The sequence below is a fragment of the Haloarcula rubripromontorii genome (assembly GCF_001280425.1).
GTDB classification, from domain to species: Archaea; Halobacteriota; Halobacteria; order Halobacteriales; family Haloarculaceae; genus Haloarcula; species Haloarcula rubripromontorii.
Map to the genome: position 1 here is coordinate 443236 of NZ_LIUF01000001.1, position 221716 is coordinate 664951.

At 63.7% G+C, this 221716-nt stretch carries 229 protein-coding genes, 4 tRNA genes, 1 other RNA gene and 2 pseudogenes (2 of these 236 running past the window's edge); 105 read left to right on the forward strand and 131 right to left on the reverse strand.

The features are described 5' to 3' along the window. From AMS69_RS02270 to ahaH, 4 genes are all read right to left on the reverse strand, one after another. Positions 1-80 carry the start of a V-type ATP synthase subunit E gene (locus AMS69_RS02270; protein WP_053966475.1) on the reverse strand. Its footprint begins 505 nt before the window's first position, so the window shows 80 of its 585 coding nt (coding positions 1-80); it begins with the start codon at positions 78-80; its stop codon lies off the left edge, out of view. A 19-nt stretch (positions 81-99) separates the two neighbouring features. Then, the gene (locus tag AMS69_RS02275) at positions 100-366 is read right to left on the reverse strand and encodes an ATP synthase subunit K (protein WP_053966476.1); all 267 of its coding nucleotides are present in this window, start codon (positions 364-366) and stop codon (positions 100-102) included. Between the two features lie 217 nt (positions 367-583). Continuing rightward, a complete protein-coding gene (locus AMS69_RS02280; RefSeq protein WP_053966477.1) occupies positions 584-2848 on the reverse strand; it encodes a V-type ATP synthase subunit I in 2265 nt (754 codons plus the stop codon). Beyond that, on the reverse strand, positions 2835-3167 hold the full coding sequence (gene ahaH / locus AMS69_RS02285) for an ATP synthase archaeal subunit H (RefSeq protein ID WP_053966478.1): 333 nt from the start codon (positions 3165-3167) through the stop codon (positions 2835-2837). Before ahaH ends, AMS69_RS02280 begins: the two co-directional genes overlap by 14 nt. Positions 3168-3282: 115 nt before the next feature. On the opposite strand from ahaH, the gene AMS69_RS02290 reads away from it, so the two are divergent. After that, positions 3283-3903, forward strand: a complete 621-nt coding sequence (locus AMS69_RS02290; protein WP_053966479.1) for a methyltransferase domain-containing protein — start codon at positions 3283-3285, stop codon at positions 3901-3903. A gap of 26 nt (positions 3904-3929) precedes the next feature. Here AMS69_RS02290 and AMS69_RS02295 read toward each other — a convergent pair whose 3' ends face one another. Next, positions 3930-5162, reverse strand: coding sequence for a DUF7096 domain-containing protein (locus tag AMS69_RS02295; RefSeq protein ID WP_053966480.1), 1233 nt, complete (start codon positions 5160-5162; stop codon positions 3930-3932). Positions 5163-5316: 154 nt separating this feature from the next. Between AMS69_RS02295 and AMS69_RS02300 the strand changes: the two genes are divergently transcribed. The 7 genes from AMS69_RS02300 to AMS69_RS02330 all read left to right on the forward strand — a co-directional run bounded on the left by AMS69_RS02300 (position 5317) and on the right by AMS69_RS02330 (position 10792). Continuing rightward, positions 5317-6414: a helix-turn-helix transcriptional regulator gene (locus tag AMS69_RS02300; RefSeq protein WP_053966481.1), complete on the forward strand. Its 1098-nt coding sequence runs from the start codon at positions 5317-5319 to the stop codon at positions 6412-6414. Between the two features lie 84 nt (positions 6415-6498). Beyond that, positions 6499-7290, forward strand: a complete 792-nt coding sequence (locus AMS69_RS02305) for an electron transfer flavoprotein subunit beta/FixA family protein (RefSeq protein WP_053966482.1) — start codon at positions 6499-6501, stop codon at positions 7288-7290. Next, positions 7290-8240: an electron transfer flavoprotein subunit alpha/FixB family protein gene (locus AMS69_RS02310; RefSeq protein ID WP_053966483.1), complete on the forward strand. Its 951-nt coding sequence runs from the start codon at positions 7290-7292 to the stop codon at positions 8238-8240. The genes AMS69_RS02305 and AMS69_RS02310 overlap by 1 nt, the downstream gene beginning before the upstream one ends. 61 nt (positions 8241-8301) lie before the next feature. Further along, positions 8302-9144: a polyprenyl synthetase family protein gene (locus tag AMS69_RS02315; protein ID WP_053966484.1), complete on the forward strand. Its 843-nt coding sequence runs from the start codon at positions 8302-8304 to the stop codon at positions 9142-9144. Positions 9145-9189: 45 nt separating this feature from the next. After that, a complete protein-coding gene (locus AMS69_RS02320) occupies positions 9190-9753 on the forward strand; it encodes an AAA family ATPase (RefSeq protein WP_053966485.1) in 564 nt (187 codons plus the stop codon). Further along, positions 9750-10172 (forward strand): RNA-binding domain-containing protein, encoded by a 423-nt coding sequence (locus AMS69_RS02325; protein WP_053966486.1) that lies wholly within the window; start codon positions 9750-9752, stop codon positions 10170-10172. Before AMS69_RS02320 ends, AMS69_RS02325 begins: the two co-directional genes overlap by 4 nt. Continuing rightward, a complete protein-coding gene (locus AMS69_RS02330; protein WP_053966487.1) occupies positions 10169-10792 on the forward strand; it encodes an HAD family hydrolase in 624 nt (207 codons plus the stop codon). Before AMS69_RS02325 ends, AMS69_RS02330 begins: the two co-directional genes overlap by 4 nt. 47 nt (positions 10793-10839) lie before the next feature. Here AMS69_RS02330 and AMS69_RS02335 read toward each other — a convergent pair whose 3' ends face one another. From AMS69_RS02335 to AMS69_RS02345, 3 genes are all read right to left on the reverse strand, one after another. Beyond that, positions 10840-11184, reverse strand: a complete 345-nt coding sequence (locus tag AMS69_RS02335; protein ID WP_053966488.1) for a hypothetical protein — start codon at positions 11182-11184, stop codon at positions 10840-10842. Positions 11185-11276: 92 nt separating this feature from the next. Next, positions 11277-12332: a molybdopterin-dependent oxidoreductase gene (locus AMS69_RS02340; protein ID WP_053966489.1), complete on the reverse strand. Its 1056-nt coding sequence runs from the start codon at positions 12330-12332 to the stop codon at positions 11277-11279. Positions 12333-12383: 51 nt separating this feature from the next. Then, positions 12384-13346, reverse strand: a complete 963-nt coding sequence (locus AMS69_RS02345) for a lamin tail domain-containing protein (protein ID WP_053967013.1) — start codon at positions 13344-13346, stop codon at positions 12384-12386. A gap of 87 nt (positions 13347-13433) precedes the next feature. Between AMS69_RS02345 and AMS69_RS02350 the strand changes: the two genes are divergently transcribed. Together AMS69_RS02350 and AMS69_RS02355 are read left to right on the forward strand one after the other, a co-directional pair. Continuing rightward, positions 13434-14327 carry a CBS domain-containing protein gene (locus AMS69_RS02350; protein ID WP_053966490.1) on the forward strand — a complete coding sequence of 298 codons (894 nt, stop codon included), beginning with the start codon at positions 13434-13436 and terminating at the stop codon, positions 14325-14327. A 90-nt stretch (positions 14328-14417) separates the two neighbouring features. Next, positions 14418-15152: a GNAT family N-acetyltransferase gene (locus AMS69_RS02355; RefSeq protein WP_053966491.1), complete on the forward strand. Its 735-nt coding sequence runs from the start codon at positions 14418-14420 to the stop codon at positions 15150-15152. A gap of 21 nt (positions 15153-15173) precedes the next feature. Here the strand turns inward: AMS69_RS02355 and AMS69_RS02360 are convergent, their stop codons facing one another. From AMS69_RS02360 to AMS69_RS02375, 4 genes are all read right to left on the reverse strand, one after another. Continuing rightward, positions 15174-16220 carry a nucleoside recognition protein gene (locus AMS69_RS02360; protein WP_053966492.1) on the reverse strand — a complete coding sequence of 349 codons (1047 nt, stop codon included), beginning with the start codon at positions 16218-16220 and terminating at the stop codon, positions 15174-15176. 79 nt (positions 16221-16299) lie between these two features. Then, positions 16300-16866 carry a magnesium transporter gene (locus tag AMS69_RS02365; protein WP_053966493.1) on the reverse strand — a complete coding sequence of 189 codons (567 nt, stop codon included), beginning with the start codon at positions 16864-16866 and terminating at the stop codon, positions 16300-16302. Next, complete coding sequence (locus AMS69_RS02370) at positions 16867-17445, reverse strand: magnesium transporter (RefSeq protein WP_053966494.1); 579 nt, start codon at positions 17443-17445, stop codon at positions 16867-16869. It abuts the gene before it with no gap. A gap of 55 nt (positions 17446-17500) precedes the next feature. Beyond that, positions 17501-18352, reverse strand: a complete 852-nt coding sequence (locus AMS69_RS02375) for a DUF7537 family lipoprotein (RefSeq protein WP_053966495.1) — start codon at positions 18350-18352, stop codon at positions 17501-17503. 131 nt (positions 18353-18483) lie between these two features. Here AMS69_RS02375 and AMS69_RS02380 point away from each other — a divergent pair, with 131 nt between their 5' ends. From AMS69_RS02380 to AMS69_RS02405, 6 genes are all read left to right on the forward strand, one after another. Beyond that, positions 18484-19878 (forward strand): substrate-binding protein, encoded by a 1395-nt coding sequence (locus AMS69_RS02380; RefSeq protein ID WP_053966496.1) that lies wholly within the window; start codon positions 18484-18486, stop codon positions 19876-19878. Positions 19879-20010: 132 nt separating this feature from the next. Further along, positions 20011-20949 (forward strand): branched-chain amino acid ABC transporter permease, encoded by a 939-nt coding sequence (locus tag AMS69_RS02385; protein WP_053967014.1) that lies wholly within the window; start codon positions 20011-20013, stop codon positions 20947-20949. Further along, positions 20946-22037: a branched-chain amino acid ABC transporter permease gene (locus tag AMS69_RS02390; RefSeq protein ID WP_053966497.1), complete on the forward strand. Its 1092-nt coding sequence runs from the start codon at positions 20946-20948 to the stop codon at positions 22035-22037. The genes AMS69_RS02385 and AMS69_RS02390 overlap by 4 nt, the downstream gene beginning before the upstream one ends. Next, positions 22034-22792, forward strand: coding sequence for an ABC transporter ATP-binding protein (locus AMS69_RS02395; RefSeq protein ID WP_053966498.1), 759 nt, complete (start codon positions 22034-22036; stop codon positions 22790-22792). Before AMS69_RS02390 ends, AMS69_RS02395 begins: the two co-directional genes overlap by 4 nt. Beyond that, on the forward strand, positions 22789-23532 hold the full coding sequence (locus tag AMS69_RS02400) for an ABC transporter ATP-binding protein (protein ID WP_053966499.1): 744 nt from the start codon (positions 22789-22791) through the stop codon (positions 23530-23532). The genes AMS69_RS02395 and AMS69_RS02400 overlap by 4 nt, the downstream gene beginning before the upstream one ends. Beyond that, positions 23533-24216: a thioredoxin family protein gene (locus tag AMS69_RS02405; protein WP_053966500.1), complete on the forward strand. Its 684-nt coding sequence runs from the start codon at positions 23533-23535 to the stop codon at positions 24214-24216. An 8-nt stretch (positions 24217-24224) separates the two neighbouring features. Here AMS69_RS02405 and AMS69_RS02410 read toward each other — a convergent pair whose 3' ends face one another. Both AMS69_RS02410 and AMS69_RS02415 read right to left on the reverse strand, forming a co-directional pair. After that, positions 24225-24623, reverse strand: coding sequence for a universal stress protein (locus tag AMS69_RS02410; protein ID WP_053966501.1), 399 nt, complete (start codon positions 24621-24623; stop codon positions 24225-24227). A 108-nt stretch (positions 24624-24731) separates the two neighbouring features. Beyond that, entirely contained in the window at positions 24732-26141 is a 1410-nt protein-coding gene (locus AMS69_RS02415) for a signal recognition particle protein Srp54 (RefSeq protein WP_053966502.1), read from the reverse strand. A 161-nt stretch (positions 26142-26302) separates the two neighbouring features. Here AMS69_RS02415 and AMS69_RS02420 point away from each other — a divergent pair, with 161 nt between their 5' ends. Genes AMS69_RS02420 through AMS69_RS02430 form a run of 3 tightly spaced genes read left to right on the forward strand, consistent with a single transcriptional unit; the run spans position 26303 to position 28340 of the window. Then, positions 26303-27211: an AEC family transporter gene (locus AMS69_RS02420; RefSeq protein ID WP_053966503.1), complete on the forward strand. Its 909-nt coding sequence runs from the start codon at positions 26303-26305 to the stop codon at positions 27209-27211. 48 nt (positions 27212-27259) lie between these two features. Next, the gene (locus tag AMS69_RS02425) at positions 27260-27634 is read left to right on the forward strand and encodes a cupin domain-containing protein (RefSeq protein ID WP_053966504.1); all 375 of its coding nucleotides are present in this window, start codon (positions 27260-27262) and stop codon (positions 27632-27634) included. Between the two features lie 55 nt (positions 27635-27689). Further along, a complete protein-coding gene (locus AMS69_RS02430; RefSeq protein ID WP_053966505.1) occupies positions 27690-28340 on the forward strand; it encodes a bifunctional 4-hydroxy-2-oxoglutarate aldolase/2-dehydro-3-deoxy-phosphogluconate aldolase in 651 nt (216 codons plus the stop codon). Positions 28341-28386: 46 nt separating this feature from the next. Here the strand turns inward: AMS69_RS02430 and AMS69_RS02435 are convergent, their stop codons facing one another. The 5 genes from AMS69_RS02435 to AMS69_RS20465 all read right to left on the reverse strand — a co-directional run bounded on the left by AMS69_RS02435 (position 28387) and on the right by AMS69_RS20465 (position 31979). Then, on the reverse strand, positions 28387-28878 hold the full coding sequence (locus tag AMS69_RS02435) for a hypothetical protein (protein WP_053966506.1): 492 nt from the start codon (positions 28876-28878) through the stop codon (positions 28387-28389). 883 nt (positions 28879-29761) lie between these two features. Further along, a complete protein-coding gene (gene ftsY, locus AMS69_RS02440; protein WP_053966507.1) occupies positions 29762-31054 on the reverse strand; it encodes a signal recognition particle-docking protein FtsY in 1293 nt (430 codons plus the stop codon). Between the two features lie 7 nt (positions 31055-31061). Next, positions 31062-31523, reverse strand: coding sequence for a prefoldin subunit alpha (gene pfdA / locus AMS69_RS02445; RefSeq protein ID WP_202904506.1), 462 nt, complete (start codon positions 31521-31523; stop codon positions 31062-31064). After that, positions 31520-31693 carry a 50S ribosomal protein L18Ae gene (gene rpl18a / locus AMS69_RS02450; protein ID WP_004518350.1) on the reverse strand — a complete coding sequence of 58 codons (174 nt, stop codon included), beginning with the start codon at positions 31691-31693 and terminating at the stop codon, positions 31520-31522. Before rpl18a ends, pfdA begins: the two co-directional genes overlap by 4 nt. A 148-nt stretch (positions 31694-31841) precedes the next feature. Beyond that, on the reverse strand, positions 31842-31979 hold the full coding sequence (locus AMS69_RS20465; protein ID WP_170084036.1) for a hypothetical protein: 138 nt from the start codon (positions 31977-31979) through the stop codon (positions 31842-31844). 96 nt (positions 31980-32075) lie between these two features. On the opposite strand from AMS69_RS20465, the gene AMS69_RS20470 reads away from it, so the two are divergent. After that, complete coding sequence (locus AMS69_RS20470) at positions 32076-32240, forward strand: hypothetical protein (protein WP_170084037.1); 165 nt, start codon at positions 32076-32078, stop codon at positions 32238-32240. 20 nt (positions 32241-32260) lie between these two features. Here AMS69_RS20470 and AMS69_RS02455 read toward each other — a convergent pair whose 3' ends face one another. Genes AMS69_RS02455 through AMS69_RS02465 form a run of 3 tightly spaced genes read right to left on the reverse strand, consistent with a single transcriptional unit; the run spans position 32261 to position 33359 of the window. After that, positions 32261-32926, reverse strand: a complete 666-nt coding sequence (locus AMS69_RS02455; RefSeq protein ID WP_053966509.1) for a translation initiation factor IF-6 — start codon at positions 32924-32926, stop codon at positions 32261-32263. Positions 32927-32928: 2 nt separating this feature from the next. Next, entirely contained in the window at positions 32929-33207 is a 279-nt protein-coding gene (locus AMS69_RS02460; RefSeq protein ID WP_053966510.1) for a 50S ribosomal protein L31e, read from the reverse strand. Then, positions 33207-33359: a 50S ribosomal protein L39e gene (locus AMS69_RS02465; RefSeq protein WP_004518346.1), complete on the reverse strand. Its 153-nt coding sequence runs from the start codon at positions 33357-33359 to the stop codon at positions 33207-33209. Before AMS69_RS02465 ends, AMS69_RS02460 begins: the two co-directional genes overlap by 1 nt. Positions 33360-33545: 186 nt before the next feature. Between AMS69_RS02465 and AMS69_RS02470 the strand changes: the two genes are divergently transcribed. After that, positions 33546-33998, forward strand: a complete 453-nt coding sequence (locus AMS69_RS02470) for a hypothetical protein (protein WP_053966511.1) — start codon at positions 33546-33548, stop codon at positions 33996-33998. On the opposite strand, the gene AMS69_RS02475 is transcribed toward AMS69_RS02470, so the two are convergent. The 3 genes from AMS69_RS02475 to AMS69_RS02485 form a co-directional block, all read right to left on the reverse strand. Continuing rightward, a complete protein-coding gene (locus AMS69_RS02475; protein ID WP_053966512.1) occupies positions 33995-34807 on the reverse strand; it encodes a ZIP family metal transporter in 813 nt (270 codons plus the stop codon). The genes AMS69_RS02470 and AMS69_RS02475 overlap by 4 nt on opposite strands. A gap of 255 nt (positions 34808-35062) precedes the next feature. Then, positions 35063-35626 carry an RNA 2',3'-cyclic phosphodiesterase gene (gene thpR, locus AMS69_RS02480; protein ID WP_053966513.1) on the reverse strand — a complete coding sequence of 188 codons (564 nt, stop codon included), beginning with the start codon at positions 35624-35626 and terminating at the stop codon, positions 35063-35065. 79 nt (positions 35627-35705) lie between these two features. After that, positions 35706-36068 (reverse strand): hypothetical protein, encoded by a 363-nt coding sequence (locus AMS69_RS02485; protein WP_053966514.1) that lies wholly within the window; start codon positions 36066-36068, stop codon positions 35706-35708. Between the two features lie 84 nt (positions 36069-36152). Here AMS69_RS02485 and AMS69_RS02490 point away from each other — a divergent pair, with 84 nt between their 5' ends. From AMS69_RS02490 to AMS69_RS02505, 4 genes are all read left to right on the forward strand, one after another. Then, positions 36153-36881: a tetratricopeptide repeat protein gene (locus AMS69_RS02490; RefSeq protein WP_008311183.1), complete on the forward strand. Its 729-nt coding sequence runs from the start codon at positions 36153-36155 to the stop codon at positions 36879-36881. Continuing rightward, complete coding sequence (locus AMS69_RS02495; RefSeq protein WP_053966515.1) at positions 36878-37168, forward strand: DUF424 domain-containing protein; 291 nt, start codon at positions 36878-36880, stop codon at positions 37166-37168. The genes AMS69_RS02490 and AMS69_RS02495 overlap by 4 nt, the downstream gene beginning before the upstream one ends. A 60-nt stretch (positions 37169-37228) precedes the next feature. After that, on the forward strand, positions 37229-37687 hold the full coding sequence (locus tag AMS69_RS02500) for a hypothetical protein (protein ID WP_053966516.1): 459 nt from the start codon (positions 37229-37231) through the stop codon (positions 37685-37687). Positions 37688-37769: 82 nt separating this feature from the next. Next, complete coding sequence (locus AMS69_RS02505; RefSeq protein ID WP_053966517.1) at positions 37770-39017, forward strand: aminotransferase class V-fold PLP-dependent enzyme; 1248 nt, start codon at positions 37770-37772, stop codon at positions 39015-39017. A 100-nt stretch (positions 39018-39117) separates the two neighbouring features. Here the strand turns inward: AMS69_RS02505 and AMS69_RS02510 are convergent, their stop codons facing one another. Then, positions 39118-39546, reverse strand: coding sequence for a protein-tyrosine phosphatase family protein (locus AMS69_RS02510; RefSeq protein WP_202904520.1), 429 nt, complete (start codon positions 39544-39546; stop codon positions 39118-39120). 216 nt (positions 39547-39762) lie between these two features. On the opposite strand from AMS69_RS02510, the gene sufU reads away from it, so the two are divergent. Together sufU and AMS69_RS02520 are read left to right on the forward strand one after the other, a co-directional pair. Further along, positions 39763-40191: a Fe-S cluster assembly sulfur transfer protein SufU gene (gene sufU, locus AMS69_RS02515; RefSeq protein WP_053966519.1), complete on the forward strand. Its 429-nt coding sequence runs from the start codon at positions 39763-39765 to the stop codon at positions 40189-40191. 55 nt (positions 40192-40246) lie between these two features. Continuing rightward, positions 40247-41011: a class I SAM-dependent methyltransferase gene (locus AMS69_RS02520; protein WP_053966520.1), complete on the forward strand. Its 765-nt coding sequence runs from the start codon at positions 40247-40249 to the stop codon at positions 41009-41011. Between the two features lie 33 nt (positions 41012-41044). On the opposite strand, the gene AMS69_RS02525 is transcribed toward AMS69_RS02520, so the two are convergent. Further along, positions 41045-43054, reverse strand: coding sequence for a heme-binding protein (locus tag AMS69_RS02525; RefSeq protein ID WP_053966521.1), 2010 nt, complete (start codon positions 43052-43054; stop codon positions 41045-41047). A gap of 123 nt (positions 43055-43177) precedes the next feature. On the opposite strand from AMS69_RS02525, the gene AMS69_RS02530 reads away from it, so the two are divergent. Continuing rightward, positions 43178-44104 (forward strand): S49 family peptidase, encoded by a 927-nt coding sequence (locus AMS69_RS02530; RefSeq protein WP_053966522.1) that lies wholly within the window; start codon positions 43178-43180, stop codon positions 44102-44104. A 1-nt stretch (position 44105) separates the two neighbouring features. After that, positions 44106-45182 carry a DUF4350 domain-containing protein gene (locus tag AMS69_RS02535; RefSeq protein WP_053966523.1) on the forward strand — a complete coding sequence of 359 codons (1077 nt, stop codon included), beginning with the start codon at positions 44106-44108 and terminating at the stop codon, positions 45180-45182. A 62-nt stretch (positions 45183-45244) separates the two neighbouring features. On the opposite strand, the gene AMS69_RS02540 is transcribed toward AMS69_RS02535, so the two are convergent. The 5 genes from AMS69_RS02540 to AMS69_RS20065 form a co-directional block, all read right to left on the reverse strand. After that, complete coding sequence (locus tag AMS69_RS02540) at positions 45245-45562, reverse strand: DUF5783 family protein (protein ID WP_053966524.1); 318 nt, start codon at positions 45560-45562, stop codon at positions 45245-45247. A 42-nt stretch (positions 45563-45604) separates the two neighbouring features. Then, complete coding sequence (locus AMS69_RS02545; RefSeq protein ID WP_053966525.1) at positions 45605-45838, reverse strand: hypothetical protein; 234 nt, start codon at positions 45836-45838, stop codon at positions 45605-45607. 95 nt (positions 45839-45933) lie between these two features. Continuing rightward, a complete protein-coding gene (locus tag AMS69_RS02550; protein ID WP_053966526.1) occupies positions 45934-47397 on the reverse strand; it encodes a single-stranded-DNA-specific exonuclease RecJ in 1464 nt (487 codons plus the stop codon). Between the two features lie 75 nt (positions 47398-47472). Further along, positions 47473-48015, reverse strand: a complete 543-nt coding sequence (locus tag AMS69_RS02555) for a hypothetical protein (RefSeq protein ID WP_053966527.1) — start codon at positions 48013-48015, stop codon at positions 47473-47475. Between the two features lie 4 nt (positions 48016-48019). Then, positions 48020-48196 carry a hypothetical protein gene (locus AMS69_RS20065; protein WP_155119931.1) on the reverse strand — a complete coding sequence of 59 codons (177 nt, stop codon included), beginning with the start codon at positions 48194-48196 and terminating at the stop codon, positions 48020-48022. Positions 48197-48410: 214 nt separating this feature from the next. Here AMS69_RS20065 and AMS69_RS02560 point away from each other — a divergent pair, with 214 nt between their 5' ends. Beyond that, positions 48411-49136: a PspA/IM30 family protein gene (locus AMS69_RS02560; RefSeq protein ID WP_053967015.1), complete on the forward strand. Its 726-nt coding sequence runs from the start codon at positions 48411-48413 to the stop codon at positions 49134-49136. A 16-nt stretch (positions 49137-49152) separates the two neighbouring features. Here the strand turns inward: AMS69_RS02560 and AMS69_RS02565 are convergent, their stop codons facing one another. From AMS69_RS02565 to AMS69_RS02590, 6 genes are all read right to left on the reverse strand, one after another. Continuing rightward, positions 49153-49935 carry a uroporphyrinogen-III synthase gene (locus tag AMS69_RS02565; protein WP_053966528.1) on the reverse strand — a complete coding sequence of 261 codons (783 nt, stop codon included), beginning with the start codon at positions 49933-49935 and terminating at the stop codon, positions 49153-49155. Further along, a complete protein-coding gene (cobA, locus tag AMS69_RS02570) occupies positions 49935-50696 on the reverse strand; it encodes a uroporphyrinogen-III C-methyltransferase (protein WP_053966529.1) in 762 nt (253 codons plus the stop codon). The genes AMS69_RS02565 and cobA overlap by 1 nt, the downstream gene beginning before the upstream one ends. Further along, positions 50693-51847 carry a hydroxymethylbilane synthase gene (hemC, locus tag AMS69_RS02575; RefSeq protein ID WP_053966530.1) on the reverse strand — a complete coding sequence of 385 codons (1155 nt, stop codon included), beginning with the start codon at positions 51845-51847 and terminating at the stop codon, positions 50693-50695. Before hemC ends, cobA begins: the two co-directional genes overlap by 4 nt. A gap of 56 nt (positions 51848-51903) precedes the next feature. Next, on the reverse strand, positions 51904-52152 hold the full coding sequence (locus AMS69_RS02580) for a hypothetical protein (protein ID WP_238378333.1): 249 nt from the start codon (positions 52150-52152) through the stop codon (positions 51904-51906). Between the two features lie 86 nt (positions 52153-52238). Then, positions 52239-52784: a CDP-2,3-bis-(O-geranylgeranyl)-sn-glycerol synthase gene (locus tag AMS69_RS02585; protein WP_053966532.1), complete on the reverse strand. Its 546-nt coding sequence runs from the start codon at positions 52782-52784 to the stop codon at positions 52239-52241. A 143-nt stretch (positions 52785-52927) separates the two neighbouring features. Then, positions 52928-53302, reverse strand: a complete 375-nt coding sequence (locus AMS69_RS02590; RefSeq protein ID WP_053966533.1) for an iron-sulfur cluster biogenesis protein NfuA — start codon at positions 53300-53302, stop codon at positions 52928-52930. 143 nt (positions 53303-53445) lie between these two features. On the opposite strand from AMS69_RS02590, the gene AMS69_RS02595 reads away from it, so the two are divergent. Beyond that, positions 53446-53970, forward strand: coding sequence for a helix-turn-helix domain-containing protein (locus tag AMS69_RS02595; RefSeq protein WP_053966534.1), 525 nt, complete (start codon positions 53446-53448; stop codon positions 53968-53970). A gap of 13 nt (positions 53971-53983) precedes the next feature. Here AMS69_RS02595 and AMS69_RS02600 read toward each other — a convergent pair whose 3' ends face one another. Continuing rightward, on the reverse strand, positions 53984-54457 hold the full coding sequence (locus AMS69_RS02600; protein ID WP_053966535.1) for a DUF6789 family protein: 474 nt from the start codon (positions 54455-54457) through the stop codon (positions 53984-53986). 148 nt (positions 54458-54605) lie between these two features. Here AMS69_RS02600 and AMS69_RS02605 point away from each other — a divergent pair, with 148 nt between their 5' ends. Beyond that, the gene (locus AMS69_RS02605) at positions 54606-55178 is read left to right on the forward strand and encodes a peroxidase-related enzyme (RefSeq protein ID WP_053966536.1); all 573 of its coding nucleotides are present in this window, start codon (positions 54606-54608) and stop codon (positions 55176-55178) included. Between the two features lie 27 nt (positions 55179-55205). Here AMS69_RS02605 and AMS69_RS02610 read toward each other — a convergent pair whose 3' ends face one another. Beyond that, on the reverse strand, positions 55206-55373 hold the full coding sequence (locus tag AMS69_RS02610; RefSeq protein WP_053966537.1) for an FmdB family zinc ribbon protein: 168 nt from the start codon (positions 55371-55373) through the stop codon (positions 55206-55208). 143 nt (positions 55374-55516) lie between these two features. Between AMS69_RS02610 and AMS69_RS20475 the strand changes: the two genes are divergently transcribed. After that, the gene (locus tag AMS69_RS20475; protein ID WP_170084052.1) at positions 55517-55654 is read left to right on the forward strand and encodes a hypothetical protein; all 138 of its coding nucleotides are present in this window, start codon (positions 55517-55519) and stop codon (positions 55652-55654) included. Between the two features lie 107 nt (positions 55655-55761). On the opposite strand, the gene AMS69_RS20070 is transcribed toward AMS69_RS20475, so the two are convergent. Together AMS69_RS20070 and AMS69_RS02615 are read right to left on the reverse strand one after the other, a co-directional pair. Next, positions 55762-56187, reverse strand: coding sequence for a hypothetical protein (locus AMS69_RS20070; RefSeq protein ID WP_155119932.1), 426 nt, complete (start codon positions 56185-56187; stop codon positions 55762-55764). A gap of 32 nt (positions 56188-56219) precedes the next feature. Then, positions 56220-57446 (reverse strand): twin-arginine translocation signal domain-containing protein, encoded by a 1227-nt coding sequence (locus AMS69_RS02615; protein WP_053966538.1) that lies wholly within the window; start codon positions 57444-57446, stop codon positions 56220-56222. Positions 57447-57699: 253 nt separating this feature from the next. Here AMS69_RS02615 and twy1 point away from each other — a divergent pair, with 253 nt between their 5' ends. The 5 genes from twy1 to AMS69_RS02640 all read left to right on the forward strand — a co-directional run bounded on the left by twy1 (position 57700) and on the right by AMS69_RS02640 (position 61945). Further along, positions 57700-58680, forward strand: coding sequence for a 4-demethylwyosine synthase TYW1 (gene twy1 / locus AMS69_RS02620; protein WP_053966539.1), 981 nt, complete (start codon positions 57700-57702; stop codon positions 58678-58680). A 196-nt stretch (positions 58681-58876) separates the two neighbouring features. Next, the gene (locus AMS69_RS02625; RefSeq protein WP_053966540.1) at positions 58877-59575 is read left to right on the forward strand and encodes a DUF120 domain-containing protein; all 699 of its coding nucleotides are present in this window, start codon (positions 58877-58879) and stop codon (positions 59573-59575) included. Further along, positions 59562-60236, forward strand: coding sequence for a 3,4-dihydroxy-2-butanone-4-phosphate synthase (ribB, locus tag AMS69_RS02630; RefSeq protein WP_053966541.1), 675 nt, complete (start codon positions 59562-59564; stop codon positions 60234-60236). The genes AMS69_RS02625 and ribB overlap by 14 nt, the downstream gene beginning before the upstream one ends. Before the next feature lie 149 nt (positions 60237-60385). Further along, entirely contained in the window at positions 60386-60832 is a 447-nt protein-coding gene (locus AMS69_RS02635) for an RDD family protein (RefSeq protein ID WP_053966542.1), read from the forward strand. A 180-nt stretch (positions 60833-61012) separates the two neighbouring features. Next, positions 61013-61945, forward strand: coding sequence for a branched-chain amino acid transaminase (locus AMS69_RS02640; RefSeq protein WP_202904507.1), 933 nt, complete (start codon positions 61013-61015; stop codon positions 61943-61945). Between the two features lie 20 nt (positions 61946-61965). Here AMS69_RS02640 and AMS69_RS02645 read toward each other — a convergent pair whose 3' ends face one another. The 3 genes and pseudogenes from AMS69_RS02645 to AMS69_RS02655 all read right to left on the reverse strand — a co-directional run bounded on the left by AMS69_RS02645 (position 61966) and on the right by AMS69_RS02655 (position 64999). After that, positions 61966-62625: a DUF502 domain-containing protein gene (locus tag AMS69_RS02645; RefSeq protein ID WP_053966543.1), complete on the reverse strand. Its 660-nt coding sequence runs from the start codon at positions 62623-62625 to the stop codon at positions 61966-61968. A 108-nt stretch (positions 62626-62733) separates the two neighbouring features. Beyond that, positions 62734-63907: pseudogene (dgoD, locus tag AMS69_RS02650) on the reverse strand (galactonate dehydratase). A 207-nt stretch (positions 63908-64114) separates the two neighbouring features. After that, on the reverse strand, positions 64115-64999 hold the full coding sequence (locus tag AMS69_RS02655; protein WP_053966544.1) for a ketopantoate reductase family protein: 885 nt from the start codon (positions 64997-64999) through the stop codon (positions 64115-64117). Between the two features lie 88 nt (positions 65000-65087). On the opposite strand from AMS69_RS02655, the gene AMS69_RS02660 reads away from it, so the two are divergent. Next, positions 65088-65645 carry a hypothetical protein gene (locus AMS69_RS02660; protein WP_053966545.1) on the forward strand — a complete coding sequence of 186 codons (558 nt, stop codon included), beginning with the start codon at positions 65088-65090 and terminating at the stop codon, positions 65643-65645. A 44-nt stretch (positions 65646-65689) separates the two neighbouring features. Here AMS69_RS02660 and AMS69_RS02665 read toward each other — a convergent pair whose 3' ends face one another. From AMS69_RS02665 to AMS69_RS02675, 3 genes are all read right to left on the reverse strand, one after another. Continuing rightward, a complete protein-coding gene (locus tag AMS69_RS02665) occupies positions 65690-65992 on the reverse strand; it encodes a DUF7130 family rubredoxin-like protein (RefSeq protein ID WP_053966546.1) in 303 nt (100 codons plus the stop codon). A gap of 119 nt (positions 65993-66111) precedes the next feature. Further along, positions 66112-67320, reverse strand: a complete 1209-nt coding sequence (gene metX / locus AMS69_RS02670) for a homoserine O-acetyltransferase MetX (RefSeq protein ID WP_053966547.1) — start codon at positions 67318-67320, stop codon at positions 66112-66114. After that, positions 67317-68603 (reverse strand): O-acetylhomoserine aminocarboxypropyltransferase/cysteine synthase family protein, encoded by a 1287-nt coding sequence (locus tag AMS69_RS02675; protein WP_053966548.1) that lies wholly within the window; start codon positions 68601-68603, stop codon positions 67317-67319. Before AMS69_RS02675 ends, metX begins: the two co-directional genes overlap by 4 nt. A 143-nt stretch (positions 68604-68746) precedes the next feature. Here AMS69_RS02675 and AMS69_RS02680 point away from each other — a divergent pair, with 143 nt between their 5' ends. Continuing rightward, complete coding sequence (locus AMS69_RS02680) at positions 68747-69700, forward strand: AAA family ATPase (RefSeq protein ID WP_053966549.1); 954 nt, start codon at positions 68747-68749, stop codon at positions 69698-69700. A 2-nt stretch (positions 69701-69702) separates the two neighbouring features. On the opposite strand, the gene AMS69_RS02685 is transcribed toward AMS69_RS02680, so the two are convergent. From AMS69_RS02685 to AMS69_RS02705, 5 genes are read right to left on the reverse strand one after another with little or no spacing between them, the layout of a single operon-like run. Continuing rightward, complete coding sequence (locus AMS69_RS02685; RefSeq protein ID WP_053966550.1) at positions 69703-70113, reverse strand: SHOCT domain-containing protein; 411 nt, start codon at positions 70111-70113, stop codon at positions 69703-69705. A 45-nt stretch (positions 70114-70158) separates the two neighbouring features. Then, positions 70159-71772 carry a DUF7519 family protein gene (locus AMS69_RS02690; protein ID WP_053966551.1) on the reverse strand — a complete coding sequence of 538 codons (1614 nt, stop codon included), beginning with the start codon at positions 71770-71772 and terminating at the stop codon, positions 70159-70161. A 2-nt stretch (positions 71773-71774) separates the two neighbouring features. Next, positions 71775-73163, reverse strand: coding sequence for a DUF58 domain-containing protein (locus tag AMS69_RS02695; RefSeq protein WP_053966552.1), 1389 nt, complete (start codon positions 73161-73163; stop codon positions 71775-71777). Positions 73164-73165: 2 nt separating this feature from the next. Further along, on the reverse strand, positions 73166-73765 hold the full coding sequence (locus tag AMS69_RS02700; protein ID WP_053966553.1) for a DUF7269 family protein: 600 nt from the start codon (positions 73763-73765) through the stop codon (positions 73166-73168). Further along, positions 73765-76539, reverse strand: coding sequence for a transglutaminase TgpA family protein (locus tag AMS69_RS02705; RefSeq protein ID WP_053966554.1), 2775 nt, complete (start codon positions 76537-76539; stop codon positions 73765-73767). Before AMS69_RS02705 ends, AMS69_RS02700 begins: the two co-directional genes overlap by 1 nt. Before the next feature lie 118 nt (positions 76540-76657). Between AMS69_RS02705 and AMS69_RS02710 the strand changes: the two genes are divergently transcribed. The 4 genes from AMS69_RS02710 to AMS69_RS02725 all read left to right on the forward strand — a co-directional run bounded on the left by AMS69_RS02710 (position 76658) and on the right by AMS69_RS02725 (position 79684). After that, positions 76658-76933: a hypothetical protein gene (locus AMS69_RS02710; RefSeq protein WP_053966555.1), complete on the forward strand. Its 276-nt coding sequence runs from the start codon at positions 76658-76660 to the stop codon at positions 76931-76933. A gap of 95 nt (positions 76934-77028) precedes the next feature. After that, positions 77029-77964 (forward strand): ABC transporter ATP-binding protein, encoded by a 936-nt coding sequence (locus AMS69_RS02715; protein ID WP_053966556.1) that lies wholly within the window; start codon positions 77029-77031, stop codon positions 77962-77964. Continuing rightward, positions 77961-78965, forward strand: a complete 1005-nt coding sequence (locus AMS69_RS02720; protein WP_053966557.1) for an ABC transporter permease — start codon at positions 77961-77963, stop codon at positions 78963-78965. The genes AMS69_RS02715 and AMS69_RS02720 overlap by 4 nt, the downstream gene beginning before the upstream one ends. Before the next feature lie 89 nt (positions 78966-79054). Beyond that, positions 79055-79684: a DUF7504 family protein gene (locus AMS69_RS02725; RefSeq protein WP_420870611.1), complete on the forward strand. Its 630-nt coding sequence runs from the start codon at positions 79055-79057 to the stop codon at positions 79682-79684. A 75-nt stretch (positions 79685-79759) separates the two neighbouring features. On the opposite strand, the gene ligA is transcribed toward AMS69_RS02725, so the two are convergent. From ligA to AMS69_RS02740, 3 genes are all read right to left on the reverse strand, one after another. Beyond that, complete coding sequence (gene ligA / locus AMS69_RS02730) at positions 79760-81838, reverse strand: NAD-dependent DNA ligase LigA (protein ID WP_053966559.1); 2079 nt, start codon at positions 81836-81838, stop codon at positions 79760-79762. Between the two features lie 143 nt (positions 81839-81981). Then, positions 81982-82299 carry a HalOD1 output domain-containing protein gene (locus tag AMS69_RS02735; protein ID WP_337999197.1) on the reverse strand — a complete coding sequence of 106 codons (318 nt, stop codon included), beginning with the start codon at positions 82297-82299 and terminating at the stop codon, positions 81982-81984. A gap of 139 nt (positions 82300-82438) precedes the next feature. Beyond that, the gene (locus AMS69_RS02740) at positions 82439-83542 is read right to left on the reverse strand and encodes a pyridoxal-phosphate-dependent aminotransferase family protein (protein ID WP_053966561.1); all 1104 of its coding nucleotides are present in this window, start codon (positions 83540-83542) and stop codon (positions 82439-82441) included. A 167-nt stretch (positions 83543-83709) separates the two neighbouring features. On the opposite strand from AMS69_RS02740, the gene AMS69_RS20075 reads away from it, so the two are divergent. Then, complete coding sequence (locus tag AMS69_RS20075) at positions 83710-83868, forward strand: hypothetical protein (RefSeq protein ID WP_155119933.1); 159 nt, start codon at positions 83710-83712, stop codon at positions 83866-83868. Here the strand turns inward: AMS69_RS20075 and AMS69_RS02745 are convergent. Beyond that, complete coding sequence (locus AMS69_RS02745) at positions 83834-84307, reverse strand: hypothetical protein (protein WP_053966562.1); 474 nt, start codon at positions 84305-84307, stop codon at positions 83834-83836. The two genes, AMS69_RS20075 and AMS69_RS02745, sit on opposite strands and share 35 nt — an antisense overlap. 137 nt (positions 84308-84444) lie before the next feature. Between AMS69_RS02745 and AMS69_RS02750 the strand changes: the two genes are divergently transcribed. Together AMS69_RS02750 and AMS69_RS02755 are read left to right on the forward strand one after the other, a co-directional pair. Further along, positions 84445-85068, forward strand: coding sequence for a hypothetical protein (locus AMS69_RS02750; RefSeq protein ID WP_053966563.1), 624 nt, complete (start codon positions 84445-84447; stop codon positions 85066-85068). Between the two features lie 33 nt (positions 85069-85101). Continuing rightward, a complete protein-coding gene (locus AMS69_RS02755) occupies positions 85102-86847 on the forward strand; it encodes an excinuclease ABC subunit C (protein ID WP_053966564.1) in 1746 nt (581 codons plus the stop codon). 99 nt (positions 86848-86946) lie between these two features. On the opposite strand, the gene AMS69_RS02760 is transcribed toward AMS69_RS02755, so the two are convergent. From AMS69_RS02760 to AMS69_RS02790, 7 genes are all read right to left on the reverse strand, one after another. Further along, complete coding sequence (locus AMS69_RS02760; protein WP_053966565.1) at positions 86947-87663, reverse strand: fumarylacetoacetate hydrolase family protein; 717 nt, start codon at positions 87661-87663, stop codon at positions 86947-86949. A 277-nt stretch (positions 87664-87940) separates the two neighbouring features. Continuing rightward, positions 87941-88675, reverse strand: a complete 735-nt coding sequence (locus tag AMS69_RS02765; RefSeq protein ID WP_053966566.1) for a CBS domain-containing protein — start codon at positions 88673-88675, stop codon at positions 87941-87943. A gap of 354 nt (positions 88676-89029) precedes the next feature. Continuing rightward, on the reverse strand, positions 89030-90256 hold the full coding sequence (locus tag AMS69_RS02770; RefSeq protein ID WP_162230981.1) for a COG1361 S-layer family protein: 1227 nt from the start codon (positions 90254-90256) through the stop codon (positions 89030-89032). Beyond that, the gene (locus AMS69_RS21160) at positions 90141-90698 is read right to left on the reverse strand and encodes an ATP-binding cassette domain-containing protein (RefSeq protein ID WP_053966568.1); all 558 of its coding nucleotides are present in this window, start codon (positions 90696-90698) and stop codon (positions 90141-90143) included. Before AMS69_RS21160 ends, AMS69_RS02770 begins: the two co-directional genes overlap by 116 nt. Positions 90699-90935: 237 nt before the next feature. Then, positions 90936-91532: a TetR/AcrR family transcriptional regulator gene (locus AMS69_RS02780; protein WP_053966569.1), complete on the reverse strand. Its 597-nt coding sequence runs from the start codon at positions 91530-91532 to the stop codon at positions 90936-90938. 135 nt (positions 91533-91667) lie between these two features. Beyond that, positions 91668-94160: an efflux RND transporter permease subunit gene (locus tag AMS69_RS02785; protein WP_053966570.1), complete on the reverse strand. Its 2493-nt coding sequence runs from the start codon at positions 94158-94160 to the stop codon at positions 91668-91670. Between the two features lie 27 nt (positions 94161-94187). Further along, positions 94188-96122 carry a COG1361 S-layer family protein gene (locus AMS69_RS02790; protein WP_053966571.1) on the reverse strand — a complete coding sequence of 645 codons (1935 nt, stop codon included), beginning with the start codon at positions 96120-96122 and terminating at the stop codon, positions 94188-94190. 486 nt (positions 96123-96608) lie between these two features. Here AMS69_RS02790 and AMS69_RS02795 point away from each other — a divergent pair, with 486 nt between their 5' ends. The 6 genes and pseudogenes from AMS69_RS02795 (at position 96609) to AMS69_RS02815 (ending at position 104258) form a co-directional block, all read left to right on the forward strand. Then, positions 96609-97208, forward strand: coding sequence for a TetR/AcrR family transcriptional regulator (locus AMS69_RS02795; RefSeq protein WP_053966572.1), 600 nt, complete (start codon positions 96609-96611; stop codon positions 97206-97208). A gap of 140 nt (positions 97209-97348) precedes the next feature. After that, positions 97349-97912, forward strand: a pseudogene (locus AMS69_RS20820) (transposase); the annotation flags it as partial. Positions 97913-98824: 912 nt separating this feature from the next. Continuing rightward, positions 98825-100270, forward strand: a complete 1446-nt coding sequence (xacF, locus tag AMS69_RS02800; RefSeq protein ID WP_053966573.1) for a 2,5-dioxovalerate dehydrogenase — start codon at positions 98825-98827, stop codon at positions 100268-100270. Positions 100271-100993: 723 nt separating this feature from the next. Next, positions 100994-102076: a D-xylose 1-dehydrogenase Gfo6 gene (gene gfo6 / locus AMS69_RS02805; protein WP_053966574.1), complete on the forward strand. Its 1083-nt coding sequence runs from the start codon at positions 100994-100996 to the stop codon at positions 102074-102076. 44 nt (positions 102077-102120) lie between these two features. Beyond that, a complete protein-coding gene (locus tag AMS69_RS02810; RefSeq protein WP_053966575.1) occupies positions 102121-102981 on the forward strand; it encodes an MBL fold metallo-hydrolase in 861 nt (286 codons plus the stop codon). Positions 102982-103082: 101 nt separating this feature from the next. Beyond that, the gene (locus AMS69_RS02815) at positions 103083-104258 is read left to right on the forward strand and encodes a mandelate racemase family protein (RefSeq protein ID WP_053966576.1); all 1176 of its coding nucleotides are present in this window, start codon (positions 103083-103085) and stop codon (positions 104256-104258) included. A 30-nt stretch (positions 104259-104288) separates the two neighbouring features. Here AMS69_RS02815 and AMS69_RS02820 read toward each other — a convergent pair whose 3' ends face one another. Beyond that, the gene (locus tag AMS69_RS02820) at positions 104289-105215 is read right to left on the reverse strand and encodes a nucleoside hydrolase (protein WP_053966577.1); all 927 of its coding nucleotides are present in this window, start codon (positions 105213-105215) and stop codon (positions 104289-104291) included. 366 nt (positions 105216-105581) lie between these two features. On the opposite strand from AMS69_RS02820, the gene AMS69_RS02825 reads away from it, so the two are divergent. Together AMS69_RS02825 and AMS69_RS02830 are read left to right on the forward strand one after the other, a co-directional pair. Continuing rightward, positions 105582-109034 carry a CehA/McbA family metallohydrolase gene (locus AMS69_RS02825; protein WP_053966578.1) on the forward strand — a complete coding sequence of 1151 codons (3453 nt, stop codon included), beginning with the start codon at positions 105582-105584 and terminating at the stop codon, positions 109032-109034. 3 nt (positions 109035-109037) lie between these two features. Continuing rightward, positions 109038-109757, forward strand: coding sequence for a twin-arginine translocation signal domain-containing protein (locus AMS69_RS02830; RefSeq protein WP_053966579.1), 720 nt, complete (start codon positions 109038-109040; stop codon positions 109755-109757). 83 nt (positions 109758-109840) lie between these two features. On the opposite strand, the gene AMS69_RS02835 is transcribed toward AMS69_RS02830, so the two are convergent. Then, positions 109841-110035, reverse strand: coding sequence for a XapX domain-containing protein (locus tag AMS69_RS02835; protein ID WP_004518274.1), 195 nt, complete (start codon positions 110033-110035; stop codon positions 109841-109843). Positions 110036-110503: 468 nt separating this feature from the next. Between AMS69_RS02835 and AMS69_RS02840 the strand changes: the two genes are divergently transcribed. Then, positions 110504-111544 (forward strand): zinc-binding dehydrogenase, encoded by a 1041-nt coding sequence (locus AMS69_RS02840; protein ID WP_053966580.1) that lies wholly within the window; start codon positions 110504-110506, stop codon positions 111542-111544. A 21-nt stretch (positions 111545-111565) separates the two neighbouring features. On the opposite strand, the gene AMS69_RS02845 is transcribed toward AMS69_RS02840, so the two are convergent. Together AMS69_RS02845 and AMS69_RS02850 are read right to left on the reverse strand one after the other, a co-directional pair. Next, on the reverse strand, positions 111566-112777 hold the full coding sequence (locus tag AMS69_RS02845; RefSeq protein WP_053966581.1) for a cation:proton antiporter: 1212 nt from the start codon (positions 112775-112777) through the stop codon (positions 111566-111568). A 31-nt stretch (positions 112778-112808) separates the two neighbouring features. After that, the gene (locus tag AMS69_RS02850) at positions 112809-113297 is read right to left on the reverse strand and encodes a cation:proton antiporter regulatory subunit (RefSeq protein ID WP_053966582.1); all 489 of its coding nucleotides are present in this window, start codon (positions 113295-113297) and stop codon (positions 112809-112811) included. Between the two features lie 169 nt (positions 113298-113466). Here AMS69_RS02850 and AMS69_RS02855 point away from each other — a divergent pair, with 169 nt between their 5' ends. Next, positions 113467-114240 carry a CbiX/SirB N-terminal domain-containing protein gene (locus AMS69_RS02855; RefSeq protein ID WP_053966583.1) on the forward strand — a complete coding sequence of 258 codons (774 nt, stop codon included), beginning with the start codon at positions 113467-113469 and terminating at the stop codon, positions 114238-114240. 387 nt (positions 114241-114627) lie between these two features. Here AMS69_RS02855 and AMS69_RS02860 read toward each other — a convergent pair whose 3' ends face one another. The 3 genes from AMS69_RS02860 to cobN all read right to left on the reverse strand — a co-directional run bounded on the left by AMS69_RS02860 (position 114628) and on the right by cobN (position 120103). Continuing rightward, the gene (locus AMS69_RS02860) at positions 114628-115389 is read right to left on the reverse strand and encodes a cobalt-precorrin-7 (C(5))-methyltransferase (protein WP_053966584.1); all 762 of its coding nucleotides are present in this window, start codon (positions 115387-115389) and stop codon (positions 114628-114630) included. Positions 115390-115455: 66 nt separating this feature from the next. Next, positions 115456-116226, reverse strand: coding sequence for a precorrin-8X methylmutase (locus tag AMS69_RS02865; protein WP_053966585.1), 771 nt, complete (start codon positions 116224-116226; stop codon positions 115456-115458). Next, positions 116216-120103, reverse strand: coding sequence for a cobaltochelatase subunit CobN (cobN, locus tag AMS69_RS02870; protein ID WP_053966586.1), 3888 nt, complete (start codon positions 120101-120103; stop codon positions 116216-116218). The genes AMS69_RS02865 and cobN overlap by 11 nt, the downstream gene beginning before the upstream one ends. A 35-nt stretch (positions 120104-120138) precedes the next feature. On the opposite strand from cobN, the gene AMS69_RS02875 reads away from it, so the two are divergent. From AMS69_RS02875 to AMS69_RS02885, 3 genes are all read left to right on the forward strand, one after another. After that, positions 120139-122277: a VWA domain-containing protein gene (locus AMS69_RS02875; protein ID WP_053966587.1), complete on the forward strand. Its 2139-nt coding sequence runs from the start codon at positions 120139-120141 to the stop codon at positions 122275-122277. Between the two features lie 66 nt (positions 122278-122343). Then, the gene (locus AMS69_RS02880) at positions 122344-122550 is read left to right on the forward strand and encodes a CbtB domain-containing protein (protein WP_053966588.1); all 207 of its coding nucleotides are present in this window, start codon (positions 122344-122346) and stop codon (positions 122548-122550) included. Next, positions 122550-123260, forward strand: a complete 711-nt coding sequence (locus AMS69_RS02885) for a CbtA family protein (RefSeq protein WP_053966589.1) — start codon at positions 122550-122552, stop codon at positions 123258-123260. The genes AMS69_RS02880 and AMS69_RS02885 overlap by 1 nt, the downstream gene beginning before the upstream one ends. Positions 123261-123272: 12 nt before the next feature. Here the strand turns inward: AMS69_RS02885 and AMS69_RS02890 are convergent, their stop codons facing one another. The 17 genes from AMS69_RS02890 to rnpB all read right to left on the reverse strand — a co-directional run bounded on the left by AMS69_RS02890 (position 123273) and on the right by rnpB (position 139294). Then, positions 123273-123953 carry a DUF3552 domain-containing protein gene (locus AMS69_RS02890; RefSeq protein WP_053966590.1) on the reverse strand — a complete coding sequence of 227 codons (681 nt, stop codon included), beginning with the start codon at positions 123951-123953 and terminating at the stop codon, positions 123273-123275. Between the two features lie 148 nt (positions 123954-124101). Then, the gene (locus AMS69_RS02895; RefSeq protein ID WP_053966591.1) at positions 124102-125361 is read right to left on the reverse strand and encodes an outer membrane protein assembly factor BamB family protein; all 1260 of its coding nucleotides are present in this window, start codon (positions 125359-125361) and stop codon (positions 124102-124104) included. Then, positions 125354-125725 (reverse strand): DUF3209 family protein, encoded by a 372-nt coding sequence (locus AMS69_RS02900; protein WP_053966592.1) that lies wholly within the window; start codon positions 125723-125725, stop codon positions 125354-125356. Before AMS69_RS02900 ends, AMS69_RS02895 begins: the two co-directional genes overlap by 8 nt. Before the next feature lie 22 nt (positions 125726-125747). Continuing rightward, positions 125748-126971, reverse strand: a complete 1224-nt coding sequence (locus AMS69_RS02905; protein ID WP_053966593.1) for a CbiX/SirB N-terminal domain-containing protein — start codon at positions 126969-126971, stop codon at positions 125748-125750. Continuing rightward, the gene (locus AMS69_RS02910) at positions 126971-127630 is read right to left on the reverse strand and encodes a hypothetical protein (RefSeq protein ID WP_053966594.1); all 660 of its coding nucleotides are present in this window, start codon (positions 127628-127630) and stop codon (positions 126971-126973) included. Before AMS69_RS02910 ends, AMS69_RS02905 begins: the two co-directional genes overlap by 1 nt. Then, complete coding sequence (locus AMS69_RS02915) at positions 127627-127899, reverse strand: ferredoxin (protein ID WP_053966595.1); 273 nt, start codon at positions 127897-127899, stop codon at positions 127627-127629. The genes AMS69_RS02910 and AMS69_RS02915 overlap by 4 nt, the downstream gene beginning before the upstream one ends. Continuing rightward, positions 127899-128996: a precorrin-3B C(17)-methyltransferase gene (gene cobJ / locus AMS69_RS02920; protein WP_053966596.1), complete on the reverse strand. Its 1098-nt coding sequence runs from the start codon at positions 128994-128996 to the stop codon at positions 127899-127901. Before cobJ ends, AMS69_RS02915 begins: the two co-directional genes overlap by 1 nt. Before the next feature lie 2 nt (positions 128997-128998). Then, positions 128999-129925, reverse strand: a complete 927-nt coding sequence (locus tag AMS69_RS02925) for a precorrin-3B C(17)-methyltransferase (protein ID WP_053966597.1) — start codon at positions 129923-129925, stop codon at positions 128999-129001. A gap of 213 nt (positions 129926-130138) precedes the next feature. Then, positions 130139-130903, reverse strand: a complete 765-nt coding sequence (locus AMS69_RS02930) for an SDR family oxidoreductase (protein ID WP_053966598.1) — start codon at positions 130901-130903, stop codon at positions 130139-130141. Positions 130904-131060: 157 nt separating this feature from the next. Further along, the gene (gene cbiG / locus AMS69_RS02935; RefSeq protein WP_053966599.1) at positions 131061-132032 is read right to left on the reverse strand and encodes a cobalt-precorrin 5A hydrolase; all 972 of its coding nucleotides are present in this window, start codon (positions 132030-132032) and stop codon (positions 131061-131063) included. Next, a complete protein-coding gene (locus AMS69_RS02940; protein WP_053966600.1) occupies positions 132032-132910 on the reverse strand; it encodes a cobalt-precorrin-4/precorrin-4 C(11)-methyltransferase in 879 nt (292 codons plus the stop codon). The genes cbiG and AMS69_RS02940 overlap by 1 nt, the downstream gene beginning before the upstream one ends. Next, complete coding sequence (locus tag AMS69_RS02945; protein WP_053966601.1) at positions 132903-133700, reverse strand: cobalt-factor II C(20)-methyltransferase; 798 nt, start codon at positions 133698-133700, stop codon at positions 132903-132905. The genes AMS69_RS02940 and AMS69_RS02945 overlap by 8 nt, the downstream gene beginning before the upstream one ends. Then, positions 133697-134302 (reverse strand): precorrin-6Y C5,15-methyltransferase (decarboxylating) subunit CbiT, encoded by a 606-nt coding sequence (gene cbiT, locus AMS69_RS02950; RefSeq protein WP_053966602.1) that lies wholly within the window; start codon positions 134300-134302, stop codon positions 133697-133699. Before cbiT ends, AMS69_RS02945 begins: the two co-directional genes overlap by 4 nt. 101 nt (positions 134303-134403) lie before the next feature. Beyond that, positions 134404-135975: a sensor histidine kinase gene (locus tag AMS69_RS02955; protein WP_238378337.1), complete on the reverse strand. Its 1572-nt coding sequence runs from the start codon at positions 135973-135975 to the stop codon at positions 134404-134406. 64 nt (positions 135976-136039) lie between these two features. Continuing rightward, the gene (gene uvrB, locus AMS69_RS02960) at positions 136040-138100 is read right to left on the reverse strand and encodes an excinuclease ABC subunit UvrB (protein WP_053966603.1); all 2061 of its coding nucleotides are present in this window, start codon (positions 138098-138100) and stop codon (positions 136040-136042) included. Positions 138101-138144: 44 nt separating this feature from the next. Next, positions 138145-138756, reverse strand: coding sequence for a hypothetical protein (locus AMS69_RS02965; protein WP_053966604.1), 612 nt, complete (start codon positions 138754-138756; stop codon positions 138145-138147). Between the two features lie 61 nt (positions 138757-138817). Next, positions 138818-139294, reverse strand: an RNA gene (rnpB, locus tag AMS69_RS05225) — RNase P RNA component. 351 nt (positions 139295-139645) lie between these two features. Between rnpB and AMS69_RS02970 the strand changes: the two genes are divergently transcribed. After that, a complete protein-coding gene (locus AMS69_RS02970) occupies positions 139646-140284 on the forward strand; it encodes a hypothetical protein (RefSeq protein ID WP_053966605.1) in 639 nt (212 codons plus the stop codon). Continuing rightward, on the forward strand, positions 140281-141594 hold the full coding sequence (locus tag AMS69_RS02975) for a hypothetical protein (protein ID WP_053966606.1): 1314 nt from the start codon (positions 140281-140283) through the stop codon (positions 141592-141594). Before AMS69_RS02970 ends, AMS69_RS02975 begins: the two co-directional genes overlap by 4 nt. A 23-nt stretch (positions 141595-141617) precedes the next feature. Here AMS69_RS02975 and AMS69_RS02980 read toward each other — a convergent pair whose 3' ends face one another. Continuing rightward, positions 141618-143381 carry a nitrite/sulfite reductase gene (locus AMS69_RS02980; protein WP_053966607.1) on the reverse strand — a complete coding sequence of 588 codons (1764 nt, stop codon included), beginning with the start codon at positions 143379-143381 and terminating at the stop codon, positions 141618-141620. 92 nt (positions 143382-143473) lie between these two features. After that, on the reverse strand, positions 143474-143815 hold the full coding sequence (locus AMS69_RS02985) for a hypothetical protein (protein WP_053966608.1): 342 nt from the start codon (positions 143813-143815) through the stop codon (positions 143474-143476). Positions 143816-144050: 235 nt separating this feature from the next. Between AMS69_RS02985 and AMS69_RS02990 the strand changes: the two genes are divergently transcribed. The 4 genes from AMS69_RS02990 to AMS69_RS03005 all read left to right on the forward strand — a co-directional run bounded on the left by AMS69_RS02990 (position 144051) and on the right by AMS69_RS03005 (position 146064). Further along, positions 144051-144233: a hypothetical protein gene (locus AMS69_RS02990; protein ID WP_053966609.1), complete on the forward strand. Its 183-nt coding sequence runs from the start codon at positions 144051-144053 to the stop codon at positions 144231-144233. A 120-nt stretch (positions 144234-144353) separates the two neighbouring features. After that, positions 144354-145031 carry a DUF7119 family protein gene (locus AMS69_RS02995; RefSeq protein WP_053966610.1) on the forward strand — a complete coding sequence of 226 codons (678 nt, stop codon included), beginning with the start codon at positions 144354-144356 and terminating at the stop codon, positions 145029-145031. 34 nt (positions 145032-145065) lie between these two features. Continuing rightward, a tRNA-Lys gene (locus tag AMS69_RS03000) sits at positions 145066-145139 on the forward strand. A gap of 697 nt (positions 145140-145836) precedes the next feature. Further along, the gene (locus tag AMS69_RS03005) at positions 145837-146064 is read left to right on the forward strand and encodes a hypothetical protein (protein ID WP_053966611.1); all 228 of its coding nucleotides are present in this window, start codon (positions 145837-145839) and stop codon (positions 146062-146064) included. Positions 146065-146098: 34 nt separating this feature from the next. Here AMS69_RS03005 and AMS69_RS03010 read toward each other — a convergent pair whose 3' ends face one another. From AMS69_RS03010 to AMS69_RS03025, 4 genes are all read right to left on the reverse strand, one after another. Beyond that, complete coding sequence (locus AMS69_RS03010) at positions 146099-146968, reverse strand: hypothetical protein (RefSeq protein ID WP_053966612.1); 870 nt, start codon at positions 146966-146968, stop codon at positions 146099-146101. A gap of 110 nt (positions 146969-147078) precedes the next feature. Next, complete coding sequence (locus AMS69_RS03015; protein WP_053966613.1) at positions 147079-147411, reverse strand: hypothetical protein; 333 nt, start codon at positions 147409-147411, stop codon at positions 147079-147081. Between the two features lie 48 nt (positions 147412-147459). Next, positions 147460-147639: a hypothetical protein gene (locus AMS69_RS03020; protein WP_004518239.1), complete on the reverse strand. Its 180-nt coding sequence runs from the start codon at positions 147637-147639 to the stop codon at positions 147460-147462. 112 nt (positions 147640-147751) lie between these two features. After that, the gene (locus AMS69_RS03025) at positions 147752-148060 is read right to left on the reverse strand and encodes a hypothetical protein (protein ID WP_053966614.1); all 309 of its coding nucleotides are present in this window, start codon (positions 148058-148060) and stop codon (positions 147752-147754) included. A 79-nt stretch (positions 148061-148139) separates the two neighbouring features. Here AMS69_RS03025 and AMS69_RS03030 point away from each other — a divergent pair, with 79 nt between their 5' ends. Together AMS69_RS03030 and AMS69_RS03035 are read left to right on the forward strand one after the other, a co-directional pair. Continuing rightward, entirely contained in the window at positions 148140-148553 is a 414-nt protein-coding gene (locus AMS69_RS03030; protein WP_053966615.1) for a hypothetical protein, read from the forward strand. Between the two features lie 157 nt (positions 148554-148710). Then, positions 148711-149856: a signal peptidase I gene (locus AMS69_RS03035; RefSeq protein ID WP_053966616.1), complete on the forward strand. Its 1146-nt coding sequence runs from the start codon at positions 148711-148713 to the stop codon at positions 149854-149856. 8 nt (positions 149857-149864) lie between these two features. On the opposite strand, the gene AMS69_RS03040 is transcribed toward AMS69_RS03035, so the two are convergent. The 3 genes from AMS69_RS03040 to AMS69_RS03050 form a co-directional block, all read right to left on the reverse strand. Continuing rightward, a complete protein-coding gene (locus tag AMS69_RS03040) occupies positions 149865-151004 on the reverse strand; it encodes a LamG domain-containing protein (protein ID WP_053966617.1) in 1140 nt (379 codons plus the stop codon). Beyond that, positions 151001-151561: a DUF7344 domain-containing protein gene (locus AMS69_RS03045; protein WP_053966618.1), complete on the reverse strand. Its 561-nt coding sequence runs from the start codon at positions 151559-151561 to the stop codon at positions 151001-151003. Before AMS69_RS03045 ends, AMS69_RS03040 begins: the two co-directional genes overlap by 4 nt. 156 nt (positions 151562-151717) lie before the next feature. Continuing rightward, entirely contained in the window at positions 151718-152350 is a 633-nt protein-coding gene (locus AMS69_RS03050; protein WP_053966619.1) for a hypothetical protein, read from the reverse strand. Between the two features lie 163 nt (positions 152351-152513). Here AMS69_RS03050 and AMS69_RS03055 point away from each other — a divergent pair, with 163 nt between their 5' ends. Both AMS69_RS03055 and AMS69_RS03060 read left to right on the forward strand, forming a co-directional pair. Continuing rightward, positions 152514-153041, forward strand: coding sequence for a hypothetical protein (locus AMS69_RS03055; protein ID WP_202904508.1), 528 nt, complete (start codon positions 152514-152516; stop codon positions 153039-153041). A 92-nt stretch (positions 153042-153133) separates the two neighbouring features. Next, positions 153134-154318, forward strand: coding sequence for a hypothetical protein (locus AMS69_RS03060; RefSeq protein WP_077067747.1), 1185 nt, complete (start codon positions 153134-153136; stop codon positions 154316-154318). Between the two features lie 10 nt (positions 154319-154328). Here AMS69_RS03060 and AMS69_RS03065 read toward each other — a convergent pair whose 3' ends face one another. Next, positions 154329-155441 (reverse strand): DUF5305 family protein, encoded by a 1113-nt coding sequence (locus AMS69_RS03065; protein WP_053966622.1) that lies wholly within the window; start codon positions 155439-155441, stop codon positions 154329-154331. A 589-nt stretch (positions 155442-156030) separates the two neighbouring features. Between AMS69_RS03065 and AMS69_RS20480 the strand changes: the two genes are divergently transcribed. Continuing rightward, complete coding sequence (locus AMS69_RS20480) at positions 156031-156501, forward strand: hypothetical protein (protein WP_202904509.1); 471 nt, start codon at positions 156031-156033, stop codon at positions 156499-156501. Here the strand turns inward: AMS69_RS20480 and AMS69_RS03075 are convergent. Further along, complete coding sequence (locus tag AMS69_RS03075; protein WP_053966624.1) at positions 156498-157772, reverse strand: IS4-like element ISHma1 family transposase; 1275 nt, start codon at positions 157770-157772, stop codon at positions 156498-156500. The two genes, AMS69_RS20480 and AMS69_RS03075, sit on opposite strands and share 4 nt — an antisense overlap. 185 nt (positions 157773-157957) lie before the next feature. Here AMS69_RS03075 and AMS69_RS03080 point away from each other — a divergent pair, with 185 nt between their 5' ends. From AMS69_RS03080 to AMS69_RS03090, 3 genes are read left to right on the forward strand one after another with little or no spacing between them, the layout of a single operon-like run. Continuing rightward, positions 157958-159271, forward strand: coding sequence for a restriction endonuclease subunit S (locus AMS69_RS03080; protein ID WP_053966625.1), 1314 nt, complete (start codon positions 157958-157960; stop codon positions 159269-159271). Then, the gene (locus AMS69_RS03085; RefSeq protein ID WP_053966626.1) at positions 159264-162239 is read left to right on the forward strand and encodes a type I restriction endonuclease subunit R; all 2976 of its coding nucleotides are present in this window, start codon (positions 159264-159266) and stop codon (positions 162237-162239) included. Before AMS69_RS03080 ends, AMS69_RS03085 begins: the two co-directional genes overlap by 8 nt. After that, positions 162232-162954, forward strand: coding sequence for a M48 family metallopeptidase (locus AMS69_RS03090; protein ID WP_053966627.1), 723 nt, complete (start codon positions 162232-162234; stop codon positions 162952-162954). The genes AMS69_RS03085 and AMS69_RS03090 overlap by 8 nt, the downstream gene beginning before the upstream one ends. Before the next feature lie 304 nt (positions 162955-163258). Here AMS69_RS03090 and AMS69_RS03095 read toward each other — a convergent pair whose 3' ends face one another. The 3 genes from AMS69_RS03095 to AMS69_RS03105 all read right to left on the reverse strand — a co-directional run bounded on the left by AMS69_RS03095 (position 163259) and on the right by AMS69_RS03105 (position 164695). Next, the gene (locus AMS69_RS03095) at positions 163259-163609 is read right to left on the reverse strand and encodes a hypothetical protein (RefSeq protein WP_162230982.1); all 351 of its coding nucleotides are present in this window, start codon (positions 163607-163609) and stop codon (positions 163259-163261) included. A gap of 340 nt (positions 163610-163949) precedes the next feature. Then, positions 163950-164231, reverse strand: a complete 282-nt coding sequence (locus AMS69_RS03100) for a hypothetical protein (RefSeq protein WP_053966629.1) — start codon at positions 164229-164231, stop codon at positions 163950-163952. Further along, positions 164228-164695, reverse strand: a complete 468-nt coding sequence (locus AMS69_RS03105) for a hypothetical protein (RefSeq protein ID WP_053966630.1) — start codon at positions 164693-164695, stop codon at positions 164228-164230. Before AMS69_RS03105 ends, AMS69_RS03100 begins: the two co-directional genes overlap by 4 nt. Before the next feature lie 727 nt (positions 164696-165422). Here AMS69_RS03105 and AMS69_RS03115 point away from each other — a divergent pair. From AMS69_RS03115 to AMS69_RS20085, 3 genes are all read left to right on the forward strand, one after another. Continuing rightward, entirely contained in the window at positions 165423-165905 is a 483-nt protein-coding gene (locus AMS69_RS03115; RefSeq protein WP_053966632.1) for an FxLYD domain-containing protein, read from the forward strand. 125 nt (positions 165906-166030) lie between these two features. Continuing rightward, positions 166031-166696 (forward strand): PH domain-containing protein, encoded by a 666-nt coding sequence (locus AMS69_RS03120; protein WP_053966633.1) that lies wholly within the window; start codon positions 166031-166033, stop codon positions 166694-166696. 232 nt (positions 166697-166928) lie between these two features. Then, the gene (locus AMS69_RS20085; protein WP_155119934.1) at positions 166929-167234 is read left to right on the forward strand and encodes a hypothetical protein; all 306 of its coding nucleotides are present in this window, start codon (positions 166929-166931) and stop codon (positions 167232-167234) included. A 118-nt stretch (positions 167235-167352) separates the two neighbouring features. On the opposite strand, the gene AMS69_RS03130 is transcribed toward AMS69_RS20085, so the two are convergent. From AMS69_RS03130 to AMS69_RS03145, 4 genes are all read right to left on the reverse strand, one after another. Beyond that, complete coding sequence (locus tag AMS69_RS03130; RefSeq protein ID WP_053966635.1) at positions 167353-168342, reverse strand: hypothetical protein; 990 nt, start codon at positions 168340-168342, stop codon at positions 167353-167355. 50 nt (positions 168343-168392) lie between these two features. Then, a complete protein-coding gene (locus AMS69_RS03135; protein ID WP_053966636.1) occupies positions 168393-169583 on the reverse strand; it encodes a tyrosine-type recombinase/integrase in 1191 nt (396 codons plus the stop codon). A gap of 182 nt (positions 169584-169765) precedes the next feature. Further along, a tRNA-Thr gene (locus AMS69_RS03140) sits at positions 169766-169837 on the reverse strand. Positions 169838-169904: 67 nt separating this feature from the next. Continuing rightward, the gene (locus AMS69_RS03145) at positions 169905-170561 is read right to left on the reverse strand and encodes a DUF7114 family protein (RefSeq protein ID WP_053966637.1); all 657 of its coding nucleotides are present in this window, start codon (positions 170559-170561) and stop codon (positions 169905-169907) included. 60 nt (positions 170562-170621) lie between these two features. Between AMS69_RS03145 and AMS69_RS03150 the strand changes: the two genes are divergently transcribed. Further along, positions 170622-171296 (forward strand): enoyl-CoA hydratase/isomerase family protein, encoded by a 675-nt coding sequence (locus AMS69_RS03150; protein WP_053966638.1) that lies wholly within the window; start codon positions 170622-170624, stop codon positions 171294-171296. Between the two features lie 38 nt (positions 171297-171334). After that, complete coding sequence (locus tag AMS69_RS03155) at positions 171335-172105, forward strand: DUF3105 domain-containing protein (protein WP_053966639.1); 771 nt, start codon at positions 171335-171337, stop codon at positions 172103-172105. Between the two features lie 20 nt (positions 172106-172125). Here the strand turns inward: AMS69_RS03155 and AMS69_RS03160 are convergent, their stop codons facing one another. Continuing rightward, positions 172126-172959, reverse strand: coding sequence for an NAD+ synthase (locus tag AMS69_RS03160; protein WP_053966640.1), 834 nt, complete (start codon positions 172957-172959; stop codon positions 172126-172128). A 206-nt stretch (positions 172960-173165) separates the two neighbouring features. Here AMS69_RS03160 and AMS69_RS03165 point away from each other — a divergent pair. From AMS69_RS03165 to AMS69_RS03205, 9 genes are all read left to right on the forward strand, one after another. Continuing rightward, positions 173166-173236 (forward strand) — tRNA-Gly (locus AMS69_RS03165). Positions 173237-173849: 613 nt separating this feature from the next. Next, positions 173850-174857 (forward strand): AAA family ATPase, encoded by a 1008-nt coding sequence (locus AMS69_RS03170; protein WP_053966641.1) that lies wholly within the window; start codon positions 173850-173852, stop codon positions 174855-174857. 185 nt (positions 174858-175042) lie between these two features. Continuing rightward, positions 175043-175351 carry a 30S ribosomal protein S24e gene (locus AMS69_RS03175; RefSeq protein WP_053966642.1) on the forward strand — a complete coding sequence of 103 codons (309 nt, stop codon included), beginning with the start codon at positions 175043-175045 and terminating at the stop codon, positions 175349-175351. Continuing rightward, the gene (locus tag AMS69_RS03180) at positions 175352-175483 is read left to right on the forward strand and encodes a 30S ribosomal protein S27ae (protein ID WP_053966643.1); all 132 of its coding nucleotides are present in this window, start codon (positions 175352-175354) and stop codon (positions 175481-175483) included. A 9-nt stretch (positions 175484-175492) separates the two neighbouring features. Then, positions 175493-177211 (forward strand): bifunctional N(6)-L-threonylcarbamoyladenine synthase/serine/threonine protein kinase, encoded by a 1719-nt coding sequence (locus AMS69_RS03185; protein ID WP_053966644.1) that lies wholly within the window; start codon positions 175493-175495, stop codon positions 177209-177211. Positions 177212-177418: 207 nt separating this feature from the next. Further along, the gene (locus AMS69_RS03190) at positions 177419-177694 is read left to right on the forward strand and encodes a DUF5808 domain-containing protein (RefSeq protein WP_004590574.1); all 276 of its coding nucleotides are present in this window, start codon (positions 177419-177421) and stop codon (positions 177692-177694) included. Between the two features lie 45 nt (positions 177695-177739). After that, positions 177740-178408 (forward strand): non-canonical purine NTP pyrophosphatase, encoded by a 669-nt coding sequence (locus AMS69_RS03195; protein WP_053966645.1) that lies wholly within the window; start codon positions 177740-177742, stop codon positions 178406-178408. A gap of 99 nt (positions 178409-178507) precedes the next feature. Further along, positions 178508-179305 (forward strand): SDR family NAD(P)-dependent oxidoreductase, encoded by a 798-nt coding sequence (locus AMS69_RS03200; RefSeq protein WP_053966646.1) that lies wholly within the window; start codon positions 178508-178510, stop codon positions 179303-179305. 132 nt (positions 179306-179437) lie between these two features. Beyond that, positions 179438-181141 carry a methyl-accepting chemotaxis protein gene (locus AMS69_RS03205; protein ID WP_053966647.1) on the forward strand — a complete coding sequence of 568 codons (1704 nt, stop codon included), beginning with the start codon at positions 179438-179440 and terminating at the stop codon, positions 181139-181141. 7 nt (positions 181142-181148) lie between these two features. On the opposite strand, the gene AMS69_RS03210 is transcribed toward AMS69_RS03205, so the two are convergent. The 3 genes from AMS69_RS03210 to AMS69_RS03220 form a co-directional block, all read right to left on the reverse strand. After that, positions 181149-181625 carry a DUF7384 family protein gene (locus tag AMS69_RS03210; RefSeq protein ID WP_053966648.1) on the reverse strand — a complete coding sequence of 159 codons (477 nt, stop codon included), beginning with the start codon at positions 181623-181625 and terminating at the stop codon, positions 181149-181151. A 381-nt stretch (positions 181626-182006) separates the two neighbouring features. Then, positions 182007-182672: a potassium channel family protein gene (locus AMS69_RS03215; RefSeq protein WP_053966649.1), complete on the reverse strand. Its 666-nt coding sequence runs from the start codon at positions 182670-182672 to the stop codon at positions 182007-182009. A gap of 57 nt (positions 182673-182729) precedes the next feature. Further along, a complete protein-coding gene (locus AMS69_RS03220; RefSeq protein WP_053966650.1) occupies positions 182730-183848 on the reverse strand; it encodes a hypothetical protein in 1119 nt (372 codons plus the stop codon). A gap of 380 nt (positions 183849-184228) precedes the next feature. On the opposite strand from AMS69_RS03220, the gene rnz reads away from it, so the two are divergent. After that, positions 184229-185164: a ribonuclease Z gene (gene rnz / locus AMS69_RS03225; RefSeq protein ID WP_053966651.1), complete on the forward strand. Its 936-nt coding sequence runs from the start codon at positions 184229-184231 to the stop codon at positions 185162-185164. Between the two features lie 42 nt (positions 185165-185206). After that, positions 185207-186280: a Gfo/Idh/MocA family protein gene (locus AMS69_RS03230; protein WP_053966652.1), complete on the forward strand. Its 1074-nt coding sequence runs from the start codon at positions 185207-185209 to the stop codon at positions 186278-186280. Here the strand turns inward: AMS69_RS03230 and AMS69_RS03235 are convergent. Beyond that, positions 186277-186885 carry a DJ-1/PfpI family protein gene (locus tag AMS69_RS03235; RefSeq protein WP_053966653.1) on the reverse strand — a complete coding sequence of 203 codons (609 nt, stop codon included), beginning with the start codon at positions 186883-186885 and terminating at the stop codon, positions 186277-186279. The genes AMS69_RS03230 and AMS69_RS03235 overlap by 4 nt on opposite strands. A 108-nt stretch (positions 186886-186993) precedes the next feature. Here AMS69_RS03235 and AMS69_RS03240 point away from each other — a divergent pair, with 108 nt between their 5' ends. Together AMS69_RS03240 and AMS69_RS03245 are read left to right on the forward strand one after the other, a co-directional pair. Then, a complete protein-coding gene (locus AMS69_RS03240; protein ID WP_053966654.1) occupies positions 186994-187872 on the forward strand; it encodes a PhzF family phenazine biosynthesis protein in 879 nt (292 codons plus the stop codon). A 59-nt stretch (positions 187873-187931) separates the two neighbouring features. Next, positions 187932-188303, forward strand: a complete 372-nt coding sequence (locus tag AMS69_RS03245; protein WP_053966655.1) for a VOC family protein — start codon at positions 187932-187934, stop codon at positions 188301-188303. Positions 188304-188333: 30 nt separating this feature from the next. On the opposite strand, the gene AMS69_RS03250 is transcribed toward AMS69_RS03245, so the two are convergent. From AMS69_RS03250 to ilvA, 4 genes are all read right to left on the reverse strand, one after another. Beyond that, positions 188334-189812 (reverse strand): transporter, encoded by a 1479-nt coding sequence (locus AMS69_RS03250; protein ID WP_053966656.1) that lies wholly within the window; start codon positions 189810-189812, stop codon positions 188334-188336. Positions 189813-189915: 103 nt separating this feature from the next. Then, positions 189916-189999 (reverse strand) — tRNA-Ser (locus tag AMS69_RS03255). Positions 190000-190028: 29 nt separating this feature from the next. Next, positions 190029-190232, reverse strand: a complete 204-nt coding sequence (locus AMS69_RS03260) for a hypothetical protein (RefSeq protein WP_053966657.1) — start codon at positions 190230-190232, stop codon at positions 190029-190031. Positions 190233-190404: 172 nt separating this feature from the next. Beyond that, positions 190405-191616, reverse strand: a complete 1212-nt coding sequence (ilvA, locus tag AMS69_RS03265) for a threonine ammonia-lyase (RefSeq protein ID WP_053967018.1) — start codon at positions 191614-191616, stop codon at positions 190405-190407. Between the two features lie 285 nt (positions 191617-191901). On the opposite strand from ilvA, the gene AMS69_RS03270 reads away from it, so the two are divergent. Then, positions 191902-193536 carry a potassium channel family protein gene (locus AMS69_RS03270; protein WP_053966658.1) on the forward strand — a complete coding sequence of 545 codons (1635 nt, stop codon included), beginning with the start codon at positions 191902-191904 and terminating at the stop codon, positions 193534-193536. A 324-nt stretch (positions 193537-193860) separates the two neighbouring features. Here the strand turns inward: AMS69_RS03270 and citZ are convergent, their stop codons facing one another. Further along, on the reverse strand, positions 193861-195006 hold the full coding sequence (gene citZ / locus AMS69_RS03275) for a citrate synthase (protein ID WP_053966659.1): 1146 nt from the start codon (positions 195004-195006) through the stop codon (positions 193861-193863). A gap of 180 nt (positions 195007-195186) precedes the next feature. After that, entirely contained in the window at positions 195187-195549 is a 363-nt protein-coding gene (locus AMS69_RS03280; RefSeq protein ID WP_053966660.1) for a hypothetical protein, read from the reverse strand. A gap of 147 nt (positions 195550-195696) precedes the next feature. Between AMS69_RS03280 and AMS69_RS03285 the strand changes: the two genes are divergently transcribed. After that, positions 195697-196920: a potassium channel family protein gene (locus AMS69_RS03285; protein WP_053966661.1), complete on the forward strand. Its 1224-nt coding sequence runs from the start codon at positions 195697-195699 to the stop codon at positions 196918-196920. Positions 196921-196927: 7 nt separating this feature from the next. Here AMS69_RS03285 and AMS69_RS03290 read toward each other — a convergent pair whose 3' ends face one another. Continuing rightward, positions 196928-197179: a DUF7536 family protein gene (locus AMS69_RS03290; protein WP_420834401.1), complete on the reverse strand. Its 252-nt coding sequence runs from the start codon at positions 197177-197179 to the stop codon at positions 196928-196930. 99 nt (positions 197180-197278) lie between these two features. Between AMS69_RS03290 and AMS69_RS03295 the strand changes: the two genes are divergently transcribed. Continuing rightward, entirely contained in the window at positions 197279-198235 is a 957-nt protein-coding gene (locus AMS69_RS03295) for a succinylglutamate desuccinylase/aspartoacylase family protein (protein ID WP_053966662.1), read from the forward strand. Between the two features lie 198 nt (positions 198236-198433). Beyond that, positions 198434-199498 (forward strand): pyridoxal-phosphate dependent enzyme, encoded by a 1065-nt coding sequence (locus AMS69_RS03300; RefSeq protein WP_053966663.1) that lies wholly within the window; start codon positions 198434-198436, stop codon positions 199496-199498. Here AMS69_RS03300 and AMS69_RS03305 read toward each other — a convergent pair. The 3 genes from AMS69_RS03305 to AMS69_RS03315 form a co-directional block, all read right to left on the reverse strand. Next, positions 199495-199698 (reverse strand): hypothetical protein, encoded by a 204-nt coding sequence (locus AMS69_RS03305; protein ID WP_053966664.1) that lies wholly within the window; start codon positions 199696-199698, stop codon positions 199495-199497. The two genes, AMS69_RS03300 and AMS69_RS03305, sit on opposite strands and share 4 nt — an antisense overlap. Before the next feature lie 56 nt (positions 199699-199754). Next, the gene (locus AMS69_RS03310) at positions 199755-199961 is read right to left on the reverse strand and encodes a hypothetical protein (protein ID WP_053966665.1); all 207 of its coding nucleotides are present in this window, start codon (positions 199959-199961) and stop codon (positions 199755-199757) included. Between the two features lie 250 nt (positions 199962-200211). Next, complete coding sequence (locus AMS69_RS03315; RefSeq protein WP_053966666.1) at positions 200212-201477, reverse strand: tRNA(Ile)(2)-agmatinylcytidine synthase; 1266 nt, start codon at positions 201475-201477, stop codon at positions 200212-200214. Positions 201478-201606: 129 nt separating this feature from the next. On the opposite strand from AMS69_RS03315, the gene AMS69_RS03320 reads away from it, so the two are divergent. Continuing rightward, a complete protein-coding gene (locus AMS69_RS03320; RefSeq protein WP_053966667.1) occupies positions 201607-202575 on the forward strand; it encodes a transcriptional regulator in 969 nt (322 codons plus the stop codon). 196 nt (positions 202576-202771) lie between these two features. Here AMS69_RS03320 and AMS69_RS03325 read toward each other — a convergent pair whose 3' ends face one another. Both AMS69_RS03325 and pyrE read right to left on the reverse strand, forming a co-directional pair. Beyond that, the gene (locus tag AMS69_RS03325; protein ID WP_053966668.1) at positions 202772-203020 is read right to left on the reverse strand and encodes a glutathione S-transferase N-terminal domain-containing protein; all 249 of its coding nucleotides are present in this window, start codon (positions 203018-203020) and stop codon (positions 202772-202774) included. A gap of 84 nt (positions 203021-203104) precedes the next feature. Further along, entirely contained in the window at positions 203105-203656 is a 552-nt protein-coding gene (pyrE, locus tag AMS69_RS03330) for an orotate phosphoribosyltransferase (protein WP_053966669.1), read from the reverse strand. Positions 203657-203742: 86 nt separating this feature from the next. Here pyrE and glmM point away from each other — a divergent pair, with 86 nt between their 5' ends. Continuing rightward, positions 203743-205122, forward strand: a complete 1380-nt coding sequence (glmM, locus tag AMS69_RS03335; RefSeq protein ID WP_053966670.1) for a phosphoglucosamine mutase — start codon at positions 203743-203745, stop codon at positions 205120-205122. On the opposite strand, the gene AMS69_RS03340 is transcribed toward glmM, so the two are convergent. The 7 genes from AMS69_RS03340 to AMS69_RS03370 form a co-directional block, all read right to left on the reverse strand. After that, entirely contained in the window at positions 205107-206258 is a 1152-nt protein-coding gene (locus tag AMS69_RS03340; protein WP_053966671.1) for a DUF7118 family protein, read from the reverse strand. The genes glmM and AMS69_RS03340 overlap by 16 nt on opposite strands. Next, the gene (gene hisI, locus AMS69_RS03345) at positions 206258-206620 is read right to left on the reverse strand and encodes a phosphoribosyl-AMP cyclohydrolase (RefSeq protein WP_053966672.1); all 363 of its coding nucleotides are present in this window, start codon (positions 206618-206620) and stop codon (positions 206258-206260) included. Before hisI ends, AMS69_RS03340 begins: the two co-directional genes overlap by 1 nt. A gap of 47 nt (positions 206621-206667) precedes the next feature. Further along, positions 206668-207684: an A24 family peptidase gene (locus AMS69_RS03350; RefSeq protein WP_053966673.1), complete on the reverse strand. Its 1017-nt coding sequence runs from the start codon at positions 207682-207684 to the stop codon at positions 206668-206670. Between the two features lie 102 nt (positions 207685-207786). Further along, positions 207787-208176 carry a ferredoxin Fer1 gene (fer1, locus tag AMS69_RS03355; protein ID WP_004516503.1) on the reverse strand — a complete coding sequence of 130 codons (390 nt, stop codon included), beginning with the start codon at positions 208174-208176 and terminating at the stop codon, positions 207787-207789. Between the two features lie 125 nt (positions 208177-208301). Continuing rightward, positions 208302-209510, reverse strand: coding sequence for an inorganic phosphate transporter (locus AMS69_RS03360; RefSeq protein WP_053966674.1), 1209 nt, complete (start codon positions 209508-209510; stop codon positions 208302-208304). 140 nt (positions 209511-209650) lie between these two features. Beyond that, positions 209651-210814, reverse strand: coding sequence for an inorganic phosphate transporter (locus AMS69_RS03365; protein ID WP_053966675.1), 1164 nt, complete (start codon positions 210812-210814; stop codon positions 209651-209653). 142 nt (positions 210815-210956) lie between these two features. After that, complete coding sequence (locus tag AMS69_RS03370) at positions 210957-211829, reverse strand: hypothetical protein (protein WP_053966676.1); 873 nt, start codon at positions 211827-211829, stop codon at positions 210957-210959. Between the two features lie 99 nt (positions 211830-211928). Between AMS69_RS03370 and hisA the strand changes: the two genes are divergently transcribed. Then, positions 211929-212669, forward strand: a complete 741-nt coding sequence (gene hisA, locus AMS69_RS03375; protein WP_053967019.1) for a 1-(5-phosphoribosyl)-5-[(5-phosphoribosylamino)methylideneamino]imidazole-4-carboxamide isomerase — start codon at positions 211929-211931, stop codon at positions 212667-212669. Between the two features lie 46 nt (positions 212670-212715). Continuing rightward, entirely contained in the window at positions 212716-213318 is a 603-nt protein-coding gene (locus AMS69_RS03380) for a class I SAM-dependent methyltransferase (RefSeq protein ID WP_053966677.1), read from the forward strand. A gap of 1 nt (position 213319) precedes the next feature. Here AMS69_RS03380 and AMS69_RS03385 read toward each other — a convergent pair whose 3' ends face one another. Further along, entirely contained in the window at positions 213320-213712 is a 393-nt protein-coding gene (locus AMS69_RS03385; protein WP_053966678.1) for a nuclear transport factor 2 family protein, read from the reverse strand. 111 nt (positions 213713-213823) lie between these two features. On the opposite strand from AMS69_RS03385, the gene mutS reads away from it, so the two are divergent. The 5 genes from mutS to AMS69_RS03410 form a co-directional block, all read left to right on the forward strand. Further along, positions 213824-216589, forward strand: coding sequence for a DNA mismatch repair protein MutS (mutS, locus tag AMS69_RS03390; RefSeq protein WP_053966679.1), 2766 nt, complete (start codon positions 213824-213826; stop codon positions 216587-216589). 74 nt (positions 216590-216663) lie between these two features. Then, positions 216664-218604: a hybrid sensor histidine kinase/response regulator gene (locus AMS69_RS03395; RefSeq protein WP_053966680.1), complete on the forward strand. Its 1941-nt coding sequence runs from the start codon at positions 216664-216666 to the stop codon at positions 218602-218604. Between the two features lie 95 nt (positions 218605-218699). Next, positions 218700-219731: an ABC transporter ATP-binding protein gene (locus AMS69_RS03400; RefSeq protein ID WP_053966681.1), complete on the forward strand. Its 1032-nt coding sequence runs from the start codon at positions 218700-218702 to the stop codon at positions 219729-219731. Continuing rightward, entirely contained in the window at positions 219728-220558 is an 831-nt protein-coding gene (locus AMS69_RS03405; RefSeq protein ID WP_053966682.1) for an ABC transporter permease, read from the forward strand. The genes AMS69_RS03400 and AMS69_RS03405 overlap by 4 nt, the downstream gene beginning before the upstream one ends. Before the next feature lie 107 nt (positions 220559-220665). After that, a protein-coding gene (locus AMS69_RS03410; protein ID WP_053966683.1) for a LolA family protein crosses the window boundary here: on the forward strand, positions 220666-221716 show its 5' portion. 134 nt of this gene lie beyond the right edge of the window; the window shows 1051 of its 1185 coding nt (coding positions 1-1051); the start codon lies at positions 220666-220668; the stop codon falls past the right edge of the window.

A 221716-nucleotide genomic window follows, 5' to 3' on the forward strand; every position in this document is an offset into this window, starting at 1 on the left:
TCGTCGGCCTCGTCGCTAATCTCCTGAGCACGCGCGCGGGCCTCGTCGCGGATGTCCTCTACGACTGTTTGAAGGCTCATTATTGGAAAAGAGGCTGAGTTAGTTGGGGACCACGAAGACGACGACAAGCGCAAGAATGACGAGCGTTTCCGGCAGGACTGTCAGGATAAGCCCACGACCGAACATACTCTCGTCTTCTGCGATAGCGCCGACAGCAGCGGCCCCGATCCCACGTTCAGCGTATCCAGAACCGAGTGCAGCGAGACCAACTGCGAGTGCTGCAGCAGCTTTGTTCGGGATAGCTGGGGCGACGTTTCCACCTTCTTGCAGTACGACATTGACGAGAAGTGCGATAGTTTCTATCATGGATGTGTAGTCTCTGGAATTGCTCGTGTCCGAACAAGCGTATGTGAATCCACGGAGTTCATAAAGCTTCCCAAAACGGTTCGTCAGCGTGCCGTTCGGACGGTTTAGCGCCTCAGATCGGGGCGGGTGTGATGCCGTCTCAGCCCCATCTATTAGTCCTCTGAAAGGAGCCGGCAGCAAACAACCGAAATCTGTCCGACAAAGCGGAGTTGCGCAATCAGTCTTCAGTCGTGTAGTTCCGCTCGTAGCCGAACGGATTGTAGCGCTTGCCGCCGCCCTCGAAGAACTTGCCGAAGAACTCGACGTACTCGAGGCGCACACCTTGCAGCCCAGCACTGGTGATTCCCAGTACCAGCACAAGCAGGTGGCCAAGAACGAGAATAAGGACACCGACCAGTGCGGCAGCAATGCCGGAGTGGACGAGGCCGCCGAACATGACTTCTGTGACCTCATGACCGTGGTAGGTACCCTGTTCGAGATAGTAGGACGGCGAGTGGCTGACACCGAAGTGCCACTCGGCCTCACTTCCGTGGCCGGTTACGTAGACACCGAAGAACAGCAGGTTAACCACGAAGGCCATCCCCGCCTTCGCCAGCAGCACTGCGGCCAACCGCGTGTACGACAGCACGTTCACAAGGACGTTGAGGAACTCGACAACCTCGATAGGGTCGGCAAGCGCAAGCAGGACGAGCCCGAGCAAGAAGAGGACCAGCCACGCCGAAAATGGTGCGCCGAGCCCCGGAATTGTGAACAGGTTGAGCGCCGGCATGCCCGCAAATCCGAGAGGGAGTGGATGACCGGCGAAAACGCCTTCCGAGCCATAGAGGAAGTCGGGTGCAGCACCGTTTGCGCCGGAGAATACCCACGCCCAGAGGCCAAACAGCATCAGGAGCCAGGATCCACTCTCGGTGGTCGCATCCCAGAGGCCGTGGTTCAGGTTTTCGACGAAGTCGAATATCCATCCCACTGCGAGGTGGGCCATCCCGGCGAGGAGGCTCACAGTGAGCCATGCGGTCGCATATTCACCGTAGTGAGGCTGGAGCCCCTTATGAATCGGGGCGCCTTCGAAACCAAGCGCCGGCCACACGACGTTCGAAATCGTGTGCAGCCCAAAGATTTCGCCGTACAGCACGCCAAACAGCGCGGTGAACCCGCCGGCCCACATACCGACGCCACCGAGGCTCTTCAGCACGGCGCTGTCGACTTTCGAGTACAGCCCGTATCCGAGTGCAAGGTACAGGAGCCCGTAGCCAAGGTCACCGATCATGAACCCGAAGAAGGCCGGGAACGTCAGGAAGAAGGCGACCGTTGGGTCGAACTCGCCGTACTTCGGCCGGTTGACGACCTCGACGAGGTCCTCGAAGGGTCGCACGCCGCTCGGGTTGTCCTGAATGACCGGTGGGTCGTCGCTGCCCATCGTGATGACGCCGCCGTCAGCGACGGTTTCCTGCGGTTGGCGCTCGCTTTCGGGCTCGGGGGCATCGACGGAACTGCCGACCGGTTCGCCGCCGTTGCCGCCTTCGCGTTGGACTTCTTCGTGGGACTCCGCGTGCCCTTCGCTATCGTACTCGGCGATTTCGATCCTGTCGATGTCGACAGCGTCGCCGACAGTACTCGAGAGGGCCCGCTGGAACTCCTCGTAGCGTTCGTTCGGAATCCAACCTTCGGCGATGAAGGCGTTTTCCGTCGTCGCGAAAGTGAGCGGCGCTTCGCCCTTCTGGGCCTCGATAGCCAGTTTCTCCTCGGCCGCGAGCAGGAATCCAGCGTGGTCGAGGCGGAGTTCATCGAGTTCGTCCTCGACAGTCGAGAGCTTCGATTCGAGCTGCTGTTTCTCGTGTTCCAGCTCTTCGAGATATGACGTTGGGTCGCCGTCGCCCTCTGGGACTTCGAGCCGGGAGAACGTCGCCCCGACCAGTGCGTCCTGCAGGGCGTCTTCGTCGGCCTGTGCGAACACGGCGACGACGCCGTCCTCGGTGAACAGCTCGAACGTCTCGATGTCGCTAGCTGCAAGGACAGTCTCGATCTCGTCGCTGTCGCCCTCGCCGACGACGACTGATAGCGAGTCGTAGCCACGGAGCAGGTCGAGATCGATGCCGAGCGTGACGAACGGGGCCATCGTGTTGATCCGGTCTTCGACGGCCCGGAGCTCATCACGGACGTCGTCGCGCCGGTCGTCGAGTTCGTTGACTGCCGTCCGAACCTCGTCGAGTTGCTCCTCGATTGCCTCGTCAGTGACAACTCGGGTCGGACCGGCGTCTTCCTCGCTGACGTCCAAGATTGACTGGAGCGAGCGAACCGTGACGAGCTTATCGGAGACCTCGTTGGTTCCGTCGATCGAGTTCCCGGGTTCGAATCCGTCCCAGGAGCCGTCATACTCGGTGACGTGGAGCATATCGAGGTCGTGGACGGCCTCGATAGTCTGCTCCATCGTGCGTTTCGACCCCGTCACCGAGACGCGGCACATCTTCTCAGGTCTGAGCATGCACCGCCTCCTCGAACAGGTCTGTGACGTATTCGACTACCTCGTCGATCTGTTCACTGGCCTGCTGTTCGAGGTCGTCGCGAGCGTTCTCACCTTCTTCGATGATCTGCTCGCGCTCGGCCTCGATCTCTTCGCGAGCCGCTTCAAGACGGTCCTCTGCGGCCGCGTCGGCCTCTTCCCGCGCCGATTCGCGGATCTCCTCGGCCTCCTCGCGAGCCTCCGCGATGCGATCTTCGCGGTCTTGTTCGGCCTCTTCGACGATCTCGTCGGCCTCCTGCTCGGCCTCCTGTATCCTGTCAAGAACTTCTGGCCGTGGCATTCTCTAATCATGTGAGCGTTGCCAGAGCGGCTATTTGGTAGTTGCGAAGTTTCTCCGTGTGAGACACCGGCCAAAATCCGGGGAATTATGACCGCCAAGTCCTAAGCTGGCAGTAATGGGAGTCCTCGAGAACAAGGCCCGCGCGCGGACGTTCTACAAGTATCTCTCGAAGGTGTACGACCAGATCAACCCCTTCATCTGGGACGAACGGATGCGCGACGAGGCGATCGCAATGCTCGACCTTGCGCCCGACGATAGAGTCCTCGATGTCGGCTGTGGCACCGGCTTCGCCACCGAGGGACTGCTCGAACACGTCGATACGGTGTACGGGCTCGACCAGAGCCCCCACCAGCTCTCGAAAGCCTTCGAGAAGTTCGGCAAGTTCGGTGACGTACGCTACCACCTCGGTGACGCCGAACGACTCCCGTTCAAGGATAACAGCTTCGACGCGGTGTGGTCCTCAGGGTCCATCGAGTACTGGCCCAACCCCGTCGACGCGCTCGCTGAGTGTCGCCGACTGACCAAACCCGGCGGCAAGGTTCTCATCGTCGGTCCCGACTACCCGAACTCGACAGTCTTCCAGAAGATGGCCGATGCCATCATGCTGTTTTACGATGAGGAGGAGGCCGACCGGATGTTCACTGAGGCCGGGTTCGCGGAGTTCGAACATCACATTCAGCAGTCCCGACCGGGCAGCCCGCGCGCGATTACGACAATCGCAGAAGTCCCCGAATAATCGCGAATTTCGACCTTCTCGCGCCGTTACGCCGACCCACTAACAGGCACTCGAACCTGTTCGCCGTCCTGTGTGGTGGCGGTAACCGTGTACTCCCCACGAGGCTCGACCGTCCAGAGAGTGCCGTCCGTCCCGGTCGTGCCGATCCGCTTACCGTTTATGCTGACGGTCGCATCGGTCGGAGAGCCCGTGCTATTATCAGTGGCTGTGATGAGCAGCGGACCGGACTCGAAGGACTGCTGGACTCGAACCCGAACGGACTGGTTCACGCCTGCCGCCACTTCCGACCGGTCGACCGTCGTGAGTTCGAGGGTCTGAGTCTCGTAGAAGACATTCGTCGTCCCGCCGTCGAGATAGGCAGTCAGTTGTCCGTTGGAGTGATCAGCCTGAATCTGGTAGATGGCACTCCGACCGTATGTCTGGACGGACGGGTACTGCTCACTGTAGAGCCACGGATAGAGGGTCTCTGCCCGCGTGTTAACCGCACCGAGAGAGTCGTTGGTCTGTGCGAACTGGTCAACTGCCGTCTGTTCGCGGTCCTGTCCGAGATACGTCTCACGCGTGTACTGGCCGTCCGCGACTGTAGACAACATATATCCCTCCGAGGATGCCTCAACGTACACCGCGTTTGGCTCGACCGTCCCGGCGGTTTCGTGGCTGATACGCTGACTTATCGGGCCGCGGTACGTCTTGAGGACGCCTCTGCTGTTTTCTAGACGGAAGCGCTGAGCCGGTGAGAGCGAGTAGTCCGGTGCGGTGCCGGCGGTGGCCCGGATACGGTCGAGTCGGGTGGCCAGCTGACGGGACTCAGCGTCGATCAGTGCACGCTGTCGGAGGAACTCTGTAGCGGTTATCACGCCGCTTGCGTATTGCTGGATTGCGGCCTGATTCCGTCGTTCGAGACTCGTGCGCTGGCTTTCGATATCGGTCAGCGTCTCGTCGACGAGACGGTCGCGAGCGGCCTCGCTGTCCTGCTGGAAGAACTGTCGTTCGAACGTCGTCGTTGCGTAATCGCTTCGGAGGTCACTGGACCCGGCTGCAACCGCGACGCCAACATCGATTGAGGACCGGTTGTACGTCGTTGACCTGACATCACTGGCTGGGATCGCGAGATGGTTCGTCGTGTTGTCGACGGCCGTGATCTGTGGTAACTGGTCGCTGCCGTCAGCGGTCTGGGCTGGCGAGGCGGCCCCAGTCACCGGGGCAGCCACGGAAACAACCATGAGGAGGATCACACCGACTGCGGGGAGGGGACGCATCAGCGATGAATACTCACCCGCCGTACAAAAATCTCCCCATTCTCCATATCTCAATAATCGTCTGAGAGGACACGAGACCTTTCAAAGCGCCCGCTGACGTTTTATTCTCGGATGGAAAGGGTTTTGCCCCCAGAACGTTCATCGATGAACGAGAATGACCCCGCGGGTTTCAGGTGCCCTCCTCCTCCTTGTCCTGCTTGCCCTGTTGGCGACCCCGCCGCTTGCGACAGCGGCGACAGCGGATACTGTCTCCGCACAACAGACGACCGGGACGCCGGCACCGGTCGCGGAGAACACGACGTTTGCCCTCCAGATACAATCGAACGGCGACGCCAAGTGGACGATAACAGACACTTACGCGCTCGATGAAAGCGAGACTGAGTCGTTCAGAGATACCGGTGAGCAGTTCGCTAGCGACGACGGCGAGGCAGTGTGGCTACCAGCGTTCCGGGAGGCAAAAGGCGAGGCCAGTACGGCCACCGGCCGTGAGATGGAGATCACTGACGTCGACCGTCGGTACGAGGTGTCAGACCGCAGAGGGCAACTGATCCTCGAGTTTACTTGGACAAACTTCGCGGTTGTCACCAGCGAGAACATCGTCGTCGGTGACGCGTTCAATTCAACGGACGGCACGTGGTTCGGGACGCTGACTGCAGACCAGCGACTCGTTATCTCGCCGCCGGCTGGGTACGGGGTAGAGAGCGCTCCGAGCGCCGTCGACGACGGAAAGCTGGTTTTCGAGGGGCGACGGACGTTCGAGCCGGGATACCTGTCCGTCGTGTACACTGGCGAACAACCGACGACCGAGACGCCGACGGGAACCCCAGAGTCGATCTTCAGTGGCATCGGCTCGGCCTGGATCGGCGGCGTCGTGCTGATGTTGCTGCTCGTTGGTGCCGTCGGGTACATGTTCAAAACGGGATACACTGACGGGCTGCCAGCAATCGCAGCCGGGACCGACGACGACGGAGACGACAGTACCGGGACGGCAGCCACGACGAGCGACACCACGGCCTCGGATGATGTCGATGTCGAACTGCTGAGCGACGAGGAACGCGTCGAACGGCTCCTCGAAGAGAACGGCGGTCGGATGAAACAGGCGCGCATCGTCTCCGAGACCGGGTGGTCGAACGCAAAGGTGTCCCAGTTGCTCTCATCAATGGACGACGAAGGACGGATCGACAAGCTCCGGATCGGTCGGGAGAACCTCATTTCGTTCCCGGACGAGGATATCACCGACTTCGACGAGTGAGCCGGGAGACTGCCCGAGCGTAAACAAGCCGGGCGTGGTTTCTGGTTCGGAAACGTTTATTCGCTGTCCGATCGGACTGCCGATATGAAAATTCTTGTCACGGTGAAGGAGGTGGCAGCCGTCGACGACGAGTTCGAGATCGACGGACTCGCTATCGACGACCGATACGTCACAGCTGACCTCAACGAGTGGGACGAGTACGCTGTCGAAGAGGCCGTCCAGATAAAGGAGGCCCACGACGATGTCGAGGTCGTCACTGTCACCATCGGCCCGTCTGAAACCGACGAGACGATCCGACAGGCACTGGCGAAAGGGGCCGACCGCGCGATCCGTGTCTGGGACGACGCACTCGAGGACGCCGGCCTGCTGGACCCCGAGACGAAGGCCGAAGTGCTGGCCGCTGTCGCCGCCGAAGAAGACCCCGATCTGGTGTTGACCGGCGTTCAGTCCGCCGACGACGGATTCGGGGCGACCGGTGTCACGCTGGCCGATAAACTCGGCATGGAATGGGGCGCTGTCGTCAACGACCTCGACCTCGATCTGGAGGGCGGTGTTGCAAGCGTTCACCGGGAGCTGGAAGGCGGCGTCGAGGAACTCACCGACATCGAAATCCCCGCCGTACTGACGATACAGACCGGGATCAACGACCCACGCTACGCGAGCCTTCGGGGTATCCGGCAGGCTCAGAGCAAGGAACTCGCGGAGTACGGCCTGTCAGATGTCGGACTTGACGCGTCTGAGATCGAGAGTCCGCTGGAACAGACCTCGCTGTACGAGCCGGAAACCGAGGGCGAGGCGACGGTGTTCGAAGGGAGTCCCGAGGAGACAGCGGCCGAGTTGGCTGAACTGCTTGCGGAGAAGGGGGTGACCAGCTAATGTCGGTCCTCGCTATCGCCGAACACCGGCGCGGGGAACTCCGACCGGTGAGCATAGAACAGCTAGCAGCCGGTCGCGATCTCGCCGACGAACTCGGTGGCGAGCTACACACCGCCGTCATCGGCGGTGATGTCGAGGCGTTTGGAGCGGATCTGAACCGTGAGGGCGTTGATACTGTCCACACCGTCGACATCGGTGAGGAGTTCAACCACGACGTGTACACGCAGGTCGTCACCCAGCTGGCCACGGAGCTGGATCCGACTGTCCTCCTGATGCCGAACAGCGTCAACGGCCTCGATTACGCGCCGGCAGTCGCCAACCGACTGGACCGACCGCTCGTGACCGACGTGGTCGACATCGACGCTGAAGACGGCCTCACTGCGACCAGAGAGCTATACGGCTCGAAAACCGAGACGACAATCGACGTGCACGCCGAGCAGGCGGCCGTGACCATCCGCCCGGCCGAGTGGCCGACAATCGAAACGGACGGTGACGCCGCAATCGAGGCATTCGACGCGACAGTCGATGAGAGTGCCGTCAAGTCCACCGTGAAGGGCTTTGAAGAGGTCGGCGGCGGCGACATCGACATTACTGACGCCGACGTGCTGGTGTCCGTCGGCCGCGGGATTGAGGAAGAGGAGAACCTGGATATTATCCACGACCTCGCCGAGGCACTGGACGCGACGGTGTCGGGTTCGCGGCCGCTCATCGACAACGGTTGGCTGGAGAAAGACCGTCAGGTCGGTCAGAGCGGGAAAGTCGTTACCCCGGACGTGTACATCGCCATCGGCATTTCCGGGGCCGTCCAGCACGTCGCCGGGATGAAGGGGTCGGATACGATTGTCGCCATCAACACCGACCCGAACGCGCCGATCTTCGACATTGCCGACTACGGCATTCAGGACGATCTGTTCGAGGTCGTCCCAGCACTCACCGAACAGTTCCAGTAGCCGCGAGGCACCGAGTCGCGGGTGACAAGGTACTTTTTATGGTAGTCCTAAGAGGGCGGTAATGGAGTATCTCGAGCGCCGGCGGGACCGGGTTGAGGAGCGCCTAGAGGCGGTTCTCGACAGTGTGGAGCCGGACGAACTCGCGGATGAAGTGCGTCACGTGGCGCTTTCCGGCGGAAAGCGGGTGCGGCCGACGGTGACAGTGCTGGTGTGTGAGGCGCTGGGTGGAGAGCCAGCCGATGCCGTCGATTTCGCGGTCGGCATCGAACTCGTCCACAACGCCTCGCTGGTCATCGACGACATTATCGACGAGTCAGAGCTTCGACGGGGTTCTCCGGCCGCTTGGGAGGCTTTCGGCCACGGCCCGGCAATCATCGCTTCCGACGGCCTGCTCGGCGAAGCGTTCAATCTCTTTTCGACAGACGAACGCGCCATGCAGACCGTCTCCGAGTCGATGGTCGAACTCGGCGAGGGCGAGGCCATGGAGCTAGTCGCAGAACCCACCAACGAGAAAGAGTACATGGAGTTGGCCCGTCGAAAGACCGGGGCGCTGTTCCGCGCTGCGGCTGAGCTGGGAGCAATCGCGGCTGACTCGGACCCGTACACGGTCGAAGCGGTCGGCCAGTACGCCGAACGGGTCGGCGTGGCCTTCCAGATGCGTGACGACGTGCTTGATGCGACTGCCGACGCCGAAACGCTGGGCAAGCCGGCCGGGACCGACGCGGAGATGGAACGACCGTCGCTGGTGGAAGTGACGGAGCTGACGACAGAGGAGGCAAACGAGCGGGCGCGGGCCGAATCCGACGCCGCCCTGGAGTCGCTATCGACCATCGACGCCCCGGAGTCCCAGTCGATGGAGTACCTGCGGGACCTCGCGGAGTTCGTCGTCGTCCGCGAACGGTGAGGCAGAACGGGAGGGCTTTTGCCCGCTGCTCGATTACGCCCGGCAATGACAGTTATCGGTATCGTCGGGCTGCCGGGCAGCGGGAAAAGCGAGGCAGCGAACGTCGCCGCCGAGATGGACGTGCCGGTCGTGACGATGGGCGACGTCATCCGCGAGGAATGCCGTGACCGCGGGCTTGACCCCGCATCGGACCACGGGACAGTCGCGAAGGCGCTCCGGGAAGAGAACGGCCCGGCCGCCATCGCCGAGCGCTCGCTCCCGATGATCGAGGGGGAACTCGAATCGAACGACACCGTCCTCGTCGACGGCATCCGATCAGACGTGGAGGTCGAGGCGTTCGAATCGGCCTTTGGCGACGCGTTCTTGCTCGTCGAGATAGACGCCCCCTTCGAACTGCGAGCGGACCGGCTTGACATTCGTGGCCGGGACGCCTCGGCCGACGACGGCGGCGAATCGCTGGAGGACCGCGACGCTCGCGAACTCGGCTTCGGGATGGGCGAGGCCATGGACATGGCCGACCTGACTATCGAGAACACGGAGACGCTGGCCGCATTCCAGCGGACCGTTCGCACACTGATACGGGACGGGCCGGAGGCACTCGACCAATGAGCGCCGTCTACGCCGTCGACGTCCGCATCGAAGCGCCCGTCAACGACACCGAGGTAACCGACCGGGTCGCAGACGCGGTTCGGAACCTCTTCCCGGAGGCCGACCCGTCCCACCAGCAGGGCGCGCTCGTCGCGGAGGTGCACACGATGGACGGGTTCTCCGAGCTACTCCACCGGCGGGAAATCCTCGATACGGCCCGGTCAGTCTTCTTCGACAATCTGGAGGGGGACACCTTCGCGTTCGACGTGAAGAAGCAAGCGGCGTTCGAAGGACGCATAAACTTCGCAGTCGGTGACCCCTCGGAACTGGGCGACATCCACGTGAACGTGACCGTCAATGAACCGTCGGCCGAGGAGTATATCGACTACGTCGCGCCGCCGACAGAAGACGGCCAGCCGGTCTACGACGAAGACACATGACGACAACCATCTGTTTCGACCTCGACGACACGGTCGTCCACTATCCGGAGCCCTACGAGAACGTCATCCAGAGGACCGTCGAAGCCCATGGTATCGAGTACACCGACGAGCTTCGAGCCGTTAGCAAAGAGGTGTTTTACACGGCCTTCGAGGCGCTGGAGCCGGACCCGTACCGCCAGTCGATGGCTGCCGTCGCCGAGGCGGCCGGGGCAGATGTCGACCTCAATGCGCTGGTCGAGACGCTCAAGCAGACCGAGTTCGCGTCAACGACCGTCCCCGACACAGCCCGGGACAGCCTGACCGCACTTGCCGCCGACAATCAGCTCGCGATTGTCACCAACGGTATCCGGGAGCGACAGGTCGCCAAGCTCGACCACCACGGACTGACCGACCTGTTCGACCTTGTTGTCGCCTCCTACGAGGTCGGCGCACACAAGCCCGACAGCGCGCCGTTCGACCGGGTCCGGGAGGAGCTACCGGCTGACGAGTACGTGATGGTCGGCAACGAGTACGAAACCGATGTCGAGGGTGCACGTAACGCGGGCTTCGTCCCGATTCACTACGAGTCGGGCGATGACGGCGGGCCGGACCTCTGGGATTCTATCGACGCGCTGGTGTAGCGCACGGCGCCACCGGGACGGAACAGCGTGCTGGAAGCAGCTGACAATCAGGTCAGTACAGCGGTAAGGATGACGCCGGTGTTCCACGCCGTTACCGCGACACCGAGTAGCGCCAGCCCGAGCGGGACGCCGATTGAGTACGGCCGAGAAACGTACTTCCAGATGGCGAAAAAGCCCACGAACACGGCGGCTTTCAGGGCCGTCAACACCAGCACTGCATGCTGTGCAAGCAGTAGCTTGACAACGGGGCTGAGTTCCGTCACCCCGGTGATGCTGTAGCCGACGAGCGTCGTGACGAGGTCGCCGACGCCGAAGAAGGCGACGGCGACCGCCCACAGGGCAACGGCAGTGTTCGAGGGACCAGTGAGTCGGGCGGGGTGTCGCCAGTTCATACCACCCGGTACCGCTACACAGTACTTCGTTAGTAGTAGCTTCAATGACAGCTACAGCGGTAAGCTCTCTTTTCGAGGGGGCTGTCGGTCGTTCAGAACCCGCTCACGAATATCGCGAGCCACTCCCCGAGTTCGCGGCGCTTGCTGACCCGAACCGACTCGACCCACTTCACCCACTGGAACCCACGGCGGCCGGGCGCAACGAGTCGGAGGGGGTAGCCGTGCCCGTGGGCCAGGCGCTCGCCGTCGACGTGCGTGGCCAACACGGCGTCACGAGCCTCCGACAGCGGGAGGCTCCACCGGTAGCCAGTGACAGAGCGGAACTGGACCCATCCCGCCGCGTCGTCGGCGTCGGCGGCGTCAAGCAGGTCACCGACGCGAACGCCCTGCCACTCGTGACCGGAGTACCAGCCGCTCGTGCAGTCAAGCACCGCCGATTCGGTCGCGTCCGGCGAGAGGTCGTCGGCGGCGTAGCTGGTCTCGCTGTCGACCCGGCCACCGACCGACAGCGACCAGTCGGCCGCGTCGACCGGGTCCGGATCGTCGGCGACCCAGCTCGTGACGGGGAAGCGGTTGCCGTCGCCGGTCCCGTCCTCCCGCGAACCGGTGTAGCGGCGGTCCGCGCCGGCCGTGTCAAGTGCATCGTTAACTGGCCCCTGGAGTCGCCAGATCAGCGCCCCCGCGGTTACCAACCCAGCGTACCGGAGGACGTCACGGCGGCCGCTACGAGTGGCCTCTGCTGGAGAGTAAAACCGGGTCCGGAGATGCATCAGCAACAGCGGCGGGACCAGCAGGCCGAGCGCGATGTGGAGGTGAAACAGCCCCCACGGTCCGAGGTCGAGCGTGCCGCCGAATATCCACCAGACGCCGGTACCGAGCGCCCCCAACGTGACCGCCGCCAGACCGACCGAGAGGACACGGGCCGCAGTGAGCCGCGACGGCGCGACACGGTGGGCGACACGGTGGAGCTTCACCGGCAACAGGAGCACCAGGACCACGCCGGAGAGCGCGTGGAGGTCGATTATCCACGCGCTGCTGGGAACCCCTGCGTAGATGGTGGCGATGCCGGTGGTAAGCAGCGTCGCCACCGCCGCGAACAGCCCCCAGTCGACCGCCCGTGGCGTCGGCGTCACCCGGCGGAGCGTCATGGTATCGGTTAGCACTGGAGCGGCTTATACTGCCGTGACAGCGCAGCGGCGTCAGTACGACTGCCGGAGGACCGTCTCACCGCTGGCGTTTCGGACACTAACGGTGTCGGCGTCGTTGTTCCAGACTGCGCCGTTCCGGCCCCAGTACCGCTCGGTCCCAGTGTCGGTGCCGCGACCAGTGTAGAGGGTGACCGAGCCGTTCGGGACGAGAGTCAGGCTCGCAAACGTGTACCGGTGCCCCACAGCATCGCTGACCGTCCATCCGGAGAGATCGAGCGGTTCGTCGCCAGTGTTGGTGAGCGTGAGGTACTCGTCGTTCAGGTTCTCGTTGTCGTTGCCGGCCGCGTCGGAGTGAATTTCGGCGATCGCGAGTCCGCCGGGACTCTCAGTGATAGTTCCACCGTCGGCGATAGCCGTGCGAGTCACCGCGCTCGGGTTCGTACAGCGCCAGAGCCCGCGCCGGTCGGAGCGGGCGTCGTCCTCAGCCGTGTAAAACCGCTCGGCTCGCGTGAATTCGCTGTCGTAGACCCGCGCGTGGCCAGTCTCGACGAGTCGGTAATTGAACAGCGCTTCGTCGTGAACAACGTAGGCCAGTAGCCTATCGTAGTAGCCGCGCCGGTCCAGGTTCGGGTCGAACGCGAGCCCGACCGTCTCGCCCAGCAGGTGCTGTTTGGCGAACGACGACGCGTCCGTGCCGGCCCCGCGGAGGCAGGACACACCGGCGTCCGTCTCGGGAACACCCTCGAACTCTGCGGGGTCGGTCTCGGTGTGGACTTCGGGGGTGTCGACGCCGACGAGTCGGATCGTGTCGCCAGTCCCGTTCTCGTAGGCAATCTGTATCGTATCGCCGTCGACGACGGCCGTGACGGTAACGGTGACAGTTGCGTGTGGCACATCGACTGCTGACTGGCCGTCAACAGCGGTCCCCGTCGGCTGCGACGACGAGCCGGCGAAGCCGCTACAGCCGGCAGCCACCACGAGAACAACGACGAAACCGAACACGGGCCAGCGCATCGGATAGACCTTGTCGGCCGGCGGCACAAGTGTGGCGGTGCCGCTGGGCGGACTGTTATACGTCTGCCATGTCTGGGTCCCGGTACAATGCTCGTCCCGCTGCCAGTCAGGGAAATCATGCGGACACCGGTCGAGACCATCGGCCCCGACGCCCCCGTCATCGAGGCCGCGAAGCGCCTCCGCGACAAGGACATCGGCTCGCTCGTCGTCGAGTCCGACGGTGACTGTGTCGGCATCATCACGGAGAGCGACATCGTCGCCGTCACCGCGGCCGAGGGGGACACCAGGGCGCTGTCGGTCGGCGACGTGATGGCCGAGACGCTGGTGACGGTCGGTCCCGACGTGGACATCGAAACGGCCGTCGACCGGCTCCGGACGAACAACGTCAAGAAACTGCCCGTCATCGAGGAGGGCGAACTTGTCGGGATTGTCACAACGACCGATATCTCGGACTACATCCCGCATCTCGCGCGGGCGGGGGGAGCGACCGGCGAGCCGTCACAGCGAGAGCGGTTCACCCGGCCGGACACGCTGTACGAGGACGAGGACTGGACCTTCGAGAGCTACGGGACTGTCGACGGTATCGACGTAGGTGACCACGTCCAGTTCAGCAAGACGATAACGCAGGGCGACGTGGAGGCCTTCGCCGAGGCGAGCGGCGACACGAACAGGCTCCACCTCGACGCGGGGTTCGCGGCGGGGACCCGGTTCGGCCGCCGAATCGTTCACGGAACACTCGTCTCCGGCCTCATCAGCGCCGCCCTAGCCCGGCTCCCCGGGCTGACCATCTACCTCTCGCAAGAGCTGAGCTATCAGGGACCCGTCGACATCGACGAGGAGGTCACGGCCCGCTGTGAGGTCGTCGAGCGCATTCAGGACAACCGGTTCCGACTGGCCACGGCCGTCGACGACTCAGAGGGGAACTGCGTCATCGAGGGCGATGCCGTCGTTATCTCCGACCCGATTCCGGATACGGCCTGAGTGGCGTGCCCTCCGGCGGCGCTCGCGCGGCCACATTGGTTCGTGTTACCGAATAACAATTGTTAATAATCTGCTAGTATATAGGCCGATATGGACGCTGTTGAACGGCCGACTTTCGAGACAAGCGCGGCGATGGAGGTGTATCAGTACGTCGAGCGACACGGGACGGCGGCGCGACACCGGGTCCGCGAGGCGGTGGACCTGTCGCCGGAGAGCTTCGAAGAGACCCTGACACACCTCCTGTCGAAGGGGTACATCGAGGACGACGGCGGGACCCTGACGCTGGCGCTCGATGTCGGCTCCGTCGAGCAACACACCACGAACGGGCTGACTTACACGATTCGGCCGGCCCGCAACGATGACTTCGAGGGACTCGTCCAGACGATTCGGAACGTCTCCAGCGACGGCACCTACGTCGTCGCCGAGAGCGTCGCCGAACAGTTACTCTACGAGGACGCTGTCACGCGGCACAACACGGTCGAATCGAGAGTGTTCTTCGTCGCCACAGTAGACGGCGAGGTCATCGGCTGGTGTCACCTCGACATCCCGCAACTGGACAAGCTCCGCGAGACGGCCCAGCTCACCGTCGGCGTCAGGGAGGAACAGCGGGGGCAGGGCATCGGCAGCCAGCTCATGGACCGCGGGCTGGACTGGGCGCGGGCCAACGGCTACCGGAAGCTGTACAACAGCGTGCCGGCGATAACGGAGAACGCGATGGTGTTCCTCGAAGAGCACGGCTGGCACACCGAGGGAATCCGGCGGAACCACTACACCGTCGACGGCGAGCAAGTCGACGAAGTGATGATGGCCTACACGTTTGACTGACGCCGGGCCGTCGGCTCCGTACTACAGGAGTACGACCAGCGCCAGCGCGATCCAGACGATTTTCAGCCCCGTGTTGACGACGATGACCTTCGAGCCGAACTCCCGGCCCCAGATGCCGTACTGGAACGGAATCGAGCGCTTGAACGTCGAGACGGCAAAGGAGATGATGCCGCCGACGAGCATCGTCGCCACGGCGGTCCGTGCGGTGAACGTCCCGTTCCGGATGAGCGGGGCGATGACCGTCGCTCCCGAGGTGGTATCGAGCGCGTAGGCGGCGATGACGGGGATGGCCGCCCCGGGCAGGCCGAGCAGGCCGGCGAACCCGTCGGCGGCGGCAGTCACGGACGCGCCATCGCTGCCGGCCAGCGCTAGTAGTTCATCACCGTAGGCCACGAGCAGGGAGACGACGGCGTAGATGGCCGCTAGCCGCGGCAGGATGTCCCGGACTTTCTCGGCCGTCGCGTCGAAGGCCGTCCTGACGGCCGCCCGGCGGGTGGCCGGGCGCTCGTCGAACACGTCCCCGGGGTCGTCGGCCGTCCCGCCGTCGGGGGCCGGGCCCGCGCCGGCGGCCGAACGGCCCACGTTGGCCGGATCCAGCAGGACCGCGCCCGCGGCGATGCCGGTCAGCGTAATCGCCAGCGCGATGAGCCCGCGGGTGGTGACGTACAGCACGCCGACTCTGAACCCCAAGATGGGGATGAGTATCGGCGCGTAGAACGTGATGATGTGCTGGGCGAAGCCGAAGAAGGTGTTGATGGTGACGGCGACGAGCGTCGCGCGGTCGGACAGCGCGCCGGACTCCCGGAAGTCGGCCAGCATGCCGTAGCCGGCGGTCGTCGAGGCCGTCGTCGTCAGGATGGCGGTCCCGACCTCGTCGGGGAGGTTCGCTGGCGACGTGAGATAGCGGGAGACGACGGCGATTTTCTCGACGAGGCCGAACGCCACGGCCAGTTCCGCGAGGAACACCCCCAGCGAGAGGAAGACGGTGATGCGCAGGACGCGGACGGCGACCTCACCGAGAACCGAGACGGCCGGGTGTCCGAGGACAGCGGCGACAAGCGACTGCACGGTTCGACGTAGCGGCCTGTCCTGCAAAGGCCCATCGGTAGCGTCAGTCCCTTCAGGGGCCGCCGTCGCTGCTGTGAACTCACACGAACACGCGGACGGCACCGAACAGCACCACCACGCCCAGCACGTCACAGACGTTCGTGACGACGGGGATGACCACGTCATCGGGGTCCAGTTCGAACCGGTAGGCGGCGTAGGTCGTCACCGTCGTCACGACGATGGCCAGCACTGCAAGCAGACCCCCACTGACGAGCGCGACCAGCACGACCGTCCGAAGCGGGAGCGCAGCGCCGCCGATAACGGTCTGGAGGAGCCACGCGCCGGCACCGACGAGCGGGAACAGCGTCACCGCGAGAGCGAGCGTAGCGATGGCGTTGCCGGCCAACCGGTCGTCGGTCGGCGTAAACGACAGGAGGCCGAGGTGAAACGCCGTCGAGAACCGCGCCGCGAGGATACTGCCGAGGTTGCCCGCCATCCCGATTGTCACCGGGACGAGGACGAGCAGCGACGGATACTGCAGTAGTGTTCCCTCGAAGGTATCGAGCACGAGGCCGCTCCCGAGTTCGATAGCGGTGAGGACGACCAAGATGGGGAACATCGTCCGGACGATGCCCGACACCGACCACTGGGAGGCGAACTCCGCCATTCAGCCACCTCCCAGCGCGAGAACGAGGCGGGTCGCGCCCAGCAGCGTCGCGATGCCGACCACATCGCCGGTTGTCGTCACGACCGGGCCGGCCAGCGTATCCGGATTGAGTCCGCGGCGGTAGCCCATAAACACGACGGAAACGACAGCGATGGTCAACAACAGCCCGGAGACGAAGCCCGCGATGAGCGCAATGGCGACGAGGGTTGTGAGCGGGGCCGACGGTCGACCGACCAGCGCGAGCAGGGCGACGGCCATCACCGCAGCGACCCCGCTGATGAGCACACCGTTTGCCAGTGCCGCCGCGACGGCGGCATTGATGCGGTCGTCGTCGAAGGAGAACTGCGGATTGATGAGGCCCTGATGAAGTGCCGATCCCAGACGCGCCCCAAGCGAGCCGTAGACGTTCCCGCGGGTGGCAAGCAGCGCCGGGACGAGTACAAGCAGTCCCGCAACGTCCTGTAGCTCCGCGTCCATGCCGCCGAGGACGACGCCCGCGAAGAGGCCACCGACTGCACTGAGCGCCAGTACCGGGAGCGATTCCCGGTAGGCTTCGAGTGCCACCTCGCGGACAGTCATTGCAGGGCGAAGGACGGCGAGCGAAAAAAAGCCCCCTGATAGCGCTGGCGACGCCTCAGCCGGGAGTCGACTGTGCCCTGTCACGCCACGGCGGCGGCCCGACCGTCGTGTTCCCAACTCCGGTAAACCGCACAGTCCGGGTGACAGTGACGAGGTCGCCACCGTCCGTGACCGTCGTGTACTCGGTCCGGTAGTCGCGGACGAGTCCTGCCCGAGTGACATGGGCGACGAGCGTCGCGTTCTCCCGACTCGTCCACACTGTCGACGTTGCGTTGTCCCGCAGCCGGTCACCGCTGATGACGTAGACCGCTTCGTCGGACCGCTCGGACCGCGAGGTCCGAGTGTGGAACGGAGCAACGGTCCGAGTGACGTCGGCGGCGGGACGCCCGTTCAGCGCGGCGGTGTGGACCCAGTATTGCCACGTACCGGCGTAGCTGTCCGGCGGGTCATACTCGTTGTAGACCGTTTGGTTGTCGCGTACGAGTCGGCGGAGATACGTGTCGCCGTCAGACCAGAACGACGCAGTCGCCGGCGGTCGGCCGAGGAGAACTGGGGCTGCATGGCCACGGACAGAGATGTTAGCGAGATGCGTCCGGTTCCTGTCAAGCGCGACGTGGACTCGAAGGTGGGATCGCAACGACCCGTTTGCATATCTGACGGTGCGGGTCATCGTCAGCGTGTACCCGGTTCCGTTGAGGCGGTCGCCGTGTGCAGACCCAAGTAGAGATGGGCTGGTGACACCCGTCGGTCCAACGCCGGCCGGATACGCGGTCGCAGAGTCGGTCGGCACCGGAGCAGGCGTCACCGGCGGGGGCGAGCCGTCGTCGCCGCTGAACCCGAGTCCCCCACAGCCCGCGGTAACGACGACGGTGAGGACGAGTAGTTGCCACCCTGCGACCCTTGCCATGGTATAACAAACCATTCAGATCGAAATAAGTGTACGGATCGCAATTTACCCGGAATCTGTCGGTCTGTAGATGTTAAATCGTTAGTTAACCTACCGAAACTATTATGATATATACACACACCGTATGGAACATGCCAACTAATGGCAGATCGGTCAACCGACGACAGTTGCTGAAGAGTACGGGCGTCGCAGGTGTGGCAGGGCTAACAGGACTGGCCGGTTGTTCCGGTGGCGACGGTGGCGACGGCGGTGGTGGCGACGGCGGCGATGGCGGTGATGGTGGTGGCGACGGCGGCGACGACTACCCGTCGCTCGGGAACTTCCCGGTCGAGGGCGATACGGTCACGTTCGGATTCAACGTGCCACAGTCCGGACCCTACTCGTCTGAGGGGCAAGACGAACTCCGGGCATACGAACTCGCTCAAAAGCACCTGAACAACGGGGGAGGCTGGGTGGACAGCTTCGAGGACCTCAGCGGTGACGGCGTCCTTGGCTATACGGTCGAGTCGGTAAACGGTGACACAGCGACCGACGCCGACACTGCCCGACAGGCCGCTTCGCGGATGATAAACCGGGATGACGTGGTGATGATCTCTGGTGGCTCCTCCAGCGCGGTGGCCATCGCCGTCCAAGGCCTCTGCCAGCAGGAGAAGGTCATGTTCATGGCCTGTCTGACCCACTCCAACGACACGACGGGGAAAGACTGCGCCCGGTACGGCTTCCGGGAGATGTTCAACGCGTACATGACCGGACAGGCGCTAGCGCCGGTGCTCGAAAGCGAGTACGGCTCGGACAACTCCTTCTACCAGCTGTACGCCGACTACTCCTGGGGACAGACCGTCCAGGAGTCGATGAACCAGTTCCTCTCGGAGATCGGCTGGGAGCAGGTCGATAGCGTGCCGACGCCGCTCGGGACCAGCGACTTCTCGTCGTACCTCTCGGAGGCGGCAAACAGTGGCGCTGACGTGCTGCTGCTCGACCACTACGGGCTGGACGGCGCGAACTCCGTCTCTCAGGCCGTCGATGCCGGTATCGACGAAGACATGGAGATCGTCGTTCCGTTGTACAACCGCCCGATGGCACAGGCCGCCGGTGGCTCTATCGAGGGCGTGTTCGGCACGATCGCCTGGGACTCCCAGATTGACAACGAGGCGTCGAACTCCTTCACCGAGGTGTTCCAGAACGAGTACGACCGCGTCCCGTCCGGACCGGCACAGCTGGCCTACGCCCAGACGCTCCAGTACGCGGCCGCCGCCGAGCGGGCAGGCACTTTCTACCCGCCGGAGGTCATCCGCGAACTAGAGGACTACGAGTACAACAACATCGGCCTCGGCGAGGAGACGATGCGGGCCTGCGACCACCAAGCCCAGCGAGCGATTCCAGTTGCCCGCGGACTCCCGGAAAGCGAACAGGGCGACGGGAACTTCATCGAAATCGTCGAAGTCACGTCTCGGGACGATGTCGGCTACGGGTGTGATTCCGGGCCGGCTGCAGAGTGCGAACTCGGCGAATACGGCGACGAATAGGCTATAATCCGGACAGGGGACCGTTTCCCTCATGATTTATAGTTCATGAGGTTGCCTTACTTGATACACAAAAACTAGCATGATTAGGAATACGCAGATAGTACGAGCGGAGTGCAGTGGGGGGAGTCCGGCGTGACGCTACTCGCGGACATCCTCACTATCTTACTAAACGGGTTGCAACAGGGTGCGATTTACGTCCTACTCGCGGTTGGACTGTCGATTATCCTCGGGACACTGAAGTTCGTGAATTTCGCCCACGGGGCACTGTACCTCGTCGGCGCGTATCTGGGGCTGTTCATAACTGGCCAGGTCCCGCTGAACAACGGCCAGTTAGCGGAGTGGGGCATCCAGTCATACGGCATCGGACTGGGGTTCATCGCCGCACTGATCATCGTGCCGATTGTCGTGTTCGTCGTCGGCCTCCTGATGGAGCGGTTCGTCGCACAGGCGTTCTACGACCGCCCCGACACTGACCAGATTCTCGTGACCTTCGGGCTCGCAATCATCGTCCAGGAACTGCTCCGGGCGCTGCTTGGCGGAAACAGCCAGCCGTTCCCACAGCCTTCGTGGGCATCCGGCCCGATCGCGTTGCCCGTCGTTGGGAACTTCCCGCGCTGGCGACTCGGCGTCATCGCGATTACGGCAGTCCTCGTCCTCGGCGTGTACGGCCTCGTCGAGTACACTGACTTCGGACTCATCGTCCAGGCCGGTACCCTCGACGGTGAGATGGTTCGCCTCCTGGGAATTAAACTGAGCCGGCCGTACCTCGTCGTGTTCGGCATCGGTGCCGCGCTCGCTGGCGTGGCTGGCGTCGTCGGCGGCCCGCTCGCCAATGTCAATCCCAACATCGGGACTGAACAGTTGGTTCCGGCGTTCCTGACCGTCGTTATCGGCGGCGTCGGGAAAATAGAGGGGGCCGTCGTGGCCGGGCTGATGCTTGGAACCCTGCAGGTGCTTCTCATCCAGACCGGCTACGCCGCCTGGAGTCAGGTCGGTATCTACGCGCTCGCGGCGCTCGTCTTGCTGGTGCGTCCGCAGGGTCTGCTGGGCTCGGAGGTGGATGTCTCATGAGCGACGAACCGGGCGACGCGACCGCAACGGCAGCGGCCGACGCCGAGACAGAGGTCACCGGCGGCCTCGCCGACCGGTGGGCCAGCTTCCGCGACCGGGAGATATCGACGGTACTACTCACAGTCGTGGGCGTGGCCGTCTTCCCGTTCCTCTTCAACAATTACCTCAACGGCTACACGCAGCTGGCGACGCTGGTTCTCATCTACGGCATCTTCGCCGTCGGGTTCGATATCCTGCTGGGGTACACCGGCCTGCTGTCGTTCGGTCACGCCGTCTTCTTCGGAGGCGCAGCCTACGCCGCCGGTATCTTCAGCGCGAGCGTCAGCAGTTCGCCGCTGCTCGTGCTGTTCGCCGGCACGGCGTTTGCGGTACTGATGGCGTGGGTCGTCGGGTTCCTGTCGCTTCGCCGCGGCGGCATCTACTTCGCCATCCTGACGCTGACGTTCGGCCAGATGTCCTTTTACCTGGCGGCGTCGCCGCTTGCCTTCCTCACGAACGGCGAGAACGGCTTCACCTCCGTGGACATCGGGAGCCTGCTGGGCGTCATCGACATCCACGGCGGCGTGCCGTTCCCGCTGTCGATGCTGGTCGACAATATGCTGTACGTGTTCGTCGCCGTCATGACGGTGCTGTCGGTCGCGATGGCGAACCGCATCCTCCACTCGCCGTACGGGACCGTGTTCCGCGCGATTCGAGAGAACGAGCGGCGAGCGGAGTTCGTCGGCTTGGACGTCTGGCGGTACAAGCTCATGGCGTTCATCATCTCGGCGGCCTTCGCCGGCATCGCCGGGAGCCTGTTCGCCATCGAAGGGAACTACGTGCCACTGGAGTCGCTGTACTGGACGGAGTCCGGTCGGGTCGTCATCATGACCGTGCTCGGCGGCGTCGGGTCGCTGTTCGGGCCGCTGTTCGGTGCCGGCCTGTACCTGTACATCGAGAACATCGTCAGCGGGTTCGAGACGCTCGGCCCGTTCTGGCACCTCATTCTCGGTATCGTGTTCGTCGTCGCTGTCGTCCTCTTCCCCAACGGAATCTGGGGCGGTATCGACTACCTTCGTGACATGGTCGTTGGAGGTGAGGACGAATGACGGTTCTCAAAACGGAACAGCTCACCAAGCAGTTCGGCGGCCTCACGGCCGTCGACGAGGTGGATCTGGAGATAGAACAGGGTGAAGGCGTGAGCCTCATCGGCCCCAACGGCGCGGGGAAATCGACGTTCATCAACCTCGTCACCAGGCGACTCGAACCGAGCTACGGCGAGATCGCGTTCCAAGGGGATTCCATCATCGGGATGGACCCACACGAGGTCGTCCAACGAGGGATGAGCAAGTCCTTCCAGACGGCCTCTATCTTCCCCGAGCTAACCGTCAAGGAAAACGCCACCATCGCGGCGCTGGCGGCAGAGCACGGCTCGTTCCGGTTCAACTTCTTCCGGAATCAGAACAGCTACCCGGCGGTCGATGAACTGGCCAACGAGGTCCTCGAGTCGGTCGGCCTGTACGACGAGCGGGAGAATCAGGCCGATAGCCTCGACTACGGGAACAAGCGCCGGCTCGAACTCGGCATCGCGCTGGCCGCCGAGCCGGATATGCTGTTGATGGACGAGCCGACTGCCGGGATGAGCCCCGACGAGACGAAATCGACCGTCAAGCTCATCAAGCGAGTCAAGGAGGACCTCGACCTGACGTTCCTGCTTGTCGAACACGACATGGAGATCGTCTTCGACATCTCGGACCGCATCGTCGTCCTCAACCGCGGATCAGTCATCGCGGAAGGGACGCCGACGGAGGTACAGAACGATCCTGCGGTACAGGAAGCGTACCTTGGAGGTGTCGAAGAGTGACGCTGCTCGACGTGGACAGCATCAACGGCTACTACGGCGAGAGCCACATCATCCAGGACGTGTCGATGAACGTCGACGACGGCGAAATCACGGCCCTGCTGGGCCGCAACGGCGCGGGGAAGACCTCGACACTCCGGTGTATCTCCGGGGCGACGCCGCCGGATGTCCGGAGCGGCCGTATCGAGTTCGACGGAACGGACATCACGAACCAGCCGCCGGAGGACATCGCCGTCCGCGGCATCTCGCTGGTCCCGGAGGAACGGCGCGTGTTCACTGATCTGACCGTCGCCGAGAACCTCCATCTTGCGGACACCGTCCGCAACAAATCGAACACCTGGCGGCGGAAGCTCGACTTCCGCGACGAGGGGATGTCGACGGACGAAATCTACGAGTACTTCCCGCGGCTGGACGAGCGCCGGTCACAGAAGGCCGGGACGCTCTCGGGCGGCGAACAGCAGATGCTCGCCATCGCCCGCGCGCTCCACCAGAGCACCGACCTGCTGATGCTCGACGAGCCATACGAGGGGCTGGCCCCACAGATCATCGAATCTGTCGAGAACGCCATCGAACGCATCAGCGAGGACGGGACGACGATACTGCTGGTCGAGCAAAACGCTGTCGCGGCGATGAAGATCGCCGACCGGTGTTACGTGCTGGATCGGGGAGAGGTGGTCTTCGAGGGACCCGCCGAGGAACTACAGCAAGATCAAGAAACACGCGACAAATATCTGGGTGTCTGAATGTCGGACACACACTCTCCCGAAGCGCTGCTCGACGCACTGCAGTCGGAAGGCATTGCCGTCATCGACGAAGAGACAGACGAAGTCAGCACGACAGAGGCGTTCGAGGCCGACCGCGAGGTGTACTACGACACCTACGTCACGATGGGCGACGCGGAGTTCCACGAGTCCGTCGCCGACGTGTTCGGCCTCGATTCGGCGGCCGAAGCCGCCGAGCGGGTCGACGAACTGGACGTGTCCCGCGAGGAGTTCGCCACGTTCCTGACCCTTCGGTCGGCCGTCGACGGGGACTACACCACCGTGGAACTGACGACGATGGCACAGATGGCGACCGAACTGGGGCCGGAGACGCCGGTCCCCGACGGGGTCGAACATCTGGACGACGACAGCTACGAGGCCTTCGTCGACGCCCACGACCGGTGTGTCGTCACCGTCTGGAAACTGTTCTGTGACCCCTGCGAAGCGATGAAAGAACAGTTAGACGACGTGCTGGCCGCCTTCCCCGACGGCGTTCCGGTTGGCGGCGTCGCCGGCGAGCAGTCGCCGGAGTTCTGTCGGTCAGTCGGTGTCAACGCAGCGCCCGCCGTCGTATTGTTCGAGGACGGGGAGCCCGTCGAGCGAATCACTGGCCGGACGGACCCGGCACCGCTCGCCGAACGGGTCGAAGAAGTGTACGGCGTCTGACCGCGGCGTTACTCTTCTTCGCCGCTACAGACCAGCACGGAGCGGTCCGTGCCAAGAATCACGCTCTGTGTGACACTGCCAAACAGCACCTTGCCCGTCGGGGTCCGCTTGCGCCCGGCGACGACAATCATGTCAGCGTCCTGCTCGTCAGCCAGTCGGAGGATTGCGTCGGCCGGTTCGCCGCTTGACTCCTCCAGCGCCACCTCGACGCCAGCCTCCTCGAGGACTTCCCGTGCCCGGCGAATAGAGGCCACCTGATCGACGGACGCACCCTCGGGGTTCTCCTCGAAGTCGTGTAGCAGCGTGACGCGGACCTGGCTTGCGTCCATCGGAATCTCGGTTATCGCTTCCGCGATAGCGGTCCCACGAGCCTCACTTTTGTCTATCCCAGCGACAATTTCGTACATGCTCGCTTTATCCGTACGACGGGGCAACCCTTAGTTCTGGCCCGGATTTCGAATATAAATCATCAAAATCACGCGGGGTATCACAGCCCGCGGCCCGACACAGCAGCGTCAGTCGCCGAACGGCCCCATACCGCCGCCGCCCATACCGCCCATGCCGCCACCGCCGCCACCGCCCTGCTGCATCTGTTTCATCATCCGCTCCATGTCGCCGTCGCCCATCCCCTGGAACTGCTTGAGCATCTGCTCCATCTGCTTGTGCTGCTGGAGGAGTTCGCGCACCCGTTCCTCGGGTTTGCCCGAGCCGCGACAGATGCGTTCGGTCCGGGACTGGCCGACGACGCGGGGGTTCTCCAGTTCCTCCTCCGTCATCGAGTCCATGATAACGTCGAAGTCACGCATCCGCTCTTGGGTCACGTCCATGGCGTCGTCGGGGAGCTGGTCCATCAGCCCGCCGCCCAGGCCGGGAATCATGTCCATCACCTGGTCCAGCGGCCCCATGTTGTTCATCGTCTGCATCTGCTTGCGCATGTCCTTGAGGGTGAACTGCCCCTCCAGCATGTCCTCGGGGTCCCAGTCCTCGTCGTCGCCTTCCTGCGTCTCCTCCATCGCACGCTCGACGCGCTCGGTGAGCTGTTTGAGGTCACCCATCCCGAGCAGGCGGGAGATGAACCCGGACGGTTCGAAGCGCTCGATGTCCTTGACGGTCTCCCCGGAACCGAGGAAGGCGATGGTCGAGTCCGTCTCGTTGACGGCGGCGAGCGCGCCGCCACCTTTCGCCGTCCCGTCGAGTTTGGTGATGACGACGCCGTCGATGCCGATGGCTTCCTCGAAGTCGGCGGCCTGACTCTTGGCGCTCTGACCCATCGCCGCGTCCAGCACGAGCAGGTCCCGGTCGGGCTGGACCTCCTGCTCGATGCGCTCGATCTGTTCGATGAGTTCCTCGTTCAGGCCGTCACGGCCCGCCGTGTCCACGATTCGAACGTCCGCGTTCTCCGTCGCTTCCAGCCCGTCACGGGCGATCTTCACCGGGTCGTCCTCGTCGGGGTCGCCGTAGAAGTCGACCTCGGCTCGTTCGGCCATCTCCTTGGACTGGTCGTACGCACCGGGCCGGTCCGTGTCAGTCTGGATGATAGCCGGTCGGAGTCCTTTCGTCGAGAACCACCACGCCATCTTCGCGGCCGTCGTCGTCTTCCCCGACCCGTACAGGCCGGCGAGCATGATGGTCTGCTCTTCTAGCGGGAGTTCGGTCGACTCGCCGACGAGGTCGACCAGTTCCTCGTAGACGATCCGCAGGACCCAGTCCCGCGGGGTCGTCCCCGCCGGCGGCTCCTCATCCAGCGCGCGTGTTTCGATGCTGTCGGAGAGGTCCTGTACGAGCCCGACATCCACGTCGGCCTGTAACAGCGACCGCTGAATCTCCTTGACGATGTCCTCGATGTCTTCTTCAGAGAGCCGGGACTTCCCCCGGAGGTCGTCAAGTGTCCCCCGGAGCGAACTCCCAAGATCGTCGAGTACCATTGTTGGCGCGAGATACGCGACGGTGCGGGTAAAGGCTTGTTGTCGGGCCGCCACGCCCTGACTGGGAGCGGAACCGCCCCCTCTGCGGGTGAACTACATGATTTAAATTCGCTTTCGCCTGTGACGAAAGGGTCAAGCGTTCGAACCGATTGGGCACCAATATGGCCGTTCTCGGGCAGCTCGGATTCATGGTCGCGTTTCTCTCGGCCGGCGTCGCTGCCGGCCACTTCGGGCTGCTGACCGAGCGGCGGACGGATATCCTCACCACACTCGTCTTTACCGTCGCGCTGCCGGCGCTCATATTCCGATCTACGTACAACCGCCCGTTACAGGAGATTATCTCGCCGGCGCTCCTCGGAGGGTTCTGGGCCGTCATCGGACTGACGATAGCGCTGGGCTGGCTCGTCCATCGACGGCTGGAGTCGGCGGGTCGCCGGAGCGTGTCGGTCGTGCAGTCGTATCACAGCAACATGGGGTTTCTCGGCCTGCCGCTCGTGGCGGCGACGATGGGCAACGAAGCGACAGCCGTCGCTAGCGTCATCCTCGGCATCGGCGCGGTGACCCACGTCCCGGTGACAGTGTTCCTGCTGGTCCGCATCAACGGCAGCGATGCCTCGCTACTGAGCGAGTGCAAGAAACTCGCGACGAACCCGGTGCTCATCGCACTGGTGGCCGGTATCACAGCCTCGGTCCTGTCGCTATCCGTTCCGGAGTCACTCATCAGTGCACTCGGCCCGCCGGCCGAACTGGCGCTGCCGGTCGCTCTGCTGTGTATCGGGGCGACGCTCGACACGGACCTCCCGGTGGCGGACTTACAGAAGACCGTCAGCGTCGTCGGGCTGAAGGTGCTGTGGATGCCGGCGCTGGCGTGGCTGGTGTACTCCTCGCTGTCGATGGACACGACGGCGCTGAGCGCGGCGGTCGTGATGCTCGGCACCCCAACAGCGGTGTCGACGTACGTCTACACGACGGAACTGGGCGGCGATGCGGCGTTTGCCTCGCTAAACGTCTTCACGTCGACGGTAGTCTCCATCGGAACGCTTTCGCTTCTCATCTGGCTGTTCACCTGACACCGCGCCGTGGTCACGCTTTTGCCCGCCGACGCCCCCACCGACGATATGGGCTATCACCAGATCGACCCACAGGACCTGTCAGAAACCGATGACTACCCCTGTGACCGGCGCGGCATCTCCGACGCCGCCGAACTCCACGCGCTCCACGCGGCCACCTACGAGATGGCACCCAGCGAAGACCTCTCGCGGGCCTACCACTACCACGAAACGCGCGAGGAACTGTTCTACGTCCTTGAGGGGACACTTCACGTCGAAACGCCCGACGGGGAGTACGTTGTCTCGGCTGACGAAGTGTTCGTCGCCGACCCGGAAAGCCCACATCGCGCTCACAACCCTGCTGACGGCGACGAATCGGTGACTGTACTGGGCGTCGGCGCGCCACCGACCGACATCGCGCGACCGTACGACCCGGACGCATAGCGAGTGAGCCGGCGGTTCAGACACGCTTTTCAGCCACCCCGTCACAGTTGCGCCTATGACGAGCAAACAGGCGGTACAAGAGGAACTGGTCGACAGCGGCGTCACGGCGGTCCTGCGCGGGATTCCCGAGGAGAAAATGGTCGACGTGGCGACGGCGGTCCACGAGGGCGGCGTCACGGCGCTGGAGCTGACAGCCGACGCGAAGCGCTGTTCGGACATGATCGCCGCCGTCGACAAGGCGCTCGACGACACCGACGCCATCATCGGTGCCGGCACGGTCATGGACGCCGCCGCCGCCCGCAATGTTATCGAAGCCGGCGCGGAGTTCGTCCTCGCACCGAACCTCAACGAGGACGTCATCGACGTGTGCAACCGCGAGGGCGTCCTCGCCATCCCCGGCGTCATGACGCCGACGGAGGCCGCCGACGCGATGGAAGCGGGCGCGGACATCCTGAAGATGTTCCCCGCCTCGACTGTCGGCCCGGGCCACATCGGCGCGCTGCAGGGGCCGCTTGGCGACGTGCCTATTATGCCGACCGGCGGCGTCTCCGTCGACAACGTCGAAGAGTACTTCAACGCTGGCGCGGTCGCCGTCGGCGCAGGCTCGGCACTGGTCAACTACGAAGCCATCGAAAACGACGACATGGACGGTGTCCGCGAACAGGCCGCGGCATTCGTCGACGCCGTCGAGGCCGCCCGAGAGTAGCAACAGTCGTACCCGGGCAGAAGCAGCCCGGCACGGCATCAGCGACTTATCCGCCGGTTTCGTTGGCGGTCGTTTCGTTGCCAGTCTCGTTTCCGGCCGTGTCGGTCTCGTTACCGGGCAGACCGGTTTCGTTGCCCGGAATATCTGTCTCGTTGCCAGGTCGTTCAGTTTCGTTATCCGGCAGTCCGGTCTCGTTGCCTGGCAAGTCTGTTGCGTTGCCCGGACCTTCAGTATCGTTGCCGGGTATGTCGGTTTCGCTGTCCGGCATCCCGGTCTCGTTTTCGTCGAATTCCGTCTGCGTATCCATTCCGGTTTCGCCCTCGGTGTCGGACTCAGTCTCCATCGCCGGTTCTGTGTCGTCTTCCGTCATCGCGTCAGTCTCTGCCGCCGTGGGCGTACTCGGGGCTTCGGCACCTCCGCCGTCAGTTTCCATCGTGGCGTTACCGCCACTACCGCCAGTGTCACTACAGCCAGCGAGCGCTACGAGTGCGCCGCCTGCGATTTTGAGAACGTTTCGTCGAGCTGTGAGTCGTCCCATAGCGTTTGCCCGAAGACCACAAGGGCAGTTTATGAATGACCTGCTAAGCGTCTGACGGAGAGCCAACAGAACGAATTAGCCACATCCGAAGGTGGATCGACTCACAAAACAGCCGTAAACAGTCTGTGTCAGACCATGATTCGTCCGAACCCAGTATTTCGACCGGTCCACCGGGGTTTCTGGCCTCGATTTCCCAGACATTGACGTGTCGCGGTGTTGCTCGATACCCGGCTTGTACCGGTACACACTGTTCCCGAGCGGTTATCGAGCGCATAGGTATCTGCGCCCGAGGACATGCCGGTCTGTCCTGTACTGTGATCAGACAGCCGCGCAGCGGTCAGAACCCACTCAGTCGCCGTTTAGTAACACAATAACGCGTGGTTCCAGTGGTCAGTACCTGCAGCCGTCCCACACCTGCGGGAACTCCCATCGCCGCAGCTCTCGTCACCGGCAACTGAAACAGCGGGCAACAGCTCGTCCCCGCCAGTTAGCTATGCTCGTCCACAGGCAGAGGACGATCATCCGGAGACGGCCCGATGAGTTCCGGTGCGACATCAGCCGGCGCGGCTTGCCGACAGTAGCGTCTGTCAGACATCGCTATTTCCCCCGTTCACGACAGCGCCGGAAACGTCACGTCGGTCGATTGGTTGCATTGGTGTCACGCTACGATGGTGTGTACGTCAGAGATACACACCGAGTGACTTCAGCGCGCTCCTGTCGGCGAAAACGACCACACCTCCGCTTATGTGGTGATATTTGCCGCATCGTGCGCAGTGCGTTCTCGGCACAAGAGTGTGACCGCTCCGGATTCTCCACGAACAGGGTGGACAATAGGGACACACAGCCCAGATATGTCGGCAACACTAGCCGCGAAGTCCGAGGCCTACTCGCCGATGAGACTGTCGACGATTTCCTCGGGGTCGAACGGTTCGAGGTCGTCGTAGTCCTGGCCGGTCCCCAAGAAGAGAATTGGCTTGCCGGTGACGTGGGCGACGGAGATAGCCGCACCGCCCTGCGGGTCGGCATCAGCTTTCGTCAGGATTGCCCCGTCGATCTCGGCCGCGTCGTTGAATTCGCGCGCCCGATTGACGGCATCCTGCCCCGCGACCGCCTCGTCCACGAACAGCGTCATGTCGGGGTCGATGTTGCGGTCGATCTTCGCCAGCTGGGCCATCAGGTCATCGGAGGTGTGGAGTCGACCGGCTGTATCGCCGAGCACCACGTCGATATCGTTGGCCTTGGCGTACTCGACGGCGTCGTAGACAACCGCCGTCGGGTCCGACCCCTGCTCGTGGGTGATGATCTTCTTGTCGAGGTTCTCGGCGTGTTTCTCGAGTTGCTCGTTCGCGCCGGCGCGGTAGGTGTCGCCGTTGGCGAGCACCGTCGAGAGTCCACGGTCCTCGAAGTACTGCGCGAGTTTCGCTATCGAGGTCGTCTTCCCGACGCCGTTGACGCCGGTGAACACGATGGTGACGGGCTTGTCCGCCTGCTGGACGCGCTCGTCGAAGTCGAACTGGCCGACGTTGATGACGTCGTACAGCGACTCGCGGAGTGCGTCCCGGACGAGGTTCCCCGTGCTGGAGAGCCGGCGGCGGGTCTGGCCCGTGAGGTTCTCCTTGACGCCGTCGAGGATTTCGTTGGCGACGCTCATCTCCACGTCGCTCGACAGCAACGCCAGTTCGAGGTCGTCGAGGTGGCTTTGCAGGTCCTCCTCCTCGATGACCGTCTTTCCGGTTGCCATGAGCTTCGCCTTCGCGGCGAGGCCGCGGCCACCGTCGTCGCCTTCCTCAGACTCCGAATCGGCTTCGGACGACGAGTCCTTCTCGGTCGCCGCGGCGGTGTCCGACTGTGACTCGCTGTCGGGGACCGCGTCCGTGTCTTCAACTGCCGTAGCCGACGCTGTGGCTGACTCATCTGTCGCCACAGAGTCCGCCGCTGGCGGTTCAGCGTCAGCCTGTTGCTGGTCGGTTTCGGCTGTCGTTTCCGCCACTCGGGTGTCGTCCTCGGACGGCTGTGCGTCCGCTGCGGGCTCGGATTCAGTCACTTCATCGGCAGGCACTTCCCCGTCTGCCTCGTCGGCGTCCGGTTCGTCCTCCGCTTCGAGCGCGTCGTCGTCGACATCTTCCTCGACGTCGCTCGTGAACCCGCTGAGTTTGTCCTTCAGTCCGTCGAACATGGCGGCCTTACTCGTCTTCCTGCTCTTGCTGTTGCATCATCTGCTGCATCTGCTGCTGTTGCATCTGCTGGGCCTGCTGTTCGAGTTCCTCCATTTCGGTCTCGACTTCGGCCTTCTCTTCCTGCAGCTCGCTGATGTGGTCGTCCAGCGTCTCCTTCTTGGTCTCCAGCGTGTCGACAGCGCCGTCCTGTTCGCGCTCCGCGGAGTAGCCGCCACCGAGAGAGACAACGACCTCGTCGATATCCTCGATAGTCGCGCGGATGTAGGCGTCGCCGCCGAGCGGGACCTGCACCGTGGAGCCGGAGTCGAGCGTTTCGATGGCCTCGATGGCCTCGTCGATGTCCGACTGCTTCTCGCGGAGGCGTTCGATTTCCTCGTCGATGGCGTCGACTTCCTGCTCCATCTGCTCGATCTCCTGTGCGACCTGCTGCATCTGACCGCCGCCGCCACCGCCGCCACCGCCCATCATGCTGCCACCTCCTCGATCGTGATCTGCGTGCGCTTGAGGTTGTGCTGGGAGCCGAAGTCGCTGTAAACGCGCTCTTCAGCGACGTTCTCGTTTGGCGCCTCGACCTCCTTCTCGAACTCCTGTGGGCCGTCTCGGGCCGGGAAACTACCGCGAACAGTGTACGTGCTCATACACGCAGATGCGGGCAGGGCAGGGAAGTATCTTCCCCTTCCGCCTTTTTGGGGTAACCCATCTGTCCGCGACAGAACCGAGCAGTCCTCACCGCTGTCAGGCCCGGGCAGTCCGGGACCGACATATCAAGAAACGGGCGGGATACCTCTATTCACCGGGTTCTGGCGCATACACCATATCGCCGCCACACTCCGGGCAGGACGGCCGGAGGACACCTGTCGAGTAGTCACACTTCCGGCAGACGAGGCGGTTCTGGTCTTCCGCAGTCGGTGTTCGCTGGACCATACGTGATGTTTGGGAACGCACTATATTATTCTTTGACACGAGCTATCATGGTCGTCGACCCGGATGGATTTGCCGGGGCAAAGCGTACAGTCAGATATGAGCGAGGCGACATACCAGTGTGAGTGTGGTGCGACGCTACGGTTCAGGCAGGACCTGACGCTGGAGCGGGGCGGGACCAGTCGGTCCTGGGCGTGTGGAGACTGTGGACTACCCGTTCCGGGCGTGGTGGCAGAGAAACTCAGCCACCAGCATCCATCCTGAGTGAGGAAAGAGAAGTCGCGTCAGTCGATGTAGCCCAGCGCTTGGTCGATACGGCCCAGCTCCGGCCCGGAGGTGTCCGAGCCACAGACGTAGCCGTGGTCGTTCGCGACCAGCCCGGAACCCACGAGCGGGCCACCGTAGTTGATGGTCCCGATGTCGGCCGGCACGTCGAGGATGTCCTCAAGGGCATCGAGTTCGCCGTCCGTGGCCTTCGGATGGCAGAGCACGCCCTTGTTGGTGGCGACGGCGGCGGTCCCGACGGTTGTGACACCGGCGATGACACCGCGTTCGATGGGTACGTCCAGCCCGTCCTTGATCGCCTGCACGGCCTCTCTGGAGAGATCGGGGTGAACGTACGCGCCGTAGTCGTTACAGCAGACGACGTTGCCGGCGGCGTTGATCCGGCCGGGCAGCCGCGTCACGGGCACGTCGACGACGTCCTGAATCCGTTCGATTTCGGTCTCGCGGACGCGTTCGGAGACGACCAGCCCGTTCTCGTTGCCGGTCGCGAGCGCACCGACGGTCCCGGAGCGGCCAACAGTGGTCGGCACGGCCGGAACGTCGAGTTCGTCGCTCAGGTCGTCACGCAGCGATTCGTCTAAGTCTGGGCGAACCAGCACGCAGTCGTCGGTCGCACGGGCGAACACACCCACGTACGACGACCCGGAGAAAGCCGCGCGGAGCAACGTTACTCTGCGGTCTCTGCTTCGACGATGGCTTCGCCCTCTTCCTCGAAGCGGGCGGCGCGAACACGGATTTTGCTCGGCGTGTTGGCGCGACCGCGGGCCCAGGCCGCCTCGTTGATGGAGGGGTCCAGACGGACGGCGTCCTCGTCGACAGAGAAGTGTTTAGCGAGGTGCTCGCGGATGAGGACCATCGCCTTGTCTGCGCGCTTGTGGTTCGGTTCAGCTCGCGCGTCTCGGAGCGGGACGGTGACGACACGCTCCTCGAAGTCACTGGCGCTCATTATTCGTCAGTGTCGTTGCGCCGCCAGTGGCGTCGTTTGTGGTTGCGCTGGACCTCGCGGTCCGTCTTGAGCATGACCCAGGCCGGCACTCGACTGTTCTGGTTGTCGAGTTTGGCCAGTCGCTTCTTCGTAGCCTTCGATTTCTTACCCATGGTATGGTGCTTGTTCCGCGCCGTGGTTTAAATTCCTTCCTTTTCGAACCAGTCACAGCCCGTTATCAGCGGCTATAACTGCGGACGTAGAACTAAGTAGACCGTAACCCTGATTATCAATGGATGAAGCGCCGGAGATTCCTCCAGACAATGGGTGTCGGTGCAACAGCCGTCGGCTCTGGTTGCATGGGTGGTGGCGGCGAAGTCGTCGTCAGTGTGAAGCAGGATGTCAGAGTCGAGCCACACGAGGCGTGGATAAAAGAGCGGATTCCGGACGTATCTGACCCCGGCGGTGAGTTGCAGTATATTGTCAAGTCTGAAACCCCGTTCAACGTGTACTTCTTCACTGACCGTGCGCAGTTCAAGCAGTACGATGCGTATATCAAGGGTCGAGAGCCGGACGAGACACCGCCGGGGAACCCCAAATTCAGCCAGACAGCAGTCCAGCCAAAGGGGTCGGATATCTATCAGGCGTCGACAGACAACGGCGGCGCGCGGGAGTCACTTGACGAGCCCGGGCCATACTTTTTCGCCGTCGACCACTCGAACTACCGGATGGAGACCCGGGTCGACGACTACGACGACCCGCTAAAGGCCTTCGTCGATCTCACCGTCATCCGGAGCAAGCTCCCCTTCTAGACGAATGCCAGCGGCACCATCGCCAGCACGCCGACAGCGACGCCAGTGATGAGTTCGCGTTTGCCCCCACCCGGCAAACCGTCGCCGTACTCCAGCGCTTCTGGGATGAACTCCGTGAGCACGAGATACACCATCGCTCCAGCGGCGAAGCCGAAGCCGAACGGGAGAAACGCCTTCGCCAGCGTGACGAAGTAGTACGCGATGACGGCCCCGACTGGCTGTGGCAGCGAGGAGAACACCGCCCACCAGACCATCTTCCACTCGCTGACGCCCAGCGAGCGGAGGGGGATGGCGATGGCAGTTCCTTCAGGAATATTGTGGATAGAAATGGCGACCGTCATGAACACGGCAAGCAACGGGACGGAGACGCCCGCGATGCCAAGGGCGGAGTCTGGCGTCGCCGACTCCAGTCCGAGTTCCGCGAAGGAGACGCCGACAGCCACGCCCTCCGGGAAGCTATGGACCGTCAGAATCCCCAGAATCAACAGGAGTTTCGTGAAATCTGCCTGTTCGAACTCTTTGGGAGACCTGTCGAAGTCGTCCAGAAGTTCGTGCGCCACGGCGACAAGCGCGACACCGGCGAGGATTCCGGGGACCAGCAGCACCGGCGATCCGTATGCCAGCCCCTCGCGGACGAGGCCGAACAGCGAGGCGGCGACCATGATCCCCGAAGCTAGCCCCCACAGCACGACGTTCCACCGGTCCGAGAACTCCTCGACGAGAAAAAACGGTATCGCGCCGAGGCCGGTGGCGAGCGCCGTAAGCAACCCCGCGACGAACACGAAGACAACGTTCTCCACGACGACCATATCGGTCCTACGCCGCTCGGACCGATAAAAATTGTCACTAACCTGATTTGTTTTGGCTGACCTAAACGGGTAGCCAGACGCTATAGGTAGCTACCTGGGAGCCTAATTGACGGCCTTGACACGGATACCGGCCATGCTACAGCGGTCGCAACGCCGTCGCGCACCTCCTGACAAAATTATGGTAATAAAAATCGGCAAGAACCGCCCGTCTGGAAGTCGTACCGGCAGCAGTCGTCTGACTGTGACGGCACACGGTTACAGTGGCACCGATTCGACGGTCCGGTACGTCGGTCCGTCGGGTCCGAGTTCGCTCTCTTTGAGTCGAATTTCCTCGACCAGCAGGCGACCCACGTCGGGGTCGTTGTGCTCGACTGCGTTCTGTACTGTCTCTTTGCCGCCGGCGTGGTCCATTCTGGCGACGGTCGCGTGGGGCGTGAACTCGTGGTCTTCCGGCTCGAACCCCATCGCGACGGTCTGCTCTTCGATAGCGTCGTGCAGCGCAGTCAGTCCCGTGCCACCCTGGCCGTCGCGGACGCCGACCCAGACCACGCTGATGTAGGACAGCGACGGAAAGACGCCGAGACCGCCGAACTCGACTTCGAACGGCTCGACGCCGCTGTCTTCAACTGCGGTTTCGAGGGCGGGGACGATCTCACCGACGCGGTCCGGGTCCGTATCACCAAGAAACTTCAGCGTGACATGGGCTTGTTCGGGGTCGGTCAGCCGAAGACCCGACACCCCGTCGAAGCGCGCCTGTACGCTCGCAACCGCGTCTTCGAGCCCGTCCAAGTCGACGCTGACGAACAGGCGTTTGGCCATAATTAGCGGTTCCGGTCGTGTCCGCAAGAAAGCTACGACGGGGTCAGGGGCTGCTGCGGTCCGGGGCTGTATGCCACCGCTAGAGACCGTGTCCGAATCCCAGAGCGACCATTGCGACCGCGCCGCCGAAGAGAGCGGGGATGGCGGTGTCCGGCAGCAGTGTGAGGGAGAGCCGAGCGAAGATGGCCGTCACAATCAGGAGACCCACCCGTGCTCGTTCTCGGGGCGTCTCTGCCGGACTGGACACCCAGCGCCAGAGCCCCGATAGCTGCACGTAGTAGCGTCCGACGAGGGCCGCCAGAACGACCGTTCCAGCGACGCCCGCTCCGGCAGCGGACAGTGACAGCGGAGCCCCATTCGAGGAGATAACAGCCCAGCCAACGACCGCGAACACACCCCCGAAAAAGACAAGCAACGCGTCTACTGCCAGTGGGTCCCGCATACCCGATAATCCGGTCGCAGGACACCTACATCTTCACGAGCCGTGGACGTAGCCCTTAACCGGATTGGCCGTCAATCAGGAGGTATGACAGACCACGACGACGACCACGCTTTCTCCGAGGGGCAGGGGTTCGACGACCCCTACGAGGGGTTCGATCTCGAACCGCCGGAGTTCGAGGTGGACCCGGACAAGGTCGACCCCGTCGACTCCCGTGTCGTCACTGACCTGCTGGACCAGCGGAACATCTCCTCTGACGCCGTCGACCCCGAGCAGCTGCTCGATGTCGGGCTGGAGTACATGCACATCAACCGCCACGAGCAAGCCGCGGAGACCTTCGAGCGGGTCGCCCAGTACACGGACGACGACCGGCTCAAACAGGAGGCCTGGACGAACAAGGGCGCGGCCCACGCGGAACTCGAAGAGTGGGACGCCGCCATCGGCGCGTACAAGGAAGCACTCAACTTCGACGAGGAGTCCGATCACGCCGCCACGGCGGAGACGAACCTGGCGTACGCGCTGTGGAAATCCGGCCGCTCCGAACAGGCGCTCGAACACGCCGAACGCGCCGTCGAAATCGACCCTCGCTTCGGCGAGGGGTGGTACAACCGTGGCTTCTTCCTGCTCGAACGCGGGCTGGCCGACGAGGCCATCGACGCGTTCGACAACGCCGTCCGCCTGGGCTTCCGGAACGCCGACGTGCTCGAAGAGAAGGCCCGCGCCCTCGAAGAGGTCGGCGAGTTCGACCGCGCGGAGGAGCTGGCCGAGGAAGTCGACGAGATGCGCGAGGAGGCCGAACAGCAACTGCTTGAATGATACTCAACGAACGCGACACCGACGAAGGGTTGCTCGTCTCGGTCTGTGACCCGGACATCATAGGCGAAACGTTCGAGAACGGCCCCGTGTCACTCACCGTCAACGAAGAGTTCTACGGCGGCGAAACGGCTACCGAAGACGAAATTGTCGACAGTCTCACCCGGTGTTCGGTCGCCAACATCGTCGGCGACGACGCCGTCAGCGTCGCCCTCGAACACGGCTTCGTTGACGAGGAGAACGTCCTCGACCTGGGCGAGACGCGCCACGCGCAGTTGCTCTGGATGTAAGGTCGCTACCGCACGCTCGACCCCGACAGTCTTTGCACACGCCCGCCGACAGAGACACGTATGTATTCTCGAGACCACGCCATCGTCTCTGCGGCGGTCGGAGCCGCTGGCGTTGTCGTCCTGCCGGTCCCCCTTCCCTGGTGGGCCGCTGTCGGTTACGCGGTCATCGTCGGCGTCGCCATCGACATCGACCACTTCGCCGTGGCTCGACTGGAGACCGGCGACTGGGCCGCGCTCTGGCACTGTCTCCGAAACCCGAAGATCGCGGTGCTCGATCAGGACGAAATCTTCGACCCGCAGGACCTCTGGCCGCTCCAGCGGCTCCTCAGTCACCATCTCATCGGCGGCGTGGCCGTGTTCGGCCTCTGGCTCGTTTCCGAGCCGCTGGCGCTGTTTACCGCCCTCGTCCTGTACGCCCACGTCCTCGGGGACCTCGTCTGGGACAACTACCTGCTTGAGACCTACCGGGAACAGCACGCGATGGCTGCCAAATCCGTGTCCGAGTCGGACTCCGAATAGGGCGAGGAACGGCCGCTACCGGACGGGAAGAGTTCTAGGTGAACCGAAGGAATGTTGCCTGTTGAGCCCCTGAACAGAACTAATGGGACACGCTGAATCTGAACTACTGGACGTGGAGCGTATCCGCGAGGACTTCCCCATCCTCCAGCGCGAGTTCGGCGGCGAACAAGTGGTGTACCTCGACAACGCAGCCACCACGCAAACACCTGAGCCGGTCGTCGAGACCATCGCGGACTACTACCGGACGACGAACGCCAACGTCCACCGCGGTCTCCACCAGCTCAGTCAGGAGGCCAGCGTCGCCTACGAGGACGCCCACGACCGTGTCGCCGAGTTCATCGGCGCGTCGGGCGAGCGCGAGGAAATCGTCTTCACCAAGAACACCACGGAGAGCGAGAACCTCGTCGCCTACGCCTGGGGGCTGAACGAACTCGGCCCCGAGGACGAGGTCGTCCTCACGGAGATGGAACACCACGCCTCGCTGGTCACCTGGCAGCAGATCGCCAAGAAGACCGGTGCGACCTGCCGCTACATCAGCGTCGAGGAAGACGGCACCCTCGACATGGACCACGCCCGGGAAATCATCACCGACGACACCGCGATGGTCAGTGTCGTCCACGTCTCGAACACGCTCGGGACCGTCAACCCCGTCTCGGAACTGGCCGACATCGCCCACGACCACGATTCGTACATCTTCGTCGACGGCGCACAGTCGGTCCCGAACCGGCCGGTCGACGTGGAGGAAATCGACGCCGACTTCCTGGCCTTCTCGGGACACAAGATGGCCGGCCCGACCGGCATCGGCGTCCTCTACGGCAAGAAACACATTCTCGAGGAGATGGAGCCGTACCTCTACGGCGGCGAGATGATCAAGAAAGTCACCTTCGAGGACGCCAGCTGGAACGACCTCCCCTGGAAGTTCGAGGCCGGCACGCCGGTCATCTGTCAGGGCATCGCGCTGGCGGAGGCCTGTGACTACCTCGACGACATCGGCATGGAACGAATCCAGCGCCACGAGGAACAGCTCGCCCAGTACACGCTGGAACAACTGCAGGCCGAAGGTGATGTCGACACGTACGGTCCGTCCGCAGGAACGGAACGCGGCGGCCTCGTCTCGTTCAACCTCGATTCGGTCCACGCCCACGACCTCTCCTCTATCCTCAACGACTCCGCCGTCGCCATCCGCGCCGGCGACCACTGCACCCAGCCCCTCCACGACAAGATGGGCGTCCCTGCCTCCGCGCGAGCCTCGTTCTACATCTACAACACGCGTGAGGAAGTGGACAAGCTCGTTTCGGCTATCGACGACGCGCGTCAGCTGTTCACGTAATCGTACTCTTCGTCTCCGTCAGAACGGAGAGAGTGCGCTTTGCAGTCGGACCTGGAGTCGCCGTATCGTGCCGCTGTCTCCGTCTATAGGATAGCTGGATTCAGTGGTCCGCCGCAAGGTAGATAACAGCCAGTTCATACAGCGCGGGGTTTGGCGTCGCAATCGGTCGCACCGCCTGCACGTCCGCCAGCGCGTCAGCGAGTGGACGGCCTTCCTCAGCAGCGAGGGCGGTCGCAAGCAGCGTCGAACTCCGGGAGACGCCGGCCTTGCAGTGAATCAGTGCCGGACCGTCCGCTCGGACGAAGCGGCGAGCGGTGTCGACGGCCGCCTCAAACGCCGCCCATTCGTTTCCCGGGCCGTCCGTGAGCGGGTGGTGAGCGGTCGTGAGCGGGTACACCTCGCTCGTCGCCGAAAGCACGTAGTCGAAGGTCTGGTCGTGTGTGTCGGGTCGTGCGGCGTGTTTGTTTCCGAGATACAGCGCCCGGTCACCGATCTGTCGGATCACCGGCGCATCGCTGACGAACCCCACGGGTCGAACAGCGGGGGCATCTGCACCCGGAGACGAAGCATCGTTCCCTGCCACGGAGTGATAGAAACAGATAGCAATAATAAATCCTGCCGCTGCTGTGCCGCCGGTCCGTCTGCTTGCACGGCCTCTGATGGCCATTGTGGCGACCGGACAGACAGCGTGCGAACAGATACCTCGGAACGTTTTTCCGACTGACAGCCGTATCATAGTTCAATTATGGGTATCGGTGGCTCGGATATGTACCGGCAGCAGATCCTCGATCACTACAAGAACCCCCGGAACTACGGGGAGATCGAGGACCCGACGTTTACCCACATCGGCGAGAACCCGATGTGCGGCGACGAGATACGGATGGACGTTGTCCTCGACGAGGACGAGGAGACAGTCGAGCAGGTCGCCTTCCAGGGCGACGGCTGTGCCATCTCACAGGCTTCCGCGTCGATGCTCTCACAGGAACTGGCTGGGATGGCGGTCGAGGACCTGCAAGCGATGGACCGCGACGACATCACGGAGATGCTCGGCGTCGACATCTCGCCGATGCGGGTCAAGTGTGCCGTCCTCGCCGAGAAGGTGGCACAGGACGGCGCGGAGATCTACTTCGGCGAGAAGGACATCGACCGGACGACGACCGAAGACGACGACTGAGAACAACTCGCACGCCGCCGACATCTTTTCACCGCTGCCAGTCACCAGAGCCGATATGCCCGACAACGAGTGGGACCCTGACGACTACGACGGTGGCCACGGCTTCGTTGCAGAGTACGGAGCGGACGTGGTGGAACTGCTGGACCCCCAGCCAGGTGAGCGCGTCCTCGACATCGGCTGTGGCACCGGCCATCTGGCCGCCGAAATCGCCGACTGCGGGGCTGACGTGGTCGGCATCGACGCCGCCGAAGAGATGGTCACCCGCGCCCGGGAACAGTACCCCGAGCCGACGTTCGAAGTCGCCGATGCCCGGGAGTACGAGCCCGAAAGGAGCTTCGACGCCGTGTTCTCGAACGCCGCTCTCCACTGGATTCCGGGCGCGGACCACGACGCCGTCCTGTCGATGGTCGCCGATGCGCTGACCGCTGACGGCCGCTTCGTCGCGGAGCTTGGTGGTCAGGGAAACGTCTCGCAGGTCGAAGCAGCGGTACGGGCCGAACTTGCTGACCGGGGCTACGACACCGAAATTCCGTGGTACTTCCCAAGCATCGGGGAGTACACGCCGCGGCTCGAAGCACACGGGCTGGAGGTCACTGCAGCGTGGCTGTTCGACCGGCCGACCACACTGGACGGGGGTCCCGCAGGTCTGCGCGAGTGGGTCGAGATGTTCGGCGACGAAGTTCTCGCTCCCGTGGACGACAGCGAACACGGTGCCGTTCTCAATGAAGTCGAGGAGCGCCTGCGGCCGGAGCTGTACGACGCGGAGACCGAGACGTGGACAGTCGATTACCGACGACTCCGGTTCGTCGCCGGACGGTGATTCGGACGCGGGACAACGATGGGAGCCGGGCGCTTACGCGAGGAACACGTGCCGCGGTCGGTCGGCCAGCACGTCCCGGCCCCAGTCGACCGTCTCCGAGAACTCCTCGGAGCGGAAGAAGGCCATCGCGTCCTCCTGTGAGTCCCACTGGCTGGCGATGAACATGTCGTTCTCGTCGTCGTGGTTGAACAGCAGCGAGGTCTCGCGGTGGCCGTCCATCTCTTCGAGCAGGCCGCCGACGGTGTCGAACTTCTCGACGAAGTCGTCGTGGTACTCGGGCTTGACCGTGTAGAACATCCCCATCGTCCCGAACCCGTCGCCCTCGCCGTGGCGGCCGACGACGCCGGGCAGGTCGGTGAGGTAGTTGCTGGCGGTCTGGGCGGCGTCTTCGGTGTCCCACAGCGACGCGACGGCCGAGAGGTCGCCGTTGGCGTCGCCGTACACCGTCGTCTGGACGTGGGTGTCGTAGCGGTCGAACGCGCTCCGGAGGTCCGCGACCTCCGAGTCGAGCGTCTCGGCGTCAGCCTCGGAGTACACCACGAGAGCGTACACGTCCTCGCCGTGTGGCTGGCCGGCGTAGACGCCCGCTGATTCGAGCGTCTCGCGGATGGACTGCGATGACTCGGCGGTCTGGGCGTCGCTGCCGTCCGCAGTCTCGTCGCTCTCGACCCCCTCGCCGAGGGAGCCGCCGAGTTGCTCGTCGACACCGTCGATATCTTTCAGGAACCCGGCTGCTGTCTCGGCGGCGTCTTTCGCCGTCCAGATGCTGACGACGTAGGTCTGGCCGCTGTCGGCGCGCACGGCCGTCCGGACGTGGCGGTCGTAGTGGTCGAAGTTGCTCTCAAGGTCGGACACGTCGTCGACGATGTCCTCCGCATCGGCCGAGGAATGGAACACCAGCGCGTAGTCGCCGGCGTCGTACGCGTCGCCCTCGTGCAGTCCCAGTCGGCCGAGCCGCTGTTCCGCGTCGTCGACCTCCTCAAAGTCGGCTGAGACGTCCGGCCGGCCGCCCGAACTACTCGACGAGTCCGAGCCGTCTTCGTCGGTCGACTCCTCGGAGTGCGGATGGTCGCCCTCACTGGCGCTCCCGGGATGGGTGCCGCCGTGGCTGTCGGTGTCTCCGCCGGCGTGTGCCCCTGTCTGTGCGCCGCTCGCCGCCGGCTCTTCGGCGTGGCCGTGACTCGCGCCGGCAGCAGTCGGCGCATGCTCGTGTTCCGCAACGTCCGTCGGCGTCTCGGGAGCGAACTCGTCGTCGGTCGGCACCCGCTGGCCGGCCAGCACGGCCGGCAACTCGGACGGGTCGAACTTCCGGCCGACGTAGAAGGGGCCAAACTCGGCGAACTGCGAGGTCGAGGGGTCGAAACGCATCTCCGTCAGCAGCTCCTTGATGTGGCGCATGTCGTCACTCCAGAGCGTGATGCCCCACTCCCAGTCGTCGAAGCCGATGGAGCCGGCGATCATCTGGTTCACGTCGCCGCCGTAGGTCCGGCCGATGTCGCCGTGCCGCTTGATGTGGGCCGCCCGCTCCTCGAAGGAGGTGTCGTACCAGTTCTGGTCGGGCTGGCGGCGCTTGCTCATCGGGTAGAAGCAGACGAACTCCTCGTCCGGCACGTCGGGGTGGAGCCGGGCCTGAATGTACTGAGCCAGCCCGGAGTCGTCGTCAACCTCACCCTCGAAGTACTCGCGGGACTTCTCGGTGTACCCCGAGGCTTCCGTCACGGAGACGTAGGAGAACTCCCGCTCGGTGAAGGCGGCGAACTCCGTCTGCTCGAAGTGCCGTTCGGCCGCGTCGAGGTCTCCCATCGTCGGCCGCAGGTGGAGGATCATGATGTCGGCCTTGTGGCCCATAACGGTGTACACCGCCGTCTGGCCCTCCTCGGCGTCTTCGACGGCTTCGTAGGCGTCGAGGAAGCCGATCCCCTCTGAGAGCGCACGGTCGCGGACTCGCTGGGGGGCCTCGCGCCAGGCGTCCCAGTCGATGCTCCGGCAGTCGTGCAGCGCGTACCAGCCCTCTTCCGTGGCTGGCGGCTTTCGTTGGTCCATAGTCGCCGGTTACAGGTCGATAGTAAGGAAACTTCCCATGTCGTTCCGGGATGGCGACTTCTGGGCCAGCAGTTCAGGCTATGCTTTTATTAGGCCGACGTGACAGCGAATCGATGTTGTCGTATGAACAACCCAATCGATAGACGGGTCGCGACTGCCCTCCAGTCGTACACGGTACTTGCGGTTATTGCCATTCTCATTGGTGCCGCCGTCGTACCGTATGCGGCGTCGGTCGCCGAGGGTGACGAACAGTACGTCGCTGTAGTGAATATCGACGAAACGATTTCCAGTTCTAGCTCACAGGACACGGTACAGCAGCTCCGTGAACTCCGCAGCAACGAGTCAGTTGAAGCGGTCGTCCTCCGGATATCGAGTCCCGGGGGAAGCGCCGCCTCCAGTGAATCCATGTATCTGGCCGTCAAACGGCTCGCAGCGGAGAAGCCGGTGTACACGAGCGTCGACCAGTACGCCGCCTCTGGCGCGTACTACACCGCGGTCCCGAGCGACCGCATCTACGTGACGCCGGCCAGCCTCGTCGGCCACGTCGGCGTCATCGGAACTGCACCGAGTGACGGGCTGAGCCCCGCCGCCACTACTGGCCCCGACAAGGCCCATCGAGGGATGACACGAGACCAGTACTACGCCAGCCTCGAATCGATGAAACGAGCCTTTGTCGGTGCGGTCATGACCGAACGCGGTGACAGGCTCAACGTCTCCCGAGAGACCGTCGCCGAAGCCTCGGCGTATCAGGGCGGTCGCGCGGTCCAGACCGGCTACGCAGATGAAGTCGGCGGCCTCGAAGCCGCGATAGCCGGCGCAGCCGACGCTGCTGGCCTCTCGGAGTATCAGGTCGTGTACCACAACCCCGCAGACCCACAGGGGCTGTTCCTCCTCACCGGCGGGAGTGACGCCGGTGGGAACGCGACCGTCGCCGCCAAGGGCGCACCGTACACGTTCCAGGGCGTCGACACAGTCCACTTCCTCATGATATACGGCACGCCGGAGAATCAACAGGTCGTCTACAACAGCACCGCACAGGGAGGTGCCTGAAATGTCAGCCGATAGCTCACGTTCGAGTCCAGTCATTCGAGCAGGGTTTTTCGCTGGGATACTCGTCCTGTCGGTGATTGTCGGCACCGTCGCGGTTGGTGGCGGCGCACAGTCAGCCCCCGATGTGTCCCAGGTGAACGCCCCGTCGTTCAACAGCGGCGAGTCCGTCGCGATGCCGGCAGACGAGAGCGGTGAACTCTCGATGTCGGCCGACGCGTCCGGGAAGGTCGTCGTTATTGACGTCGCTCACGCCGGCGATATCGACCGCGAAGCGCTCACGCCGCTCGTCTCGACCCTGACCGAGAACGGAGCGACTGTCCGCTACCACGTCGGTGAGCGACAGAGCGGGAGCCCGCTCAACGAGTCCCTCCGCTCGGCTGACGCCCTCGTCGTTCTCGGGGCAGAACAGCGCTACACTGAGAGCGAACTGAACGGCCTCTCCGCGTTCAGCGACGCGGGCGGTCGCGTACTCTTGCTGAACGAGCCGTCACAGGCGAGTCCCGCCGGCTTGGGACTGTTCGGCCCGATTCGGTCGGATAGCGTAACCAAGCCGATGGCCCCACTGGCGAGCCAGTACGGCCTCTCGTACGGGAACGGCTACCTGTACAATATGCACGAGTACGACACGAACTACCAGAACGTCTACGCGACGCCGACGGGCGAGACGGACCTCGCCGAAGGCGTCGACCGAGCGGTCTTCTACGCCGCGATCCCCGTTCAGGGCGGAGACACCGCACTCACGACGACGGAACAGACAACGCTCTCGAAAACCCGGCGACAGGACACGTACGGCGTCGTTGCCCGCTCGGGGAACGTCGCCACCGTCGGTGATACGAGCGTGTTCACGCAGGAGTTCCTCTACCGGGCCGACAACGAACAACTGGTCGGGAACCTGCTTGACTTCCTCGTCACAGGAGAGAAATCACCCGAAGACGCGCCACAGCCACCAGAATCAGATGATTCCGGTCCCGGCGGCTCGCTCCCCGGTACCGGAACGGGCGGTAGCGGCGCACTGCCATCCGAGCCGGATTCAACTCTGACGCCCGAACCGAACGAGACTGTGATGTCCGACGAGTAGGGCGTCACCGGGCGCTTTCGTTGGAAATACTGGTAGAACCCGCCGAACCGCGGCGAATGCAGTCAGTCGTCGAGATCGAACACGCGGCGCAGTTCGCGCTCGATCTCGTCGATATATTCGGAAAGCACAGCGTCGAGTTTCTCGTCGTCGACGATGACCGCTGAGAGCCGTTCCGTCGGGTCTTCGGGTAGTTCGACGCTGAACTCGCCGTCCTCGTAGAACGGCTCTGACTCGTTGAGGATCTGCTGGTCGATGGCGTGGACCAGCTCGGAGTCGTACGTGTCGTTCATCCGCTCGAAGGCGTTCTTGTAGGCCTTCTGGAGCTCCGGGAAGTAGTTCGCGTACTTGTCTTCGAATTTCTTGGGATCGAACTCTGTCATTGCCAGAACGGTACGGGGCCGGGAATAAAGATGGCCCGATGTTCAGCGTTGTATCGTGCGTGCGTCCTTCCGGGGGAGATACATCGTGAGGTACGCGACGAAACAGATGCCGAAGATGCCACCGATGACGAGAAAGACGCGGATGTCCAGTCCGGCGATAGCTGCGAGAATCTCTTGCAGCGTTGTCCGCGGGTTCGCGAAGCCGAACGTTTCAGTGTAGGCTAGCAGGCCGGCAACGATGACGAGTGCAATATCGAACAGGCCCCGAGAGTCCATCGTGGGGTGTTCGGAGAAGCGGACGTATAGCTTTTATTGCTGATACTGGTGACAACGTCGTCAGTCTCACTACCGCGCGGTTTGCTATGTTTCGATTACGATATCTGGTCGGTGATAATCTCGTCGGCCGCCTCGATAAACGCCGACTCCTCCCCGGCCGGGATGGTCGCGCCCGCCGCGATGTCGTGCCCGCCGCCGTCACCACCGACGGACTGAGCGGCGTCGCGCATCACGACTGACAGGTCGACGCCCCGGCCCACCAGCGGACCGGTCGCCCGAGATGACACTTTCGTCTCGTCTTCGTCAGTACTGGCGAACGCGATAATCGGCTTGTCCGAGTCGACGCCGTCGGTCCCCAGCGCCATCCCGGCGACGATGCCGACGATAGTCTCGCGGATAGCGTCGCCGGCGTCGAACCACTGGACTGAGCCGGCCTGCGTGACGCCGCGCTCCGTGACGAGCGTGAGTCCCTCCGAGAGGTTCCGGCGGTGGTTCGACAACAGCGTCCGCGCCCGTTCAAGCGGCGCATCGCGCTCGCCGAGACAGACCGCCAGTCCCACGTCCGCCCGCTCGTAGCGGGCCGTGGCGTTCAGGAGCGTCGAGAACTCGCTCGCGTCCCGGAGTTCCGTCCCGCGCGGTTCCGTGGTCAGCGTGTAGGTCGTGCCGATGAGCGTCTCGATCTTGTCCGCCGGGACGCCGCGCTCGACGGCACGCTGGACCAGCCCGCTGGCGACGGTCTGGCGTTCGTCGTCGGAGAGGTCCGCCCACGTTCGCCAGTCGCCGTCGGCTTTCAGGTCCAGCCCGAGCCCTTCCAGGAACCGTGTCGCGCCGGCCTGGTCGTTCGAGATGCCCGGAATCGGCACTTCGGTTGCGTACTCAAGCAGCTTCGGCAACGGCCGGGTCTGTTTGCCGTACAGCGAGAGATCGGTCCCCTCCTCCAGCACGCCGGCGTCGACCCCCTCCTCGACGAGGGCGGCGTTGGTCCCCACGAGTTCGCCGCCGACGGCCTGCATGTCCCCGACCGCGCCAACGACCGCGAGCGCGGCGAGGTCGCGGTTGTCCGTCTCCCCGGTCGAGAGCGCGCGGGCGAGGACGTACGCCGCGCCCGCACCCGACAGCTCAGACGCGCCGTTGATGCCTTCGAGGAGCGGATTCAGGTGGGTCTCGAAGTCGGCGTAGCCGTCAGTACCGCTGACCGCGTCGGGGTGGCAGTCGTCCGGGTCGGACGGCTGGTGGTGGTCGGCGATGATTGCCTCGAAATCACCCGCGGCGACGTGCTCAGAGATGACATCTAGCTGGCCCGAGCCGAAGTCGGTGAACAGGACAGTGTCATACTCGCGGGCTGCGATGCTCTCGATTTCGGCTGCATCGAGTTGCTTCTTGAACACAGTCTCGACGGAGATACCGGCCCGCGATAGCGCCGCGGTGGCGATGGCGGCGCTGGTCAGCCCGTCGGCGTCGATATGAGAGGCCAGCAACACGCGGTCAGCCGCCCGGAGGCGGTCGGCGCAGGCGGCCGCACGGTCGGCGAGCGCTGGAACGGGGCCGGTCGTAGTCATCGTACCGGAGATTGGTGCGCTCCCGGATAAAAACGTTCAGACGTGCGGGCGCTCCGTGGAAGCCGGCCCGACTCGTCAGGCGACCTTCCGCCGACTGGTGAGCGTGACGGTCCGGTCGGCTGTCTCGATGGTCGTCCGGATGGTAATCCAGCCGCCAGCCCGTTGGATGGCGACGGCATCGCCGAACGACAGGTCGACGCGGCGGGTCGTGGTGTAGGACGCCCCCGCTTCGAGCGTGCCCACGTCTTCGGAGCCTTCCCAGACCACGTCGCCGTCGGTGGTGTTGCCGGCGTAAATCCCCGTGTAGACCGTGACATCTGCGGCCGTGCTGTTCTGCTGGTTTGTCAGCGTCGAGGTCACGTCTCGACAGGTCCGGCCGCACCCCTCGATTGCGTCAACGGTGAACGCGAACGGTGGGGTGCGTGCCACGCCGCCATCAGAATCCCCAGTATCGGAGGGGGCAGTGTCGCTTTCGGTGGCTTCGGTGGTCGCCGTCGAGAACTCCGAGGTATCCTCGTCGCTCCTTTCGGCTTGGGACGCGTCGAGGCCGGCGACGAACGCGCCGCCGACGCCTGCAAATAAGAGCGCGACGACGACGGCAAGTAGTTTCCCGTCCATCAGCCTACGCACCGGCCCCTGCCATCGCGAAGGTAAGGCCCTGATCCGGGTCACTGCCGGGCGGACCGACAACGTCCATCGCGTTGTCGGTCTCTATCGCAGGCGCGACCGCGGCTGCCCCCGGTAGATGTGTCAATGCGAGCCCTAGCGTGTCGGCCGTGTGCAACAGGGCCTGTGTCATAGTGGGTTGTTAGTTGCTTCCGGTACCATCAAGTAACAAGACGGTACAGTCGACTAGCCACAGGTTTCTGTCGTTGTAATCGGTTAAACACGTATTAAACCGAGTAATACCCTGTTATTATAGTGATGTCAGTCATACGATGGAATATGGCTGCTGTCACGACCGAACAACAGTCGGTGCCGAATCGAGTTATCTCTCCGGCGGAGCGGGCGCGATGAGCCTGCTCCGGCGGTTCGCGTTCGCGGTCCGGGCCAAGCTCAACGCCCTGCTCAACCGGACATCGGACCCAGCAGCGGAACTGGACTACTCCTACGAACAGATGCGGGACGAGCTACAGGACGTGACCCGCGGTATCGCCGACGTGACGACCCAGAAGAAACGCCTGGAGATCCACCGGAACCGCCTGCGGTCGAACGTCGAGAAACACGACACGCAGGCCCGGGCCGCCCTGCAGGAGGGCCGCGAGGACCTCGCGCGCCGGGCGCTAGAGAAAAAGCAGGTCAACGTCAGCCAGATTACGGAGCTGTCGGGCCAGATAGACGACCTGCAGGAGACACAGGACCGGCTGGTCGGCAAGCGGGCCGAACTCAGTAGCCAGATAGAGCAGTTCCGCACGAAGAAAGAGACCATGAAAGCCCGCTATCAGGCCGCCGAGGCGTCGGCGCGGGTCTCTGAGGCCTTTACCGGCGCTGGCGATACGATGGCCGACGTCCACCGGTCCATCGAGCGAGCCACGGAGCGCACCGAGCAGATGGAGGCGCGGGCGGCCGCGCTGGAGGAACTCGAAGCGAGCGGCGACCTCGAATCCGTACTCGACGGGGGCGACTCCATCGACCAGGAACTCGACCGCCTCTCCAGCGAGCGGGCCGTCGAGAACGAACTGGCGACGTTGCGGGCCGAGATGGACGAGCGCGAAGCCGTCGAAGAAGCGGCGGAGTAACCCGACCACAGCCGCGTTACTCGTGGTGTGTCGGAGCGGCCGCCTCGACGGCCTCACAGGCCAGCGCCTCGAAGTCGGCCTGGTCGGGAACGACATCGACCGAGATGCCGGCGGCCTCGGCCGTCTCTCGCGTCGGCTCGCCGATTGCGCCGACAGTCGCCTCGTTCAGTCCGTCGATAGCGGCCTCGCGGACCCCGCGCTCGGCGGCCGCATCGAGGAAGTGCTCGACGGTGAGCGAGGAGGTAAACAGCGCCGCGTCGAGGTCCCCGCTCGCTGCCAGCGCCGCGGACTCGCCCGATTCCGGCGGCCGGACCAGCCGGTAGAGGATTGTCTCGTGGACGTACGCGCCGGCCGCTTCCAGCCCGTCGGTCAGCACGGCGGAGCCATGGTCCGACCGGGCGACCTCGACTCTCGCGCCGGCCACCGCCCCGGAAAGCGTTTCGACCAGTCCGGTCGAGGAGTACTCCGCGGGGATGATGTCGACGCCGTAGCCGGCCTCGTGAAGCGCCGCGGCGGTCGACTCGCCGATGGCACACACCGTCGCCTCGCCGGGGTCCCAGCCGGCCGCGGCGGCGAGTTCGACGCCGGTCTTGCTCGTCAGGACGACGTAGTCGGCGTCGGTGCGTGGCGTGACTTGGCCATCGTCGGCTTCGTCCCCGTCGGGCGTCGTCGACTCGACGGCCAGCATCGGGTCCGGAACCGGGTCGGCACCGAGCGATTCGATGAGTTCGACCGCGTCGTCGAGGCGGTCGTCGTCGGGGCGGAACGCGGCCACGCGGAGGCGCGGTTCCTCGCGCATCAGTACCCCTCCAGGAACTCTACCACCCGCTCGCGCTCGCCGGCCACCTCGCCGATGACGGTGATTGCCGGCGGTTCGATGCCGGCCTCGTCGCGGACCGAGACGATAGTGTCGAGCGTCCCGGTGGCGACCTGCTGGTCGGGCCAGGTCGCCCGCTCGACGAGCGCCACGGGGGTGTCGTGGTCCATGCCCGCCTCACGCAGGGCGTCGGTGTACTGCGGCAGCTTGCCGACGCCCATCAGGACGACGAGCGTGCCGCCGGTCGCGGCCAGGGCCTCCCAGTCGACGGCGGACTCGTCCTTCGTGGGGTCCTCGTGGCCCGTGACGAAGGAGACGGAGGAGGTGTAGTCCCGATGTGTGACCGGGATGCCGGCGGCCTCGGGGCCGGCGATGGCGCTCGTGATGCCGGGGACGACCTCGACCGGGATGCCGTTCTCCGCGAGGTGGGCCAGTTCCTCGCCGCCGCGGCCAAAGACCGTCGGGTCGCCGCCCTTCAGACGGACGACGGTGTTGCCTTCTTCGGCCAGTTCGACCAGCCGGGCGTTGGTGTACTCCTGTGGCGTCCACTCGCCGCCGGCGCGTTTGCCCACGTCCTCGCGTTTCTCCTCGGGAATCATCCCGATGATTTCGGGGCCGGGAAGCTTGTCGTGGAGCACCACGTCGGCTTCCTCCAGCAGGCGCTTTGCTTTGACTGTCAGCAGGTCCGGGTCGCCGGGGCCGGAGCCAACGAGGTACACTTTGCCGGGTGCAGTATCCGTCATTCCTCGTCGTCCTCCCGCGCCGTTGAAGCGTCATCGTCCGCGGCCGTCGAGTCCCGCTTGGCCTCGGCGATGAGGTCGTCCGCGCCCTGGTCGGCGAGTTCCGCTGCGAGATCCTGTGCCGCGTCGATATGGTACTCAGCCGGGATGTCACGGCCGACGGAGACCTCCTCCGTGCCGTCCTGTGAGAGGACGCGCACCCGCGTGTGGACGACTCCCCCTTCGAGGTGGGCGTGGACGCCGATGGGTGCGACACAGCCGCCGCCGAGTTCTTCGAGAATCGTCCGCTCGACGGTCGTCTCGACGCGGGTCTGGGGGTCGTCGAGTCGGTCTTTGATATCCAGCGCGAGGTCGCCGTCGACGGCGGTTACCGCCAGCGCGCCCTGGCCCGGAGCCGGCACGAACCGCTCGGGGTCGAGGTCGGACATCCCGACGTAGCGCGTGAGGCCGGCCCGGTGAAGCCCCGCCTTCGCCAGCACGATGGCGTCGTACTCGATATCCGGGTCCCGCTCCATCGCTCGCCGTTCGAACTCTGTGAGGTCGTCGAACCACTCCTCGACCGTGCGGTCGTAGGGGTGTTCTTCGTCTTCGTCGGTGTCGGGGTCGCCGGCGTTGCCCTTCCGCTCCTGTTCGGCCTCGTGGCGCTCCTGATGTTCCTGCTGGAGCGACGGGGCCAGTAGTTTCGCGAGACGCGTGTCGACGTTACCCCGGAGCGGTTCCACGGTGAGGTCGTCGCGCTCGGCGAGCAGTTGCGCCTTGCGTCGCAGGCTCGACGTGCCGACAGTCGCGCCGTCCGGCAGTTCATCGAGCGAGCGGCCGTCGGGCGTCACCAGCACGTCCTCGGCGGCGGCCCGCTCGGGGACCGCCGCGACGACGAGGCGCTCGGGCCGTTCGGTCGGCATGTCCTTCATCGAGTGGACCGCCGCGTCGAGTTCGCCCGCAAGCACCTTCTCGTCGAGGCTGCGTACGAACGCGCCGGTTTTCCCCAGTCGGTGAATGAGTTCGTCCCGTATTTGGTCGCCCGTCGTCTCCACCTCGACGAGTTCGACCGCCAGTCGGCGACTGCTCAGCGAATCCCGAACCGTCGCCGCCTGGCGCAACGCGAGGTCAGAGCCCCGCGTCGCCAGTTGCAGTGTCTCCCCGCGTGTTGTCATACACGACACTCCTCGGTCAGCGCGTAAAAGCGCACTTCTTCGCCGCTTCGATGTCGCTACGCAGTCGCCTCAGCGCCCACAGTTCCGAGAACGCACTGCGAAAGGAACCCCGCGATGAACGTTGTCGCGCCACCGGCGACGAGGGCGAAGTCTATCAGCCCGTCGAGCGTATCGACGGGACCGACGCTTACTGTGAGGACGACGTACGCGTGCAAGAGGACGTACATCACCGGCAGAAAGACCGCCGTACAGAACACGCCGGCGGCCGTCGCGCGTCGAATGACCGGCGGAACACGTCCAACCACTGGGAGGGAACTTGTCAGAGCCATCAAGTACGGTTTTGTGGTGGGTTCACGTAGCTCTGTGGTGCAGTCCGCGAGTCGCAACGTCGCTACCACGGCTCGTTTTTCAGCCCGAGCAAGTAGGCGATACCGTTCGTGACGACGTGGAGTACCGGCGTCGCGACGAGGACGACGACTAACACCGGGAGCGTGAACGTCGCGGTGAACCACGACGGCGCGGCCACGAATCCACAGAGCAACGCCCCGACGACGAAATCCAGCTGGTCAAGCCCGGGGAACGCCGCCCCGCGCTCGCGGCCGGTCCGGCGCTTGAGAAAGGACGCGCCGATGTCCCCGAGCATCGCCCCGAAGGCGAGACCGAGCCCCGCACGGAGCGGAAACGTCGGGAGATCGGTTCCCAGTGCGGCACCCACGGCGGGTGCGGACTGGGTCAATCCGAGCGCGAGAAGCGTCCCAGCAGCGGTGCCGATGAGTGTCCCACGCCAGGTCTTGCCGTCGCCTAATATCCGCCGCCCACCCCACGTTCGGCCACTGTCTATCGGTCTGCCGCCACCGGCGAGTACTGCGGCGTTGTTCGGGATGTACGCCGGCAACATCGCCCACAGCGCCCAGACGACCGTGTCGACCGTCTCCATATCCTCGCGGTCTGGCCCCGTCGTCTTAATCTGTGTGACTCGCTGCTGGGCAGGGGGCGACAGCGGACACAGACTCCAGTACTTACACGGGCGTGCCTGCACCCGTCGCTGGTCACGAATCTAAAAAAGATCGAGAGCTGGCCTCAGAACGGCGCTTCGGGGCCTTCGTCGTCGTCGCCGCCAACGTCGCCACCGCGGGACTCGCCGGGGAACGAGGGGCTCATGCCGCCGCTCCCGCCGGACATCCCCTCCTGCTGTTCCATCCCGGTACGCGCGGTGACCTCGTTGATCTCCGGGATCTCCTTTGTCATGCGCGTCTTGATGGCCTGGATGGTCATCGGCGAGATGCCACAGCCGGAACAGGCGCCGCCGAGGCGGATCGTGACGCTGCCTTCCTCGCGGTCGATCTCCTCGATGGCCGCGCTCCCGCCGTGCATCTGAATCTGGGGGAAGTTGCGGCGCAGGAAGTTCGTGATTCGCTCGCGCAGGTCGTTGGCGTCCTCTGTGTCAGTGCTCATAGTGAATTGTATTCCGTCCCGGGAGGGCTTAGACCTTTGGACTAACATCTATATCACGGGGGAGAAATCGCAGCCTGTGGGGCGCATGTCAGTTACTCCGGCCATACCTGAACCTTCTACCAGTGGGGCGAGTAGCCCGTCGTATGACACCCCCCGCTGGCGAACCGCGGCTGTTCGAGTGTGCGACCTGTGGCGGCGTCGGCATCGGCGACAACCGGCCGGAGTGCTGTGACGGGCCGATGGAGACGGTCGAGACGGCGGAGGCGGCGGTGGACGAGCCGTCGCTTGAGAGCCTGTTGCGGACCGTCTTCGACATGTCCGGCACCGAACTGGACGTCTGTCTCTGTGTGATGGAGGGCGGCGAACTGACCGTGGCGGAACTGGCCGAGCAGATAGGCTACGACCGCAGCGTCGTCGCGCGGCACCTCAACCACCTCGCCGACTTCGGCGTCGTCGAGAAGCGCCGCCGCATCAGGCCGTCGGGCGGGCACGTGTACGTCTACACGCCACAGCCGCCCGAAGTCGTGCGGGAGCGGCTCCGCGGGGAGTTCCTGTCGTGGGTCCGGCTGGCAACGGCACAACTGGACGACCTGCAGCGTGAGAAGGTCGAAGCGATAGCCGACGCCGGGACCGACGAGCGCCAGTGGACCGTGTTTCAGGAGGAGTAGCGGGGCGCTCGACTCAGAGCCGGTCAGCGGTCACAGCGTAGACGACCGCGAGGACAGCGCCGTAGACGACGTGCCACAGCAGCGACGGGGGGGCGAAGTTCGGGAACGGGGGCGAGGCCGGCGAGCCGACCACGCTGAGCCAGACCGGCATCACGAGCGCCGCGAAGACGGCCCAGGTGACCACGCCCCAGCCGACGCCGAGTCCCAGCAGTTTCCCGGACGTGTCCAGGTTCAGCGCACTCGCCAGCCCAGCAAACAGCACGCCAAGCACGGCCCCGTGCGAGAGGTGGACGACGAGACCAGCAGCCGGACTCGGTGGCGGGGCGAGGCCGTACAGCGACGGGATGGCGACGGCCAGTGTCGGCGGGTTCATCGCCAGTATCAGCGCCCCCATGACAGCGCCCCCGGCGACGCCGCCGAGCACGCCGGCTTTCCAGTTTCCGGTACCGAGATCGTACGTTTGCGTCGTTTCTGTCGTCGTTGACATGCATCTGACTCGTCGTGTCGTCTGACAAAAGAGCCGGCGTGGCTGTTCGACCTTGTGCCACGGCCCCGCAAGAGCTATACACCAGCTCTCACCGGCCATGGCCAGACAGGCAACCAAGTTTCAAGCCGGGGCCGGACGGACAGGTGGTATGGCAGACGCCGACACAGTGATGGGACGGTTCGATACCCCTGAGATCGACGACCTCCCCGAAGACCTGCAGGACCGCATCGAAGAGGAGACCGACCGCGCCGGCTTCACGCCGAACATCTTCCCAGCGATGGCGTACCGCCCCTCGCATTTCCGGGCCTTTTTTGCGTACCACGACGCGCTGGTCGAGGAGACTGAACTGGAGCGCGAGGAAGTCGAGATGATAATCGTCGCCGTTAGCGGCGTCAACGACTGCCTCTACTGTATCGTCGCCCACGGTGCGCTCCTGCGGATTTACGCCGACGCGCCCAAGCTCGCCGAACAGGTCGCCGCGAACCACCGGACAGCGGACATCAATGAGACCCACAAGGCGATGCTCGATTTCGCAGTGAAGCTAACCGAATCACCCGCCCGTATTGAGGACACGGACCTCGAACGGCTGGCGGAACACGGCTACAGCCGCCGCGCCATCTGGGACATCGGCAGCGTCGCCGCCTTCTTCAACCTCTCGAACCGCCTCGCACAGCTCGCCGACATCCGCCCGAACGACGAGTTCTACAACCTGGGCCGCTGAGAGGCCGCGTGCCGACCGCGCCTCGCCTCACGCCGCCTCGGCCGGCCGCACTGTTTCAGCGCCACAGTCCGGGCAGGTCAGGTCCTCGACCGTCGCTACGCGCTGGGCAAACTCGGTCCCGCAGTCGTCACAGCGGAATCGGTAGTGCTGTTCTCCGGAGCCGAACAGCTCGGAGACTGTGTCAATCACACCCATACTAGTACACTCAACGTCGAACCCCCAAAATCTTCCGGCTGAGATACATTTCCGGCCGGATTTGATACATATAGCATGCATCACAGCGCGTATCTATACACCTAGTAGTTCTGGTCTTGTCTATCAGGGGCATCCACAGGTGTATGAGCGAAACACTCTATCTGATGCAGAAAGACAGCGAAACGCGGATCGAAGTCGACGACGATGGCTACGACCGAATCATGGAGAACGGCAACGTCGTCGGCCACCACATGAGCAACCCCATCGTCAAACTGACGTGAACTGCTGACCTCCCCCGAACCAGAACCGGCTACTTTGCGAGTGCTGAGTTTTCCCGAACCACCAGCCAGAATCAGACCGCGTACAGCAACTACCGGGCAGGACGGCATTACTTGGCGCTGGCGTTTGTCGACCCCTCAACTCCAGAACTCGGTTCCCCGCTTGCTTGCGGTGTGTTCAATCCACCGGTTGAGTCGCTGCTGTCGCCACCTGTGCCACTCGAAGCGGTCGTGTCGCTTGGGCCTGTGCCGCTGTCAGTTTCCAGTTCAGGTTCCGTTGATTCCGCCGGTGTCTCGGATTCAGGCGTAGCCGTCGCTGTCGGTGTTGTCCGTGCCGGTTGCTGCGGGCCAGCACCGCCGCCGGGCGTCGCTGTTTGTGGACCAGAGAGTGCTGTTTCGTTTGCTGGCACCTCTCTGGGCTGCTGGTCACCGCCACTGAACGGTGACGCTCCGAATCCAATACCGAGTAGCGCGGCGGCAACAGCGATAATCAAAATCAGGGCCCGTGGTGACAGCAGTGAGAGGTCTACGCTCATTCAAATAGTGAAGGTCGCGTCCCGAAGTGTGGTTACTGTCCACCGCCGCTTGCGCCCGCACTAGTATCCCCGGTGACACCGCTGTCACCGGCCTCGTTCATCACGGTGACAGTGAACTGTGCGGTGGTGCTGATAACGGCCGGGTGTGAGTCGGCAATCGCCTGGTACGCGTCGTAGACATTCGACGCGGCTGAGTTTGCGCCGTTGTTCGTTATCGAGGGATAGCCGTCGGTGCCGTCCATCACCAGTTCGGAGTTGCCCGTGTTGACGTCTTCCGGACGGACGTTTTCGAGCCACGAATCCTCCCTGATAGCCGTCTCCACCGTGCTGTAGTTATCGTCAAAGTCGCTCCCAGTGAAGTACGGAATATCACTCTCGGTCAGTGTCTGGAGCGCGAACGTGTACCTGATTTCGACAGTATCGGTGTCTGAAGCACCGTCCTCGTCGACATCGAACCGGGACGTGTCGCCGGCCGCGCCGTAGTAGCCGCTCTCAGCGCCGGGGAAGTTGTTGACCAGCGGGAGCGTCCCGCCGTTGTCATCCAGAGACGAGTCGCCGTATTCGACAGCTCCACCCTCTGTCCGGGAGAGTTCGCCGCTATCAAGGTTCGAATATGCACTATTCGCGCCGCCCATTGAGTTCCCAGCCAAGTACGACGATGCGTCGACGCCGTTGATGTCGGAGTAGTCCGCGTTCTCGTAGTCGGGGCGACCGAGTTCGTTGACGACCTCGATGGGGCGGGGCAGCGGCCGTGGATCCTCTGCCTTCCCGGTCGATCCGAAGCCGGGACTGGGATTGTCGTTGTCTCGGCTCGCCGACGACCGGTTCATAATCGCGGACAGTGGGTCCGAAAACTCGAGATAGCCGGTGGTTCCTGGTTTCGACGCGTCCGCACCCTGAAGCGACCCCGGCGTCAGCCACGGCGTCGAACGGAACACCGGCGACCAGTCGCTCCAGTTGCCGTTGTCTCGGGTTCGACCTTCGATAACATAGAACACCTTCCCGACAGCTGTGTCCAGATTTTCCCACTCCACCCGGAACGTCGGGTCAATGGTGACCTTACTCAAGTCACCCCGGTCGTTTGTGACGCTGCTCGGGTTCGTCGCGCCGATGTCGACTGTCGCCGCTGCACTGTTACCAGAGAACGCAACCGACCCGAGTCCCGTTCCGGCCACTGCGACACCAGCCGTTCCAAGCATTTTCAGAGCGTTTCGCCTGTCAATCGAGAGACTATCGTCTCTTGAACCGTCTTCTGACATTGTTTGCACCTTCCCCCCCTACGGGGAACAGCACCGCACCACGAGAGCCATTCCACCCGTGGACATCTGCATGATATATACGCCTCTCAATTAAAGCTATTGAATTGGTAAGTATCTTATACTGACAATATATTAGAGTGGATAATATTTGGAAGAGTTCAATTGTGGGGTAGTATGAAGACCCAATCCGCCGAAGAGCAGCCACAACTCATCTCCCAACAGTTTTTGCCGCTGGCTGTTGAAGCCGACAGCAATGAGTGACGCCGACGGCGGTCCGAAACAGGTCTCGGACCCGGCCTACCACAGCGAGAACCACACGGCCGCCCAGACCTGCGGCTGGACGAAAAACGCCCTGCGCGGGGAGGGGAAGTGCTACAAGTACATTTTCTACGGTATCGAGTCCCACCGCTGCATCCAGATGACGCCAGTGGTGAAATGCAACGAACGGTGCGTGTTCTGCTGGCGCGACCACGCCGGCCACGCCTATGAACTCGGCGACGTGGAGTGGGACGACCCCGCGGCGGTCGCCGACGCCTCCGTGGAACTCCAGCGGAAACTGCTGTCGGGCTTTGGCGGCAACGACGAAGTCCCGCGCGAGGTGTTCGAACAGGCAATGGAACCGCGCCACGTCGCCATTTCACTGGACGGCGAACCGACGCTGTATCCCCACCTGCCGGAACTCATCGAGGAGTTCCACGACCGCGACATCACCACGTTCCTCGTCTCCAACGGGACCAACACGGAGATGCTGGAGCGGTGTGACCCGACCCAGCTGTACGTCTCCGTCGACGCCGCCGACCGCCAGACGTTCGATTCGACGGTGCAGGCGATGGAAGACGACGCCTGGGACTCGCTCATCGACACGCTGGACGTGCTGGCCGAGAAAGACGACACCCGAACCGTCATCCGGACGACGCTGGTCAAGGGCCACAACATGCACCACCCTGAGTGGTACGCGGCGATGTGTGACCGCGCCGACGCGGACTTCGTCGAGATGAAGGCGTACATGCACGTCGGCCATTCGCGGGGCCGTCTCGACCGCGACTCGATGCCCGACCACAGCGAGGTCCGGGAGTTCACGCGAGAGATGAGTGAGTACCTCCCTGACCACGACGTGCTGAAGGAGGTCGAAGACTCCCGCGTGGCGATGCTCGCCGAGGATGAGAACACGTGGGTCCCGAAACTGGAGAAATCGAGCGAGTTCTGGGAGCGGGACGCGCTCGTGGAGTACTGACTGTATCGCAGACGAGACAGCGGCATCACTACAGTGTGATGGATGTGAACGTGTTAGGCGGCGGTTTAAATTGTATCCAGAGCATACGTGCAGATACACTTCTGCTACCAACCCTATACCAGTTTTTTGCCGTTCCAAAAGTGGAATGCATTCCACCTTCGGTATGCTTATCCGGCGGGAATCCCTACTGCAGCGCATGGCTGAATCAACGGGACAGGGCGTCGGTCGGGACGAGCTGGCGACGCTGAAACTGCTCGCCCTCGACGGTGCGCTCGATGAGTCGACGAAAGTGTCCTGTGCCGATCTCGCCGAACGGCTGGACGCCTCGAACCAGACCGCCTCGCGGCGGCTCCAGCGGCTCGAAGACGCCGGGCTGCTGGCCCGAAACATCGTCAGCGACGGCCAGGAGGTCGAGCTGACCGGGGACGGCGAACGACGCCTCCAGTCAGAGTACGCTGACTACCGGCGCATTTTCGAAGCCGACGCCAGCGTCGACCTGACCGGCGTCGTCACCTCGGGGATGGGAGAGGGTCGCCACTACATCACGCTGCCGGGCTACATGGAGCAGTTCATCGAGCGGCTGGGGTACGAGCCGTTCGCGGGCACGCTCAACCTCGAACTCACGGCCGAGAGCGTCCGCAAGCGGGCGCGGATGAGCGCTATCGAGCCGGTCACCATCGAGGGCTGGGAGGACGACGAGCGGACGTACGGCCCGGCGTACTGCTACCCCGCCTCGATAGAGGGCGGCGACGGCGAGTACGAGCCAGCCCACGTTATCGCGCCCGAGCGGACCCACCACGGCGAGGAACAACTCGAAGTGATTGCGCCCGAAAAGCTCCGCGAGGTGCTGGAACTGGCCGACGGGGACGAGGTGATCGTGCATGTCTCGGAGTGAGGAAACCGCCGTCGAGGCCGACAGCGTGGCCGACGCCGTCGCCGCCTTCGCCCGCGGCGAGCCGGTGCTGATCCACGACGCCGCCGACCGCGAGGGCGAGACGGACCTCGTCTACCCGGCCGGGGCCGTCACCCCCGAGGCCGTCGCCCGGATGCGTAACGACGCCGGCGGCCTCGTCTGTGTTGCACTCTCCGACCGGGTCGCCGACGCGCTGGAACTGCCCTTCATGCAGGACGTGCTGGACCACCCCACCGCGGCCGACCACGACCTCGCCTACGACGAGCGCTCCTCCTTTTCGCTGACGGTGAACCACCGCGACACCTTCACTGGCATCACCGACGACGACCGCTCGCTGACGATTCAGGAACTGGCCGCCGCTGCGACGGACCCCGACCCCGAGGCATTCAGCGAGGCATTCCGGTCGCCGGGCCACGTCCACCTCCTCCGTGCGGCCCCGGACGGCCTTTCTGACCGCGAAGGCCACACCGAACTCGCGCTCGCGCTCGCGGCCGCGGCCGACCAGCCCGAGGCCGCCGTCGTCTGTGAGATGCTGGACGACGAGACCGGCGCGGCGCTGCCCCCGGCGGCCGCGCGGGCCTACGCCGACCGGGAGGGGCTGGTCTACGTCGAAGGTGCCAGCCTGTTAGAGCGGTTCGAATAACGGTGTGATAGACGCTCCCCCGCCGGACAGTCACTGGTGATAGACTGCTGTGTTGATGGCTCACAGCGGCGACGAGACCCGAGTTCAGTGAGCGTCTCTGAGGTCGGTCCTGACATAGCTTTATATCATTTTAGTGTCACCATGGGAGTATGGCCTGGTTCGAACGCCCACAGCCCGAGATGGGCACCGAGGGCGACGTAGTCTGGCGGCGCATCGTCGCGATAGTAATCGACGTCGTACTCATCGGCGTCGTCTCGTCGGCTATCACCGGGATTCTCGGGCAGGTTCGGCTCGCGTTCCTCGGGAGCCTGCTGGGACTTCTCATCGGCTTCGGCTACTACATCTACCTGGAGGGGACCTACGGACAGACAATCGGGAAGATGGCCCTCGACATCGTCGTCGTGACGGAGGACGGCGACCCAATCGAGTACGGGCCGGCGGCGATACGGACCGTGCTCCGCATCGTCGACGCGCTGCCGGCGTTCTACCTCATCGGCATCGTTGCCGTTCTCGTCACGGACCGCAAGCAGCGGCTTGGTGACATCGTCGCAGATACGGTCGTCGTCCGCGCCGGCGAAACCGCGGGTATGCAGTGAGACGCAGGTCGAAACTCTCGATTGAGGGAGGGCGTCAAGGGGCGGTAAACAAACGACCTCGCGTGGACCGTCAACACTCTTAACCAAGGGAATCAATGGGGTAGATATGACACACGACGAGACAGCAGGAGGCACCACCTGCGGGCATCGCAACTGCCGACTCACCGGAGGGATCGTGCGATGAGCGACCGTCCGGAGATGTTCGAGGGGACTGACCGTATCTGGATGGACGGCGAGTTCGTCGACTTCGAGGACGCACAGACCCACGTTCTCACGCACGCGCTGCACTACGGGACCGGCGTTTTCGAGGGGGTCCGCTGTTACGACACTGAACAGGGGCCGGCCATCTTCCGCTGGGAGGAACACCTCGACCGCCTGTACAAGTCCGCAAAGCCCTACGACCTCGACATCGAGTTCAGCAAGGCGGAACTCACAGAGGCGACGACCGAACTCATCGAGACGGAAGGGTTCGAGTCGTGTTACATCCGCCCCATCGTCTACTACGGCTTCGATTCACTCGGTGTGAGCCCGAAGGACTGCCCGACGAAGACAACTATCGCAGCGTGGCCGTGGGGCGCGTATCTGGGCGAGGAAGCGCTGGAAGAGGGGGTCGACGTGATGGTGTCGTCCTGGCGCAAGCACGCCTCCAGCCAGATCCCGACCAACATCAAGACGACCGGCCTGTACGTCAACAGTATGCTCGCCGGTGAGGAAGCCCGGCGGAACGGCTACACTGAGGCCATCGTCCTGAACAAGGAGGGCAACGTCGCCGAAGGACCGGGCGAGAACATCTTCATGGTCCGGGACGGCGAAATCTACACCCCCGGATTGGCCGAGAGCATCCTCGAGGGAATCACCCGCAACACCGCAATCACGCTCGCCGAGGAGATGGGTTACACCGTCCACGAGGAAGCGACCATCTCGCGTGGCGAACTGTACACCGCGGATGAACTGTTCTTCACCGGCACGGCCGCGGAGGTCACGCCGATCCGGAGCGTCGACGACAACGAGATCGGCGAAGGGACGAAAGGGCCGGTCACCGACGAGATCCAGTCGGCCTTCTTCGACGTCATCGAGAGCGGCGACCGCGAAGAGTGGTTCCACTACGTCTGAGACTGCGGTGAGCGGTGTGGTTAGTCGTCCGCGAGGTCGTCCTCGTCGGCGACCGGAATCGGCGTGGCGTTACTCCGGTCCGTGTCGCCGAAGCCGGCACTGAGAATGCGCGTCAGCGCTTCCTCGACGCGCTCGTCGACTTCCTCGTAGCGGTGGGGCTCGACCTCAACGACGAAACCGGTCGTGATGTTCGGCGCGGTCGGCAGGAAAAGCACCTCGCGGCCGTCGTCGGTGGTCTGTCCCGTCTTGAACGCCGTCATCCGCATCCCGTCCCACACTTCGAGTTTCACCGGCGCCTGGAGGTCTTCGGTTCCCCCGACAGCCGTCTCGACCGCCATCTTCGAGGCGTTGTACACCACCCGGAGTCCGGGGACGTGATTCATTGCGTCGTCGATGGCCCGTTCGACGATGTCGCCGAAGGCCGTCCGCATCAGGTACCCGATAGAGAACACGATGAGGATGAAGATGATCAGCGTCGTAAACACCCGGGCGAGTTCGACGGACGTCGTTCCCGAGGGGAGTCCGAGCGCCGATAGCAGTTCGGCGTCAATCGCCGGGATAACCGCCGCGGACGCGAGGATAGAGTAGAGATAGATGATAACGTAAACCGTCACCAGCAGCGGTAACAGGATAATAAGGCCGCTCGCGAAATCGCGCTTCCACGACGTTGAGGAGGCCATACAAATACGTGTCGGGCGCGGGATATGAGCCCTTTCCTTTGGTGCGTGTCCGTGCTGTTTCCCACGCAGTCGCTGACAAGGGAGCGTGACGGTGGAACCGCTGCCGGACTACCACTCGGCGACGCTGCCGTCGTCGTGTCGCCAGACGGGGTTGTGCCAGTCGACATCCTGTTGGGACTGCTCCCGGAGGAACGCCTCGTCAATCTCGATTCCGAGGCCGGGGTCAGTGGGGACAGTGACGAACCCGTCCGCGTAGTCGAACACCGACGGGTCGGCGAGGTAGTCCAGCACGTCGGCGGCCTCGTTGTAGTGGATGTCGATGCTCTGTTCCTGAATGAGTGCGTTGGGCGAGCAGGCGTCGACCTGCACACAGGACGCCAGCGCGACCGGGCCGAGCGGGCAGTGCGGGGCCATCGCCACGTCGTAGGCCTCGGCCATCGACGCGATCTTGTACACCTCGGTGATGCCGCCAGCGTGTGAGAGGTCGGGCTGAATCACGTCGACAGCACCGTCCTCGAACACCTCCTTGTAGTCCCATCGCGAGTACATCCGCTCGCCCGTGGCGATGGGGATGTCAGTGTGGGCCGCAAGCGCCGGCAACGCATCGTTGTGCTCTGGCAACACTGGCTCCTCGATGAACATCGGGTCGTACGGTTCCATCGCCGAGGCCAGCCGCTTGACCATCGGCTTCGTCACGCGGCCGTGGAAGTCGACGCCGATGTCGACCTCGGGGCCGACGGCCTCACGGACCTCCCGGAGCCGGGTCGCGGCGGCCTCGACCGTCGCCGGGGTGTCGACGCGCTCGATTTCCGGCGTGGCGTTCATCTTCAGCGCCGTGAAGCCGGCATCGGCCTGCTCCTGAGCGGCGCTAGCCACGTCGGATGGCTCGTCGCCGCCGATCCACTGGTACACTCGAATCCGGTCCCGGGCCTGCCCGCCAAGCAGCTGGTGAACCGGTGCGCCGAGTTGCTTGCCCGATGTCCTACAGCGCCTGGTCGATGCCGGCGATAGCGGACATCAGGACCGGGCCGCCGCGGTAGAAGCCGCCGCGGTACATCGCCTGCCAGTGGTCCTGAATGGTCTCGTGATTTTCGCTGACGAGATAGCTATCGAGCAGTTCCTCGACGGCGGCGCGGACGGTGTGGGCCCACCCCTCGACGACGGGCTCGCCCCAGCCGACGGTGCCGTCAGCCGTCTCCAGCCGCAGGAACAGCCAGCGGGGCGGGACCTCGAACAGTTCGTAATCGACGATTCGGTTGCCACCCGCGTCGTCCGCTGTCATTCCAGCGTCCCCCTCGGGCCATACGGACCAGTCCCGTCAACGGCATTAGGCGGCGTTTCGAGCCGCGCTCCGTCGATTTGTGGAGTCATGTGAGCACACAAAAAAGACGTGTATATAGTGATTGCGTGATTCCAGAATAGCCATCAGCGCCGTAGCTCGGTGTCGGTGAGTAACGCAGACCCGTCGGTAGCAGTCAGTTGCGGCGACTTACTGCTCGCGGTGTCGCTCCCACGTCCGGACGAGGGCAGCGAGCGTCTCGTTCACAGGCACCGGCTTGGTCGCGGTGTCGGCGACGTAGCCGTTGATAGCGTCGATTTCCGTTCGCCGGCCGGCCGAGACATCCTGGAGCATCGACGAGTGGTTGGCGGCGGTGTCGTCGACGACACGCTCGACGAGCGACACCGCACGCTCGTCGGAAAGGTTGACGTCCTGCTCGCGGGCGACGGCGGCTGTCTCCCGGGCGGCGTCCGCGGCGATAGCGTCGGCCGGCGAGTCGGCCAGCGCGCCGTTCTCCACGCGGGCAAGAGCCGTCACGGCGTTGATGCCGGCGTTGACCGCGAGTTTCTCCCAGAGGCGGGTCGGCATGTCCGTGGCGACGGTCGTCTCGATGCCGGCCGCGCGGAACGCCGCCCCGACCTCGTCAGCGACTGTGGACCGGCCGCCGTCGCGGTCCCCCAGCACAACCTCGCCGCGGCCGGTGAACGCCACGGTGCCCGGTTCTCGAAGTCGTGCCCCGTAGGAACACGTCCCCGCCAGCACCGGACAGTCCAGTTCGGCGGCCAGCTGCGACTCGTTGCCCATTCCGTTCTGGAGCGAGAGGCAAGCGTCGAAGGTACAGTCCGCGAGGTCCGCTGCAAGGGCGGCGGTGTCGTAGGCCTTGACCGTCACCAGCGCGAGGTCAGCGCCCTGTGAGACTGTCGTCTGTGCGTTCGGGTAGACCCGAAACTCCTCGGTTCCGACGACCGAGAGCCCACTCTCGGTGACGGTGCCGACGTGTGGCTCCCGCCCGACGAGCGTCACGTCGTGTTCGCGGGCGAGCAGGCCACCGACGAGGCTGCCGAGGCTCCCGGCACCGACGACGACAATATCCATACCGCCCCGCAGGGACGGCCGGGACAAAAACCCATCACCGGCGGGCGAAATCAGCACGCACTTGGCCGCGAGTGACGAACGAGCGGGTATGGGCGACTCCGACGACGCCGAGGCGGTAGTCCGGGCCATCGACGAGATTGGTATCGACCAACTGACCGAGACGATTGTCACGGCGTGGGAGGGAATCGGTGGCGGCGTCGAACCGGGACCGACCTGGCCGGAAGACGAAATCAGGCGTCGGTTCGAACTGTCCGAGCCGGACGAAGCGGTCGGGCTGGACGTGCTCGCGGCGGTGCTTGACGCGTCGCCGCGGTCTCCGGAAAAAGCGTTCGTCCACCTCGGTGTCGGGCGGCGGGACACCCCCCAGCACGAACGATTCGCTGTCGAGACGCTCGCGGGCCACACCGACGTTTCGGCGACCGACACTCACACGACCGGTACGGTGCCGGTGACGGCAGAAACGTTCGACGCGCTGGCGCGAGTCTACGGAGGCACGCTGGTGTACGTAGTCATCGGTGACGACGACGGGCAGGCGATTCTCGAACTCGACTGGACGACACTCCGATTCTCGCTCCCGCCGTCGGCCGCCGAGACGGTGCAGGAAACAGTCGGACCGGCCGTCGCCGAGCGATTCGAGCAGGCATAAGCCCACATATGCGGTCGGTGGTTCCGGATAGCCACCGTGCCGGCTCAGTCCTCCTGCCAGTAGTAGATATCCTCTTTTGGCGCGTTGCAAGACGGGCATTCGTCGGGGATGTCCGCTATCTGGCCCATTTCGCCACATTCCCAGCAGCGCCACATCAGTTCGGCCTCGCCCGCGGCCCCGGCACGCAAGTGCTCGCTCGACATCGCCTCGATGCCGTCTTCGACCGTGACGTAGAACCCGTGTTCGTCGAATCCGCGGATAGTCCCGAGTTCGTTACCGGCCTCGTCGTACACCGTCTGTCCGAACGAATACTCCTCGCTTTCGATGTTCGTGGTCATGTCAACCATACATAGAGCTAGTCGTCCCGAAATATGTTAAATGCTACCGTGAAGCAGGAATTGCATGACTGACGAGCCGAATCGCGGGTCAGCAAGCCCACGGGCAGACTGACAGCACGCCAGCGTCGCTACCGCGAAAACAGGCTGTTGTGGACGGGTGCGAAATCGCTCTCCTGACTGTCCTCGACCACCGAGTCGGTGACGGCCTTGCCGTCGACACCAGCAGCGAGGAAGTCCGCGAGCGGGGGCCCGACGTTGTCCGGTTCGACGAGGAAGGCGTCGTGGCCGTGGTCGGAGTCGATGACGTGGTGGGCGACGTTTGCATCGGCCGTCCGGAGCGAGTCGGCCAGCGCTTCCGCCTGCTGGGTGGTGAAGTGCCAGTCGGCGGTGAAAGACATCACGAGCGCGTCGCCGTCGAAGGCCGCCAGCGCGTCCGCGTCGGACTCGAACCCGGCGGCGAGGTCGTAGTTGTCCATCGCCCGCGTCAGGTAGAGGTAGCTGTTGGCGTCGAACCGCTCGGTGAACTTCTCGGCGTTGTAGTCGAGGTACGACTCCACGTCCCGGTAGGGGAAGAACGCGCCCGCGGCGTCGGTGGGGAACGTGCGGACGGCGTCCCGGCCGGCGGCGCGGCGGCCGAAGCGGCGCTCCATCGACGCCTTCGAGAGGTACATCACGTGGCCAAGTTGGCGGGCCAGCGCCAGTCCGTCGCTGGGTGGCTCGTCGTCCTCGCCGTAGTAGTGGCCCTGCTTCCAGTTCGGGTCGGTCGTGATGGCCCGGCGGGCGATGGCGTCGAGCGAGAGACACTGCGTGTCCAGTCGTGCGGCGGCGGCGATGGGAACGATGCGGTCGACGTGGTCCGGGTGGCGCTTGGCCCACTCCAGGACGTTCATCCCGCCGACGCTGCCGCCGACTACGGCGTGGAGGTGGGGAATCCCGAGCTCGTCCAGCAGGGCGCGCTGGGCCTCGGTCCAGTCCGTGACGGTGACCGGCGGGAAGTCCGTGCCGTAGGGCTCGCCCGTCTCCGGGTTCTCGCTTTTCGGCCCCGTCGAGCCGTAGCAGGAACCGGGCACGTTCGCACAGACGACGTAGTACTCCGTGGTGTCGATGGCCTTGCCCGGGCCGACGATGTCGTCCCACCAGGCGCGGGCCTGATCGGCGCTGTCGACCCGGTCGCGGCCCGCGACGTGGGCGCTGCCGGTCAGTGCGTGACAGACCAGCACCGCGTTGCCGCCGTCGAACTCCCCGTAGGCCTCGTAGGTGATTTCCAGATCCGGAATCGTCTCCCCGCAGTCGAACTCGAACTCGCCGAGCGAGATAGTGTTGTGTTCGACGTTCATGAGACTCGTTCGATGGCCTCGTCGATGTCTGCGATGATGTCCGCTGGGTCCTCGATGCCGACGCTGAACCGGAGGAGGTCCGGCGTGACGCCGCTGGCACGCTGCTCCGCCTCGCTGAGCTGGGCATGGGTAGTCGAGGCCGGGTGGATGACCAGCGTCTTGGCGTCGCCGATGTTGGCGAGGAACTGGGCGAGGTCCGTCTCCTCGCAGAACCGCCGGCCGGCGTCGTAGCCGGCTTCCAGCCCGAAGGTGACGATGCCGCCGAACCCACCGGAGAGGTACTGCTGTGCCAGGTCGTGGGTTTCGTGGCTCTCCAGCCCGGGGTAGGTGACCCAGGCGACCTCGGGATGGTCGTCGAGATGCTGTGCGACGGCCATGGCGTTCTCGCAGTGACGCTCCATCCGCAGGGAGAGCGTCTCCGCCCCCTGAAGCGTCGCCCAGGCGTCGAAGGGTTTCTGGCCGTCACCGAGCGACCGGAGTGCGCGCTGGCGGGCGGCGACCGAGAAGGCGCGGTCGCCGAAGGCCTCCGAGAAATTCTTGCCGAAGGCCTCGTTTTCGCCGCCCAGCTCCGGGAATTTCTCGGGGTACTCGGCCCAGGGGAACGAACCGCCGTCGACGAGGACGCCGCCGACGGTCGTCCCGGAGCCGTGAATCCACTTCGTCGTCGACTCCCAGAGGAGGTCCACGCCGTGATCGAGCGGATTGCACAGCGCCGGCGTCCCGAACGTGTTGTCGACGAAGACCGGCACGCCGTGGTCGTGGGCGACCTCGGCGATCTCCTCCATCGGCGGGACGACGAGCGACGGGTTCCCGATGGTCTCGAAGTGGACGTAGGCCGTATCCTCGTCGATGGCGTCGGCGTAGGCGTTCGGGTCGAGCGTGTCGACGAACCGCGTTTCGACGCCCCGACGGCTAGCGGTGTTGGAGTAATAGGAGTGGGTGCCGCCGTAGATGGAGGAAGCCGTCACGATGTTGTCGCCGTTGGCCGCGAGGACGAACGTCCCGGCATCAAGCGCGGCCATCCCCGACCCCGTCGCGACGGCGTCGACGGCGTTTTCGAGGGAGGCGATGCGGTTTTCGAGCATCCGGACGGTGGGGTTGTCAAAGCGCGAGTAGACGTTGCCGTCGTCCTCCAGCGCGTACCGGTCGGCCGCGGTGTCGGCGTCCTCGAAGACGTACGACGAGGTCTGGTAGATGGGCGGTGCGCGTGCCCCTGTGGCCGGGTCCGGCTCCTCCTGGCCGGCGTGGACACAGCGCGTCCCGAATCCGTAGTCGTCAGTCATGTGCAGTATGCATATATCTCTAGCTATCTATAACTCAGAGTTACGGCAATACTCTCTTATTGTGATAGAATGACACGGCATCGGTTCGCCGGCAGGCGAAACCGAGGGAGAGGGTATTTGTCGGTGGCTGTCTACACGCCCGTATGGACCACGACACTGCCGGACGAACCAGCCGACAGATCCTCGACGCCGTCGGCAGTGCCGTCATTGCTGACGACCACTTCCTCGAAACCGTCATGACCGGGATTCTCGCCCGGGGGCACGTCCTGCTCGAAGACGTGCCGGGGACGGGGAAGACGCTCACAGCCCAGTCGTTTGCGACGGCGCTCGACCTTTCCTTCAAGCGGGTGCAGTTCACGCCGGACCTGCTGCCGTCCGACATCACCGGCTCGAACGTGTTCAACGAGGCCACTGGCGAGTTCGACTTCCAGCCCGGCCCCGTCTTCGCCAACGTCGTGCTGGCCGACGAAATCAATCGCGCACCACCCAAGACACAGGCCGCGCTGCTCGAAGCCATGGGCGAGAAGCAGGTGACCGTCGACGGGGTGACCCACGACCTGCCCGACCCTTTCTTCGTCATCGCCACGCAGAACCCCGTCGAACAGGAGGGGACCTTCGGACTGCCGGAGGCCCAGCGGGACCGCTTCATCGTCAAGACGTCGATGGGGTATCCCGACTTCGGCGGCGAGCGCGAACTCATCGACCGGCGGGCCGACCGGACGGCACAGGCCCCGAGCGTCACCAGCGTCATCGACGGCGACCGCCTGCCGGCGTTGCAGCGGACTGTCGAGTCGGTCACTGTCGACGGCACACTCCGGGACTACGTTGTCGAACTCGGGCGCGCCACCCGTGAGGACGACCGCGTCGATGTCGGCGTTTCCCCGCGTGGTATTCAGCGGCTGTTCGAGGCTACTCGCGCCGCTGCGGTCCTCGACGGCCGCGACTACGCTGTCCCGGACGATGTCAAAAGCGTCGTCAAGGTGGCGTTCGCCCACCGACTCGTCCTGACTGCCGACGCGGGCGTCCGCGGCGTCGACCCAGCGACCGTCGTCGACGACGTGCTGGACCGAGTCGAGGTGCCGGCGGTCAGTCCCTGATCTCAGGTTCGTTCGGTTTCGCGCTGCCGATCCAAGTCCTGTCCCCGGGTCGCCGCACTGCCTTCGAGACCTTCCAGCGTCTCCGTTTCGAGCAGACGCTCCAGTTTCCGCTCGAACTGTTCGTCGGTCAGTTCCCCCTCGGCGTACCGGCGGCGGAGGCGCTCCAGTGGAGTCTCGTCGCCACTATCGCTCGACGGCACTGGAGCCGCGTCCTCGATAGCTTCCGCCTCTTCGTCCGGCTCACCGTACAGCAGCTCCGTCAGCGGGACGACCACCACATAGCCGACGAGCAGCGCCGCGAGCCACCACTCCTGCCCGGTGAAGAGAGCAACGAGCCAGAAGCCGGTGACCGCCAGCGAGGCGAGTTCCGTCGCGTTCTCTCTGGCTCGGTTCGGTGGAGACCAGTCAGACATACTGCTGACTTGTCACCACACCACAATGGATTGTTCGGTGCGGGCCTACCGTATCGCAGCCACCAGCGCCAGCACGGCGACGAGACAGACAACGAGGCCGGCCACGGCGACCGACGGCTCGACAGCAATCGAACCACGGGCGACGGCGGAGAGACCCAGCGTCGCCGCCGCGCCGACGCCGCCTACCCCGACAGTTCCGCCGGTGTGGACGAGTTCGGTGCGGCGCGTCGCGGCCCCGGGACCGGCCTCGTGTCCCAGCGTCGTCCCAAATGACCCGGCGTCCCAGACAACGACTGCACCGACCAGACCTGCGAGCACCAGCCACGTCGGCGTCGAGAGCGTCGCGGCGAACGCGGTTGCGCCGAACAGCCCGGCCGCGGCGAGCGTGACGCCGGCCGTCCGCGCACGCAGATAATTCGTCGCCAGCGCCAGCCACAGCTGCCCGGTCACGCCGATGAGCGAAAACAGCGCCACAACGGCTAGCGCCAGCATGACCGTCTCTGGACCGTACACGTCCAGTATCGGAACGAGGAACTGTTCGACAGCCGGCGCGGCCGGCGTCGTTCGGAGCGCCGTCTCGAGAGCATCGACTGCCGGCCCCGCGACCGCAACCGCGGCCAGCGCGATGACGCCGCCGCCGACGTACGGTGCGAGGACGGTCCCCACGCGGTCGGCCGAACTCTGGACCGTCCGTCGGAGGAACCAGACGGCCACTGTGACGACCGTCCCGATGAGGAACAGCCACCAGAGGAGGCCGCGAAGGCCCGGTGCGGCCGTGATTGCGACGATGAACTCGTACAGCCCGACCGGGAGCAGTCCGGCCAATGACTCCTGACCGAGACCCAGTTCGAGCAGGCCGGCGACCGGTGCGACCAGCAGGGCGAGCCGGCCTGTCCACCGGAGCGTGCGTTCGACGGCGGCGACGGCCCTGTCGACGTCGGGCGCATCACTCGTTTCCGGGACAAGTTCGGAAAGCGGCAGGGCGTCAAGTCCGCGGGCCAGTGCCGCGGCGGCGAGGGCGAGCAACAGGCTGAAGATGGCGATATGGGTTCGCCCGGGGACCGGGTCGAAAATCGGGTCCAGCACCCGTGTGAGCAGTTCGCCGGTCAGTTGCTGGATGCCCGGCGTCCCGGCGTTGGACTGCAGGAAGTCGACAGCGCCACGCGCAAACAGTACGAGGCCAACAGCGAACGGGACGGCGGTCGTCCGCACGACGACGCCACCGTAGGTCTCCGCCCGCTCGGTGTCGACGACACCGCGGGTGGCGGCGGTCGCACCGAAGACAGCGGTCAGGCAACCGAGGACGACAAACACTTGCGACAGGAGCGTGACAACTGCCGGTCGGACGCCAGCCTGCGAGGGGGCAGGGAACAGTTCGGCCCCCAGTGAGACGACCGTGCCGCCAGTGGCAACGGAAAGCCCGACGGCGACCGGCAGCGCGAGAACGCTGGCCAGCACAGTCCCGACTGCCTGCCAGCGGTCCCACCCGCTCAGCCACAGCGACAGCGCCAGCAGCACGCCGGTGGCCACACCGACGAGTGCGGCCCGGTCAGCTGAAACGGTTCCCAGCAGTGCCGCGACCAGCAACGCCGTCACGCCGACGACGATGGCGAGGCTGGTCCAGGGCATTCGGGTCGGAAGTGTGGTGTGAGTGTCCATTGTTACACGCTGAACAGGTCCGCAAGCGAGGCGCGAAGCGCCACGTCGATTGGGCTGTCGAGGTCCCAGTCGATAACGGTCGCGCGGGACAGTTCGGCTCGCTGGAGGCGGGCGGCGCGTTCCGTACTCGCGACGGCCGCGCCGAGCGAGTCGCCGCGGGCCAGCGACGGACTGACGAGCGTCGTCGGGTAATCGCGGACCGCGAGCGACGACACCAGCGAGACGGACCAGTCGTCGGCGGCCGGTGAGAACACGACCACCTGCGCGGTCGGCGGGAGCCGGGCGAGTACGGCGAGCAGGGCCGGGTCCTCGATGGTCCCGCCGTCGGCCGTCGTCACCCTCGCCGCTTCGCCCCGGGACTGCTGTTGTGGCCCGTCCTCGGACACGTCGGCGTCACCGGCCGTCTCGGCGTCCGACTGCCGGGCCGCGGCGCGTCCCACGCTGTCGAATATCTGTCTCGCGTGGGCGGCCGCGTGACCGCCCGAGGCGTCGACCCACGCCAGCCCGTCCGGCCCGAGCCCGCCGGGGACATCTTCTTCGGCCAGCCCGACGGCACAGACACTTGCGACGACGCTAGTCCGGGAGAGCGCGTCGAACAGACGCTCGGCCGCGTACGCCGATAGTTCGGCTCCGGTCGGGTACCCCGGCTCCGGCGTCACCCGGGCCGGCGGCCGCGCGTCCACGACCAGCACCGTCCTGACGGCCTGTTCCTCCCGGTAGTCGATGGTCGTCAGCTCGTCGGTCTTGGCGTAGCGCCGCCAGTCGATGCGATTGACCGGGTCCCCGGGCTGGTAGCTCCGCGTCGAGTGGAACTCCAGACCGCTCCCACCGGTGTCGGTCGGGAGTGTGCCCGCCCGCGGGAGCGTGGCGTCGGCCATCGGCACTTCGGAAACGGTGTTCGAGCAGGTCAGCGTCCCGTCACCGGCCACCGTCAGGTCGACGGTCACCTCGTCGCTGGCCGACAGCGTCCGCACCCGCACCGCGGCGGCGTCAAACGTGTAGGTCCCCCGCTTTGCCATCACAGCGTAAGACAGCGTCACGCTCTCGTCGGGCCGAAGCGAGGTACAGAGCCGCGGTGACCCCTCGACGACGGCCAGTTCCTCGGGCACGCCGTCGATGACCCGCACGTCGGTCAGCGAACTGCTGCCAGTGTTCGCGAGCGTGAGTTCGACCGTAACCGGTTCGCCCGGCGTCGGCTGGGCGTCGGAGACGGACCGTGTCGCTTGCAGGTCAGTTCCCGCCGGGAGCCGCGAGAGCGCGCCGTACGCGACGTAGATGAGCGGGATTGCAGTCGCTGCGAGCAACAGCGGCTCGGCGGTCAGAAGCGAGACGCTGACGAGAAACAGCGCGGCTGCGAGGCCGCCACTCCAACGGCGCACGCGGCGGTGCATCGTCAGCGCGCACCTCCAGAGACTTGCTCGATAGCGTCGACCGTCCGGCGGATGCGGCGGCGGCGCTCGCTCTCCGGGTCGAGCCACAGGCGGAGCCGGGCCAGCAGTGACTGCGGTTCGTCGGGAGCGAGCAGCGCCGCCGCGACGGCGTCGTCGGTCCACGTCCCGGCGCGTACTGCCCGGTGAGCGGACGCCTGCGAGACGCCGGCACCGATAGCATAGGCCGTCGTCGCTGCCGCGGTAAGTCGCTCGGTAACCGTGTCCATCGCCGCGTCGTCGCCAGCGACGGCGTCGTCGATAGCCGCGTCAATGTCAGCGGCGAACAGCCGGCTCTCCGTCGCTGTCACGTCTTCCGGAGGACTGTCGAGGGCCACGTCGAAGGCAGTCGGTGAGCCACTGCCAAGCAGCCCGCCGAGCCAGCCGGCGAGGACCGCACAGAGGCCCACGGTCAGACTCCCGGCGAGAAGGGCAGTCGTCGGAGCAACACTCCCGAATACGGCGACCAGCGACGCGCCGGCAGCCGTCGGCGCAAACAGAAGGGAGGCCGCGACAACGGTCGCCAGCAGCCCCACAGTCCCGAAGACGACCGTTCTGAGGCGCATCAGGCCTGCCCCTCCGTTGCGTCGTCAGTGTCGTCGGTCGCGGTGGACTGCTGTCCGGCGGCCGTCTCTATGATCCGGATCGCGTCCTCGACGGCTGCCACGTGTTCCTGTGGGTCCCGCTGGCCGTACTCGACCGCCCGGAACGCATCCCGGACCGTCCGAACAGCGGCCGGCGGGAGACCGTCGCGTTCGATTGCGTGGGTCGCGATCTCGCCGGGTGTCCGCGTCCAGTACCGCCGAAGGGAAACGTGAGTCAGGAAGCGCGTCCACGCTTCGCGGATGGTGACGCGGGCCGCGGTCGTTCCGTCGCCCCCGTTGGACGCAGTCGTGGAGACAGCCGCCATCGCATCGCTGGCTGCGTCTTCGGCCGCTGAAAGTCGTTCAGAGATCCACGCTCGCAACGCGTCGAGCAGTGTCGCCGGCGACCGGTGGCCGGCGAGCAGGTCACGGAGCGCCGTGACAGTGAGTTCGAGTCGTGTTCGGAAACGGCCCAGTAAGTCATCGGCCACCACCGCAACGCCGACAAGCGCCCCGACGGCGAGTTCGCGTACGGCCCGCACCCAGCCCCAGAGCGTCCCCGGCGTGACGTTCCGCCGTCGAGCGCCGACGACCGTTCCGGCAACGAGGACACCGAGAGCGCCAGCGACGACCGCGGCGTTGACGAACAGACCGCCAACGGTCGTCGTGGTCGTCTGTCCGTACTTCGAGACGGAAATTTCGGCGCTTGCCGCGACTGGCATACCGACCGTCGCCTGACCGGCCGCGCCGGTTCGTGCTGTCGGCTCCCCGCCGAGTGTGACTGTGGCGTTCGTGACCGGGTCCCCGCCCATCGTCGCGTTCACCGTCTGGCCAGCGACCGGCACGGCCAGCGGGAGCGTCGGCGACGTTGCTACGGAGAGCCGCTCAAGCACGACAGTCGTGTTACCGCTGACAGCGTCGCGCTCGACGGCAACCGAGACGTTGCCCGGTTCGGCCGGGAGCGTGACCGATGCCCGCCCCTGTCGGTCCGTCGTCGCCACCTGCTCGCCGTCGAGCAGGACATCGCCGTCCCGAACCGGCACGCCGTCGACGGTCGCAGTGACAGTCACCTCGCCGCCGGTGACCTGTTCACCGGTGATACTCACCGACGCGGTCGTGTTCAGTTCGTAGCTCGCGTTCGTCGACTGCTGGGCCTGCGGGCCGGTCACAGCGAAGGCGCGAGCGCTGTCACGCGGGACCGAGGGAGCGACGAGTGATGCCTCGTTGCTGGGTGCATCAACGGAAATCGTCAGCTCGGCTTCATACGGGACCGTCCCGGAAACGGTGCCGTCCGGGCCTGTCGTTCCGACCGGCTCACCGTTGAACGCGACCATCGCGCCCTCGACCGGCGCGCCGTCGCGTGTCACCGTCGCGGCCACCGCCGCGCCCGGCGTCGCCGTCCGGTTGAGTTCGATGACGAACTCGCCGGACTGCGAGACAGTCTGTCCGTCGCCCGAGTCGCCGGTCCCGTCGGTGTCACCGGTCCCGTTTGCACCCGTCTCAGTTCCCTCGACCCCGTCGCTCGCTGACTCTTGCCCATCGCCAGTCGGGGCTTCAGTCTGTGGCTCGCCCGTCGGCGTTCCGACGGCGAACTCCTCGTCGGGACTTCCGGACTCCGATGCGCTGTACGCCTGACTACTGTTTTGCATCGCCTGCTGTTCGGATTCCAGCCGCTCCTGCCCCGGCGTCGGGTCGAACTTCACCCAGCCGACGCCCTCGAAGTACACCTCGACCCACGCGTGGGCGTTCATTCCGCGAACGGTGTACTGGTTCTGGCCGGTCCGCTCGCCGGTGGAGTAGCCGACGACGTAGCGCGCCGGGATGTCCTGACTCCGCAGCATCACCACCATCGACGTGGCGAAGTACTCGCAGTACCCCTCGTCCATCTGGAAGATGAACTCCGAGGCCACGTCGTCTTCGGGCGGCTGACTGACGTTCAGCGAGTAGTTCTTGTTCGTCTCCAACCACCGCTCGATGGTCGCTGCCGTCTCGTAGGGCGAGTCGCTGTCCTCGGTCAGTCGGTCAGTAAATGGCCCCACCTGTGCCGAGGTCGACGCCGGGACGCCCGTGTAGCGCGATTCGATCTCCTCGGGGTAGTCGCGGCCACTCGTCCGCAGCACCGCCGGGTCGTCGGGAGGTGTCACGCTGGTCGCGCTGTATGTCGTTCCGGCAGGCAGTGGTCGCTCGGACGTGACTGCGCCGTACTCGGTGACCATCACGTCGTCACGGGACACCGACTTCGGCCGCCAGACGGTCGGGAGCGACGTTGCGGACTTGGCCAGTTGTACCTCGTAGTCGACCGTCGTGTCGGCCATCCCGTCGACCGCCATCGGTCCCTGATAGGCCTGTGGGTCCGCACGCCCGTCCCACCCCGTCCCGGTGTAGGTTTCGTACGCGCCGGTCCGCCAGTACGCCGGTTCCGAACTCGTGACGGTGAAATGCGGCTCCGTGTCCTGTGACTGGTACGGACTGTCGCCGCTGTTGAGCGACCCGCCCACGCTGGTCTGGCTCCCCGGGTTCAGCGCGCCGAGTTGGCCGCCGCTGCCGCCGGCTGCGGTCCCGCCGGCCTCCCCGAACGGGTTCTCCTGCGGAAGCGGAATAAGCGATTCAATCGGGCTCTGTGTCCCACCGGGTGCCAGAACCGGGAGCGTCGCCGTCGCCAGCACCACGGCGACGACACACACGGCAGTGAGGAGGACACGGAGGTAGTCCCGGTCTGCCGATACGTCGTCGAACGGCGAGTCGTCGGAGCCCACGTCGGATTGTCGTACTGTCCCGGCGCTGTCGGCATAAATCTGCTGTCAGCGTGGGAGGACAGTGACTCCGACGTGCCGGCTGTAAGATATAAACCGTCGGCGGGGCAACCGGAGAGCAATGACCGACGACGAGGAGACGGTCCAGTGCTGGCTGGTCGAACGCTCCAGTTTCGGCGACGAGCGCATGGTGACACTCATCTACGCGCCTCCGGCGGGCGACCGCCACCTGACCAAGCAGCTCTCGCCGAACCTGCTCAGGCGCAAACGGATTACGGCAGCCGTCGACGTCGAACCCGAGCGGCTCGAACCGGTAAACGACGAGGAGACACAGGAGCGCTACGCCACGGAGGCCCAGCGGATGGCCGAGCGCCACGACCCCGACGCCGAAGTGTAAGCGGGCGTTTCGACAGCTACGGCCCGTCTATCGAGTTTTTTGATTGATACCTGGAACACGAAAGACTATACAGGCGGCCGTCACAAACCGGCCGTATGGCAGCGATAGAACTGGATGGCGTCACCAAGCAGTTCGGGAGTCTCACCGCGCTGCAAGGGGTCGACCTCACCGTCGAGGAGGGCGAAATCTTCGGCTTCCTCGGCCCGAACGGGGCCGGGAAGTCGACAACGATCAACATCCTCCTTGATTTCGTCCGCGCGACCGACGGGTCGGCGACGGTACTCGGCCACGACATCCACGAAGAACCGAAGCGAATCCGTGCCCGCACTGGAGTCCTCCCCGAAGGTTACGACGTGTACGACCGGCTCACCGGTCGGCAACACCTCTCCTTTGTCATCGAATCGAAAGACGCCGACGAAGACGCCGATGCACTGGCCGAACGGGTTGGCATCGCCGACGCCATCGACCGCAAGGCCGGCGGCTACTCCAAAGGGATGCAACAGCGCCTCGTGCTGGCGATGGCGCTCGTCGGCAAGCCCGACCTCCTCATCCTCGACGAGCCGACGACCGGACTTGACCCGAACGGCGCACGGCTGATGCGTGAAATCATCCGCGAGGAGAACGAGCGCGGCGCGACTGTCTTTTTCTCCAGTCACATCCTCGGCCAGGTTGAGGCCGTCTGTGACACGGTCGGCATCCTCCAGAACGGCCGCCTCATCGCGAAAGACAGCGTTGCCGGACTTCGCGAGGCCGCCGCCGGAGACACCGTCCTCCGTGTGACGCTTTCCGACGGCGACGGCACCGACGCCGCAGTCGCGGCTATCGAGGGGCTCGACGAGGTGTCGACCGTGACTGCGGACGGAACCACGCTCACCGTCGGCTGTGACAGTGACGCGAAGATGGCCGTCCTCAACGCTGTCGAGGAAAGCGGGAGCGAGGTCGCCAACTTCGAGACCGAGGAGGCCTCGCTCGATGAAGTGTTCGCCGCCTACACCGAGCAACAGGAAGAGCAGGCGGAGGTCGACGCATGAGCGCCGAACAGAACCCGGTCAAGCGCCTCCTCGGAGACATCGATACGAGCATCAAGAACTCCGAGTTCGCCGACTGGTACCCAATCTCGAAAAAGGAGTTCCGTGACACGGTCCGCTCGCCGTGGATCTGGGTCCTCTCGCTCATCTTCATCGTGCTGTTCGCCCTGCCGGCGGTGCTGGGCCTGTATTTCAATATCGGCCAGCAGTTCGCCGAGGCCGGGGCGTCGCTGACGACGGACGCGTACGTCCGCTTTGCACTGCCGATTGCAGCACCGCTGCTTCCCGCTGTGGCAATCGTCATCGGCTACGCGGCGATTGCCCGCGAGAGCGAGCGCGGCTCCCTGAAGATACTGCTGTCGCTCCCGTACACGCGCGGCGAGCTGCTCGCCGGCAAGTTCGTCGGCCGGAGCGCGATCACGCTCATTCCGGTCACGGTCGGGTTCCTGACGACCTTGCTGGTGTTGCTCCCGTCAGAGATCGAGATTGCGTGGGAATCGTTCCTGCTGTTCGCGCTCGCCACGATGACATACGGCGTTGTGTTCACGGCGTTCGCAATCGGCCTCTCGGCGGCGCTGAAGACCGCTCGGCGGGCGATGGCGGCGTCGCTCGGAATCTACGTGTACCTGCAGGTGTTCTGGTCGAACCTCGGGGCCGGCCTCGGGAACCTGCTGTCGGACCACGCGAACATCGACCAAGTGACCCAGCTACACGTCGAACTGTTCGTCTCGCTGCTGAGTCCCATCGCGGCGTACCGCACGCTCGTCCAAGAGGTACTACAGGGCTCGCCGATCCGCTCGCGGCTCCTCCTCACGTCGAACCCGCAGGTGACGTGCGAGGAGATGCTGGGTGGAACGCTCGAAGTGACACAGGCCGGTGCCGAGTGTGCTAACGCCGCCTTGCCGCCCCAGTACAGCACTGTCGCGGTCATCGGCTATCTCCTGTTGTGGCTGGTCATCCCGCTGGTCGCCGGCTACTACGTCTTCGAGAACAAGGACCTCTGAACGGCCAGTAACACAACAGTATTATTCGGAGAAGGTGACGTACTACTGTGCCTCCAGAGTGGGCCTGTAATCACTGTAATTTCGTGGCCGTGGCGGGGACATCTCGGGACCTGATCCGTCGGATTCGAAGCCACCAGCGTCAAGCAGGCGGCAGCCTTCTCTTGCATGAGTCACCGAATAGCGATCAGGCACAGGATACGTGTGTTCGACATCTTAGTGCGAACGGGTCCGCTAACACGGGCGTGCTTATTGTTACGAAGTCACCGGCGCTGAAACTCAAGACGTGGCATCACAATGTTGGGGACTGGCCACAGCGACTCGAAATCCTCACACCCAACATGGCAGCGCAGCTTCCGGCAGAAGATATCGTCAACGATGAGGATTTCATCGACGGGCCGCTGGGAGTCACCGAACTCACGTCGGCTGACCTGAAGGGGCTTGCAAAAGAGATTGACGACATACTAACTGACCTCGATAAAGCAGTTGACAATCTCACCGTTTGTGTTGAAAATATGACAGAGGTCGCCAATTCGTTCGGGCCGCAGCCGGTGTTCAAGTTCACGCATGCGCTGAACGGTCGGTTCAGAAGTCTCGGGGCGTACGCACACTGGCACTACAAACCGGACACACAAATCGAGTCATCGAACCACCTGTTCAGGCAACTGTTCCAGCTACTGCACGAGACGCGGTCCGAAAAGAGTCACTTCGAAGTGCTCTAGCCAAGGTCCAATAGCATTCGATACCACAACCAGCGTCCGCACCACAGGGGGCAGGTCTGCACTCAACCGCCGCCCTCACAACACGCCCGCATCGGCCAACAGTGCCTCGAACTCGTCCTCGCTGAGCGTTTCCACGTTGTACTCTTCAGCGTCGTCCTGTTTTCGCTGGCCGGGGCTGTCGCCCAGCACCAGATAGTCCGTGTTGCCGGAGACGCTGCTCGTCGCTGACCCGCCGTTTCGCTCGATCAGTTCCTGCGCGTCGCTGCGAGTGTACCCGTCGAGCGACCCAGTGAAGACAAACGTCAGCCCGGTGAGAGCGTTGCCGCCGGTTTCTTCGGCGGCCTGTGGGTCGACGTGGTCGAGCAAGCGGTCGATGACGGCGCGGTTGCCCTTGCCCTCGAAGAACTCCACGATTGAGCGAGCGACGGTCAGACCCACGTCGGGGACCGTCTCGAACGCGTCGGTATCGCCCTCGTCGGCAGCGTCGAGTATCGCCTCGAACGTACCGAACTTCTGTGCAAGGTTTCGGGCCGTGACAGTCCCGACTTCAGGGATACCCAGCGCGACGAGGAAGTCCGCGAGTGGTGGCTCCCGAGCGCCGTCCATCCCGTCGACGAGGTTCTGAGCGCTGGTCTCACCCCAGCCCTCCAAGTCAGTAAGCTCCTCGACAGTGAGTTCGTACAGGTCCGCGGGGTCCGAGACGAGGCCGGCAGCAAGGAGTTGTTGGACGGCCTTCTCTCCTAGGCCCTCAATGTCCAGCGCATCACGGCTGGCGTAGTGCTCGACGCTGCGTTCGCGCTGGGCGGGGCAGGTCAGCCCGCCGGTACAGAACGCCATCGGGCCGTCGCGCTCAACCGGGCTGTCACAGGCCGGGCAAGTCTCAGGAAACTCGAAATGGCCGTCGCCGTCGTCGTCAAGCACTTCGACGACATCCGGAATGACATCGCCGGCTCGCTTGATGCGAACGCGGTCACCAACGTCAACGCCGAGGTCAGCAATGAGCGACGGGTTGTGAAGCGAGGCACGAGAGACAGTAACGCCACCGACCTCGACGGGGTCCATGAGCGCGACGGGGGTGAGCCGTCCGGTCCGGCCGACCTGCACCACGATATCACGCACCGTCGTCTCCTCCTTGCGGGCCGGGAACTTGTAGGCGAACGCCCAGCGCGGGGCGCGGGAGGTCGATCCGAGTTCGTCGCAGGCGGCCATGTCATCGACCTTGATAACGACGCCGTCGATCTCGTAGTCGAGGTCGTCGCGGGCCTGCTGCTGCTCGTTCCGGTAGTCGATTGCGGCGTCGATATCGTCAACGATAGCGGTTCGGTCACAGACCCGGAGTCCCCACTCGGGGAATCGGTCGTGCATCTCGCTGTGGCTCTCGAAGCTGACCGAGGCATCGAGGACACCAAAGAAGAACACCGATAGCGGGCGCTCGGCGGTCACCGAGGGGTCGAGCTGGCGGAGCGTCCCGGCGGCGGCGTTGCGGGGGTTCGCGAAGGGGTCTTCGCCGCGTTCGACACGCTCACGGTTGAAGGCCGTGAAGGCGTCCCGCGGGATGTACACCTCGCCGCGGACGGCCAGGAAGTCGGGGTAGTCACCGCGCAGCCGTTGGGGAACGCTGGCGATGGTTCGGACGTTCTCGGTCACGTCCTCACCGACCTCGCCGTCGCCGCGGGTCGCGGCCCGCTGGTAGACGCCATCTTCGTAGACGATCTCGACGGAGAGGCCGTCGAACTTCGGCTCGCAGAAGTATTGCACGTCGTCAGTGTCGAGTCCGTCTCGGACCCGCTCGTCGAACTCCCGCACGTCCGCTTCCTCGCCGCCCTGGTCGATAGACCCCATCCGGGCGACGTGTTCGACATCGGGGAGTTCGTCCAGTGGCTCGCCGCCGACACGCTGGGTCGGACTCCCGTCAGTGTCGAGGTCGAACGCCGATTCGAGTCGCTGGAGCCGGGTAAACAGCGCGTCGTAGGCCCGGTCGCCGATGACCGGGTCGTTCTCGACGTAGTACCGGTAGTCGTGATGGCGGATGGCCTCTCGCAACTGGGCGGCTTGCTCGCGAGCGGTCTCGGCGTCCACGTCCTCGACGGACTCGAACTCGGTCCGCGGATCGGAGATGTAGGGGTTCCCGGCGACATCCTCGGCAGTGGTCATGCTGACCCAGAGTTACGTCTCGGATACAAAAACGGCTCTGCTCCGACCCTCGGATCGGGAGAACAACAGACGAAAGCTGTGAGTGCGTTTCCTACGCCGCCACTGTCCGGTATGACGAGACAGAGATGGTGCAGAAATTCTGGTTATCGACCGATGCTGGATTTGGGGGCCTTGATGACGAGTTCCCCGTCGCTTCGGACAGTGATCGAGTGATCGGCATATTCAAACGAGATACTGACAGGTGTCGAACGGTTCGAGGAGTCGATAAGCGAGTCGAGCGCTTCGGGGTCGACAGTCTCGTACAGCGGTGCGAAATCGGTCTGTTCCCGCCCGGTGAGGGCGGAGATATACTCAGTCACGGCCGCACTCGGTCGAGTCTCGGTCCAGTCGAGCTGTTTTCTGGTCACGTTCATCGGTCTTGAGGTGTCGCTTTCCGTACTCCGCCTGTTACTTTTACTCATGCGGTTTGTCTATCTACATCAAAGTAGCAAGCAGTAATATAGTCTTCCCAGCATTATCAAACTGTGAAAACGCCAAGTGGTGGCCGCTGAATCCTCCAATTCAAGCTATAGACCCGGTCTTCGTCGGTTTTCACCTGCGTTACAGATCGGCGACGTCTTCGATTGCGTCGGTTAGCTCCTTGATGCTCTCGACGGTGTGTTCGCCCATGTGTCCGATACGGAAACTCTCCTCGCTGATGTCGCCGTAGCCGCTGGAGAACACCATGTCGTACTCCTCGGAAACGGCCTCGACCGTCTCTGCGACGTTGATGTCCTGCGTGTTCTCGATGCAGGTCACCGTCTGGGACTCGTAGCCGTCCTCGGGATACAGGTCGAAGTGCTCGCGGGCCCACTCGCGGGTGTACTCGGCCATCTCCTGATGGCGCTGGTCGCGGGCGTCGTGGGTCTCATCGAGCATGTGTTTCATCTGCTTGCGGTAGGCGAGCATGAGCGGAATCGCCGGCGTGGAGTGAGTCTGGCCCTTCCGGTCGTAGTAGTCGAGCGTGCGCTGGAAGCCGCCGTACCACGACGCCGAGTCCTTCTCCAGTTCCCGCTCGTAGGCGGCGTCGCTGACAGCACAGACGGCCAGTCCGGGCGGCATAGCGAAGGCCTTCTGCGTGGACGTGAAGATGGCGTCGATGCCGTGGGCCTCGATGTCGATCTGATCGCCGCCGAGACAGGAGATAGCGTCGACGATGAAGTAGGTGTCCGGGTACTCCGCGACCACGTCGCCGATTTCCTCGATTGGGTTGCGGACGCCGGTCGAGGTCTCGTTCATCACGGCCCCGACGGCGTCGTAGTCGCCGGATTCCAGCGCGTCGCGGATGTCGTCGGGCTTGACCGCCTGGCCCCAGTCGTACTCGATGCGGTCGACGTCCTTGCCCAGTCGCTCGGCGACGTTGGCCTGGCGCTCGCTGAACGCGCCGGAGGTCGGCACGAGCATGCTGTCCTCGACTAGGTTCAGCGTCGTCGACTCCCAGAACTCCGTGCCCGACGCCGTGAGCACGATAACGTCGTTGTCGGTCCCGAGGAACTCCTTCGTGTCCTCGACGATGGTGGTGTAGAGGTCGGTCATCCGGTCCATCCGGTGGCCGAACATCGGCTCGGCCATCGCCTCGATAACGTCCTCCCGCACCTCTGTCGGCCCCGGAAGATACAGCGTCTTGTCCTGATACTCGTCTTTGTATTCGCGTTTTTCGGTCACAGAACCACCTGTAGTAGGTACACTCTCGAATCCGGGAGGCATGGTAGTTTTGATACCAAGCGAACCGGCAAGCGCCCTGACGCGGGCGGACCGCTCACGGAGAAAACACTCAGATACCGATTGTACCCTCCACGAAGTATTTATCAGTTGAACAATCACGTTCGAACATGGGTCGCCACACCCAACTCACAGATGCCCAGCGAGCGGCTGTTGCCGATAGAGCGGTCGAACAAGTCGCCGACACGCTGGTCGAGATGCACGCCGACTCGCAACTGAGCCAGCGCAAACCGCTCAGCGACGACGATACCAGCGGATACCGTACATGACCAGCCCGGCGTAAATCGCCGGCCCAACCAGAACTGTCGCGCTGGTCGCCACCATTCCACTGAACAGATATCCGAGGAACACGTCGATAAACACCAGCAGGAAGGGGGCGAGCGCAAGTGCCTTCCCGCCGGTTCTGAGCGCCGCGTCGAACGTCGGCTGTGTCGCAGCAATCGCTCCGACGCCGGCGACGACAAGGAGATACAGCGCAGCGCCCGGAGGCGAGACGAGTGGGAGCGTGAACAGGGCGATACCGGCGAGGACGACCCCAACGATTGTCGACCCGTTGTCGCTCTGGGTGAGTGCGTTCTGGATACCGTCGAGGTCACCGGCGTTGAGTGCCGCTTCAAGATCAGACGTGGTCTGACTGCCGCCGGCGTCGAGAACCGTCGTCCCGGTTCCGGCGTCGACCGGGCTATCGAAGTCCCGACCGCAGTGCATACACCACGTCGCGGTCGCACTGACTTTCTCCGAGCAGTGAGGGCAGCGGGGATCGGCGGTCATACTGTCATGTTCGAGGGCGCACAGTTAGCGGTTACGGGGGGAGAATATACACGTCTACACAGTAAACGGGAAGTATGGATTGGGTCGCACGGGCCGAGAGCCTCCTGTACGACGGCGAGGCAATCGAAGCGGACGTTCGGCTGGACCGTGGTGGCGTCGTCGTGACGAGTCACCGCGTTCTCGTGTTCACGCCGGACCGCGAGGGATCGAACTACCGGCAGGTCGACCGACCCAACGTCGAGGGCGTCGACGCCACCACGAGCGGCGACTGGTCGTTCCTCGAACTCGGCGTAAAGGCGCTGGTCGTGGGTATCGTGCTGGTAGCTGCCGGGATGACCGTCAGCCTCGATAGCCTCGTCGGCAACGTCTCACTGGACAGCGGCGGTGCTGCGAGTGCCGTCGGCATCGGCGGGATGCTCGGGATGCTCCAGACGATGCTGACGCTGATGGCGCAACTTGACGACCTAATGCGACTGTTTGGCGGTCTTGCGCTGGCCTTTGCCGCCGTTGTTCTCGGAGTCTATCTCTGGAGTCGCGACCGCTTGCTCGTCGTGCGTGTCGCCGGTGACGACGACATCGAACTGGCCGCACCAGACGACGAGAGCGTCGTCGAGCGGATCGAAGCCGCCATCGTTCCGGGAACACCCACTTCCGATGCCGAAGAGACGACACAGCCGCCTGACGACCCGCTCCCGTGACGTTCAACCCCGCCGAGTACCAACGCTGAGCCAATGGACGCCGACGAGGTCCGAGAACGCGCGGGGTCGTTGCCACGGGAGCCCGGCGTGTACCTGTTTGAACAGGGCCGGGACGACACGCGCCGAGTCCTCTACGTCGGAAAAGCCGTCGACTTGCGGGACCGCGTGCGCTCCTATGCCGACCCGCGCAGCGAGCGCATCGCCAAGATGGTCGAGCGGGCCGGGACCATCGACTTCGCCGTCACCGACACCGAGACACAGGCGCTGTTGCTCGAAGCGAACCTCATCAAGCGCCACCGGCCGCCCTACAACGTCCGGTTGAAAGACGACAAGTCATACCCGTTGGTGCAGTTGACCGACCATCCCGTCCCTCGAATCGAGGTGACGCGCGACCCGGCGGACGGCGCGACCGTCTACGGGCCGTTCACCGACAAGGGTCGGGTCGAAACGGTGGTGAAGGCCCTGCGGGAGACCTACGGACTACGGGGGTGTTCCGACCACAAGTACAGCAATCGGGACCGGCCCTGTCTGGACTACGAGATGGGCATCTGCACCGCGCCCTGTACCGGCGAAATCAGCGAAAGCGACTACGCCGAGGACGTGGAAGCGGTCACGCGGTATTTCGAGGGCGAGACCGGCGTGCTCGCGGACCCGCTCCGACGCGAGATGGAGGCCGCCGCCCAGTCCCAGGAGTTCGAGCGCGCCGCGAACCTCCGGGACAAGCTCGGGGCCGTCGAGGCGCTCCACGGCGAGGGCGACACCGCCGTCAGCGACTCCGGTGGGTACCAGACGACGGACGTGCTGGGGGCCGCTATCGAGGGCGAGCGGGCCATCGTCGCCCGGCTCCACGCCGAGGGCGGCAAGCTCGTCGAGCGGGACCGGCACACGCTCGAAGCGCCGGACGGCGAAGGAACCGCTGGCGTGTACCGGGCGTTCATCCCGCAGTACTACGCCGAGCGGGAGCTACCCGACCGGATTCTCTGTGCCGAATCCCCCGCCGACCCGGACATCGAAGCATGGCTTGAGAGCGAGGGCGTCATGCTTGGGGTGCCCGGGGCCGGCCGAGAGGCGACGCTGGTCGACCTCGCGCTGAAAAACGCCCGTCAGCGCGGCGGGACCGACGACGAGACCGGCCGACTTGCCGACGCGCTGGGCATCGACCGCCCGAACCGCATCGAAGGGTTCGACGTGAGCCACGCCCAGGGCCGGTCTGCCGTCGGGTCGAACGTCACCTTCGTCGACGAGACGCCCAAGAAAAGCGACTACCGGCGGAAGAAGCTCACCGAGCGAAACGACGACTACGCGAATATGCGCGAACTCCTCCGCTGGCGGGCCACGCGTGCCGTCGAGGAGCGGGACGACCGCCCGGACCCGGACCTGCTGCTCATTGACGGCGGTGACGGCCAGCTCGGGGCAGCTCGCGACGCTCTCGCCGAGACCGGCTGGGACGTGCCGGCCGTCGCGCTCGCGAAAGACGAGGAGCTGGTCATCACGCCCGACCGCGTGTACGACTGGGACGACGACGCCCCGCAACTCCACCTGCTCCAGCGGGTTCGTGACGAAGCACACCGCTTTGCCGTCCAGTACCACCAGACGCTGCGGGACGACGTGTCGACGACGCTGGACGACGTGCCCGGCATCGGCCCCGAAACGCGGAAGCGACTGCTCCGGCGCTTCGGCAGCGTGGATGGCGTCAAAGCGGCCTCCGACGAGGAACTGACAGCTATCGACGGTATCGGCGAGCAAACCGCGGAGACGATTCGGACCAGACTGCAGTGATTTCGTATAGCGAGTAACGGTTTATTTTTGAAAGGGTCGGGCTCACCCGTACTCCGACAGGGAGACGACGAGAAAGGCGTTACGGCCCGTATTGGCCACCTACGGCTCGACAACCGAGTTCCGGAGCGTTCCGACACCCTCGTAGGTTATCTCGATCGTGTCGCCGGGCGCGACAGTCCCCGGGTTGGCCGGGCTACCGAAGGCGACGACGTCGCCGGGGCGGAACGTGAACCGCTCCGAGAGGTACGCGACCACCTCGTGGGGACCGAACAGCATCTCGCTGGTGTTGGCAGACTGGCGGCGCTCGTCGTTGATGTCGGTGTACATGTCGATGCTGGTGGGATCAACGTCGGTCTCGATCCACGGCCCCAGCGGCCCGGAACCGTCGAAGGCCTTTCGCGCGGTTCGGCCCTGCTGGTCCAGCGCATCGACATCGTTCAGGACCGTGTATCCCCTGACCGCGTCGGGAACGTCGGCCGGGTCGAGGTCGTGACAGCGCTTGCCGATTACGGCGGCCAGTTCACCGGCGTAGGTGAGCTCATCGGTGAACGGCGGGTAAGGAATGTCCTGCTCATGGGCGAGTAGCGCCGCCGGCGGCTTGATGAAGAAATCCGGCTCCTCAGGCCGGTCGTAATCCATCTGGTCGTTCGTAGCGGCGTAGTTCCGACCGACGCAGTACAGCGCGGTCGGATCACACGGCGGGAGCAGTCGTCCATCGCGGCCGACCACGTACTGTCCATCGTCAGCGTGGACGACACCGTCAACGTATTCGCCGGTGACCGGTCCATGGTCCGTCAGCAGTCGCGCGATTCGCATACGGGGTGGTCGAGAGCCGGTCAAAAAGGCGTGTCGGCTACAGTGTGCACCGATCGACGGCTATCATCGTTCTCACGGCCGAGAACGCTTGTCTGTCGACGTTTCAGCCGAGAGTCGACCAGTTTTTGTGACTGAAAATAAATTCAATATCGCTATATCAAATATCTCGAGAAGAATAGTTGAGACCGAGCGTCCCAATGCATAGCCACCAGGCCAGTTGCTTGGTTTGCGATCAAGCCGTATGACACTCAGGACACTCCGCGTACGAATGCAACAGTTACACTGAGGAGAAGTACGACTGACCGAAACGAAGCATGTCGCGGTCAAATTCTTCTGGATCGTCAACTCGGAAGTGAAAGAGCTGGTTTCGCATATCCCCTATTTCAAGCACTAACTCGCGAATTACGTCCTGTTGGTCGTCGAAGAGTGATTCAAACTCCTCCCAGTGAATCGAAATGAACTGGGCGTAGTGTGCGTAACTACAGTGCTCGATTGACGCCGGTGTAGGCAGTGGGTGTTCCTCGTCGAACGTTTCGCCCAACTGCTCCGACAGCGAATCCCCGAACACTCGCGTGAAAACATCACGCAACTGCATTTCGATGGACTCGATCAACAGAAACGGCTCGAGCATCTGTTTCAGTCGCGTCAAGAGATCGTAGTCGGTCAGAATCCGCCACTCGTCGTCTCGATCGACTATGATGTACGTGTACTCCGCGAGTGCATCGAATACGGCGAGCAGATTCTCGTCCTCGCTGATGGTGTGTGCATCTTCGACGGCCGCTCCGACCGAGATCTTATCGAGCGTTTTGTGTCCGACCTCCAGCCGCTGGAATGCAAGGAGGGTCCGGACCACGGACCTGTAGGTGACAATCCCGACGAGTTCGCCGTCACGTTCGACACCGATCTGGGTGTAGCTGTTCTCGAACATCTGACGGAGTGCCGATTCGAGCCCGAGGTCGTATTCGACGGTCTGGAGGGTATTCTCGATAGGTAAATCGGCGATTGTGTACATGGATGATAGGAACGTTGGTCCGTAGCCAACTATGCGTTTCCGTCCGTATCCAAACAACCGCTGTGTCCATGTTATTCAGTAGTCCGAGAAAGTTGATTGCATTGGTCTTTAGTTAGGCCTCCCACACACTTCGTTGTAGTGCTGAGGGCCAGCATTTCAAGCCGGCTCGTGTGTCACCTTTGACCTGGACGATTTTGACAGGCGAGAGACCCTCTCATCAGCATCCGGTGGTTCGTAAGAGTATTTCTCTTGACGTTCAATTCTGGATGGCGGACGAAGCGCAAACCAATACCACCCAGCGTGGAAATTCGATGGTCGACGGAATAGATCCGACTGAAACGAGACGATCGGTGCTTACTGACGGAGCCACCACCACCCGCTCACAATCACGACTGCCGCGAGTACGGCCACACCGACGACGAAGGCAGTATCGCCGCCCGGACCCGACGGTTCTGCGATGGTTACTGCTACGAGCGACGGTTCCATCCGGATCATGTCACCGTTGGTCGTCTCGACGGTCGCGTTGAGCGCGACGGCGTGGGTGCTCTCGACTGCGGCCTCCGAGACCGAGAGTTCGAAGCCGAGCGTCGCGGTCTCGCCGGGGTCGAGCGCGCTGACGAACGCGCTGGGGGATTCGCTGGTGAACGGCGGGGCCGTCGCGAGGCTGACTCGTACGTCTTCGAGGCGCGCGTCGCCGACGTTCGTGACGCGGACGCTGAGCCTGTTGCTCGTGTCGATGCCGTAGCTGGCGTTCACCGCCTCGAACGCGAGGCGGTCGGGCTGGGGTACGACATCACCGCGGAATTGGAGCGGCGTGCTCTGTCTGTCGGCACCGCTTGGCCCCTCGTAGCGGACGGTCACGTCGAACGGGCGGGGACCGGCCGCAGCTGTCGGGGCGACTACCGCGTCCAACGAGAACTCAGCCGTGGAGCCAGTCTCGATATCGCCGAGGGCGTACGTCGTCTCCGTGAACCGGACGTTCGGCGATGGAGAGGAGATCACGACCACGACATTGCGTGCCGGCGTGGGGCCGCGGTTGACGACCGTCCCGCGCACCCGCCCCTCCTCACCGACAGTCATCGAGACGTCGGGGTCGCGGACAGCGAAGTCAGGGTCGGGCGCGACGGCCACCCCGATGCTCGCTGGCCTGGCCGACGCGTCAGCACCCCGGTCGGTCCGGTAGTCGACGGCCGCGTCGAGCGTGTAGGTCCCGCCCGCCGTGCTGGGCGGCGCGGCCACGTCGAAGGTAAACGTCCGCTCGGCCTCGGACGGCCAATCCCCGACAAACCGAGTGCTCGCATCCCCTCCGTCAACGGCAAGTGCCCCACCGGCCGATCGGAGGGCGAGCGTGGCCTCGTTCGTCCACGACCCGTCGTTCCGGAGCGTGACCGCGAGAGTTCCCGACCCGCCGGCCGCTACGTCGCTTTCCACGTCGGTGACGACGAACTGGCGGTCGGTCTGTGGTTCAACGCCGACGACGCTGGACGCGTCGGTCTGCCGGACGCCGCGGTCGTCGTCGAACGCCGTTGTCACCCGAAACGGGTACGTCGCGTTCGTCGCCGTCTCGGTCGCCGCGACCACGTAGGTGAGCGTCTGTTGTTGCCCGGGTGCCCACGCGCCGGCGTACTGGCTCGACGTTCCCGACGACCCGACGCGGACGTCGGGGTCCAGCGAGTCGAGTGAGATAGCCGTCTCGTTCGCCGCCTTTGAGCGACGATTGGTAGTCAAGGTACTCGCGGCCCGTAACCTGTTCGTCAAGGCCTGGATCGCCTGGCAGATACCCGATTTCAGCCTTCGCTTCGAGGAGTTCGTCTTCGTCGCGAACGTCATGGCCGAGCACCGTCGCGGTTCCCTCGGTCGGCGACTGGAAGCCGAGCAAACTGCGAATCGTCGTCGTCTTTCCCGCGCCGTTCGGCCCGAGGTAGCCGAAAATCTCGCCCTCTTGAACGGTGAACGTCAGGTCATCGTTGGCCCGAACGTCGCCGTAGTGTTTGCTCAGCTCCGATACCTCAATCGCCGCCATGGGCGCAAATGACGGCAAGAGAATATAATATTTTGTACGAGTGGGGTATTTTTACAGTTGTAGGTGGCCGGTTGCTCCGCCTGCCTGCGAAGTTTTGAACGCCATTATCAGACCTGGTTGAGAGAGTACTCCGGTGTTTTTGAGCTGTGCCACGTTTCATTGGAAGCGTACCTGTCAAATATCTTTGTATTGATGGTTTCGTATAGGATGTTCTTCGGAATACGGTATTGAGGTCGGTTAGGCTATCAAATGCGAGTCAATATGGGAGAAAAGAGACTCTCTTGCTCGTACTGCTGCGGCTTCACGGTTGGTTGTGAGACGGGTGTACATGGTTCCTTTGATCACCGCCAGAATGTGCTCGGCCTCTTGCGCCGGGTCAACGTCTCGGAACACATTTGTGCGGACACCACGGCGGACGGTCGTTTCGATGATTGTTGCGAGTCGGTTGTCGATCTCGGTGAACTGCTCGCGGAACGCCTCCTGTTCTAGCGCTTGCGGAGAAATAGTGACTAATACGCAGTGAAGCTGGCGTTTCTCCTTTTTTAACTGGCTCGGTAGGAGTGTCGTTATGATGTGGTCAAGGTCTTCTTTCGGATGGTCGCCGATGGTCGTATTGATTGTCGATTCGAATCGATCGATAGAAAACTTGAGAAACTCGATTAGTAGAGCGTCTTTTGAGTCATAGTAGTGATATATCGTCGATTTAGCTTTGTCGAGTTCGTCCGAAATGAGCGATATCGAGAGTTTAGCGTAGCCACTCTTAACTAGTGCTTGGTGCGTTGCATACATGATTTCTCTCTCGGTGGCACCCAGTGTGTCACTATGGTCAGTCATCTGAACAGTCTCTCCCTAGTTGGTTGCTACGGTACCACCGTAGCCCGGTCTCCCCGAACCACACACTCTTCGGGCCAGAACTAGACCATCCGATTTGGTCGTAACAGGCCACGAGTATGGGCAGAAGGGAGCCCATTAGTTCGGACTCCATGTTGAGCGCGACGGAAGCAGTGTTTCGAGCGTGTCCCGACTATTGTCCCAGATGACAATCGATGTCGGGAGGACCAGTATGGACGCGATGAACGAATAAAGGACGCTGAGGGCGATCAGCAATCCAAACTGGCCAAGGATCGGAACAACCGCGAGGACAAGCACTCCGGTACCGGACGTTGTGGTGACCATGCTGCCCGCCAGTGCGCCACCAGTTCCACGGACGCTGATGTCGAGCGCTTCAAGCAACCCGGTGTCGCCGCGGTACTCCTCGGAGAACCGATGCACGAGGTGTGCGGAGTAATCGATACCAAGCCCGATTCCGATCGATAGTGTCGTTCCGGTGAGGACGTTGAATGGAATATCCAGATACCGCATTGTCGTCGCCAAGGCGGCAATAGTGAGCAGTATCGGTACGAGATTCGCAACCCCCAATCCGGGACGACGTTCAAGTAGCCAGTAGGCGAAAAGCAGGAACGCTGCAGATGCAAGAATTGCGAGAGCCAGGCTGATATACGCTGATTCTGCGATTACATCAGATACAGCTTTTAATACCACAACACTGCCAGTTGCGGTCGCCTCCATCCGAAATTCGTCTGCAACGGCTCTCGTATCGTCTGTCACTTCCTGTTGACTTGCATCAGACTCGACAGAGTATACGATGCGCGTTCGCGCGTAATCGTCAGTCATATACGATTCCGCGCGGTCACCGTACGGCGAATCATACAGCGCGTTGTAGATGGTCGGAAGATTCTGGTCAGGCACACCGTTACCGTTTTGATCGTTCTGTGCGACGAGTTGACGGAACTCCGGCGAAGCTCGCTCGTACCGATTAATCACGGTAAGGATACTTGTCGTGTCTGCACTCCCGCCAGCTGTAACAAAGGAGTCGGGTGGATCCTGATTCGCCCGGTGAATCTCCTCTAGCGCTGTTCCGTCCTGTAAGGACCCTTCAACATATATCGTTACTGTGTCACTCTCACCGCTTTCGAAGGTGTCTTCAAGATAATTTATCTGTTTCGTGACGGTGTACTCGCTCGGAGCCACAGCTTCCGGCAGAACCTCAACGTATCCGGGATTCTCCTCCGGTGGGAGGAAGTCTTCAGTGGTGAATCGGGTATCAATCCCAGTTCCATACGCTCCCATAGCTGCCGTAGACACCAGTACGAGGGCAAAGAATATGTACGGGGCTCGGCGGGCGATTGTCACGCCGACGGTTAGCGACTTGCCGACTGCGGAGTCCTCAGAGCCGATTGGAGCGATACTGAATTCAGGGAGGTCGTATCGCACTCGCTGCCGGTCGATGAAGTGCTTGAACGACGGCAGGAAAATACCGAAGATGAGGAACGTGAATATGATTCCGACGCTGGCCACGAAGCCGAGGTCGCGGATCGGACCGAGCTGGCTGGTCCCGTTTGCGGCGAATCCCAGCACTGTGGTTCCTGTCACGATAAAGAACGCAGGGAGCAACTGGTCAGTTGCGGTCCGCATCGCGGGTGTTGGGTCGATGTCCTCGATCCGTTCTTCGCGGTATCGGTTCACAGCGTGAATCCCGAAGTCGATTCCGATGGCAAGAAGCAACGGCGGGACTGTGATCAACATCTGCGTGAAGGGGATACCGGCCCATCCCATGAACCCGAATGTCCACACAATCGCCATCGCAAGGGAGACCAGGCCAATGAGCAGGTCAAACGGGTCCCGGTACGCGATAATGAGGAAAAACAGAATCAGAACCACGGCGGCTGGGACAACAAGCCCCAACGAGTCGGAGATGACGCTGCTCAACTCCGCAGAGATGAGTCCACTACCAAAGACAGAGATATCACCGTCAACCGAGCTGACAATGAACTCCGCTTCCTGTTGAATGGGCGTCAGCGGTGATGACCCTTCTGTCCCAGCACTGCTTGAGACACCTGAAACCTCGTGTGTGACAGTCGTCAGTGTTGCAGATGCCGAGGGCTCTTCTCGGTTTAGATCGTTGCTGAGGAGCCCCGCAACTGCCGGCTGGCGCTCAAGTGTGGTTCGGGTGGCGGACTTAATCTCCGTCTGGGAGGCTGCTTCTACGGCATCGATCTGCTCTGGGAGTGTGTCCGCGTTCGGGTCCAGCGTCTGGGCGACTGCCTGTGCGACGCTTGTCGTCCCGACAACGTCCTGTGATTCACGCTGTGTAAGCCGGTTCTGTGCTTTCAGCATATTGAGGATAGCCGGCTTCGACAGGACGTTCTGGTCCTTTTGAATAAGCGTTGTAGAGCCAGTCCCCTCACCGAACGGTTCGCGCTCGAAGTTGTCGTTGACCTCGTCGAACGCTTCCTGTGCGGGAACGCCGTCAGTGAACTGTGATGTCCCTGAGTCGGTCGCGGTCATGCCGAACCCCGCCGACAGAATGAGGGTTGTGATGATGAACACAGCGACGACTGTCTTGTCACGGTTGACAATCCAATCGTCCAGTATGTCGATGTATTTCTGATAATCTAGCATTGTGACATAGATGTTAGCTTCAGACGGTTACTGTCGCCTGTACCAGACGACACCGCCAGCGACTGCAAGGAGTCCAATGCCACCAATCAGCCACAGTGGCGTCCCTCCGCTTCCAGACTGGTTCGTGACATCTATTGGGACACTGTAGGTGTCAGAAACCCGTTTTTCTCCATCAGGCGTCTCGTACTGGAAGTCTAGGTTGAGCGGATACGTCTTCTCCAGCGCATCACTACCCGCCGAAAGCTGGACGGAGACCGTTTCTGACTCTCCGGGTTTCAGTTCAGCAATGAACGTTTCGTCGTCACTGCTACTGAGGGGATCATTGACGAACGCCTTCCCCTCAATGCTTGTTAGCGTCTTGTCCTTCGTGTTGGTTATCGTAAACGTGATTGACCGGTCTTGGCCCACACCGAGCGTCGAATTCTGAATTTCGATGTCGAATTCATCCTGACTGCCAGCCACCTCTGAGCGGACCTCAAGCGTGTCTGCTTTGACCCTGTCACCGTTATCGTCGCGGTAGCTCACGCCGAAGTCAAACTGTCGAGCGCCTGCCTCTGCGCTGTTGGATACATCAACACCAAAGCTGAACTTGGCCGATTCGCCCGCATCGAGATCTCCGACAGCGTACTGTGACTCTTTTGGCGACAGTGTTGACTGCTGACTTTCCCATGCGATGACGACGTTTTCGACATCACGCGTACCAGTGTTTGTGATGGTTGCGCTCAGTGATCCGTCTTCACCGGCCTGCAGTGACGTTTCGATGTTGGACACGCCGAAGTTCTGTTCCGGCGCAGGACTGAGGCTTAATTGCACATCATCGTATGTGCTGGTATCGCCTTCCTGGTCGTCATACTGCACGTTGGCCGATAGCGCGTAGCTTCGGTCTTCAGCATCGGGGCTCGCCGTCGTGTCGACGCGGACGGTCCGGACTTCTCCCGGTTCCCATTCCCCCACGTAGGCGGTTGTGGATGAGCTTTTTCCAAACGTTATGTCGGCGTTCTGTGAAACAAACGTGACAGATGCATCATTAACAGTCAACGGGCCCGTGTTGCGGAGTTGTACCTCATACGTGCCCGTGTTACTGACCGCAACAGAACTACTTGAATTGACAACCGAGAACTGTTGTTCTGGGTCAGGTGCGACTGCGATGGATTGTGCTACAGATTGTGTTCGGAGGCCGTCTTCGTTATCAAATGCGACCGAGAGCTCAAAACCGTACGGCTCCGGCTCCGCAGCTTCAGCAGAACTCACGCGATAGTTGAACGTCCGGACTTCTCCCGGTTTCCACGTATCAACGAATCGTGAAGTGGCAGCGCCGCCGCTCACTGTGAGGTCCTGATTCTGTGATTCCAGTGTTACTGCAGCGTTCCGTGCGGCACTATCTCCAGTGTTTTCGACGCGAACTGCTACCGTGCCTGTAGAGTCAACGCGTGCATCCGAGTCAATGTCGGTCACATTAAACGTGGCGTCATCGGTGACGTCGATCTCGATGTCGACAGTTCTGGTTTTTCTGTCTTCGTCCCGTGACCCTGTCCCTTCAGAAATATAGCTTGTGTGCTTGTAGTCAAGTCGCAGTTGTGCATCGTACGTTCCAGAACTGGCGTCTTCGTCCACGCTGATGTCAAACGGCACTGTTACTTTCGGCCCGGCCTGTAGCGTGCCGAGACTGCGCTTCGAGTTCTTGACTGAGATAGGGGCATCGCCTGATCCGAGTGACACAGTAAGCCCCTTTGCCGTTGTTACTTCGCTGTTCAACGCCGGGTTTCGAGTGGAGCCGCTATCAAGCTCTCCGGTGTTGACCAGTGAAATTTCTATGGTCTTTTGTTCGCCCGGAGCGACTGTGTCGTCTTCAATTGTTGCCACGATATCGGGGCTCCCAACGACCGCAGCGGTTGCCGTTCCGCTGGTAATGGTAATCCCGACTACAGCCAGAAGTAGCAGTTTATACTTTGTAGAGGCCATGTTACTTGAGAATCCGTTCAAACCGCGTCTCGTTGCTAGCGACACTCCGTCTTGGAATTCTTCGTTTGTGAGTAGCCATTTCGTGCTGTTGACTAAACGTTCAATCACATATAGTGCTTTCGTATCTTCCGGGGGCCAGACGAAAACAGGTACTCAATCAAAGCCAACACTACCTTGCTATCTATCGTCTTCAACACAGTTCTACAGGCCTTATCAGACACTAATCGGTTTGAGGCAGCAGGGGGATGTATCTATGAATAGAACAAACCAGAGGACAATCCAGTGCGACCCGCTGAGACAGCGGACGACAATATGCTTAAGTTTATTGAATGTATATTCAAGAATATGGTTATCTGCAACTGTACCCGCTATCCAGTTCAATGATAGAAAATACAACCCAGATTGATGTTGTGCCCTACAGTAAGAGTCGTGAAACCGTGAGCCATTTGAACCGTAACAGACAAGCAGGAAACGGTCGAAGCAACGATGACTAACGAGATATCCTTTTTCCGGGACCCAGATGGAACTCGCGAGGAGATTCTTGAATCTACATTCTATGCATTACGTCAGCACGGGTACGCGGATTTGACTATTTCAAAGATAGGTGATGAATTCGGGAAGAGTCAGTCGCTCATATATCATCATTACGATAATAAGGACGAGTTGTTGGTAGATCTTCTGGATTATATGCTGGAGCAGGTCGAAAATCAGGTTCCACTTCCCAATCAGTCCCCTGAAGAGTATATCGAAATAATCGTCGATGAAATATTCGGCACCAGCAGCAACAGTGATGTCGAGTTTTCGCAGGCTGTAATTGAATTGCGGGCGCAAGCAGCACACGACGACGATTACAACCGCCTCTTTCGCAGGAGTGATGATTTCATTCGAAAACAAATCGCTCGTGTCATCCGGGCAGGTGTTGATGCAGGCGCATTTGATGTCGAAGACCCATCCCAAACAGCCGCGCTGTTCCACACCGTTTTAGTCGGTATTCAGGCAGAACGAATTACCAGTGATGAGGAGACTATCGACGATGTGAGAGCCGAGTTTCAGCGGTATATCGAGAACTGTCTACTCCCTGAGTAACCCTTTGACAGTCGCGCTTAACTGAGCAATTAACTGCCACCGCCAGCCGTTATGCCGCTACCGGGCATTGACTGCCAGTTCGATGCGGGTTTTATTACCAGTCAGACGAACTTTTGCCCGTATTGTGGCCAATCTATCGTATGGTTGCAACTCGTGACTCTCAACGCACTGTCTTTCGACGGATCGCACAACAGTCATACACTGAGTGGCCAGCATATGATTCGACACCACTGTACGAACGAAGTTCTCCCGCCGGCCTGGAAGGGGACATCCGAACCGTTGCCTCCACATGGTTCGACTATAAGGACCACCACTCCGTCAATGAGTTCGTATCTCACTACCCATAGCGTCTGTCGAGTTTGGGCCACATGACTGGTATTCTAGAGTAACCCAGTACGGGATGGCCCAACTGTTCCGATTATTTCTGCTCAAAGAACGTCACGGCTGGGCCCATGAAACAGCACTTCCCACATACCTCACCCAGCACCCAGAACGCCGTGAGCAGCTAGGCTTGGAGACGCTCCCGGACCAGGCGACGCTGTGGGGACGAAATCATCGGCACGAAGGAGAAAACCGACGAGTACGCCTATCAGTGGGCGACAGTCCAGCTAGTCGGGAACGCTGTCCCACTCGTATTGGATGCACGGCCTGTACGGAAAGGCGAATCACGGAAAAAGATAGTTGAGGATCTGCTGGATTCAGCGAACAGATAGGGAAGAGGTATGGAAGGCAGCGGCCATTTTCGTTGCAGATTCTACCCGCTGTGTACCTGTGGTGCGGACAGTGAAGACGATATTTACTACATCTGCTGGTCACACACCGGAAGATCGCACTTGCTGGTGTACTTCTCGATAGAATAGACAGTGACGAATAGACCCATGTTAACTCTCGATACAGGCAATAGTGTCGCCAAGTAGCACCAAATAGCAGACTTTGAGAGATTTAACGCAAAATTTGTGCTCACATTCGGCTGGTTGCCATCTGTTTTCTGTGATTGGATAGTGAAACAGTGCCATTGGCAGAATACCTTCACTGATTCGAGGGAATTGGGCCGTCCTAAGTGCATTGACTGCAATCTTCTGATATGCACTGTTTACATCGATAAACCAATATTCACTATATTAAATGTCAGGCGGTTCTTACCGGGATCGCTGGTCCAGCAGTAGCGACTGTCGACAGCGTGCCTGATAACATACATACACGTGTTATACTATGGGATAAATTTATATACGATAATTGCGCCCATCATGGATCGGTCATAGTGACGCGCCACCAGAGCGCGGATAGCACAGGACCAGGGGTGCGAACAGAAAGTAGGATTTCCAGCAACACAAGCATCGCAACGCAGCCACGCTCCGCGATGTGACACATCTGGCAACACACACATCTCGTGTTGTTTTGTTGTTTGACAGCGGTAGCTATTTTTCCGGTCTTCATCGGCATTCTGCGGTAGGTCGGTCATCGCGGCTCTGACTCTGGCGGCCCTGTTACGGTGACGACGATGCTTATTGTTCAGCGTTGTCGCCGGCGTCAGCCGTCGTTCCATACCGTCGAACGTCGCGGCACAGTGGAGGATGGGAAACGCGTAAGTATTGGGAATGAGATGATTCAAACGTATGACGCAGACGTATGAGAACTATATCGGCGGTGAGTGGACCGGAACCGGGGAGACACAGGACGTCACAAATCCAGCAGACGAAACTGACATCGTCAGCACGGTTCCGGTGGGCTCGGCGGCAGACGCCGACGAGGCAATCGCGGCCGCAGCGGATGCGACGGATAAGTGGGCCGGGATGTCTGGTCCGGAGCGCGGTGGAATCCTGCGTGAGACCGGTGAAATACTGAAGTCTCGGAAAGACAAGCTGGCGGAAACACTGACCCGCGAAGAGGGGAAGCCGCTCGGTGAAGCCGAGGGCGAGGTCCAGCGTGCGATTGATATCTTCTATTACTACGCGGAGAAGGCACGCGACTTCGGCGGAACGGTCAAACAGCCCAGCGGCGGCCGTGCCGGTCTACAGACGAAGAAAGAGCCGATGGGCGTCGCGGCGCTCATTACGCCGTGGAACTATCCCATCGCGATCCCGGCCTGGAAGATTGCGCCCGCGCTCGCGGTCGGTAACACCGTCGTCATCAAGCCTGCAATGCAGGCACCGACCGTCGCCACGATGATTATTGAGGCGTTAGACGAGGCCGGCATTCCGGACGGCGCTATCAATCTGGTCTGTGGCCCCGGTAGCGAGGTCGGTGAGCGGCTGACCACCCACGACGACGTTGATGTGGTGTCGTTCACGGGCAGTGCCTCGGTCGGCGAGCACGTCTACGAACAGGCAACGAGCAACGGGAAGCGTGCACAGGCAGAGATGGGCGGGAAGAACCCGACGGTCGTCATGCCAAGCGCCGACGTGGACAAGGCGGCTGACATCGTGGGTGCCGGGGCCTTCGGCGGAACAGGTCAGGCCTGTACGGCGACCTCCCGAGCAATTGTACACGAGGACGTGTACGACGAGTTCCTCGACGCCATCGTCGACTACGCCGAGTCCCTCGAAGTCGGAAACGGTCTCGACCGGGCCGGCATGGGCCCACACGTCAGTGAGGACGAACTCGCGGGGAGCCTAGAGTACATCGACATCGCACAGTCGGAAGGAGCAACCCTCGAAACGGGCGGCGAGGAGCTCACGGGTGGCGAGTACGACGCCGGGAACTTCATCTCGCCGGCCGTGTTCTCCGACGTTGAATCGGATATGCGCATTGCACAGGAAGAGGTGTTCGGGCCGGTACTCGCCGTCATTCCAGTCTCCGACTTCGACGAGGGTGTCGAAGTCGCCAACGACATCGACTACGGCCTCTCGGCCAGCATTGTCACCGACCGAATCGAGGAGGAAAACGAGTTCATCGAGCGCTCCGAGTCCGGCGTGGTCAAGATCAACGAGAAGACGACCGGCCTGGAACTGCACGTTCCCTTCGGCGGCCTCAAGCGCTCCTCGACGAACACCTACCGCGAGCAGGGCGACGCCGGACCGGAGTTCTTCAGCTACATCAAGACGGTGTACCGCAACAGCTAATCGAGGCGGCCACCGTCGTTGGCCCCAGAGTGTAACTTCTGTTACAGAATATTTATATTGTACTGATCTCTACACCCTGTTGCTCTTGTCAACCGCAAGAGCGAGCGTGCAAAGTCATGGTCGTGGCCCAACCGACGATAGTGGAACGGTCCCAGCATCGCCACTGTCTGTCCCGTACAGACGGTCCACTCTCGTGATGAGCGCCCTGGCGTCCGGAGCACGTTTCACTGCGTCAGAGACCCCAGCCGGGCCCGTCTGAGCGTGGCGAGAAACGAGACCGAGACTGGTATTCGGTTGGGCACAGCACCGTTTTTATCATCGGTCATTGCAGACACCCCGTGGCGACAGCGACCGGGATAGCGTTTCAAGCCAGCAACTGTCGACCGAACCGTAATCGCTCCGTAACGGCCGGCCGTTCAGTATAGCCGAACGGTTCCCGTAACGGTTGTACTGTCGTTATTCTCGATACGGAACCCGAAAGCACGGACACAGAATGGCCATAGACGGCCCGTAAAACAGCATTTGCCATTCGCAGTAGCGACCGATGGCTGTGGAATACTACTGGTTAGACTGTTAGTCTGTTCTGTAATATCGAACGATTATCTCATCCACCGGGATTTATTTACCCAAAGTATGAACGGGTATTCTCTACCCTGGGACAGCGTAAGCTGACACGGGCGTGCCAACACAAAAGATAATATCCAGCCAGGAGACGACACCGGTATGAACGTCGACGCGCTCACGGGCGGATTCGACCGTCGAGACTGGCAGGAACAGACAGAAACTGACGACCCCGTTCGGTTTGCGATGATCGGCGTCGGCTGGTGGACAACCGAACAGGCGATGCCTGCCGTCGACGCGGGAGACCTCTGTGAAACGACGGTACTGGTCAGCAGTGACCGAGAGAAGGCAGCCGATGTAGCCGCTGATTCGGAGACAGTCGAGCACGCGATCACCTACGAGGAGTTTCACGACGGGGCCGCGAGCGACGCGTACGACGCCGTCTACATCGTCACGCCGAACGCGCTCCACCTCCCGTACGTCGAAACGGCGGCGCAATTGGATAAAGCAATACTCTGCGAGAAGCCGATGGAAGCAACCATCGAGCGCGCCGAGCGGATGGTCGAGGTGTGTGACGAGCACGACGCGACGCTGATGATCGCCTATCGGATGCACACCGAGCCAGCCGTCCGGCGAGCGAAGGATCTCATCGAGGAGGGGTACATCGGCGAGCCGCTGTTCGTTCACGGCAACATGACCGAACCGATCCTCGAACTCGTCCCCGACCCCGACCAGTGGCGGCTAGACGGGGAGCTGTCCGGCGGCTGTGCCGTGATGGACATCGGCATCTATCCGCTGAACACGAGCCGATTCCTGCTGGATGCCGACCCCGTGGCCGTCCGGGGAACCGTGGCATCGGTGCAGGAGGAGTTCGCCGACGTGCCGGACGAACACGGCGCGTTCCAGCTAGATTTCCCGGGCCACATGTACGCGGTATGTACCGCCAGCCAGAACGCGCATCTCGATAGCCACATCTCCGTTCTCGGAACTGAGGGCAAGGTCCGCGTCGAACCTGCCTTCTACCCATGGGACGACCGCGCGCTCCAGCTGTCCCACGAGGGGACGACGGTCGACATCGGCTTCGAACAGATCGACCAGATGGAAGAGGAGTTCGAGTACTTCGCCCACTGTCTGCTGACCGACACCGAACCCTACGCCGACGGCGAGCACGGCCTCGTCGACATTAACACCATCAAAGCCGTCTACGAGGCCTCCGAGACGGAGTCGACGGTCACACTCGATTGAAGGCGGTGCGAGATTTTTTCACCCGGCCAGGCATAGTTCAGCGCATGGTTCAGTCAACGTGGGACGACTGGTTCGTCCGCGACGAGATAGAAGCGACAGACCCCGGCGACGGCGTCGTGATCTGGTATCTCGGCTGTAACGGGTTCGTGCTCCGCTCGCAGTCGACGACGCTGTACATCGACCCCTACTTCGGGACTGGCGACCCGCCGAACCTCATCCGCATGATTCCGGTACCGATGGACCCCGCCGACGCGACCGAGTGTGATGCCACACTCGTCACGCACGAACATATCGACCACATGCATCCGCCGTCGTACGGCCCGCTGGTCGAGGACCTCGGCGCTGATCTGTATGCACCGTCGGCATCGTATGACTCCCCGGACTACGACGGTGAGATGCGGGTGCCTGACGGGCAGCGCAACGAAATCGCCGTCGGTGATGAGTTCGTTGTCGGTGATTTCACCATCCACGTTACCGAGACGAACGACCCTGACGCCATCGAACCGGTGGGGTACGTCATCGAGCACGACGCCGGGACGTTCTTCCACGCCGGCGACAGCCGGCCCGCAGAGGCGTTTACCGGCGTTGGCGAACGGTTCGACATCGACGTGGGCGCGCTGGCGTTTGGCACCGTCGGCTCTATCTACGAGCCCGAGCCAGACAGCGGTGTCAGAACGAAGTGGTATATGGACGAAAACGAGATCATCGAGGCCGCGAACCAGCTTCAGCTCTCCCGGTTGCTCCCCTCGCATCACGATATGTGGCAGGGCGAAGCCGGCGACCCGAAGGTGCTGCACGAGCACGCGGTGTCGTTCGACTACCCCCGAGTCATCGAACCGCTGTATATCGGCTGTTCGGTGCGGCTGGGTGAGCCCGGTATTCGTCGTCTCGACGCGCTGGACTGAATGGGACAGGCGGTCCGGTCGCTGCTGTGGCGGCCGCTCAGGCAGAGACGGCGTTTTGTCACGGGGTAGCTTTAATACCCCCACCACAGTATGTCCGGCAAATGTCGCCAACGATAACGAAAATCGAAAGCCGAGAGTTCGAGTACCCCCTCGAAGACGTGGGGACCGACAAGCACGGTTTCAATCTGGTCTATGCGCCGGGCGAGACAACCACGCGGAAACTATTCGGCGTCCAGATTCACACTGACGAGGGAATCACGGGCGAGTACGTCGGCGGTAATTCGCCGGCAGCCGCCCAGTACAACATTATCGCCCAGTACCTCATCGGCAAAGACCCGCTGAAACGCGAGAAGCACTGGTCCGAGTGCAAGCGCGCACTCCGGAAGTACGACCGGATGGGCATCGGCCCAATCGACATCGCGCTGTGGGACTTCGCCGGCAAGTACTACGACGCGCCGATTCACGAACTGCTGGGGACCTATCGCGAGCGCATCCCCGCCTACGCGTCGACGTACCACGGCGACGACGCGGGCGGGCTGGACTCGCCTGCGGCCTTTGCTGACTTCGCCGAAGAGTGCCGCGACGAGGGCTTCGGCGGCTTCAAGATCCACGGCTGGGGCGGCGGCGACGACGCCCGGAGTCTCGACCGCGAAGTCGAGGCGGTCCACGCTGTCGGCGAGGCAGTCGGTGACGAGATGGACCTGATGCACGACCCGGCCTGCGAACTGGAGACGTTTGCCGACGCGCTGGAGCTGGGTCGGGCGCTCGATGAGCAGGACTTCTTCTGGTACGAGGACCCGTTCCGCGACGGCGGTATCTCACAGCACGCCCACAAGAAGCTGGCGCAGAAACTCGATACGCCGATTCTCCAGACCGAACACATCCGCGGACTGGAGATCAAATCCGACTTCGCCGCCAGCGAGGCGACCGACTTCCTCCGGGCCGACCCCGAGTACGACGCGGGCATCACCGGCGCAATCAAGGTGGCCCGGATGGCCGAAGCGTTCGGGCTGGACGTGGAGTTCCACGCGCCCGGCCCCGCCCAGCGCCACTGCATCGCCGCCTGCCGCAACTCCAACTACTACGAGATGGCGCTGGTCCACCCGGACTGCCAGAACACCCAGCCGCCGGTGTACGAGGGCGGCTACTCCGACCTGATGGACGCCGTCGATTCCGACGGGACGGTCCCCGTTCCCGACGGCCCCGGACTGGGCGTCGACTACGACTGGGACTACATCGCCGACAACACCACCGGAAGCGTCCACACCTACGAATAGCGCCGTCGTGGCCGTCTCGCGGCCGGCCGCTCACTCCGCGACGTAGGCCCGGACGCCGGTTTCGAGAATCTCGCGGTAGCGGTCCACGTTGATGTCGACAGCGACACGGCTGTTAGGCTCGTTGTCGGTCGTGCCGTGTTCGTCACAGATGACGGCCCCGTGGCAGGGGCCGCCGGTCGTGTCCACGTCGAGGTAGTACTCCTCGAAGTCCAGCACCGAGTCGTCGACGATGTCGGCGACGACAGCGGCGTCGTGGATGGCCGGCGCGTCGGCCGTCGGATAGGTCCCGGAGTCGGGCCGGTAGTCGAGCCACTCGGCGACGGTCCCCCGGACGCCACCGGCCGTGCGGAACTCTTCGATGAACTCGGGGGAGACGGTGGCGCGGTTGGTCACGTCCAGCCCGACCATCCGCGTAGTGGCGTCCTGCAGGACGCGGCTGGCCGCCGCGGGATCGTTGTGGAAGTTGGCCTCGGCCATCGGCGTCACGTTCCCGGTCGTCATCGCCGCTCCACCCATGAGATAGATTTCCTCGACGAGATCGGGTAACCGTGGTTCCTTTGCCAGTGCGATCGCCAGATTCGGAAGCGGACCGACGGCCGCAATCGTCAGTTCGTCTCCGTACTCGTGGGCGGCTTCTACGATTGCATCGGCCCCATGGATGTCCCGTGTGTCGCCGTCGATGTCGGGAATATCGCCGTGGAGTCCGTTCTCGCCGTGAATCCACTCCGCGGTCGTGAGGTCGTCGACGAGTGGGCGACCACAGCCCCGAGACACCGGAACATCGTAGCCACCGAGACCCAGTATCGCGTGGGCGTTTCGCGTCGTGTTCTCGATAGTCGTGTTTCCACAGACAGTCGAGAGCCCGACCACATCGATTGCCTCGTGACCGAGTGCCATCGCCAGCATGACCGCGTCGTCGCAGCCGGGGTCCGTATCGAAGAAGACTTTCCGTGACATACCTTCGGCATTCCGCCCACCGGGTCTTAAAAGCTGGTACGGACTGGTCGTGACACGGACGCACCGCTGTAGACAGACCGCCAGTGTTCTGTGGGTGATCTGTCGGGCTGTCGTCGCGACCACAATCGGTGTGTCGAAATGTGTGGCCGACAGATGGGGTGTGTCAATCAAAGCCGGCTTATACTGGCCGACGGGTGTGACATTAGAGGACAGCTAAAAACAGACCCGGCCCGAAGTCGGAGTCCGGATCACAGTTCGCACAGACGGGATAGAGTCGGTCATTCGTTACAGAACGCAGTCAGTATCCGAGAATAGTTGGACTATGGTAAATTTTAACTATATAGTCACAATACGGTATAGGAAGTGATGGATAGAAATCACATACGGCCAGTACTACTCAGCGTACTACTCGTTTTCTCGGTTGTCAGCACCGGCTTCCTCGGAAGTGCCGCTGCTGCACCGAGCGAGCAAAACGAGGTGGCAACGGCGAACAGTCAGACGATAGCACAGACGGCCGCAGCTGGTGGGGCGACCTGTCAGCTTGACGGGAGCTGTCCGGTTCCTGATGGGTCGGTCGATCTCAACAACAGCGGTGCCGGCGTCGACGTGTTGATCGACGGGAGCCATCAGGGCTCGACGTTCACGAAGTTCGCGAACCGACTCAGCGAACGCGGGTACGACGTCGACACGAAACGGTCGACGAGCGGCGGGCTGACCTCGTGGAACAGTTCGGCCGCGAACGGGCTGTCGGACTACGACGTGGTCATCATTCCCGTCCCCCAGACGGCCTATAGCGAGGCCGAACAGGACGCAATCGACGAATACGTCAGAAACGGCGGCAGCCTGTTCGTCGTCGGGGACTGGACCTCACCACTACAGGGTCACGCCGGCAAGCTCAACGACATCACCGACCCGTACGGACTCCACTTCAACGGCGAGAGCGACAGATGGCTCCGGAACATTCAGGATCCGACGAACAAGACAGTTGCAGATTACGAGTGGCGGGTCATTCTGCACAACACGGGCCAGCATCCGATAATGAACACCGTCGACACCGTGGAGTACGACGGGGTCAGCCTCAACGTGACCGATACCGAAAACGGGACGCAGGCCCCGTTGCTGTACGGTGACAGCGATACCTACGAGTACACTTACTCCACGACAGAGAAGGAGTACCCCCGTGGCGAGCGCATCGTCGGTGCGGCCGCGACGTGGGACATCGGTGACAACGGCCGCGTCGTCGCCTTCGGCAGTCAGAAGTCGCTCACGACGTATCTCACCGACGAGTGGCAGGCCGAGCACCAGCAAACCGATACGCGGCCGTTCCTCTTCCGGACGGTGAAGTGGCTGGCCTCGTCGGGCCACGTCGAGCGACCGGACAAGCCGGTTGCCGTCACCGGCGAGCGAGTCAAGGGCGGCGAGACGCCAGCGAACGAGACCATCGTCCTGAAAAACAGTGAAGTCGCCGCCGCCATCGGCACCGAAACCAACGGACCCTTCGGGACGCTCCCCGGTGGCATCTACGACGCCAACGCCTACGGGCTGACGACCGACCAGATCGGCGTCGCCGAGTTCGCGTTCAACAACTTCGGGACGTGGCCGGACTACGAGTCCTTCGAGTACCAGAACGCGACCGGGCCCGACGGCGCAGCAGTCGTCACCGCGACCGGCCACGTCAGTACGAACCCGAACGTCTCCGTCACGACGACGTACACGCTGCCGGCCAACTCCAGCCACATCTGGATCAACACCACGATGGAGAACGGCGGCGACCAGCGCCTCCCGGTCAACGATTCCGAGCGCCTCCAGAGCGGGGCAGCACTGAGTTCCGAGGGGCAGTCGACCTGGCTCCCCGGGTCAGGGAGGGTCGAGGAGACGCGGTCGCCGCCGGTGAGCGCTGACACACTCGACCAGCCCTGGGCCGCACTCACCGGAGACCGCGTGAGCTACGGCGTCTGGGGCGGGAACGGCTCCTTTACTTCGTACACGGGTTCCACGACATGGGTTGACCCGTGGCTCGAACACCGCCTCGACCCCGGCGAAACGCGGTCAGCGGAGTTCGCCCTCTTCGTCGGCGCGGAGGGCGCAAGTAGCGCGACCAGCGAGTACTACAACAAGCAGCATGGCACCGAGACGGGGACGGTGACCGGCAACATCGAGAGTACGGACAACGAGTCCGTCTCACAGGCAACGGTCACCGCCTCGAAGGGCGACCGTGCGTTCACCTACACCGTCGGATCGGAGACGGGTTCGTACGAACTCGAACTCCCCGCCGGCGAGTACACGCTGACGGCCGATGCCAGCGGATTTGCGGCGTCAGAGGCAAAGTCCGTCACTGTCAGCGGCGGCGAGACGGCCACCGCCGACTTCGACTCGCTTGAAGGACCGGCACCAGTCAACGTCACCGCAACGATAGACGACGAGGGCGAGGTCAGTCCCGCCGACGCCCGGATTACGGTGCTCGACGACGGCACCGCGGTCCAGACCGTCTACACGCAGACGACGCCGGCCGGGACGGCCTCGTTCCAGCTCCCGCCCGGTAACTACACGCTGGTGTTTAACCACGGGACCGGCTACATCGCCGAGCCGGTCGAAAAGAACGTCTCAGTGACCCCCGGCGAGGCAGTCAGCGTCAACGCGACGTTCACCGAGGAACTGGACCCCAGCGAACGCAACTGGGTCGGTATCGACCCCCACGCTCACAGCAGCGTCAGCTTCGACGGCAAGACGCCCATCGATAACTTCGTCGCCATTCAGAAGTCGGCGGGCGTCGACGCAGTGTTCATCTCCGACCACAACGCCATCGGCGGCTGGGGGTCGATGGAGTCACAGGCCGAGGAGCGCGACATCATGTTCATCCGGAGCGAGGAGATCACGACCGGCGACCTCGGGCACTTCAACCCCTATCCGATGCACGGCGAGGAGATGGTCGACTCCGACGGGACGCTCGTGGAGTTCATCGAGGAGTCCCGTAACCGACACAACGCAACGGTGTTCCAGATCAACCATCCGGGTGACCGCTTCGTCAGCCTCGACAGCGCGCCCGGACAACACGAGAAGTACCTTCCGATGGTCGACGCCATCGAGGCGTACAACGGCCCGTACGGCGAGTCCGACGCCGCCAGCGTCCGCGGGCTGTTCACCCTCTGGAACAACGGCTACGAGATTACGGCAACCGGTGTCAGCGACGACCACTGTTCGCAGTGCTTCCCGGCGAAATACGGGAGCGCCCGCACCCGAGCATACGTCGAGGGGACCGTTACGCCAGAGAAGTGGGCTCAGTCAGTGAAGGACGGGCACACGTACGCGACGTACGGCCCGGCCGTCGAGTTCACTGTCGACGACAGGATGCCCGGCGAAACCGTGAACACGACCGCCGGGTCGTCCGTGGAGGCGTCCGCAACGGTCAGGAACCTCGACGAACTGGCCTACGCCGAGGTCATCCGGAACGGTACGACCGTCTCGAACGTCACGCTCGACGGGACAAACGACACCATGAGCACCGACGTTGACATCGACGGGAACGCCTGGGTCGCCTTCCGCGTCGTCGACGAGGACGGCGACCGAGCGCTGACCAGCCCGGTCTGGATTTCGACCAACCAGCAGGCCGAATCCGGGACTGACGGCAACGGCGAGTCCGGCGGTGCCACCGCGACTGTTGCGCCTGACACCGAGGGCGAGTCAGCGGCAACGGCGGGAGACGACGCTGGAACTGCGGAGTCGGAGACGACCGCCGCGTCCGGACCCGGGTTCACCGCCGTCGTCACACTGCTCGCGCTCGTCGGCGCAGCGCTGCTCGCAACGCGCCGGGGGACCTGAGCCATGCGGGACACCAGCCAGCGACGGAGTCGACGTGGGTTCCTCGGAGCCCTCGCGGTGGCTGCGGTGACCACCGCTGGCTGTAGCAGCCTCGGCGGCACGCAGAACAGCCAGCCGGGCGACGCCGGGGCTGGCGGCGCAGCGGAAACATCCGAGGAAACGCCCACACAGGCAGACAGTGGGGCGCACCACGACGATGCGCACGGCCACACGCACGCAGACGGCAGTCACAACCACGGCGACGGGCACAGCCACGACGGCGAACACGCCGGCAGCGACGACGAAGCCGCCAGTGCGGCCGACACCGAACTCGCTGCGTTCGAATCACACCTGCGCAAGTGGTTCGTCGATATCGACTCGCTTGCCGTCGAAGACAGCCGCATCAGGCTGACCTACGTCACGAAGAGCACGCGCGGCCACGAACTCGCGGCTGGCATCGAGACAGTCGTCGTCTCGTTCATCCAGGCGTACACGGATGACTGGGGGGTGGAAGGTCTCGACGCGGAGGTGATCGAGCCGTCCGGCGAGGTGATGGGCTACTGGCGAACCGAATCGCGGTGGGTCGAACCGGTCACCGAGGGCCACGAGACGCGGACCGCGCTGCTCGAACGGACTCTCGACACGTATCACGGTCGACTCACCCGCGACCACGACCACGCTGGAGCGGACCACAGCGAGAACGGCACGCACCACCATAACGAGACAGAACACGCGGACCACTGACGGCGGCAGCGTCGTCGCTGCCGTCGCCGTCGTTCTGAGAGAAAATGTGAGCCGATTCGGTGCGAAAAGAGCCGTGGAGTTGCTCAGACTTTCAGCAGCGACAGCAGGCTGACGCCGACGTCGAAGTACTCGATGAGGCGATAGCCGACGAGGATTCCGAGGATACCCATGACACCGGCGAGGTTCGGCGGGGCCGGAATGGGGACATCCAGCAGTCCGAACACAACGCCGGTAGCGACGCCGGTCATCGTCGCGACGATAACGAGTGAGAGATTCATCGGCCGGTCACCACTGTCCTGCCACGAGGAGCTACCCAGTCGCGTGTCAGAGCGCCCCGAGAGCGGTCAGAGAGTGTGTTTGCAGTGTGTGTCATTAGTGGCGTAGAGAACGGGTTCAAGCGGTAAGTATGCTCCTCATCGGACCAGCAGTGGTGGGGAGTAGCACACACCAACCACGGGCGGACCTGTAATACCGATATATACGGCCATGTGAGAAGGGCATCCACCGTTTTAGATCCTATTTTTCACAGTTCTCAGACCATATTCTGCATATCTCGAAGTAGAAAAAGTAAGTGTAACTGTATACTCTTCAGGTGCAGTCATTCCGTATATTGCAAAGATAGATAACCCATAAGTAGAGATAATATGGACCAGCTATACACAGATTTAACGGCCGCAGTGGTGCAGTCATAACCAGTATCCTCCGGGAGGCTGGTGTTTATAACCAAGCCACGGGAACTAATGACGATGCAAGCCGTTCAGTTCGACAGTCACGGCGACCGTGATGTGCTCGAGTATGGCGAGTTTCCCGACCCCGAACCCGGCCGCGACGAGGTGGTCATCGACGTGAAAGCGGCCGCGCTGAACCACCTCGACATCTGGACCCGGCGCGGCCTTCCCGGTATCGATCTCGATATGCCACACATCCCGGGCAGTGACGCCGCGGGCGTCGTCGACGAAGTCGGTGACGACGTCTCGCGTTTCGAACCCGGCGACCGAGTGGCTGTCCTCGCCGGCAAAAGCGGCGGTGGCGACGAGTTCACGCGAAAGGGTGACCCGACACTCGCGCCGGATTTCCACATCATCGGCGAACACGTCCGGGGCGTCCACAGCGAGTACGCCGCTGTGCCCGCCGAAAACCTCACGCCAGTCCCCGAAGGCGTCGACTGGGAGACAGCCGCCGCGTCGCCGCTCGTGTTCCAGACCGCCTGGCGGATGCTGCGCGACCGCGGCGACCTGAAAGCCGGCGAGTCGGTACTGGTCCTCGGCGCGTCCGGCGGCGTGGGTCACGCGGCCGTCCAGGTCGCGGACCACGCTGGCGCTGAGGTGTTCGCGACCGCCAGCACCCAAGAGAAACTCGACTACGCAGAAGAACTGGGTGCGGATCACACCATCAACTACGAGGAGGCGGACTTCGCGAGCGAAATCCGGGACCTGACCGACGGGCGCGGCGTCGACATGGTTGTCGACCACATCGGCGCACAGACCTGGCAGGACTCGCTCAAAAGTCTCGTCAAGGGCGGCCGCGTGGTCACCTGCGGCGCGACGACGGGCGGCAACCCCGAGACCGACATCAACCGCATCTTCTGGAACCAGTTGCAGGTCATCGGGTCGACGATGGCCACCCCGGGGCAGGCCGACGAAGTGCTGGAGCTGGTCTGGCAAGGAGAAATGGAACCGCGGGTCCGCGAGACGCTCCCCATGAGCGAGATCGCCAGAGCCCACGAGATAATCGAGGACCGCGAGGGCTTCGGAAAGGTCGTCGTCGTTCCCGACAGCGAGCTGTAGGACCGATCCGCGTTTTTCTCGCTACTCTGTTCCGAACCGAGCTGTCGCGAACTGCTCGAAAGGGGCCGAGTACTGCATCAGCATCGTTCCGAGAATACTCATCAGAAGGACGTAGGCGACGGTAAACGAGTAGACCGCGTTGGCCAGTGCTGTCGACAGTGACGTGCCTGCGCCGGTCAGCGCAACGGCGGCGATGATCAGGGAGAACTCGCCGCGGGTAACCATCCCGAGGCCGACACGCATCGACCGGCGCGGGTTGAGATCGTAGGCGCGCCCGCTCAGATAGCCGGATAGGATTTTCGTCGGTGTCGTAACGACGATAGCGGCGGCGACGAGTCCCGCGACGCCGGCGAACAGCCGCGGATCGGTCTCGACGCCGATCCAGAAGAAAAACACCGCCGCGAACGTGTCGCGGAGCGGTTCCAGCAGGCTCTCCAGTTTGTGCGTGTGGGTGGTCGGGGCGAAGGCCATGCCGACGAAGAACGCGGCGACGGCCTCGCTGACGCCGATAGCGAGGGCGAAACCGGAGATCAAGACCGTGATGCCGACGGCCCGCACCACCGTGAACTCGTTCGAGGTCGTCTGTAAGGCCCGCTCGAACCACGGCGTCCCGTAGCGGGCTAAGAGCAGGAGCGCGACGATGAACGAGAGCGCGACGCCGACGGACATCGCGGCGGCCCCGACATCGGACCCGCCGGTGACGAGCGCGGCTGCGACTGTGAGGTACACCGCGATGAACAGGTCCTCGAACACGAGCGTCCCGAGCATCGGGTCGGCCTCGTCGTTGGCGATCCAGCCGAGGTCGATGAGCGACTTCGTGATGATGGCCGACGAGGAGATGTAGACGATACCGGCGATAAGGAAGGCCGCGAGCGGGTCCCGGAACAGCGCGAATCCGAGCACGAGACCGGCCCCGAAGTTGATGCCGAGGTCGATAGTCCCCGCTCTGGTGATGCGCTCCCAGCTCTCCAGCAGTCGGTCGAGGTTGAACTCCAGTCCGAGGAAAAACAGCAGAAAGACGATACCCAGCTCCGCGCCGAGTTCGACGAACTCCGAGGACTCGACGACGGGGAGGCCGTAGCCGGCGACTGAGAACTGCCCCGCGACAGACGGCGACAGCAGCATCCCGATGAGGATGTAGAACGGGATTACCGACTTGTTCAGCCACACAGCGACGAGCGTGGCGGCGGCGACAGCGGCGAACAGGACACCGATGCCGAGCAGGTCAGCCACGGCGGGCCTCCGGCGCTTCGGTCCCAGCCATCTACAGGTCTCCGGTGAGGAGCCTCTCGAACTGCTCACAGTTCTCGCGTTCGCCGATAACCACGAGGGTATCCGAGGCTTCGATCTGCATGTCGGGCGACGGGCCGGCGATGACGTTGCCATCGCGCTGCATCGCGACGACAGTGACGCCTGTCCGCTGCCCGACGTTAGCACCGGCCAGCGTCTTGCCGACCAGCGGCGAGTCGTTCTCGACCGCGTACCACTCCAGCAGCGTCCCCTCCGACAGCATCGTCTCGACGTGGCTGGATTCGACCGGCTGGAAGTACGCGCCTTCGAGTATCGTGCCGACCATCCGCGCCAGCCGGTCGGAGAGTTCGAGGAGTTTCTCCGAGTCGGCGTCGTCGTCCTCTTTGAGGTACAGTTCGCGCGTGCCCGTGTTGTGGGTCACGACTACCAGTTGCTGCCCGCCGCCGATGTCCACCTCGTGTTTTTTTCCCACACCAGGCAGGTCGGTCTCTGTCACGTCCATAGCCCGGAATTGCGTTCGACCGCGTATAAGCCCCTATGCCCGGGCCCAGATAGCGGGTCGCCGACAGCCGAGCGGCGGGACCCAAAGGTATTAGTGGATTCCTGCTAACGTTCAGGCAAGCCAACTTTCGCTAAAACAACTCAGATTGTTTTAGCGTCGGACGCTACCAATGCCACACGACACACTCCTGCTCATCGGTCGGGACACGTCACGCGCTACGCCCTACGAGACACACGCTCGCCGGCTTCGCGAGCGCGGGGTAGCTACCGACGTGACGGTGCTGACCTACGACCACGAACCCCGTCGGGAGTTACGCGACGAACTGGTAGCCATCGATGCCGACCGCGTGTTCGCGCTGCCGATGACCGTCGCTCACGACCACACGACAGTCACGGACGTCCCGGCAGCACTCGACGAAATCGACGCCGAGACACACTACTGTGAACCAGTCGGGCGAAGCCCGCTGCTGACCGAAGCGCTCCGTGACCGCGCCACTGCTGCGGTCCCGGAGGCCGCTGACTCCTCCGTCGCGCTCGTCGCCTTCGGCTCCAGCGGCAAGCCGTATCAACGTCAGGTGACGGAGTATCACGCCGAGCGCCTGCGCGAGCGCTCGGCCTTCGGCGAGGTCGAGCCCTGCTATCTGCTGCAAAACCCCGCTGTCGAATGTGTCCGGTACAATCTCACCCACGACCACGCCGTCGCCGTGCCGCTCTTTCTCGCGCCGACTGACGCGACAGAGACGCAGATTCCCGCCAAACTCGATCTCGACAGGGGCGGACTCGCCTACACCGACACGCTGGACGACCACCCGCTTGTCACCGAGGCCGTCGCGACCGCCGTCGAAACGGCACGGACGATGGCCGACTCACGCACGCCACAGACGTTCGAGACGACGCTGGCCGCGACAAACCGGCCGATGGCGACCGACGGCGAGGGCGACTAGGACCGGTTTGCTCGGTTCTTGCTAAGTCAGCGGGCCGTTTTGAAGTAGAAAATAGCACGGACAGCGCTTTTCGGACCGCCTCGAACGCCCTCGACCGCTCGCGGTCGCCGGCCGGCATATCCTCGCTCGCGTCGCTCGCTCGGATAGCGGCCGCCCAGGCGACTCCCCGCTGGCGCGAGTCGCTCACGGCTCGTCCCTCGCCGTTCGCGAACGAGGCGCGGCGCGCCTCGTCGGTCTCGCCCGTTCAGTCCGCCAGGAGCGTCCGTCCGAGTCGACAGCCTGCCCTTCCCCGGGGCGGCCGACGGAGCGGCCGCCCGGCCACGGCTGATTGAACGTGTGAAGCAAAGCGGCAGGTGAACAATCGAGAAGGCCCGCACACTGGCGCGGTCAGTTCCGGCGCACGACCAGCACCGAGAGATCGGAAAACTGCGTGTCCTCCCGACCGTCACCGCCGGCCCCAGTAGCGAGGTCGCCAAGCGTCGTCGCGGTGCGGGCCTCGTCGTCGTGGGTGAGCCGCTCGTACACCAGCGCCGGCAGTTCGGGGTCGGCCCCCGAATCGAGCAGGTCGGCGGCGATGTCCTCGGGCATCAGGTCGAACGGCCGCGGGAGGACGAGCAAGTGCCGGTCGCCCACGTCGCGGCGGAGGCGGTCGCGGTCCGCCGAGAGGTCGCCGCTCTTGTGCAGCGTGACGAAGGTCGTGTCCTCCATCGGCGTCCGGGCGCGGCTGGCCGCAATCTGGAGTGAGGAGATGCCCGGCACGACGCGGACGGGGCGGTCGACGGCCCGCTGGACCTTCCCGACGAACTGGTAGCCCGAGTGGTTCGGGTCGCCCATCAGCACGGCCGTGCCGCGCTCGCCGGCGGCCACGCGCTCGGCGAAGGCGTCGAGCGTGTCCAGTTCGTCGCGGTAGCCACAGGTCAGCAGGTCCGCGTCGGTGCGGTCGGCGACGAAGTCGACGACGGTCTCGAAGCCGACGACCACGTCGGCCTCCCGAATCGCGTCCTCGCCGCGCGGCGTGAGGAAGTCGAGGTTCCCGGGGCCGATGCCGACGGCGCGGACCGGCCGGTCGGCGTCGGGGTTCTCGGGCGCGCTCGCCGCGAGAGCGGCGGGGTCCGGCCCGCTGTCGAGGTCGTAATCGTCCTCAGTCATCCAGAGCGACCTCGCCCTCGCGGCTCGCGGGTCGTTCCTCCCCGCTCACTCTTCCCGAGGGAGTGGTCATAGATCAACCTCCCCCTCGCGTACGTCACTTGCGACGTGCACCAGTTCGTTCGTCAGGCCGGCGGCCAGCCCGCTCCCGCCGCGGCGGCCGACGTTCGTGATGGCCGGAACGCCGTACTCGGCCGCGACTTCGCGGAGCCGCTGTCGGCTCTCGGCGGCCTTCACGAAGCCGACCGGCGTGGCGACGACGACCGCCGGGCGCGTGCCGTCCTCGATGCAGTCCGCCAGCGCGAGCGCCGCGGTCGGCGCATTGCCCACGACGGCGATAGCGCCGTCGTAGACGCCTTCCCTGTCGAGTTCCAGCACGGACGCGGCCGTCCGGGTCATGCCCGTCTCGGCGGCCAGTTCCGCGCCGTTGCCGATGGCCTTCCGAACCGGGCAGTCGTGGCCGCGGCCGGTGATACCCGCTTTCACCATCGTGATGTCGGTGACGATTGGCTGTTCGTCCAGCACGGCGCGCGCACCCGCGCGGACCGGTTCGTCGTCGTCCGCGCCGGTGAAGCGGACGAGGTGCTGGAACTCGGGGTCCCCGGTCGCGTGGACCGACTTCTGGCGGATGCGGTCGGCGAGCGTCTCGTCAGGGACGAGTTCGCGCACGCGGTCCATCGAGGTCTCGGCGATGTCCATCGCGTTCTCCGTCGTCGCGCCGAGGTCGGCGTACTCCTCGAAGTCGTCCTCGCTGTTCGTGCCGTCTGTCGCGTCGTCTGCGTCGGCGGTTTCACCGCCTCCGTCTCGCGACCCCTCCGGCGTCGCGCCATCAGTCGTCATCCGAGGTCACCTCCGTCCGTTCTGGACCGCTGTTGCGCGCTTCGAGGTCGCCATCCACTTCCAGGTTCAAGTCCCTGAGCTGGTCGCGGGTCTCGTCGTCGGCATCCCAGAGGCCGCGGTCGATAGCCTCCAACAGCGTATCGGTGATGGAGTCCAGCGCCCAAGGGTTCACGTCGCGGAGCCAGTCTTGCCGCTCTTCGTCGAAGGCGTAGCGCTCGGCCACGTCGTCCCACAGCGTGTCGCTGACGACGCCGGTGGTGGCGTCCCAGCCCAGCACCACGTCGACCGTCGTCGAGAGGTCGCCAGCGCCCTTGTAGCCGTGTTCCTCCATCGAGTCGAGCCACGAGGGGTTGAGCACGCGGGCGCGCATCGCCTTGCGCACCTTCTCCCCGTTGGTGTACACGTCGACGTTGTCGGGGTCCGACGAATCGCCGACGTAGGAGTTCGGTTCCTCGCCGGCGATCTCCGTCACGGCGGAGATGAATCCGCCGTGGAAGGCGTACCAGTCCGAGGAGTCGAACTCGTCCTGTTCGGCGGTGTCCTCGATCTTGACCGTCGCGTCGACCGACGAGAGTCGGCGTTCGAAGGACTCGTGGGCCTCGCTGACGCGGCCGCGCGACCCCATCGCGTAGCCGCCCCACTGGACGTACACGTCGGCGAGGTCCGAGCGGTCGTCCCAGTTGCCCTCGTCGACGGCCTTGTTCGTGCCCGCGCCGTAGCCGCCGGGTCGCGTCGTGAACACGCGCTGTGTCGCGGCGCTGCGGGCGTCGCCCTCGTCCATGCCGTCGGCCACGAGGTCGTCGGTCTCCGCTTCGACGTGCTTCTTGACGTAGTTCATCTCGTGTGGCTCGTCGAGGTCGACGACGGCGTCGACGGCGTCGTGGACGACCCCCGCCGCCGCCGGGAAGGCGTCCCGGAACAGGCCGGAGACGCGCGTCGTCACGTCGATGCGCGGGCGGCCCAGTTCGTCGAGAGGAATCGGCTCCACGTCCTCGACGCGGCCGGCGTCGGACCAGACCGGTTCGACGCCCATCAGCGCGAGTACCTGCGCGATGGTCTCGCCGCGCGTGCGGACGGTTGGCGTCCCCCAGACCACGACCCCGATCTCCTCGGGATACTCGCCCTCGTCGCTCTCGTGGCGGTCGACCACGCCGGATGCGACCTCGCGGCCCACGTCCCAGGCCGTCTTGGCCGGGACCTTCCGCGGGTCGAGCGTGTAGAAGTTCCGGGCGGTGGGGAGCAGGTCGACGCCGCCGCGGGTCGGCGCGCCGGAGCCGCCGGGCGGGACGTACTCGCCGGCCAGCGCGTCGGCGGTGCGGGGAATTTCGTCGGCCGCGCCGGCCACCCGCGGGGCGGCCTCCTCGCAGATGTACGCGAGCGCCTCGCGCAGGTCGTCGTGTGCACCCGACCGCACGCGGGCGTCGCCGAGCGGTTCGATGTCGACCACGAGGAGGTTCATGTTCACCTCGGAGTCGCTGTCTTCGAGTTCACTCTCGGGCACGTCGAAGTCGTGCTCGGCGAGCGTTCGGACGAGGTCTTTGCTCGTCTCGTGGACGCGGTCGGCGGCCTCGGCGTAGGTCATCCCCAGCGCCTCGTCGTACTCGCCGGGGGCGTTGCGCAGTTTGTCGTAGTCGACGCCGAGAACGCCTGCGACGCTCTCGCGAAGCGACGGCGCGCCGGGGTTCTCCAGGCGCGTGAGCGCGACCAGATAGTCGACGAGCCGGTCGTCGGCCGGCGGCTCACCCATCGTGTGCAAGCCTTTGCGTATCTGGGTCGTCTTCACGTCGGTCAAGTACTCGTGGACGCGCTCGACGAGGGCATCGATGTCGAGGTCCTCGCCTTCCACAGCACCTTCCGCAAGGGTCGACCCGGCTTCATCGGGACCGCGCACGTCGGCCTTCTCGTCGATCTCGCCCGCAATCCCGAGTTCCACGGCGAGGTCCAGTTCGTCCACGGTCGCGCGGATCTGTTCTGCGAGGTGCTCGCCGTCGTCGGTGCGGGCGTCCTCCATGCCCGCCTCGCGGTAGCGGTCGGCCAGTTCCTCCAGGTCGGCCAGGTCGTCATAGGTGCCGGCGTTGGCCATCACCGGCGTCAGGTAGTCGACGATGGCGGCGTAGGACCGGCGCTTGGCCTGGGTCCCCTCGCCGGGGTTGTTGACGATGTAGGGGTAGACGTTCGGGATGTCGTCGACGAGCTGGTCGGGCGCGCTCTCGCCGTCGAGTCCGACGGTCTTGCCGGGGAGCCACTCCAGACTGCCGTGAGTCCCGAGGTGGACGACGGCGTCGGTCTCGTAGCTGTTTCGGAGCCAGCGGTAGAACGCGACGTAGTCGTGGGGTGGCTGGAGGTCCGAGTCGTGGTACACCTTCGAGGGGTCCATGCCGAACCCGCGCGGGGGCTGGACCGTGACGAGGACGTTGCCGAACTCGACGCCGGGGATGGCGAACGGGCGCTCGGGCGGGTCGCCCCACTCCTCGACGACGTTCTCGCGGAAGTCGGCGTCGAGTCCCTCGAACCACTCACCGTACTGGGCGGGTGAGACGGTGTCGACGCTCAGTTCGCGCACATCCTCCGGAGCGACCCAGCGGTCGTCGAGTGTCAGTTGGGCGGTGAGGCGTTCGACGAGCGACTGGCCGCTGTCGGGCATCGTGTTCCCGAGGTCGTAGCCGCGAGCGTCCAGTTCCTCCAGCAGGTTCACCGTGCTCTCGGGCGAGTCCAGCCCGAAGGCCGTCCCGATGCCGTCGTCGCTGGGCGGGTAGTTGTGGAGGACGACGGCCACGTTCTTCTCGTCGTTCGGGGTGTGGCGCAGTTCGGCCCAGTTGACCACGAGGCGGGCGACGTGGTCGACGCGGTCCTCGATGGGGAAGTGCTGTTTCGGCGCGCTCCCGATGTCGGCGTCGTCCTCGGTGCGCTCCTTGCCCGAGATGGGGTGGGTGATGACGTTGCCGTCGAACTCCGGGAGCGCGACCGAGAGCGCGAGTTCGAAGCCCATCACGCCCGTGTCGCTGGCGTCGTACCGCGAGCGGGAGCGCATCGTCGTCACCGTCTGGATGACGGGGACGCCGAGCTTGTCGAGGAACACGTCCTCTGCGCTCTGGCCCTCGTCGTCCGCGCTGCGGCCGCGCTCGTCCATCGACAGCGAGAACATGAACGACGAGCAGACGGCGTCGACGAGTGGATTGCCGTCCTCGTCCAGCAGCCACTCCTCGGTGACCTGCTCGGCGTTCCACTGGCCCTCGGCGTCGGTCGCCGGCTCGCAGAATATCGGGAGCGCGTTCGCGCCCTGGGCCTCGATGGCCCGGACCTGCGCGTCGACGTACCGGGTGTTCTCGTGGGTCCAGTGAGACTCGTAGAACCACACGGCGACGGTCGGCTTCGCGGGGTCGAACGTCGCCCGCAGGTCCTCGATGTTCGCGCCCGGATGGTCGGGATGGTACACCCCCTCCGTCGGGAGCGTCACCGGGTCGTCGTAGGATGGGTCGGCGTCGCCGTACTGCGCGACGAGGTAGCGGGCGCAGTTGGCGACGTTTTTCGCGCCGCCTTTCTCCAAGTACTCGTAGACGGTCTCGCGGTGCTCGTCGGGGACCGACGTGTCCTCGAAGGCGAAGGCGTCGCCCGTCGCTTTCACCACGAGCGGGACGCCGGCCTCGCGCAGGCGCTCGACGGCCATCTCGTAGCCGGGCATGCTGTCCTCGGCCCCGTGGAGCCAGAGGACGACGGCGTCGGCGTCGGTCAGTTCGTCGACGAACGCCTCGACCGCCGGCTCGTCGTCGAGGTCGCTCTCCGAGCGCACGACGAGGTCGGCCTCGACCTCGCCCGCGGCCCGCTGGACGGTCCCGAGTTCGTTCTCCGTCGCGGTGTAGAGTCCTAGCTGTGGCATAACGTTATTAAATCTCCGTTTGTACTAATACAAGTATGGTTGTATTCGGCGCGGGCAAAAAAGCTTCGCAGGGGGTCTCCTTCGCGTCCGTGGTGGGCCAGCGAGACCTGAAAGAGGGGCTGCTCGCGGTCGCGACGGACAACGACCTCGACGGCCTGCTGGTCCGCGGCGAGAAGGGCACGGCGAAGTCGACGGCGGTGCGCGCCCTCGCTGACTTGCTCCCCAAGCAGCGGGCGGTCGCGGACTGCCCCTACGGCTGTCCGCCCGACCGCCCCGACGCACAGTGCGAGGACTGCCGGTCGCGGGCGGACCCGCCAGTCGAGACGCGGCCGGTCCCGCTGGTTACGCTCCCGCTGGGCGCGACGCGGGACCGCGTCGTCGGCACGCTCTCGGTGGCGGACGCGCTGGACGGCGACCACGAGTTCGACCCCGGCCTGCTGGCCCGCGCGAACCGCGGCATCCTCTACGTCGACGAGGTGAACCTGCTCGACGACCACCTCGTGGACGTGCTGCTCGATGCCGCTGCGAGCGGAGTGAACCGCGTCGAGCGCGACGGCGTCACCGTCACGCACCCCGCCGAGTTCACGCTCGTCGGGACGATGAACCCCGAGGAGGGCGACCTCCGCCCGCAGCTGCGGGACCGCTTCGCGCTCCAGACCGAGGTCAGCGCGTGCGACGACCTCGACGACCGGGTCGCCATCATCGACCGGGCGCTCAGCGAGGGCGGTGACGAGGAGGCACAGACCAACGCCGACCGCGCACCCGGCGAGCGACTGCGGACCGCCCGCGAGCTTCTCCCGGAGGTCGACCTCGCCCGCGAGTTCCGCGAGGAGATCGCCGAGCTCTGCCGGGACGCGGGCCTCGACGGTCACCGCGGCGACATCGCCACCGCGCGGGCGGCCCGGACCTTTGCCGCGCTCGACGGTCGGACGACGGTACTCGAATCAGACATCGAGCGCGCCGCCGAGTTCGCGCTGCCCCATCGGCTCACCTCCCGGCCGTTCGAGGACGCGCCGGACGTGGACGACGTGCTCGACGACCACTTCGATGACGACGAGGGCGAAAACGGGGAAGAATCTACAGAGAGCGGACAGGAAGGAGACGAGACAGACGGCGAGGAGGCAGGCGGCGAGTCAGCGGATGACGGCAGTGACGGCGAGGCCGACGACGAAACCGAACAGCAGGAACAGCGGCCGGACGACAGCGGAGACTCCGGGGAGGACGGCGAGAGTGAGTCGGGCGAGCGCGGCGAGCAGCCGACGCCCGCCTCGGCCGACAGCGACGGCGAGCGACAGGAAAGAGAGGCCGGCGACAGCGAAGGGGAGGCTGGAGGCGACGGTGAGGAAGGAGACTCCGACCAGTCCGACGAGCCCGAAAACGCCACCCCGCTGGTGCCGGGCCAGTCCCGGGCCGCAGTCGGCGACAGCGGCGCACCCGACGTGGACGCCCCGACAGTGGACACGGACGGCGGGAGTGCAAGCGGCCGTGCGAGCGCGACGGGAACGAAGCGCGGCGCAACGGTCCGCACCGAGCGCGCCGGCCGCGACGACGAGGTCGACGCTGCAGCGTCGGTCCGAGCAGCAGCCAGCCGCGGGAGCGACCGCGTCGAGTCGCGAGACCTCCGAAAGTCAGTTCGCGCAGGCGACGCCGAGACGCTGGTCGTGTTCGCCGTCGACGCGAGCGCGTCGATGCGGCCGGCGATGCGCGCGGCGAAGGGCACTGTTCTCGAACTGCTGAAAGACGCCTATCAGGCACGCGACGGCGTGGCGTTCGTGACGTTCGCCGGCAAGGGCGCGGACGTGGTCCTGCCGCCGACCGACAGCGTCTCGCTGGCGGCCCGACATCTGAAGGACCTCCCGACCGGTGACCGGACGCCGCTGCCGGACGGACTGACAGCCACTCGCGAGGTCCTCGACCGGGCGGACCCGGACGCCGGCGTCGTCGTTGTCGTGACTGACGGCCGGGCGAACACCGCCGACGGGAGCCCGGTCGAAGCGACCAGAACCGCGGCGCGGACGCTTGGTGAAGCAGCCGACCGGACCGTTGTCGTGAATGCTGGTGAAGAGGGGCGTGCTGGATTGCTCGACCTCGTTGCAGAGGAAACAGACGCAGCGGTCGTCCCGCTGGACGCGCTGACCGCCGAGCGCGTCGACGCCGCCGCCAGCGAACGATAGTCCCCCGAAACAGTGTCAGGCGGAAGTTTTACAATCTTACTTGTTCTTAAGACAAATGAGATTTCAATGCAGGACGACACTGACACTGCACGCGCAACGGACAGCGTGCACGACCGTATCGAACGCGCCAGAGCGTCGCTGACCGGCCCACAGGTCGCCATCGCCGTTGCGCTGGTGGCGGCGCTCGGCTTCACGCTGCTGTTCGTGCAGGACCCGATGCTGCACGACTCACTGCACAACTTCCGACACAGCGCCGGCATCACCTGTCACTGATGGCGACTAACTACCTCGAACGCGGCGCGGCGGCCGGCGTGGCGGGTGGGCTGGTCTACGGCCTGTTCGTCGCGACGGTCGGGAACGCCTTCACCGCCGGGCTGGAGACGTTCGAACACAGCCACGGCGGGGGTGGCCCCGTCGTCTCCGGACTCACGACGACCGTCGCCAGCATCGGCGGCGGCGTCCTCTGGGGCCTGCTGTTCGGCATCGCCGTCTTCGGCATGGCGTACTTCTTCCTCGAGCCGGCGATCCCCGGTTCCGGGGCGACGAAACGGCTCGCGCTCGCGGGAGCCGGCTTTCTCACCGTCTCCGGCGCGCCGTGGCTCGTCTTGCCGCCACAGCCGCCGGGCGTCGAGCAGGCGCTCGGAACGGAGACGCGCCTGGCCTGGTACGCCGGCCTGATGACGCTGGGGGCGCTGGTCGCAGTGCTTGCCGGGCTTGCGTATCAGCGGACAGAACACCGCCACACCGCTGTTCGACTCGGAGCCACGGCGCTGCCGCTCGCGCTGCTCGCGGTTCCGGTCGCACTCGCGCCCGCGAACCCGGTCCACGGCGACGTTCCTGCCGCGCTCGTCGCGGCCTACCGCTGGACAGTCGTGTTCGGCCAGCTAGTGCTGTGGGCCACCATCGCTGGTGTTCACACCTGGCTCGGAGACAGTGAGACCCCGGTCACGGACGACTTGGACTATCCCGCGACAGCAGACTGACAACGACGCGGCTCAGATTTTTCCCGCAACCGTCCCGAGGTTCAGCGCCAGCCCGACGATAGCGACGACGGCGGCGATAGCGAGGTCCGCCGTCGTCCCGCCGACGCTGAACGGGGCCGTGCCGGCCGATGCCAGTGCGCCGAACCCGATACCGGCGACGACGAGCGCCACGCCGGCCAGCCCGACGAGCATCGTGCCGGTCTGGCCGAACCGACCAGCCGCCCGGTCCGCCTCGTACCGGTCCAGCGCGTCGTGCATCGTCTCGGTGACCGCCGCCTCGACATCCGCCATCTGCCCCGAAAGGTAGGTGTGCAGCGTCTCCTCGTGCTCGTCGAGGTCCGCGGCGCGCTCGGAAAGCTGCGCGTCGTACTCTGTCAGTTCGGCCTCACGCTCGTCGAGGTCGGTCTCGCGGTCCTCAATCGCGGCTTCGCGTTCATCGAGCTGGTACTCCCGCTCGTCCAGTTCCGTCTCTCGTCGGTCGAGTTCGTCCTCGCGGGCGTCAATTTTCTCTTCGCGCCGGTCGAGTTCCGCACTTCGCTGGTCGAGACCCATCTCCCGCTCGTTGAGCCGTCGCTGCATCTGTGCGAACTCCCGCTCGCGCTCTGTAGGGTGATCGGCGGCGCTGTCGTCGTCGGCTTCGGCGTCCGCCTCCGACTGTGCCTCCTCGTGGTCAGGATCTGTGTTATCGGCCATACTGGGCTCCCATACCGAGACGCTACGACTGGTGGATGGTTAGTTTGACACCACATAACACAGTAATCGGAGCCAAACCGGGGAGAGCGCGTCTACCTCAAAAAGCATTTTCCGGACCGCTGCCGGTCCAGATTGGCACGTCAGTGCGTCAGCGACAGGGCTTCGCTGTCCCGACTCGATGCAGCCGATACGCGCCGCGCTCCCGACCCTCGTCATGGTAGACGACCGGCTCTTCGACAGCGACGGCGGTCCCGTCGGAGACTGCGGCCGCCGTCACAACGCCGTCGGTGTCCAGCGTGTCGACGGGGCCGTCTGCGACATCGAACAGCCGAAGTGCGTGGTCGTCGGCGTCGCGGTCCCGGAAGTTCTGCGCGCCGGGAACGGCCAGCACCGAGCCGTCGGTCCCCAGACCGCTGGCGAAGCCGCCGACGGGCGCGTCCCAGCGACGGTCGCCATCGAGTGAGAGACCAGCGGCGGTGTGTTCGTTCGGATGGCGGGCGTCCGTCTCGCGGCCGTCCTCGGGGTAGGTGTTGCCGGTAACGAACACCGCTCCCTCGCCCGACGTGTGGACGTGGTTCGGGTACGCGTAGACGGTGTCGCCGGCCACGTCGGTCGGCGTCGCCAGCGGAACGCGCCAGCGTTCCCGACCGCCGCTGTCGAGTCGGTAGCCACAGTAGTCGCCGTGGCTGGAGACGACAGCGCCCCCGTCGAGCAGCGACACATCGCCGACGCGGCGCTGGCCGTCGGTTCCGGGGTCCCACATCCAGCGCGGGTCGCCGTCGTCGGCGTCGAGGACGACGAGGCCGTGCTGGTGGTCGCCGGGACAGCGGTTGTACGCGACAGCGACGCGGTTCTCGTCGGCGTCGAGCGAGATGGGGGAGCCGTCGGTTCGGTACGTCCAGTCGATGGTTCCGTCAGGTCCGAAGGCGTAGACGACACTCTCGAAGTGGCGCAGGTCGTTTCCGTCGTCGTCGGTTCGGCGTTCGTACCGCCGGGCGGCGGCGTAGAGCCGGTCACTGTCGGTGGCGAGGCTGGCGACGAACGGCAGCAGGAAGCGCGTCTCCTGCTGGGCTTCACCGAGGTCCGTCCGGGTTTCGTACCGCCATTGCAGGTCTCCGTCGGCGTCGTGACAGCGGATCTCGCCGCGGGCGCTACGCTCGCCGACGACGACACCGCCGTCGAAGGGCACCGCCGCGACGACACTCGGTTCGCCATCCGTCTCGTACTGCCAGCGCCGGTGTGGCGGGCCGGAATCCGCTGACACGTCGAACGCCTGCAAGTCCCCGTCAGAAGTCCCAACAACCGCCAGCCCGTCGGTCAGCGTGACCGCCGAACGGCGACCCTGGTGGCGCGAACGAGCCGGGGCCACGTCACCGAGGTCGACGGTCGGGGTGCGCTGGCTACTCATCGACCGGGAAGGCCTCATGGAGCACGTCGTGGGCCTCACCGAGCCCGGCGAGGACATCCTCGCCCTGCATGGTGATGCGTGACACCGCCCGCTCGGCGTCGCGGACGGCAACGAGTCGGCCCCGGAGGTAGTCGTATTCGGGGTCATCCTCGTCAGTCGCGGCGATCTCTTCTTCGAGGTCCACGAGCGCCGCGTCGAGGTGGCGCTCAATGGCGGCCAGCGTCTCCGCGCCGGCCAGCGCCTCAATAGGGCCGGTCATGTGGCCCTCCAGCTCCTGTTCGGCGTGCTGGCGGGCGTGGTCGTCTTCGGTACCGAGAACGTTCATGAGGCCCAGTCGGAGGGCCTCGATTTCGTAGCAGCTCATGGGTGTAGTAGTGGTGGAAGTCTCAAAGCGTCTGGTCGACAAGTTCGCTTACGATGCGGTCACGGTCCAGATGTGAGGAGACGATGTCGGCGGCGTCCTCATCTTCGACGCCGCCGTACCAGACGCCGTCGGGGTAGACGGCGACCATCGGCCCCTCGCCACAGCGGCCGAGACACGACGACCGCGTGATGCGGGCGTCGCACTGGTCGCTGTCGCGGGCGGCCTGACGCAGTCGTTCGAGGACCGCCGGCGCGCCGTCCTGCGCGCAGGTCTGGTTCGTGCAGACGGCAACGTGCTTTTCCGGGGCGTCGTGGACGTGCGGGTCGTCGTCGACGTTCTCGCGGTCGGCGTGTTCGGCCTGGTGGGTCAGCGCCCGGAGCATCGCCCGCGCGCCGCCCTGATCCTCCTCGTAGCCGTCGAGTTCGACCTTGTACTTGCAGGTGTCACAGGACATCTCGACGCTCCCCGTTCGCGCCTCCTGCCAGCGGTCGCCGAGCACGTCCAGCAGGCGCGTATCGGTCCCGAGCGGTTCGCCCGGCGCGGCGTCGACGTAGGGGTACTCGTCGTCGAACTCGCGTGCGCCGTCCTTGATGCGGCCGGTCAGCACGCCGTCGCCGAGCATGTACGGGATGACGACGACGGCGTCGGGGCGGGTCTTGGCGATGTCGTGCAGCGTCTCGTCGAGCAGCGGCTCGGTGACGCCGATAAAGGAGGCCTCGACCCGCGAGAACTCGCGACCCTCGTACAGCAGGCGGGCGAGTTTGTGCACGTCGGCGTTGGCGTCCGGGTCGCTGGAGCCGCGGGCACAGACGACGGCGGCTACCTCGTCGGCCTCGCGGTCGACGCCCAGTTCGGCCTCGACAGCGGCCGCGCGGTCGTCCAGCAGGTCCAGCAACGCCGGGTGGACGCCCAGATGTGCGCCGTTGTTGATGGTCAGTTCGGGGTGGGCCTCGCGGGCCTGCTCGACGGCCAGGGGCACGTCGTTTTTGACGTGGCTGGCGGCGAACAGGGAGAGGTGGACCACCGACACCTGCGAGACTGCACCGGCCAGTCCCGCGATGGCGTCGTCGATGGCCGGCTCCGCGAGTTCGAGGAAGGCCGCGTCGACCGGGATGCCGAGCCGTCCCTCCAGTTCGACCGCGAGGTCGCGGACCTGTTCATTGGACTTCTCGCGGCGGGAGCCGTGGCCGACGAGCAACACTGCCTCGTCGTCCAGCGTCTCGGGTGCGCTGATAGCCTCGCTCATTATCGGACTCGTTCGATGCTCTTCCGGAGCTTGCGCCGCCGGCTGGGCGCGAACAGCCCCGTTTCCTCGCTGCCCTCGTACAGCCAGTCGCCGAGGGCAGGTGCCGCGTCGTCGTCGACGCCGAACCAGTAGCCCGACGAGGTTTCCGAGAGGTCGTCGTAGGGCGCGTCGACCGGACAGCGGTCCAGCAACGTCTGAATCGTCCGGAGCAGGCGCTCGTCGCTGTGGACGAAGGAGATGCCGACGGCGTCGTCGTCGGACTTGAAACACACCGTGCCACAGCCCTCCAGCAACCCCCGGAGGAGCTGGCGGTCGTAGTCGGCCAGCGCGTCGAAGCGGTAGCCGCCCGAATCGCCGTCGAAGGGGAGTCCGAGTGCGGCGCTGGCGCGGTCCGCGAGGCCGCCGACGACCTGCACCGTGAACTCCTCTTCTGTGCGTGTTATCGAGGTGTCGTGAGCGTACGCACGCTCGACGATTCGGCGGTCGGCCCGCTCCGCGCCGGCAATGGAGGCCAGTCGCCGGGCGGCCGTCTCGTCGTTCGTTCGAACCGTGACACAGCCGTCCTCGCACTCGCCGTCACCGGCGACCCGCCCCCAGAAGTACGCCGTCTCGGGGTGGGCCGCGAGCATATCGTTCGGCGCACCGGTTTCGACGCTCATGGCTGGACCTCCTCGGTGTCAGTCGCCGGCGCGTCGACTGCCCCTGCGTCCTCCTCGACGGACTCCACGTGAATCGCGTCCAGCGGACAGGCCGCGGCGGCCTGCTCGGCGTCGTCTCGCCGGTCGTCGTCGAAGGTGGCCGTCACCGCGTGCTCGTCGTCCGTCTCGATGGCAGCCAGCCCCTCGCTGTCCTCGACGAAGCGGTCGTCCCGGACGAGGCAGGCGAACACGCCGTCGCAGGCGTCGCGGTCGATTGTGATGCGGTACATCAGTAGTCGTACTTGGTCTCGTAGCCCCGCGGGGTCACCATCCGGTCGTCCCAGACGTAGGTGTCCTCGTTGCCCACCAGCAGGGTCGTAGTCATGTCCACGAGGTCGGTCTCGCCCAGGTCAGGCAGGTCGCCGAGTTCGACGATTTCGACCTGCTCGTCCTCGCGGCCGGCGGCGTGGACGACGCCGACGGGCGTCTCGGGGTCGCGGTGCTCCAGCAGGATTTCACAGCACTTCTCGTAGTTGTCCCGGCGCTTGCGGCTCCAGGGGTTGTAGATGGTGATGGTAAAGCCCTCCTTGGCGGCGGCGTGGAGCCGCGACTCGATGGTCGGCATGTCGGTGAGGTGGTCCGACAGCGAGATGGAGACGGTGTCGTTGACCAGCGGCGCGCCCACGCGGGCCGCACAGGACTGAGCCGCCGGGACGCCGGGCACCACGTCGAAATCGAGCATCGTCGCCGTCGCGCCCTTCGATTCGATGATCTCCAGCGCGAGGCCGGCCAGCGCGTACACGTTCGGGTCGCCGCTGCCGATAATGGCCACGTCGTTGCCCGCCAGCGCGCGGTCGATAGCCTCCTCCGTTCGGGACACCTCGCCGCACATCGGCGTGTTGTAGATGTCCTCGGCCTGTTCAGTTACTTCGTCGGGCAGGAGTTCGACGTAGGTGGTGTAGCCGACGATGTGTTCGGCGTCGAGCAGTGCGGAGCGAGCGCGGGCGGTCATCCCTTCAGGCTGGCCGGGACCGAGACCGACGGCGATGAGCTGGCCCGGCTCGGCGTCGAAGTCGTCGACCGTCGCACCGACTTCCTCCTCTTCCTCCGAGTCGCTGGAGGCGGACGCGCCACAGGAGCTACCGCTCGACGACGAATCGGAGGAGGACGACGCCCCGCACTTGGAAGTCGTGTCGTCGCCCGCGTCCGGCGTCGTTTCTGTGGACGAGCTTGCCGAGCTCGCGCCGCACTTGGAGCCGGTGTCGGGCTCTGCTTCCGCTTCGCTCGCGGCGTTGCCGCTCGCGCTTTCCGAGGGGCTTCGCGTCTCGCTTGCGCCGCATTTCGATTCCGTCTCTGTACTCGCGTCTGTGGTGTTGTCAGTACTCATTGTCAGAAATCGTCGACGTCACGCCCGCCGCGCGGGGTGACGAGGAACTCCTGGTAGTCGTTGCGCCACACTTCGGTCTCGTGAGTGCCGACGACGATGGACGAACCCATGCCGCCGACCTTGTCGTCGTGGTCGGGCAGGTCGCCAAGCGTCGTGATGGTCTCCGTTTCGTCGTCGAGGTTGCGGCCGGCCTCGCCGCGACCGGAGTCGTTGACGATAGCGGCAGGCACGTCGTCGGCTCGTTCCTCCCGCAACACGTCGACGGCCCGCTCGTAGTCGCGCCAGCAGTTGTAGAGGACGACGACGAAGCCGCTAATCGCGGCCGCCCGGAGCTTTTCCTCGATTTCGTCCCAGCCGCGCCACTTGTCGGACAGCGAGATGGTACAGAAATCGTTCGACAGCGGCGCTCCGAGGTTCGCCGCCCCCGACAGCGCTGCGGTCACGCCGGGGACGATTTCGATTGGCACGTCGTCGGCGTCGTCGGCGTCGGCCATCGTAAAGAGGAGGTCGGACTTCCCGTAGACGTTCGGGTCGCCGCCGGAGACGTGGGCGATGTCCTCGCCGGCACGGACCCGCTCGAAGGCCTCGCGGGCGAGTTCGACCTGCTTGCCCATCGACGACCGGATGAGCGTCTGGCGGCTGCCGTCGGGTCGCTCCAGCACGGTCCCTTCCTCATCGGCGATTTCGCCGTCGTCGGTTTCGCCGTCGAGTTCGGCGGACTGGGGCGGAAGCGTCCCGTCTTTCCGCAGGAACTCCTGATAGAGGTTCGAGGCGATGATGCAGTCGGCGGTCTGGATGACGTCTTTCGCCCGCTGGGTCATGTCGTGGGGGAGGCCCGGCCCGATGCCAACCACGTACAGCGTCCCGTAGTCGGCTGGACGCGTCGCCTCGGCCGCGGCCGCTGTCGACTGGCGCCCGTCGCTGCTCATCCTGTGTCTCCGAGAGCCGCCGGTCGAATCTCGATACTGTGGCGCATGGTGAGTACAACGCCGCTTTCGCATAAAACAATTGTGCTTGTATTAGTTCAAGCAGAGGCGTTAGCAGAGAAAGTCAGGTTGTCACGAGGGTCGGAGTCTGATCGAGAAAACACAGAGCTTCGACCGGTTGTGTCCGCAGTCGCGCTCGAATACCGCGACAACTGATCAGGTGTTGCTCAGTCCCCCATCGACGACGACACTCTCGCCGTTGACGTAGGAGGCCATATCGCTGGCGAGGAACGTCGCCACGTCGGCGATCTCCTCGGGTTCGCCGAAGCGGCCCGAGGGGATGAGTTCCTTCAGCATCATCTTCGTCGTGTCGTCGATCCGCTCGTCCTCGAACATCTGCGTCTTGCTGTAGCCCGGATGGATGGCGTTGACCCGGATGTCGTAGTTGCTCAGGCGGTCCGCGAGCGCGTAGGTGAACAGTCGAACCGCGCCCTTGGACGTGCAGTAGTTGACCAGCAGCCCGGTACCGCGGATACCGCCCGAACTGGACATATTGATGACGGTCCCGCCGCCGTTCTCCCGCATCGCCTCGGTCGCGACCTGCGCGCCGAAGAACACACCCTTCGTGTTCACGTCCATCAGCCGGTCGTAGTCCGCCTCTGTGGTCTCGTAGAAGTCCGCTATCTCGGAGATCCCGGCGTTGTTGACCATGATATCGATACCGCCCAGTTCTTCGGCCGCGGCGACGGCCACTTCCAGATCGTCGGGACTGGTCACGTCACATTCGACAAAGTGTGCGTCTCGGTCGGTCTCGGCTTCGACTAGTTCGTGGGTCGGTTGACCGCCCTCGCGGGGCTCCTCCTGCTGGTCTGCGACAATCACGTCAGCACCGTGCTCCGCGTACCGTCGGCAGATGGCCCGGCCGAACCCGCTCGCGCCGCCCGTGACGACCGCCGTCTTGTCTTCGAGTAGTGTTGTCATGCGACAGCTATCACCACAGCCGCATATAATAAATAAGTTTAGAGTTGTACAGTGACAGAGACGCGGAACAATTGTCGAGTCGCCGCCCGGGATAGTCACGCAGTTGCTCGGTGGCCGAAAAGCGGAGCTGAAAACGCAGTGTGTGAGAAACAGGAAGTTAGCGCCCGATGGCGACGGTAACGGCCTCGTCGTAGCGCGTCTTCTCGGCCAGCAGGTCGTGTTCGCGACCGGCGGCAATAGCCGAGGCCTCGGCGATGCCCGGCCAGCCGATGAGTTCCTTCGAGCGCGAGGGCGTGGGACCCTCGAACTCCTCTAGGGTCTCCTTCTCGAATGCGACGACGCCCAGGCCCCACTCCTCAGCCGCGGCGAGCATGCCGTCCTCATCGGCTTTCCGGGTGCCTGTTGCGACGAACTCCACGTCGCCGCGGTCGAGGTCAGCCTCGTCCAGCGCCTGCTCCCAGGCCGCGTGGAACTGCTCGACATCCGCGCCGGCAACGCTACCGGTTCCGAGGACGACGCCGTCGTCTTTGTTACGTTTGAGCACGGTCACATCGTCGTCGACCAGCACTGCTTTCGGCCCGTCGAGGCGCTCGATGGGGCCGAGTTCGTCGTCGAGCACGGCGAGGTTCGTCGCGACCGTCGAGTCGCCGTTGACCACGTGGGCGTCCAGCGCCTTCGCCTGCTTCTCGACGCCCTGCTTGTCCGCGGCCTCGCTGGCGGTGGTCATCGCTGGGACCGCGCCCATGCTCGCCAGGTCGTCGGCGACCTGGTTCGCGCCGTGGTGGCCGCCGGTGATGGGGATGGCCCACGTGAGTTCCTCGTCGACGACACAGATGGCGGGGTCGTCCCACTTGTCGTCGAGCAGGTGCGCGGTCTTGCGCATTGCGATACCGCTGGCCATCAGACCGATGAAACAGTCGTATTCGCCCCAGTACTCCTCGAACACGTCGCCGTGGTATTCGAGGATGTCGATGGACTCGTAGCGGTCGCCGATGCCGTCGACGATGTCTTCGGCGGTGTCCATCTTCCGCTCGAAGGCGACGATGGCGATGTCCTCTGCCACCTCGCCGTCGGAGTCGGGCGCTTTGCAACTGTTCGAACTGGATTCGTTGTCTGTGTCAGTGCTCATCAGTCGTCAGCCTCCTGTGAATCCGCGTCGCTTCCCCGGTTCGCCCAGTCGCCATAGAGGAACGACCGCTCGTAGTCCTCGCCGCCGACGGCGTCGCCGATGACGACCATCGCGGAGGCGCGGTAGCCGGCGTCCTCGACTTTTTCGCCGATGGTCTCGATGGTCCCCTCGATGACGTCCTCGTCGGGCCAGGACGCGTGGTACACCGCGGCGACGGGCGTGTCGGGGTCGTGGCCGTCTTCGAGTAGCCTGTCCATCGTCTCGCCCACGGCGTGGGTCCCCAGATAGATACAGGTCGTCACGTCGCCCATGCCGACGAACTCGGAGATGTGGTCCTCGTCTTCGTCCAGCGTCTTGCCCTGCGGGCGGGTGAAGGCGACGTGGTTGGCGACCTCGTTCAGCGTCAACTGGGTTCGCATCGTCGCGCTGGCGGCGAAGGCGGAGGTGACGCCGGGGACGATGTAGGTCGGCACGCCCTCGTGTTCAAGCGCGTCCATCTGCTCCAGCGCCGCGCCGTAGATGGCGGGGTCGCCGCTGTGAAGCCGGACCACGGTGTCGCCGGCCTCGTAGGCGTCCCGCATCAGCGGAATCAGCTCTTCGAGGTCCTTGCCGATGGAGGACACTGTCTCCGCGTCCTCACAGTACTCCTCCAGCAGTTCGCTGTTGACGAGCGAGCCGGCGTGGACCACGAGGTCGGCGTCGGCCAGCAGGTCGCGGCCAGCGACGGTCAGCAGACGGGGATTTCCGGGGCCGGCCCCGACGAAGGGGATGCCCTCCTGCTCGTCGCCGGCACTGTACTCGTACACGCGGTCGTCGCGGTTCCCGGCGACGGAGTCGATGGCCGTCTGCGGGTCCGTCTCGCCAGCCTCGTCAGTCATGCTGCACCTCGTCACCGCAAAGGGCGGCTTCAGAGCGTTCCTGTCGCGCGACTGCTCCGGAACCGTTCTCGCCGCCGTCGGTCACGACACCGCTCTCGTCGGCGGCTTCGAGGAAGGCGTCGGTCGCCTGCTCGACGCGCGTCTCGGGTTTCTCGGCGTAGGCCAGCGTGTAGTAGTCTCGCTCGTCGATCTCGGTCGGGTCGTCGGTGACGATGGTCTCGCCCTGCTCCATGAACAGCCGGCGGCCGTACACCACGTCGTAACCGGCCTCGACCAGCCCCTCGTGGGTGGCCGGCGCGTCGGTCACCTTGAACAGAATCATCCGGTCGGGGCCGGTCGGCGACGCGCCGCGGTCGGCCTCTCGGAGTGCGAGGCTCGACCCGGCGGTGATTTCCACGCCCAGCGCCGTCGCAAAGGCCGACATGGCGCTGACGCCGGGCACCACTTCGAGGTCGACCTCGGGGTGGAACGCGGCCAGCGTCCGCCGGAGGTGACCGAACGTCGAGTAGACGTTCGGGTCCCCGAGCGTGACGAAGGCGGCGTCGCCGTCGCGGGCGGTCGGCGCGATTTCGGCGGCGGCCGCCTTCCACGCCTCGCGCAGTTTCTCCTCGTCGCGCGTCATCGGGAAGTCGAGGTCGCCGATGCGGTCCTCGGGAACGTGTTCGGTCGCGACCGACCGCGAGAGCCGCCCCGGCGAGTACACTACGTCGGCGGATTCCAGCGCGCGCTTCCCGCGGACGGTAACTAAGTCGGGCTGGCCGGGACCGAGGCCGATGCCGTAGAGCGTCATCGGTCGCCTCCGTTCGTCGCCCCAGCTTCTGCCGGCGATCCGCCGTCAGCGGCAACGTCCTCGCTGGCGCTGCCGACGAGCATGTACACTGGATTCTCCGAATTGAAGCTCGTCGCGCCGGCGAGTTCGTAGCCGTGGCTCACCTGAAACTGGACGACTTCCTCCAGAATATCGCGTTCGCGGAAGGCCTCCGTCGCCGCGCCGGCGACTTCGAGCCGCGAGACGTTCATCACGATTCGGTCGACGCCGGTCTCGACCGCGTGATCGAGAACGGCCTCGTAGTTGCGCGACCCGCCGAGGAAGAGGGCGTCGGCGTCGTCGGGCAGGCCCTCCGGGGCCTCGGCCTCGCGGAGTTCGACGTTGGCGTCGACGTCGTTGGCGGCGAGGTTCTTGCGAGTCACGTCGAGTCGATTCCCCTTGCGTTCGAGTGCAGTGACTCGCCCGGCCCGGCGCGCCGCCGTGATGGTGACGGCACCGGTACAGGAACCGACCTCCACGAAGTGGTCAGCCTCGGTGAGAGCGAGTTTGCTGGCGAGGACGGCCCGGACCTCCGGCTTGGTGGGACCGGCCTTCGCATCGTGTGGGAGCGAGACGCGGGACATCACGCTATACAACTGCAGTAGCGCGTAAAACAATTTTGGTTGTATTAATCCAACTGCGGATGATAGCAGGGTTCGGCGAACGACGGCGTCCCACGGGTGCGTCAGAGCGACCGACAGCCGTAGCGATACAGCGCGGCCAGGGAACCGCCCCAGAGGAGGTGCCCGACCAGCGTCGCCAGGGTGAGGTTGGGCAGGCTCGCCTCGATGCCCACGAGCGAGAGCCACACCGGCATGACGAGCCCGGCCGCGACGAGCCAGAGCGCGACCGACCAGGCGAGGGCGACCCCATAATACTGGAACCGGTCGGAGCGGTGGCCCGGCACACTCCGGACCAGTGCGGCGTACACCAGCCCGAAGACGACGCTGTGGAAGCCGTGGGTGAGCCACCCGACCAGTGGGTTCTGGACACCGTACAGCGCCCCGATGACGGGAACACCACCGGAGAGGGCCTGCATCGGGACGCCCATGACGACGGCGGCGACGAGCGACGCACCGATGGCCAGGCCCAGGCGGCGCGGCGGGAGCCCGAACGCGGCGTCGGTCCGGGAAGTCACGACGCCACCGTCGGCCGAAACCCGCGGCAGCGTCAGCGTGACTGTCGTTCCGCCGTCCGTAACGGTAGCCGCCGTCCGCCCGCCGTAGCTCCGGACGAGCAAGCGAACGAGATCTAGCCCGAAACCGGTCGAGCGGTCCTCGTATGAGCCGATCTCACCGCGGGCAATCAGGTCAAGTTGCCGCTCGGGCAGTCCCGGACCGTTGTCGCTGACGTTGATACTGACAGTGTCCTCGGCAGCGGTGACCGAAACCTCGACGTGGGGCGTATCGCTGTCATTGTAGACAACCGCGTTCTCGACCAGATGCGCGACGAGGCTGTCGAGCATCGTGTTGGCCTGCACTCGAAGGTCCGGCGGCACGTCGGCTCGAAGGTCGTAGTCGGCCGACGGGTGTGACTCACGGACAGCGTCGAGGCCCGACTCCACGCACGGGACGACGGGGACAGCATCCAGCGACAGATCGGTCCCGTCGTGGGCGATGTGTTTCATGTTCTCGACGACCTGCTGGACGCCGGCCGAACGGTTGTCGATGACCGACAGGGCCTCGGCCGCTCCGGCGTCGTCGCGCGACTCCGCGAGTTCCACCCGGCCACGGATGACCGTCAGCGCGTTCAACACCCGGTCGCGCAGGATGCGGTTGACCAGGTCGAGCCGGGCGGCCTGCTGTTCCAGTTCGTGTTGCTGTCGGTTCGACCGACCGGCGTAGACGCCGGTGAGCGCCCCGCCGACGCCGCCACCGATGAGGAAGTTCGACAAGTACGTCCGACTCCCAGCGGTTGAGAGCGGGCCCATGCCGCCGTTTCCGACCAGCGTCACCAGAACGAGGACGAACATCGCGCCAGTGCCGGCGAGACACCACAGCGTGACCGTCCGCACGAAGGCGCGTTCAAACTCGCCGACGGCAAGGGCGACACCGAACGCAGACAGCCCCAGACCGAGCACTAGCGGCAATACGCCGCCGAAGACGAACGCCATCGGGCCGTCGCTGACCGCCAGCGTGACGGTAAACCGGGTCAGAAAAAAACCGAGGCTGGCGACGACGAGTCCAGACGGCGAGATGCCGCTGCCCAGAGAACGGGCAAAGTCGAACACGGTCTCTTCCGACGGGACTGTCAGCAAGATACATACCATTTCACTTCAGGGTACAAATCGGTTCCCCGGATGAGCGGTCCGAACCGACCCGTCAGAACTCCGGCCCGGGTGCCGGCACGCCGTCGCTGTCGTCGCCGCCGTCGAGGTCGAACTCCTCACGCAGTTCGCGGATGCGGTCGCGGATGTCCGCGGCGAGTTCGAACTCCAGGTTGTCCGCGGCTTCCTGCATTCGCTCCTCCAGTTGTTCGATCTGGCGGGCGGCCTCGTCGGCGTCGCTCGCCCCCTCGCCCGAGATGCCGCCGGTGTCAGTCTTGCTCCCCGGCAGGTTCGTCTCGCCGACCTCCTTCTCGATTGTCGTCGGCTCGAAGCCGTGTTCCTCGTTGTACTGCTGCTGGATGCGGCGGCGTCGCTGGGTCTCCTCGATGGCCGACTGCATGGCGTTGCTCTGCTCGTCGGCGTACAGCACCACTTCGCCGTTAACATTCCGGGCGGCCCGCCCCATCGTCTGGACGAGCGTCGTCTCCGAACGCAGGAACCCCTCCTGGTCGGCGTCCAGAATCGCCACGAGAGACACCTCCGGGATGTCCAGCCCTTCCCGGAGCAGATTGATGCCGACCAGCACATCGATGTCACCCAGGCGGAGCGACCGGATGAGTTCGTGCCGCTCCAGCGTGTCCGTCTCGTCGTGCATGTAGGCCACGTCGACGCCGGACTCCTCCAAGTACTCCGTGAGGTCCTCGGCCATCCGCTTTGTCAGCGTCGTGACCAGCACGCGCTCGTCGCGCTCGACGCGGCCGTCGATGCGTTCAAGCAGGTCCTCGACCTGCCCCGTCGCGGAGGCGATTTCGACGGCCGGGTCGACGAGGTGGGTCGGGCGGACGATCTGCTCGACGACCTGGTCGCTGTGGTCGCGCTCGTAGTCGCCGGGCGTGGCGCTGACGTACAGCGTCTGGTCGGTCTTCTCCTCGAACTCGTTGAAGGTGAGCGGGCGGTTGTCGAACGCCGTCGGCAGGCGGAAGCCGTTCTCGACGAGGCTCTCCTTGCGGCTCTTGTCGCCCTCGAACTGGCCGCGAATCTGTGGGAGCGTCTGGTGGGACTCGTCGACGACGGTGAGGAAGTCGTCGGGGAAGTAGTCCAGCAGCGTGTAGGGGGCCTCGCCGGTTTCACGGTCAGAGAGGTGGACCGAGTAGTTCTCGATGCCCGAGCAGTAGCCCGTCTCCTGCATCATCTCGATGTCGAAGGTGGTCCGCTCCTCGATGCGCTGGGCGGCGACGTGGTTCCCCTGGCGCTCGAAGTAGCGGATGCGCTGGTCCAGTAGCTCCTCGATTTCGTCGATGGCGCGCTGGAGGCGCTGTTCGGGAATCGAGTAGTGTTCCGCCGGGTGTATCAGGGCGGCCGGCTCCTCGCTTTTGACCTCGCCTTCCAGCGGGTCGACCTTCAGCATCCGGTCAATCTCGTCGCCCCAGAACTCCACGCGGAGGGCGTAGCGGCCGTACATCGGGTAAATTTCAAGCGTGTCCCCGCGCACGCGGAAGGTCCCCTGCGTGAAGTCCACGTCGTTGCGCTCGTAGTTCAGGTCGACCAGGCGACCGAGGAGGTCGTCACGCTCGATTTTCTGCCCGACTTCCAGCGAGAGGGACATGTCGATGTAGTTTCGCGGGTCACCGAGGCCGTAGATGGCCGACACCGACGCGACGACGATGACGTCGTCCCGGGTGAGCAGCGAGCGCGTCGCCGAGTGGCGCAGCCGGTCGATCTCGTCGTTGATAGAGGCGTCCTTGTCGATGAACGTGTCCGTCTGCTCGACGTAGGCCTCGGGCTGGTAGTAGTCGTAGTAGGAGACGAAGTACTCGACGGCGTTGTCCGGGAACAGCTCGCGGAACTCCTCGTACAGTTGGGCCGCGAGGGTCTTGTTGTGGGCGATGACCAGCGTCGGCTTTTGAATCTCCTCAACGACCCAGGAGACGGTGTTGGTCTTCCCGGAGCCGGTCACGCCGAGCAGGGTCTGTCGATCTATTCCCTGCCGGAAGCCCGACGCAAGTTGTTCGATGGCCTCGGGCTGGTCGCCCGCCGGCTCGAACGGGGCGTCGACACGGAACTCGCGGTCGGCGTCGGGACGGTCGATAGAGAGGGGGCCACCGGAATCGCTCATTACCCACACATCGGGCTGGACGGACTTGAGCCGCGTGGTTCCGGTTAGCAGACCGGCTTCGGGTTCACGCCGAGGTCCTCAAGCGTCTCGAAGTATTCGTCGTAGGCCGTCGAGATGACCTCGACGGCGGCCGCCTCCGCGGCGTCCCAGTCGTCGTCGGTGTCACAGACGGCGTCGAGCAGGCCGGCCGCGTCCTCGCGCAGGGCCTCCACGTCGCCGCCGGCACTGCGGAACGTACTCGCGGTCTGTGGGTCCGCCTGCCCGGTGAAGAAGCCGGTGTACTGCTCTTTGACCTTCTTGTCGACGAGCGACCAGCCGACGAAGCCGCCGAGGCGCTCGACGGTCCCATCGAGGCCGTCGAGCACGTCGTGCATCGCCGGTGTCCGGTCGGCCGGGTCGGCGTCGATGGCGTCGCGCCGCTCGGCCGTCTCGGCCGCCGCGTCGGCAAACAGCGCCGCCGCGTCGTCGGTTGCGTCGTCGCTCCAGGCGTCGAAGGTTGCGTGCGCCGCCTGCTCGCGGGCGGCCGCCGCCGCCAGTACCACGTCCGGTTCCATCTCGCCGCGGGTATCGGCGTACAGCGTCTTCGAGGAGCCAAGTCGGGAGAGTTCCGTCTGCTGGTCGTCACGGACGGCGTCGATGAGGTCGGCTGCAGTCATACTCTGGCCTGTGGCCGGCGCGGGCTTGTAACCATCGAACCCGTCGCTCAAAGGCTAACGTGGCTGCGGGGAGTAAGCCCCCTTCTGTTCGGGCCAGCATTCGGCTGAGCGGCCACGTCCAGCGCTTGCGCGCGGCGTCGGACTACCTGTCGACGCGGCCTTGCACCGGTGAGGTTTCGCCGTTCCATCGGTCCGTCGCCGGGAGCGTGGGGCGCGTCAGCGGCCCACGGAATGCGTGGGGCATCTGCGGCCCACGTGTGGAGCACGAATGTGGTCCACAGCTGTGCGCCCCGGAGTCACCGGGTCGCGACTGCCCTCGGTGGGTTACCTCTCCCTCGCTTTGGCCGCGTGCCCCACCATCAGGTGGGCCACGACCGGCCTCGCTCGGGATTCGCACACCTCATCGGTCCGGCGACGACGTGTCGTTGCTGTTCCAGAGCCGACGGTCTCCCGCCCCGGACTTGCGCCCGGTCACCTGTCCGACAGGTGGGGGGACTTTCCTCATGGCTTGCGCCACGGGAGCCGGCCTCCCGCTGCCACCGATAGGTACGCCAGTGTCGCCGATAAGGCTTACCAACGACCTTTTGCTGCGGGGGGCGTCCTCGGCCGTGGACCGGCCTGTGGGCACCCCGCTTGCGGAACCGTGGTCTCGTTGAGCGGCGCGAAGCAAGGCTCGAAAGACGGGCAAGGCGAGTCTTTCGGTGGAGAAAAAGCGCGAATCGCCTCGCAGTTCGCGGGCAACTGCGCCGTCGGCGCAGTATGCACGGCGCGGGCCTGCCTTTCCCCGACGCCAGCGACGAGCCGCTGGCGCGGCCGCACTGTGGTGACGGGAGACAGTCGCGGAGTCCGCCTCCACAAGACGTTTTATCGAAGCCACGGCACAGCCACTATGACCGATTGGTGCCGTAGACGCCTCCTCACAGCGGCGGCGGCCGGACTGGCCGCCGTCGCCGGCTGCACCACGACCGACGACCCACCGCCGTCGCCGGGGCTCGACCGCCGCCCCGTCAACGGCTACGAGGTCGAACAGGTCAGAAACACCGACGCAGTCCCACTGTTCACCCGGGAGTCGTTCCCCACGGCGACGAGCGATGGCGAGGGCACGGGTCGACCAGCCGGGAGCTACGACTACGCGTACGTGGTCTCGGAAGCGTATCTGGACGACCTCACCTTTGCGGCAGTGTCCGAGGCTCAGCGCCTCCGGTCGTTCGCCGCCGACACCGACTTCGAGACAGAGTCTGTGTATCTCTTTACTACGCCGGTCGGTGCGTGTTACGACGTGCATATCGAGGCTATCACGCTCGACCCCGACGACGACCCGCACGGCGACTTCTGTCGGACGCTCCGGCCTGCGGATGTGGCCTGCGATGACGGCGAGTACGATACCGTCGGCTACGCGATCCGGCTTCCGGTGACCCGCGAACGGACGAGCGGCCACGGCGGCGGGATGTCGAGTTCCTGCCGCCGGGCCCCGTCACAGGTCGCCTTCGACGCCAAGCTGACGCCACACGGGAGTGAGGAGGAATGAGAGAGACGACCCGCCGCGGCCTGCTGGCCACCTGCGGCGCGGGGCTGGTCGGCCTGACCGGCTGTTCGGGGTTGTCACCCTTCGGCGAGCGCGAGGAGCGCGTCGACACCGGACGGCTGGACGGCGACCTCGCGACGGTCGCGCTGCCGGGGTCGCCGTACCCGATTTCAGTCCCGGCCTCGCTCGGAGAGCGACACCGCAAGCGGGGCCGCGAACTGCTCGACGGCGTGCCCGACTCGCCATCGATTCCCAACGCCGCTGTGGCGCAGAAACTCCGGGAGGAGCGCGACCGGGCCGGGGACTCGCTGGAAGCGGACAGCGACCGCGAGGCGTGGCCGCTGGACCGTCTCGACAGCTACCGGTACGACCGGAGCAAGGCCGCGAGCGTGCGGTCGGCGTACCGCGCCGCCACAGGCAAAGACGACGGCGACCGCCTTCGCGAGTACCGGCGCACGGTCGCCACGACCCGCTCGACGTTCGCGGGAGAACTGGCCTACCGCGCGAACGGCCCGGTTGCAGCGGTGCTGGCTCACGAGCCGCTGGAAGGACTGCTCGCCGAGTGCCGCGAGGAACTCCAGCCGATGCCGCCGTATCCAGACGACCCGCGAGCCGAGCCCTTCCGGGCCGGCGACGCCGTCGGGACCGTCGAGCGGAGCGCGGCGGCACTCGCCGACGCGCGGCGGCTACACGAGCGCTACCTGCGCGCGGCGTCCGACCCCACGCCACAGTGGGACCAGGTCGCAGTCGCCGCCGAGTCTCTGGAGCGAACGCTCCGGTTCTCGCAGGATCGGGTCGAGGGGTACCGAGAACCCGATGCAGAGGTGTTCGAGCGGGACCTCGAAGGGACGACCGCGCGGCAACTGTACACTGACGCGGCCCGCGACCTCCGCATCCGGACCGAGGAGACGGAAGCAGCGGTCGACGACGCGGACTTCGCAGCCGCCGTCCTCAACGCCGCTCGGGGACTCGTCGCGCTGGAGGTGCTGACGGCCGTCGTCACAGGTATCCAGGAGGGCGAGTACCAAGGCGATGTGTCGCTGTCGACGGTCCGGTCGGGCGCAAAGGCGTCCGCCGCGGCCATCGAGTCGGCCCTCGATACCGAGCCGCGGGGCCTCGCAGTTCGGCTCTGTGAGCCGGCGCTGTTCACGCACCGCAGCGCAGTCCGGAGCGTCTCCCGGTACGACCCCAACGCCCCCGACCTACTCGCGGAGTTCCGGCAGGCGGAGCTGTTAGCCAGCGCGGTCCCCGAAGCAACCGCCTTCGTCGTCGAGCGCCTGCAGGTCGGCGACGCGACTCGCCGGGACAAGTGAAAATTGGAGAAGCGAGCGAGGACTCAGTCGTCGGACGGGAGCGGTTCGCCGGAGCCGTCGGTCGGCGCGGGCGAGGCCTGCATGTCGTCGTCTTCCGCGTAGGGGTACCACGTCATCTTCGTGTTGTGCATGTACGGGTCGTCGTAGTCCGTCTCTTCGGGTTCGACCATCTCGGCCAGCGTCTCCTCGTCGCGGTCCGCGACGAAGTCACGGAAGGTTTCGCCGCCCTCGCGGGCGTTCTTGAAGTTGTTGACGAGGTTCTTGATAGCGCCGGGCACTTCGTCGGCGGGGACGCGCATCTCCACCCAGTCGGCGAAGCGCGGGTCGTCGCCGAGGCCGCCGCCGAGGCCGATGTCGAGTGCCTCGACCGGCTCGCCGTCCTTGCGGGTCTTCATGCCGCGCAGGGACACGTCGGCAATCTGGGGCTGGGCACAGGAGGCCGTACAGCCCGAGAGGTGGATGTGGAAGTCCTTGTGGTCCTCGGGCAGTTCGACGTTGTCCTTGAGCCAGCGGGCGTACCGGACTTGGCGGTTCTTCGTCTCGACGATGGAGAGCGAGCAGTACTCCGTGCCCGTACAGGCGATGGAGCCGCGCATGAACGGCGACGGGTCCGGGGAGTAGTTCTCCAGCAGAGGCTCGCTGGTGAACTCGTCGAGGTTCTCCTCGGGCACGTCGGTGACGATGATGTTCTGGCGCTGGGTCAGGCGGACCTCGCCGGAGCCGTACTCGTCGGCGAGTTCGGCGAGTTCGAGCACGTCGTCGGCACCCATGCGGCCGACCAGCACGTTCAGGCCGACGTAGTAGTTGCCGTCCTTCTGCTCGTGAATCCCGACGTGGTCGTTGTGTCCGTCCTGGGACCCGGTGTTGTAGCTGTACTGGTCGCGCATGTCCTCGCCCGCAGTCGGGAGTTCGAAGTCGACGTACTCCTCCTGCAGGACCGAGCGCATCTTTTCCGGACCCCACTCGTCCATGAGGAACTTGATGCGGGCGTTGAAGCGGTCCTCGCGGTCGCCGTAGTCGCGGAAGAGCGCGGACATGCCGTGTGCCACGTCGGCGGCCTGCTCCGGCGGAACCCACACGTCGAGTTCGCGGGCGAGACGTGGCTCCTTGCGGGAGAGGCCGCCGCCGATGCGGACGTTGAAGCCGAGTTCGCCGTCCTTTTCGGCGGGCTCGAAGGCGAGGTCGTTGATGTCGCCCTGGCCACAGCCCTCGTCACAGCCGGCGATGGCGACTTTCCACTTGCGCGGGAGGTTCGAGTAGTCGTCGTTGCCTTTGAACGTCTCGTGGAGGTCCTCGGCGACGGGCCAGGCGTCGACGTGTTCGTGCTTGTCCTTGCCGGCGACCGGGCAGCCGACGATGTTGCGCCAGGAGTCACCGCAGGCCTGCTGGGTGCCGAGGCCGACGGCTTCGAGCTTCTCGAATATCTCCGGGATGTCCTCCAGCTTTATCCAGTGCAGTTGGATGGACTGGCGGGTCGTCCAGTCACAGTAGGCCTCGCCGAACTCGGGGTTGTCGACGGGACCGGTCGCGTACTCTTTCGCGATTTCGCCGATGACCTCAAGCTGGCCCGGCTTGATGACGCCGTTTGGCGTCCCGATACGCATCATGAAGTACGACTCCTGCCCGGAGCGCTGGTGGTACAGGCCCCACCACTTGAAGCGCTCGAACCACGCGTCGTGTTCGTCCTCCGGAATGGCGTCCCAGCCCTTCTCCGCGAACTCCATCAAATGCTCCCGTATCTCGTTGCCGTAAACCTCGTCTTTCCATTTCTCGACTTTACTGGGCATAGCTAATGTGTTCTCTCACAAGTCTCACAGACTTATACAACACACTTTGCCGTCAACCGTCTCCCCCACTCCCCGAAACAAGATATTATTGCCTATTCTACGGGGTGAGCAAGCCGGGTTCGTTTCTCCGGAAAATGAACGCTCTCGTGTACAACACCGTAGAACTCGCCGGAATCGGGGTCTACGACGCGACCGACGGTCAACCAGTCGGTGACGCCGCTCTCGCCACAGGCGATGCACTGTCCGGCTATTCGTGCCTGAATATCCGGATAATCCACGCCCACTTTCACGAACCCCTCGGCGAGGAAATCCGTCGTCTCACACCCACAGAAGCCGCTTCGGGCCAGCAGCCACAGGTCCGAGACGTTCACTTCCCGCGAGTCGTTGACGGAGATCCAGGCCCCGTCGTCGAGCTGGTGAACGTCAGTCGTCATTACATCTCATTAGATTCCCGAGACACCTGAGGCCATCGGCGGTCGCAAGTATCACCGCGGTCGGGTCGAATCCGTCGCAGTCGTGCGGTGACTGCATCAGATATAATGACCCACTATTTCCTGGGTTCTGTACGAGATGGGACCAAATGTTGCCTGTAAGTCGCAGTGCGGGTCAAGCTTACAGGAGAGTCTGTGTTTAAGATAATGGGGGCGTTACAGAGGAGTACGACACTACGTGGCGGCCACGCAGGTCGCTGCTGTGACTGAAACGATGACGAACGCACAACAGACCCACGACGATGACGCCGAACGCGAAGAGCCGACCACAGACCACCTCGATAACGTCGAGGACGGCTGCGGTTGCACAGAAATCTGGGAGCACATGAGCAAAGAGCGCGAGAGCGCATCTGACGACTGAGACAGACTGGGGACTGATTGCGCCGACACCGGGTCGGTGACAGCCGAGAATTACTTACAATAGCCTGTATGACACCCCTGTACGGGATACTTTTGTGCGGCGCTCCCCAAGCACGTATCGATGCCTGAGGGGCCCGACAACGACGTTCCATCGACCGACCGCGAATCACCGGTCGGTAAACCGGTCATCCGCGGGGATCCGGCACTCACTGGCCAGCGACCCGAGGAGGCCATCGAGTTCAATCCCGACGATCCCGAGAGTCTCGAACTCGCGGCCAGAACAGTCGAGAAGTTCTCCGAGAACACCGCCGGCGCCGACGACAACGTGTTCATTCTGCGGGGCGCGGCCGCGTGTGCAGCCCTAGTCCGTGGTGAGGGGTCCTACAAGGCCGCTGCCGAGCGGGCCGGCGGCGAGGCGTCGGTCTCGTTCATCCGCAAGTGGTCCCGCGTGCACGACCTCCCCCGGTCCGTGCGCATTCACGTCGCCAAGGGAGAGATTGCGCCGACGGCGGCCAAGCACATCGCCAGAGTCTCCGGCGAATCCCGCCTCCTACTGGCGTGGGCCGCCCTCGATCACGACCTCACTGTCCGCCAGATTCGATCCGTTGCCAGCAGCGTCAACGACGGCGCGTCCGTAGACGCGGCACTCGCCAGAAACGGATACGCGCTGGGTGAGATGCGGACACAACTCGGCCGCGACGCCTACTGTCGACTCCGCCGGCAGGCCGCACTCGACGGGGCATCCCCAGGGGAGGTCATCAGTGAGGCTATCGAATCGTACTTCCACGACGGACCGTAAGGTCTTAATCGCCGCTCCCCCGAGCGAATAGCGAGGGCCGGTAGCTCAGTTAGGCAGAGCGTCTGGCTTTTAACCAGATGGTCGGGGGTTCAACTCCCTCCCGGCCCGCTTCTACGACGAACGGATGTGAGGAGTGAAGCGGCCACGGAGGCGTTGAACCCTGGAAGGCACGCGCAGCGAACGGATGTGAGCGAGCATGTCTCCCTCCGGTTCAACTCCCTCCCGGCCCGTGCAACGAACTGACGAGCGCCGCGAGTCAGTGAGTGAACCGGCAGGAAAGAGTCGAATCCTGGAAGGCACGCACAGCGAACGAACGTGAGCGAGCATGTCTTCCTTCGGTTCAACTCCCTCCCGGCCCGTGCAACGAACTGACGAGCGCTGCGAGTCAGTGAGTGAACCGGCAGGAAAGAGTCGAATCCTGGAAGGCACGCACAGCGAACGAACGTGAGCGAGCATGTCTTCCTTCGGTTCAACTCCCTCCCGGCCCGTGCAACGAACTGACGAGCGCTGCGAGTCAGTGAGTGAACCGGCAGGAAAGAGTCGAATCCTGGAAGGCACGCACAGCGAACGAACGTGAGCGAGCATGTCTTCCTTCGGTTCAACTCCCTCCCGGCCCGCTTCTACGACGAACGGGCGTGCGGAGTGAAGCGGCTACCAAGGGTGTTGGATTACGCCACGAGCGAACGCAGTGAGTGAAGTGGCGGTGGTCCACCTCCCGCCCGGCATGCTTTCTCTGGACAAGCGGCGCGGCAGTGTCTAGTTCGAGACCGGTTCATTTACCACCGAGACAGCGAATGTCACCAGCATGGACGGAACGACCGGTACGGTTCAGCGCGTACTCACGCAACCGTTGCGCCTGCTAGGTGTCACTGTCGGTGTATTGCTCGTCGTCGCCACGCTCGCGGCGGTTGCCAGCACACCGTGGCAGACGCACGCCTCGATGGCAGCGGCGATTGTACAGATGGTCGCGGCGGTCCTGATGGGTGTACTCGGGATCGGTCTGGCGTACATCACCTGGGCAGCCGACGCGTAAGTCAGTCGTTAAAAACCGAAAACAGACGTCGTTGTTATCCGCGGACGGGCATATACGCCATCCCGAGCATCAGCACGGCCGCGATGCCCGAGAGTATCGAGACGCCCCAGAAACCGTTCTTGCGCTCGTGGAAGTAGTCCTGCTGGTCGAGCGTCGCCTGGTACTGGTCGTACTGCTGAATCGGGACGATTTGGACGGTGTGGTGGTCGGGGAAGTGGGTGAAGAACTGCTGCTCGTTCAGCGTGACGTTTCCACCCTCCGAAAGTTCGACTGTGTTTTCACGCGGGGCGAACCATTCGAGCGTCGCGCCGTCGGCGGTCACTTCGGAGATGGTGGTCTCCTGAGTGCCGCTGTCGGTCGCATACGGGTAGGTATCGCCGGGGGAGAACGTCACTGTCTCCGGCTCAGGGAGCCACTCGCTCAGTGGGACCTGCGTATTGTTCGACCGGTAGACCACGTACTCAGTCCCGTTCTGGGTTGCCAGCGTGTTCTTGACCGAGTCGTCCTCGGCGAGGAGCGCACTGACGTTGAGTTCTTCTTCGAGAGTCACCGTACTCTCGTTGCTGTCAGTGTGTACGCGGTAGGTGTCGTTCTGATACGTCGTCGTGGCATTGTGCTCTAACGTCGCAGTGTACTGTGACGACTCGTTGGTCCACGAGAGGTCAGCTGCCATACTGCCCCCGCCACCGCCGCCGTGGCCGCCACCGCCGCCGCCAGACATGTGGATGTTCGTGGCTGTGTATTCCGTTCCGTCGACAGTGAACGTACTCTCGTTGGTCAGTTCGGCGTCAGCGTCGAGCGACACCGTCGGCCGCTGACTCTCCGCGACGCCGATGTAGGCGTACGCAGCAACACTGATAACGAGGAAGAACGCGAAGTACGCCGCCGCGGCTCGTCGTTGCATATCAGGACGGTCAGTTGCCGCGCCGTTTAATGATTACTTTTCGAGCGCATTGGTACGCAGGTGACACGACCCGCTCGCTCCGGAACGACGGTGCCGATGTATCGCACCGGTTAGGCTGTCTCAGACTCGCCAGCGAGAACGTCGTAGCTGTCGAGCGTCCCTGCCATCGACGGGGCATCCGGGTCGTCTTTCCGCTGCGTACCGTAGTTCAGCCACACGCCGCTCGTGTAGCTGTACATCTCGAAGCCAGCGTCGGTCTCGACGACGATGTCTATGACTGCGTCCTCGGGGGCATCATCGAGAACGACAGCCGACCGAACGTCGTTGTCGTGGTGCATCACCCAGACTGCGACAGCGCCGTCGATGTCGTCCAGCAGGGCGCTGGCCTCCGCCGGTGAGAACGGGCGGTGGGGCCAGCCGTCGACGGGTTCTGGTTCATCCATACCGGTCAGACGGGCCGGAATGGCATCGGTGTTCCCCCGTTTTCCCGGTCAGTCGGCGAAGTAGCTGGTGAAAAAGCCGGAGAGGAACGACGAAACAGCGACGGCCATGGCCATATCAGTCAGGCTCCAGGGCGCGTCTTCGTCATCAGCCAGCCAGACAGTGATGGCGACGCTGACCACCAGCGAGACGATTCCGTTGAGGAGGTGCTTGCTCTTGAGCAGACTCATACGGCCCACTGTTGGTGTGGGATTCGTATAGAGATTGCCCCCAGAGCGGTGTTTGCTGACTGATACGGAGTCACCGAGTTAGCCACATGGACTGGGTCCAGCATTGTGACAGTTAGCCGTCACAGCAGACCGTGTAGCGAACGTCGGTCCGGACAAGCGATTCAACTCGCTCGGCTGCGCTATCGACGGTCTCGAACTGCCCCAACTTGCTCACGACCGCACCGTCCGCGCGTAACACGACTGTCCATCGGCATCCGTCCGGCCCATCGCGCTGTTCGAACACGAACTCGCGGTCGGGCAGTCGAGCGGTGATTGGGCTGTCAGTCGTGACCGTCCACGACACCCCATCATCGAGTGTGCGCTCCAGCGCCGTTTCGAGTCGTCGGGCGAGTCTGGCCATCGGTTCGTCCCGCGCGTCCATACAGGACCGTCGAGGTGGAGAAGTATAAGCCGTTGTGACACGACACAACGTTCAAACGGCCCAGACCCGTACAGTAGGTGTGACTCAGTCGCTTCTCGTCTACGACGGCAGTACCGACCTGTTCCGGCGCGCTGCCGAGACGGTAACCCGCTGTGCCACGGACATCACGCCGGTCCCCTGGGAATCCGACGCGATTCAGGCGTTCCTCCGGGCGCAGTTCGACGACCCACCGTTCGCGTTCATTCTGATCGAAGGCGAGTCCGTCCACGTCGGTGAAGCGGCTGTGAAGGAAGCGCTGGAAGGACTCGATGTCGCGGCCCCCGTCGCTCGGTTGGCCGAGCAGGTGTACCCCACCGCCGCCGCGCCGTTCGGGCGTCTCGTCCACGGCCAGGTCCCGGCCGATATCCACGGCACCTTTCCACTGGATAAGGCGGCGAAAGCACACATCGAGCCACTCCGGCAAGTCCACACGATCCCTGTCGAAACAGAGTAATCGAGACGGTCAGTAGTCTAACCCTGCCGCGCGGTCGACAGACGACAGCGCGTCGCGCCCAGAGACAGCACGCGCCGTTTTCGCACCGTGCCGATAACTGAGCGACCCACGCTCCGCTGTTCGGAGGGTTGAAAACCTGTGGCCGGCTACTGCAGGTATGCTGCGGCAGTCCGTCGAGGACGCGTTCACCCTGCTTGCTGTCCTCGTCGTCCTCTCTCTCGTTATCGGACAACTCCTCGGACAGCCGATCTTGCTTGGGTACGTGACATCCGGAAGTATGTCGCCGACGCTGAATACGGGTGACGCGTTTGTCGCCGTTCCTGCCCCCGTCGCTGGCGAAGTTGAGCCGGGGGACGTCATTGTGTTCGAAGCGGTTGAGCTACAGGGCGGCGGACTGACCACACACCGGGTTGTCGCAGAGACCGAAGAGGGGTACATCACGAAAGGAGACAACAACCCGTTCAGAGACCAGAGCGGCGGCGAACCGGTCGTCACTGACGACCGCGTCGTCGCGACAGCACTGCAGGTCAACGGACAGGTCGTCCGCCTCCCCGGCCTCGGGACCGCAATCAGCTCTGCTCGAACGGCGGCTGAAAGTGGATTGGTATTGGTTGGCGGCGCAAGCAACAGCGACCTGACGAGCGGGCAGGGGCTCAGTGGTCTGTTCATCTCTGTCGGCCTCGGGCTGTTTCTACTCGTCTTCGTCGACAGCGTCCGGGCCAGTGAGGAACGAACCAGAGACCGGACCCGGTCGCGCGATGGGGACGCGATCAACGGCTGGACGATCATACTCGCACTGGCAGTGTTGATTCTCGTTCCGGCAAACGCCGCGATGATCGCTCCGAGCGGCACACACAGCGTCACCATCGATAGTACGAGCGAAGATGTCACACCGGGCGAACCTGTCGAGAGCGAATTCACTGCCGAAAACGGCGGGCTGGTGACGATGCTCATCGTCCTCGAATCCGCAGACCCGGACGCGGCGATGGACCGTAACCGGCTTGTTGTCCAGCGCGGTGGGTCCGCAACGGCAACGCTGTCGGTGACCGCCCCACCGCCCGGCGAACAGGCGACCGTGACCGTCGAAGAGCATCGGTACTTTCTGTTAGCACCGCCGGGCGTCATCGCGGGACTGCACCGAATTCACCCGCTGGTGGCCATCGGAGCGTTCAATTTCCTAGTTCTGGGCAGCCTTGCAGCAGCAGTCGGGGCGACCTTCGGGTTCGGAACGGCGCGCAAGCGAAGCCGGAACCGATCGGTCCCACTGAAGCGGCAGATACGTCGCCTGCTCGGGCGTGAGTGATGGCGAGTTTAGCCGGTGATATTGCCGCCACCACCGCCTGCACCTGCTGTGCTTGAACTGTAGAGATTGCTCACCTGGTCGGCAGTGAGTGCGGCGTCGTATATTTTGGGTTCGTCCATGCCACCGTTGAATCCATAGATAGCGTTCCCGCCAGGATTGAGTCCTGAGCCGAGTCGAAGCGGTTGCGTGGACGCCTGCGCGTCGGGGAGTGAAAACGTCGGCCCCTTCTGAGTCCCATTGACGTACACCTTGTCCTGTGAACCGTGGGTCCAGACAACGTGTACCCACTGGTTCTCCGTCAGTGAGACACCCGTGAGCTTGTATTCGTCGGTGGTCTCGATGAGCAGTTCCCTGTCATCAGAGCCCTGCCAACCGCCACCGAACCCGAATTGGTAGCTATCGTCGCCACGGGAGTTCCATTTGCTGAACAGTCGTGTGAGGCCGCCCTGGGTTCGGGGGAATACCCAGGCAGAGAGCGAGAAGTCGTCGGTCAGGTCGAGCGTCTCGTCGTCGGGAACGGTAACAACATCGTCGCCATCGAAGTTCAGCACTTCGCCGCGGCCCTGCTGTGATGTCGCTACGTCGGGTTCAAAAAAGAGGTCCGAGCCTCCGCCAGGACGAAACTCACGCTCACCGTCGTTGCCAGCAGCCCATGCATCCGGAATATCTGTGCTGCTAACGTCCTCAAAGTGCCACCATGACACTCGTGGGTCGCGGCACTCGACTGAGAGCGGCCGGCTCAACTCGACACGCTTGTCGGGACCGGTCGCAGTGATGTCAAGAGCGGCAGTGGTCGTCCCTTCTGAATCACAGGAAAGCGTCGCTGTGACATCGCCGCTCTCGCCCGGCAGAAGCCTGTTCGGTGTCTGGATAGCCTCGAACGGGGGAGCGGAACCTGAACTGACGCTAATACTCGTGAGTTGCTGGTCGAAATTGTTGGTGAGCGTTGCCAGTGTCACCTGCTGGCCGTCCACACCACTGACCGAGCCGATGTCGACGCCAAGCAGCGCATCACTGTCACTGGCCGTCCCCAGGTTACTGGACCGCTTTGCGTCAATTGTAGTGACACCTGCTGTGTCGGCAGCAAGCAGGCCTGCACCGCTGGCGATGAACGCGAGTGCGCTGCGCCGGGTCCACTTTTTGCTCATTCCAGCAGCTCCGGTGGCTTATCGGCTGCCCCGAGTTGGAGCCGGCGAGTCTCCTTGACGTGGTACGCCGCAGAGACCAGGAATAGCAACGTAATCACTGTCGGCCACACGAGCGACGGAATAGACGGTGGGAAGACACCGACCCAGATAGCGACGACAAGCGCCAGCGAGACAGCAGCGAGTCCGAGATAGTACTCCGCCCACGGTATCGAATCCCCCGGCACAACATCGAGGTACACGTCGAGGCTATCAGCAGTATCGGTCAGCGTCACCGTGCCGTTGTCGTGCGTGATGACTCCTGCGCGTTCAAGCGTCGGGAGATGTGTCTGTTGCATCGACGTGTACACGCGGTGTCGCTCCGTGGACGTGATATCCTGAATACACTTGTCGTTTTCCCACGCAGCGACCTGCTCGGCAAGGTCAGAGAGTTCAGCACGCTCGTTCTCTTGCTTTATTGCGTGCAAAGCGTACCGACGTCGTTGATTGCTTAATATGTCGTATACGTCATCACGCGATAGCTGTCGCTTTTCCGTCCGGCTAACCCCCACCTGTCCCATGTTTCTGTTTAGACTGTACTACTTGATAGATTTTTTGTTCGTATTTGATTCTAAATGGTAAGTAACTGTGTTTTTTACGCTAGACATCCACCGCCAGGGACAGGCGTCTGCCGGCAGCGGGGTATGGTGAGGGAGCCGAACGACAGGTCCAACCCGTTATACTTCAGTGATTGTGATCGTCAGATCTTCAGTTTCCCGGGCACTATCGCCCGTTTCGAGGGTTGCAGAGAGATCAGAAACGGAGCCAGCAGACACATCTTCGCTGTAGGAATTCGTACTACCGCCAATTCCAGTAAGGAGACCGCTGGTAGTATCCAGATCGACGTTGAAATTCGTCCCGTTTCCGTCGTTGTTGACCAGTTTGAAGAACCCACTCGAATAGTCGTACGTGCTGTTTGGCATCAGCCGTTCGTCACTCCCGCCGCTATCAGAGGTGTCGTAGCCAAAGACGACAGACACATCGTTCGCGATGAGGCTTACGTAGTTCGTCGAGAGAGTTGTGCTGTCATCGGGGGTGAGAGAGTCACTGCTTGTCGGGAACAGCGTTGACGGATCTGTGATGAGATTACCATCGGTGTCGCGGAGTGCGACCTCGTCGGCGGATGCGTCAACAAGCACGTCAGTAAACTCGGTTGCAATCTCAGAGCCGTTGCCGTCAGCGCCGACGACGTTGACTTCAACCTCACGCGTTGCGCTGACGGAGCTGAATGCCCCAGAGCCAAACGCCGCCCCAGAGCCGATACCGACTGTCCCAATGAGACCGAGTACGCTTCGACGATTTAGTTTCATATTCGATTTACTCATCGAGAGGTTACCACTTACTATTTTGTTGCATTAACCCGGCTAAAGCACTCATTGAAGCCGCTAACGCTGTTCAGTACTAAGCCACTATGCCGTGAACTACCCTTCAATGAATCGGCGTGGCTTTCTGTTTAGTATTGGTGCAGCCAGTGTGGGGACTGGTGCAGTGTTTGGCTCCGGTGCGTTCACTTCTATCGAAGCAGACCGGAACGTCAATCTGCAAGTCACCGGCGATACCGGGTCAGCACAGGTGGGGTTTAGCCCGGGGACCGGTGCCACAGGCATCATTGGAACAGACTCGAACGAATCGGTTGACATCATCAAGTTTGAACAGACGGACCTCAACGAACGAGCGAAGACCAGCTTCGAGAACGCCTTGGAGGTCGACAACAACAGTGCGTCGAAGGTCACCCTCTACATCGATGATAGCACCACTGGCGTTGGGGACGACCCCACAAACAGTGAGGTTCTGGACTTTCGCGCGGGCAGCGCTGATGCATCGATTGTCGGTTCAGCTCAGGCTATCACGCTCGACCCCGACGGTGGGAGTTCGGACGGGGGCTACAGCGACACCGTGGAGATAGACATCGTCGTCGACCTCCGAGATGACGGTGTTGATGGCAGTACCCTCAGTAGTATCAGCGATGTGACTTTCATCGTCGAGGCGGTCCAGCAGTAAGTGAAACCCGATTCCGACACTGACTGTCGACCAACAGGTCCAGATACAGGCTCACACGAAGACACAACGTAGCCGGGGCAACACAAACACCTATGAATCGTACTCTCGTCGCCGTCATGGCAGCGGTCGTCCTCCTAGCAGGGACCGCTATGGCGACAGGTGCCTTCATTACCGGCGACGAAGTGGCACCCGACCGGAACTCCGGCATCTATCTGACCCCTGCCGACACCACAAACGGGGACCAGTACGCCGAATACGACGAGACAGGGCAGCTACGCATCAGTCTCTCGCCGGTACTCCCAAACGGCCAAACCCGTGTCGACGACCTGTTTGTCGTTGGCTTTGCGGGCTACGAGGGAAATAGTAGTGCTGCTGCCGTCAAGCTGGACAGCGAGCCGGAAACAGTTCGCATATACCGGATGGACACTGGCGCACGGGTCGCCGGTGATACCGTCTCGATACAGCCAGACGAATCAGTGCGCTTTGGGCTGGCAGTGACGCCAGCGGAACGCAACTTCACCGGAACAGTATCCATCACCGTCCCTGTTCCCGAACAGCAGTCAACCGAAGGCGACGAGAGCGCCGGAGGGGGCGGCGGTGGCGGCGGTGTATCACCCGGTGGCGATGGAGGCGGCGGGACGCAGGCCGGGAGCAATCCCGCAACGCCGACGCCAACGCCGGGAGACGATAGCTCGACGAACGGGACCGCAGGCGAGGACGGGAACGAGACTGGAACGCCCGCTGACGGGGGAAGCGATGGCAGCGGTACTGGCGTCGGGACACCGACCGAGACACCCACCGAAAGCGACGGAGAGACCGGAACCGTGGCCGGCGGTGGCGCTGGGCCCGCGCCGTCGAGACCCGAAGACCAACAGCCAGCCGAGCCGAGCGGATTCGCGCCCGACTTCGACCCGGCGTTCGGAATTAACTGGGGCTCGTGGGCGTTCATCGCTGGCCTGCTCGCTGTAGTGACGAACTACCTCGTGCAGACGCGATATCATGATGTCCTCCCGGTACTCCAGACACAACCGAGTGACCGCCGGCACCGGTTCCGCCGCGTCGCTGTCCGCGAAGCGGCAATCGGTTTTGCCGGAATCGTACTCACGGTGCTTGTCGTCTCAGCGGTTTCGAGCGCTGGCTTCGGCCCAGCCCCGCAACTGGTTGCCGCGCTCGCGTTCTCCGCTGCAGCCGGCACGGTGACCGGGTATCGATTGCTCCCAAAGCTCGATGCACCGCCCGAGCCGAACGCCACTGACGGCAGCGCGGAAAAGCAGTAAAACAGCTCACTCAGTCCGACGATTCAGCGTCACTATCTCCAGCAGTGACAGCAGCCCCGGGCTCTGGCGGAGGTTCGTACTGGAACAGTCGGTCGCCTGTGTACACGATGAGAGCAGAATCACTATCGGACTCGATGATACGCTCATCCGTGTCGATTGCAATATCCACGAGACCGACAAGCGAATCGACGGAAGTCGTCCAGATATCGTCGTCGACTGGATCAGCCCGGCCGACGGTTATCCACTCGTCGTACTCCTCGCGGGCAGACCTGTATACGAGCCACCGGCGCTCGGCGTCAGTTAGTGTGAGATAGTCGGTCGTGCGCCCGTAGACGAGGGCAGCAGCACAACCAAGGCCACCAAGGAGAAGTGCTGGGCCACCGAGCGTCCAGAGCGGTCCGTAGCTCTTCTCTACCTGTGTTTCGACAGTTTGCTCACCACTGTTCGTCACCGGGCCGGCGTTTTCGACACGATAACTGTTCTGGCTCGGAATAATCGGGAGGCGGTACGTGCGAACTGTGTCGACCGACTGCCCGTTCCGTGTTCCCGAGAGAGCAACCTGAGAGATCACCGCTATCTCCAGTCGGCCGGATGTCTGGCCGTGCTCCAAATCGATACGCCGAACAGTTTCAGCTGCGCGACTAACATTCAGCGAGAACGGAACGGACATACGCTCGTCCGCAGCCAGCGAGCGCTCAGTGTCTTGTGTCAGTGGGCGTTCTACCTCCCAGTAAACGAGCTCTCCGTTTTGCGTCGATTCGACGGATCGATACTGGACGAATACGTCAGCCGAGGCGGTGACGTCGCTTTCGTTGCTAGCGCTGTACGTGTATGCGAACGCGCCGTCCAGTACGGGAGCGACCTTTCGGAGATATACGGGCTGGTCTTCAAGCACTTCACCCTCAGGAAACGCTGAGGTACCGTTGCGAACTGTCGCATTGTGGGAAAACGACCCAGACGATTGCCACGACGACACCTGTCGCGTGGTTGTGTCCGTTCCCGGAGCAACATGCCCCGTATACGTGAGATATCCCCCAGTCGCAGCGATGGCAACCAGACAAATCAGTACCAGTTCGTAGTTGTCGACGACTGTTCGCCGTGTTTCCCGTCCCAACAACCCCATTGCAACTGTAATACTGGTGCCGACAAATAAGAGTTGATACCAAATCAGCAGCGCATCTGTGACTCTACAACCCTTCATGTAAGCGAACAGAGCTGGTGGATGTGTCTGATCCCACCACAGAATCAGGTCTGATATCTGTAGCCGAGCGCTTATTTAAATAACACGGGTACACGTTTATATCAGCAAAACCACCGACGAGCGGACGAGAAGATCGGTACGACAAGCCGTTTCTGAGCAGATACGGCTATTCGATATTGCCCTCCTTCTTTCATTTCCATTACTCCTGTGGCTCGGATACAGCCTTCCACTAAGCGTCGGTGAATCGCTCGTTTTTAATTATAGAAACCCTACACTGCTCGCAGCGTTTACATCTACGTTCATTCATTTCGAGTTCGGACATCTGATTACGAACGTCGGGTTGTACGTCCTCGTAGTCCCACTACTGTATGTCCTAAGCGTCCTGAGCGGCCGTCAGCAGCAGTTCCGAGTGTTTGCCTTCACGACCTTCGTTGCGTGTCCTCCCGTTCTTTCGTATCTGAATCTCGCGATTGCCAGGTCGTCTGTAACATTCGGTGCCTCGGGAGTCGTCATGGTCTTTGTCGGCTACCTCCCACTGGCACTGAGTGAGTCCCTCGATACGAACTTCGATATCGGTCCAGTCAGCGTGTTCGCGCCAGCTTTATTCTTTGCAAGTTTGGGGTTTATCTCAGTGTTGAGCCTCCAGTCCGTGCTCCTTCAGAACCCGACAGTACTGCTGGGCACCGCCGGTCTGGTTTTAGCGACGGTGCTCAGTACAGTATTGTATGGCCTCTCAGTGTACGATCAGACCGACAATGCACGAACGAAGATTAAATCTGCAATGCGGGCAACCGGGTACACCGACCTGCTCTTACTCACTGTTTTGTTACTTTTCCTTATCCCAATTATCGCGTTCCCCGCTAGCCCACAGGTCGATAGCGGTGTGCTAAATCTGTATGAGCACTTCCTCGGCTACGCTTTGGGGTTCATGACTCCCTACATTGCCAGGACACAGTTACCGGGGCTATTCGTCTTTAGCTAAGACTCACACCTCGGTTGTGTAGCGGTAGCGAGCGTCTCTTGTAAGATCGGTCGTTGTTGGTGGATTTTCTGGGCATCTTCGATTAGCCGCTCCAACAACGGCGGTGGCGAGTAACCGAGGTACTCACCGAGTTCGTGAAGGATGAGCTGGGCGTGCGACCGGAAGGTCGCCGCCCAGCGTTCCGGCGGAAACACGATCTCATCGTCGGCCTGCTCAGTGACCAGATCCAACAACTCACGACTCACCAGCAGTGACAGCAACGCTGCGTACAGTAGAATCTTCACGACATCAGGGTTGTTCGTGTCGAATTCGTCCAGTTCGTACTGCGTCTTCAACTCACGGAACAACGTTTCTACTTCCCATCGACACCGATACAGCGTCGCTAGATCCGCCGGGAGAAACTCCTCTCTCGGTAGATTCGTGATGTATAGGTGGTAGTCGTCGGCGTCCTCGTTGCGGACGCCGACGACGCGAAATCGCTTCGTGTCCAGCGACCGGGTTCCCTCGTACTGGCCACGCTTGAACTCCGCTTCCACCTCTACGTCGATGTACTTCCGCGAGAGATCATCGACCACATCGTGGATCTGTTTGCCCTCCAAGGGAATGGCGCGGCCGCGCCATTCCCGTAATTCCGCCGTTATCACCGGATTTGCGTTCTGCTTCAGCCGACTCACGAAGTAGCCGTCGTTCTCGTCGATCAACGCAAAGCGGCGGTATTTGAAGTACGCTCGATCAAACAGAACCAGTCGTCCTTGCAGCCACGATCCTGTCTTGAATAGCGCGCTGTCGTGCGTTTTCTCATCAGTCACATCGATCCGTTCTATGGTCTGGTCGGTAGCGTTGTGGAGCAGGTGGAGCTTCGCTCCAGCCTGCTCCTCGTGGCGGGCTTGAAACTCATCAGAAAGAAACTCGTGCAACCGCAACACCGTTCCATCAGCGATCATCACGTCCCTGAACCGGTCGATATCAGCATCAACAGCATCAGGGACAGCGACTTCGTCGAGGCCGCGCTCGACGAGGTCGCGGAGATACTCTGCGAGTAACGGTGTCAACCGGTGATAGAAGCCGCCAGAAGAGATCGGTTCGTCAGCTGTAGCGTTGTAGCAGCGTCTAAACCCAGCGAGTGTTCGGCTCTCGCCTGCGGCGAAGCCGAACACGAGCGCCCACACGAGGACAGGAATCTGGAGCTTACCCTCTCGCTCGACCACGCCGAGTTCCTCGGCGTGCTCTTCGAGGAACTCAGAGGGAAACAGTGTAGTGAGCCGACGCATGATTCTCGATGAGGAGGCTCTGTTGGACACAGCTATCGCCTCCTCATTCCTCTCGAAAAGAAGCCTCGATAAGCCGCTGCTGTCACGCGGTTTCTCTCTTAGCTAAAGACGGATGCTACGCGAGTTACAGGCCGAGCGTGACGAGATAGAAGCGCGGATGGATAGCCACATGGGGGCGCTGAACTATGAGTGAGGAAGTCGGACTGGACGAGAGACTGGATGATTCAGAGGACGAACAGGGACAGAAGTGGCGAGAGGTGCGGCTTGAAGATGTATCTCGAAAGCGGTCGGAGAACGTTGACCCGCAGGAAGTGGACTTGGATATGCATGTTGGACTCGAACATATCGACCCCAACACGCCGTACCCGGAGTGGGAACCGGTTGGCGGCCTATCAAGCACTAAACGACGTTTCGAGGCCGGAGATATTCTGTTCGCAAAACTCCGGCCCAACCTTGAGAAATCCGCACAGCCCGATTTCGAGGGCGTTGCTTCGACTGACATATTCCCAATCGTCGCGGAAGAGGGTATCAACGCAAAGTACCTGCTGTACCGATTGAGTTCAAAACCAGCCTACGATTACGCCCGACGTACCTCGGCTGGTACCCGTATGCCACGTACCTCATGGAACCTCTTCAGTAACTTTGAGTTTGACCTTTCACCGCTTGAGGAACAACGCCGAATCGCCACCGTCCTTCACAACGTTGACCAAGCGATTCAGAAGACCAAGGGAATCATCGAACAAACAAAATCGGTGAGGGATGGACTAAGACAAAACGTGTTCTCTCAGGGTATCCGGCCTGATGGTAGATTCCGAAATTTAGATGGAAGCGAATTAAAAGAAACTCGGATTGGAAAAATCCCACCGAGTTGGCGTTTCCTCCGGCTTGATGAGGTTTGTTCAGATGTAGTTGATTGCTTAAATACCACGCCAGAATATTCCGATGATGGGATACGAGTGATTCTAACCTCAGAAATTGAGGAAGGGAGATACAATCCCGAAGAGTCGCCCTATGTCTCAGAGGAAGTGTATGAAGACCGGATTAGACGAATTGAGCCAAAACCGGACGACGTAGTTTTCACGCGTGAAGCACCAATCGGGGAAGCGTTCAAAATCCCTGAGGGAGAACGCTTGTGTCTCGGTCAACGTACAATGCAACTCCGTCCGGAAGCCGGAGTATTAAATTCGCACTATCTGTTAGAACTATTATACTCCGAGAAAATGCAGAGTTGGTATCGAAGAGTAGCAGTTGGTTCCACTACCAAACATATGCGTGTGGAAGATGTTGAGGGAATGAAAATCCCTGTTCCACCCATTGACGAGCAAGAGCAAATTGCCGCCTTGTTGGGTAGCTATCGTGAATATGTGGAAGCAAATATGGAACATTCTGCTCAACTCAAGCGATTGAAAGAAGGCCTCATGCAAGACCTGCTGTCGGGAACAGTCAGAACGGCCGACACGAATATCGAGGTACCGGAGGAAATCGCACAGCATGGCTGACCACCCATCCGAAGAGGGCGTAGAACACTCGCTTCTGTCGTGGCTCGATACCGTCGGGTGGGATACCTACGGAGAGGACGGCGACCGTGGGGCGAGCGCCCTCGACGCCGCGTATGACCGGCAGAGCCACGAAGTCGTCTACTGGGACCTGCTGGCCGAACAAGTCGTCGCGCTGAACAAGGACGTGACCGAGGAAAACGTCGAGAAATTCATCTCGTCCTTGAAACGTGACCTTGATTCCGAGAACCTGATGGACGGCAACCGCGCGTTCCACCAGTTGCTCACCAAAGGGAAGACCTTCACCGTCCGGCGCGACGACGGCGTGACGAAGACCGTCTACGTAGACCTGATTGACTACGAGAACCCCGAGAACAATGCCTTCCACGCCGTGAATCAGTTCTCGGTGTCGCGGGAGACGACCATCCGTCCGGACGTGAACCTGTTCGTCAACGGGATTCCGCTCGTGACGATGGAACTGAAGAGCCGGGCGCAGGACAACGACTGGCACGACGCCGTGAGCGACCTTCTGGCCTACGAAGACGACGTACCTCGACTGTTCGTCCCCGGCCTGTTCAACGTCGCCGCCGACACGATGGAACTCCGATACGGTGCGGTCGGCGCACCGCGCGAGTTCTACGAGCCGTGGAACGACGCCCCGGAGAAGTTCGAGGACGACAACGAAATGCGCCAAGCCGTGAAGGCGCTGTGCAATCCCGGCTCCCTTCTGGACCTGCTGAGGAACTTCGTCTTCTACGAGCGCCGCGCTGGCGGGGACGCGAAAATCGTCCCCCGGTACATGCAGTACTACGCCGTGAACGCGATTCTCGACCGCGTGGGGGAGGGCGAAGACAAGACCGGCCTTATCTGGCATACGCAGGGGTCGGGGAAGTCCTTCACCATGCTCTACGCCGCCGAGAACCTGCTATCCCGCGACATGGCCGACAATCCGCAGGTCTTCATTATCGTGGACACGGACAAACTGAACTCCCAAATGCGGGACCAACTGGCGAACCTCTCCCTCGAACGGTGGACCGAAGCCACGGGTATCGACCACCTCGAAGAACTCATAGAAGAGGGTCAGAGCGAACTCGTCCTTACGACCATTCAGAAGTTTCAGGACGTAGAGCCGGACACGCAGGGCAACGACGAGGTAATCGTCATGAGCGACGAGGCCCACCGGTTTATGGAAGCCGACCTTGGCAGTCGTCTCGACAACGCGCTTCCGGACTGCTACCACTTCGGTTTCACCGGCACCCCGGTCAGAGAAGGAGAGACACAGAAGGCCCGAAACACCTTCCGCGAGTTCTCGCCTGACGGCGAAGACTACCGAACCGGCGAACGGTACCTACACCAGTACACGGTCAAGGAAGGTATCGAGGACGGCCTGATTCTCCCGGTCTACTTCACGCTCCGGCACGAGATGGAATGGCAGATAGACGAGGCCGGGCTGGACGACGAGTTCGACCAAGAGTTTCGGGGCCTCACCAAAGACGAGAAGCGCGAGTTCATCCGCGAAGCGGTCAACACGACCACGCTCGCAGAAATCGAACCCCGCGTAGACAAGGCCGTCGAGGAAATCGACCAGCATTACGACGACCACGTTTCCCCGAACGGCTGGAAGGGGATGGTCGTCACACCGAGCCGCCGGTCAGCGGCCATGTACGGCCAGCGACTCACCGACCGTCGCGGCGAGGACGAAGTGGAAGTCCTCTACACCACGACGAACGACGACCCGGACCTGATTCAGCAGTTCCATACCGACCCTGACGAGCGCGACAGTATCATCAAGTCGTTCAAAGAAGACGAGGACCCGAAACTGCTGGTCGTCCACAACATGCTGTTGACGGGCTTCGACGCCCCGATTCTGAAGACCATCTACCTCGACCGGAACCTCAAGAACCACACGCTCATGCAGGCTATCGCCCGGACGAACCGACCCGCCGAGGGCAAGGAGAACGGCGAGATAGTGGACTTCCAAGGCGTCTTCGAGAACATCGACGAGGCGCTGGACTACGACGACGAGACGAAAGCCTACGCCGCCCGCGACAAGAGCGAACTCTTCGAGGACCTGAAAGACCAGTTGGAAACGGTCATGGAAATCTTCGAGGGGATACCGAAGAACGACACCCAAGAGGCGGCCTACGAGGCCGTAGAACGCGTCAGCACCCATCCCGAACGCCGCCAGTTCAAACAGGGCTTCCGACGGCTACAATCGCTCTACGAGTCCGTTGCGCCCGACAAGCGGCTCATAGAGAGCGGAATCGAAGACGACTACAAGTGGTTGAGTCGGGTCCACGTCGCGTTCAAGCGAACCACGTCCGGCGACGACGACCCCGAAGAGGACATGCAGGAGAAGACCCGCGAGATAATCAGCGAGAACGTCGAAATCGGGGAAATCAAGCGGGACTTCCCGACGTACAAACTCGGTGAGGAATACCTCGAAGACGTAGAGGGACTGGACAACCCCGGCGTGAAGGCCTCGCAAATTGCCCACGCGACCCGCGAACACTTGCACCCTCGGGAGAACCAGAACCCCCGCTACAAGCGTTTGAGCGAGCGCGTGACGGACATAGTGGAACGCTGGCAGGGAGACGAGATAGGCGACCCCGAAGCCGTTGAAGCCCTCAAGGCCGTCGAAGAGGAGATTCTGGAAGTGGAAGCCGAGGCCAACGAGAGAGGGATGGAAGCCGCCGAGTTCGCTATCTACACCCACCTGACCGAAGAGACAACTGAGACAATCGACTCCGAAGAACAGGCCGAAGCCGTGGCCGAGGAAATTGTCTCGCAGTTCCGCGACCGTGTGGACCGAGGATACCACGGCTGGAAGACGAACCAACAAACAATCGCTGAAATTGAGCGTATCCTGCTGGACGTGCTGGTCAAGCAGTACGACCTTGGACGCTTGATTCAGGACGACGACGATTTCGTAGACGCGATTCGGAACTACCTCATAGCGAACAATGGCTAAAGCACAACCCCGACAAATCGACCTGTTGGGGAATCCCATTGAGTACGAGGTACGCCGCAGTGCCGACGCCAATGAGCCGCGTATCGACGTGGACATTCATGGCGTAACGGTCGTCCTTCCCGAGTCCGAGGACGCTCGTCCATCGAGATTGCTGAAGGAGAACGCGGCGTGGGTCGTGGACCAGCAACGGAAGTACGACACCTACCGTGAGCAAGTCCCCGACCGGACCTTCGAGGCTGGCGAGTCCTTTCCATTCCTCGGCCAAGACCGAGAACTCGTCATAGAGCCACGCCGAAAGCACGAGGTAGACGAAGACTCGATTCGTCTCCGAAAGAGCGCCGTTGAACAGTCCTCGGTGAAGCGAGTTCTGGAAAACTTCTACCGGAGCCGGGCACGGGACCACCTCACCGAACGTATCGACTACTACGCCGGACGCATGGGCGTCGAGTACAAGAAACTCGAACTCCGGAACCAGCGAACCCGGTGGGGCAGTTGTTCGACCGGCGGGACGATTAGCCTGAACTGGCGGCTCATTCTGGCCCCGCCCAAGGTTGTCGATTATCTCGTTGTTCACGAACTCGCCCACCTGACCGAACAGCACCACGGCAGGGAGTTCTGGAAGTTGGTCGGGGAACACGTCCCTGACTACAAGGCAAAGGCCGAGTGGTTAGAACAGAACAGCGCGAGGCTGATTTTCAGTGAAGAAGACGTGTGATTACACACGAAGTGGATTCTGACCATACTTGACCAGTCGATTAGACCCGTCTACTTGCTCCCGAATCCAACCAATCATTGAAAGCCATCTCACACAGGGAACACAAGCCAAACGTGTACTCTTCAGAGTCAGCACAAGGGCTGTTCCGAGCGACGTGTGCATAGTTGATATAGGCATATCCGACAGCGGTGTCGAAGTCACGACCGCACCGCTCACACTTGCCATGTTTCTGATTTCGTTTCATTAGACTGTGGATAGTTACGAGCAATCGAGTTCAGTTTGGATAGTGTTGTCCGACATGTTCTCACCATGAAAGCGGGTCTTGAAGCGTTCTGCCGTCAATTGCGGGGTCGCCATTGGCCTTCACGTTGATTTCTCCCGAGGTGTTCATACGATGGCGGTAGACTGTATAGATTCCTTCCCACCTACACCTAATACGAACCCCCTCTCGCTCGGACTCGAACACAGTGGGGTCGGCCCTCACCAGTTCATATTTTCCACGACTTGACTCCTTCAGAATCCCGAACCGAAGGCAATCATTGATGAACTCGTTAAGAGATACGTCTATTTCCTTGTGGTATTCTGGATACACGGTCTGTTCTAACGGCAGGTGACCCGTTCTGCCTTCAATCAGGTACTTTTCTTCGTCGGACAACACACGCTGTCGGATTTTTCGTTTGATTTCCCACCGGGCTAACGGAACCAGTTCACGCCCTTGTGGCCCTTCTCTAATGAAAACTGATTCAAGGTCTAATTCCTCGTACTTGTCCCTCAAGTCATTGCAGACCGATTGCCGAACATTTCGTTCCATCGCATACTACAACTGGTTCAGCAGATACTTAACTCATTTCATGACAGCAATAATATGTGAATAGGGATAATGAGAGAGAAAACAGGCATATGGGCGCTATTAGGGCTATCAGATTAATACGCCATAATTAAACAAGTCTGATATTACGGGCATATTCTCGTTCTCAGTCCAACCCGTCGTCTGTTCAATTCGAGGGACGGCTTCGGGCTATCGCCGTCACCGAGACGAGTTTCCCCTGCCAGTACACCGCTTCCACAAGTACCTCGTCAGCACCGTCCGTCTCGTTGCTGATAGCCCTATCAGCGCACTCGTCACACCAGACTCGTCGGAGCGTCCATCCGCCACGCTCGTAGTAGGTCCCGTAGGCGACCGCCTTGTCGCCGGTCCTGATTCCCCTGTTGCACCGGTCGCAGATGTGGCCCACCTGTACGCCGTTCAGAGCCGCCGCCGGGGACGGTCGAGTCATTCGCCCTCACCCGGCAGGTCACGGCGACCAACGTTGTAGCAGTCGAAGCACGGGAAGTCGTGGTCGTCGCACCAGCACCCGTCTTCGTCGTCGTCCCCGGTGGTGAACGAGGCCAAAGTCACGCCGCCGTCGGTCGCGGCAACCTTCGGCGTCCCTTCGACGTGCTGACCGAGTTGGGCGTCTACCTCGTCGGCGTCAATCCATGCGGGGATAGCCCACTGACCGGTGGCGAACCGAACGCGCCGTTCATGCTTACAGAGTTCGCCGTCCTTGAGGTTGTACTGCTTGTCCGGACACGTACAGCGCCCTTCGAGGGCGTCCACACGGTACTCTGACCCGCTCTGCGTCGTCACCGAGTACATGTCGCCCCCGACCGGAAGGGTCGTCATGTACTCTGTCAAGGCGCGTACATCGCGCTGTTCGAGGTCGGTACTCTCATGCCTCTCGGCAGACGTAGTTTGCATTGGCTTTCACTCCCGAAAGCCACTGTCCGGCGTCCCAAGCGCCGGGCTTTCTCGTAGTGAGATTGCCCCGAAGAGACAGTGACTCCGTACTATAGAGTAGGTGCCGTGGGATTATAATTGTAGGGAATTATAACTCTATAGACAATGCGCGTGAAGAATCGGGGGTCACTCACATAGACGCACAGCGCCTCATAGCGAACATCAGAAACGACGGCCCAAACCACTCGGTCGGGCTTCGACCACGCTCACACACTACTCACGCCGCTCTCACGGCTCGCTGTCGGTGCTACTACCCTCGGAAGTCAGGGTAGAAGTGTTCTCTTTCCGGTTTAGGGGATGTACGGAGTCAGTTGTCGTCGTCGGGTTCGAGTTCAGCCGCGTCGAGTTGGCCGTCGAGATACTGTTTGCCTTCGTCAGTAAGGACGTACACTCCGTTGCCGAGAAAACGAACAAGTCCATGTGATTCTAACTTTTTGACACGTTGATGGATGTGAGAACGACCGAAGCGAACGTCTTCGTTTCTTGATATGGTAGTAGGGGTACCGGATTCGTTATCGCGTAGAAACTCAAGTATCCGCTCGTCCGCGATAGTCATCCAATCTGCGGATTTTCGCATTGCCGGAGAGTCGCGCTAATCGTCGTTACATACCACGAATGGTACACTACAAACAACTTAGCGTTGACTACAGTAACAATTATGTGCGCCCCATGTCACGTTAGTATCGAAATGCAACGACGCAAGTACCTCGCAACTATCGGAGCAACTGTTGGTGGCCTCGCCCTCGCGGGATGTACGGAAGACAGCGGTGACTCCGGTGGCGGAGACGCGAACGACAACAGCGGAGACAGCAGTAACGGCAACTCGGACAACAGTGGCGGCGACGGCAACGGTGGCGATAGTAACAGCGGAAACAGCGGAAACAGTAGTGGCAACGACCAGCCCGACGTGGAAATCCTGAACCACGAGTTCTACAGCGAGGAGTTCTCTTCGGGCGTTCGTGGCACCGCTGTCAACAATACCGACAGTGAAATCGGCTACGTCGAGGCGACCGCGACGTTCCTCGACTCGGAAGGTACGCAGATAGGCGAAGGACTCGATAACGTGAGCGACCTTGCTGGTGGGCGTGAGTGGGAGTTCGACTGTATGTTCACCGGGCAGGAAGAGAGCCGTATTGAAGAGTACGAAGTCGAAGTGACGACCGGGTTCTGACCGGCGACGTTCACAATACCAGTAGCCGGGGTCATGCAATCACCACTCTCGAATCAACGAATCAGACGTTGCCGAATGTTATTTACCGTTTCATTATCATTTGCCAACAAGACAGGTGTCCTGAAATGCCCGAAGGAAACTACGTAACGAACAAGACGGTTAGCAAGGTCGAAGACGAACTCCGAGCCGACGAAGAGGTACAGTACCTTGCCCGAGGGAACAAGGTCGAACAGAGTTACCGTGGGTCTACGGAGAAGTTGGGATACCTCCGAGGTCGTCCGTGGTTAGTTGTCACTGACCAGCGAGTGTTTCTGAAAATCCCGAAGGCAATGAGTAGCCATGTGGACTCGTTCGAGTATGATGAACTCGCTGGTGCCGACCTTGGAAACAGTGGCATGACTGGTACGCGGGTCAAGTTCCGCACCGTTCAGGGCAAGGACTACTCGTTCCGGGCAGACAAGCCCGAAGATACCGAGTTGGAAATGATGGTCGAGTTCATGCGGGAACAAGCGAGCGGTCAGCGGTCTACGGGAGCGGCTCCTTCGGGTTCTCACTCTGCGGACCTACACCAGACGGAATCCTGTATCGAGTGCGGCCAAGGTGTTTCAGAAGGAGTTAGCCGGTGTCCGAACTGTGGGTTCAACCCCGCCGCACACAACAAGTGGCGGGCGATTCACTCGGTGTTGGCTGGCTTTTCATTCATCACGATAGTCGGGATTCCGCTTGCAATATGGTTCTACCTCAAAGCAAAAAGCCATCGTAAGAAGGTGAAAGGAGGGGTCACCGGGTGAAGTGAAGATGAACACGGATTCGGGCGAGTGCTTATTTTGAAGGCTTTCGGTGTAGACGTATAACTGAATAGACCAAACCCGAGCAAATTCTACGATACCAGTTTGCGGCTACACAATTACGGGAACGGGAATGTCCGGAGTATTGCGGTTTCTTGCATTGAGGTTAATTACGTAACGAGTTGCATAAAACGTCAGAATAATTTAACTTCTTCCGCTCCCTCGGGAAGTCTGTATGATACCAGAGTACGCGAAGCCCGGTGATACCGTGGTGAACTGTCCCCGTGGGGGTTACGTTTGGCCTTACAGCGGGAGTCATCTGCGGGCCACTTGCCCGTCCTGCGGATACAAATGCGAAGTGACCGAGAATCAGAAAGGTATCGTCGTATCTCCCGAAGACGGGATTCTGGTTGACGTGGATAGATACGACCAGTCGGTGCGGAAGGCTCTTTCACTCGGCCTGAAGAGAAGCGACCGAGAGTACCGCAGTGGTATCGCAGAAGTGTTCCCCACGAAGGGTGGTGAGTTCTGTGAGTTTTGAAGCACAATGTCCGTTCTGCGGGACTGCGGTTGGCGAGTACGATTCAGAGTGTTGGAAGTGCGAGGCCACGCTATCGCCACCGAATAACGGGTAGGAAGAGGCCCATATACCAGTTCGACTAACTCCCACCAGCAGACGTGTGGAACGACCGCCCGCTTCGGAACTCGGTCAGTTCCTCGATACGGCTCTCAAGTTCTTCGATTTCCTCGCGGAGTTCGTCGGCTTCCTCGCCTTGGGTGGCCGCGAGTTGGTCTTTGAGGCCCTGTAGGCGCGTCTCCTTCTTGTCTTCGTCCACGTCGGCCTTCCGAACGTACTCGCTCTCTTCGACTTCGTACACGTCCGTCTCGGAGAGTTCGGTCACATCAAGTGCCTCGTCCACCTTGCTCGAATCGACAGTGGTCAGTCGTTCCCGTTCGATACCAGCGGCCTCGAAGGCGTTCAGCACCACCCCGTCGTCCTTGAGCGACCGGTTGCGACGACTCGTCCGTTGGACTGACCCGAACTGGCCGCTCACTGGTTGGTCATGATGTAATCGGTCGAGAAGGACACTTCGTACGTCTTGGCGCAGGTCGTTGGCGTTGCGCTGTACGTCCGATAGCAGGGTGTAGAGGTTGACGAGAGCGGGCGTCTCTACGTCTTCGAGCGTAGTCACGTCGTGGCGTTCGAGAGCGTCAATAAGCAACAGAGCGTCACTGTAGACGGCCACATCCGGCTCTTCTCGCTCTTCGTCGCCGTCGTCGGTGTCTCCTTGTGCTTCGACCAACGGCGAGCCTGTGGAAGTCTCCGACTCCGTTAGCGTCCCTTCGCGGTCGGCTATCTCGAAGCGCGGGTGCAAAGACAGCACGGTCGCGTAGGGTTCAGCGTCCGGTGGGAGTCGGTCTAACTCGAACTCGCCACGCGAGTCCTGAACCCGCTGAAACAACGTCTCGAACTGGTCGCGCTGTAGGGGTATCGTCTCGTCGTCGTCACGGTACTGAATCAAGACTCGCTGTTCCTGTACGTCGGTCACGCGAAACGCCTTGCGCGAGAGTGGGGTGACGAGAGTCGCGTCTGAAGGGAGTTCTTCGACGTTCTCAATGAGATTCTGCCACGTAGAGCCGAAGGTCATGCGAGCGGGTACGAACGAGCGGGATAAAACATTCAGGTGGGTAATTCCGCCTACCAGATTTGCTCTACGGCACTGTTCCGCGTTTCTGCGTCCGAGTGTAGGTACTTCATAGTCGTGTTCAGACTCTTGTGCCGTAGTTGCTCCTTCGCGTGGTGCGGGCCAACGTGGTTCGCCCAATACGTTGCCACCCCGTGCCGGATAGAGTACCACGAGATTTCCTTATGCTCGGGAATCGGAACATCACCGCTCTCGATTACCCGGTGAAGGAGCGCGTTGCACGACTTGGAACTGTACGGCGACGACTTCTGCGTTAGCCACAACTCGTCTCTGCCGTCGTACTTGTCCATCGACGCCCGTTCATCGAGCCAGCGTTTCAGGGCCTTCGCCGTTCGACCCTTGATAGCACAGTTCCAATGCGCTTCGTTCTTCGTAGCCTCGTCCTTGGGGATGTTCAGTTCGTTGTCTTCGAGGTTTACCCACGACACCTTCGCCCGCCCAACCTCGATAGGGCGTAGTCCGGTGTCGAGCGTGACTGCTATCATGGACGGGTACTTCCACGAGTTCGCTTCTTTGAACTCCGCCGGGCCGACCTTCTCCTTCGGGATTCCAAGCCGCTGTGCGACGAAGGACTTCAGTTGGCTACGCTCGTCGGGCGAGACGGAGTGGTAACTCTTTACCGACGAGTGGTCGAGCGCCGCTTGGTACAACGGCTCGAACGCACTCCGCCGAAGGTAGTCCCGTTCGTCACCGTTCGCCTGCGAGAGTTCCACGTCGAGTTCCCACTCGTAGTCCGTTCCCCGGACGTGGTTACTGAAGCGGAAGTACCGCTTAATGTCCTTGGCATGGTGCAGGACGGTCGAGTCAATCATCCCGTCCGACTGGTCGAGGACGCGAACGAACTTGTCCGCATGGTCGGGCGTGAACTGCGTGGTGTACTGGTTCTCGTACCGCCACAGCCACCGGAAGGCCGTTTCGAGTTTGTAGTGGGTGGATTCGAGCGTCGAGCGGGCAAGGCCCTCGTGCTTCTCGGGATTCTTCCCATAGGTGGCGAGCCACGACAGCAGTTCGTGTTTGAAGTCGCGGTAGTCGTCTACCATGTTCAGTCCAAACTCTTGCAAGTCGCCCTTCGAGCGCTCGCTGACCAGTGGGTACTCGAACTCGTAGTCCTCGGGCGCGGGTGGTATCTCTGCGGATACCGCGTCCCCACTACCGAGGTTGTCGAGCGGGTCAGCCCGGTTCATCGGTACCGCTCACCCCCCGAATCGCCGGACGGCACGGTTCCGTATCTTATAGTGTCCTGACAACAACGCGAATCGCAAGACGGCGACGGGGTGGACGTGTAGTGAAACGTAACGTTCCTGAGTTCCATTTGTTCTCTCCTAAGAAGGGCGTAAAATGGACGGAGAGACGCTGAAACGCCTGAAGCCTAGGCCGGAATTTGAATCCGGGGTCTCGTCCTTACCAAGGACGCGCTTTACCGCTAAGCTACCCAGGCACGCATCAATGTGTATCCGGCAATTGTCTAAAGTCGTTTCGATTCGGGACCGGTGTGTCGAATAGTATCAGTGGTCGGCGGCGGCCTCGGTCCCGTCGCCGGTTGGCTGTTCGGCCCCGGCTCGCGCACGGAGTGTGTCAGCGACCTCCTCAGCGAGCAGGTCGGCATTCGACGGGAGGCCGTCGACGGCCAGCTCAGTCGCGTACTCGCGAAGCGTCGGAGTGGGTCTGATGCCGGCAGCAGTGACGCCGGCGACGACGGCGAGTTCCAGAATGTCCGTTTCGAGCGCAGTGTCGAGGCTTTCGTCGTCGGTCGTCTGACGGACCGTCTGGTCGTGGCCGAACGAGCGGACGACAGTGACAGCGGCGTCGGCGGCCTCGGTTCTGGCGAGCAGGTAGAAGCCCCGTGAGACGAGGATATCCGCGATGAGGATGTCCAAGTCGGCGGTGTCGCGGTCGCCGTTGACCCAGGGGTCATCCCGGGCCAGTTGCCGAGTGAGCGAGAGCCCCTCGTAGATGAGCTGGACGCCGGCGGCTCGGTCAGCGACGCCGTCAGCCAGGTCGACCGGTGGGTCGCTGGTCGCGCCCGCGCTGACGAGCGTCAGGACGCCGGGCGCCAGCGACGCGTCGTCCAAGCGAGCGTCGATCCGCTCGTGAAGCCGGTCAGGCTCGACATCGTCGACTGCCGCCAACGCCGCTCGGCGAACTGCCGCCACTTCCTCCATTATGAGGGTCTAGCGACGGGAAGGGCAAAGACCTTTGGAAACCGCAGAGTCACAGCAGACATGGTACAGACCACGAGCAGCGATGGTGTCCGGACCCTGACGCTCGACCGGCCCGACCAGCGCAATGCGCTCACCAGCGCGGCGCTTCGTGACCTCGAAGCGGCGGTCGAGTCAGCGAGCGAACCGGTGCTGTATCTCCACGGCGCTGGCGAGGCGTTCTGTGCCGGCGCGGACCTGAACGAAGTAAAGGCGCTCTCCGCGTCGAGCGCCGAGACGTTCGCGGCGCTGGGCCAGCGGGTCGCCCGGACGCTCGAATCCTACGACGGGGCGGTCGTCGCCGGTATCGACGGCGCGGCACGGGGCGGCGGCGTCGAACTGGCGCTGGCCTGCGATATCCGTGTAGCGACACCCGATGCGACGCTGGCCGAGACAGGTGTCAAACTCGGCCTGTTCGGCGCGTGGGGTGGGACGGCGCGGCTCCCAGACATCGTCGGGACCGGCGACGCCCTAGACATCGCACTCTCCGGCCGAACGCTCGACGCAAAGACGGCGCTGCAGATGGGGCTGGTTTCGCGGCTCACTACGGAGCCACGGGCCGTCGCCGAGGAGTTGGCAGATGTCGACGCGGACGCGCTTCGGGTGCTGAAAACACGGATCCGAGACGACGCGGACACCGAGACACAGGAGCGCCGCGAGCAGCAGGCCTTCGCCGATCTCAACGCGAAGACGGAGTAGGAAAGGGTACAAGACGCCGCCTCGCGTACAGGTCGGCAATGGTCGACTGTGAGTATTGTTCAGAATCGTTCGACGGCGAGGACGCCTACCTCACCCACCTCGACGACGCTCACGACGGCGAATTGGGAGCTATCGATCGTCGGCGCGTCGAGGCACAGGCCGGCGGCGAGGACGGGACCGCCCTTCCGGTGGGCCCCATCGTTATCGGCGTCGTCGTGGTGTTCGCTATCGGACTCACAGTGTATGTGACTCAGCTAAGTGGCGGTGATGGCGGACGTGGCGCGGATCTAGTCGGGACCGCAGGCGCACAGCCGCTTTCGGCGGTCGAAGCCTCCGGAATCGAAGCGTCACCGCTCGACGAGGCCGGCGACAGCGACCGTCTGGCCGGCGTCGAGCAGTTCCCGGATCGGGGGGCCAACCACGTCGAAGAGGGGAGTGCCATCGACTACCAGCGGGTCCCGCCGCTCTCCGGGACACACTACGCGTCGACAGTGGATGCGGGCTTCTACGAGGCGACGCCGTTGCTTGGCTCGCTCGTCCACACGCTCGAACACGGCGCGGTCATCGTCTACTACGACCCCGACGAAATCTCGCCCGAAGCCAGAGCGAGCCTTCGAGAGTTGTCCAGCACACACACCGGTACTTGGCGGAGCGTCGTCGCCGTCCCGAATCCCAGCGACGACCCGCGGGCACCCTACGTCGTGACGGCGTGGCGGCACGAGCTGCTGCTTGACAGCTACGACGCCGAAACCGCCCACGCGTTCCTCTCTGAGTATCTGGGTCGCGGTCCGGAGAACCCGGTTCGCTAACGGCTGAAACGAGACACGACTCAGTACAGCGGGTCCGGACCCGGCGGCATCGCCCGCTTGTGGGCGCTCGAGGTGTGCATCTCACGGACAGTCTCAACGACATCGAGCGAGACACCAAGCCGGTCGGCTGTCGCGGCCGCCGGAACACCGCCGTCGATGTGCAGAGCGAGGATGGAGTCGAGCGTGTCGTAGTCCATCCCCATCTCGTCGGCGTCGGTTTGCCCGGCCCACATCTCGGCGCTAGCGGTCTTTTCGGCGAGGTCATCGGGGACGCCGACGTGTTTCGCAAGCTGCCGGACCTGCTGTTTGTACAGCGGCGCGATAGGATGGCAGTCGACCGCGCCGTCGCCGTATTTCGTGTAGTAGCCGACCAATGCCTCGCTCCGGTTTCCAGTCCCCAGTACCAGCGCCTGTTCGTGGTTGCCGACGAGATAGTTCAGCACCGCTCGACAGCGGACCCGGAGATTGCCGACGGCGAGCTGGTCGCCCTCAGCATCTGGATAGGCATCGAGGAACGCGTCGACCAGCGGGTTGATCTCGATGACGTCGTAGTCGATGCCGAGCAGGTCGTTGGCCACCCGCTCGGCGTCGCTCATATTGTCGGCACGATTGACCTCGCTGGGCATCACGAGCCCGTGAACGGCGTCACGGCCGAGCGCTTCGACGGCCAGATGCGAGACGAGCGTGCTATCGATGCCACCCGAGAGCCCCATCACGACGGTGTCGACACCGGCAGCGTCGACCTGCTCCTCGATGAACGACGTAATATGATCGCGATGCGCCTCCAATTCAGCCGCAGAGAACGTCAGGTTCAGCGGCTCATCGGCACGGACAATGGATTCGGCCGTTGCCATGGTCTCTAGTTGGACGGCCCGAACTAATACCCATCTATCGGCGTGATATTTTCGGACGCGCGTCCAGTCAAAACGCTACGTTCAAGTGCAGTCGCTGTTGACAGTTCGGTACGGAGTTCGCGGGTCCGCCCGACCTGCAATCTACCACAGCGCGCCGGTGGTGAGCGATTCCGCAGGAATCGCGAGCCTCGGCGCGAGTGCAACGAGCGCCGGTGGTCCAGTGGTAGGACATTGCCTTCCCAAGGCAATAGCCCGGGTTCAATTCCCGGCCGGCGCATTCTGCGACGAACGTGAGGAGCGAATGGGTACAGAGGGAATTGAATCACGCGAGGCGAACGGAGTGAGTCTCGCCATCGTGTTCAATTCCCGACCGGCGCACTCCCTTCTGTCGCTTGCCGCCCGATATCTGTGAACCACCGGTTTCGCTTACGCCTGTCCGCGTGTGTTGTTGCGAACACCCAGAGGCGAGAGGGGCAGTGACAAACCGATACACGGGCGGGATACGATTCCAGCATCGCTGGTCACACCGGTGTGATTCTAGGTACGTAGAGTGAATAGTTATATGAGAAAGATGTGTAACTAGTTAACATATGCCGCGACCATCCACTCGACCACACAATCCTCTCCGGGAATGTAAGCAATGCGGCGAGCCGGTAATCAAGACAGCCGACGCGGAGTTCGAGTGCGTGGAATGCGGATGGCGGCCAGCGGTGGACAGTCTGCTCTCGTAATCGGGATCGAGGATCTTCGGGGTGGTGTGCCGGTCACCGTTAGCTGTCGGTCAGGGCGCGGACTGAATGCGTTGTGACTACACCGTTGGTACTAACGGGAAGTGTAAGCCCGCGGACCGCGGGATACTTGTCGGGGCCGGGCATATCCAGTGCCAACAGATGGACGCGCCGCTGTGGACAGAAACACACGCCCCGGAGTTGTCGGATATCCGCCAGCCGAAGGCCCGCGAGCACCTGCAGGGGGCCATAGAGGAGCCGATGAATCTGCTGGTCCACGGCCCAAAAGGCAGCGGAAAGACGGCCGCTGTCCGGGCCTTTGCCCGGGAGGTCCACGAGAATCCCGACGCGGACTTCACCGAACTGAATATGGCTGACGTGTTCGACATGACAAAAAAGGAGGTCGCCAACGACCCGCGCTTCTCGTCGTTCATCGACAGCAAGCGCCGCCGAGAGTCCTCGAAGGCCGACCTCATCAACCACGTTCTCAAGGAGTCAGCCAGCTACTCGCCGGTGTCGGGCAGCTACAAGACCATCCTGCTCGACAACGCCGAGGGGATGCGCGAGGACTTCCAGCAGGCGCTACGCCGGGTGATGGAGCAGTACTACGAGGCGACGCAGTTCGTCATCGCGACGCGCCAGCCCTCGGCTGTTATCCCGCCGATCCGCTCGCGGTGTTTCCCGGTCGTGATGCGCGAGCCGACCCACGAGGAGACGGCGTCGGTGCTTGAGGACATCGTCACCGCGGAGGGCGTCGACCACGACGACGACGGCATCGAATACGTCGCCGGCTACGCGGAGGGCGACCTTCGGACGGCGGTGCTGGCCGCACAGACGACCGCCGAAGCCGAAGGTGAGGTGACGATGGACGCCGCCTTCGAGACGCTCAACGCCGTCGAAGCCGACGACCAGGTCGAGCAGATGATCGACGCGGCCGAAGAGGGGCGCTTTACCGACGCGCGGTCGACGCTGGACGACTTGCTCGTCGACGAGGGCTACGGCGCGTCCGACGTGCTTGACGACGTGCTAGACGTGGCCCGGTCGCGCTACTCCGGCGACCGCTTGGCCGAGATCCATACGATGGCCGGCGAGACAGATATGGCACTCGTCGACGCGGCAAACGAGCGAATCCACCTCTCGCATCTCCTCGCACAGCTTGGCGAGCAGTGAGGGAGGGCGTCCGGCCGCTATCGCTCCAGAAGCGCTGTACCGGACATAGCTGACCGCTGTAACGCGTTCCCGTCTCACCGCCGAACCGGGCCACGGCGCGGTGACACGGAATCGCGGACTGAGACGGCGTCAACCGCTTCGAAATCCTTTTACGCGCTTCGGCGGGTAGATACGGACAACGAACCATGGATATCGACATCATCGAAGAAGACGAGAATCCCATGTTGCACCGCACGGACGTCCGGTTCGAGGTCGTCCACGACGAAGCCACTCCCTCCCGTCTCTCTGTCCGCGACTCTCTTGCGGCCACGCTGAACAAGGACGCCGAGGAAGTCGTCATCCACAAGCTCGACACCAAGTTCGGCATGCGGAAGACGGTCGGCTACGCGAAGGTCTACGACAGCCCCGAGTACGCCCGCGACGTCGAGCAGGACCACATGCTCGAACGCAACAAGATCGTCGCCGACGGCGAAGAGGAAGCGGAGGAAGCATAGATGCCACACAACGAGTACTACAACGACGGCGAACTCGACCGCGAGACCTGTCCCCGGTGTGGCGACACCGTCCTCGCCGAGCACGAGGACCGCCAGCACTGCGGGAAGTGCGGCTACACCGAGTGGAAGTAAGGCCGCCCGATGCGTATTCTGGGTATCGAAGGTACCGCCTGGGCAGCCAGTGCTGCGGTGTTCGAGACGCCGGACCCAGCGCAGGTAACCGACGACGACCACGTTTTCATCGAGACTGACGCCTACGCGCCGGACAGCGGCGGCATCCATCCCCGGGAAGCGGCCGAACACATGGGCGAGGCCATCCCGACCGTCGTCGAGACGGCCATCGAACACGCACACGAGCGGGCGACCGCTGGCGGCACGGACGAGCGCGGAACCGACAGCGCTCCTATCGACGCCGTCGCCTTCGCCCGCGGCCCGGGTCTGGGACCCTGTCTGCGTATCGTCGCGACGGCGGCCAGAGCCGTCGCTCAACGCTTCGACGTGCCGCTGGTCGGCGTGAACCACATGGTCGCTCACCTCGAAGTGGGCCGCCATCGCTCGGGCTTCGATTCGCCGGTGTGTCTGAACGCCTCGGGCGCGAACGCCCACATTCTGGGGTACCGGAACGGCCGCTACCGCGTGCTGGGCGAGACGATGGACACCGGTGTCGGCAACGCTATCGACAAGTTCACGCGCCACATCGGCTGGTCCCACCCGGGCGGACCAAAGGTCGAACAGCACGCCCGTGACGGCGAGTACCACGAGCTACCCTACGTCGTCAAGGGGATGGACTTCTCCTTCTCGGGCATCATGAGCGCCGCCAAGCAGGCCGTCGACGGCGTCTCCGCGAGTGATGCGAGCGGAGGCTCGTCGGACGAGCACGGCGAATCCGACGGTGGCGTCCCGGTAGACGATGTCTGTCGCGGGATGGAAGAGACTATCTTCGCGATGCTGACGGAGGTCTCCGAGCGGGCGCTGTCGCTGACTGGCGCCGACGAACTGGTGCTTGGCGGTGGCGTCGGCCAGAACGACCGCCTCCAGCGGATGCTCGGCGAGATGTGTGAGCAACGCGGCGCAACGTTTTACGCCCCCGAAAATCGCTTCCTGCGGGACAACGCGGGGATGATAGCCATACTCGGCGCGAAGATGTACGCGGCCGGTGACACCATCGAAATAGAGGACTCACAGATAGACTCGAACTTCCGGCCCGACGAGGTGGCCGTCGCCTGGCGCGGGGCCGAAGAATCGGTGGACAGCTATCGGGCGGCGGACGACGAAGTTCAGGGTGCGGAGGCAACGGTCCGCTTCGAGGGCGACCGGGTCGTCAAGGAGCGGATCCCCCGGAGCTACCGCCACCCGCGACTCGACGAGCGCCTGCGGACCGAGCGCACCAGACAGGAGGCCCGGCTCACCAGCGAGGCGCGCCGGCACGGCGTCCCGACGCCGCTGGTCCGGGACGTGGACCCACACGAGGCCCGCATCGTCTTCCAGCGGGTGGGCGAGTCGGACCTCCGCGAGGGGCTGTCCGAGGCGCGGGCCGCGGACGTTGGCCGCTGGCTCGCCCGCATCCACGACGCCGGCTTCGTCCACGGCGACCCGACGACGCGGAACGTCCGGGTCGGCAGCCGGAGCGGGCAGGCGGACCGGACGTTCCTCATCGACTTCGGGCTGGGCTACTACACGCAGGAGGCTGAGGACCACGCGATGGACCTCCACGTGCTCGCCCAGTCGCTCGCCGGGACCGCGGACGACCCTGAGACGCAGCTGTCGGCCGCTGAGGACGCCTACCGGACCGAAAGCGACCACGCCGACGCGGTGTTCGCCAGTCTCGACGACATCGAGGGACGCGGGCGGTATCAGTAATACAAGAAGTATCTGAGGCGCTGAGTCACAGTCGGTCAAGCATACCGCGGTCGAAGACCGCGGTTTCACGCGAATCGCGAAGCGATTCGCGCCTTTTTCGCCCACGTTTTTCCGCGGGGGTTGAGCGCTCGCCGGTGGCGAGCGCGATGCCCCCGTCGAAAAAGGTGGTGGACAAATGGTTTAACCTCGGCCCAAGTAGAACACAGTATGGCAGAAAAACCCCAGTCGGGAACGTTGTTCGGCGTGCCGTACAACTTCGAACGACCGAGCCTCAAGCGGTTGGTGTCGGCCTATTGGAAGCCGGGCGATGACATGCTGGTCGAAAAGCCGTTCGGCATCGGCTACACGCTGAACCTGGCGAACTGGCGCTCGTGGGTCGTGCTCGCGGTCGCCGGCGTGATGCTGTACCTCGAGCGCGGCGGCAGCAGCGAGGAGTTCGAGTCCGAGAGCGAGGACGAACCGGTCGAAGTCGTCGTCGACTGACCGCTGTTTCGACGGGTCTTTTATCGCCGGTCGCCGTGTGCCGGTATGCTCAATTTTGTCACGACTAACCCCGGGAAAGTCCGGGAGGCGACCGAGTATCTCGACGACGATGTCCGGCAGTTCGACTTCGACTACCCGGAGGTTCAGGCCGACGACCTGCGAACGGTCGCGGCAGAGGGCGCGCGAGCGGCCTATCACGCAGCGGACGGGCCGGTCATCGTCGACGACGCGGGGCTGTTCATCGACGCCTTCGACGGGTTCCCCGGGCCGTACTCCTCTTACGTCGAGGATACCGTCGGCGTAGAGCGTGTCTGGCGTATGACCGAACCAGAGGACGACCGCGGCGCGGCGTTCAAGACGGTCATCGCCTACTGTGACGGCGAAGGCTTCGAGGCGACGCCGGACCCGGACGGCATCAACCGCGAGGGCCGGCGCGGACAGGACCTGGCAGCCGACGACCGCGGCGCAGCGACGACGGACGAGCAGGTTCACGACGGGAGCGCAAAGAGTAGCGAGACAGTGCCGGTAAAGCTGTTCGAGGGGCGTGTGAACGGCGAGATCGTCGCCCCGCGCGGCGAGGGTGGGTTCGGCTTCGATCCGATCTTCGAGCACGACGGGACGACCTTCGCGGAGATGAGCACCGAGCAGAAGAACGCCATTTCCCACCGCGGGCGGGCGCTGGCGAAGTTCGCGGAGTGGTACGGTGAGCGGTAGCGAACCGTCCGTCGAGGGATGTCCCATCCCTCGGAAGTTCCAGCGACGAGGGGCCGATGGCGCTGGAACCCGAAGCGACAGCGGTCGCGGAGTGGGACGGTGAGCGGTAGCGACGTGCCGGTCGTCGGGACCGGCGGCACCGCGTTGATAACCGGTGCGTCGGCGGGCATCGGCGAAGCGTTGGCGCGTGAGTTCGCCGCACGCGGCCACGACGTAGTGCTGGTCGCCCGGAGCGAGCGGAAACTGGAGCAGCTGGCCGAGGACCTCGAAACAAGGGGAGTCACAGCGACCCCTGTTGTGATCGATCTCGACCGCCCGGCGGCCGCCGAAACCCTGTACGAGGAGGTGACCGAGCGCGGTCTGGCCATCGATGTCCTCGTCAACAACGTCGGTGTTGGGACCTACGGTCCGTTCGCCGAAAGCGACCTCGACGCGGAGCGGACGCAGGTGCGCCTGAACGTCATGCTCCCGGTCGAACTGACCCGACTATTCGTCGATGGATTCGATGAGGGCGGCGCGGTTATCAACATGGGTTCAGTCGCCGGATTCCAGCCGGGGCCGAACCTCGCCGGCTACTACGCGAGCAAAGCGTACATCAACAGCTTCAGCGAAGCGCTCGCAGAGGAATTCCGGGAAACGCCGGTCGACGTGACGGTCGTCTGTCCCGGCCCGGTCGACACAGAGTTTCAGGAGCGAGCAGGGATGACGGACTCGACGGTCGGGTCGGTCGCCACGAACTCGCCCGAGGCGGTCGCAACGGCTACCTACGAAGGGGCCGCCGCTGGCGAGACTGTCGTCATTCCGCGGCGGTCGATGCGGCTTATCGACCGATTAGTGCGGGTGACACCGCGCTGGGTTGTCCGGCGCGTTGCAGCGCTGGTCAACCGGGACAGGTAGAGAATCAGTTCCGAGACTGCCGTTGATTCCGGTGTTCTTCTCGTCTCCTGTCTGATTTTCGTCCGCCGATTCCTTTTCAATCTCCGAGAATTGGACTCGAACCTTATTATACACTGTAAGAAAAAGGAGCGTATGCTCACAGCCCCCGTCGAACAGTATAAGTCGGTGATACGTGGATCACTCGATATTTTCGGTGTCTCCGGTTCAGTCGAGCGGAAGGTACTCGCAGCCGTCGGGCTGCAGTTTGCCGCGTCTGTCGCACTGGCAGTTGTCTCGCTTGTCGCCAGCGGGACCGTCCGGTTCATCGTCACGGGCGTGTTGCTGGCTGGCGCTATCGTCGCGTTCGCCAACACGGTGTTCATTACCCGCGAGGACTTCGTCGAACCCATCACAGCGATGGCCGCGGGTGCGGACCATATCGCGGCTGGCGAACTCGACGTGGAACTGCCCGAAAGCGAGCGCGACGACGAGGTCGCCGAACTGCTCTCGTCGTTTCGCTCGATGCAATCCTATCTGCTGACAGTGTCTGAACAGGCCGACGCGCTCTCCCGGCAGGAGTTCGACGCCGACGTTCTCGACGAGGACGTGCCCGGGACCTTCGGGCAGTCGCTGGAGAAGATGGCCGCCAGTATGGACGATTACACCACCGAACTCAAGACGATGACCAGCGACCTCGAACGGCGCTCTCAGGCGCTTAACGACCTCGTCGTCGCCTTCGGTGACGCCGCCGAACGGGCGAAAGACGGGGACCTGACGGCCACTATCGACGAGGACTTCGAAGCCGACGACGAGCAGTTTGACGCCGTTGTCGAGAACTACAACGACCTCGTGACGACGCTCGGAGGAACAGTGGCAACCGTCGCCGCGTTCGCGGAGGACGTCGACGAGACAAGCGATCACGTCACCCGAAGCATCGAAGAAATCGACGACGCGAGCGACGAGATTTCCCGGTCGATTCAGGAGATCTCGGCTGGAGCCAGCCAGCAGGCGTCGCGTCACGACGACGTCGCCTCGGAGATGAGCACGCTCTCTGCCACCGTCGAAGAGATTGCCGCGACAGCCGAAAACGCGGCTGACACCGCAGAGAAGGCGACACAGCGAGGGCGCGAGGGACGCGCGGACGCCGAGCAAGCTATCGACGAACTCGACGAGATGGAGGCCCGCATCGACGATATCGCTGTCGCAGTCGAAAGTCTGGTCGACCAGATCAGCGAGATTGACGACATCGTCGAGGTCATCACCGATATCGCCGAGCAGACGAACATGCTCGCGCTAAACGCCTCCATCGAGGCGGCCCGCTCGGACGCAAGCGGGGACGGGTTCGCCGTCGTCGCCGACGAGGTGAAGACACTCGCAGAAGAGACTCGCGACGCCGCAACGGACGTGTCGGACCGGATCCAGGCAGTCCAGCACGAGGCCAGCGAGACCGTCAGCGACGTGGAGGCGACGAACCAGCAGGTGACCGACAGCGCCGCGACAATCGAGTCAGCGCTCCGAGACTTCGAGGATATCGTCGACGTCCTCGGCGAGGTCAACGCCTCGATTCAGGAGATCTCGGGAGCCACCGCCGAGCAGGCAGAGACCACGCAGGAGGTCGTCGATATGGTCGACGAGGTCGCCAAAGTGAGCGAGCAGACAAACGAGGAGTCCGAGGCCGTTGCCGCCGCGACAGAGGAACAGACCGCGACGATTACCGAAGTGACCACTGAGGTACAGGAGATGGCAGCACAGACCGACGAATTACGTGAGGTGCTTGCGGAGTTCGACGTTGCAGAGGACGCAGCCGAGCCATCGAGGACCGTCGCTGCACCCACGGTAACGACGGCTGACGACTGATTACTCGCTATGTGCGTGGGTCCCGGTCTGGGCCCGGATACTCGCCGTTCTCGACGACGGGATACAGTGACTCCGGATCGAACAGGCGAGCGAAGGCATCCGGCGGTCTGATACTCAGGGACATATGACGGTTGAGCGACGCGCTGGTCCGGGCGCTACGCAGGTCGTTCGCATAGGAGAGGAGATGCTGTGCGCCGCCCCGGTAGGCCGAGGCCAGCGCGGGATGGTCGCTGGCCGGGTGGGCAACGGTATCACAGTCGGGTTCGATCCGCGCCCGCCAGTCGGCCGCCAGGGCGTCGTCGGCGAGGTCAGCGATGACGGCGGTCGCGTCGTCTAATAGGTGGTCGCTCGCCACGAGCGTGACCCACGAGTGGCGGCGGACGTGGTCTAGGGCGGCACGAGCGTCGCCGTCCGGTCCACACAGCAGGTCGGCGGCGAGAACATCAGCATCAGCGACGATACGCGCTGGCGACGGCTCATGCATCGTCCTTGTCCTCCGTGCGGTGCGTTTCGAGGGCCGCACAGACAGCGTCGACCGTGGTCTGGTGGTCTGTCGCACGTTCAAACAGCGTCGCCCATGTCATAGGAGAAAGCAGTGGTCGAACGATGAAAAACCCGTTCCGTCTGTCGTCTGTCGGCCGCCTGTCTGACGGGCATTTATGCCTACCGGTAGCATTCCACCCGGTACGGGCGCGCTTCCACGGCTCCAGTGGATGTCGGTGACACTGCGTGCCATCCTATCCTCCCCAGGCGCGCCCGGACACCGCGATCCTCCCTTTCATATCCTACTTCCCCCCGGATTTCCTCGAATACAGCGAGTACTGTCGGTCTGAGAGCGACTGCGACAGAGCGGACCCCGGGAGTTTCAGGCCGATGCGTCGCCCCGGAGCGTCGCCCGGATGTCGTCCAGCCCGCCGGGGTCGGCCATAATGGCAACGCTATCGCCGGGCTCGATTTCGGTCTGTGGGAGCGGAATCGTCATGGGTTTGTGGTCCTTCCCGTGGGCGTAGATGCGGGCGTCGCCGGGGAGGTCCACCTCAACGACTCGTTTTCCGACGAACGGCGAGTCGTCGGGGATTCGGATACTCGCAACTGATAGCTGTTCGGTCAGGTCGGCGAGAACGTTGAAGTCACCGCCAAGCAGTGCCGTCTTCGCGCCCGCCGCGCCCAGCCGCTCGGGGTAGATTATCTCGTCGACGTCGGCGGCGTACTTCTCGTAGATTTCCTCGCGGTAGTCGGCGTCGATGCGCAGGACGGTCCGACAGCCGAACTCCTTGCCTATCATGCAGGCGGTGAAGTTCGTGTTCAGGTCGCCCGTGAGGCCGCCGATAGCGTCCGCGCTTTCGATGCCGGCGTCTATGAGGACACTCTCCTCGTTGCCGTCGCCTTGGATGGTCTCGAAGCCGGTTTCCCTGGCCCGTTCGACCTTCACAGGGTCGTTGTCGACGATAACGACTTCGTGGCCCTCGCTTTGCAGAATCCGTGCGGTCCGGATGCCGACGCGGCCATAACCAACGATAACGAACTTCATGGACTACGGTACGACGGCCACCATTAAAAATGTGAACGGGTGACAGGGTGACGCGGGTTAGCTTTCTGTCGCCGCGTCTTCTTCGGTCGCGTTGCCCGTTTCGTCAGTCTCGTCGCCTTCGTCAGCTTCCTCGGTTTCGTTAGCTGGCGGTTCTTCGGTTTCGTTGACGGGCGGCTCTTCAGTCTCGTTGGCTGGCGGTTCTTCGGTTTCGTTGGCTGGTGGCTCCTCGGTCTCGTCCGCTGGCGGCTCTTCAGTTTCGTTGACGGGCGGTTCTTCGGTTTCGTTAGCTGGCGGCTCTTCAGTCTCGTTGGCTGGCGGTTCTTCGGTTTCGTTGACGGGCGGTTCTTCGGTTTCGTTGACGGGCGGTTCTTCGGTTTCGTTGACGGGCGGTTCTTCAGTCTCGTCCGCTGGCGGCTCCTCAGTTTCGTTGGCTGGTGGCTCTTCAGTCTCGTTGGCTGGCGGCTCTTCGGGCACGTCAGCTGCCGGCTCGATAGTGATCTCGGCGAACGCACCGTCGTCGCGCGTGAAGACGCTATGGATGTACGTATCCGGCTCGACACCGGTCGTGTCGACGGTAAACGTCACGTCAGCAGATTCGTTCGCGTCGAGGCTCACGGACTTGGAGGCGAGCGGCTGGCCACCAAGTCGGAACTCGACGGCCTGGGTCGTGTTGAACTCGTTCGGGTTGGCAACAGTCGCGGTGACCGTGACGTTGTCACCGGCGGTTGCGTTCGTCGGTGCGTCGAGGCTCTCCAGCGTGAACGAGTCGGAGATTGTGACCGCGGCGACCTGCCCGTCGTCGCTGGTGAAGACACCGTGGCGGTAGTCACCGGGTTCGATGCCGGTCGTGTCCGCGGCGAACTGGACGGTCGCGCTCTCGTTAGGCTCAAGCGTGACGAGCGTCCGGTCGACGACAGCTCCGTCGAACCGGAACGCCACGGATTCAGTCACCGCGGTGTTTTGATTGTTCGTGACCGTCGCGGCCACGTCAGCAGTCGAGTTGGGAGCGACGCTCTGTGGTGCGGTCAGGGAGTCGACAGTGACCCCCGTGTTCGCGGCTTGCTCTGACGGCGATTCCTGTTGCGCTGTCACGCCCGGTACAGCCCCGACCTGTGCGGTGAGGCCGCCGACGACGAGGAGCGCAGCGAAAACGGCGAGTGTGCGAGTTTGTATCATGATTCGGTTCTGCGGTGATCGGCAGGCAATGCGAACGATTCGACGGGTGAACGACACATAAACCGGCGAGACAGTTCAGCAGAGCATAGTAACCTGCTAAGCCGTCCCCTGTTACTGCTGGATCGGGAAAGTGAGACTGAGCGACAGGTACTTTCTATTAAAAAATTTTTGCTGGTGATTAAGCTCTCGGCAGAGAAGCGTGTGCGTTGGCGAGAGATAGCGGAAAGCAGCCGTTATTTTGGTATAGTACGAATAGCCATGCCACAACCACACACACTTACGGCCGCCGCAGCGACCCGACCGAACAAAATAACAAGTGCTACCCAACCACTGATAGCGTCCTTTCGACACCGGTTTACCCGTCGGCAGTAGAGGATGCGATGACTATGCGCGTGACGTTTCTCGGGACGAGTGGGGCCGTGCCGACGACCCAGCGCAACACGAGCAGCATCTTCCTCAACCGCGACGGTGACTACCTCCTCTTCGATTGTGGCGAGGGTACACAGCGGCAGATGATGCGCTTTGGGACCGGCTTCGCTATCGACCACCTGTTCGTCACGCATCTCCACGGGGACCACGTCCTCGGGATTCCGGGGCTGCTCCAGACGTGGGACTTCAACGAACGCGAGCGGCCAATTGCCGTCCACACGCCGGCAGGCACGCGCGGAAACATCAAACAGCTCATCCAGGCCAACGGGACGACACCCTCGTTTCCCGTCCGCATCAACGAGGTGTCGGCCGGCGACGTGGTCCTCGACCGCCCGGAGTACGAGGTCCGGGCCATCGAGACGGAACACCGGTGTGCCAGCGTCGGCTACGTCCTCGACGAGGACGACCGGAAGGGGAAGTTCGACCGGGAGAAAGCCGAGGAGGAGTTCGGCATCCCGCCGGGGCCGAAATACTCCAAGCTCCACCGCGGCGAGGCCGTCGAACACGAGGGCGAGACCATCCAGCCGGAGGCCGTCGTCGGGCCGCCCCGTCCCGGCCGGCGGTTCGTCTACACCGGTGACACGCTGCCGAAAGAGAGCGTCATCGAAGCGAGCGAGGGCGCGGACCTGCTGGTCCACGACGCCACGTTCGCCGAGGACCGGAAAGAGCGGGCGAAGGCGACGGCCCACTCCACCGCCCGGGAAGCCGCCGACGTAGCGCGACAGGCCGGCGCGTCGACGCTGGCGCTGACACACATCTCGACGCGCTACGCCGCGAACGCCGACGAGCTAGTCGACGAGGCCCGCGACGCATTCGACGGCGAGGTTGTGCTCGCCGAAGACGGGATGGAGCGCCGCGTCGAGTTCCCGGACGCAGACGAGTACTGATGAGATAGTGCAGCATTTATTCGTTGAAGCAGTAGCGGAGCCATGACATACCGATTAGTCCACGTCGGTCTGGGGGGCCAGGGGTCCACCTGGGCGACGGACGCGATCCCGCCGAACGTTCGCGACGACCGAATCGAGGTCGTCGCCGCGGTCGACACCGACCCCGAACGACACGAACTGGCCCAGCGCGAACTCGGGCTGTCGCCCGAAGAGTGCTACACGGATCTCGAAACCGCGCTCTCTGAGCGGCCGGCCGACATTTGTTCTATCGTGACGCCGCCGTCGACCCACGAGGCCGTCGTAGAGACGGCACTTGCCCACGACCTGCATATCATCTCGGAGAAACCGATTGCCGATACGCTGGAGGCTTCGGTCCGCGTCGCTGAAAAAGTCGACGAGGCCGGCAAAAAAATGGGCGTTACGATGAGCCACCGGTTCGACCGGGACAAGGCGACGTTCCAGCGGGCTGTCGAGGACGCCGGCGACATCGACTATCTGACGGCGCGGTACACGGGGAACGTCCGCGAACGTGGCTTCTACGCCGACTACGTCTACGAGATGGAGAACATGCTCCTGCTCGACGGTGCTATCCACCACCTCGACATCCTCGCGTCGCTGGCCGACTCGCCGTGTGAGCGGGTGTACGCCGAGACGTGGACGCCCGAAGAAGCCGACTACGACGGTGACTGCACCGGGCTCGTGACGCTGCATTTCGCCGACGGCACCCGCGCCCAGTACGAGGGCAGTTACGCCAACGCGACGACGCTGAACGGCTGGGGCCACGAACAGTTCCGCGCCGAGTGTACCGACCAGACTGTCGTCCTCGACCGCCGCGACGTCGAGCGGTTCCACGCCGACGACTACCACACCGGGAACTTCGAGAGTATCGGCAAGGGCGACGGCGAGTCGGTGCCGCTGGCCGAACGCCCCCACTGGAAGAACGCCTGGCTCATCGAGCAGTTCTGTGACTGGATCGACGGGGGCGAGCCGATGCCGACGAACGTCGACAGCGTCCTCCAGTCGATGGCCATCGTCTTCGCCGCCATCGAGAGCAGCGAGACCGGCGAGGCCGTCGACGTCCAGGCGCTGCTCGACGACGCCCGCGCGAACGCCTAACGCCCACCCCGAAACACGTCGCCTGGTTGTTCGTACTCCATCTCCTCACAGACAGCGGCGGCCACGTCCGCGCCCCACTCGCGCTCGACGAGGTGGACCGCGAGGTCCAGCCCGGACGTGACGCCGCCGCAGGTCAGCACGTCGCCGTCGTCGACGACCCGGGTGTCGACCACGGTCGCGTCGGTCGCTCGCAGGTCGTCGATTGCACCGCCGTGTGTCACTGCCGGCCGACCGTCGAGCAGGCCGGCTCGGGAGAGGACCATACCGCCGGTACAGACGCCGGCAACGGTCGCGCCGCGGTCGTGTGCCGCCGCGACGGCCTCGGGTAGGTCTCCGCGCTCGGTCTCCGTCCAGACGCCTGCCTCACTTCGGTCGTTCCACCCACCGCCAGCAACGACAAGCAGGTCCGGGGTCACGTCGGCGAGCGGGCCGTCCGGTTCGACCCGGAGTCCGTGGCTGGCAGTGACTGTCTCCGAGTCCCGCACCGAGCGAAGCGTCACGTCCCACGACGCACCAAAGCGCGCCGCGTTCTGGAACACCTCGTAGGGGCCGATGGCGTCCAGTTCGTCGAACCCGTCGAAGCAGGCAATTGCGACAGTGTCCATGCCCACACGATGGCTGACAGCGAGAAATAGCCTGGTGGCTTCAGTTGACGTGGTACCATACAACAGGCAGCCGGAGTGTTCTTTGGGGACGCCGCCGAGCGAACAGGTATGTCCCACCCGTTTCACATCGTCGACGTGTTCGCCCAGGAGCGATACACCGGGAACCAGTTGGCCGTCGTGACCGACGCCGGTGACCTGCACGAAGACGAAATGCAGGCTATCGCCGCCGAGATGGACTACTCGGAGACGACGTTCGTCATCGGGGAGCCAGGCGACGGCGCGTGGCCAGTCCGCATCTTCACGCCCGCCGCCGAGATACCATTCGCCGGCCATCCAACCCTCGGGACGGTACAGGTCATCCGGGACCAGCTCGCTGACGGGACCCCCGAAACGGTGACGCTGGACCTGCCCGTCGGCGAGGTCCCGGTCGAAGTGCGAGCGCGCGACGGCCGCGAGACCCTGTGGATGACACAGCAGGCCCCCGAGTTCGGTGAGCAGCTAGCCCACGAAGACCTCGCTGGCGTCCTCGGCCTGTCGGCTGACCGATTGGACCACGATTGGCCGGTCGAAATTGTCTCCACGGGGCTGGCGACGATTGTCGTCCCGGTGGCCGACCGCGAGGCGCTGGAAGCCATCGATCTGGACCGAGACGCCTACGACGCCGTGACCGGCGACCGCGAAGCCAAGAACGTGCTGGCGGTCTGTCGGGACCCGCGGAGCGACGACAACGACCTCGCCGTCCGCGTGTTCGCGCCGTTCTACAACGTCCCAGAAGACCCCGCGACCGGTTCCTCGAACGGCTGCCTCGCCGCGTATCTCGCCCGTCACGAGATGCTCGGGAGCCCCGCTATCGAGGCCCGTGTCGAGCAGGGCTACGAGATGGGGCGACCGTCGCTGTTGCATCTCTCGACAGACGGCAGCGGCGAGGATATCACCGTCCGGGTCGGCGGTAGCGTCGTCCCCGTGGCCCGCGGCGACCTGCTGTAAGCGACCGCGCCACCCGCGTTACCGCCACACTCATTTCGACCCGTCCACAACGCCGCGGCATGGATCTCGCACACACCGCTATCTGCGTTTCGGACCTCGACCGTGCGATGGAGTTCTACGACGCGCTTGGCTTCGAGGAAACGAATCGGTTCACGTTAGACGGCGTGGAAAACGTCTATCTCGGTCGGGACGGCGACGGTGACCTGCAACTGCGCCACGACCCGGAGCGGACCACACCGATTGCTCCGAACCGCGCCGACGTGGACCACATCGCGTTCACCGTCGACGACGTCGAGGGGACCTACGAGACGGCGATCGACGCCGGCGCTGCGCCGGTCCTCGAACCGACGGAGGTCGACGCCGCCGATGCCTTCGCCGCGTTCGTCGAAGACCCCGAGGGGTACACGCTAGAGTTCTACCGCTGGCTCTGAACGGCAGCGGCAGTGGCAAACGGGCGGCGCTCACCTGAACAGGGAGCGAGCGCGACGACGCCACAGCGTTGCCGTCCGAGCAGCGACGAGTCGAGCCGGTGAGGACACGGCGACGAGGAAGCCGCCGAAGCCGACGAGACACGTCACGGCGGCCACGCTGGCAACGACAATCGGGGAGAGGCCAGCGCGCGTGAGGCCAGCGACTGCACCGGTCGTGAGCGCGAACGAGACGCCGAGGCCGACGGTGAGGGCTGTTGCTACCCCGGGTTCGAGCGGAATCCGTCCGAAGACGGACCGGGAGTAGTAGAGGACGTACCCGAAGATGACCAGATTCATCACGCCGTACCCGGCGGCCCCGGCGACAGCGCCGAACTCCGCACCGAATATCGCCGGAACTGGAACGCTGAACGCCAGTCCATAGAGCTTTGTACGAAAGCTCACACTCGGTTTCCCGACCCCTTCTATGGCGTGTGACGTGAGCGTCCAGAAGCCACGGAGGATGTTCACGCCCCCGACGAGCAGGACCGTCGCCGAGAAGACGCCCTCCGAGCCGGTGAAGGCGATCCGTGCGACCACGTCGTGTGCGGCCAGCAGGTAGCCGAACACGACGAAGGTGACGCCCGTTCCGCCGGTGACCGCACCGTCAAGGTAGGCGAGTTGCGTGTCGCCGACAGAGGAGTCCCCGCTGACCTTCGTGAGCAGTGGGGAAGAGAGATGCCAGGAAATCGTCGCGCCGAAGTCGGCGAACCGGTCGGCGGCCTCGTAGATGCCGACGGCCGCTGGCGTCGCGACGACGCCCAGTACGTACACCGGCATGTTGTACGACAGGCGGTCGAAAATCTGGTCCGGAATGCTCCACTTGGCGAAGTCCCAGGCGCGCTCAATGGCGTGTCGGTCCGGCAGCGTCGGGACGACCCCAAGCGCGACGGCGACCGGACCGAGTACCGCCAGCCGGACAGCGGCGACAACGAGCAGCAGGTCGACGGCGGTCGTCAGTGTCGGAGCCAGCGCCAGCAGGACGACGAGTTGGATAGCGCTCTGCGTGCTGGTGAGCCACGTCTCCACGCTCGGGTAGCCGATGGCACCGACCAGGCTCGACACAATCATCGACAGCGCGACCGACAGCGCGTAGAGGCCGATTGGGGCGAGCAGTCCCGGCGAAACCACCGTGGTGCGGACGATTACGCCAGCCAACGCAGCCACGCCCACACCGACGATGAGAAGATACCCGAGGGCGAACAGCGCCGCCAGACCGAGATACGGACCGACGAGTTCGCCCCGTTCGCTGCCGACCTTCTTCAACGCCTGGCTGATGCCCCGAATCGGACGTAGGACCAGCGAGACAGAGAGGGCGATGAAAAAATAGGTCCCGGTCGCCGCGGGCGACGTGACGAGCGCGTAGACGATGCCGCTGAGAACGAACAACGTCGTCGACACAAGCGCTCCGCTGGTCGTCCGAATCGAGGAGTCCAGCAGGTCAATCTCGTCACCGTCGCGCTGTTCGACCATCGACCGGGTATCAGTACTGGGGCGGGAAAACGGTGCGGTGGTTACAGAGCCGCACTACGCTGTTAGAAGCGGTCGCTCCTCACTCGCAGTCGGTCACAGAAAACGCCAGGACTGGGATTTGAACCCAGAATCCCAAATGGGAACACGCTTTCCAGGCGTGCGCCTTACCAGATTCGGCCATCCTGGCACGTACTTCGAGAGTGCGAGGGCGGGCGATTAAGGGCTTTCGTTTCTGACCAGCCGTGGCTGCAGACGGTAGGAAGCAAGCGTCGCCCCGATGCCGACGGCGACGGCGACACCAGCTTTGGCCGGTATCGACACCGGAATCCCGGCCAGCAGTTCGTACCCCTGGACGAGAACCAGAAACGCGAGGCCCCCGACGACGCCCCACAGGAGGCTGCCCTTCGTTCGCGGGTTCATCAACGCCCTCCGCTCTGTGCTGTTGTGTCGGCAGGAACTGTACGCGCGAGCCGTCGCATACACGAGGCAGGGGCCGCCGCGGCTAAAACCCCGCCGAAATCAGCGCAGACCAGTGACAGGCACCAGCAGCGAGGAGATGCCGTCGTGACGGGCGTGACGCAGACGCTTCGAGTCAGACCAGCACGTCGACCTCGTACCCCTCGTCGGTGAGCGCGTCGATGAGTTCGTCGACGTGGTCGTGGCCGCGGGTCTCAAGATCCAGTTCGACCTCTGCCGAACTCATCGCCACGTCACGACTGGTCCGGTCGTGCTCAATGCCGTAGATGTTGACTTGCTCGCGTGACAGGACCTCGACGAGTTCTTCCAGCGCGCCGGGTTGGTCCTGGAGGACGGTCCTGATCTTGAGATAGCGGCCGGTCTCGACGAGGCCGCGCATGATGACGTTGGTCAGCATATTCAGGTCGATGTTCCCGCCACACAGCGCGGGGACGATTGTCTCGTTGTCCTCGAAATCGAACTTCTCCTCCATGACCGCGGCCAGCGCCACGGCACCCGCGCCCTCAGCAAGCGTTTTCGAGCGCTCTAACAGCGTCGTCAGCGCGACAGCGATTTCCGAGTCCGACACCGTCACGACCTCGTCGACGCGGTCGCTGATGACCGCAAACGTCTGCTCGCCGACAGTACGGGTGGCGATGCCGTCGGCGATGGTTTCGACGCTGTCACGCTCGATACGATGGCCCTTCTCCAGCGACTCGGCGACGCTTGACGCCCCCTCGGCCTGAACGCCGATAACGCGAATGTCTTCGTCCTTGCCCTTCAGCGCCGTGGCGATGCCGCTGATGAGTCCGCCGCCACCGATTGGCACGACGACCGTATCGACGCCGGGGAGGTCCTCGTAGATTTCCAGTCCGATGGTCCCCTGCCCCGCCATCACTTTCTCGTCGTCGAAGGCGTGGACGTAGGTCCGACCCTCCTCGCGCTCAAGCTCGTGGGCGTGTTCGGCGGCCGCGTCGTAGTCCCGCCCGTGGAGGACCACGTTGCCGCCGTAGCTCCGGGTCGCCTTCACTTTCGAAACCGGGGCCCGTTCCGGCATCACGATTTTCGAATCAACGCCGATTCGCGTGGCGGCCAGTGCGACCCCCTGGGCGTGGTTACCGGCGCTCGCTGTGACGACGCCAGCCGCCCGTTCAGCGTCCGAAAGCGACGCGATGCGGTTGGTCGCACCCCGTATCTTGAACGACCCCGTCCGCTGGAACAGTTCGAGTTTGAGATGGATATCCGCGCCCGTCATCGCCGAAAACGTGTGCGAGTAATCCAGCGGTGTGTGTCTGGCTGTCTCAGAAACAGTGTCCTGTGCCGCGAGGACATCCTCAAATGAGAGCATGGGAGTGGCTATTCGCCGGACCATGTTATACTGTCGGCCGACCATGCGGTATCGGCGGTTGGGACAGCCGCGACTGCTCGGGTAGTGTCCTGAAACGGAAAGGGGGAGCGTGTGACTGCACGCGGGAGAACGAACGCGATTGACTTAAATCCGGTCGTAGCGCGGTGAAAGTGAAAGTGCAGGACAGCGGACGGGTAGAGCCGCTCGCCTTGCCACTCAGCCCGTGAAGTCGATATGGCTAGCCGGACAGAACTGTTTTACACTCGGTATCCCAGAAAGTAGTAGATGGATACCTGGCTGCGACGGACGCTGGTGTATATCGTCGCACTCGGCGGCATCATTCTGGGGTATGCGTTCGCATACGACTACGGAATGGCAACGTTCGAAAGCGACCCGCAACCGTTTCTGCGGTCGCTTCGCGTCGTGGTCGAAACGTTCACCACGACCGGATACGGCTCGGACGCGCCGTGGAGTACCACGGAGATGCGACTGCTCGTTATCGTGATGGACATCACCGGCGTCGTGCTCATCTTTCTCGCGCTGCCGGTGTTGCTGTTTCCGCTGTTCGAAGAGGCGATGGAGACGACAGCCCCGAACACGGTCGAAAACAGTCTCAGCGACCACGTCGTTATCTGTCAGTTCTCCCCCCGCGGTGAGACACTCGTCACCGAACTCGACACCTGGGACGTCGACTACGTCATCGTCGAACCGGACCGGGATCGGGCCAACGACCTCTACGAGGACGGGTACTACGTCATCCACGCCGACCCGCAGTCCGTCGACGGGCTTGAGCGAGCCCACCTGTCGTCCGCCCGCGCGCTCGTCGCCGACGCATCCGACCAGGTGAACACCAGTATCATCCTCACCGCCCGAGAAGTCGACGAATCCGTCCAGACCGTCAGCGTCGTCAAAGAGCCTGATCGCGCGAAGTACCACGACCTCGCCGGTGCCGACGCCGTCCTCTCACCGCGGGGCCTACTCGGCGAGAGCCTCGCAAGCAAGGTGACGACCGGCATTTCGACGACGCTCGGAGACTCAATCGAGATCGGCGAGGACTTCGATATCGCCGAACTGCCGATCCACCGGGGGAGCGACCTCGTCGGAACGACGCTGGCCGACAGCGGCATCCGCGAGGAGACCGGCGTCAACGTCATCGGCGCGTGGTTCCGCGGCCAGTTCGTCAGTCCGCCCGACCCCGAATCTGAACTCGACGGTAGTACGGTCCTACTGGTGTCAGGGACCGAGTTACAACTGGAGCAACTCAAGCAAATGACCCTCTCCAGCGTGCGTGGCTTCCGCCGAGGGGAGACAGTGATTATCGGGGCCGGCGAGGTCGGTCAGACCATCACGTCGGCGCTTACGAACGCCGGGGTGCCGCATACGGTGCTCGATCAGGCTGACGCACCGGGCGTCGATGTGGTCGGGGACGCCACGGAGCCAGAGGAACTTCGGCACGCTGGCGTCGGCACAGCCAGAACGGTTATTCTCGCCCTGTCGTCGGATACCGACACCGAGTTCGCGACGCTTGTCATCCGTGATCTCAATCCGGACGTCGAAATCATCGCCCGTGCCGAGGAAAGCGAGAACGTCCAGAAGATGTATCGTGCGGGCGCTGACTACGTCCTTGCATTGTCGACGGTTAGCGGCCGGATGCTCGCCTCCACAATTCTCGAAGACGAAGACGTCATCTCGATGGATCAGCAGGTCGAGGTGATCCGCGTCGCCGCAAACGGCCTCGGGAACACGACGATCGGCGAGGCCGATGTCCGCTCACGGACGGGCTGTACGGTCGTCGCCATCGAGCGCAACGGCACCGTCGTCACCGACCTCGGTCCCGACGTGACTATCGAACCGAGCGATAAGCTCGTCATCGCCGGCACCGACGACGGCGTGACGCGGTTCAAGTCGGTGTTTGGCTAACCACCTTTTTCAGCGTCGGGTTTCCTCGCGGCGCGAAGCGCCGCTGTGGGAACCCTCCTCGAAAAACGTGGGCGAAAAAGGCCGAACGCTCGCTATGCTCGCGTTCGGTGAACCGCTCACTTCGTTCCCGGACAGTCGCTACGTGTCCGTTACCGTAGAGCCCGATTTTAGAGAGACTCGACAAGAAATGAATCTTGTGCTGATTCCGGGGAACCGGCGGCGTCGCCGCCGGATACTGGCCGCCCTGCCTTCCCCCGGTTCGCGCGATGAAACGCGCTCACGGCCGTCAGTAATCCACTCTTCAGACGAAAAGTACGGTAGGGCCTATCGCTCGTCCAGCGGCACGAACGTCGTGTCTTCCGGCTTCGCACCGACGTAGCGGGCGCGCGGGCGAATCAGGCGATTGTCCTCGATGTACTCGAAGACGTGTGCGACCCAGCCGCCGACGCGGGACATCGCGAAGATGGGGGTGTAGATGTCGATGGGGATACCCATCTGGTAGTACGTCGAGGCCGAGTAGAAGTCGACATTGGGGGCCAGTCCTTTCTCTTCCATGAGGTAGTCTTCGATGGTGGTCGACATCTCGTACCACTTGAGCGTGCCGGCGGCCTCGCCGAGTTCCTTCGACCGCTCGCCGAGAATCTTCGCACGCGGGTCCTTGACGTTGTAGACGCGGTGGCCGAAGCCAGAGACGCGGCGACCCTCGTCGAGGGCGTTCTTGACCCAGTCGAGCGGGTCGGATTCGGCGTCGTCGACCTCCTTTAGCATCTCCATAACGTCCTGATTGGCCCCGCCGTGGAGCGGTCCCTTCAGCGTCCCGATAGCGGAGGTGACCGCGCTGTGAACGTCCGACAACGTCGACGCCGTCGTGATGGCCGAGAACGTCGAGGCGTTGAGACCGTGGTCGGCGTGGAGCACGAGCGCCTGATCGAACACGTCCGCCAGCACGTCGTCGGGCTCCTCGCCGTTGAGCATGTAGAGGAAATTCGCCGCGTGGTCGAGGTCATCGCGAGGTTCGACGGGCTCCTTGCCGTCGCGGATGCGGGTAAACGCCGCGATGATGGTCGGGATTTTGGCGGTGATCCGCCGCCCAGTTTCGAGGTTGACCGTCTCGTCGGTCGGCTCGGCGTCCTCGGGCGCAGGGTCGAACGCCGAGAGCATCGACACCGCAGTCCGGAGCGCTGCCATCGGGTCCTCGTCCGCCTCGGCGAGCTGTCGGACAGTCGAGATGACGTCGTCGTCCACGTCGCGTGCCGCCACCATCGCCTGCTTGAACTCGGAGAGTTCGTCCCGGTTCGGCAGGTGGCCGTGCCAGAGCAGGTACAGCACCTCTTCGTAACTGGCACCCTTCGCGAGGTCCTCGATGGTGTACCCCCGATACACGAGTTTGCCAGCGTCGCCGTCGATAACGCTGAGTTCGGACTCGGCGACGATGACACCCTCGAGTCCCTTCTTGAGGTCGTCGGACATACGCAATCAGTTCCCTACCTTCCGGGAAAAACATTTTCTTTCTGAGCGTGTGTGGCACAATGTCAGGATCGCGAGACTGGACGTTCGTTCAGTTGTCGGTCGCCGCCACCGCCGTTCTAGTGGGCTCAGCCCTGTGATGGTGACTGGGCGACCTGCAGGCACACCGCCGTCGAGCAGCCGCTACCGTTCCGACCGCGTTTCCGAGACCGCCCTCACGAGTTCGTTCACGGGGAAGCCGTCGTCGTAATCGAAGGACGCGAAGACCCCCTCGTATCGTCTCGATGGGAACAAAAACACGATGATGTCGTCGAAAAACAACGTCTGTGCATTGAATCGCCCTTCTCCGATGAGCGATTTGAAATCGTCTCCCGTAACTGTGTGTGCCATGATGAGTTTGTACGCTTCGTCGAGGTCTCTATCGGAGTAACTGCCCGCCACGTCGTCGCGGATGTACTCGATTTCGAACGTGGTGCTGTGGAGGTCAGCGACGACACGGGGCGTAGACTCTCCGAAATCGTGGATAGTATCAGCTATTTCGGACATATGAGTATATATTTCGCTGGATTGAAAAGTGGCGTGGATTGGGTACAAGCCGTGCGTCGCCGCCGTTCGGCCCGCCAGATCGGGCAGTCGCGCTACCATTCCACACAGTGAGGAACGCTTTTGCTCGGGGCCGTCGAACCGGCGGCTATGGACCCGACAGGGACGGTCGAGTACGAACCGGTCAGCGTCAAGCAAGTGCTGGCCGAGATGAAAGACACCGCCGAGTTGCTCATCGACCTCTCGTACTCGGCCGTCCTGCTCGGGAGCGACGACGTGGCCGCGGAGGTGCTTGAGCTGGAGGAGAAGATGGACGTCCTCCAGTTGCGGGCGCGCATGAGCCTCCTGATGGCCTGCCGGTCGACGGCGGACGCGGAGTCACTGGCCCCCGTGCTGGGGATGGTCGGGGCCGCCGAGAAGATAAGCGACGCCGCCGGCGACATCGCCAAGGTCGTACTGGAGGACATCGGCCTCCCGGACACGATGCGGGCGGCCCTGCCCGAGGCGGTCGAGACGCTCGTGCGGGCGACAATCGGTTCGGACTCGGCGCTGGCCGGCGAGACGCTCGGGGGGCTCAACCTCGAAACCGAGACCGGCGTCCGCGCGCTGGCGATTCGCCGGCAGGGGAACTGGCTGCTCAACCCCGACCGGGAGACGCGCCTCGAAGCGGGCGACGTGGTGCTGTTCCGCGGCCCCGAGACCGGCGTCGCCGAGGTCTATCGGGACGCCACCGGCGACGCGTACGAGCCGCCGGAACCGCCCGAGGGTGGCGTCCGCGACCTCGAACGCGCCGTCGACTCCATCGTGTTGATGAAAGACATGGGCGAACTGGCGGTCGACCTGGCCTACGGCGCGGTGCTGTTCGACAGCACGGAGGTCGCCGAGGAGGTCGTCGAACTCGAAGCCGAGGTCGACGCGCTGCAGTCCCGGTTCGAGGCCTGGACGCTCCGGGCCGCCGCCGACATCGACGACCCCGTGTCGCTGCGGGGCCTCGTCCACCTGGCTCGCTCGACAGAGGTCATCTCCGACGCCGCGCTGGAAATGAGCGAAGGTGTGCTGCGGGGGCTATCGACGCATCCGGTCGTCGCCGAGGCCGTGCAGGAGTCCGACGAGATTATCGTCCGAACGACGGTGTACCCCGGTAGCGACCTCGCGGGGACGACCATCGGCGACGCGGAAGTCAAGACGGCGACCGGCATGCGCATCATCGCCGTCCGGCGGGCGGCCGGCGAGAGCGAGCGCACCGGCCGAGAAGGCGGGGACTGGGTTATTTCGCCGGGACCGGAGACGGAAATCCGGACCGGCGACGTGCTCATCGCAAAGGGGACTCGAACCGGGGGCGACCGGCTTACAGACCTGACAAAGGGTGCATAGCGTTCGGCTACTGTCTGGCGAGTCGAACGGCCGAGACCGCCGTGAACAGCGCTGTCAGCAGCCCGCCCAGCGACGTCGCGAGGACGAACGCCAGCGCCACGTAGAATCCAATCGGTCGCTGGGCCCCTGGCAGGACGAACAGAGCGAACAGCCCCGCGGTAAACAGACCAGCGAGCACGAACCCGATTTTCGCGTTGCGTGGCACGTTCAGCGCCGCGACCATCGCCGCTTTGCCGCTCTGTGGCTCGGACTGGGACACACCGGCTAGTAGGGCCGGCGTCCCCAAGATGCCGTCGATCCGGCGCAACTGTTGGCGAAATCCGAACCAGTAAAGGCTCCCAAGGCAAACGTGGGAACAATGGTTACTTTCGGTACGGCGACCGCCGCTCCCGGTGAGAAAGACACGGGGCGGCTGGAGGTCGGTGAGACCCGCGACGGGTCGACGTTCGGGCTGCCGGTCGCCGTCGTCAACGGTGTCGACGACGGACGGACGCTCTACATTCAGGCGGCCAGCGACGGCGACGAACTGAACGGCGTCGGCGTCATCCAGCGGACGCTCCCGCAACTCGACCCGACGGAACTGTCCGGGACGATTCTGGTCTGTGGCGTCGTCAACTACCACGCGTTCCAAGTCGCCGAGCACCGCAATCCGGTCGACGACACGAAGATGAACCGGGCGTATCCGGGCGACAAAACAGGAACATCAAGCGAGCGTATCGCAGCGGCGACGTTCAACGCCGCCATCAGCGCCGATTACGTACTCGACCTGCACCAGGGCTCGACCTCACAGATGATCGACGAGGTGCGGGTCCGGTGTGGCACTCGCCATCGACTCCACGAGGAGTGTCTCGAACTCGCGAAGGTGTTCGGCTGTGGGTACATCCTCGACCAGAAAGGCCCCGACGGGCAGTTGGCTCGCGCCGCGCCCGACGAGGGTGTCCCGACCATCGACCCCGAACTCGGCGGCTGTGTCGGCTGGGACGAGCGGTCCATCCAGCGGGGCGTCGACGGCGTGTTCAACGTCCTGCACTACTACGGCTTCCTCGACGGCCACCACGATACGCGCCCACAGACCCGCGCCACCGGGTTCGAGCAGTACGGCTCCCCCGTCGGCGGCCTCATCGACCTCAAGCCCGACCTCGGTGACCGCGTCTCGCGCGGCGAGACGCTGTTCGAGGTGACCGACGTGTTCGGCGACCCGAAGGCCGAAATCACTGCTGACTCCAGTGGCGTATTCTGGCGTGCCCGCCGGCTCCCGCAGGTCGCGACCGGCGAATACGTCTGTTCCGTCGGGACAAACATCGATACCTGCTAGATCACGTTTTACTGCAGGGTGCCCTCGCTTAGGCCAACACGCCGGGCAAAGCGTCAGGTATGCCCGCTCGCAGACCTGCCTTTCCCCGTGGCGGCCGACGGAGCGGCCGCCCGGCCCGCCGTCTGTGCGCTCCGCAGCGGGCGCAGACACCGACGACAATGCCGCCGGTTTTTGAACGGCCAGTGCCCCAGTACCCCTATGCGCACCTGTAGCGTCTGCGACCGGGAGTACCCGCGTAAGGAACCCTGGCAGTGTTCCTGCGGAGCACCGCTTGATTACGTCAGCCAGCCACTGACCGACAGCCAACCGGGGCCGTTCTCACGGACCAGCGGCGTCTGGGACTTCGCCGACTTCCTCCCGATGAGTGAGCGAGTCAGCCTCGGTGAGGGCTGGACGCCGCTGGTCGACGCGCCCGGGTGGGACGCCACGTTCAAGCTGGAGTATCTCCACCCGACGGGGAGTTTCAAGGACCGCGGCGCGGCAACGGTCATCGCCGAAGCGCTCGACGTCGGGGCCGACCGGGTACTCGAAGACTCATCGGGCAACGCTGGACTGGCAGTCGCGTCCTACGCGGCGCGGGCGGGTCTGGACGCGGAGATATACGTCCCGGCGAGCGCGAAGGAAGCGAAGGTTCGCCGCATCGAACGAACCGGCGCAGACGTGCTCCCAGTCGAGGGAAGTAGAGAGGCCGTAACCGCGGCCTGTATCGACGCTGTAGAGAACGGGGCGGGGTGGTACGCCAGCCACGCCTGGAACCCCGCCTTCTTCGCCGGGACGGCGACGGCCGCCTACGAGATTGCCGCCCAACGGGACTGGAACGTCCCGGACGCCGTCGTCACGCCGCTCGGTCACGGGACGCTATATCTCGGTCTCTACCGCGGATTTCGGGCACTGGAACAAGCTGGCTGGACGGACGCTATCCCGCGCATACTGGGGACGCAAGCGGTCGGGTACAGTCCTATCGCCGACGAAGACGGGAGCAGCTCTGACGGTGCTGCTGCCAACGAACTCGCCGACGGGATTCACATCCGGGACCCGCCGCGTGGCCGGCAAATACGGCACGCCATCGACGAGACCGATGGGGCCGCCGTCGCTGTCTCCGCGGCGGCAACGGCGCGAGAACGCGAGCGGCTCGGTGCAGCAGGGTTCCACGTCGAGCCGACGTGTGCGACGGCGACAGCGGCGCTACCCGAGTTCAGAGAGCGGGGAGAACTCCAGGACGGTGACGACGTGGTTGTCGCGTTGACCGGGCGAAACGACTAGCGCATCAGCAGCGTCGAGACCGGAAAGTCGGCATCGACGGAGAGCCACTGGTCCTCTACGTCTGCCGTGTCGACATCTGGCGCATAGCAGATGAGCCGCTCGCTGCCGTCGGGACGGGAACGTACCACGGCGGGCAGCGTTCCCTCGTCGTCAGCAGTCGCCGCCGTCACCTCGCTCGTCGACCGGGTATCGGAGTCCATGTCCCGATTCACAACAGGTGTTACTATTGTTACCAGTCGATTATCGGGCGTAAGGACTACTGAACGTCGTCGAGAGAGACGAGAAGGTCCGACGAAACGGCCAGCCAGTTCGACTCCAGCTCGGAGCCAGTGCTGCTGGGTGGGTACAGAATTGAACGCTGGCCACCACCCGCAGCCGGCTCGTGTTCGACAGTCAATAGCTTCTCGGCACCGTCGCCGTCTGCCGTATTTCGCCGCTGGGTATCCGACCTCTCAGGTCTCATAGCCCCACATAACGGTATATCAACATTGTTATCCGTAGTCTAAATTGGCGTATATCCCCGTATTACCGGAATATTCGTGATGCTTACTGGCCAGTAGCCAATTCGAACCGAATAGCAGGCGAAAGCTGAACGCCGAATGACCACCGGCGAGCGGAGTACACGGTATCGGAAACCCGGAGGTTGTCACTTCTCTCCTGATCGTTCCGCTCCGTGTTCGACACGCTCCGGGGAGACAGCGAACTACTCCCTCTCAGCGAGACGGGTGAGTAGGCGCGTCGAGGCCGCCCCGAACCAGCGGTTTCGCGATGTGGCGGCGCGCGACCGGTGGCACTTCGTACCACCCACATTCCAGTCCTCGCTCGATGGACTGCTCAGTTTTGCCGTCAGCGCTGGTCCCGCAGTCCCGACACCGATAGCCCTGGTCTCGGCCGGCGGATTTCATCGACCGACCACAGTCCGGACAGTCCGGTGTGACGGATTCCGTCCGGACGAGGGTCCGGACCGCGAACTTCTCCAGTTTGAGCGTCCCATCGGTCACTTCGCCGCAGGCGGTGATTCGGTCGCCGACTCTGAGCGAGCGGACCCGGTCGCGAAAGCCCTTCGTCGGCTCGAAAGCCGCACAGTCGATGGTTGCGCCGTCGCCTTCGAGGGTGAGAAACACGTGTCCCCCCGCCCGCGTCTCCGGAGTTTCGACCACATCGCCGGTGACGCGGTAGGCGCTGTCGGCCGTGACCGCGTCGACAGCGGCGTCCTGTAGATGCACATCGGTTCCTTGGTTCGTCACGAACGTCGCCCGACGAGCGATGGGTTCGCTATCGATGGCGTCGGCGGCGGCGCGGCAGGCGTCGGGGTCGTCGCCGCGAATCCCGTAGAGGATCGGACACGGCGTCCGCGGCACACAGACCGGATAGCCCGATGCGCGGTCGACGGTATCCCACACGTTGGGGTAGTGCTCCTCGGCCGCGGCGCGAACGCTCTCCGGGTCGACCGTCCGCTCGGTCCCCCATCGCTCCCGCTCGCGGTACGCGATGTGTTCGTACGTCCAGTCCGATAGTTCGGCCCAGGCCCCGACCGCCGCGAGCGCGCCGACCAGTCCGCGGCCGTTGCCCCGCTGACAGCGGGCGAACCCGACCACGTCAGCTAGCGTCGTCGCGTCCATCGGGTCCTGTATCGACTGGATTGCCTCGCGGGCGAACGTTGCGACCTGCGGCGGGACATCTTCAGGGTCGCAGTCGGCGACGATTGCGCCGGGATTGGTCCGTGGGTCGTCGGTCTCGGCCATGTCGAGCACGTCTTCGACCAGATTGAGCGCCGCGTCGGCGTCGAGGTCGGTATGGACCGCCAGCGCGGCGTTCCCGCGGGTCTTGTGTTCGACGGCGGGGTTCAGCCGGACGAGGAGCAGTCGCTCGACAGTCCCCCCAGCGTTCCGTATCGACTCCGCGAGGGTGGCGGCGGCGTAGGTCGTACACATTCCCCGTTCACGCGAGTCTGTATCATCGAGACCGACGACAGTCACAGACGATTATAGCTCCGAAGTGGTCAAACACCTTTCGTCACAGACCCCCACTCCGGCCCGAGAGGGCAACGGACGGCGCAATACATATAATGGGTGAGCGGGCTAGATTCAGTAGAGGTACAGAGTACTATGTCACGGTCGGCGCTGGTGGAAAACGTCATGGCGATGCTCGAAGACGCTGGCTTCCTCGTCAGCGACCGCTGTGCGATTCGTCCGAAGAGTTTCGACATCGCTGCCCGTCGCGGCGAGGACGTGTTGCTCCTGAAGATACTGGGCAACATCGACGCCTTCGACGCACAGACCGGGGGCGAGATGCGGCGACTGGGCACGTATCTGAATGCCACACCGATCGTGATCGGCCTCCGAACGCGCGACGAGGAGCTGAAACCCGGTGTCGTTTACTTCCGGCACGGTGTCCCCGTGCTGTCGCCCGACACCGCGATGGACCTGTTCGTCGAGGAGGTCCCGCCGCTCATCTACGCCGCCCCGGGCGGACTCTACGTCAACATCGACTCCGAGATCCTCGCCGACGTGCGCGAGGACCGCGACTGGTCGCTCGGTCGGCTGGCGAAGGAACTGGGCGTCTCCCGGCGGACAGTCTCAAAATACGAGGACGGAATGGACGCGTCCGTCGAGGTAGCCGCCGAACTCGAAGACCTCTTCGACGCGCCGCTGACCTCGCCGGTGAGCGTCCTCGACGGCGCTGAAGAAGTCCGAGACGACGAGCCAACGCCGGACGACCCCGATGTCGCGCCGGAGGACGAGCCGATTGTGACGGTGTTCACCCGTATCGGCTTCGAGGTCCATCCGACGGATCGCGCGCCCTTCAAGAGCGTCAACGAGAGCGACGATCAGCATGGACAGGTCCTTGCCGGACACTCCGCGTTCACCGAGACAGCCGAGAAGCGGGCCCGCATCATGTCTTCGGTCGGCGAGGTGACCCGAACCCGGTCGGTGTACGTCGTCGACGAACTCCGACGGGAGTCCGTCGAGGGGACCGCCCTCATCGAAAAGGAGGAGATGGAGAACATCGAGGACGCCGTCGATCTGCGGGATCTGATTATGGAACGCGGCGAGGACCGCGAAGAAGTAGCCTGAGCGGGGCCCTCAGTCTTCGCTGTCAAGTGAAAACGAAAACCGCCGCAAGTGTCGGGTCTACTGCCCGTACGTTTCTTCGAGATATTCGACAATCCACCTTTTTCAGCGTCGGGTTCGCGCTAACCGCGCGAACCACTCCTCGAAAAACGTGGGCGAAAAACGGTCGCGCATGGCGCGACCGCGAGACAGAATATCGCTACTGCCCGTACGTCTCTTCGAGATATTCGACGATGTCGTCGGATTCAGGCATCCCGTCGACGCCGTTGTCCGTGTCAACGAGGACGGGAACGCCGGTCTGTCCCGAAACCTCCTTCACTTCGGTCCGCTCGCCGTGGGACCGCGGGACCATGTGGGAGTCGTAGTCGAGGCCCAGTTCGTCGAGTTTCTTGATTACTTTCGCACAGTACGGACAGCCCTCAAGTTCGTAGAGTTCGAGATTAGCCATTACACCGGTTGTAGGCGAGCCAGCGTCAAGAACACATCGGTGCTGTGTCTCGGCCGCGCACCGTCGACAGCGGTTCCGCCTGCGCTACACGTCGATGTCGTCGGGCGCGTCGGCGAGCAGGTCAGAGGCGGTCACGAGTGAGGAGAGTTCGAGGTCGTGATCGGCGAGGTTCTCGCTGGCCCCTTCCTCGCGGTCGACGACGACGAGCACACGATTGACGACAGCGCCGGCCTCGCGGAGCGCCTCGGCGGCGTCGACCGCGCTCTGGCCGGTCGTCGCGATGTCTTCGAGGATGATGACCTCCTCACCGTCGGTCAGATCGCCTTCGATGCGGTTGCCCGTGCCGTACTCCTTGGCCTGCTTTCGGGCGATGACGTAGGGAATGTCGGTCTCGACGCTGGTGACCGCGACCAGCGGGACTGCACCGAGGGCGACGCCGGCCAGCGTGGCGTCCGTGTCCCACTCGTCGATGCGCTCGGCGAAGGCCTCGGCGATGAGGTCCAGACAGTCGGGGTTGGTCTCAAAGACGTACTTGTCGACGTAGTAGCTCGACGTGCCGCCGTGGGAGAGTTCGAACTCTCCGAACTTGACGGCGTCAGCGTCCCGCAGTGCCGCGATGAGGTCGTCGGTTGCCATACGCTCACTGAACGGTCACGGGGCTAATGACTGTTGAATTCGGACAGCGACATTCCTAAGCCCCTCCGCCTCAGACAGTCGCTCGAATGCAAGTGTTCGGGTCGAGTGGCGTCCGAGGTGTCGCGGGCGATGAGCTGACACCACGGTACGTCCTTCGGGTTGCACAGGCCGCCGGGGACGTCTGGCGTGACGACCACGACCGCGTGGCGATCGCCCGGGACACGCGGACGACCGGGCGGACGTTTATCAACGCCGCGACAAGCGGGCTGACGACTGTCGGGTTCGATGTCGACCGCCTCGGCGTCGTGCCGACGCCGGGGTTGCAGGCCTACTGCGAGCGTGAGGCAGTCCCGGGCGTGATGATTACCGCGAGCCACAACCCGGCCGCGTACAACGGCGTGAAACTCATCGGCGCGGACGGCGTCGAACTGACGCGGAATACGCTCGACCGCGTCGAACAGTCCCTCCGGGACGATACGCCGGTCTACGCGGACTGGGAGACGGTCGGGTCCGACACCGCCATCGAGAGCGCCCGCCGCCGCTACCGCGAGCAGGTACTGTCTGCCGTCGACCGCGACCGCATCGCCGACGCTGACCTCACTATCGTCGTCGACTCCGGCCACGGCGCCGGCTCGCTCACGAGCCCCGACCTGTTCCGCGAACTCGGCTGTGAAGTCCATACGATCAACAGCCAGCCAGACGGCCACTTCCCCGGCCGCGACCCCGAACCCGTCGCCGAGAACCTCGAAGACCTGCGAGCGTTCGTCCGCGCCACCGACGCCGACCTCGGATTCGCCCACGACGGCGACGCTGACCGCGGGATGTTCGTCGACGAGACCGGAGCCCACATCGAAGGCGACGCCGCGCTGGCCGCGCTGGCGGCGGCGAAAATCGAGTCCGGTGACGGCGTCGTCTCGGCGGTCAACGCCTCCCAGCGACTGGTCGACGTGGTCGAGGACGCCGGCGCGACCCTCTCACTGACGCCCATCGGCTCGACGTACATCGTCAGCCGCATCCGCAAACTGCAACGCGAGGGGACACACGTCGCGATTGCCGGTGAAGGCAACGGCGGCATCCTCTTCCCCGACTACCGCATCGCCAGAGACGGCGCGTTCACCGCCGCGAAGTTCCTCGAACTCGTCGCCGAACGGCCCGCAAGCGAGGTCGCTGCGGACTACGACGACTACTACAACGTCCGGCGAAACCTCGAATACGAGACCGAAGACGAGCGCGAGGCGATGCTCGAAGGCATCGAATCCCACGCGAACGACGCGACAGCCGACCTCGATACGACGGACGGCTACCGGCTGGACTACGGCGACGGCTGGGTGCTGGCCCGGCCGTCCGGGACGGAGCCCGTCGTCCGCGTCTACGCCGAGGCGCGCACGCTCGACCGCGCAGAGGAACTCGCGGAAACGATGGTCAGCCGGGCGACCCAGCGAACGGATATCTACAGTGACGAGTAAGTGTCCAGCGCGTCCTCGATAGCCGCGCTGGCCTCGCGGGCCGCCGACAGTTCCTGTTCGACAGCGCCGCTCGCCAGCCGTTCGCGCTCGGATTCTGTAAGTTCTGCCCGAGCGACAGCGCTCTCCCGCAGTCGCCCGTAATCGTCGCGCTCCGCGAGTCCACGCACCTCCCGGAGCGCGGCGACGACTGGCTCGTCGGCGAATCGGGCAACGACCGAGCGGTACTCTCGGCAGTACCACGGCAGGGCGGCGGCTGACGGTGGCGGCCAGTCGACTCGCACCGGCTCGGCGTCGAGTCGCCGGAGATACGTCTGTCGGGTAGCGACGGCACTGCGGAGCGCCGCCGCGTCGTCGACGTAGTGGTCCAGCTTCGAGGCGGAGTAGCCGGCGTACTCCAGTAATTTCGGAATCGGCTCCGTGCCGGCGTCGTGCTCGCGGACGTACGTCAGCAACTCGGCGGGCGGGGACTGGAACTCGACGAGCGGGTACGCGTCCGCCTGTTCGATGACTGCAAGGGCGTCTCTGGCCGCCGTGTTGCGCCGAAACTCGGTGAACGCCTCGGTGACGGCGTCGTTGTAGCGCTCGATGGGGTCACGGAGATGCTCGACCGGGGCATCGAGGTCAGCGTCGCCGAGCCGCTGGAGGCGTTCCAGTTCGTCGATGCGGTCGCCCAGTTCGCCGCGTCGACGGTTCGCCTCGGTCCGGGCCTTCTTGTACTGCTCACGCGCGTCGTCGAGTTCGTCGAGTCGGCCGACGAGGTCGCCGATGGGCGACAGCATCTCGCGGGCCTGTTCGAAGTCGCCCTCGGTGAGCCGCCGCTGCTGGAGGAAGTCGTCGATTTCTTCGAAGGTATCGCGCTCGGGCAGGTCCTCGGGGAGGTCGTCGGTCAGCGTCCCGACCCGCCCCTGAAACTCCATGAACGCCTCGAAGTCCCCGCCGCCGGTCGCCCGCCCGTCGTAGCTTTCGAGCAGATTCCACAGTTCGTTATGGATGTCACGGCAGTCACGGAGCGCGTCTGCGCCGACCGCCTCGACGCGTTCCTGTGCCCGATGGTACGCCTCTGCGGCCTGTTCGAGACGTTCCACCACGTCCGGGGTTCCCGCGGTGATTTCAGTCTCAGTATCGGATCGCGCCATCAGTACACGTCGTCGGGGTCGAACACTTGTTCACCAACCGTCTCGCCGTCGACGGTCCGGTGGAAGCAGGACTCGTAGCCAGTGTGGCAGGCTCCACCGGTCTGGTCAACGATGTACAGCAGCGCGTCCCCATCACAGTCGACCCGCACCTCCTCAACGGCCTGTGTGTGCCCGCTCGTCCCGCCTTTGTGCCAGAGTTCGTCGCGGCTCCGCGAGTAGTAGTGGGCCTCCCCCGTCTCGCGGGTCTTCCGAAGCGCTTCCTCGGTGACGTAGGCGAGCATGAGCACCTCACCAGAGTCTGCGTCCTGCGCGACCGCCGGGATGTACTCCTGCTCGTCGAACGCGAGGTCGACGTCGGTCATACTCAGGCCGAGGCGTGTCCGGAAAATAGGTCTTCTGCTGTCGGGGGTCAGGCCAGCCCGACCGCCTGCAACAGCGAGAACAGCACGTCGCCGTAGGTGAGCGAGACGACCAGCCCGGCAAACATCGGAACGAGAAACGGAATCCCGGGCGAGATCCACACTTCGTCCCGTTCGACGAGCACGTCCAGTCCAGCACGGAGCTGGGCCGGCGACGTGCCGTAGGCCGAGTGGTCGATATCGTCAAGGAACCGCTCGGCACCCCACGGATCGTCGACGGCGTCAGAGCGGTCCGCGCCACCGGCCCCGGCGTCGTGGGCTGGCTCGGTCACGTCGCCGGCCACCGGGTCACCACCATCGGTCACCAGCGAGCCGTCGCCGGGGTCGTTCGGGACCGCCGGGAGAGAGGAGGGACGTCGATGCTGCTCGGGATCGGCTCGGATATCGGCAAGCGAGCAGCCACGCCACTGGAGGTACATCCGGAGCGCATCGAGGTCGAGACCACCGCGGTCGAATCCGTCGGGCGATTCGAGCAGTCGGCCGTACTCTTCAGTGACGGTGGCGGCGGCGACGGGTCGCCCGATGAACATCGCCAGCGAGAATCGTCCACGGACGAGGTTGCCGGCGGCGACAGCCAGCGGATAGACGACGCCGGCGAGCACAGTGTTCGAGAGAATCGTCAGCGAGAAGACGCCGATAGCGCTCTGCTGGAGCGGGAGCGCGACAGTCGGCAGGTAGTACACCGGATACACCGGGAAGAGGACAGCGACGAGCATGAACGCCTTCGCGTCGGCCCCGCCGAACCCGCCGATGAGCCAGAAGCCGTACGACAGCGGGATGACGAAGCCGAGGCTGATGGCGACCCTGATGAGAAACAGCCGCTGGCCGACCGCTGTCGGACCGGTCCAGACGGTGTAGGCGTCCCACAGCAGGAGCACGACCGCCAGCGCGGCAAGCGGGGTCCAGGTCCGGTTCGGCACCCGGCGGGTTTTCACATCGCGGTAGGCCGCCCACCCGAACACCGGGACGGCGACCAGCCGAAGCAGGTCCGGTATCGACCCAAGCACGGCTATACGCAGTACAGCGGCCCCCCTAATGGTTCCGGTACAACAGCTGTCAGTGGCAGTCGCTGCTGGAAGAAGAAAGTGTAGTGCGCTGCAGGAGCCGCGTTAGATGACGCGGTTCTGCAGGTAGTCGAGGTGCTTGGCGTTGTAGACGATTTTGACCTCGTCGGCGTCCGGGCTGCCGATGCAGGTCAGTCGGACGTTCTTGTCGTCGACTTCCTCGTCGCTGAGGATCTGCTGCATATCCATGTCGATGTCGCCTTCGAGAACGATGGCGGCACAGTTCGCACAGGCACCGGCGCGACACGAGAAGGGCCAGTCGTAGCCCTGCGCCTCGGCGGCTTCCAGGATGTACTCGCCTTCGTTCACGTCAAGGGACCCGTGGTCCTCGTCGTCGAGGTCGAGGTCCGACGCCTCTGCGAAGACGTCGTCGTCGTACATGTCCCAGCCGTTGTCGTCCACTACTTCGTAGTTAAGGTACTCTACCGTGGGCATCACCTGATTGGTTCGAACCCCGCCCTGTTAGACTTTGCCCTTCCGTTTTAGGTCGTGCAAAATAATGAGGGACAACGCGGGGATTCGTCGGGAATCGAGGACTGCTGTTCGGGGCCGAGTACCGCTCAGGTGATTGGGAGGAACCTGAACACCAGGTACGCCGCGAGGGTCGCAATCGAGGGGACGACGTTCTGGAGGAAAATCACTCTCGCAGTGGTCCCGGGTTCGAACAGGTCCGACGCCGACGGGATGTCCTCGCGCGACTCCTCGCCGATGGGATCGGTCTCGGCCGGCTTCGGCGTCCCCTTCTTGCCACCGACAGTCGGGGCGTCTGCGGCTTCCGCGTCGGTGGTCAGCGCACCGACGGACGCGACGGGCGCTTCGCCCTGCACAGTGTCAGAGAGGCTCGTCGTTCGCGTCGCACGACCCCATCCGAGTCCGACGATGCTCATCGTGGCGATGATGACGAAACTGGCGGGGATGCCCAGCGCGGAAAGGAAGGTGACGATAGTCGAGGCGACTGCCGCGACGACGATGGCGGCCACCAGTGGGAGGTCGGTCAGGTCGTTGCCGACCGTGTCCATCGTCCGGCGGGCGATGGTGAACGCACCGAGGCCGATAGCGCCGCCGCCGAGCAGGATGGCCGGGTACAGCTCCAGAGAGCCGTTGCCGACGAGGGGTGCAACAGCATTGGCAACGTTCGACGCCCCTGCCGAGAAGCCCATGTAACACCCGATGCCGATGACGACGACGGTCCCGACGAACTCACGTGGCGTCGTGTTCTCGCCGAGTGACGGCCGCGGAATCGCACCGGACCGGTCGAAATCCAGTAGCGACCCCTCGCTCTGGGAGACGGCGAACCACTCGACGAGCCGCGGGTAGAAGTACCGGCCGATGACGCCGCTGACCCAGAAGGCGATAATCGGCGAGACGAGCCACCACGAGACGATTTCGAGCATCAGGGCAGCGTTCAGCGTCCCGCGGGCGAGGCCCAGACCGGCGATAGCGCCAACGGCCGTCATCGACGTCGACGCCGGAACCCCGACCACGTTCGAGAGGAACAGTGCGACGCCGATGAAAAACAGGACGACGATGCTAATTAGCGGCGAGAACTGTGTGGCGACGAGGTCACTGCCCAGGCTCTGGACGACGGCCGGGCCGACGAGAAGCCCGCCGGCCATCGCGAATATCGTCATCAGGGCCGCTGCCGAGAGTTTCGAAAGTGTGTTCGACCCGACCGCAGGCCCGAACGCGACACCCGTGGACGACCCCCCGATGTTGAAGCCGACGAAGATAGCCACCAGAACACCGAGGGCAAAGAGAACTTCGACCATACGCTACCAACTGTCGTCGGCAGGTAAAGGGTACCGCCTTCGCCAGCGCGTCGTGCGACCGAGGTGGCGTGACCCAGTGCTGGTCCGTCCTGTCGGCGACGACTGTCGGGCCGGGAGCGAATATCTCAGACGTGGGTGGGTCAGTAGGCGAGAACGTACTGGAATACCAGAAACGACGCAAGAGCGGACATCGACGGTGCCAGTATCCAGAGCATGACAACCCGACCAGTCGCGGCCGGGTCGAAGAGGTCTGCCGCCGAGGTTACGGACTGCGGGTCCTCCTGCCCGATGGGTTCGACTTCGCGCTCCTCCGGTGGCGACCACGCAGCTTCATCGCGGTCGGTCGTCAGCGCGTCAACGGTAACGCTACCGCCTCCACCGCTGGCGGCGGCCCCGGTGATGGCCGCGCCCGCTGCGTCAACTAGAGTTGTCGTCCGGGTGGCCCGACCCCACCCCAGACCGACGACACACATTGTTGCCGAGACCGCCAGACTCGCCGGGATTCCAGCCCAGGACAACAACCCGATGATTGTCGCACTCACGGTCTCAACGATGAGCGCCGCGAGAATCGGGAGTTCGGTGAGGTCGTTCCCGACCGTATCGAGCGTTCGGCGCGCGATGGTAAACGCACCGATGCTGATAGCGCCACCAGCGAGCGCGACGCCCGGATAGAGGCCCAGCTCGCCGCTGCCGACGAGGGGAGCGACGGCGTTGGCGACGTTCGACGCCCCCGCGGAAAACGCCATATAACAGCCGATAGCGACGACCAGAAACTGCCCGATCCGCTCACGCCGCGACGTGTCCGGTCCCGTACTCTCGAAGGCGATCCTGACTTCGAGATGTGGGTAGAGGTAGCGTCCGACGACTGCCGACAACCAGAACGCAGTGATAGGCGCGACGAGCCACCACGAGACGATACGCCCCATCACGGTCCAGTCGATAGTCCCGGTCGCGACGCCGAGACCGGCAATAGCACCGACGGCAGTCATCGACGTCGATGCCGGCACCCCGAAGAGGTTCGAGACCAGCAGGGCAAGTCCAACGAAAAAGAGGATAATGACGCTCGCGAGGAGCGTAAACTGTCCGCTCGGGACGATGCGACCGCCCATCGTATCGATGACCTCCGTTCCGATGGTTGCCCCGCCGAGGAGTGCGAACGCCGACATCAGGACGGCGGCCCACTCCTTCGAGAGCGTGTCCGACCCCACTGCCGGACCAAAGGCGACACCGGTCGAAGAGCCGCCGATGTTGAAACCGACGAAAATGGCAACCAGAAGCCCGATAGCGAAGAGAATCGAGACCATGTCCAACAGCAACCTCTGACGGGTCTAAATAATACCGTTCGTGGCCGTTCCCGGAGACACACGGTTCGAGGCTGGCGTCTCGTCGGGCTGGGCCACAGAGCAGCCGTACGCGTACAATCGATTAGCCGGCCGTCACAGCCGCTCAGTCGCGGTCATCATCACCGTTGTCAGCCGGCACCGTCTCTTCGACTTCCGACGCGGTCTCCTCGACCTCGCTCGCCGTTTCCTTGGCCGCTTCGACCTCGTCGGTGACTGATTCAGCGGTCTGTTTCGCATCGCTGGTCTTATCTTTGACCGCAGTCGTTTTGTCTTTCAGTTCGGTCGTCTTGTCTTTCGCTTCTGTCGCCTTGTCCTTGACTTCGGTTGTCTTGTCTTTGACTTCGGTTGTCTTGTCCTTGACTTCCGTTGTCTTGTCCTTGACCTCGGTGACCTTCTCCGCCGCGTCCTCGTCGCCGGCCTCGGTCGCAGTCTGTTCGACTTCGTCGGCCGTCTGCTCGACTTCGTCGGCTGTCTCTTCGACCTCGTCGACGGTTTCCTCCACTTCGTCTGCGGTCTGTTCCACCTCGTCGGCCGTCTGTTCGACTTCGTCCACCGTCTGCTCGACGTCCTCGGCGGCCTCGTCGACCGTCTCAGCGGCGTTTTCCACCTCGTCGGCAGTCGTCTCTAGCTCCTCGGCTGTCGTTTCCAGTTGCTCGGCGGCCTCTTCGAGTTCAGCGGCTTTGGTAGCGACATCCTCGTTCGTCCGTTCGAGGACGTTCGCGAGGACGAGAAACTGTAGCAACCCGACGACGACGAACGCCGAGATTGCGATGCTGGCAGCGGTCGCAAGCACCGACACCGTGCCGGCACCGAGCGGGAGAACGCCGAACTCGGCCAGCCCCCAGGCCAGCGCCAGGCCGGCGGCAACGACCATCACGGCCTGTTCGAAGAGCTGGTACTCGCGCTCGTACGGCCCGAACATGAGTGCTTCGAGCCGGCGAGCGAGCGGTGTGAGGACGAGTGTAGCAGTACCCATGGCGGACCTTTCCCATCACAGCGTAAAAGCATGCGGGTCACTGGCGTCCGCACGCATCGGACCGACACGCTTTCGACGGCTGCCGCCGGACCACCGGCCATGTTTCCCGAGTTCGAGGTCATCCCCGCGGTCGATATGCAGGACGGACAGGTGGTCCAGCTTGTCGGCGGCGAACGCGGCACGGAGAAAACCTATGGCGACCCGGTCGAGGCCGCACAGCGGTGGGTCGACGCCGGCGCGCGGACGCTCCACCTCGTCGACCTCGACGGCGCGTTCGAGGGCGAACGGCAGAACGCGGCGGCCATCGACGCCGTCCTCGACGCGGTGGGAGACGACGTGGACGTGCAACTGGGCGGCGGCATCCGGACCGCCGAGGACGCCATCTCGCTGCTTGACCGCGGGCTGGACCGCGTCATCCTCGGAACGGCAGCCGTCGAGACGCCGGAAATCGTCGGCGAAATCAGCGACGAACACCCCGGCAGTGTGCTCGTGAGCCTCGACGCGAAGGACGGCGAAGTCGTGGTGTCGGGCTGGACTGAGGGGACCGGACTTGACCCCGCTGACGCCGCCGAGCGGTACGCCGACCTCGGGGCCGGCGGCATCCTGTTTACTGACGTGGACGTGGAAGGCCAGTTAGAGGGGGTTCGTACCGACCCGGTCCGCCGGCTGGTCGACAGCGTCGACATCCCCGTCATCGCCAGCGGCGGTGTCGCAACCATCGACGACGTGCTGGCGCTCCGGTCGGCCGGGGCCGCCGCCGTCGTCGTCGGCAGCGCGCTCTACGAGGGGCAGTTCACACTCGACGCGGCGATTGACGCCCTCGACGAGTCATCGGACTAAGTCGGGGTGGCTGAACGCATAACTGTGTGGCGCACTCACAGGATGTATGGACCGCAACGAGGTGCGCCGCGCGTGGGACAGCGTCTCCGAAACCTACGCCGAGCGGCGCGACCCGACCGGGTCGGACGCGGCCCTGCTCGATGACCTGCTCGAACGGCTCTCCGACGCGCCGACCGTCCTCGACGTGGGCTGTGGCGACGGCGCGCGGACGCTCGCGAACCTGCCGGCGAACAGCGTCGGGCTGGACTTCTCGCGTGCGGGCCTGAACCTCGCCGCCGAGACGGTGCCGGACAGTCGGCTGGTGCAGGGAGACATGACGGCGCTCCCAGTCGCGTCCGACAGTGTGGACGCCGTCACGGCCTACCACGCCGTCTTTCACGTCCAGCGGGACCAGCATCCGGCCGTCTACCGGGAGTTCGCCCGCGTCCTCCGGCCGGGCGGTATCGTGTTGATGACACTTCCGAGCGGCCAGTTCGAGACCGTCCGTCGCGGCTGGATGGGCGGGTCGATGTTCTTCTCGGCACCGGGCCGGCGGGCGACCCTCGACCAGCTGGCCGACGCCGGCTTCACCGAGACGGAGGCGGTCACTGCGACGGACCCGCTCGGGAGCGACAGCGAGTTCGTCTTCGCCACGCTCGGCGGCGACTGAGTCACTCGCCCAGGTCGTCAGCGGTGCTGACGTGCATGCCGACGAACTGCCAGGGGCGCTCCCCGTCGGTCGCTTCGAGCGTCCCGCTCCAGCGCGTGTCGTACTCGTGGCGGCTCCCACGCTCGGTGTCGGTCCAGCACAGCCACACGTCGTCGCTGAACCAGCCGTAGCCCTCGCGTTCTGTCACCCGGAGCGAGTGGCTCTGGACGGTCCAGTCCGTCGTCGTCTCGGTCTGCGCTTGCAGTCCCTCCCTGACAGCGTCGGTCCCGACCAGCCGCTCCGAAATGCCGAACTTGACGACCGAGCGGTCCCCGTCGTCGGCGACAAAGGGGCCAAGCGGCTCGCCGGCCCGGAGCGCGGCGTAGTAGGCTTCGATGGTCTCGCGTGCGTTCATGCGTCGCTGTAGGGCCTGCAGCCCCTTCACTGGCTCCGCCCGGCTGCCACGAACACGCGCGTTCGCCCCCGACCCGCAATCCTTACGCCGCGGACGGCCACACGGACGTGTATGACAGAGGCGACGGGAATCGTCGGAGAGTTCCTCACGCTCAAGGAGGGGACCGACGCGGACCTGCTGGCGATGCAGTGTGGCGACTTCTACGAGTTCTTCGCCGAGGACGCCGAAATCGTCGCCGACGAACTCGACCTGAAGGTGAGCCAGAAGTCCTCGCATGGCTCGTCGTACCCGATGGCGGGGGTCCCGGTCGACGACCTGACGCCGTACGTCTCCGCGCTGGTCGAGCGGGGCTACCGTGTCGCCATCGCCGACCAGCACGAGACCGAGAACGGCCACGCCCGCGAGATAACGCGGGTCGTCACGCCCGGCACGCACTTGGAGACCGGCGACGAGTCGGCGCAGTACCTCGCCGCGGTGGTCCGGGAGGCCAGCCGAGACGGCGGTGACACATACGGCATCGCCGCGACGGACGTGACTACGGGCCAGTTTCAGGTTACACAACTGGACGACGCCGACGCAGGCGAGGCGCTGACAGAGCTGTACACGTTCGGGCCGGCCGAGATTCTTCCCGGCCCGGAACTCCGGAACGACGACGCGTTCCTGGACCGCCTCCGCGAACGGACGGACGCGGCGCTGACGCTTCATGATTCAGCGTCGTTCGAACCGGGACGAGCGAGCCACACCGTCCGCGAGCAGTTCGGGAGCGAGACGGTCGACAGCGTCGGTATCGGCGAGCAGGACGTGGCACTGCGAGCCGCCGGCGCGGTGCTGTCCTACGTCGACGACACCGGCGTCGGGACGCTGGCGGCGGTCACGCGCCTGCAGGCGTACGGCGAGCGCGACCACGTCGACCTCGACGCGACGACCCAGCGCAACCTCGAACTCACCGAGACGATGCAGGGCGACAGCTCCGGGTCGCTGTTCGACACCATCGACCATACAGTCACGGCCGCCGGCGGGCGACTGCTCCGGCAGTGGCTCCAGCGGCCACGGCGAAACCGGGCCGAACTGGAGCGGCGGCAGTCCTGCGTGGCGGCGCTGTCGGAGGCGGCGATGGCCCGCGAGCGCGTTCGGGAGACGCTGTCGGACGCCTACGACCTCGAACGGCTGGCGGCGCGGGCCACCTCCGGGAGCGCCGACGCGCGGGACCTGCGGGCGGTTCAGGAGACGCTAGCGCTGCTCGGACGGGTCGCCGACGCCGTCGCCGAGACCGAGCGGCTGGCGGAGTCGCCGCTTGCCGACGCCCTTGACGGAGCCGACCGCGAGGCGGCCGACGCGCTGGCCGCCGAACTCGACGACGCGCTGGTCGCAGACCCGCCGGGGACGGTGCGCCAGGGCGGCCTGTTCAAGCGGGGGTACGACGACACCCTCGACGAGATTATCGACGAACACGAGGCCGCTCTGGAGTGGCTGGAGACGCTGCCAGACCGCGAGAAAGAACGGACCGGCATCACCCACCTCTCGGTCGACCGGAACAAAACCGACGGCTACTACATCCAGGTCGGCAAGAGCGAGACCGACGCCGTCCCCGAGACGTACCAGCACATCAAGACGCTGAAAAACTCCAAGCGCTACACGACGCCCGAACTCGACGAGAAGGAGCGGGACGTGTTGCGCTTGGAGGAGCGTCGCCACGACATGGAGTACGAGCATTTCCGGGAACTCCGCGAGCGGGTGGCCGAGCGTGCGACGCTGCTGCAGGACGTGGGCCGAACGCTGGCGGAACTGGACGCGTTCGCGTCGCTCGCGGTCCACGCCGTCGAGAACGACTGGACCCGCCCGGCGGTCGTCGACGGCAACGAGTTGTCCATCGAGGCCGGCCGCCACCCGGTCGTCGAGCAGACCACGGAGTTCGTCCCGAACGACCTCTACATGGACACCGACCGGCAGTTCCTCATCGTCACCGGCCCCAACATGAGCGGGAAGTCGACGTACATGCGCCAGGCGGCGCTCATCACGCTGCTTGCCCAGGTGGGCAGTTTCGTGCCGGCGCGGTCGGCGACGGTCGGGCTGGTCGACGGCATCTTCACCCGCGTCGGCGCGCTGGACGAACTCGCACAGGGGCGCTCGACGTTCATGGTCGAGATGCAGGAGCTGTCGAACATCCTCCACTCGGCCACCGAGGAGTCGCTGGTGATACTGGACGAGGTCGGTCGCGGAACGGCGACCTTCGACGGCATCTCCATCGCCTGGGCCGCCACGGAGTACATCGTCAACTCCGTCCGGTCGAAGACGCTGTTTGCGACCCACTACCACGAACTGACGGCGCTCGGCGAGGAACTGCCGACCGTCGAGAACGTCCACGTCGCGGTCGACGGCGATCCCCGCTCCGCGGAGGGCGACGGTGACGTGACCTTCCTCCGAACAGTCCGAGACGGGCCGACTGACCGGTCCTACGGTGTCCACGTCGCCGACCTCGCCGGCGTTCCCGAGCCGGTCGTCGACCGGTCACAGGAGGTACTCGACCGGCTACGCGACGACAAAGCTATCCAGGTTCGGGGCAGCGACGGCGACGGTGACGGGACGACACAGGCCGTGTTCGACCTGGAGTCGGGCCAGTTCAGGGACGGCACGGCCCAGTCAGGGGACACGAGGGCTGGTTCGGCTGCTGAGCCGATTGCGACCGACGGCGACCCCGAACACGCGCCCGGCGAGGCTGCGTCTGAAGCCGCCGATGGCGACGCGGCAACACCGTCGTTCGACCCGGAAACCGAGGCTGTTCTGTCGGAACTGACGGAGTTGGATGTCAACGAGACACCGCCGGTCGAACTGATGGCGAAAGTACAGGAGTGGCAGGCTGAACTGGACGACGCGTAGCGGGCGGTATCCGATTTTCAACGGCGATACTCGCGGGGGAAGGTGTATACGGGCCTTTTGACTGCTAGATGCCAATGACCGACCGGATTCGTGTTCTCCACGTCGACGACGACCCGGCTGTCGTCGAAGCGGCCACGAGCGCTCTGGAACAGGCGCACTGTGGTATCACGGTCGAGACGGAGACGAGCGTCGCCGACGGACTCGAACGACTCGACAGTGGGACGTTCGGCTGCGTCGTCGCCGGTTACGACTTGCCAGAGCAGACCGGCGTCGAGTTCCTCGACGCAGTCCGCAAGCGAGCGCCCGACCTGCCGTTCGTGCTGTTCACCAGTGAGGGGAGTGAAGCAGCCGCGAGCGACGCGATTTCCGCCGGCGTCACCGAGTACATCCGGGCCGATGGCGGCGCCGAACCGTACGCACGGCTGGCACACACCGTCGTCGACGCCGTGGAGCGGACGGCCGATGACATCGAATACACACAGAGCACACGTCGTGAGCGCGCTATCGAGGAGCTTCACACCACCGCCAGGGCGTTCATGCGAGCCACAACTGAGGATGCGGTTGCGCAGATCACAGTGGACACTGCCAGAACGATCCTCAACATGCCGGCCAACGGCGTCCACTTCGTCGACGGCGATAGTCTGTATCCGGTCGCCTGGACCGAACGGGTCGAGGACTTCCTCGGCACGCCGCCGGTGTTCGAGGCCGGAGAATCACTCGCGTGGCAGGCTTTCGAAACCGGTGAGGCGCAGGTCCACGACGATATCACGTCGATTCCGGGCGGGTACAATCCGGAGACCGATATCCGGAGCGAAATCATCCTTCCGCTCGGGGACCACGGCGTCCTCCTCGTCGGCTCGTGCGAGACAGGTGCATTCGATGAGACAGACGTTACGCTCGCGCAGACGCTCTCCGTCCACGCGACAGCGGCGCTTAACCGTCTCGACCGCGACCACCAGCTCCGCGAGGAACGGGAATTCATCGATCAGGCGCTCGATACGCTTGACGACCTCTTCTACGTCGTCGACACGGACGGCAGCCTCCGGCGGTGGAACGAGCGCATCCCCGAAGTCACAGGATACAGCCACGACGAGATCGACGAGATGTCCGTCTCTGAGTTCTTCCCGGGTGACGAGCACGAGACAATCGCCTCGGCGATACATGAGACGCGAACCAGCGGCCGGGTAACTGTCGAAGCGGAAATCCTGACTGCCGATGGAGAGCGGATTCCATACGAGTTTTCGGGTAGTCGGTTGACAGACACCGATGGAGCGGTCTCTGGGACGGTGGGTATCGGCCGGGATATCTCCCAGCACAAGGCATACGAACAGCAGTTGGAACGCCAGAACGAGCGCCTGGATGAGTTCACAAGCATCGTCAGCCACGACCTCCGGAACCCGCTGACTATCGCGGAGGGGAATCTGGAACTGGCCAGAACAGAATGTGACAGCGACGCACTCGACAAGGTATCGCGTGCCCACGAGCGAATGCGAGCGCTGATAGACGACCTCTTAGCGTTTGCACGTGCCGGCGAAACGGCGACGGATCTCGAATCCGTCGCGCTCGCCGACATCGTTGAGGAGTGCTGGCAGAGCGTCGAAGATGAACGGGCAACGCTCGTCGTCGAGGACAACCGACAGATTCGGGCAGATACGGCAAAGCTCCGGCGACTGTTATCGAACCTTATCCGCAACAGTGTGGAACACGGGTCCGAAGGCGCTCAGATGTCGGCTGACGGAGACGCTGACCAGTTCGGCGGGGGCGTGACTGTGCGAGTCGGTGTCATCGACGGCATGGACCAGCACGGCTTCTATGTCGCCGACGACGGGCCGGGCATCCCTGATGACGACCGCCAGCAGGTGTTTGAAGGGGGTTATTCGACTGGCGAGAGCGGGACCGGGTTCGGCCTCAAAATCGTCCAGCGGGTCGCCGAGGCCCACGGGTGGACGGTCACAGCTACCGAGAGCGAGGCCGGCGGCGCGCGGTTCGAGGTCACAGGCCTCGACCCCGCCTGAGCGGACCAGCCAGTCCCGAGTGCGAGACAGCGACGCCGACAGACCCACCGCGAGACGTGGCTGACCTTTTGGGTCTGAAGCCCTCAGTGGTGGTAATGTCATCCCAGCGCCCTCCTCGGCAGAGTCCGCGGACCGCCGAGCAGTCGGCTGCGCCGAGAGACGGATCGACGCCTGCACTCGTCGTCGAGGGGCTGTCGAAGCAGTTCGGCAGCGGTGCGGACGCGGTGACGGCCGTCGACGACGTGTCGTTTCGCATCGAACAGGGCACGGTCGTCGGCCTGCTGGGACCCAACGGGGCGGGCAAAACGACGACAATAAAATCGATTCTCGGGCTGGTGTTGCCTGATTCCGGGAGTGTTCGGGTGCAGGGTATCGACATGAGCGAACACCCGCGGGCAGCGTACCGTCACGTCGACGGGATGCTCGAAGGGGCGCGAAACGACTACTGGCGGCTGACTGTCCGTGAGAACCTGCGCTATTTCTCGACCATCAAGGGTGTCAAGCCGGCTGCTGTTGCCGACCGGCACGAGCGCCTGCTGGCGAAGCTCGACCTTCTGGAGAAGGCCGACGAACCGGTCCGGGACCTCTCCCGCGGGATGAAACAGAAGGTGTCGCTGGCGAGTGTGCTTGCCAGCGAGTCCGAACTGGTGTTTCTCGACGAGCCAACGCTGGGACTGGACGTCGAAAGCTCGCTGACGTTGCGGCGGGAACTGCGCCGCATCGTCGACGAGCGCGACCTCACAGCTGTCGTCAGCAGCCACGACATGGACGTCATCGAGGACGTCTGTGACCGGGTCATCATCATGAACAACGGGGAGATCATCGCAGACGACAGCGTGGCAGCTGTGCTCGACCAGTTCACCGCGAACGCCTTCGCCGTCACCAGTCCGGACATCACCGATGCCCTGCTTGCGACGATTCGGGAGCGCTTCGAGGTGGTCGACGTGACGAGCGTCGAGCGGGGCCGGCTCGTCGAGGTGGCGACCGACAGCGACGGGTTCTACCGCCTGCTGGCCCTGTGCCGGGACCACAGCGTGACGCTGACTGGCGTCGGCACGGTCGAACCGGATTTAGAGGACGTGTTCGTCGAGATTACGGGACAGGAACGGAGCGGGCCGGGCCGATGACCGCGAGCACCGACACGCACACGGACGGCAGTGAGGATGCCCGTGCCGGCATGCAGGCGGGCTATCTCGACCTCGCACGGGCGGTGCTGTACCGCGAATACCTCATTTTCGTTCGCTATCCGGCCAACGCCATCGGTGGCATCGTCATCTCGGTGTTTTTCTTCGGCCTGCTGTTTTACGGCGGCCGGATGCTCGCCGGGCAGGCGATAACAGACTCCATCGAGGGAATCATCGTCGGCTACTTCCTGTGGTCGCTTTCGGTCGGGGCCTACCAGTCGATTTCGAACGATATCGGCAGCGAAGCCCAGTGGGGCACCCTCGAACGGCACGTCATGACGCCGTTTGGCTTCGCGCCGGTCGCGTTCTGCAAGGGCGTCGCAAAAGTCGTCCGGACGTTCATCACCTCGACAGTGGTGCTTGCAGTGATGCTTGCGATTACCGGAACGTCGCTCCAGTTGAACGTCCTCACCGTCGTCGTCGTCGCGTCCCTTACCATCGCGTCGGTGCTGGGGCTGGGGTTCGCTGCCGGTGGCGTCGCGGTGCTGTACAAGCGCATCGGGAACTGGCTCAATCTGCTCCAGTTCGGGTTCATCATCCTCATCTCCGCGCCCGTGTTTGAACTCGGCTGGACGCGAATGCTGCCGCTGGCTCACGGGAGTGCGCTCCTGCAGCGAGCGATGGTCGACGGGACCCGACTCTGGCAGTTCTCCGCCGTCGACTTGGCCCTTCTCGTCGGTGTCCCGGTCGGCTACGTCCTATTCGGATACGTCGTGTTTCAGTACACGACCCGGCGGGCCAGACGGCTCGGCGTCCTCGGCGACTACTGACCGAGGTAGACAGATGCTTTTACTTATGATGCCGGTAATGTGATACGTAACGCTGTCACTCGGACTGACCGCACAGCGTCAGGCAGTCCCCGCCCTGTACCCCACAAATGGTCACTCGACACCTCACATCGGAACGACTGGTGCTCACCATCGCGACGGTGGTCGTCATTGGTGTGCTTACTGTTGCGATCTGGTCGCTCGCATTCGCGAGTACCGGGACCGCCGATCAACCTCAGATCAGCGCGGACGTGCAACAACGCTACGAGGCGATAGACGGCGTCAATTCGACACAGACGACGACTATCAGCCGGAACGGAACGGTCGCGAGTCGGACGACCTACGACGCCGTACTCCAGCCAGGGACACAGAAGAAACGGCTGGCAGTCGTCAGCAGTACTGTCGACCGATACGATCTCCGGGTGTCGAACGGGTCGGCGCTGTGGTTGTACGACCAGCGCCGCGCGAGCGCCACGCGCATCTCTCTCAGCAGGACTGAGTCAGACCAAGGTGAACGGCTGCAGCGCCTGGTTGCGAATCTCAATACGTCCACGGCAGCCAACGCGACAAGCGAGCCACAGTCAGTTGAGCCGTTGCCCGTTGTCCCCCGCGGCGAGCAGCGCCCGACCGTGGCTGCCGGCTCGATGATGGTCGGCTACCGCGGTACTGAATCAATCGACGGGCGTGACGCGTACGTCATCCACGTGGCACCGAAAGACGACACAGCGGCCTACGAGCAGACGATCTGGGTAGACACGGAGCGGTTCTTCCCGGTGAAAAAGCGCACCGCGTGGACAGCCGACGGTGAGCGCACAGTCGTGACGACGACGCATACGAACGTCACCTACGACACCGGTGTGTCAGCGGACGTGTTTACCCCTGACTTCCCGGACAACACGACTGTCACCGTCCCAGAGACACCGGACCAACAGACATACGAGTCGATCAGTGCGCTCGAAGCCGACACCGAGATCCGGGTTCCAAAGCCCGACATTCCGGCGGGCTACGAGCTGACCTACGCGACCCAGACGCAGGGGCGAATCCACAGCGTCGGTCTCCGCTACGCGAACCGAACCAGTCTGATCACTGTTGCCAAGTACGACCGGCCGGTTGTCGGAGAGAACGCCAGCAAGGGAGTGACAATCGACGGGCAACCGGTAC

Bases quoted from the DNA above. Each gene is read 5' to 3' on its own strand.
- AMS69_RS02275 (WP_053966476.1), bottom strand. From the start codon at position 366: ATGATAGAAACTATCGCACTTCTCGTCAATGTCGTACTGCAAGAAGGT.
- AMS69_RS02280 (WP_053966477.1), bottom strand. From the start codon at position 2,848: ATGCTCAGACCTGAGAAGATGTGCCGCGTCTCGGTGACGGGGTCGAAA.
- ahaH (WP_053966478.1), bottom strand. From the start codon at position 3,167: ATGCCACGGCCAGAAGTTCTTGACAGGATACAGGAGGCCGAGCAGGAG.
- AMS69_RS02290 (WP_053966479.1), top strand. From the start codon at position 3,283: ATGGGAGTCCTCGAGAACAAGGCCCGCGCGCGGACGTTCTACAAGTAT.
- AMS69_RS02295 (WP_053966480.1), bottom strand. From the start codon at position 5,162: ATGCGTCCCCTCCCCGCAGTCGGTGTGATCCTCCTCATGGTTGTTTCC.
- AMS69_RS02300 (WP_053966481.1), top strand. From the start codon at position 5,317: ATGACCCCGCGGGTTTCAGGTGCCCTCCTCCTCCTTGTCCTGCTTGCC.
- AMS69_RS02305 (WP_053966482.1), top strand. From the start codon at position 6,499: ATGAAAATTCTTGTCACGGTGAAGGAGGTGGCAGCCGTCGACGACGAG.
- AMS69_RS02310 (WP_053966483.1), top strand. From the start codon at position 7,290: ATGTCGGTCCTCGCTATCGCCGAACACCGGCGCGGGGAACTCCGACCG.
- AMS69_RS02315 (WP_053966484.1), top strand. From the start codon at position 8,302: ATGGAGTATCTCGAGCGCCGGCGGGACCGGGTTGAGGAGCGCCTAGAG.
- AMS69_RS02320 (WP_053966485.1), top strand. From the start codon at position 9,190: ATGACAGTTATCGGTATCGTCGGGCTGCCGGGCAGCGGGAAAAGCGAG.
- AMS69_RS02325 (WP_053966486.1), top strand. From the start codon at position 9,750: ATGAGCGCCGTCTACGCCGTCGACGTCCGCATCGAAGCGCCCGTCAAC.
- AMS69_RS02330 (WP_053966487.1), top strand. From the start codon at position 10,169: ATGACGACAACCATCTGTTTCGACCTCGACGACACGGTCGTCCACTAT.
- AMS69_RS02335 (WP_053966488.1), bottom strand. From the start codon at position 11,184: ATGAACTGGCGACACCCCGCCCGACTCACTGGTCCCTCGAACACTGCC.
- AMS69_RS02340 (WP_053966489.1), bottom strand. From the start codon at position 12,332: ATGACGCTCCGCCGGGTGACGCCGACGCCACGGGCGGTCGACTGGGGG.
- AMS69_RS02345 (WP_053967013.1), bottom strand. From the start codon at position 13,346: ATGCGCTGGCCCGTGTTCGGTTTCGTCGTTGTTCTCGTGGTGGCTGCC.
- AMS69_RS02350 (WP_053966490.1), top strand. From the start codon at position 13,434: ATGCTCGTCCCGCTGCCAGTCAGGGAAATCATGCGGACACCGGTCGAG.
- AMS69_RS02355 (WP_053966491.1), top strand. From the start codon at position 14,418: ATGGACGCTGTTGAACGGCCGACTTTCGAGACAAGCGCGGCGATGGAG.
- AMS69_RS02365 (WP_053966493.1), bottom strand. From the start codon at position 16,866: ATGGCGGAGTTCGCCTCCCAGTGGTCGGTGTCGGGCATCGTCCGGACG.
- AMS69_RS02370 (WP_053966494.1), bottom strand. From the start codon at position 17,445: ATGACTGTCCGCGAGGTGGCACTCGAAGCCTACCGGGAATCGCTCCCG.
- AMS69_RS02375 (WP_053966495.1), bottom strand. From the start codon at position 18,352: ATGGCAAGGGTCGCAGGGTGGCAACTACTCGTCCTCACCGTCGTCGTT.
- AMS69_RS02380 (WP_053966496.1), top strand. From the start codon at position 18,484: ATGCCAACTAATGGCAGATCGGTCAACCGACGACAGTTGCTGAAGAGT.
- AMS69_RS02390 (WP_053966497.1), top strand. From the start codon at position 20,946: ATGAGCGACGAACCGGGCGACGCGACCGCAACGGCAGCGGCCGACGCC.
- AMS69_RS02395 (WP_053966498.1), top strand. From the start codon at position 22,034: ATGACGGTTCTCAAAACGGAACAGCTCACCAAGCAGTTCGGCGGCCTC.
- AMS69_RS02405 (WP_053966500.1), top strand. From the start codon at position 23,533: ATGTCGGACACACACTCTCCCGAAGCGCTGCTCGACGCACTGCAGTCG.
- AMS69_RS02410 (WP_053966501.1), bottom strand. From the start codon at position 24,623: ATGTACGAAATTGTCGCTGGGATAGACAAAAGTGAGGCTCGTGGGACC.
- AMS69_RS02415 (WP_053966502.1), bottom strand. From the start codon at position 26,141: ATGGTACTCGACGATCTTGGGAGTTCGCTCCGGGGGACACTTGACGAC.
- AMS69_RS02420 (WP_053966503.1), top strand. From the start codon at position 26,303: ATGGCCGTTCTCGGGCAGCTCGGATTCATGGTCGCGTTTCTCTCGGCC.
- AMS69_RS02425 (WP_053966504.1), top strand. From the start codon at position 27,260: ATGGGCTATCACCAGATCGACCCACAGGACCTGTCAGAAACCGATGAC.
- AMS69_RS02430 (WP_053966505.1), top strand. From the start codon at position 27,690: ATGACGAGCAAACAGGCGGTACAAGAGGAACTGGTCGACAGCGGCGTC.
- AMS69_RS02435 (WP_053966506.1), bottom strand. From the start codon at position 28,878: ATGGGACGACTCACAGCTCGACGAAACGTTCTCAAAATCGCAGGCGGC.
- ftsY (WP_053966507.1), bottom strand. From the start codon at position 31,054: ATGTTCGACGGACTGAAGGACAAACTCAGCGGGTTCACGAGCGACGTC.
- pfdA (WP_202904506.1), bottom strand. From the start codon at position 31,523: ATGATGGGCGGTGGCGGCGGTGGCGGCGGCGGTCAGATGCAGCAGGTC.
- rpl18a (WP_004518350.1), bottom strand. From the start codon at position 31,693: ATGAGCACGTACACTGTTCGCGGTAGTTTCCCGGCCCGAGACGGCCCA.
- AMS69_RS20465 (WP_170084036.1), bottom strand. From the start codon at position 31,979: ATGGTCCAGCGAACACCGACTGCGGAAGACCAGAACCGCCTCGTCTGC.
- AMS69_RS20470 (WP_170084037.1), top strand. From the start codon at position 32,076: ATGAGCGAGGCGACATACCAGTGTGAGTGTGGTGCGACGCTACGGTTC.
- AMS69_RS02460 (WP_053966510.1), bottom strand. From the start codon at position 33,207: ATGAGCGCCAGTGACTTCGAGGAGCGTGTCGTCACCGTCCCGCTCCGA.
- AMS69_RS02465 (WP_004518346.1), bottom strand. From the start codon at position 33,359: ATGGGTAAGAAATCGAAGGCTACGAAGAAGCGACTGGCCAAACTCGAC.
- AMS69_RS02470 (WP_053966511.1), top strand. From the start codon at position 33,546: ATGGGTGGTGGCGGCGAAGTCGTCGTCAGTGTGAAGCAGGATGTCAGA.
- AMS69_RS02475 (WP_053966512.1), bottom strand. From the start codon at position 34,807: ATGGTCGTCGTGGAGAACGTTGTCTTCGTGTTCGTCGCGGGGTTGCTT.
- thpR (WP_053966513.1), bottom strand. From the start codon at position 35,626: ATGGCCAAACGCCTGTTCGTCAGCGTCGACTTGGACGGGCTCGAAGAC.
- AMS69_RS02485 (WP_053966514.1), bottom strand. From the start codon at position 36,068: ATGCGGGACCCACTGGCAGTAGACGCGTTGCTTGTCTTTTTCGGGGGT.
- AMS69_RS02490 (WP_008311183.1), top strand. From the start codon at position 36,153: ATGACAGACCACGACGACGACCACGCTTTCTCCGAGGGGCAGGGGTTC.
- AMS69_RS02495 (WP_053966515.1), top strand. From the start codon at position 36,878: ATGATACTCAACGAACGCGACACCGACGAAGGGTTGCTCGTCTCGGTC.
- AMS69_RS02500 (WP_053966516.1), top strand. From the start codon at position 37,229: ATGTATTCTCGAGACCACGCCATCGTCTCTGCGGCGGTCGGAGCCGCT.
- AMS69_RS02505 (WP_053966517.1), top strand. From the start codon at position 37,770: ATGGGACACGCTGAATCTGAACTACTGGACGTGGAGCGTATCCGCGAG.
- sufU (WP_053966519.1), top strand. From the start codon at position 39,763: ATGGGTATCGGTGGCTCGGATATGTACCGGCAGCAGATCCTCGATCAC.
- AMS69_RS02520 (WP_053966520.1), top strand. From the start codon at position 40,247: ATGCCCGACAACGAGTGGGACCCTGACGACTACGACGGTGGCCACGGC.
- AMS69_RS02525 (WP_053966521.1), bottom strand. From the start codon at position 43,054: ATGGACCAACGAAAGCCGCCAGCCACGGAAGAGGGCTGGTACGCGCTG.
- AMS69_RS02530 (WP_053966522.1), top strand. From the start codon at position 43,178: ATGAACAACCCAATCGATAGACGGGTCGCGACTGCCCTCCAGTCGTAC.
- AMS69_RS02535 (WP_053966523.1), top strand. From the start codon at position 44,106: ATGTCAGCCGATAGCTCACGTTCGAGTCCAGTCATTCGAGCAGGGTTT.
- AMS69_RS02540 (WP_053966524.1), bottom strand. From the start codon at position 45,562: ATGACAGAGTTCGATCCCAAGAAATTCGAAGACAAGTACGCGAACTAC.
- AMS69_RS02545 (WP_053966525.1), bottom strand. From the start codon at position 45,838: ATGGACTCTCGGGGCCTGTTCGATATTGCACTCGTCATCGTTGCCGGC.
- AMS69_RS02550 (WP_053966526.1), bottom strand. From the start codon at position 47,397: ATGACTACGACCGGCCCCGTTCCAGCGCTCGCCGACCGTGCGGCCGCC.
- AMS69_RS02555 (WP_053966527.1), bottom strand. From the start codon at position 48,015: ATGGACGGGAAACTACTTGCCGTCGTCGTCGCGCTCTTATTTGCAGGC.
- AMS69_RS20065 (WP_155119931.1), bottom strand. From the start codon at position 48,196: ATGACACAGGCCCTGTTGCACACGGCCGACACGCTAGGGCTCGCATTG.
- AMS69_RS02560 (WP_053967015.1), top strand. From the start codon at position 48,411: ATGAGCCTGCTCCGGCGGTTCGCGTTCGCGGTCCGGGCCAAGCTCAAC.
- AMS69_RS02565 (WP_053966528.1), bottom strand. From the start codon at position 49,935: ATGCGCGAGGAACCGCGCCTCCGCGTGGCCGCGTTCCGCCCCGACGAC.
- cobA (WP_053966529.1), bottom strand. From the start codon at position 50,696: ATGACGGATACTGCACCCGGCAAAGTGTACCTCGTTGGCTCCGGCCCC.
- hemC (WP_053966530.1), bottom strand. From the start codon at position 51,847: ATGACAACACGCGGGGAGACACTGCAACTGGCGACGCGGGGCTCTGAC.
- AMS69_RS02585 (WP_053966532.1), bottom strand. From the start codon at position 52,784: ATGGAGACGGTCGACACGGTCGTCTGGGCGCTGTGGGCGATGTTGCCG.
- AMS69_RS02590 (WP_053966533.1), bottom strand. From the start codon at position 53,302: ATGAGCACTGACACAGAGGACGCCAACGACCTGCGCGAGCGAATCACG.
- AMS69_RS02595 (WP_053966534.1), top strand. From the start codon at position 53,446: ATGACACCCCCCGCTGGCGAACCGCGGCTGTTCGAGTGTGCGACCTGT.
- AMS69_RS02600 (WP_053966535.1), bottom strand. From the start codon at position 54,457: ATGTCAACGACGACAGAAACGACGCAAACGTACGATCTCGGTACCGGA.
- AMS69_RS02605 (WP_053966536.1), top strand. From the start codon at position 54,606: ATGGCAGACGCCGACACAGTGATGGGACGGTTCGATACCCCTGAGATC.
- AMS69_RS02610 (WP_053966537.1), bottom strand. From the start codon at position 55,373: ATGGGTGTGATTGACACAGTCTCCGAGCTGTTCGGCTCCGGAGAACAG.
- AMS69_RS20475 (WP_170084052.1), top strand. From the start codon at position 55,517: ATGAGCGAAACACTCTATCTGATGCAGAAAGACAGCGAAACGCGGATC.
- AMS69_RS20070 (WP_155119932.1), bottom strand. From the start codon at position 56,187: ATGAGCGTAGACCTCTCACTGCTGTCACCACGGGCCCTGATTTTGATT.
- AMS69_RS02615 (WP_053966538.1), bottom strand. From the start codon at position 57,446: ATGTCAGAAGACGGTTCAAGAGACGATAGTCTCTCGATTGACAGGCGA.
- twy1 (WP_053966539.1), top strand. From the start codon at position 57,700: ATGAGTGACGCCGACGGCGGTCCGAAACAGGTCTCGGACCCGGCCTAC.
- AMS69_RS02625 (WP_053966540.1), top strand. From the start codon at position 58,877: ATGGCTGAATCAACGGGACAGGGCGTCGGTCGGGACGAGCTGGCGACG.
- ribB (WP_053966541.1), top strand. From the start codon at position 59,562: ATGTCTCGGAGTGAGGAAACCGCCGTCGAGGCCGACAGCGTGGCCGAC.
- AMS69_RS02635 (WP_053966542.1), top strand. From the start codon at position 60,386: ATGGCCTGGTTCGAACGCCCACAGCCCGAGATGGGCACCGAGGGCGAC.
- AMS69_RS02640 (WP_202904507.1), top strand. From the start codon at position 61,013: ATGAGCGACCGTCCGGAGATGTTCGAGGGGACTGACCGTATCTGGATG.
- AMS69_RS02645 (WP_053966543.1), bottom strand. From the start codon at position 62,625: ATGGCCTCCTCAACGTCGTGGAAGCGCGATTTCGCGAGCGGCCTTATT.
- AMS69_RS02655 (WP_053966544.1), bottom strand. From the start codon at position 64,999: ATGGATATTGTCGTCGTCGGTGCCGGGAGCCTCGGCAGCCTCGTCGGT.
- AMS69_RS02660 (WP_053966545.1), top strand. From the start codon at position 65,088: ATGGGCGACTCCGACGACGCCGAGGCGGTAGTCCGGGCCATCGACGAG.
- AMS69_RS02665 (WP_053966546.1), bottom strand. From the start codon at position 65,992: ATGGTTGACATGACCACGAACATCGAAAGCGAGGAGTATTCGTTCGGA.
- metX (WP_053966547.1), bottom strand. From the start codon at position 67,320: ATGAACGTCGAACACAACACTATCTCGCTCGGCGAGTTCGAGTTCGAC.
- AMS69_RS02675 (WP_053966548.1), bottom strand. From the start codon at position 68,603: ATGACTGACGACTACGGATTCGGGACGCGCTGTGTCCACGCCGGCCAG.
- AMS69_RS02680 (WP_053966549.1), top strand. From the start codon at position 68,747: ATGGACCACGACACTGCCGGACGAACCAGCCGACAGATCCTCGACGCC.
- AMS69_RS02685 (WP_053966550.1), bottom strand. From the start codon at position 70,113: ATGTCTGACTGGTCTCCACCGAACCGAGCCAGAGAGAACGCGACGGAA.
- AMS69_RS02690 (WP_053966551.1), bottom strand. From the start codon at position 71,772: ATGGACACTCACACCACACTTCCGACCCGAATGCCCTGGACCAGCCTC.
- AMS69_RS02695 (WP_053966552.1), bottom strand. From the start codon at position 73,163: ATGCACCGCCGCGTGCGCCGTTGGAGTGGCGGCCTCGCAGCCGCGCTG.
- AMS69_RS02700 (WP_053966553.1), bottom strand. From the start codon at position 73,765: ATGCGCCTCAGAACGGTCGTCTTCGGGACTGTGGGGCTGCTGGCGACC.
- AMS69_RS02710 (WP_053966555.1), top strand. From the start codon at position 76,658: ATGACCGACGACGAGGAGACGGTCCAGTGCTGGCTGGTCGAACGCTCC.
- AMS69_RS02715 (WP_053966556.1), top strand. From the start codon at position 77,029: ATGGCAGCGATAGAACTGGATGGCGTCACCAAGCAGTTCGGGAGTCTC.
- AMS69_RS02720 (WP_053966557.1), top strand. From the start codon at position 77,961: ATGAGCGCCGAACAGAACCCGGTCAAGCGCCTCCTCGGAGACATCGAT.
- ligA (WP_053966559.1), bottom strand. From the start codon at position 81,838: ATGACCACTGCCGAGGATGTCGCCGGGAACCCCTACATCTCCGATCCG.
- AMS69_RS02735 (WP_337999197.1), bottom strand. From the start codon at position 82,299: ATGAGTAAAAGTAACAGGCGGAGTACGGAAAGCGACACCTCAAGACCG.
- AMS69_RS20075 (WP_155119933.1), top strand. From the start codon at position 83,710: ATGGGTCGCCACACCCAACTCACAGATGCCCAGCGAGCGGCTGTTGCC.
- AMS69_RS02745 (WP_053966562.1), bottom strand. From the start codon at position 84,307: ATGCACTGCGGTCGGGACTTCGATAGCCCGGTCGACGCCGGAACCGGG.
- AMS69_RS02750 (WP_053966563.1), top strand. From the start codon at position 84,445: ATGGATTGGGTCGCACGGGCCGAGAGCCTCCTGTACGACGGCGAGGCA.
- AMS69_RS02755 (WP_053966564.1), top strand. From the start codon at position 85,102: ATGGACGCCGACGAGGTCCGAGAACGCGCGGGGTCGTTGCCACGGGAG.
- AMS69_RS02760 (WP_053966565.1), bottom strand. From the start codon at position 87,663: ATGCGAATCGCGCGACTGCTGACGGACCATGGACCGGTCACCGGCGAA.
- AMS69_RS02765 (WP_053966566.1), bottom strand. From the start codon at position 88,675: ATGTACACAATCGCCGATTTACCTATCGAGAATACCCTCCAGACCGTC.
- AMS69_RS21160 (WP_053966568.1), bottom strand. From the start codon at position 90,698: ATGGCGGCGATTGAGGTATCGGAGCTGAGCAAACACTACGGCGACGTT.
- AMS69_RS02780 (WP_053966569.1), bottom strand. From the start codon at position 91,532: ATGACTGACCATAGTGACACACTGGGTGCCACCGAGAGAGAAATCATG.
- AMS69_RS02785 (WP_053966570.1), bottom strand. From the start codon at position 94,160: ATGCTAGATTATCAGAAATACATCGACATACTGGACGATTGGATTGTC.
- AMS69_RS02790 (WP_053966571.1), bottom strand. From the start codon at position 96,122: ATGGCCTCTACAAAGTATAAACTGCTACTTCTGGCTGTAGTCGGGATT.
- AMS69_RS02795 (WP_053966572.1), top strand. From the start codon at position 96,609: ATGACTAACGAGATATCCTTTTTCCGGGACCCAGATGGAACTCGCGAG.
- xacF (WP_053966573.1), top strand. From the start codon at position 98,825: ATGACGCAGACGTATGAGAACTATATCGGCGGTGAGTGGACCGGAACC.
- gfo6 (WP_053966574.1), top strand. From the start codon at position 100,994: ATGAACGTCGACGCGCTCACGGGCGGATTCGACCGTCGAGACTGGCAG.
- AMS69_RS02810 (WP_053966575.1), top strand. From the start codon at position 102,121: ATGGTTCAGTCAACGTGGGACGACTGGTTCGTCCGCGACGAGATAGAA.
- AMS69_RS02815 (WP_053966576.1), top strand. From the start codon at position 103,083: ATGTCGCCAACGATAACGAAAATCGAAAGCCGAGAGTTCGAGTACCCC.
- AMS69_RS02820 (WP_053966577.1), bottom strand. From the start codon at position 105,215: ATGTCACGGAAAGTCTTCTTCGATACGGACCCCGGCTGCGACGACGCG.
- AMS69_RS02825 (WP_053966578.1), top strand. From the start codon at position 105,582: ATGGATAGAAATCACATACGGCCAGTACTACTCAGCGTACTACTCGTT.
- AMS69_RS02830 (WP_053966579.1), top strand. From the start codon at position 109,038: ATGCGGGACACCAGCCAGCGACGGAGTCGACGTGGGTTCCTCGGAGCC.
- AMS69_RS02835 (WP_004518274.1), bottom strand. From the start codon at position 110,035: ATGAATCTCTCACTCGTTATCGTCGCGACGATGACCGGCGTCGCTACC.
- AMS69_RS02840 (WP_053966580.1), top strand. From the start codon at position 110,504: ATGCAAGCCGTTCAGTTCGACAGTCACGGCGACCGTGATGTGCTCGAG.
- AMS69_RS02850 (WP_053966582.1), bottom strand. From the start codon at position 113,297: ATGGACGTGACAGAGACCGACCTGCCTGGTGTGGGAAAAAAACACGAG.
- AMS69_RS02855 (WP_053966583.1), top strand. From the start codon at position 113,467: ATGCCACACGACACACTCCTGCTCATCGGTCGGGACACGTCACGCGCT.
- AMS69_RS02860 (WP_053966584.1), bottom strand. From the start codon at position 115,389: ATGACTGAGGACGATTACGACCTCGACAGCGGGCCGGACCCCGCCGCT.
- AMS69_RS02865 (WP_053966585.1), bottom strand. From the start codon at position 116,226: ATGACGACTGATGGCGCGACGCCGGAGGGGTCGCGAGACGGAGGCGGT.
- cobN (WP_053966586.1), bottom strand. From the start codon at position 120,103: ATGCCACAGCTAGGACTCTACACCGCGACGGAGAACGAACTCGGGACC.
- AMS69_RS02875 (WP_053966587.1), top strand. From the start codon at position 120,139: ATGGTTGTATTCGGCGCGGGCAAAAAAGCTTCGCAGGGGGTCTCCTTC.
- AMS69_RS02880 (WP_053966588.1), top strand. From the start codon at position 122,344: ATGCAGGACGACACTGACACTGCACGCGCAACGGACAGCGTGCACGAC.
- AMS69_RS02885 (WP_053966589.1), top strand. From the start codon at position 122,550: ATGGCGACTAACTACCTCGAACGCGGCGCGGCGGCCGGCGTGGCGGGT.
- AMS69_RS02890 (WP_053966590.1), bottom strand. From the start codon at position 123,953: ATGGCCGATAACACAGATCCTGACCACGAGGAGGCACAGTCGGAGGCG.
- AMS69_RS02895 (WP_053966591.1), bottom strand. From the start codon at position 125,361: ATGAGTAGCCAGCGCACCCCGACCGTCGACCTCGGTGACGTGGCCCCG.
- AMS69_RS02900 (WP_053966592.1), bottom strand. From the start codon at position 125,725: ATGAGCTGCTACGAAATCGAGGCCCTCCGACTGGGCCTCATGAACGTT.
- AMS69_RS02905 (WP_053966593.1), bottom strand. From the start codon at position 126,971: ATGAGCGAGGCTATCAGCGCACCCGAGACGCTGGACGACGAGGCAGTG.
- AMS69_RS02910 (WP_053966594.1), bottom strand. From the start codon at position 127,630: ATGAGCGTCGAAACCGGTGCGCCGAACGATATGCTCGCGGCCCACCCC.
- AMS69_RS02915 (WP_053966595.1), bottom strand. From the start codon at position 127,899: ATGTACCGCATCACAATCGACCGCGACGCCTGCGACGGCGTGTTCGCC.
- cobJ (WP_053966596.1), bottom strand. From the start codon at position 128,996: ATGAGTACTGACAACACCACAGACGCGAGTACAGAGACGGAATCGAAA.
- AMS69_RS02925 (WP_053966597.1), bottom strand. From the start codon at position 129,925: ATGAGCAGCGACGGGCGCCAGTCGACAGCGGCCGCGGCCGAGGCGACG.
- AMS69_RS02930 (WP_053966598.1), bottom strand. From the start codon at position 130,903: ATGACAACACTACTCGAAGACAAGACGGCGGTCGTCACGGGCGGCGCG.
- cbiG (WP_053966599.1), bottom strand. From the start codon at position 132,032: ATGAGCACTGACACAGACAACGAATCCAGTTCGAACAGTTGCAAAGCG.
- AMS69_RS02940 (WP_053966600.1), bottom strand. From the start codon at position 132,910: ATGACTGACGAGGCTGGCGAGACGGACCCGCAGACGGCCATCGACTCC.
- AMS69_RS02945 (WP_053966601.1), bottom strand. From the start codon at position 133,700: ATGACGCTCTACGGCATCGGCCTCGGTCCCGGCCAGCCCGACTTAGTT.
- cbiT (WP_053966602.1), bottom strand. From the start codon at position 134,302: ATGTCCCGCGTCTCGCTCCCACACGATGCGAAGGCCGGTCCCACCAAG.
- uvrB (WP_053966603.1), bottom strand. From the start codon at position 138,100: ATGAGCGATTCCGGTGGCCCCCTCTCTATCGACCGTCCCGACGCCGAC.
- AMS69_RS02965 (WP_053966604.1), bottom strand. From the start codon at position 138,756: ATGACTGCAGCCGACCTCATCGACGCCGTCCGTGACGACCAGCAGACG.
- AMS69_RS02970 (WP_053966605.1), top strand. From the start codon at position 139,646: ATGACCGATTGGTGCCGTAGACGCCTCCTCACAGCGGCGGCGGCCGGA.
- AMS69_RS02975 (WP_053966606.1), top strand. From the start codon at position 140,281: ATGAGAGAGACGACCCGCCGCGGCCTGCTGGCCACCTGCGGCGCGGGG.
- AMS69_RS02980 (WP_053966607.1), bottom strand. From the start codon at position 143,381: ATGCCCAGTAAAGTCGAGAAATGGAAAGACGAGGTTTACGGCAACGAG.
- AMS69_RS02985 (WP_053966608.1), bottom strand. From the start codon at position 143,815: ATGACGACTGACGTTCACCAGCTCGACGACGGGGCCTGGATCTCCGTC.
- AMS69_RS02995 (WP_053966610.1), top strand. From the start codon at position 144,354: ATGCCTGAGGGGCCCGACAACGACGTTCCATCGACCGACCGCGAATCA.
- AMS69_RS03005 (WP_053966611.1), top strand. From the start codon at position 145,837: ATGGACGGAACGACCGGTACGGTTCAGCGCGTACTCACGCAACCGTTG.
- AMS69_RS03010 (WP_053966612.1), bottom strand. From the start codon at position 146,968: ATGCAACGACGAGCCGCGGCGGCGTACTTCGCGTTCTTCCTCGTTATC.
- AMS69_RS03015 (WP_053966613.1), bottom strand. From the start codon at position 147,411: ATGGATGAACCAGAACCCGTCGACGGCTGGCCCCACCGCCCGTTCTCA.
- AMS69_RS03020 (WP_004518239.1), bottom strand. From the start codon at position 147,639: ATGAGTCTGCTCAAGAGCAAGCACCTCCTCAACGGAATCGTCTCGCTG.
- AMS69_RS03025 (WP_053966614.1), bottom strand. From the start codon at position 148,060: ATGGACGCGCGGGACGAACCGATGGCCAGACTCGCCCGACGACTCGAA.
- AMS69_RS03035 (WP_053966616.1), top strand. From the start codon at position 148,711: ATGCTGCGGCAGTCCGTCGAGGACGCGTTCACCCTGCTTGCTGTCCTC.
- AMS69_RS03040 (WP_053966617.1), bottom strand. From the start codon at position 151,004: ATGAGCAAAAAGTGGACCCGGCGCAGCGCACTCGCGTTCATCGCCAGC.
- AMS69_RS03045 (WP_053966618.1), bottom strand. From the start codon at position 151,561: ATGGGACAGGTGGGGGTTAGCCGGACGGAAAAGCGACAGCTATCGCGT.
- AMS69_RS03050 (WP_053966619.1), bottom strand. From the start codon at position 152,350: ATGAAACTAAATCGTCGAAGCGTACTCGGTCTCATTGGGACAGTCGGT.
- AMS69_RS03060 (WP_077067747.1), top strand. From the start codon at position 153,134: ATGAATCGTACTCTCGTCGCCGTCATGGCAGCGGTCGTCCTCCTAGCA.
- AMS69_RS03065 (WP_053966622.1), bottom strand. From the start codon at position 155,441: ATGGGGTTGTTGGGACGGGAAACACGGCGAACAGTCGTCGACAACTAC.
- AMS69_RS20480 (WP_202904509.1), top strand. From the start codon at position 156,031: ATGGTCTTTGTCGGCTACCTCCCACTGGCACTGAGTGAGTCCCTCGAT.
- AMS69_RS03075 (WP_053966624.1), bottom strand. From the start codon at position 157,772: ATGCGTCGGCTCACTACACTGTTTCCCTCTGAGTTCCTCGAAGAGCAC.
- AMS69_RS03080 (WP_053966625.1), top strand. From the start codon at position 157,958: ATGAGTGAGGAAGTCGGACTGGACGAGAGACTGGATGATTCAGAGGAC.
- AMS69_RS03085 (WP_053966626.1), top strand. From the start codon at position 159,264: ATGGCTGACCACCCATCCGAAGAGGGCGTAGAACACTCGCTTCTGTCG.
- AMS69_RS03090 (WP_053966627.1), top strand. From the start codon at position 162,232: ATGGCTAAAGCACAACCCCGACAAATCGACCTGTTGGGGAATCCCATT.
- AMS69_RS03100 (WP_053966629.1), bottom strand. From the start codon at position 164,231: ATGACTCGACCGTCCCCGGCGGCGGCTCTGAACGGCGTACAGGTGGGC.
- AMS69_RS03105 (WP_053966630.1), bottom strand. From the start codon at position 164,695: ATGCAAACTACGTCTGCCGAGAGGCATGAGAGTACCGACCTCGAACAG.
- AMS69_RS03115 (WP_053966632.1), top strand. From the start codon at position 165,423: ATGCAACGACGCAAGTACCTCGCAACTATCGGAGCAACTGTTGGTGGC.
- AMS69_RS03120 (WP_053966633.1), top strand. From the start codon at position 166,031: ATGCCCGAAGGAAACTACGTAACGAACAAGACGGTTAGCAAGGTCGAA.
- AMS69_RS20085 (WP_155119934.1), top strand. From the start codon at position 166,929: ATGATACCAGAGTACGCGAAGCCCGGTGATACCGTGGTGAACTGTCCC.
- AMS69_RS03130 (WP_053966635.1), bottom strand. From the start codon at position 168,342: ATGACCTTCGGCTCTACGTGGCAGAATCTCATTGAGAACGTCGAAGAA.
- AMS69_RS03135 (WP_053966636.1), bottom strand. From the start codon at position 169,583: ATGAACCGGGCTGACCCGCTCGACAACCTCGGTAGTGGGGACGCGGTA.
- AMS69_RS03145 (WP_053966637.1), bottom strand. From the start codon at position 170,561: ATGGAGGAAGTGGCGGCAGTTCGCCGAGCGGCGTTGGCGGCAGTCGAC.
- AMS69_RS03150 (WP_053966638.1), top strand. From the start codon at position 170,622: ATGGTACAGACCACGAGCAGCGATGGTGTCCGGACCCTGACGCTCGAC.
- AMS69_RS03155 (WP_053966639.1), top strand. From the start codon at position 171,335: ATGGTCGACTGTGAGTATTGTTCAGAATCGTTCGACGGCGAGGACGCC.
- AMS69_RS03160 (WP_053966640.1), bottom strand. From the start codon at position 172,959: ATGGCAACGGCCGAATCCATTGTCCGTGCCGATGAGCCGCTGAACCTG.
- AMS69_RS03170 (WP_053966641.1), top strand. From the start codon at position 173,850: ATGGACGCGCCGCTGTGGACAGAAACACACGCCCCGGAGTTGTCGGAT.
- AMS69_RS03175 (WP_053966642.1), top strand. From the start codon at position 175,043: ATGGATATCGACATCATCGAAGAAGACGAGAATCCCATGTTGCACCGC.
- AMS69_RS03180 (WP_053966643.1), top strand. From the start codon at position 175,352: ATGCCACACAACGAGTACTACAACGACGGCGAACTCGACCGCGAGACC.
- AMS69_RS03185 (WP_053966644.1), top strand. From the start codon at position 175,493: ATGCGTATTCTGGGTATCGAAGGTACCGCCTGGGCAGCCAGTGCTGCG.
- AMS69_RS03190 (WP_004590574.1), top strand. From the start codon at position 177,419: ATGGCAGAAAAACCCCAGTCGGGAACGTTGTTCGGCGTGCCGTACAAC.
- AMS69_RS03195 (WP_053966645.1), top strand. From the start codon at position 177,740: ATGCTCAATTTTGTCACGACTAACCCCGGGAAAGTCCGGGAGGCGACC.
- AMS69_RS03205 (WP_053966647.1), top strand. From the start codon at position 179,438: ATGCTCACAGCCCCCGTCGAACAGTATAAGTCGGTGATACGTGGATCA.
- AMS69_RS03210 (WP_053966648.1), bottom strand. From the start codon at position 181,625: ATGCATGAGCCGTCGCCAGCGCGTATCGTCGCTGATGCTGATGTTCTC.
- AMS69_RS03215 (WP_053966649.1), bottom strand. From the start codon at position 182,672: ATGAAGTTCGTTATCGTTGGTTATGGCCGCGTCGGCATCCGGACCGCA.
- AMS69_RS03220 (WP_053966650.1), bottom strand. From the start codon at position 183,848: ATGATACAAACTCGCACACTCGCCGTTTTCGCTGCGCTCCTCGTCGTC.
- rnz (WP_053966651.1), top strand. From the start codon at position 184,229: ATGACTATGCGCGTGACGTTTCTCGGGACGAGTGGGGCCGTGCCGACG.
- AMS69_RS03230 (WP_053966652.1), top strand. From the start codon at position 185,207: ATGACATACCGATTAGTCCACGTCGGTCTGGGGGGCCAGGGGTCCACC.
- AMS69_RS03235 (WP_053966653.1), bottom strand. From the start codon at position 186,885: ATGGACACTGTCGCAATTGCCTGCTTCGACGGGTTCGACGAACTGGAC.
- AMS69_RS03240 (WP_053966654.1), top strand. From the start codon at position 186,994: ATGTCCCACCCGTTTCACATCGTCGACGTGTTCGCCCAGGAGCGATAC.
- AMS69_RS03245 (WP_053966655.1), top strand. From the start codon at position 187,932: ATGGATCTCGCACACACCGCTATCTGCGTTTCGGACCTCGACCGTGCG.
- AMS69_RS03250 (WP_053966656.1), bottom strand. From the start codon at position 189,812: ATGGTCGAACAGCGCGACGGTGACGAGATTGACCTGCTGGACTCCTCG.
- AMS69_RS03260 (WP_053966657.1), bottom strand. From the start codon at position 190,232: ATGAACCCGCGAACGAAGGGCAGCCTCCTGTGGGGCGTCGTCGGGGGC.
- ilvA (WP_053967018.1), bottom strand. From the start codon at position 191,616: ATGCTCTCATTTGAGGATGTCCTCGCGGCACAGGACACTGTTTCTGAG.
- AMS69_RS03270 (WP_053966658.1), top strand. From the start codon at position 191,902: ATGGATACCTGGCTGCGACGGACGCTGGTGTATATCGTCGCACTCGGC.
- citZ (WP_053966659.1), bottom strand. From the start codon at position 195,006: ATGTCCGACGACCTCAAGAAGGGACTCGAGGGTGTCATCGTCGCCGAG.
- AMS69_RS03280 (WP_053966660.1), bottom strand. From the start codon at position 195,549: ATGTCCGAAATAGCTGATACTATCCACGATTTCGGAGAGTCTACGCCC.
- AMS69_RS03285 (WP_053966661.1), top strand. From the start codon at position 195,697: ATGGACCCGACAGGGACGGTCGAGTACGAACCGGTCAGCGTCAAGCAA.
- AMS69_RS03295 (WP_053966662.1), top strand. From the start codon at position 197,279: ATGGTTACTTTCGGTACGGCGACCGCCGCTCCCGGTGAGAAAGACACG.
- AMS69_RS03300 (WP_053966663.1), top strand. From the start codon at position 198,434: ATGCGCACCTGTAGCGTCTGCGACCGGGAGTACCCGCGTAAGGAACCC.
- AMS69_RS03305 (WP_053966664.1), bottom strand. From the start codon at position 199,698: ATGGACTCCGATACCCGGTCGACGAGCGAGGTGACGGCGGCGACTGCT.
- AMS69_RS03310 (WP_053966665.1), bottom strand. From the start codon at position 199,961: ATGAGACCTGAGAGGTCGGATACCCAGCGGCGAAATACGGCAGACGGC.
- AMS69_RS03320 (WP_053966667.1), top strand. From the start codon at position 201,607: ATGTCACGGTCGGCGCTGGTGGAAAACGTCATGGCGATGCTCGAAGAC.
- AMS69_RS03325 (WP_053966668.1), bottom strand. From the start codon at position 203,020: ATGGCTAATCTCGAACTCTACGAACTTGAGGGCTGTCCGTACTGTGCG.
- pyrE (WP_053966669.1), bottom strand. From the start codon at position 203,656: ATGGCAACCGACGACCTCATCGCGGCACTGCGGGACGCTGACGCCGTC.
- glmM (WP_053966670.1), top strand. From the start codon at position 203,743: ATGCAAGTGTTCGGGTCGAGTGGCGTCCGAGGTGTCGCGGGCGATGAG.
- AMS69_RS03340 (WP_053966671.1), bottom strand. From the start codon at position 206,258: ATGGCGCGATCCGATACTGAGACTGAAATCACCGCGGGAACCCCGGAC.
- hisI (WP_053966672.1), bottom strand. From the start codon at position 206,620: ATGACCGACGTCGACCTCGCGTTCGACGAGCAGGAGTACATCCCGGCG.
- fer1 (WP_004516503.1), bottom strand. From the start codon at position 208,176: ATGCCCACGGTAGAGTACCTTAACTACGAAGTAGTGGACGACAACGGC.
- AMS69_RS03360 (WP_053966674.1), bottom strand. From the start codon at position 209,510: ATGGTCGAAGTTCTCTTTGCCCTCGGTGTTCTGGTGGCTATCTTCGTC.
- AMS69_RS03365 (WP_053966675.1), bottom strand. From the start codon at position 210,814: ATGGTCTCGATTCTCTTCGCTATCGGGCTTCTGGTTGCCATTTTCGTC.
- AMS69_RS03370 (WP_053966676.1), bottom strand. From the start codon at position 211,829: ATGGGTACTGCTACACTCGTCCTCACACCGCTCGCTCGCCGGCTCGAA.
- hisA (WP_053967019.1), top strand. From the start codon at position 211,929: ATGTTTCCCGAGTTCGAGGTCATCCCCGCGGTCGATATGCAGGACGGA.
- AMS69_RS03380 (WP_053966677.1), top strand. From the start codon at position 212,716: ATGGACCGCAACGAGGTGCGCCGCGCGTGGGACAGCGTCTCCGAAACC.
- AMS69_RS03385 (WP_053966678.1), bottom strand. From the start codon at position 213,712: ATGAACGCACGCGAGACCATCGAAGCCTACTACGCCGCGCTCCGGGCC.
- mutS (WP_053966679.1), top strand. From the start codon at position 213,824: ATGACAGAGGCGACGGGAATCGTCGGAGAGTTCCTCACGCTCAAGGAG.
- AMS69_RS03395 (WP_053966680.1), top strand. From the start codon at position 216,664: ATGACCGACCGGATTCGTGTTCTCCACGTCGACGACGACCCGGCTGTC.
- AMS69_RS03400 (WP_053966681.1), top strand. From the start codon at position 218,700: ATGTCATCCCAGCGCCCTCCTCGGCAGAGTCCGCGGACCGCCGAGCAG.
- AMS69_RS03405 (WP_053966682.1), top strand. From the start codon at position 219,728: ATGACCGCGAGCACCGACACGCACACGGACGGCAGTGAGGATGCCCGT.